This window comes from Pseudomonas sp. B22129 (assembly GCF_044218875.1).
Lineage (GTDB): Bacteria > Pseudomonadota > Gammaproteobacteria > Pseudomonadales > Pseudomonadaceae > Aquipseudomonas.
The window spans coordinates 4,411,792-4,633,830 of the sequence record NZ_CP162592.1; the positions used below are offsets into that span (position 1 = coordinate 4,411,792).

Here is a 222,039-nt window from a genome sequence, read left to right on the forward strand (position 1 = left end):
TTGGACATCACCGACAACCTGAAAGACGGCGCCCTGGTGCCACCGGCCAACGTCGTGCGCCATGACGACGATGATCCGTACCTGGTCGTTGCAGCGGACAAGGGCACTGCGACCTTCTCCGACATCGCCAACGGCATTGCCATCGACTACGGTTTCTGGCTGGGTGACGCGTTCGCGTCCGGTGGTTCCGCCGGTTACGACCACAAGAAAATGGGCATCACCGCCAAGGGCGCGTGGGTCGGCGTGCAGCGTCACTTCCGTGAGCGCGGCATCAACGTGCAGGAAGACAGCATCACGGTGGTGGGCGTCGGCGACATGGCCGGTGACGTGTTCGGTAACGGCTTGTTGATGTCCGACAAGCTGCAACTGGTCGCGGCCTTCAACCATCTGCATATCTTCATCGATCCAAACCCGAACCCGGCCACCAGCTTCGTCGAGCGCCAGCGCATGTTCGAGCTGCCGCGTTCGGCCTGGACCGACTACGACACCAGCATCATGTCTGAAGGCGGCGGTATCTTCTCGCGCAGCGCGAAAAGCATTGCCATCTCGCCACAGATGAAAGAGCGCTTCGACATCGCGGCCGACAAGCTGACCCCGACCGAACTGCTGAACGCCTTGCTCAAGGCGCCGGTGGACCTGTTGTGGAACGGCGGCATTGGTACTTACGTCAAGGCCAGCAGCGAAAGCCACGCCGACGTGGGCGACAAGGCCAACGACGCGCTGCGCGTCAACGGCAACGAGCTGCGCTGCAAGGTGGTGGGCGAGGGCGGTAACCTCGGCATGACCCAACTGGGTCGTGTGGAATTCGGCCTCAATGGCGGCGGTTCCAACACCGACTTCATCGACAACGCCGGTGGCGTGGACTGCTCCGACCACGAAGTGAACATCAAGATCCTGCTCAACGAAGTGGTGCAGGCCGGTGACATGACCGACAAGCAGCGCAACCAGTTGCTGGCGAGCATGACCGACGAAGTCGGCAACCTGGTGTTGGGCAACAACTACAAGCAGACCCAGGCCCTGTCCCTGGCCGCGCGCCGTGCCTACGAGCGTGCTGCCGAGTACAAACGCCTGATGAGCGACCTGGAAGGCCGTGGCAAGCTGGACCGCGCCATCGAGTACCTGCCGACCGAGGAGCAGCTCACCGAGCGCGCCGCGACCGGCAAGGGCCTGACCCGTCCGGAGCTGTCGGTGCTGATCTCGTACAGCAAGATCGACCTCAAGGAAGCGCTGCTCAAGTCGCTGGTGCCGGACGACGAATACCTGACCCGTGACATGGAAACCGCGTTCCCGCCGAGCCTGGTCGCCAAGTTCGGCGAGGCCATGCGCCGTCACCGTCTGAAGCGCGAGATCGTCAGCACCCAGATAGCCAACGACCTGGTCAACCACATGGGCATTACCTTCGTTCAACGGCTCAAGGAGTCTACGGGCATGAGTCCCGCGAACGTTGCTGGCGCTTATGTGATCGTGCGTGACATCTTCCACCTCCCGCACTGGTTCCGCCAAATAGAAGCCCTGGACCACCAGGTTTCCGCTGACGTGCAACTGGAGCTGATGGACGAGTTGATGCGCCTGGGTCGCCGGGCCACGCGCTGGTTCCTGCGCAGCCGTCGCAACGAGCAGGATGCTGGCCGTGACACCGCGCATTTCGGTCCGCACCTGGCGGCGTTGGGCCTCAAGCTCGACGAACTGCTGGAAGGCCCGACCCGCGAAGGCTGGCAGAACCGCTACGGCAAATACACCGAAGCCGGTGTGCCTGAGCTGTTGGCGCGCATGGTTGCAGGGACTACGCACCTGTATACCTTGCTGCCGATCATCGAAGCCGCCGACGTGACCGGGCATGACGCTGCCGAAGTGGCTAAAGCCTACTTCGCTGTTGGCAGTGCGCTGGACTTGCCATGGTATCTGCAGCAGATCAGCGATCTGCCGGTGGCCAACAACTGGCAGGCCCAGGCCCGCGAAGCCTTCCGCGACGACGTGGACTGGCAGCAACGCGCGATCACCATCTCTGTACTGCAAATGGCCGACGCGCCACAAGACATGGAAGCCCGCGTGGCCCTGTGGCTTGAGCAGCACAAGGACATGGCCGATCGTTGGGTGGCGATGATGGTGGAAATCCGTGCTGCGGTCGGCACGGACTACGCCATGTACGCGGTGGCCAACCGTGAGTTGCTGGACCTGGCGTTGAGCGGTCAGTCGGTGTTGCAGCCGGCTTGACCCTTCAGTAAAACAAAAGCCCCCGTATCGTGAGATGCGGGGGCTTTTTGTTGGAACACTGTTTATCAAACAGAGATGGCACGCGTCCGCGGGCGATGAAGATCAAAGGTGGGAGCTGGCTTGCCTGCGATAGCGGTTTATCAGTAGATAAATGATTGGCTGACCCGCCGCCATTGCAGCGATGCGGCGACCCGGCAAGCCAGCGCCCACAGTTTGTTTCCCTCCGCTAAGGTGCGGCGGTGCTCAGGCAAGGCTGGATGGCTGTTTTCAATGTGTTGTTGTTTTTCGGCAGCGTGAACGTTGCGGTCAACGGTTTGCCGCCGGCAAGAGCGGGTGCCAACGACACTGTCAGTGTTTGCCCCCGTGAGGCGCCACTGGCCCAGTAAGCCAGCTCGGCTCGCGGTATGTCGGCATTGAGCGCAAAGATCGTACCGACCTGAAACACCCCACCATGGGTCCAAACACCATTGGCCGAAACTTCGATGGCCGCGCGTGTTCCTGCGGTAATACGTAACGGACCGTTTGCACTGGCATCCGGGCCTTCAAACGGGTCGCTGTCGAAGCCCAGCGATTGCGGTGAGATGTGCAGGGTGAGGCTGGCTGCCGGATTCTGCGGGTGACAGCTGATTTCCAGGTTGGCGTTGGTGTGGAAGTCGCCGTAAGCGCTGTCACCAAAAGTACGGGCTGTCAGCATCGGGCCGTCCGGGTAGGGCCGTTCAAGCAACCATACCGGGTGCGCTGGCGTGATGATTTGAGTGGCTGTCGACTCATTACCCGCCTGCGCAAAGGGGGTGAAAAGAGCGGCTATCAGCGTAAAGGCCAAGGCTTGCATTGAGGTATTCGTCCGTGTGTGAGGCTTTATGAAAAGCCCACATTGTGCAAATTTCAGCCGGCCTGCTCTGTCAGCCAATACGCACCTTGATCGCGATTACGCTGTCTATACGGTAGTCCGCTTTGGCGCTGGTGTGGGAGCTGTAGTCACCTGGGAATCAGTGGTGTTTCAGCAATTTGCTTTCCAGGTGGTCCAGGTGTTGGGTCATCAGCGCTATTGCGGTGGCTGAGTCCCGTTGTTCGACGGCCTCGACAATCGCCATGTGCTCTTGCCACGCGCAATAGGTGCAGGCTTTCGCTTCAAACTGGGCAATGACCAGTGATGTGAGCGGCACCAGGCTGTTGAGAAACTGCGCCAGCGGTGCATTCCCGGCAATTGCGGCCAAGTGCAGGTGAAACTCCCCCGACAACCGGATCGCCGGGCCGCGCTGGTCGCGTTCGATGCAGTCCCGCTCGCGGCCGATCAGCTCGCGCAATTGGCGGATCTGCACCGGTGTGGCCTGGGTACAGGCCAGTTGCACAACAGTAATCTCGGTCATTCGCCGCGCTTCGAGGATCTGCCGCGTCTGCTGCGCATCCGGCGACGCCACCTGGGCACGCTGGTTGGGCCGCAGAATAATCACTTGCTGATGCGACAGCTTGGCCAATACACGACGAATCACGCTACGGCTCACGCCAAAGGTGTCGCCCAGGCTTTCTTCGGTAAAGCGGCTGGACGGCGCAATGCGTTGCTCGAGAATGGCGTCGAACAAGCGTGGGTAGATGTCGTCCACCGAGGGCTTTTTGCCAGCCACCAGGCGCATGGCGGGCAGGGTGGCGGTGACAGCGTTACGTTGCTGGGCGTGGGCGGTCATGGCCGGTCTCCAAAAAAATCAGCTGCCCAGATGGTCGTCCGGGATGTTCAAGCGAATACCCATGCGCAGGCCTTCCTGAAGAATGTGCCGACGCATTTCGGCGCTGGCCAGGGCGCTGTTCTTGTTGCGGATGGCGCGGACCACGGCTTCGTTTTCCTGCAGGCGTTCGGCCAGGTGTTCCGGCGAGTTGCGCAGCACCTGGGCGCTTTGTTTGAGCGCGTTGCTGGTTTGCTGCACCACGTTCTGGAAGATAGGGTTGGAGGTCAGGGCGAACAACTCTTCATGAAAGCCGATGTAGGCGTTCATGCCGGCTTCGGCATCCTCGGCGTCGAGGGCTTCGCGCATGTCCATCAAGGTCAGGCGCAGTTGGCCGACTTCTTTGCTGCTGATGGATTGGGCCACCAGGCCGACGATGAAGGGTTCGAGGGTGTAGCGCAGTTGCAGGATGTCTTCGAGGCTGGCGTCGGCGACGGCGTCGCTCGATTGCGGCTCGGTCACACTGGCTTCCAGCACCACCACACCTTTGCCGGGCATGGAACGCACCAGGCCGAGGGTTTCCAGCACGATCACGGCTTCGCGCAGGCTGGGGCGGCTGATGCCCATCTGTTCGGCCAGTTCACGCTGGCCGGGCAGCATTTCGCCCCGGCGCCACTGGCCGCGCGCCAAGGCGGCGCGCAGTTTTTCTACCACTGAATTGACGACGGTTGAGGTGCTGATCACGTCTGCGTCTCCTTGATGGTGCAAATACGGTCGTGAGCATGGCGACTCTTAACTGTGGGAGCGGGCTTGCTCGCGAATGCGGTCATTCAGTCAATACGTCTGTGACTGACCCAGCGCTTTCGCGAGCAAGCCCGCTCCCACATTTGATCGATGTCGCTCATACAAAGAATTCAGAACTCCTGATGCGCCGGCAACACTGGCTTCTTGGCCTGGAAGGCATAGCCTTGCTGGCCGTCGAGCACCTTGTTGGCGCGTTGCAGGTCGATGTCTTTCTCCCAGCGGGCAATGGCGACGGTGGCCACGCAGTTGCCTATCAGGTTGGTCAGCGCGCGACCAATGCCCATGAACCAATCCACCGCCAGCACCAGCACCAGGCCCACCACCGGAATGGCCGGGATCGCGGTGAGTGTCGCCGCCAGAATCACCAGCGCCGATCCCGGGATACCGTGGGCCCCCTTGGAGGTGATCAACGACACCAGCAGAATGGTCAGCAAGTCCGTCATCGACAGCGGCGTGCCGGTGGCGTTGGCGATAAACACGATGGCCAGGGTCAGGTAGATCGAGAAACCGTCGAGGTTGAACGAGTAACCGGTTGGAATCACCAGGCCCACGGTGGAGCTGCCAATTCCCAAGTGTTCGAGTTTACGCATGATCTGTGGCAGCACCGCGTCGGAGGAGGCGGTACCCATCACGATCAGCAGTTCTTCACGCAGGTATTTGAGCAGCGGCAGCATGCGCAGGCCGGAGAGACGCATCACCAGGCCCAGGATCAAGCCCACAAACGCAAAGCAGGTCAGGTAGAACAGGCCCACCAGGCTGCCCAGGTGTTGCAGCGAATCCAGGCCGTAAGTGCTGGTGGTAAACGCGATGGCGCCAAACACGCCGATGGGCGCCAGGCGTACGATCATGCCCATGATGCGAAAGATCACGTGGCTCAGCTCGTTGATCAGCCGCGAAATGCCCGAAGCCGCTTCGCCCACCAGGTTCAGCGCGCTGCCGAACAGCACCGAGAACAGCAGCACTTGCAGCACGTTGTTGTCGGCAAAGGCGCCGATTACCGAGTTGGGGATCAGGTCCATCAGGAACTGGCTGGTGCCGCGAATGTGCTGGCCCTTGTCAGCCAGTTCATTGAGGCCGGCGGAGGACAGTTGCTCCAGGTGAATATTGGCGCCTTGGCCGATGCCGGTGCTGAAAGCCATGATCAGGCCGATCACCAGTGCGACAGTGGTGAGCACTTCAAAGTAGATAACGGACTTGAGGCCGATACGCCCGACTTTTTTCAGGTCGCCGGCGCCGGATATGCCGCTGACCACCACGCAAAACACGATCAGGCCAATCAGCATTTTGATCAGCTTGATAAAGCCGTCACCCAGGGGTTTGAGTTGCGAGGAGAATTCGGGAAGGGCCAGGCCGCAGATGATGCCGAGCATCAGGCCAATCACGACTTGCAGGAAAATCGAACGCGAGCACCATCTGAGCATGGGAGGGATCTCTATTCGGTGCCCTGGTGGTTCCAGGGCTTAATTGTTGTGGTCTTACCGGTAAGTCCAGTGCGGGGCCAGTCTACGCTGGGGTTTTTTCAAACCACAAGTAAATATTCACCGGTTGCCAGGTCCCGGTCTGACCAGTTGGTCGCGAAGGGCGATGCTTGAGCGGTTGGCGGGGCGCATTTTTTTTCGCTTATCATCCGCCGCTTGAGACGTGAGGTGATCGATGGACACAGTAGGGCTGACCACAGACGAAAGCGGGCGCACCTACTGCACCTGGCGCACCGCAGCGGCGGATTACCCGCGCTACCACGACCACGAGTGGGGCGTGCCGGTGATGGACGATATCCTGCTGTACGAGAAGATTTGCCTGGAGGGTTTTCAGGCTGGCCTGGCGTGGATCACCATCCTGCGCAAGCGCGAGCAGTTCCGGCTGGCCTTTGACGGCTTTGATTTTCGCAAGGTGGCGCAGTATGGCGAGGCGGATATCGAGCGGTTGATGCAGGATCCGGGCATCGTGCGTAACCGGGCGAAGATCGTGTCCACGATTAACAATGCGCGCAGGGCCTGCGAACTGGTGGATGAAACCGGCTCGCTGGCCCGCTGGATGTGGGCGTTCGAGCCCGCCGAGACGGAGCGCCCGGCGGTGGTGGATATGGCGTACTGGAAGGGAAACCCGACCTCACCGGCCTCGGTGCGCTTGTCGAAAGCCCTGAAGAAGCGCGGCTGGACCTACGTCGGGCCGACCACAATGTACGCGTTGATGCAGGCGACGGGGATGGTGAATGATCATCTGGAGGGGTGTGCTTGTCGCCCTCAAATCGAGCACCTGCGCCGCCAGTTCAAGCGCCCCTGAGTCGCCTGATTCACGCGGTCAGAACTGTGGGAGCGAGCAAGCCCGCTCCCACATTTATTCGATGGTGGGGCTGCTTACTTTGGCAAGGGCGTGAGCACCTCAGCCTTGTCATCCAGCACCATCACCACCAGCAATTTCGCCGGTTGGGTCTGGCTGGCATTGCTTGATTCAAAGTGCCGCGAACCGGCTGGTTCGTAGAAGGACTCACCCACCTGATAGGTTCTGGCCTTCTCGTCATTGACCCGCGACGTGATCGCGCCTTCCAGCACATACGCCACGGCGGTGCCCGTGTGGCTATGGGGCACGGTGGCCTGGCCAGGGGCGTAGTCCACGGTGAGCATGATGGTTTTTTTGCCGGGCACGTTGGCCAAGGGGTGCTCTTGCAGCACCTTGATCGATTCCTTGTTGTACACCGGCTCGTGGGCAAAGGCGCCGAGAGAGGCCAGCATCAGCGTAGCGGCAAGCAGTCTTTTCATGATGAGGTTTCCAAGTGATTCGAGACCTCTTTACCCTACGCTCGAGGGGGTGCACGACCAATGACCAATCCGGCGGAAAACCGGTTAGCCAATCTGTTGGAGGATGTCGCGTACCCGGTCCAGCGCCGGGTCAATGTCGAGCAACTCGATGGCACCGAAGCCGATCACCAGGCCGGACCTGACCGGTGCGTCATGAAAGAATATGTCCACCGGATACAGCCCCACCTCGACCTGCCGTGCCAGCGCTATCAGCAATGGGATATTCACCGGCACTTTGCACAGCGCCGCCAAATGAAACCCGGCCACGGTGGGCACTGCTTCAAACCATGGCGCGAAATCCCCGGCCAGGCGTTGCAGAATGCGCTCGCGCCGCCCGGCGTACACCGTGTGGCAGCGCCGAATGTGCTTGAGCAAGAAGCCTTCGCTGATGAACTTGGCCAGCGCCCACTGGGGCAGCGTTGAACTGTGCTGATCGGTCAATTGCTTGGCTTTGAGCACGGCCGCATAAATCGCCGGTGGCAGCACGGCGTAGCCCAGGCGCAGTTCCGGCAAAAGGGTTTTGGAGAAGGTGCCGACATAGGTCACCACGCCCCGGGTATCCATGCTTTGCAGGGAATCGGTGGGGCGACCTTCATAACGGAATTCACTGTCGTAATCGTCTTCGATAATGATGGCGCCCAACTTGAAGGCGCGTGCCAGCAACGCTTCGCGGCGTGGCAGGCTCATGGGCATACCGAGCGGAAACTGGTGGGAGGGTGTGACGTAGATCAGGCGTGTGCCATCAGGGATTTTGTCAACCTGGATGCCTTCGTCATCCACCGGCACGCCCACAACATGCGCGCCCATCGCGGCGAACAGCTCACGCGCCGGGCTGTAGCCGGGGTCTTCTATGGCGACAATGCTGCCGGCTTCCAGTACGACGCGGGCGATCAAGTCCAGTGCCTGCTGCGCGCCATTGGTGACGACGATGCTGTCGGCACGGCATTTCACCCCACGGGAAAACGCGATATGCCCGGCGATGGCTTCGCGCAATGCCGGCAAGCCTTCGGGCTGGCTGTAGAAACCGCTGTTTTGGGCGATACGCCGCAAGGCGTCCTGGGTGCAGCGCCGCCATTCGTCCTGGGGGAACTGCTGGCGCGACGTGGCGCCGCCGATAAATTCATAGCGCAAGGTGCTGTCGCGCGTGGGATGGCGCATGGGCGAGGGCAGCGCGGCCCATTTCGCCAGGTTGGCAGCGCAGGCCAGGTCGGTGGCGGTTTGCAGGCGCTCGGCCTGGGGCGCGTGGGCATTGACGAAGGTGCCACGGCCAGTCTTGCCCACGAGCAGGCCTTCGTAGGTCAGGGTGGCGTAGGTGTCGGACACGGTCTTGCGCGATACGCCCAGTTGCTCGGCAAGCAGGCGGCTGGGCGGCAGTTGCGCACCGGCGGCCAAACGCCCGGTGCTGATGGCTTCGCGCAGCTGCTGGTATAGCTGTTCGGCCAGGTCCTTGCGGCCTTTGATCACCACGTGCAGTTCCATGTTTCATCCTGATGCAATCGATCTGCGCCAAGGTTACTCGCTCGCGGGGTGGGCTCAAAATGGTCTGTGCGTAAACCGTCTGATTGGCTATAGGGCTTGTCGCACGCGGGCTCTAGGCTGTACTGCAATTGCAGCTGTTACCCGAGAACCGCCCCATGGAACCCCGCCTGGACTACTACACCGCCTCGCCGCAGGCACTCAAAGCCATGCTGATGCTGGAGGCCGCAACCTTTGGCCTGTCCATCGAGAAACCCTTGCTGGACCTGATCAAAATTCGGGTCTCGCAGATCAACGGCTGCGGATTTTGCACCGACATGCACTCGATGGCGGCGCGCCAGCGAGGGGAGAGTGAGCGACGCTTGTTCGCGCTGTGCGTGTGGCGTGATTCGCCGTTTTTCACGGAACGGGAAAAGGCGGCTTTGACCTGGAGCGAGTCGGTGGCGAGGCTACCGACCTCCAGCGTTTCAGATGAACTCTACGCGGCGGTGCGCACAGCGTTCAGCGAGCAGGAACTGGTGGACCTGACCATGGCGGTGTCCAGCATCAGTGGCTGGAACCGCCTGGCGGTCAGTTTTCGGCAGCAACCACCCAATACCTGAGCACGCCGCCCATCAACTGTGGGAGCCTTGTCAGGACAGAAAACCACCGTCCACATTCAGCGACACACCGGTGGTATAGCTGGACGCATCGCTGGCGAGGAACAGCACCGCGCCGGCCATTTCACTCGGGTCGGCCACGCGCTTGAGCGGGATCTGCGCCAGGGCCATTTTCAGGATCGCGTCGTTCTTGACCAGTGCCGAGGCGAACTTGGTGTCGGTCAAACCTGGCAGCAAGGCGTTGCAACGAATGCCGAACGCTGCGCATTCCTTGGCGAAGACTTTGGTCATGTTGATTACGGCGGCCTTGGTCACCGAGTAGATGCCCTGGAACACGCCCGGGGAAATGCCGTTGATCGACGCCACGTTGATGATGCTGCCGCCGCCGTTGTCGCGCATCAGCTTGCCGGCTTCCACCGACATGAAGAAGTAGCCGCGAATGTTCACGTCGACGGTTTTCTGGAAGGCGCCGAGGTCGGTGTCCAGCACGTTGCAGAATTGCGGGTTGGTGGCGGCATTATTGACCAGGATATCCAGGCGGCCAAACTGTTCGCGGATACCGGCAAACACCTGGGTGATCTGCTCCATTTCACCAATATGGCAGGCCACGGCCGTCGCTTTACCGCCGTCGGCGATGATCGCGTCAGCCACGTGCTGGCAGCCTTCGAGCTTGCGGCTGGACACGATCACGTGGGCGCCTTGCTGGGCCAGCAACTTGGCGATGGCCTCACCGATACCACGGCTGGCCCCGGACACGAATGCAATTTTGCCGTCGAGGTCGAACAGGTTTGTCTTGGACATTGCGGTTCCTTAAAGAGACGATTTGCTGATGACATTCAGGCTCATTTGCTCCAGCAGCTTGTTCATGTGGATGAACTGCGAGAAGCGTTTGTCCTGGGTCTGGCCATGGAAGAAGCGGTAGTAGATCTGCTGCACGATGCCGGCCAGGCGGAACAGGCCGTAGGTGTAGTAGAAGTCGAAGTTGTCGATCTGGATGCCGCTGCGCTCGGCGTAGTAATCAACGAACTGGCGGCGCGTGAGCATGCCCGGCGCATTGCTCGGCTGGCGGCGCATCAGTTGCACCGGCGCCGGGTCCCCCGCCTCGATCCAGTAGGCGAGGGTGTTGCCCAGGTCCATCAGCGGGTCGCCGAGGGTGGTGAGTTCCCAGTCCAGCACGCCAATGATTTGCATCGGGTTGTGCGGGTCAAGGATCACGTTGTCGAAACGGTAGTCGTTGTGCACGAGGCTGGAGGTCGGGTGGTCGGCCGGCATCTTGTCGTTGAGCCAGGCGCGCACGGCTTCCCAGCTCGGGGCGTCGGGAGTCAGGGCTTTTTCGTAGCGGTCGCTCCAGCCGCGAATCTGGCGTTCCACATAGCCCTCAGGCTTGCCAAGGTCGGCCAGGCCACAGGCGCTGTAGTCCACTTGATGCAGTTCGACGAACTTGTCGATAAAGCTTTTGCACAGGGCTTCGGTTTTTGCAGCGTCCAGGCCCAGTTCGGCGGGCAGGTCCGAGCGCAGAATGATGCCGTTGACGCGCTCCATCACATAGAACTCGGCGCCGATCACCGACTCATCGGTGCAATGCACGTAGGCTTTGGGGCAATACGGGAAGCCGTCCTTGAGCTGGTTGAGAATGCGGTACTCGCGGCCCATGTCGTGGGCCGATTTGGCTTTGTGGCCAAACGGTGGGCGACGCAGCACGAATTCCTGGCCCGGGTATTCGAGCAAGTAGGTCAGGTTCGACGCGCCGCCGGGGAACTGGCTGATGGTGGGCGTGCCGCTCAAGCCCGGAATATGGGCTTTGAGGTAAGGGTCGATCAGGTTGGCATCCAGTTCTTCGCCGGGGCGAACCTGGGTGGATTGGTCGTTAAGCGCCATGCTTATCCCTTCTGCTTATTCTAAAGGCCTTGGACTATTGGCTAATCTAATGCGCACCGCCGCCCAGCGACAAGGTCGGGGCGGCTTAATAGGTTAGCGTGTTGGAGGATGATCAGCGGGCCTGATGTGCTCAAATCACCAGCATCGCGCGGCCACCGGGGCTGCAGGACAGGTTGCCGCCGATTTCGACTTTCGCCAGGTCAATGCCCAGGCCGGCGAGCAGGTTATTGACGATAGGGTCGAGCAGGGGCCCCAGCAGCCCGGCAATCAGCCCGCCAAGGGTTGAAAGCAAGCCGTTGAGCAGGCCCGTAACCACGCTGAGCAAGGCGCCCAGAAGGCTGGAAATTTGCGGTGCATGGCTGATCAGCTGGATGCCGGTGAGTGTCTCGTTCAGGCTGCTGACGACATTCGAAGCGGCGAACTGATAATTCTGGGGTGGCTGATTGATCGCAGGCGGGTTGGTGTAGGTGTGCGGGCGCTGTGTCCTGGCGACATTGCTGTCAACGCGTACGCCCAGCCCGCCGGCGGCGAAGGCTTGCCTGTCGCTGCACACGTTAGTGCCGCGCTTGCAGGTTTTGGTGCCGATATCCACCACCGGATACTCGTTGACTTTGAGTATTTCTGTGGATGAGAACAGGTTTTTGGGGTCAACCTGGCCAATCATCACGCGCAAGGCCGAGGTTTCGCCCAACACCGATAAGGTCTTGTTATTGCTGTCGCAGCTGTAACCCGTGACCTCTGCGCTGCCCCCTGCGGCCTCCAGTGCGATGTCGAGCTTGTCGCCGATTTCCAGGCTGGAGACGACACAACAATTGGGGTCGAACAGCCCGAAAAGGCCGCCCAAGAGATCATTGAGAAGCTGTATCAGGCCCCCCAGCACGTTATTGACCAGCGTCACGATCGGCAACTTCACCGAAATCAACGTGCGCACTTGAGCCGTCCTGACAAAAATGGGCTGTGCGGCGATGTTTTTCGGGTTGCCGATGCTTGAGAGCTGCGCGGGCTCGATGACCTTGGTCGACACAGTGACGCCGATCAGCCCCAGCACATCCACCGGCAACTCGACCGCCACGGCGCTGGCTTTGTTCGACAGTTGCACAAACCCCTGGATCAGATTGAACAGTTGCAGGTCCACGTTCAACGCACTTTTATCGGTACCGTTCTGGATATTGATCAAGTCGCCCAGGTGCAGGATTTGCGTGCCTGGCGCAATCAGCTTGATGGCTTCCAGGTTGTTGATCACCACCTTGACCGCATCGCTGCCCAGTTTGAGCACATCGATGGCGGCCTGGATCAACTGGCCGACGGTGGCGTCAGTCTTGAGCAACTGGTCGTAGTTGCCGGCGCTGACGTTCAGGCGAATGGCCAGCGCATCCAGGTAGCTGAGCAAGCTGATGTTCGTGTTGAGCAAGCCATTCCAGCCCACAGCATCGAGTTGCAACTTGCCACCGAGCAAGCCGCCGATCAGTGCGTTGAGGGCCACCGATTTGGTGCTGTCCACGGTCAACAAGGTACTGCGCACGGTGAGCGACGCCACCGGTGGAGCGGGTGCGGCAGCCACGGCTGTGGCGCTCAGCAGCGTGGTCAGGCTCACGGACCGTGAGGAGAACAGAGTGAACACGCCATGGGCAATGCTGGTGGGGACGCGGTGGGTTGCAATCACTTGGATTGCGTCGGCCTTGGCCGGGTTGGGGCTGAAGGTGCGCATGAAGTCGGCACCCGTGGCCAGGGTGCCGCACGCGGTGGCCAGGGTGCGATCGGCGCCGACCGCAAAGTTATTGCGTTGGGCGCTTTCAATCACAAACTGCGCGGCGTTGTTATTCGGCGCCAGGCATTTGCCCCCGCGGCTTACGGCTTCCAGCGCCGCGGTGTCAGCCACACGCTGCAGCTTGCGTTTCTCCAGATACAAGCGGCCGCTGTCGACCACCAACAGTAGAAACAACAACGCGATTCCAAGGGTAAAAGCGCCCATCAGGCCGATGGCGCCGCGCTGGCGGGCCGGGCCGAGTCCATGGCCAAACATTGTGCGTTCCTTCGCCGGTCATGCACCGGCGTCCTGAGCATCCCCGCCAACAGTGTAGACAGGTTTCGCGCAGGCGCTGGCTATTCGCTACTAGTTGCGCGGCGGCAGCGCAACCGGCGTGAGCACCGGGCGGCCGGCAAAGTATTCCACCAGGTTGTCAGCCACGCGCTGCACGGTGTCGTGGGCGGCTTCCGGGGACAGGCCGGCCACGTGCGAGGTGAGCACGGTGTTGCTCAGTTTTTTGAGCGCATCGGGCACCTTGGGCTCATCGTCGAAGACGTCCAGTGCGGCGCCGCCAATACGTCGCTGCTCGAGTGCTGCGACCAGGTCGGTGGTGACCACCACACTGCCGCGTCCAATGTTGACGAGGTAGCCGTTTGGCCCCAAGGCATCCAGCGCGTGGCGATCAATCAAGTGACGCGTGCTCGCGCCTCCGGGTGTGGCGAGGATCAGGAAGTCCGAAGTGCGCGCCAGTTCAACGGCGGTGGCGCAATAGGTGTAGTCCACATCGTCACGGGGTTGGCGGTTGTGGTAGCTGATTTCCATGCCGAAACCCAGAGAAGCGCGCTTGGCGATCTCCATGCCCACTGCACCCAGCCCGAGAATGCCCAATTGCTTGCCGCCCAGGGAAGGGCGCATCACCTTCGGCCATTCGCCGCGGCGTACGGCCGCGTCGGTCTGTGGAATGCCGCGTACCAGCGACAACAACAGCGCCATGGCATGGTCGGCCACTGAGGGTGCATTCACCCCGGCGCCGTTGGTCACCACAATCCCTCGGTTACTCGCGGCCTGCAGGTCCACGTGCTCATAGCCCGCGCCGATCACGCAGATGATCTCCAGCAACGGCAGTGCCGCGATTTCCTCGGCATACAGCCCCAGCGGCCCGCGCGTCAGCACCGCCTTGATTTGCCCGCCGTGGGCCTTGATCGCCTGGGCGCGTTCGGCAGGCGTCGGCGCCAGAATCACATGAAAGTCATTGCTCTCGATGATTTGCAGGTATTCGTTGATGGTTTCAACCAGGACCAGAACGGTGGTGGACATCGCAAGGCTCTTCCTGAAGGGTTTGAGAGGAGGGAGTATGCGGGATTTGTAAGAGGGAGCGATTTGTTCCATCAGAAAAAATCCCGCATCAGTCATGCTAGAACGCAATATTCAGTGCTTTTACCCGTTTCACAAACGCCCCGGCCAGGGTCGTATTGTGATGTTCGATAATCGCCTCGGCTTTGAGCGCCGGAGTGTCCATGCAGGTATGGCCGTCTTCCGGCAGTACCACCGAGAACCCCAACTCCACGGCAACGCGGCAAGTGGTGTCGATGCAAAATTGGGTTTTCATGCCGACGATCACCAACGTTTCAACGTGCACAGCCGCCAGTTGCTGCGCCAGATCAGTGCCCAGAAAGCAGCTCGGGCGAGTTTTATTGAACAGGGTATCGCGGGAAGCATCGACCTCAAGGCCTGGGTACAACTGCCATAACGGGCTTCCCGCTTCGATGGGCGAACCGGCCGGGCCGGTATGGCGGGCGGCAAAGATCGGCGCGTCTGCGTTGCGTGCACGCCTGATGAGCTGGTTGATGGTCGCCAGTACGCGCTCGCGCTCGAAGGGTTTTTCCGGCCCGTCGTACAGGCCATTTTGCATATCGATAATCAACAGGGCTGCGTTCATGGTGGTGCTCCTTGTGGTCGCCAGGCAGCGGAGCAATAAAAAGGCCCCGTCCATTGCTGGCGGGGCCTCTGGTTGTTTCCCGGGTGTGTCTAGTTCAGGCACCCACGGCAACCGCACGACCCGCCGGTGGCGGTCGTGGTGGTGCTGGTGAGGTGGTGCTGAATAAGGTTCATGGCCCGATCATGCTGGGGCCGGTATTTGGCTGTCAACGGGCGCGGCTGATTTCTTCTCGGGCAAAAGCGTGTTCTGCGCAGCTGTAAGGAACTCATCCGACAAAGCATTTCCCCGCGTCGCACGGGCGAGGGTCAGGGCGCCGATCATCATCGCGTACTTGGCCAGCAGGCTCTGGCGGTCGTCATCCTGAAGCTGCGCAAAAATAGCCAGCGAGTGCTTTACACCCTCGATGAAGGCGTGTTGCAAGGCTGTGTCGGCGGGTTCGTGGCACATATCCGGGGTGAATGCCGAAATCGGGCAGCCGTCCCCGGGATTGTCGCGGTGGGTTGCCGAGAAGTACGGGCGCAAAATGGCATCGCGCGCGGACTGTTTGTCCGCACTGCTGTTGATCTTTTCCTGCCAGCCCAGGTTTGATTGCTCGAAAGCCTTCTGGCACGCCTCGGTAGCCAGCGCCTCCTTGGACGCAAAGTGCCCGTAGAAACCACCATGGGTCAGCCCGGCGGCCCCCATGACGTCCGACAGGCTGATGCCATGCAGCCCGCGCTCACGAAACAGGTGCGTGGCCGCCTCGACGATGATTTCGCGGTTGAGTTCGGCTTGTTTGCGGGAGACGCGAGGCATGGCAGGGTTCTCGGAATAAAAGGCGGGCACTGCTGAAAAGTACAGGAACGGCACGGATTCTAAAATAGATTTGTTCGGGAATGTATTATTCGCGTGACGCTACAGCCCGCTGAAACCGTCGCTTATGGGCGTTCTTGAAGCGCTGCACCGACCCACCGTTCCTCAGCTAAGTCTTTGCTTATTCACAAGAATCCCGGACAATCCGGCCCCTTCTATGGCCGGGACGCTGCCTGTCAGGTTTTTCTGACTCGTCCTGGCCATGTTTATGCGGAGATTCCACCGGATGAATGATCAGGCCAATAGCGTCGACGAACGCTACGAGACGACACCTGCAACGCTCACAAGCTGGAGCCGCCAGGACACCACCTGGATGCTTGGCCTGTTCGGCACCGCCATTGGCGCCGGTACTTTGTTTTTGCCCATCAATGCGGGCCTCGGGGGCTTTTGGCCGCTAGTGATCCTGGCGTTGCTGGCGTTTCCGATGACCTTCTTTGCCCACCGTGGCCTGACCCGTTTCGTACTGTCTGGCCGTGAAGGCTCCGACATTACCGACGTGGTTGAGGAACATTTCGGCATCAAGGCCGGCGCGCTGATCACCTTGCTGTACTTTTTCGCGATCTTCCCGATCCTGCTGATCTACAGCGTGGCGCTGACCAACACCGTTGGCAGCTTTATGGAGCATCAGTTGCATATCATGCCGCCGCCACGGGCGATCCTGGCGTTTGTGCTGATCCTCGGCCTGTTGGCGGTAGTGCGTTGTGGTGAGCAAGTCATCGTCAAGGCCATGAGCCTGATGGTGTATCCGTTTATCGTCGCCTTGTTGTTTCTGGCGGTGTACCTGATCCCGCACTGGACCGGTGGCATCCTCAGCACGGCGCGTGAAGTTCCCGCGCCGTCGGCGTTGCTCAGCACGCTGTGGCTGGCGATTCCGGTGATGGTGTTCTCGTTCAACCATTCGCCGATCATCTCGGCCTTTGCGGTTGACCAGAAGCGTCAGTACGGGGCAAACGCCGATCAACGCAGCTCGCAGATCCTGTCCCGCGCGCACCTGTTGATGGTGGTAATGGTGCTGTTCTTCGTGTTCAGCTGCGTGCTGACCCTGTCGCCGGCACAGTTGGCCGAGGCGAAAGCGCAAAACCTGTCGATCCTGTCTTACTTGGCCAACCACTTCGACAACCCGACCATTGCCTTCGCCGCGCCATTGATTGCGTTTGTGGCGATTGCCAAATCGTTCCTGGGCCACTACATCGGTGCCAGCGAAGGCCTCAAAGGCCTGGTGCTGAAAACCGGCCGCCGCCCGGCTGCCAAATCCCTGGACCGCATGACCGCCGCGTTCATGCTCGTGGTGTGCTGGCTCGTCGCCACGCTCAACCCAAGCATTCTCGGCATGATCGAGACCCTCGGTGGCCCGGTCATCGCGTCGATCCTGTTCCTGATGCCGATGTACGCCATCCGCAAGGTACCGGCGATGGCCAAATACCGTGGGCAAGCGTCCAATGTGTTTGTCACGGCGGTTGGCCTGGTGGCGATTACCGCGCTGGTGTATTCGTTGATTGCTTGAAGCTTGATGCGGCCTGTATGACTGCACAGGTCTGAAAAATGTGGGAGCTGGCTTGCCAGACGACGGCACTTCCAACAGATATGTCGCCTGACCCACCGCCTTCGCAGCCTCGCTGAAGCTCGACAGCTCCCACAGGGAACCGAGTCCAGCCTTTGCAATGCGGTCAAAGGTGGGAGCTGGTTTGCCTGCGAAGACGGCGGCACTGCCAACAGAGATGTCTCCTGACCCACCGCCATCGCAGCCTCGCTAAAGCTCGACAGCTCCCACAGGGAACCGGGTCCATCTTTTGAAATGCGGTCAAATGTGGGATCTGGCTTGCCTGCGAAGACGGCGGCACTGCCAACAGAGATGTCTCCTGACCCACCGCCATCGCAGCCTCGCTGAAGCTCGACAGCTCCCACAGAGAACCGGTTCCATCCTTGGAATGCGGTCAAATGTGGGAGCTGGCTTGCCTGCGAAGACGGCGGCACTGCCAACAAAGATGTCGCCAGAACCACCGCCTTCGCAGCCTCGCTAAAGCTCGACAGCTCCCACAGGGAACCGAGTCCAGCTTTTGAAATGCGGTCAAAGGTGGGAGCTGGCTTGCCTGTGAAGGCTGCGGCACTGCCAGCAGAGATGTCGCCTGACCCACCGCAATCGCAGCCTCGCTGAAGCTCGACAGCTCCCACAGGGAACCGAGTCCAGCCTTTGGAATGCGGCCAAAGGTGGGAGCTGGCTTGCCTGCGAAGGCGGCGGCACTGCCAGCAGAGATGTGGCCTGACCCACCATTTGTTTTTTGAAGGGGGAGGCTGCTGGCACCAAATTCCAGGCATAAAAAAACGCCGCGTATCGTGGAATACGCGGCGTTCTTTTACGTCAACACACCTTAGGCTTGAATCACCGGGATGTTGGCGCTTGCTGCGATTTTACGGAACTCGGCGATCTGGTCGAAGTTCAGGTAGCGGTAAACGTCACTGGCCATGGTGTCCAGTTTCGCGGCGTAACCCATGTACTCTTCAACCGTCGGCAGACGACCCAGTGTGGAAGCAACAGCCGCCAGCTCAGCCGAGGCCAGGTAGACGTTCGCGCCGTCACCCAGGCGGTTCGGGAAGTTACGCGTCGACGTCGACACTACCGTCGAGTTCGGCTCTACACGTGCCTGGTTACCCATGCACAGCGAGCAGCCCGGCATTTCCATGCGCGCGCCAGCCTTGCCGTAGATACCGTAGTAGCCTTCTTCGGTCAGTTGGTGAGCGTCCATCTTGGTCGGCGGCGACAGCCACAGACGGGTTGGCAGCTGACCCTTGACCTGTTCCAGCAACTTGCCGGCAGCGCGGAAGTGGCCGATGTTGGTCATGCACGAACCGATGAACACTTCGTCGATCTTCTCACCGGCAACGCTGGACAACAGACGGGCATCGTCCGGGTCGTTTGGTGCGCAGAGGATCGGCTCGTTGATCTCGGCCAGGTCAATTTCGATGATTTCAGCGTATTCCGCGTCGGCATCGGCTTCCATCAGCTCAGGATTCTTGACCCAGGCTTCCATCGCTTGGGCGCGACGTTCCAGAGTACGCGGGTCACCGTAACCTTCACCGATCATCCAGCGCAGCAGGGTGATGTTGGAGTTCAGGTATTCGGTGATGGACTCTTTCGACAGCTTGATGGTGCAACCGGCAGCCGAACGTTCAGCCGAGGCGTCGGACAGCTCGAAAGCCTGTTCCAGCGTCAGGTCGTTCAGGCCTTCGATTTCCAGGATGCGGCCGGAGAAGGCGTTCTTCTTGCCTTTCTTCTCGACCGTCAGCAGCCCCGACTGGATCGCGTAGTAAGGAATGGCATGAACCAGGTCACGCAGGGTGATGCCAGGTTTCATTTTGCCTTTGAAACGCACCAGGATCGATTCCGGCATGTCCAGCGGCATAACGCCAGTGGCTGCGGCAAACGCGACCAGACCGGAACCGGCCGGGAACGAGATGCCCATCGGGAAACGGGTGTGGGAGTCACCACCGGTACCCACGGTGTCCGGCAGCAGCATGCGGTTCAGCCAGCTGTGGATGATGCCGTCGCCTGGACGCAGCGATACACCGCCACGGGTCATGATGAAGTCAGGCAGGGTGTGGTGGGTGGTCACGTCGATCGGCTTTGGATAAGCCGCGGTGTGGCAGAAGGACTGCATCACCAGGTCGGTCGAGAAACCCAGGCACGCCAGGTCTTTCAGTTCATCACGGGTCATAGGACCGGTGGTGTCCTGGGAACCGACGGTGGTCATCTTCGGCTCGCAGTAGGTGCCAGGACGAACGCCTTTGCCTTCCGGCAGGCCGCACGCCTTGCCGACCATTTTCTGTGCCAGGGTGAAGCCTTTACCGGTGTCGACAGGCGCTTCAGGCAGCTTGAACAGGTCGGTTGGGCCCAGGCCCAGCTCGGCACGTGCCTTGTCGGTCAGGCCGCGACCGATGATCAGCGGAATACGGCCGCCGGCGCGCACTTCGTCCAGCAGAACCGGAGTCTTCATTTCGAAGGTGGTCAGGACTTCGTCGGTGCCGTGTTTGCAGACTTTGCCAGCATGCGGGTACAGGTCGATCACGTCGCCCATGTTCATGTTGGTGACGTCGAATTCGATTGGCAGTGCGCCGGCATCTTCCATGGTGTTGTAGAAGATTGGAGCGATCTTGCTGCCGAAGCAGAAGCCGCCAGCGCGCTTGTTCGGCACGTAGGGAACGTCGTCGCCAAAGAACCACAGTACGGAGTTGGTTGCCGATTTACGCGACGAACCGGTACCGACCACGTCACCGACGTAGGCGATAGGGAAGCCTTGGCCACGCATCTCTTCGATCTGCTTCATCGGGCCGGTCTTGCCTTGCTCGTCCGGCACGATGCCTTCGCGGGCCATTTTCAGCATGGCCAGGGCGTGCAGCGGGATGTCCGGGCGGGACCAGGCATCGGGAGCAGGGGACAGGTCGTCGGTGTTGGTTTCGCCGGTGACCTTGAACACGCGCAGGCTGATCTTGTCGGCCAGGGTAGGGCGGTTGCTGAACCACTCGCCGTCAGCCCAGGACTGAATCACGGCCTTGGCGTGTACGTTACCGTTCCTGGCTTTTTCAGCCACGTCGTGGAACGCGTCGAACATCAGCAGGGTGTGCTTGAGTTGGGCAGCGGCGACAGGTGCCAGGGTGGCGTCGTCCAGCAGCTCGACCAGCGTCACGATGTTGTAGCCGCCTTGCATGGTGCCAAGCAGTTCAACGGCGCGTTGCTTGCTGATCAGGGGGGAAGTGGCTTCGCCCTTGGCCAGGGCAGACAGGAAACCGGCCTTGACGTAGGCAGCTTCGTCAACGCCTGGTGGAATGCGGTTGGTGATCAGGTCAACGAGGAATTCTTCTTCGCCAGCCGGGGGATTTTTCAGCAGCTCGACCAGGCCTGCGGTTTGTTCGGCGTTAAGCGGCTGGGGAACAATACCCAGTGCTGCGCGCTCTTCGATATGTTTGCGGTAGGCTTCAAGCACAGTTTTTACCCTCATCAGTGGTCCCACGGGACGCTCATCCAGAAATGATCGGCACGCATGCGCTCGGGGGCTTTTTGGGCCGCAAAGCCAGCGCTGCCGGCATTTCTCACAGAAGCTGCTTTCAAAGTTTTACGCCTGCAGAGCGGAGCTGATGAGGGTTGGCGCTGGCTATTTACCGGGTAAATAACCGTCGCCAACACCGCTCTGAAGGAACGACTGTGCTCGTGACGCTTTGAAAACAGCTTCCAATGGATTATTGGCGCCTTACAAGGCCGGATGATTCTACGGCAAAAAAATTCTAAAGGTAAGTTGCCTCGCCAAGTTTGCAGGGTGATGAAGGTTAGACAAAGGGCTAACATGGCGCACTGTTTTGCTGATTTGCGTGTTGCTGCCCATGTCCAACCACACCATCAAGACCCCCTGCGTCGGCCTGTGCTCCACGGTTTACGGCGATCTCGTGTGCCGTGGCTGCAAGCGTTTCCACCACGAAGTGATCCAGTGGAACGGCTACAACGAAGAAGAAAAACGCGCAGTCTGGCTCAGGCTTGAGCAATTGTTGGTGCAGGTCATGGCGGGCAAGCTGGAGGTTTTCGACCCCAAGGCCCTGCGCGGGCAGCTGGAGCAGCGCAAGATTCGCTTTGTGCCGCACCAGTCCGAGTATTGCTGGGCTTACCAGTTGATCGCCCGGGGTGCGCGGGTGATTTCCAATCTGGAGGCGTATGGGATGGTGCTGTTGCCGGAGTTTCGCGACTGGGCGTTGCCGGATTTGCGTGATGCCATTGATCGAGAGTTTTTTATCCTGTCCGAGGCGCATTACCAGCGCTATATCGCGCCGGGGTTCTTGCGCGACGCACTGGCTCCCTGACTGAACCGGTCAATGTGGGAGCTGGCTTGCCTGCGATAGCGGTGTGTCTGTACCGAAAATGTCACCTGATACACCGTTATCGCAGGCAAGCCAGCTCCCACAATGGATACTCATTGTCTGGAAGGTGTTGGATCAGGCCTTGGTCGCCAACTCCTCCAGATGGTCCATCAACTCCTGAGGCTTGAGCACCAGCACATCACCTTCCACCGCATCCAGCACCACTTCCGCCGTATTCCCGATCAATGCACCCGAGATCCCGGTGCGTGCCACGGTGCCAATGATGGTTACGGCAGCATTCAATGTATGCGCCGCATGGGGTATCAGCACGTCCGCCGGGCCTTCTTCGATATGCAGATGGGTGTCGTCAATATCAAATTCGGCCTGAAATACCTTGCACTGCTCGCGGTAACGCGCCTCGATGGTTTCCTTGAGCTGGAACGTCGGGTCCGCTGCCGACAGCATCGGCGACGGATGGGCGCTGATCACATGCAGCTGCGCCTTGGCCAACCGTGCAATGTCGAAGCCGTGATCGATGATGGTGTTGTGCAGCGCCTGGTGTTCGCTGTCGCTGTTGCCCACGTCAATCGCCGCCAGCACCACTTTGCCAGCCCACGGCGTGGCGGTTTTGACCAGCAGTACCGGGGTGGGGCAGTAGCGCAGCAGCTTCCAGTCCGCAGGGGTCAGCAGGGCCTTTTTCAGCGGGCTGTCGGGGAAGTGCTGTTTGATCACCAGGCCGCAGCCTTCGGCTTGCTGCACATCAATGATGGTTTCATGCAGGCTGTCATTCCACGCCTGCTCGGTGGTCACGCTGTAGCCGTCCTCCTGCAAGCCCGATTTGAGCAGGCCGAGCAGCGCCGAGTGCTCGTGTTTCTTGTCGCACACCAGCAAGTGCAGGTGCGCGCCGGTGACCCCGGCGATCAGCTTGGCGCGCTTGAGGGCCAGGCTTTCCGAATGCTCGGGCTCGATGACCACCAAAATGCTGCGAATGGCTTGCATGCTCGGGATCTCCAGAAAAGGGGCGTGGAACAACTATAGTTGCTGGCGGGCGCACGTCATGTTGATACACATCAAGGCCGGTGGCTGGTGGTCTGCGGCGTGGTCGGTATAATCGGCGCCCTTTTGTGACGCTTTTTGCCCGTGAGCCCGATGAACCTGCCCGAAATCCACGAATTCCTCGGCTGCCGCACCCCTGACGCTTGGGTCCAGGCCGCGTTGGCCGATCAGGAAACCCTGCTGATCGACCACAAGAACTGTGAATTCAAAGCCGCCAGTACCGCGATGAGCCTGATGGCCAAGTACCACGGCCATGTCGACCTGATCAACATGATGTCGCGCCTGGCCCGTGAAGAACTGGTGCACCATGAACAAGTCATGCGCCTGATGAAAAAGCGCAAGGTCGAGCTGCGCCAATTGCACGCCGGCCGTTATGCCTCGGCGTTGCGCAAAGTGGTGCGCACCCATGAACCGGTCAAGCTGGTGGATACGCTGGTGGTCGGTGCGTTTATCGAAGCGCGCAGTTGCGAGCGTTTCGAAGCGTTGGTGCCGCATTTGGACGAAGAACTCGGCAAGTTCTACTTCGGTTTGCTCAAAAGCGAAGCGCGCCATTTTCAGGGTTATTTGAAGCTGGCGTACCAGTACGGCGACGCGAAGGACATCGCCCAGGTGATCGAGCGGGTGAGGGCGGCGGAACAGGAGCTGATCGAATCACCCGACGTCGAGTTCCGCTTTCACAGTGGCGTGCCAGCCTGAGGCGACGGCCACGCCGATCAGTGTGGTGATCCCCACGAGAAGCAGGATCACCGTCTGTGTGCCCAGCGGGGCTGCCAGCACCGCCACGAGCAAGCCTGCCAGCGGCTGGGACAGGTTGTTGAGCAAGGTGATCACACCGACGGTCTTGCCGAAATCCTGCACCGGGATCACGCGTTGGCGAATGCTGCGCTGGTACACGCTGAACATTTTGTCGAAACCGATGACCAGCAGAAAACCGAGGGTGTACACCCACAGCTGGGCGCTGATGGCGGTGAGCAAGGCCCCCAGCGTCATCATTGAATAAGACAGGCCGCCCAGTACTTTCAGGGTCAGGGTCGTGCGCGCCAGGTAAAACAGAATCACGATGGTCACCAGCGCGCCGGCCGTTTGCAACAGGGCGTAGGCATGCTCTCCCGCGGCGTATTGGCCGGTATACATGGCGGCGGACGTCGCCAGCGTGACGCCGAACACCAGGTTGACCCCCGCCGCCAGGGTAACGATGCGCCTCAACTCGGCCAGGTTGCCGATGTGCCGGAAGGCGACGCGCAACGGTTGCAGCCAGATGTCCCGGTGTTGTTCAAAGCGTTCCAGCTCCACCACGCTTGTTTTTTGCCACACGCTCATCGCCAGGTCCGCCATCACAAAAAGCCCGGCGACGGCCAGGACTACCCAATTCCAGCTCCAGGCTTGCAGCATCAGTGCGGCCACCAGCGGCCCCAGCACCAGCCCGCTCTGGTCGGCGATTTGTGAGTACGACAAGGTCTTGGTGTAGGTGTACTGTTTGAAAATGTGCGGCATCAGCACTTCCCGCGCCATGATGCCCTGGGTGGTCAGCACCCCGCACAGGGCCGAGAGGATCACCAGCCAATAAATACCGTCGAACACTGCATGAAGCGCGACCGCAACCACGCACACCAGCGCCCGGTAGATCTGGCTGATATGCAGGACCCGCACGGGTGAAAACTTGTCGCACACCGCGCCGCACACCGGAAACGCCAAAAAACGCGGCAGCGACTCAATGAAGAAGGCGAGGCCTGCCCACGACACGCTGCGGGTGGTCTGAAACACAATCAGCGGTACGATAAACAACAGAACCTGGTCCGCCAGCCGCGACAGGAACAGCGAAACAAAGAACGCCAGGTAATCCTTGCGCATACCTCTCCCTGTCAATGGCGTTAAAGACTGCGGGCTTTTTGTTAAAAACTCTTAAAAGCATGAAGCTTCGTCGGCCGGTGTTGGCCTGTTGCTTCTGCTGGTCAGCTTGCCACCTATAATGCTTGCACTTCAATCCGCGCTTGCACACTGAGAACTTATGGAAAACCTGGGTCTGGGCAAAGTCCTGCTCGTTGAGGACGATGAAAAGCTGGCAGGGCTGATCGCACACTTTTTGTCGCAACATGGTTTCGAGGTGCGGGTGGTGCACCGGGGCGATGAAGCCCTGGCTGCGTTTCTCGATTTCAAACCGAAGATCGTTGTACTCGACTTGATGTTGCCGGGCCAGAGCGGCCTGCACGTGTGCCGCGAAATTCGCAATGTGTCCGACACGCCCATCGTCATCCTGACCGCCAAGGAAGACGACCTCGACCACATCCTCGGCCTGGAATCCGGCGCCGACGATTACGTGATCAAACCCATCAAGCCGCCGGTGCTGCTCGCCCGCTTGCGTGCCTTGCAGCGCCGCCAGGTACCTGAACCCACGGTGCGTGGTTCCCTGGAGTTTGGCCGCCTGTCGATCGATCGCAGTTGCCGGGTCGTCAGCCTGGGCGGTGAGAAGATCGACCTCACCACCATGGAGTTTGAACTGCTGTGGCTGCTGGCCAGCAATTCCGGAAATATCCTTTCCCGGGACGACATCCTCAACCGCATGCGCGGCATTGCCTTCGACGGGCTTAACCGCAGCGTCGATGTGTATATCAGCAAGCTGCGCGGCAAGCTCAATGACAACCCTCGCGAGCCGGTATGCATCAAGACCATCTGGGGCAAGGGTTACCTGTTCAACCCGTTTGCGTGGGAGGTCTAGATGCTGCGGCTGTTTTTGCGCCTGTATGTGATCCTGGCGCTAGGGTTGGCGGGCGCGATCTGGCTGGTCAACTACACCTTCGATGAACTGCTTCCTGAAGCCAACGAGGTGTATAACCGCGAAGCACTGCGTGGCCCGGCCTATGGCGTTGTCGAGCAACTGCGCCCTTTGCAGGGCGCCGCCCGTGAGGCCCGCCTGGCCGAGCTTCAGCCCCATTACGGTTTGCGTCTGCAGTTGGTACAGCGTGACGCCCTGGGGTTGACGGAGCGCGAGCAGGCATTTCTCGCCGATGGCCAACTGGTGGTGCGTGGGGACTTCATGGAGTTCATCACCCGTATTGACGATGGCCCGCAACTGCTGGACATCAAGCTGCCGGAAGAGCCCAAATGGTTGTACCTGTGGGCCTACGGTTTTCTGGGTGTGAGCCTGGCGATCGTCTTGTATTTTTGGGTGCGCCCGCACTGGCGTGACCTGGAGCATATCCGCCTGGCCGCGCAGCGTTTCGGTGACAACGACCTCGGTTCACGCATCCTGCTGCCGCGCCGCTCGACCGTGCGCGAGCTGGCCGGGCACTTCAACCAGATGGCCGAACGGATCGAAAGCCTGATCGCCAACCAGCGCGAATTGACCAACGCGGTTTCACATGAATTACGTACGCCGATTGCACGCCTGTCGTTTGAGCTCGATCAGCTCAAGCAACAGGCCGACCCTCGGCAGAGCCGCGCGCTGATCGCCGACATGTATGCCGACCTTGGCGAGCTGGAAGAAATGGTCTCTGAGCTGTTGACATACGCCAGCCTGGAGCGTGGCGCCACCCAGGTCACCCGGGAAAAAATCGAGGCCCACAGTTGGCTCGACAGTGTGATCGGCAGCGTGGCGCTGGAAGCAGAGGCGGCCGGGGTGCAGTTGTCGCTGCGCACCTGTGAGGTCGACTTCATCCTGATTGAGCCGCGTTTTATGGCGAGGGCTGTGATCAACCTGCTGCGCAATGCGATTCGCTATGCCGAGCGACGGGTGGAAGTGTCGCTGGTCAAGTTTGGCAGCGGTTATGAAGTGCGTGTGAATGATGACGGCCCGGGTGTGCCGCTGGAAGGCCGGACGAAGATCTTCGAACCGTTCATGCGCCTTGATGCCAGCCGCGATCGCCGCACGGGCGGTTTCGGGCTGGGCCTGGCATTGGTCCAGCGGGTCAGCCAATGGCATGGCGGAAAGGTGGAAGTGCTGGATTCGGAGTGGGGCGGGGCGTCGTTTCGGATGACCTGGGCGTATGCCGAATGAAGGTCAAAGAGATCTAATGTGGGAGCGGGCTTGCCCGCGATAGCGGTGGACCAGTCAATGGCTTGTCAACTGACAGACCGCCATTGCAGGCAAGCCAGCTCCCACAGGTTTGATGGGGTTACCCGATCAGAAGGTGTACTCAACCATCCCCATCAGCGACGTCTGCAACCGTCGCTCCACAATCGGGCTCTTGCCTGCTTCATCCGCCAGGTACTGCACGTCCAGCAAGGTCGAGAACCGGGTGTTATCGCTGATCGGTACGCTCCACACCAGGTTCATGCCATTGCTGATGTTGCCCGCACCGGCCTTGTATTCCTTGAAACGGCTGCGCGCAGCCTGGTCGGTGGTTACGCCGTACCAGGTTTGCAGGTATTGACGGTCACCGAAGTGGCTGGTGACGCTTGCGTCGATGGAGCCGTAGTTGCCCTCGTAAAGGTTGGTGCCCAGGCTCAGTTCCAAGTGGGTGAACGCCTTGCCGTTTTCCTTGTGGTCATCGTCCTTGAGGGCGTGCTCCAGGGTGGCACCGACAATCACACCGCCCAAGTTATAGCTGGCATTGATACCCACTTGCCCGCGCGCCTTGATCTCGCCCATGCCTTTTAGGCGTTTGGAGCCTGCATGCAGGCTTTCATTTTTATCTTTGCGTGAACCACTGATACCCACATAGGTGCTGAAGCTCAGGGCATTGCCTTCGTAACCCCAGCCCAGCCCTTTGCTGGTATCGAGGAAAATCCCCCATGGGCTGACGATTGCGCCACCCACCAATGGCGCGGTCATGCGTTCGTCACTGCCACTGTAGCGAGGCAGGTTGCCGACGCCGGCCTTGAGGCTGTATTGCCAGTCTTCGGCCAGCGCGCGGTCGGCGCTGGCCAACAGGCACAGCGAGGTGAGCGACAGGCAAAGTGTTCTTGAGCGCATAAAGGTGTTCGTCCATTTTAAAAAAACAAAGGTTTGTGGGGGGATTGCGTACGTTTAAAGGAATAGCCGGAGGCGCTGAGCCCATTGACCTGGCGGCTCACGGTGTCGCCCAGGCCGTAGCCGTTGCCGGCAAGCACCGCATGAGCGTTATCGATGGGTAGCAGGATGTAGTCGGTCAGTGGTTCATCGTGCAATTGGCCGCGAATCATCAGGAAGCCGTTCTCCAGGCGCACACTGATGCCGCTCAGCGGCGCATCGGGTTCGTGGGTGTTCAGTACCTGATAGGTGCCGATGGTGTCGGCCCAGGCCGCAGGCAACGGCGGCGGGTCGATGCGTTCGCCAATGGCGATGCGCTGGCCGTGGCTGCGCGCAGTCAGCATCTGCCGGCCCTGCACCGTGATCACGTCGAGTTGCACGCGGCCCAGCTCGCCAAGGTCTTTGCGCCAAAAGCCGAAGACGGTTTTCTGCGCGCGCAGCCAGCCCTGGTCGTCGCGCAACAACTCGAAATCGAAGCCCGCCAATTCACCGGACAGGCGATGACTGTCGTCCTTGATCCGGAACACGCCCCACGCCGTGGCATAAAAGCCGGCCAGACGCTTGCGGTCGACGGCCGCCGGTACGTGGCGCAACTTGAGGCCATGGCCGGGCGCCTGGCAGTCGTCGGCGCACACGGGTTCTCCGGTTTGCGCCTGGAGCATCAGGCGCAGGGTGTCGGTGGACAGCGACACCACCATGTCCTCGGCGTTGCTGTCGTTGGCCATGATGATCACGGCCAGTTGCTGGTCGGGGAGCAGGGTCAACTGCGCGGCAAAATCATCGCCCCCGCCGCTGTGCTGCCAGGTGCGCACGCCGGGGCCGATTGGCTCATCGCCGCACGGCGCGAGGAACCAGCCCAGGCCCATCTGGCAATCGAAGTCGAGGGCGTTGCCGGTGTTTTGCTGGGTGAACATTTCGTCGATCGACGCGCTGCCCACGACCTGCTTGCCTTTGTACACGCCTTTGGCGAACAGCATCTGCACGTAGCGGCTGAGGTCTCTGGGGCTCGCCCACAACCCGCTGGAGGCCAGGTCACGCACTTGGGCGTCGCTGCTGGCCACGCCGTCTTCGTAACCCAAGGCACGGAAGCTCAGCTGTGTGCCGGTGCCGACAAAACTCGACTGGTTCATTTCCAGTGGCTTGAGCAGGCGGCTTTGCAGTTGGGCTTCGAAGCTTTTACCGCTGCTGCGCTCGATTGCCGCGCCAACCAGTGAGTAGCCCAGGTTGGAGTACGCCACCTGGGCGCCCGGTGGGCTGCTCAACCAGACGCCGGAGACGCGCATCGGCATCTGGCCCATGGCGTAGGTGCTGCGCAGGTCACGCAGGTGTTCACTGGGCAGGCCGGATTGGTGGCTCAGCAGGCGCCGCAAGGTGATATCGCGGTCTGCCGCGCCTTGGTCGCTATGGAAGCGCGAACGGACGTAGAACTCGCGCAGGGTTTGCTGGATCGGCGCGTCCAGGGCCAGCCGTTGCTGCTCCACCAGCTGCAGCGCTGCCGTCGCGGTCAGCAGCTTGGAAATGCCCCCGGCGCGAAAAGCCGTGTTCGGCGTCACCGGCACGCCCTGGGCCTTGTCCGCCAGGCCGAAGCCCCGCGCCCAGATCAGCTCCTGGCCGTTGACCAGGGCAATCGACAACCCGGCGATATTGTCCTGCGCCATCTCCCGGGGAATACGCGCTTGCAGGTAACGAATGATCGCGCCGTAGTCACCTTTTGGAACCGACGGCGGGGCGGGCGGTTGCACGTGGCAACCGAGAGTGCCCAACAGACAACCCATCAGTGGAATACCGCGCAATGTACGTAGCATGAAGAGCACCCGGAAGGTGATTTGGATGCTCAAATGCTAGGGGGGCATGGCTCGGAGGTCTTTGAGAGCTTTGTCGAGAAACTGTCAAAGACTGTTAACTAGCGGGTCAACCCCAGCCGCTCGTGCCACTCGGCAATGGACGCTTCGGGGTATTCGTCGAACTGCAAATCGCCCTTGCGGACACTGACTTCAACCCACGGCGCCTTGGATCCGAGCATCAAATGGGTGTGCTGCGGCGGCACTGGCAACGGCGTATCGATGGCCGAGGCAAACGGGTGGATCAGCTGCGGCCACTCGGGGCTGAACAGCCACAGGGCGCTGCCGCACTGCGAGCAGAAGTGCCGCTCGGCCGTGCTGGCATGGGCGCGGCTGGCGCCGTCCGGCTTGAGCCGGGCGTGGTAGATGGAAATCTGCTTGCGGCCTTGTACCTTCAAGCTGTCAGTGTCACCGGCCAGGTTGATCGCATAGCCGCCACCGCCCTGGGTCTTGCGGCAGATCGAGCAGTAGCAGCGCTGGTAGGGGTAGGGGTGGGCGCTGTTCAGGCTGAACGTCACGGCGCCGCAGTGGCAGGATCCTTCTAATTTCATGGGGCGTCTCCTCGGGCAAGGTGACTGGTCAGCTTAGGCGCTCTCGGGCATCAAGGTGGCAATCAATGCGCGAATGGTACCGGGCAACGCCTCAAGCTCGCGCACCAGGATGCTGCGCTCGCGAATCGCCCAGGGTTCGTCCAGTTTCACCGCGACCAGTTGCATGGTCCGGCTGTGCCGGATGGCGGCGGACTCGGGGATGATCCCGATCCCCACTCCTGCCTCGACCATCCGGCAGATCGCCTCGAAGCTCGACACCTGGATGCGCAGCGACAAATGTTTGCCCAGGCGCTCCACGTGTTCACGCAAAAAGGTCAACAACGTACTGCCTTCATGCAGGCCGATGTGTTGGTAAGCCAGCGTTTGCTCCAGGGTCACCGACGGTTGCTGCGCCAACGGATGCCCCACGGGCACCATCAGTACCAGTTCATCCGTGCTGAAATGCAGCACCTGCAAACCCGCCGCTTCCACGGGGCCGGCGATGATGCCCATGTCGCTGGTGCCATCCAGCACGCCGCGCACGATATCGCGGGACAAGCGTTCCTGCAGGTCGACGGTCACGCCGGGGCGTTGTGACAGGAAGCCGGCGAGCACTTCGGGCAAGAATTCGGTGACTGCCGTGGTGTTGGCAAAGATGCGGATATGCCCGGCCGAATCCACGCCGTATTGGGTGAACTCGCTTTTGAGGTAATCCACCTGGCGCATGATCAGCCGCGCATGGTGCAGCAGGCGTTCGCCCGCTGGAGTGATCTCCACGCCACGGCTGTCGCGGTACAGCAGGCGGGTGTCGAGCTGGCCTTCGAGCGCCTTGATCCGCGCACTGGCGGCGGCCGGCGAGAGGAATGCGCGCTTGGCGCCTTGGGTCAGGCTGGGGGATTCGGCGATGTGGATAAACAGGCGCAGGTCGGCCAGATCGAAGTGCATGAGGGCTCCGGGTGCAATACAAATCTCATCACAATGAAGATCCAAGTGTGGGAGCGGGCTTGCTCGCGAATACGGTGTATCAGCTACAAATGTGTTGACTGACACACTGCTTTCGCGAGCAAGCCCGCTCCCACATTAAACAGAGGTGTAGCAGGTGGCGTTCAGCATAACCGAACGCTGGTTTATTGAAATGCAAATTCTCAGAACGGGCAGGCGCTTGCATGATCCGGTGCAGACACTCACTGCCCGAGGACATGCCCCCGATGAGCGCCACCGATTGGATCGGCCGAAGCGAAACCGCCCACGACCACCTGAGCCATAACCTGCTCAAGCGTATTGCCGCGACTTTGGGTGAGGAAGTGCCCGAAGACGGCGCGGACGTCCCGCCGCTGTGGCAGTGGTGTTTCTTTCAGGACCCGCTACCGGAAACGGCCCTGGGTACTGACGGCCACCCGGCCCGGGGTGGCTTCCTGCCGCCGGCCGACAATCGCAACCGCATGTGGGCCGGTGGGCGCATCGAGTTTTTACATGCACTGCGTGCCGGTGAGGCGGCCACCCGGGTGTCCACGATCACGCAAGTCGAAGAAAAGACCGGGCGCACCGGCTCGTTGCTGTTCGTCACGGTGCGCCATGACTATTCCCAGGGCGGCCGCCTGGCCATCCGTGAAGAACAAGACATCGTCTACCGCGAACCTACGCCGCCCAAACAAGGCAGCGGCGAGGCGCTGGGGCAGGGCGAATGGGCTGAGGCCGTCGACCCCACGCCCACCTTGCTGTTTCGCTACAGCGCGGTGACCTTCAACGGCCACCGCATTCACTACGACTACCCCTATGTCACCGGCACCGAAGGCTATTCGGGCCTGGTGGTGCACGGGCCGCTGATCGCCACCTTGAGCCTGCGCGCCTTTTGCCGCGCACACCCGCAAGCCTCCTTGCGCCGGTTCGCCTATCGCGGCGTGCGCCCCTTGATCGCGCCACAGCCGTTTGAAGTCGCAGGGCGTGTCACGCACAACGGCGTCGCCGAGCTGTGGGCCGGCAATGCCGACGGCTTGGCGCAAACAGCTGAAGTCCACTTCGAATAATCACAGAACAACAGGCGGAGAGCCGTAAATGAACCCGAATGACAATGAAGAACTCAACGCCATCCGCGAAGGCGTGCGCGCCTTGTGCGCCGAGTTCGATGCCGCTTACTGGCGCAAGGTTGATGAGGAAAAGGGCTTCCCTGAAGCCTTCGTCAAGGCGCTGACCGACGCCGGCTGGCTGTCGGCGATGATCCCGGAAGCGTACGGCGGCTCGGGCCTGGGGCTGGCCGAAGCCTCGGTGATTCTTGAAGAGGTGAACCGCTGCGGCGGCAACTCCGGCACCGTGCACGGCCAGATGTACAACATGTTCACCCTGTTGCGGCACGGCAGCGAAGCACAGAAACGTTTCTACCTGCCCAAGCTCGCCAGCGGCGAATTGCGCCTGCAATCGATGGCCGTGACCGAGCCCACCACCGGCACCGACACCACCAAGATCAAGACCACCGCCATCAAACGCGGCGACAAATACCTGATCAACGGCCAGAAGGTTTGGATTTCGCGGGTTCAGCACTCCGACCTGATGATCCTGCTGGCACGCACCACGCCGCTGGCCGAGGTGAAGAAAAAGTCCGAAGGCATGTCGATCTTCCTGGTCGACCTGCGCGAGGCCATCGGCAACGGCCTGACGGTGCAGCCCATCGCCAATATGGTCAACCACGAAACCAACGAACTGTTTTTCGACAACCTGGAGCTGCCCCTCGACAGCCTGATCGGCGAGGAGGGTAAAGGCTTCAAATACATCCTCGACGGCCTCAACGCCGAACGCACCTTGATCGCCGCCGAGTGCATCGGCGACGGCCGCTGGTTTATCGAGAAGGCCAGCGCCTATGCCCGCGACCGCGTGGTGTTTGGCCGGCCTATCGGCCAGAACCAGGGCGTGCAGTTCCCGATTGCCGAAGCGCATATCGAGATTGAAGCGGCGGACCTGATGCGCTGGCGTGCCTGTGAGGAATACGACAGCGGCAAGAATGCCGGGGCCAGCGCCAACATGGCCAAGTACCTGGCCGCCAAAGCTTCGTGGGAAGCGGCCAACGCCTGCCTGCAAACCCACGGCGGTTTCGGGTTTGCCTGTGAGTACGACGTGGAGCGCAAATTCCGCGAGACGCGCCTGTACCAGGTGGCGCCGATTTCCACCAACCTGATCCTGTCCTACGTGGCCGAGCATCTGCTCGAACTGCCACGCAGTTTTTGAGGAATCGACCATGAGCCATACCCAAGCCTTGTGTCGGTTTCTGGCCGATTTGAGCTATGCGCAATTACCCGAAAACGTGCTGGCGCGCACCGAAGACCTGTACCTGGACTGGCTCGCCTCGGCGCTGGCCAGCAAGGGCGCACACCCGATTCCGCTGTTTGAGCGCTATGCGCAAACGATGGGCCCGGCCAATGGCCCGGCGCAGGTGATCGTCAACGGCGGCAGCAGCAGCGCCTATTTCGCTGCGTTGGTCAACGGCGCTTCGTCCCATCTGGTGGAGCAGGATGACCTGCACAACAGCTCCGTGCTGCACCCGGCAACGGTGGTGTTCCCCGCCGCGCTCGCTGCCGCACAAGACCTCGGAAAATCCGGCCGCGACTTGCTGCTGGCCTCGGTCGCCGGCTATGAAGCCGGGATTCGCATCGGCGAATTCATGGGCCGCTCTCACTACCGCATCTTTCACACCACGGCGACGGTCGGCACGCTCGCGGCGGCAGTGGCCGTGGGCAAGCTGCTGGGTTTCAACGAAGAGCAGTTCATCAACCTGCTCGGCAGCGCCGGCACTCAGGCCGCCGGGCTCTGGGAGTTTCTGCGCGATGCCGCCGACTCCAAGCAACTGCACACGGCCAAGGCGGCGGCGGATGGTTTGCTTGCTGCGTACTTGACCGCCGACGGGCTGACCGGTGCGCGCAATATTCTCGAGGGCGACCAGGGTATGGCCGCCGGCATGTCCAGTGATGCCGAACCGGCCAAATTGTCCGCCGGTCTGGGCAGCCGCTGGGCGCTGCTGGAAACGTCGTTCAAGTTCCACGCCTCGTGCCGCCACACCCATCCGGCGGCCGATGCGCTGTTGGACCTGATGCAGCGCGAAGGCCTCACTGCCGCTGACATCACCCACGTGGAAACGCGCGTGCACCAGGGCGCCATCGATGTGCTCGGCCGCGTGAAGGTGCCGGCCTCTGTGCATCAGGCCAAATTTTCCATGGGCACGGTGCTCGGCCTGATCGCCGTGCACGGCAAGGCTGGGTTGACCGAATTTCACCAGATGGCGCTGACCGAACCTGCGGTTTGCGTTTTCCGCGACAAGGTCAGCATGACCCTCGACCCCGAGGTCGACAGCGCCTACCCGCAACGCTGGCTGGGCCGCGTCACCGTCACCACCACGGATGGCCGCACGCTGCTCGGCGCGATTGACGAGCCCAAGGGCGATCCGGGCAACACGCTGAGTCGCGCGGAGCTGGCGGACAAGTTCCAGCGCCTGACCCAATTCAGCCACGCGCGCACCCCGGCCCAGGCCGATGCACTGATCGAAAAGGTGTGGAACCTGCGTAACGCGGCGTCCATGGCCCACTGGCTTTGAGGAATTGTCATGACTAATCAGCGACCACTGGACGGCATCACCGTTGTCAGCCTGGAACACGCGATTGCTGCGCCGTTCTGCACCCGCCAATTGGCGGACCTGGGCGCCCGCGTGATCAAGATCGAACGCCCGGGCGCGGGTGACTTTGCGCGCGGTTATGACGAACGCGTGCGTGGCCTGGCTTCACATTTCGTGTGGACCAACCGCTCCAAGGAAAGCCTGACCCTGGACCTGAAGCAGGACGAGGCCGGCGACATCCTTGAAACCCTGCTGGCCGACGCCGACGTACTGGTGCAAAACCTCGCACCCGGCGCGGCGGCGCGCATGGGCCTGTCGTTCGAGGCGCTGCAGGCGCGTTTTCCGCGGCTGATCGTCTGCGATATTTCCGGCTATGGCGAAGGCGGGCCGTACGAAAAGAAGAAAGCCTATGACCTGCTGATCCAGAGCGAAGGCGGCTTTCTTTCGGTGACCGGTGGCCCCGGTGAGGACCAGATGGCCAAGGCCGGATGTTCCATCGCCGACATCTCGGCCGGCATGTATGCCTACAGCGGCATCCTGTCGGCGCTGCTCTTGCGCGGCAAAACCGGCAAGGGCAGCCGCATCGACGTCAGCATGCTCGAAAGCCTGGTGGAGTGGATGGGTTACCCGATGTACTACGCCTTCGACGGTGCGCCACAGCCACCGCGTGCCGGAGCGGCGCATTCGACGATTTATCCCTATGGGCCGTTTCCCACTGGCGACGGCGGCACGGTGATGCTCGGTTTGCAGAATGAACGCGAATGGGCGGCGTTCTGTGACAAGGTGCTGCTCACGCCGGAACTGGCGACCGATGAGCATTTCTCGGCCAACTTCAAACGCTCGGCCAACCGTGAGGTGCTGCGCCAGATCATTGTCGACAGCTTCGCGGCACTGGACGCCGAGGCGGTGATCCAGCGCCTGGAAGATGCACAGATCGCCAGCGCCCGGGTCAACGACATGCAAGGCGTGTGGGACCACCCGCAGCTCAAGGCGCGGGACAGTTGGCGCGAAGTCGACAGCCCCTCCGGGCCATTGCCATCGCTGCTGCCGCCGGCGCGCAATGCCGCGTTTACTCCGCGCATGGATGCGGTGCCGGCATTGGGCGAGCACAGTGAAGGCATTCTCGATCAGTTGGGTTATTCCACCGAAACCATCGCCAACCTCAAAACACGCGGAGTCATCTGACCCCTGTGGGAGCTGGCTTGCCTGCGATGGCGCCCAAGAGAGCACTGCAAGCCTCAAGGCCCTCATCGCAGGCAAGCCAGCTCCCACATTGGACCGTGATAACAAGGACATTCAGTCATGCCAAACCCTCTTGTGCGCTCTGCACTGTTTGTACCCGGAAGCCGTCCGGAGCGGTTCACCAAAGCCTTGGCCAGCGGCGCCGATGCGGTGATTGTGGATTTTGAAGATGCGGTGGAAGAGCCGCTCAAGCGTCAGGCGCGGGACAACCTTGGCGCGTTTTTGACGGCCAATCCGGATGCCCGCGTGTGGGTGCGCATCAATGCGCCTGAACACGCTGAGCATTTTGAAGATGTGGCGTTCTGCAAAGCCCATTCAAACGTGTCAGGTGTATTGCTGCCGAAAGTGGAAAGCGCAGCCCAGGTGGCCGTGGTCGCCGCCACGGGTAAAGTGATCTGGCCGATTATCGAAAGTGCGCGAGGGCTGTTGGCCGTGGCTGAAATCGCCCGTGCGCCCCAGGTGCAGCGCCTGTCGTTCGGCGGCCTGGATTTGGCGTTGGACCTGAACCTGAGCAGCCAATCAGCCGCCGCGAACTTCGCTCTTGACCAGGCGCGGTTGGCGCTGATCGTCCATTCGCGCGCTGCGGGTTTGGTCGCACCGCTGGACGGCGTGCACCCGGCCATCGACGACCCCGAGGGCTTGCGCCGCTCAATCCGGCATGCCTATGAAATGGGGTTTGCCGGTGCGCTGTGTATTCATCCCAAACAGGTGGCGGTGATTCATGACGCGCTGGCGCCGAGTGCGGCAGATTTGGCCTGGGCCAAACGCGTGGTAGACGGTGGAGCACACGGGGCAGGGGCCTATCAGATTGACGGGCAGATGGTGGATGCGCCGGTGTTGCTGCGGGCACAGAGGTTGCTGGCAGCCCAGCTCTAACTGACGAAACCGAATCAAACTGTGGGAGCTGGCTTGCCTGCGATAGCGGTGTATCAGCCAAAAAATTCTCTGCCTGACCTATCGCTATCGCAGGCAAGCCAGCTCCCACACTCAGTCTCTAATCGGTGTTCGCCTGCGCCGAACGCAGGTATCTAAAATTCGAAATTCACTACACGCGTCACATCAGGCACCTTGCCCTACAACACAACAATAAGAAGGTGATTTCCCCATGCTCAAGCTCTCCCGGGCGCTGCTGTGCGCCGCCACTTTGTTTGCCGCGGGCCTGGCCCAGGCGGCGGACCCGATTGTGATCAAGTTCGCCCACGTGGTCGCCGAAAACACCCCCAAAGGCCAGGGCGCGCTGCTGTTCAAGAAGCTTGCCGAAGAACGCCTGCCGGGCCGGGTCAAGGTCGAGGTGTACCCGAACTCCTCGCTGTTCGGCGATGGCAAGGAGATGGAAGCACTGCTGCTGGGCGATGTGCAGATGCTCGCGCCGTCCCTGGCCAAATTCGAGCAATACACCAAGCAAGTGCAGATTTATGACCTGCCGTTCCTGTTCAACGACCTGGCGGCTGTCGACCGCTTCCAGGCCGCTCAGGGCAAGGCCTTGCTGACCTCGATGCAGGACAAGAACATCCTCGGCCTGGCTTATTGGCACAACGGCCTCAAGCAACTCTCCTCGAACAAAGCCCTGCATGAACCCAAGGACGCCCGTGGCCTGAAATTCCGCGTGCAGGCCTCCAGCGTATTGGAAGAACAGTTCAAGGCGATCCGCGCTAACCCGCGCAAGATGAGCTTCGCCGAGGTGTACCAGGGGCTGCAGACCGGCACCGTGAATGGCACCGAGAACACCTGGTCGAACTATGAAAGCCAGAAGGTCAACGAGGTGCAGAAGTACTTCACCGAGTCCAACCATGGCCTGATCGATTACATGGTGATCACCAACGCCAAGTTCTGGAACGGCCTGCCACCGGATATCCGCAGCACCCTGGACCAGATCATGGTCGAGGTCACCGTCGAGGTGAACAAACAGGCTGAAGCGCTGAACCAGTCGGCCAAGCAGAAGATCATTGACGCCAAGACCAGCGAAATCATCGAACTGACCCCCGAGCAACGCCAGTTGTGGCGCGAGGCGATGCGCCCGGTGTGGCAGAAGTTCGAGGGTGAGATTGGTGCGGACCTGATCAAGGCGGCGGACGCCTCCAACCAGTGATCGTTTGAGCGACGCTGATCAAATGTGGGAGCTGGCTTGCCTGCGATAGCGGTTTGTCTGATGCACCGCTATCGCAGGCAAGCCAGCTCCCACAGAGATCTTCTTCCACAGTTTGACCCGGTTTCCATCCCGACATCATTCCCGCTTCGCGAGGTTTTGCCATGCAAACGCTAAGGCGCGTCTGGGAGCACCTGGAGGAAGGGTTCATTGCCTTCCTGCTGGCCGCCATGACCCTGGTGACATTCGTCTACGTCATGCTCAACAACATCTACACGCTGTTCTTTTCCCTGGCCGACAAGTGGGCCTTGAGCAGCACCTTCTTCAACGCGCTGGGCGACCACACCATGACCTGGGCCCAGGACATGACCTGGAGCGTGGCGCTGACCAAGGCCATGTTCGGTTGGCTGATTTTCTTTGGTATTTCTTACGGTGTGCGCACTGCCGGCCACCTCGGCGTGGACGCGCTGGTCAAGCTGACCAAGCGCCCGGTGCAACGCCTGCTCGGCATGCTCGCCTGCCTGTGTTGCCTGGCCTATGCCGGGCTGTTCATGGTCGCCAGCTACAAGTGGGTCAGTGCGGTGATGAGTGCGCATATCGGTGCCGAAGACCTTGACCAATATGGCGTCGACGTCGGCGACATCGTGATCATCGTACCCATCGGTTTTGCCCTGGTGTTTATCCGCTACCTGGAAATCTTCTACCGCATATTCACCCACCGTCAGGTCGGGTTGGGCCTGGCCGACGAAGCCGGTGAAGCCAGCAAGTTGGCCGGCAGCCATGAGGAGCGTCACTGATGGCCGTGCTCTGTCTGTTTTTACTGCTGTTTGTGTTCATGTTCCTCGGCGTGCCCATCGCGATTTCCCTTGGGCTGTCAGGTGCGGTATCGATCCTGATGTTCAGCCAGGACTCGGTGAGTTCGCTGGCGATCAAGCTGTTTGAAACCTCTGACGCCTACACCTTCCTGGCGATTCCGTTCTTCCTGCTCTCCGGCGCGTTCATGACCACCGGCGGCGTAGCACAGCGGCTGATCGACTTCGCCAACGCCTGTGTCGGCCACATCCGTGGCGGCTTGGCGATTGCGGCAGTGCTGGCCTGCATGCTGTTTGCCGCGCTGTCCGGTTCATCGCCGGCCACGGTGGCGGCGGTGGGTTCGATTGCGGTGGCGGGCATGGTGCGCTCCGGGTACCCGAAGGAATTCGGCGCGGGGATCATCTGCAACGCCGGTACGCTGGGCATCCTGATTCCGCCGTCGATTGTGATGGTGGTGTACTCGGCGGCCACCGAAACTTCGGTCGGCAAGCTGTTTATGGCCGGGGTGATTCCGGGGCTGCTGTTGGGTTTGATGCTGATGGTCGCGATCTATATCGTCGCGCGCATCAAGAAGCTGCCGGCCCAGCCACGCGCGACGTTTCGCGAATGGCTGACCTGCGCCCGCCGTGCGTTCTGGGGCTTGCTGTTGCTGGTGATTATCCTCGGCGGCATCTACAGCGGCATGTTCACGCCGACGGAAGCGGCGGCGGTGGCGGCAGTGTATTCGGCGTTTGTGGCCTTGTTCATCTACAAGGACATGAAGCTGCGCGACTGCCCCAAGGTGCTGCTCGAGTCTGGGCGCCTGGCGATCATGCTGATGTTTATCATCGCCAACGCCATGCTGTTTGCCCATGTGCTGACCACCGAACAGATCCCCCAGGAAATCACCGCGTGGGTGATCTCTGAAGGGCTGACGCCGATTGGCTTTTTGATCATGGTCAACATCGTGCTGCTGGTGGCCGGCAGCTTTATGGAACCGTCTGCCATCGTGCTGATCCTGGCGCCGATTTTCTTCCCGATTGCCATGAAGCTGGGGATCGACCCGATTCACCTGGGGATTGTGATGGTGGTCAACATGGAGATTGGCCTGGTGCACCCGCCGGTGGGGTTGAACCTGTTTGTGACCTCGGCGGTGACGGGCTTGAGCCTGGGGCAGACGATTCGCGCGGCGTTGCCGTGGTTGATGATTTTGTTGGTGTTCCTGATCATGGTTACGTATTTGCCGTTTATCTCGCTGGCACTGCCGCACTGGCTTGGTATGTAATTAAGCCACTGCGCAAAAACAATGTGGGAGCCGGGCTTGCCCGCGATGACGGTGTATCAGTGCCAAGTGTATTGGCTGACACACCGTCATCGCGGGCAAGCCCGGCTCCCACATTTGATTTTTGATTGGGCTTTAGTGGTCCAGTGCGCTCAAAATCGCGTGGGCCACCTTGACCCGTTCCGCATTCGGGTAGTTCTTGTTCGCCAGAATCACCACGCCAATATCCCTGCTCGGCACATAAGCCACGTAAGCACCGAACCCGCTGGTGGAGCCGGTTTTGTTGAACAGTATGTCGGCGGTTTCAGCCTTTGCCGGGTTCAGCCAGTTGACCTTGTGCGGCTGCATGGCCATTTCGGTGGAGTTGCCATCGAGCAATGCCTGCAACTTGATCGGGTAGGGGTAGGCCTCCCACCCCAGGCCCTGGGTCATGCCGTTCACGGTGTAGTAGCCGGTGTGGGCGGCGGCGATGGCTTGTTGCAGCGGTTTCTCCAGTGTGTCCGGGTGCATGTTGGCAATGACATAACGGGCCAGGTCCTGGGTGCTGGTTTTGATGCCGTAGGCTTCGCTGTCCAGTGCGCCGGGGCTGACGCGTATAGGTTTCTGGTTTTTGTCATAGCCTTGGGCGTATTGGGCTGACTTGTCGGCCGGTACGCTGACGTGGGTGTTGTTCAAGCCCAATTTGGGCAGAAGGGTTTTCTCCATCGCCACATTGAACGGCTGGCCCAGGCTTTGCGCGGCGAGGTAGCCGAACAGGCCGATGCTCGGGTTGGAATAGAGGCGCTGCGCACCGGGAGCGTATTTGGGTTTCCACTGCTGGAAGTAAGCGAGCATGGACTCGGCGTTGTCGGCCGCATCAGGAAATTGCAACGGCAGGCCGCCAGCGGAGTAGGTGGCCAATTGCAGCAGGCTGATGTGATCAAACACGCCGCCGGCCAGGGCAGGCAAGTGCTCGCTGGCTTTGTCCGAGAGCTTGAGCTTGCCGGTCGCCAGGGCATAACCGCCGAGGGTGGCGGTGAATGTTTTGCTCACCGAGCCGATTTCAAACAGGGTGTCTTCGCTCACCGGTTGCTGGGTGTCTTTGGCGGCGACGCCGTAATTAAAGTATTGCACCTGGCCTTTGTTGACCACGGCCACCGACAGGCCGGGGATACCTTGTTGTTGCATCAACGGTTCGACGCGGCTGTCCACCAGCGTGCGCAGGTCTGTGGCCGCCATGCAGGTGCCTGAGCCCAGCAATAAGGCAGATATCAGAATTTTTTGTAGATTATGCTTCATGGTGGTTCGCTTCCATGTAAAGGATGAGCTGACGCTAAGGCCTGCGCAGGCGTGGCAAATCTAGGTGGCTTTTGTGGCGGCGGCAAACGATGATATCTCGCACCTGCCATTAGAAAAATTAAGGGCTTTGTATGTTGCGCTCCCACTTGCCCCTCAATGCCTTGCGCGCCTTCGAGGCGTCTGCCCGCCATTTGAGCTTTACCCGGGCGGCGATCGAGCTGTGCGTGACCCAGGCGGCGGTCAGCCATCAGGTCAAAAGCCTGGAGGCGCAGCTCAATGTCACGTTGTTCAAACGCCTGCCACGCGGGCTGATGCTCACCAGTGAAGGCGAAACCTTGCTGCCGGTGGTGCGCGAGTCGTTTGACCGCATCGCCCAGACCCTCAGCCAGTTCGAGGGGGGGCATTACCGTGAAGTGCTCACGGTCGGCGCGGTAGGCACCTTCGCCGTGGGTTGGCTGCTGCCACGCCTGCCGGACTTTCAGGCGCGTTACCCCTTTATCGACCTGCGCCTGTCCACCCACAACAACCGGGTAGACGTGGCCGCCGAGGGCCTGGATTACGCCATTCGCTTCGGTGCCGGCGCTTGGCATGGCACCGATGCCTGCGAACTGCTGGAGGCTCCGTTGACGGTGCTGTGCGTGCCCGCCATCGCCGAGCAACTGCAGACACCAGCCGACTTGTTGAAACACACCTTGCTGCGCTCCTATCGCGCCGATGAGTGGACGCAATGGTTTCAAGCCGCCGGGTTGCCCGCCGACACCCTGGTACCGCGCAGCATTGTGTTCGATTCGTCGCTGGCCATGATGGAAGCCGCGCTGCAAGGCATCGGCGTGGCATTGGCCCCGGCGATGATGTTCTCGCGCCAGCTGGAAAGTGATGTGATTCGCCAACCGTTCGACGTCGGCATCACCACCGGCAGCTATTGGTTGACGCGTTTGCAGTCGCGGGCGGAAACCACCGCGATGGCTGCGTTCAAGGGCTGGTTGAAAGAAGCGTCGGCGAAGGGGTAGATTTTTTATTGCTGAAACAAAATGAAACATTCGTGCCGGGCTAACCTCTACCGTACCCCGTACTGAGTGCCTCCATGAAAATTCCGCGCCCCGCCGACCGCCTGCCCCACCTGATTCAACTGCGTAACCTGAAGATGGCACGCTCCGCCCACGCCTACGTGCGCGGCAGCACTGTGCAATTCTACGAATGGCTGCACAGCCAACCGGGCCGTCGCTTGCCCCATGGCCCGGCGATCTGGATCTGCGGCGACTGCCACGCCGGCAACCTCGGGCCGACCGGTGACAACAAGGGCCGCATCGACATGCATATCCGCGACCTCGACCAAACCGTGATCGGTAACCCCGCCCACGACCTGGTGCGTCTGGCGTTGTCACTGGCCACCGCCGCGCGTGGCTCGGACCTGCCGGGGGTGACCACCGCGCGCATGCTTGAAGAAATGATGGTGGGCTATGAACAAGCCTTCAAAGACAAGCCCGACGAAGCGCCGCCGCGCCCGTCCCAGGTCAAGGCCGGGATGCGCAGCGCGGTGGAGCGCACCTGGAAAAACCTGGCGCGTGAACGCATCGAAAATGCCCGCCCGAGCATTCCACTGGGCAAGCATTTCTGGTCGCTGTCACGGGCAGAGAAGGGCGCCCTCCAAACGCTCTGCGCGTCTGATGAAATCCATCAACTGGTCACCTCGCTCAAAGGTCGCCCCAAGGATGCCAGGGTCGAACTGCTGGACTCGGCGTATTGGGTCAAGGGCTGCAGCTCCCTGGGCTTGTTGCGTTACGCCGCGTTGCTGGGAGTCGGCGATAAATATGACCAGGAATACTGCCTGATCGACATCAAGGAAGCTGTCGGCGCCGCGGCTCCCCGCGCTGCACGGGCAAAGATGCCTCGGGACAACGGCCGCCGAGTCGTGGAGGGCGCGCGTCAGCTGTCGCCGGGCCTGGGCGAACGGATGGTCGCCACGCGCTTTCTGGATCACGGCTTTTTCATCCGCGAATTACTGCCCCAGGACATGAAACTGGAGCTGGATGAACTCAGTGAAATCGATGCCATGCACGCCGCCGGTTACCTGGCACGTGTGGTCGGCATTGCCCATGCGCGGCAGATGGACCGTGCCACGCGCAAGGAATGGATGGCCACGCTGCAGGAAAACCGTTCGAAGCAACTGGATGCGCCGTCCTGGTTGTGGACCAGTGTGGTGCAGTTGGTGGGGAGCCATGAACAGGGCTATCTGAACCATTGCCGGCGGTATGCGCTGGAGCACTGAGTGGTTTGCGAAACGTGTGTGAATCGCTGCGCGCGTTGTGCTTGAGGCTTTCGCGCAGCGAGTCATGTAGACGATTAACTTTGTTACTTATTATGTTTTTCGACCTGTTTCCCGGGAATGGTCGGCGTTTTCCTATTTAAATTTTTGTGGTGTTGTGAGTGTCAAGTGGTGGCGTTTATCCGTTTTTCGGAAATAGTAAATTGGCTATGCGCTGAAGAGCGCGTTGTTCAATACCTTGGCAGCCGCCAGTTTCAACTTGGTGGGCAATTACACAGAAGGTGTAATCGCTGATGGCTCAGCACCGAAAATCGCGATTCACGCGATGGTCGGTGGTTTGCTGGCGGAAGCCACAGGCGGCGACTTTAAAACCGGCGCATTGGCGGCGGGTGCGAATGAGGCGCTGGTCACTCACCTGAATGCGTTGGTCAAAGGCAATGAGGAATTGCTGACGATGAGTTCGCAGATCGTCGGCGTGCTGGCGGCAGCGGGGCAGAAGGATGCGGATGCGGCGAAGTTGGAGAAGGGGGCTTGGGTTGCGAAGAACCTGACGCAATACAACTTCCTGGAGCACCTGCCACCAGGTTTGAGTGAATACGGATCAGCCGCGACGACGCTGGCAAAGGACATGCTGGAAAAGGGTGCCACTAACGACCAAATTGCCCAAGCACAGCTGGAGTTGGCCCGAGGACAAGGTTTTGAAGGGGTTCAACCGGCGAACGAGTTCGTTAAGGCTTGGGGCTATTTTATGGCCGGTGAGCTCACAGGTGTGGGGCTGGCGGCAATATTAGGCCGGCTTGTGGGTGGAGCAAAAGGCGTGCCCATTACTATTGAGTCAAAGATCGCCGATCAAATGGGTAAGCTGGGCTGGACGGAAAGCTCTATACAGTCTGCAATCCATAACCCTGTTAAAACGGTTGTGACTAGAGACACCCGTTTTGATACTGTGTCAGGGAGCCGTCTTAACGATCCAGCAACTGGGTATATCGCTAGGGACGGCTCTTATGTAGTGAGGAATGATCGTACCGGAACGATTGTTCAAGTCTCCAATAAAAATGATCCGAAGTGGGTTGCACTATGGGACTAATTGCTGTTGAAGTGTCCGTAGAGGACTTACCTATTACTCCTACATTAATGTGGAGTGGCACTCCTTTATTTAATATTGATGATGGGGGGCGCCTTATTGACTTCTGCAAGGATAATGAGATTGCGGTTCTCGGTATCGAGGGGTTTAAAATAAAGGAAGATAAGAGAGTCCCAGACATGGATTGTATTGTTGATTTTTCTGCGTCATTGAGTGAAATAAACTTCGTTGTGAATTCGATCGAAGCAAGTCGGATAATTATTGAAAGTATGATTGGTAGTGATGTTTTTATGGAGTTTGTGCTAGTTAGAGTTTAGTTGGTGCGAAAGGTGTTCTTACGCCTAAAGGCCTTCGACAGGTGGTTGGCAAAATCAGCCAGAAACAGCTTCGGCATATTGCTGGAAGGCCTGAGCTTGAATCCCGAGGAGGCGTAGGGTTCTGGATGAAAGGGAAAAAAGGGGACGGATTTATTTGATTTTTAGGTAATCTTTTTACTTAAAATAAATCTGTCCCCTGTTTCTCAGTTTTCTTGAGCGGAGCAACGATCATGAAATACGACGAAAAACTGATTGAAGACGCCGTACTTGCGCTGCTGGCGGCCTTCAGTTTCGACCACGGAAATAGCTGGAAAGGGTTTGACTTCGAGATCATGAATCGGCTGCATGAACAGGGTTTGATCAGTGATCCGGTAAACAAGAACAAATCGATTTGGTTGACGGCGGAAGGGCAAGCGCGGGGTCGGCAGATAGCTGACCGATTATTTGGGGTGAGTACTCAATCTGGGCATACGTCCGAGCCCGAAGGTTGACTTCCTGCTACGGCCAAGCTGGGTGCATCCGGATAACCGGAAGAAGTAAATCTGCCCCCTTTTTGTCAGCCCCCAAAATAAATTTTCCATTTACGCGGCTATAAATATCAAAGATCGCCTGGCATGTCGTTAGCCTGGCTTACAAGGAGTTGTGCGGTGATAGCAGAGCAAAAAAAGAAAGTGTTTTGGTATTCAGTATGGGGAGCAGTTGCTGTAGCAGTGATTGCAATTTTAACCCTGCAAGCGATGCAAGATCCGCCGCCGACCAGCAAGCCCAGCTTCCTGAGTGACCTGATCATTATTACCGCGCGTACGCTCCCCAACCATCGGTTGGTTGATGAAAATACGACGTTCATTCGAGCGCAAGCGACCAACAGCCACACGCTGATGCTCTACTACAATGTGCCGGGTTACGACGCAGGTCCCAATGACTTTAACGTGGCGCAGGTTAAGCCAGTCGTTGCGAAATCGGTTTGCGACTCGGAAATGAAAAAAGAGCAGTCGATCCTTTCCTTGGGTGGGACTTATGTTTACGTCTATAGCAGTAAACATGTGAAAGAGATTGGCAGGTTTGAAGTTAACAAGCAGAGCTGTGAGGGCGTTATGTAATTGCCTGATGATTGCATGCGTTAGAACGTGCGGGCTTTTATGGTGATGGCCAGAACGGCGGCGGGCTTGCTTACGAAGGCGGTGTGCCAGTGATGGAAAAGTTGGCTGATGCACCGCCTTCGCGGGCAAGCCCGCTCCCACATTTTGGGGTGTAGGGTGTCAGGGATATTGGCTATGCCTTGGGGGCAGGCAGGCCTGCCCCCACGGTTGGATAACCGTCAGGCCAGGTATTTGTGGAACCAGCCCAGCGTGCGTTCCCAGGCCAGGTTCGCCGCCGCTTCGTCATAGCGTGGCGTCGAATCATTATGAAACCCGTGGTTGGCGCCCTTGTAGATATACGCCTCGTACGTGGTACCCGCCGCCTTCAGCGCCTTTTCATACGCGGGCCAGCCTTCGTTGATCCGCGTATCCAGCTCGCCGTAATGCAGCATGATCGGTGCCTTGATGCGCGGCACGTCCTTGGCGTCCGGTTGCCGACCATAAAACGACACCGCCGCGCCGAGTTCGGGGTAGGCCACCGCCGCCGCATTGGTCACGCCGCCGCCGTAGCAGAAGCCGGTGATGCCAACTTTGCCGGTGCTGCTGTCGTGGTGCATCAGCCATTCGATGGCGGCGAAGAAGTCGTTCATGAGTTTTTCGGGGTCGACTTTTTGTTGCAGTTCCACGCCTTTTTCATCGTTGCCGGGGTAGCCGCCCACGGAGGTCAAGCCGTCGGGTGCCAGGGCGATAAAGCCGGCTTTGGCCAGGCGCCGGGCGACGTCTTCGATGTAGGGGTTCAGGCCACGGTTTTCATGCACCACCACCACGGCGGGCAATTTGCCGGCGGCTTTGGCCGGGCGCACGAGGTAGGCGCGTACGGTGCCGTTGCCTTTGGGCGAAGGGTAGGTGATGTAGTCGGCGACGATGTCCGGGTCGGTGAATTTGACCTGTTCGGCCAGCGCGTAATTAGGGCTCAGGGCCGCGAGCAGCGCCGAGGCGGTGAGGCCGCCGAAGGTGAACAGCGCGGCACGGTCGAGAAATTCGCGGCGGTTGATCTTGCCGTGGGCGTAGCCGTCGTAGAGTTCCAGCAGTTCGGGGGCAAAGTCTTTCGCGGTGAGACGAGTCATCGGTGCAATCCTCGATTAGCGGTGGCCATCAATGTAGACCAGGTTCAGCCCTCGCGGCCATGGGCGGCGTCCGACAATTGCCGGGTATCGACACGCACGAACACCGAGTCGCCAATGGCCGTCAGCACATCCCCGGCGTACACCTCGCAGACCACGCGGCTTTTGCGGCCGACGTCGCCTTCGATGCGGGCGCGCAGCGTCAGTGTGATGCCCATGGGCGTCGGTTTGATGAATTTGATGCCCAGGTTGCCGGTGACGCAGTCGATGCGCGGCAGGCTGCCGGGCTCACGCCTCTCGGCGCGGTAGTGGTAAGCCATCGCGGTCCAGTTGGAATGGCAGTCCACCAGCATGGCGATCAGGCCGCCGTAAACGAGGTCGGGCCAGCCGCTGTATTGGGCTTCGGGCAGGTGCTCGGCGATCAGGTGAATGCCGTCGGCGTCCCAGCGGCTTTTAATATGGAGGCCATGGGGGTTGCTCGCGCCGCAGCCGTAGCAGATGCCTTCCGGCGCAGTGATGTCCTGTAGGGCGGGGGTGTGCATGCAGCGTCCTTATGAGTGTGGGGCGACTACTCTGTTTAGCAGGCCACGGGGCGGATGGGAATAAATCCGTGAGATGGGGTGTTAGCTCAGTACCTGTTTCCTGCCCTATATGGAGCGTTGCATGAAGCCTCTCGTTTACCTGGCCATCCTTCTCGGTTTTTGCACCAGCGCCCAGGCGGTGGAGTACAAGGACGTCAACCGCACGGCCAGCCAGATCAGCTTTACCTACAAACAATTAGGCCAGCGCGTGTACGGCACCTTCAGCGATTTTGAAGGCACGCTGACGTTTGACACGCAAAAGCCCGAGGCCGGGCATGCGTTGCTCAAGATTCAGCTGGCGAGCATCGATGCGGGCAGCCCCGATGCCAATGACGAGCTGCAGCGCGCATCCTGGTTTGATACTGCGACTTACCCGGTGGGCGTGTATGAATCCACCGGCGTCACCCCGCTGGGCGATAACCGCTACAAAATCACCGGCAACCTGACCATCAAGGGCACCACGCGGCCGGTGGATGTGGACGTGGTGCTCAAGGAGCAAAGCGGCATCGGCGTGTTTGACGGCGAGCTGGTCCTCAAGCGTGACGACTTCAAGATCGGCGAAGGCGAATGGGCGGGTAACAGCGTGGTATCGAACGACATCAACATCAAATTCAAGATGGTCGCGCCACAGCGCTAACGCGCAAACTTTTTCGCCCCGGCCACACAGCCGATCACTGCGACCGTCACCAGGACCATGCCCGTGCTGACCTGCTCATGCAGCAGGCCTGCCGCCAATGCCAGGCCAAAGAAGGGTTGCAGCAATTGCAACTGGCCGACGGCGGCGATCCCGCCCTGGGCCAGGCCGCGGTACCAGAACACAAAGCCGATCAGCATGCTGAACAGCGACACGTAAGCCAGGCTCAGCCAGGCGGGCAGGCTGATGCCGGTGAAGCTCGATGGCGCCAGGATCAGGCTCAAAGGCGCCACCACCGGCAGCGACACCACCAGCGCCCAGCAGATCACTTGCCAGCCGCCCAGGCTGCGCGACAGCTTGGCGCCTTCGGCATAGCCCAGGCCGCAGGCCAGAATCGCCAGCAGCATCAGCACATCCCCCATCGGCGCGGCGCTCAGGCCCTGGGCGAAGGCGTAACCCATCACCAGCCCACTGCCCAGGATCGAGAACAGCCAGAACACCGGGCGCGGTCGTTCGCCGCCACGCAGTACACCAAACAGCGCGGTAGCCAGCGGCAGCAGGCCGACGAACACGATGGAGTGCGCCGAAGTTACGTATTGCAGTGCGAGGGCGGTGAGCAGGGGAAAGCCGATGACCACACCGAGTGCGACGATCACCAGCGATGCCCATTGATGGCGCGCAGGGCGTTTTTCCCTGAACAACCACAGCAGGCCAAGCCCGAGCACCGCCGCGAGGGTGGCGCGAATCAGGGTGAGAAACACAGGGTCGAATTCCATCACGGCCAAGCGTGTGGCCGGCAATGAGCCGCTGAATATCACTACGCCGATAAAGCCGTTGATCCAACCCTGAGTGCTGGTGTCGAGCGTGCCGAGCCGCGAGGTGCGTTCCATGGGAATAGGCCTGAAAAAGAGAAGTTGCGTGCCCGGCATCCTAGGGTTGAAGATTAGGACAATCAAAGAATTGTCATGGATACATCCCTCATGCCACGCGCCCGCTACAAAACGCTGGTCGACGCCTTCGCCGAAGATATCCGCTCGGGGGCAATGCCGCCCGGTACACGCTTGCCCACCCACCGCCAATTGGCGGCCGACCATGGCCTGGCGCTGGTCACCGCGAGCCGGGTGTACACCGAGCTTGAGGCCATGGGCCTGGTCAGTGGCGAGACCGGCCGGGGCACGTTTGTGCGCGAGATCGCGCTGCCGCCGGGGCAGGGCAGCGGGCAGATGACGCTCGCCACGGGCATGCTTGACCTGAACTTCAACTACCCGTCGCTGCCCGGCCAGGCGGATCTGTTGCGCACGGCCCTGCGCCAACTGGCGTTGTCGGGCGATCTTGACGCCTTGCTGCGTTATCAGCCCCACGCCGGTCGCTTGCATGAACGTGCGGTGGTGGCGCGGCATCTGCTGAGTCGCGGGCTGACGGTGGCGGCGGAACAGGTTTTAGTGGTCAGCGGCGCGCAGCACGGTTTGGCGGTGACCCTGATGGCGTTGCTCAAGCCCGGTGACGTGATTGCCGTCGACGCGCTGACGTATTCAGGCTTCAAGGTGCTGGCTGAAACCTTGCACCTTGAAATTGTCGCGATCCCGGTAACGCCCGGCGGCCCCGACCTGGAGTTCCTGCGCAACCTGTGCCGCAAACGTCCGGTGCGCGCGGTGTACAGCATTCCGACCTTGCACAACCCGTTGGGTTGGGTGATGGGCCTGGCGCAGCGTGAGGAGTTGGTGGCCATCGCCCGCCAGCACCATCTGATGATCATCGAAGACGCGGCCTACGCCTTCCTCGCCGACGACGCGCCCGCGCCGCTCGCCACCCTGGCGCCGGAATGCACGGTGTATGTCGGCGGGCTGTCCAAAAGCGTGGCAACGGGCTTGCGTGTGGGGTTTATCGCGGCGCCGGCCACGTGGGTCAAAGTGCTGGAACGCACCATCATGGCGACCACCTGGAACGTACCGGGGGTGATGAGTGCGATTGCGGTGGCGTGGATCGAAGATGGCACCGTCGCCAGGCTGGAAGCGCAAAAGCGCGAGGACGCGCGAGCCCGGCAAGCGTTGGCGGCGCAGGTGTTGAAGGGCGTGAGTTACATCAGCCACCCGTCATCCTACTTTCTGTGGCTGCCCCTGGCAGAGGAGGCCCGGGCCGATCAGGTCGCAATGACGTTACAACGTGAGCATATTTCGGTGTCCACCGCCGAGCCCTTTGCGGTCTCGGCGTATGTGCCCCATGCGTTACGCCTGGCGCTCGGCTCGGTGGACATGCCGGCCTTGCGCGAGGCGCTGTTGAAAGTCCGCCGGGTGGTGGCGTGGTAAGCCGGGGCTGATCAGTATTTGTAAGCCTGACGGCCGATCAGCAGCCATTTGCCTTTTTGTTTCTGCCACACCTGGAAGTTGTCGATGTCAGTCGGCGTGTCGACGCCGCTGTTCACGGCCAGCGCGTGAAAGTGGTTGCGCACCAGCGCGGTGTCGCCGTCCAGGATGATGGTCTGGTTTTGCATTTCAAGGGTCTTGAAGGCGCTGGTGTGGGATTCAAGGTCGGCGATGAATTGGTCTTTGTTCTGCACCTTGCCGCTGGAGTGGCCGTAGGTGAGTTTGTCGGACGTCAACGCGTGCAACTGCTTGAGGTCCAGGTGCAGCATGGCTTGGGTCAGTTGGTCGACCGCTTGGGCCACATCCTTTTCGGCCGGGGCAGGCGCAGCTGCGACGTAGCCGGTGAACAGGCACAGAAAACCGATCAGCACTTTGACGTTTTGCATGGGTGTTTCCTTATTCTTGTTGGGGGTGGTGACGACTGCTTGAGTCGTCGTACAACCATGCAATATTTCAGGTGCGGAAGGAAAGTGAAATTTCGAAATATCTTGAAAAGATTAGCGGGTATGGCGTTCTAAGCACTGCTTGATCTTGTACGACGTCCCAACACATTAATTTGTTCGTGCTGTTTCTGTCGGCCACTTCCTGCGTGAATGGCGCATCGCTATGCTAGCGCCCAAATAACAAACTGCCCCGAGGGCCAAAATGGATTTTGACTGGCACAGCGACGCCATCACTCGCGCCACCCCCGTGACACTCCACTATAAAAATACCCAGAACGTGCGCCGTTTCATGCGTGAGCACTGCGGTCCCGGGTTCACGTTCGACCGGCCTTTCATGGCCTGGATTCGCAACGACGTGCCCAAGACCCTGGGCGATGTCGTGGATGAATGGCAGCGTCGGCAGCAGGAGCCAAAACCATGACCCGCGACGAAAAATACCAGGCCGCGCAACAGCGCATCGGCTATCAGCTGGACGAATTCAAGGTGGGCGGCAACTACACGCCGCTGGTCCGCGATGGCAACCACCTGTACATCAGTGGCCAGATTCCCCGGGTAGGCGATGCCATTGTGTTGCCGGGCAAAGTCGGCGACAGCCTGACCCTGGCCCAGGCGCAAATCGCCGCCGGTATCAGTGCGCTGCGTTGCCTGGGGCTGCTCAAGCAGGCGCTGGGAACGCTTGACCAAATCAAGGCCATACCGCGTATTACTGTGTACGTGCGCAGCGCCGAAGCGTTCGATCAACAGAGTGAAGTGGCCAACGGTGCGTCGGACCTGCTGCATGAAATCCTCGGCAGCGCCGGGGTGCACACGCGTACGTCGGTGGGGGTGATGCAACTGCCCAAATCCGCGGCGGTCGAGATCGACATGATTGCCGTCGCTCACGGTTGAGTGGCCCATGATCACTCAGGGCATGGCGGTTTTGATTGACTACGGCGTCCACTTGGCGCCGGGGCTGGCGCTGTTGGGTGCGTGGTTTGCGCTTACGCCGAAAACGCAGATTGCGCTGCGTATTCTGATTCTGCTGTTGGCGTTCGTGTTGATGCGCGACGTGATGACGCCGCTGGGCATGTGGAAGCTGGGCAGCGAACTGCAAATTGCGTTCAGCGCGAATGCCTTTGTATTGGCGATGCTGGGCGGCCTTTCGGCGGTGCTGGTCATGCTGCTTTCACGCCTGGCGCCGCAGCTGTGGCGGTTGATGCGCTGGACGCTTGGCAACCCAGGCACGGGCCTGCTGGCGGGGCTGGCAGTGGGGTGTTTGATCGGCGTGCCGTTGCGGGTTTACCAGGGCATCGACCCGTCCGGGATTCACGGTTACTGGGTGTGGTTGCCGGGCATGGTGGTGCTGACCTATGGCGCCAATGCGTTGGAAGAGGTGCTGTTTCGCGGGTTTCTGCAGGGCTATCTGGAGCAGCAAGTCAGCCCATTGCGGGCGGCACTGATCAGTGGTGTGGCGTTTGCTGCTTGCCACACATTCCTGGCGCTGAGCGTGACCCAATTGGGCTGGCCGGTGTTGCTGTTTACCCTGATCGAAGGGTTGGCGTGTGGGGTGGTGCGAATGCGTTATGGCGTGTTACCGGCGATCCTGGCACATGGCACCGCCATCCTGCTGATTGCGGTGCCCCTAACCTGAAATGCGGACCAATGTGGGAGCGGGCTTGCTCGCGAAGGCGGACCGTCAGTGATAAATATGCCGACTGATCCACCCCATTCGCGAGCAAGCCCGCTCCCACAGTTTTGACCGCGTTTAGTCTTCCGCGACGGTGGTGTGTGATGGGGCATCTAGATGCTTGCTGCCCCCGACTTGAAACGCGATCAAATGTGGGAGCGGGCTTGCTCGCGAATGCGGACTGTCAGCGACAAATATGCCGACTGATCCACCCCATTCGCGAGCAAGCCCGCTCCCACAGTTTTGTCCGCGTTCAGTCTGCTGCCCCAACTTGAAATACAAGCCCATGTGGGAGCTGGCTTGCCTGCGATGGCGCGGGGCCAGTCAGTTACATTTCGCTGACACACCGCTATCGCAGGCAAGCCCGCTCCCACAGTTTTGACCGCGTTTAGTCGGTGGTCAGGGGCGGTGTGCGGGGCGGGATCTGCCGCTTGCTACCCGTCGCTTCAAACGCCGCCGCAAACCGCAACAGCGCCGAATCATCATAAGCGCGCCCGGCAAACGTCAGCCCCGCCGGCATGCCGATATCCGCCATCACACCCATCGGCACGGTAACGGTGGGCACGCCGAGGTGGCGAATGGCGAGGTTGCCGTTGGCGACCCAGATGCCGTTGCTCCACGCGATGTCGGCCGAGGCTTCGTTAACGTCGGCATCCGCCGGGCCCACATCCGCCACGGTCGGGAACAGCACGGCATCCAGCCCCAGCCTGTCCATCCAGTCTTCCAGGTCCAGGCGCCGGGTTTGTTCCAGGCCGCGCAGGCCGTCGGGCACGGTGCTGATCTCGTTCCAGGGCGTGATGCCACGCTCGGCCATGCGCACGTATTCGTCCATGCCGGCGGCCAGGTCGTCTTCGCGGTTGGGCAGGGTGCCGGGGTCGTGGGGGAAGATCTTCGCCCCGTCCACATCCGCCAGGCGGTTCAGGGTCGGGTCGCCGTTGGCGCGCAGGAAATCATCAAAGGCCCAGGCCGACAGTTCCCACAATTCGTCGTGCAGGAACTCTTTGGAGACCAGGCCGCGGGTGAACACGGTCGGCGCGCCGGGGCGGTCGCCTTCGCAGTTGGATACCAGCGGGAAATCCACCTCGATGACTTCGGCACCGGCCGCTTCAAGTGCCTTGCGTGCGGCTTGCCACAGCTCGATCACCGTGGCACGGGTGTTGATTTTCTGCCCGGTCGGGCCGCCGATGCCGGGTTTTTCGCTGGTGCCCGCTTCCGGGTCGGCATTGATGTACATGCGCGGCACGCCAAAGCGCTTGCCGGCGAGGGCTTCACTGTTCACGGCCAGTTCGGCGTAAGACGCCGGGCGCACCGAGGCCACGCTCGGGATCGGCACCCAGGGCTGCAGGCGCCACAGGTCGCCACGGGTGTCGGGGTCTTCGGCGACCACCACGTCGAGCACTTCCAGCAGGTCGGCCATGGTCCGTGCGTAAGGTACGACCACGTCCATGGTGGGGGTCAGCGGCCAGTTGCCGCGCACCGAAATCACCCCGCGCGACGGCGTGTAGGCGCACAAGCCATTGTTGGACGCCGGGCCACGCCCGCTCGACCAGGTTTCTTCCGCCAGGCCGAATGCGGCGAAGCTCGCCGCCGTCGCGGTGCCAGCGCCGTTCGACGAGCCGGAAGCAAAGGGGGCGGTCAGGTAGTTGGCGTTGTAAGGGCTTTCAGCACGGCCATACACACCGCGCTGCATCCCGCCGTTGGCCATGGGCGGCATGTTGGTCTTGCCCAGGCAAATGGCGCCGCCGGCGCGCAAGCGTTCAATGGTGAAGGCGTCGCGGTGGGCCGTGAGCTTGGCGAAAGCGGGGCTGCCGGATGCGGCGGTCAGGCCCTTGACCAGGTAACTGTCTTTGGCCGTGTAGGGAATGCCGTCCAATGGCCCCAGGGTTTCGCCCCTGGCCCGGCGCGCATCGGACGCCTGGGCTTCTTTCAGGGCTTGCGGGTTGCGCACGACCACGGCGTTCAGCGCGGTGGCGGTCTGCGGGCCGTCGTAGGCATCGATCCGTGCGAGGTAGGCCTGGACCAGGTCAACGGCCGTGGTCTGGCCGCTTTCCAGCGCAGCGCGCAATTGGGCAATGGAGACTTCGGTAACTTGCATCACGTTTTTTTCGCCGCCTTCAAGTGGGAGGTATGGCGGCAGTCTACGTACAGATATTTCACAAAACCAGCGCCCCGAGTAAGGTGGCAATCCGATGATCAAGGTTGCACTCCAAGGAGAGGAATATGCAGAGACCCTATTTTGCCCTGGCCGCGCTGGTGGCTTTTTCGCTGTATACCGTGGCGACGATGCTGACGGCAGAGCAATCGCTGCTGGCGTTTGGCCGGGAACTGATTTCGCGACCGGACACGGCGCAGGTGGTGATTGACCTGTACTTGATGGCGGTGCTGGCGTGTGTGTGGATGTACCGGGATGCGCGGGGACGGGGGCGGTCGGTTGTCTCCGTGGTGCCGTACTTTTTGCTGACGGCGGTGTTTGTTTCGGTTGGCCCGTTGCTTTATATCGTGGTGAATGCGTACCGGGATGTGGGCTCGCGCAAATAGCGGGGCGCCATCAAGAGACGCTCAGCCACAATCAGTCTCTTCCAGCTGCATGAGCACTCAATGTGGGAGCGGGCTTGCTCGCGAATGCGGTGGGTCAGTCGCCAGATGTATCAACTGACACGCCTTCTTCGCGAGCAAGCCCGCTCCCACATTTTATTGTGTACGGCCTCTGGAATCAGATTGGCACTTCTGCAGTTGTTATGGATTGCCGGTGCTCAAGGGTTAAGGAACTTCTGATAGTTTTCCTGGGTGATCTGCTGATAAGGAATCGTCAACTCTGCCGTGTACGGCTCCTTCTTCACCATCTTCACCGCCAAATCAATCGAGCCCACTGCCTGCCCTTTGTTGTCCTGGTAGACGGTCACCAGCAGCTGCCCCTTTTTCACGGCATCCAGCCCGGCCGGGCCGCCGTCGCTGCCGGCCACCAGAATGTCTTTGCCCGGTTGCATCCCCGCCTGGCTGATCGCCATGGCGGCGCCGATAGCCATTTCGTCAGCATTGGCCGCCACGGCGTCGATTTTCTTGCCCGACACGATCCAGTTGTTCATCAGGTCGATCGCCTTGCCGCGCTGCCATTCGGCACTTTGTTCTTCGACGATTTTGATACCCGGGTAGTCCTTGAGCACGGTCTTCACGCCCAGCGTGCGATTGTGCGTGGCGTTATTGGACAGCAGCCCGAGCATGATCGCGAGGTTGCCCTTGCCGCCCATTTTCTCGGCGAGGTAGCGCATCTGGATTTCACCGGCCTTGATTTCATCCGAACCGACATAGCCCACGCCCGGCGGCACTTCCTTGAACTCAGGGCGACGGTTGACATACACCAGCGGGGTCTTGGCCTGCTGGGCATTGATCGTCATTTTTTGCGTAGCGGCCGTGTCCACCGCGTTGACGATAATTGCGTCCATGCCCTGGGCGGTGAAGTTCTGCACCTGGTTGAGCTGGCGCACCACGTCGCCCTGGGCGTCTTCGAACTGCAGCGTCACGCCGGGCAATTCCTTGGCGTGGGCGGCCATGTAGTCGCGCATCTGTGCCAGAAACACATCGTCAACTTGGGCGATGCTCACGCCAATACGAATATCGGCCATGGCCCAGGGGGTTACAGCCAACGTAAAGAGTGCTGCGAGGAGGTGCTTTTTCATGCTGTTGCTCCGTTATTTTTGTTGTTGTTAAAGCATCACGCCTGACGCTTGGTCCGCATCTGCGTGACGGCAGCGGCAAAGTCAGGCAAAGGCCAGCGTTCTGTGAGGGCCTGCTGCATCAATTGCTGCCCGGTTTGCGGGGCCAGCCCTTGCAAGGGCGGGTCAGTGTCAAGGTTGGTGGGGAAGGAATAACCGTCAGCGGTGCAGGCGATGACCGCGTCGATGGCTTCGGCATTCAGCGCCGTGTTGGCCAGCAACTCCGGGTACACCGCCAGCATCATGGAGTCGCGGTCGAGGGCCTCCATGGGTTTGCCGAAGGCCGAGGAGATTTGCAGCAGGTTGGCCATGCGCTGTGTGCTTGGAGTGCGGTTGGTACCGGCGGCGTGGAACAGCGCCGGGTTGAAGAACAGCAAGTCGCCCTTGTTCAACGGTAGCTGCACGGCGTGCTGCTGGAAGTAGTCGATGAATTCCGGACGTCGCCAGGCCAGGTAACCCAGTGCGTATTGCTGGGAGAACGGCAGCAGTTGGGTCGGGCCGGTTTCCAGCGGCATGTCTGAATGGGCCACGGCGCCTTGCAGCGTGAGGTACTGGGACAGCACGTGCAGGGGCAGGGGGAAGCGTTCCACCACCTCGTTGGTCTGGAACCCCAGGTGATAGTCACGATGGGGCTGCTGCGCCTGGCCGCCGGGGTGCACCACGTTGACTTGTGCGGTGACTTGAAAGCTTGGGCCCAGCCATGCTTCGGCAATCAGCCCCAGCAGAGGGTTGGCGTAGTACTCGACGAACGAGGCGGGCGATTCCAGCGCCGCCTTCTGCAACGAGTTCCAGATACGCCCGTTGCTGCCAGCCTTGGCGAAGTGGTCAGCGGCCACGCCTTGCTCGGCTTCATGGGCGAAGATGGCCTCGAACACCTGGCTGTGGCGGTCGACCACCTCCAGGTCTTCATAAGCCCCACGCACCACCATCACGCCGGGGCCATCGCGGAACAAACGGTGCAGCTCGTTCATCACGGCCAGGCGGTCGCTATTGCGCAGGGTGCGCGCCTGATAGATCGGCACATTGCTGACCACCTCTGCGCTCAGCGGACAGTCCTCGACGCTCGCCCGTTGTGCGCAAATGCGGCTGAAATCTGCCAGGCGCACCGCCTCGCTTGTCACAAAAGCCGACATCACACACCTCCCGGCAGGCTCAGTGCCTGATGGGGCTGCGGGGTGCTGCTGTCGGTGCAGCCGACCACGCCTTGCTCCAGGTCGATCACCGAACCGGTCATCATCCCCGACTCGCGCGACAGCAAAAATGCCACGCTTTGCGCCACTTCCTCAGGCTTGAGCAGGCGGCCGAACGGCTGCGCGCTTTCGGCTTTTTCCAGCCAGCCGTCCTGCGCGCCGTGGTACTGGCGCTGGATTTCATCTTCGTGGGGCGTGTCCATCCAGCCAATATTCAAGCCGTTGACGCGGATGCGGTTGCGCAGGGCGCTGAACGCCACATTCTTGGTCAGGATCGCCAGCGCTCCCTTGGACGCGGCATACGCGCTCAGGAATGACTGGCCGCCATGCCCGGTAACGCTCTGGATATTCACCACCGCGCCTTCCACGCCCTTGCTGATCATCAACTTCAACGCTTCCTGCATCAGGAAAAACGGCGCTCGCACGTTCACCGCAAACAGGCGCTCGAACAGCTCGGGCGAGGTATCCAGGATGGTGCCACGGTCGGACATGCCGGCGCAGTTCACCAGCCCGTGCAAGGTGCCGAACTGCGTGCGTGCCGCGTCGATGATCGCGCGGCAGTCCTCGACCTGCTCAAGGTCGGCCTCGACAAAAAACGCCTGGCAATCCAGTTCAGCCAGTTGCCGCACCTGCTCTTCGCCCTGGGAGCGGCGGCGCCCGCAGATGATCAAGCCAGCGGCGCCGCGCCGGGCCAGGGTATGTGCCACCGCGGCACCCAGGCCTTGGGTGCTGCCGGTGACGACAAAGTATTGGCCGCTGAACGAGGTGGCGAGGTCGGTGTGAGGCATGCGGTTCTCCTGGTTTTTTTGTTGTTTTCATCGCCCGGCTCGACGGCGGGCAAAACTGAGACTAGCATTGCAAAACCTCAGTAACGCCCAAAAAAGACCTCAAAAACACCTCAGGCGAACCGCATGCTCGAACGCGCAAAACACTTTTCCATCAAGCAGCTCGCCACCCAGGCCGGGGTGAGCAAAGCCACGGTTGACCGCGTGCTGCACCAGCGCGGCGCGGTGCATGCGCAGACGCAACGGCGCATTGTGCAGGCGCTGGACGAGCTGGAAGCCCAGGAAAAAAACGGCCTGGCGGTGGGGCGCACCTTTCATGTCGACGTGATCATGCACACGCCCAAGCGCTTCAGTGCCGCAGTGCAGGCGGCGATCGTCGCGCAGTTGGCCAGCCTGGCGCCGTTTCGCATCGCGCCGCGTTTTCACCTGTTCGAGGAAATCGAGCCCCAGGCCATGCACGACCAACTGCTGCGCTGCCTCGACACCGGCAGCCAGGGCGTGGTGCTCAAGGCCGCCGATGAGCCGGCGGTGAATCAGGCGGTCAAGCAACTGATGGCGGCAGGCATTCCGGTCGTGACGCTGGTCACCGACTTGCCGCAAAGCGAGCGCATCGGCTACGTCGGCATGGACAATCGCACCGCTGGCCAGACGGCCGCGTACCTGATGTCGCGCTGGCTACCCGCGCAACCGCAGGACGTGGCAGTGGTGATCGGCAGCGAGCTGTTCCGGGGCGAAGAAGAACGCGAGATGGGCTTTCGCGCCTGGCTGCGCGGGCGGGCACCGCACTTGCGTGTGCTGGATATCAGCGGCGGTTACGGCGTGTATGAGCGCACGTTTGAGCGCGTCACGCAGGCGCTGAAGCAGCATCCCGAACTCAAGGCGGTGTACAGCGTCGGCGGCGGTAACCGTGCGATTGTCGATGCGTTCGCTGCACAGGGGCGCGGGCTCGACGTATTTATCGGCCACGACCTCGATGAGGAAAACCGTCAGTTGCTGCTGGAAGAAAAAGTCGCCGCGATCATCGATCACAACCTGCAGATCGATGCCCGCAGCGTGTTCCTGCACATCCTGCAACACCACCGGCTGTGGAAGGCCGGGCCCATTGCGCCGTCACAGGTGCAGATCGTCACACCGTTCAACCTGCCGGATTGACTACTCCCTTCAACAACATCAGGAGTTCGACCATGCTACGTATCGCCGTTCTGGGTGCAGGGCGCATCGCCAAGATCCATGCCGCCAACGTCACCGCCCACCCCAATGCCACGCTGGTGCTGGTGGCCGACCCCTGGCGCGAAGGTGTCGACGCATTGAGCACGCAATTGGGCTGTGAAGCGGCCTACGATTGCGCCGCCGCGCTGACCCGCAAGGACATCGACGCCGTGGTGATCGGCACGCCCACCGATACCCACATTGACCTGTTACTGGCAGCCGTGGCCGAAGGCAAGGCGGTGCTCTGCGAGAAGCCCATCGACCTGGATATCGCCAAGGCCCGCAGCGCCGCCCAAGCCGTCGAGCGCCAGGGCGGCAAGGTGATGCTCGGTTTCAACCGGCGCTTCGACCCCGACATGCTGCGCCTGCGCGAGGCGCTGGACGCCGGCCGGATCGGTGCCGTGCGCCAAGTCATCATCACCAGCCGCGACCCCGGCCTGGCCCCGCGTGATTACCTGAAACACTCCGGCGGTATCCTGCGCGACATGACCATCCACGACTTCGACACCGCCCGGCATTTGCTCGGTGAAGAGCCGGTGGAAGTCAGCGCCTTCGCCAGCCGCCTGGTGGACCCGAGCCTTGAAGAAATCGACGACTACGACAGCGTGATGGTGTTGCTGCGCACTGCCTCCGGCAAGCAATGCCACATCAACTGCTGCCGCCAGGCGGTGTATGGCTACGACCAGCGCGTGGAGGTGTCCGGCGCCAGCGGTGTGTTGCTGACCGATAACCATCGGCCGAGCACGTTGCGGCATTGGAGCGCCGAACACACCGAAGCGCTGGAGCCGTTGCAGCATTTTTTCCTGGAGCGTTACGCGGATGCTTATCGCAATGAGCTGGCGCAGTTTATTGACGCGCTGAACAGTGGGCGCCAATTGCCTACGAGCGTGCGGGATGGGTTATATGCGTTGTATCTGGCGGACTGTGCGTTGGAGTCGGTGAAGACGGGCAGGAGTGTGGCAGTTCGTTACGATCTTTGATGATCCGAAAGATAAGCACGGCGCTGAAGTGAAGGTACCTGCCATGCCCCAGCGCCGAAGGAATGAGCCATTCCTTTGGCTGTCGGCGAGTTAAAGTCTTTTTGACCAGTACCGACGGGCTTGAATTTGTTCTGGTGTCAGTTGGGGTTTCACCTTGGGAACAGCAGGCGGGTACAACTGTTTCAAAAAGGCTTTATCACCTTCGGAAAGTTCGAAATTATTAGGTATCTCGACATTGTTGGATGTAGAGCTTGCGCTGAGTCCGTAGTGCATGATCGATTTTTGATCGTAGGCGGACGTTATGCTGTTGGCGGGGTCGGGGGTGGCGATAATGTTGTTGTCAATATCTTCTTTGGTAATTCCGGGTTGCAAGAAAGACTTGTATACGCCGTCTTTGTTGAAGGAGTAACTTCGCTGCGGATGTTGATGTTCATGCTCCAGCCCCAAGGCATGTCCGAATTCATGAAGCGTATTTTTTATAACGTTTGAAGGGGCTTTATTTACAAGATTAATATGCATCGTGGGTTTGTCTTTCTTGGCCTTCAGCGCCGCAGTGCCTACAGCTGACCAGTCACCTGAAATATCTTTATGACCTGATATACGAATGTCGCCGACTGTACCTTTAACAAATTTAAACTTTAGATTGACCAATGGTGCATACGACTCAATGGTCAATTTAATCAAGTCTTGCGCTTTTTTCGGCATGTCCATGAATGCAATGGTAAGCGTGTGATTTTGTGGCCACAAATACCGCGTGTCCGCGATGCCGCGTTTGGGTCGGCTAACCGCTGACGTGTCAAGGGGTTCATTATTTGCCGGTGCGCTGTTCGGGTCCAGCAATGGAGGGGTGTGATACATCACAGGCGATGGGGTAATCATGCACTATCCTCTTCAGGTAAACACAATATCGACTAGCCAAAGATGAGTGGCTTTATCAGCAATCTGGTTCCATTCAAGGTAGGAGGCTTCGTTACCACGCGGAGGGTGACCGCCTTGATTTATGTAGTTTCAAGGCGGTTATCTTATAGGCGGATTTACACTCCTTTAGTCGACGGCAATAACACCGTCAGTATTCCAACCAGCGGCAGGAACGAACAGATCTCGTAGACGTATTCGATGCCATGGCTGTCAGCGAGCAAGCCCAGCAATGCCGCGCCGATACCGCTGAAACCGAACATCAGGCCGAAGAAAATGCCGGCGATCATGCCCACGTTGCCCGGCACCAGTTCCTGGGCAAACACCACGATGGCCGAGAACGCCGAGGCCAGCACAAAACCGATGATCACGCTGAGTACGGCGGTCCAGAACAGATCCACGTAGGGCAGGGCCAGGGTGAAGGGCGCGGCACCGAGGATCGAGAACCAGATGACTTTCTTGCGGCCGATCTTGTCGCCAATCGGCCCGCCGGCGAAGGTGCCCACGGCGACTGCGCCGAGGAACAGGAACAGGTAGAGCTGTGAGCTGGCGACCGACAGGTGGAATTTTTCGATCAGGTAAAAAGTGAAGTAGCTGGTGAGGCTGGTCATGTAGAAGTATTTCGAGAACACCAGCATCGCCAGCACGACCAGAGCAAAGGTCACGCGGCCTTTCGACAGACCGTGGGTGGCTTTGCCGCCGGTTTTCAACTTGAACAGGTTGAGATGGTTGCGGTACCAGCGGCTCAAACCGTACAGCACCAGAATCGCGAACACCGCAAACAGGCCGAACCAGGCGATATGGCTTTGGCCGTAAGGAATGATGATCGCCGCCGCCAGCAACGGGCCGAAAGCGCTGCCGGTGTTGCCGCCGACCTGGAACGTCGATTGCGCCAAACCGTAACGGCCGCCGGAAGCCAGGCGCGCCACGCGCGAGGTTTCCGGGTGGAAGGTCGATGAGCCTACGCCGACCAGCGCCGCCGCCAGCAGAATAGCCGGGAAGGTGCCGACAAATGCCAGCATCAGAATGCCGATCAAGGTACTGATCATGCCCGCCGGCAGCAGCCAGGGTTTGGGGTGCCGGTCGGTGTGGTAGCCGATCCACGGCTGCAGCAGTGAAGCGGTCAGTTGGAACGTCAGGGTGATCAGGCCGACTTGGGTGAAGCTCAGCCCGTAGTTGGCTTTGAGCATCGGGTAGATCGAGGGCAGCACAGCCTGGATCAGGTCATTGATCATGTGCGCCAGGGCGCACGCGCCAAGGACGCGCATGACCAAGGGGCTTACCTGGGGCGTTGTGGTTGCAGCGGCGGGTGACGCGGTCAGGGTCGACATGCAGGCATTCCATACAAGGCAGCAAACAGAGGCAAACGGTACTTAAGCCGTTTGCCCATTTCAAAATATTTCGACGTTCATGCTAGATTCAGTGAAAATGCCTGTCTCGCGAAATTCGGGCAGCAACCATCGCAAAAAGGGCGAAATGATTAAATCACTGGATACATTTCTGCGTGAGATCGATGAGGGCGATTGGGCGGTTATCAGTTCTGCCACCGATTACCCCGAGAACTGGGTGATTCCCGACCACAGCCACGAAAAGCATCAACTGCTGTACGCCATCGAGGGCGTGATGGTGGTGCATTCGGTGCAGAACCAGTGGACGGTGCCGCCCAATCGCGGCTTCTGGATGCCATCGGGGCAGGTGCATTCACTGCGCTGCGTGGGGCCGTTGAAGATGCGCAGCGTATTTGTGCGCCCGGACAGTTTTCCGAACCTGCCAACTGAAACCAAGGCGGTCAGCGTGTCGCCGCTGCTCAGCGAGTTGATCAAGGCGTCGGTCAGTTTGAAGCCGCCGTATGCCGAGCACTCACGCGAGGCGCGGATCATGCACCTGATTCTGGATGAGCTGGCGATTCTGCCGGCGCTGCCGCTGTCACTGCCCCAGCCTGGCGATGCACGCATCAACAAGATCTGCGTAGCCTGGCAGGCCGACCCGGGGGATGCCTCGACGGTGGCGGACTGGAGTGATCGGCTGGCACTGGACCAAAAAACCATCCAGCGCCTGTTTCGCAAGGAAACCGGGCTGACCTTCGGCCAATGGCGTCAGCAGGCGCGATTGCTATTGGCGCTGGAGCGCATTGCGGTGGGGGAGAAGATCATCGATGTGGCCATCGAGCTGGGCTATGAAAGCCCGAGCGCCTTTACCAGTATGTTCAAGAAACAGTTTGGCAAGACGCCCAGCCAGTTTTTTCGCTAGGGCAGATCTTTTTCAGATGGAGCGCCGGATCAGATGTGGGAGGGGGCAAGCCCCCTCCCACCGTTTTGAACGAGCAAGCCGGTTCAGTTGATCCGTGGATGCTGCTGCACCAGGTTCTGGCGCTTGGCTTCCAGTTCGGCAATTTCGGCGTCAAGGTCTTCGATCTTCTGCTCGATATTGTCGTGGTGTTCCTGCAGCAATTCCTTGGCCTCTTCCATATCCGACGCCGCCGGCGCCGCGCCACGCAGGGGTTTGTTGGCGGTTTCCTTCATGGTCAGGCCGGTGATCAGGCCGACTACCGCGAACACCATCAGGTAGTAGGCGGGCATGTACAGGTCATTGGTGCTTTCCACCAGCCACGCCACGGCGGTTGGCGTCACACCGGCAATCAACACCGAGACGTTGAACGCACTGGCCAGCGCGCTGTAACGAATGTGCGTGGGAAACATCGCCGGCAGGGTGGAGGCCATCACGCCGATGAAGAAGTTGAGGATCACGGCGAGGATCAGCAAGCCGGCGAAGATCAGGCCGATCTTGCCGCTGGTGATCAGCATGAAGGCCGGGATCGACAGCAACAGCAGGCCAATGCTGCCGGCGATGATGAAAGGCTTGCGGCCGATCTTGTCGCTGATGAAACCAATGAACGGCTGCACGAACAGCATGCCGACCATGATCGCGATGATGATCAGCACGCCGCTGTTTTCTTGGTAATGCAGGTTATGCGACAGGTAGCTCGGCATGTAGGTGAGCAACATGTAATAGGTCACGTTAGTCGCCGCGACAATGCCGATGCAGGTCAGCAGGCTGCGCCAGTGCTTGGTCGCGACCTCCTTGAACGACACCTTCGGGCCGTGGGTCAGGCCTTCGCGGTCGCCTTGTTCCATTTTGTCCATGTGTTGCTGGAACGCTGGCGTTTCTTCCAGTGCGTGGCGCAGGTACAGGCCGATGATGCCCAGGGGCAGGGCGAGGAAGAACGGCAGGCGCCAGCCCCAGGCTTCGAAGTCGGCATCGCCGAGCACGCTGGAAATCAGTACCACCACACCGGCGCCGAGGACGAAGCCGGCGATGGAACCGAAGTCCAGCCAGCTGCCGAGGAACCCGCGCTTGCGGTCCGGGGCATATTCGGCGACGAAGATCGAGGCGCCGGTGTATTCACCGCCGACCGAGAAACCCTGGGCCATTTTGCACAGCAGCAACAGGATCGGCGCCCAGATGCCAATCGAGGCATAGGACGGGATCAGGCCGATGGCAAAGGTGCTCAGGGACATGATCACAATGGTGGCCGCGAGGACTTTCTGGCGCCCGTATTTGTCGCCCAGCGCGCCAAAGAACAGGCCACCCAGCGGGCGAATCAGGAAGGGTACCGAGAAGGTGCCCAGCGCTGCGATCATTTGTACGCTGGGGGAGGCGTCCGGGAAGAACACCTTGCCGAGCACATAGGCGACGAACCCGTAGACGCCGAAGTCGAACCACTCCATGGCGTTACCCAGTGCGGCGGCGGTGATCGCCTTGCGCACCTTGGTATCGTCGACAATGGTGATGTCTTTCAATCCGATGGGATTGACGCTTTTCTTACGTGATTTCATGCAGGCCACTCTAAAACTGAACAGGGGAGGTGCCATCGCTGCGATGGCACCGCTCTGTCAGTTCAGATACAAGCCGACACGAAATAATTCACCACTAATTGCGTTTTTTTGCAGGCCATGGCCCCGTCCTGGCGTGAAGCAGCTTTCTGTGGCGAGATGTCATCCTATGACTTCGATTTTCTCAGGCTGGTGAAACCTCGATAATCGGTAATCTTTGCGATTGACACCGCACAGGGACCTCGATATAAAAGTCACAGTTGTACGACGACATATGACGTTACATGTGTCCTTACTAAAAACAATAAAAAGTGATGCCATGAATTTGAATGAGCCCATCAACGCCCATCGCGTCGGCCAGGCCGTCGGCAACTATCGCTGGACCATCTGCGCGATGTTGTTCTTTGCCACCACCGTCAACTACCTCGACCGCCAGGTGCTCAGCCTGCTGGCGCCGCAGTTGTCCACGCAGTTTGGCTGGAGCAACACCGACTACGCCAACATTGCGGCGGTGTTCCAGTTTGTCTACGCCATTTCCATGCTGTTCGCCGGGCGCTTTGTCGACAAGATCGGCACCAAGGCCGCCTACGTGGTCGCGATCGGCATCTGGTCCACCGGCGCCATCATGCATGCCTTCTCGGTGCCGATGGGCGCGGGTATTGCCACTGTCAGCAGCGCCATCGGCCTGGCGGTGATTCCGGTGTCGATTGCCGGTTTCATGCTGTCGCGCGCCGTGCTGGCGATTGGCGAGGCGGGTAACTTCCCCATCGCGATCAAGGCCACGGCCGAATACTTCCCCAAGAAAGAACGCTCCCTGGCCACCGGCATTTTCAACTCCGGTGCCAACGTCGGCGCGATTCTGGCGCCGATCTGCGTGCCGCTGATTGCCGGCCTGTGGGGCTGGGAAGCGGCCTTTATCGTCATCGGCATGCTCGGCTTTGTCTGGGTGGCCGTGTGGTCGATGGTCTATGAGAAACCCGAGCAGCAAAAACGCCTGTCGGCCGAGGAACTGGCCTACATCCGCAGCGACCAGACCGTACAGCCTTTCACGCCGCCGGTTGCCGGCGCGGTCGAGAAGAAGGTGTCGTGGTTCAAGCTGTTGACCTACCGCCAGACGTGGGCGTTTGCCTTCGGCAAGTTCATGACCGACGGCGTGTGGTGGTTCTTTCTGTTCTGGCTGCCGACTTACCTGTCGGCGCAATACGGCATGAAAGGCTCGGATATCGTGATGCCACTGGCTGTGCTGTACAGCATGACCATGGTCGGCAGTATTGGCGGCGGCTGGTTCCCCAGCTACTTCATGGCGCGCGGCGATGCACCCTACGATGGGCGCATGAAAGCCATGCTGGTGATCGCGTTGTTCCCGCTGGTGGTGTTGTTGGCGCAACCGTTCGGCTACCTGAGCTTCTGGGTGCCGGTGTTGTTGATCGGCGTGGGCGCCTCGGCGCACCAGGCGTGGTCGTGCAACATCTTCACCACGGTGTCCGACATGTTCCCGCAGAAAACCGTGGCCTCGGTGGTCGGCATCGGCGGCATGGCCGGTGGCCTGGGCGGCGTGGTGATGACCAAGATCGGCGGCTGGGTGTTCGACTACTACAAGTCGGTCAATGACATTCACACCGGCTACATGATCATGTTTGCGATCTGTGCGCTGGCGTACCTGGTGGCGTGGAGCGTGATGAAAGCGTTGGTGCCGCGGCACAAGGAAATCACCGATCTGTAAGGCGTAAATTCCCGCGCTGCCGGGCAGCGCGGGAGGGGATTACAACGCGCGAGCCCAGGTCTCATCGATCAGCGGCTTGCCAAAGTTCACGGTGGGTTCTTCCTTGACCAGGTTGAACCCCGCTTTGCGGTAGAGCTTGCGGGCATCGGTCAGCGCATCCACCGTCCATAAAATCATGCTCTTGTAGCCCACCTGCCGGGCAAAGCGCAGGCATTCGTCTACCAGGCGTGAGCCAATCCCCATCCCCCGGGCACTGGCGTCCACGTAAAGCATGCGCAGCTTGGCGGTGGTTTCATCATGACGCACCACGAAGACCGAACCCACCACCTCGCCATCCTTTTCCGCGATCCAGCAACGCTCGCACGCCGGGTCAAATTCGCGCAGGTATTTGGCGGTAATCTCTGAAACCAGTGCCTCGAACTCCCAGTTCCAGTTGTATTCGCGGGCATACAGGGCCGACTGCTGCTGCACCACCAACCCCATGTCACCGGGTTGTGGGTCGCGCAACAGGTAGCTCGGCGTGCGGCCTTGCAGCAGCGTCTGGATGCGCTGCATGGCGCCGGTCAATTGCTGTTGTTGCTGCTCGGGCATGGCCTGCAGCAGGGCGATGACTTCCTGCTGGGTTTTCTTTTCCAGCGGGGCCAATACCGTGCGGCCGAGGTCGCTGAGGTGCAGTTGCACCGCGCGCGCATCGGTGACGGAGCGGATTTTCTGGATCAGGCCTTTCTTTTCGAAGCCACTGATCAGCCGGCTCAGGTAGCCCGCGTCGAGGCCAAGCATCTGGCACAGGTCGGCAGCTGTCAGGTCGCCCCGGGACGACAACTCGTACATCACGCGGATTTCGGTCAGGGAAAAGTCGCTTTGCAGCAGGTGTTCCTGCAACACACCGATCTGGTGCGTATAGAAACGGTTGAAGCCACGGATGATGCCGGCGCGTTCGACAAGGGTGGTCGTAGACATGATGATGCTCTGATGGTTGCCTGAGGCAATTATATTGTTGCCTCAGGCAAGCATGTCAAAACATTTCGCTTAACGGTTACGCGTCACCCGCCAGACGGTGTTGGCCAAATCATCGGCGATGATCAGCGCACCTTTTGGATCCACCGTCACGCCCACCGGGCGCCCGCGGGTCTTGCCATCTTCGCCGCGAAAACCGGTAGCGAAGTCGACGGGCTCACCGGCCGGCTTGCCATCGCTGAACGGCACGAAGACCACCTTGTAGCCCACCGGGGGGTTGCGGTTCCAGCTGCCGTGTTCGCCGACAAACGCACCATTGGCAAACTTATCGCCCATCTCGGGGATGGAGAAATCCACCCCTAACGCCGCGACATGTGAGCCCAGGCTGTAGTCCGGTTTGATCGCCGCAGCGACTTTCGCCGGGTTCTGCGGTTGCGCGCGCGGGTCGACGTTCTGGCCCCAATAGCTGTAAGGCCAGCCGTAGAAGGCACCTTCACGTACGGAGGTGAGGTAGTCCGGCACCAAATCGGGGCCCAGCTCGTCACGTTCGTTGACCACCGTCCACAGTTGCCCGGAGCCCGGCTGAATGGTCAGCGCGGTCGGGTTACGCAAGCCGGTGGCGTAGGGCTTGTGCGCGCCGGTGGTGGCATCGATTTGCCAGACCATGGCGCGGTCGATCTCCACTTCCATGCCGCGCTCGGTGATGTTGCTATTGGAACCGATGCCCACATACAGCTGGCGCCCGTCAGCGCTGATGGCCAGGGACTTGGTCCAGTGGTGGTTGATCTGCGCGGGCAGGTCGGTGACCTTGCTCGGCGGGCCGCTGGCTTTGGTCTGGCCGTCGGCATAGTCGAAGCTCACCAGCGCATCCTGGTTGGCCACGTAGAGTTTGCCGTTGGCGTAGGCCAGGCCGTAAGGCGCGTTGAGGTTGTCGGCGAACACGGTTTTGAGTTCATACACGCCGTCACCGTCGGCGTCGCGCAGCAGGGTCAGGCGGTTGCCTCCTTTGACCTTGGTGTTGCCCTCGGCCTTGATCACGCTGGCGATCACGTCTTTGGGCTTGAGTTTGGCCGCGCTGCCGCCACGGCCTTCGGCGACCAGAATGTCGCCGTTGGGCAACACCAGCGTCTGGCGCGGGATGGCGAGGTCGGTGGCGATGGCGGTCACGCTGTAGCCATCCGGCACTTTGGGCTTTTGGTCACCCCACGGCGTGGGCTCGGCAATTTTCATGCTCGGCAACAGGCTGCTTTGTTGCTCCGGCAATTTGGGGTCGGGGCCGCGGGCCTGGGTCTTGTCGCCTTCGCCACCGCAGGCGCTCAGCAGCAGCGCCGCACTTAACAATGTGAGTGTGCTGGATGTTTTCATTGGGCACCTCCCGAACGCAGGCCGGTCCAGGTGGCGGCCAGCGCCAGCAGCATGACGATCGCCGACAGCACCAGCCCGGCGGGCATGGCGGCGTAGGCGTCCTTGGCGTGCTGGAAGGCATTGATCAGCCCGAGCACCCAGGTCGCCAGCAGCAACAGCACATATACAGTCGGTTGCCCGGCCTTGCGTTCAGCGCGCAGCAGGTTGACCACTGCGAACAGGAAGGCAAAGCCTGCGAACACCAGGGCGCCGGCGATCAGCCAGGAGGCGAAGTTGGCCCATTGAATCTGGTAGGTCTGGGTGTAGGCGATATCGCTGAGCAAGGCCCCGAGAAACAGCGGCACCGTGCCGGCGAGCAAGGTCGCGTGCAGCGGCCCGGGGGCGTAGCGGTAGGCGGGAAGGGTGGTCATGGGGTGGCGGCTCCTTGTTGTACAACGCCCCTGGGGTCGGGGCAGCGCATAGGAAAGGAGCCTTGTATTTGTGGGAAAGTTCAGCCTGATTCGTGTCGAAATATTATGAACCGGCCGCGTGCGCCCGGGCCTAAAGCCGTATCATCCCGCCCTTTCTCTTGCCAGGCGTTCCCATGACTCATCCCCGCATCGGCTTTGTCTGCCAATACCGGCATCCCGAACGTCAGCTTTCTGCCAGCGCCTTGAAGCTGATCGAAGGCCCGTTCAACCCGCGCACCACCACCCTGCGCTGGATGGAGAGCGTCACGCCGCACGTGGCCCGCGACAAGCTGGTGGAAATCGTTACGCATAACCTGGCCGCCCAATTGCGCCTGCTCACTTATGTGGCCGAACTGCCGCCGGCGCTGCGCATGCTGCGCGTGAGCAGTGATTTGCTGCCGTTCTACAGCCACCCGAAAGTGGCCCCTGTGTACAAAGACCCGGCCATCGAGCGCCAATTGATTGAAGGTTTCGCCGCCATCGGCGAGCTGGCGCGGGCCTCGGACATTCGCCTGTCGTTTCACCCCGGCCAATATTGCGTGCTGGGCTCGGAAAACCCCGGCGTGGTGGAGAACAGCCTGGCCGAATTCGAATACCACGCCGACATGATCCGCATGATGGGCTACGGCCGGCGCTTCCAGGACCTCAAATGCAACGTGCACATCGCCGGTCGCCTGGGCGTGGAAGGCACCCGCGCGGTGTGGGCGCGCTTGTCCGAGGTGGCGCGCAACTGCATCACGTTTGAAAACGACGAGAAGACCTACGGCCTCGACCACTGCCTGCAAGTCGCCGACCTGGCGCCGGTGGTGCTGGACATTCACCATTGCTGGATCCATGAAAACGACTACATCGACCCGCATTCCCCACGGGTCGCGCAGGTGATCGACAGCTGGCGCGGCGTGCGCCCGACGATGCATTACTCCCAGCCTCAGGAGAGCCTGCAGGCGTTGGGTTTCGATGCCGGGCAAAAACTGGAAATGGACGCGCTGCTGGCGGTGGTTTCCAAGCGTGACCTCTATGCCCACAGCGCGCAAATGTGGAACCTGTGGACCAATGATTACGCCCTGCAGTTTCTCGACCGCTTCGACATCATGATCGAAGCCAAGGACAAGAACGTGGCGTCCCAAGCGTTTTATGAGCATTGGCAGCGAAGCCTGGCGTGAGGCGCGTCATTGTTTGCCGTTCAGTGGAATCACCAGCGACACCCACAGGTTCCAGCCTTCCGGGCGGTTTTTCGCATCGAACTCGTAGTAACCCTTGACGTTGGCGTACCACAACTCGTCGCCCACCTTGAAAAAGTGCCCGGCCTGGGGGCCGATCCCGGCGACCCGTGATTTGAAGTCGCCCAGTACCGCGCCGCTGCCACTGTCGCCCGTCACTTGTTGGAAGTAATAACCCACCAGGCCGACCAGGGTCTGCGAGGTGAGAAAGTGCGAAGCGCTCAGGTCGATATGGGCGTCGACGCCGTTCTTGTAGTCGGTGTCGTTGTTCTTCCAGTTGTAGGTCATGCCCGCCACGGCGGAGAACTCGTTGGTTTTGTCGAAGTAGGTGTAGCCACCGCCCGCATCCAGCGCGGCGTGGCCCAAGCCGATATTGACCAGGCGGTTGGGGTCATAGGCGCCAATCGGAATGTTGCCCATGGAGTAGGCCATGAAATTGTGCACGCCGTGGTTCCACTTCAGGGTGCCGAGCAGGTAAAGGTCACTGCCGCCCTTGAGGCTGTCGTTTGTTCCGCCGGAAAAGGAGCGGCCCCGCGGCCCGGTCAGGGTTGCATCCACGCTGGCTTCGGAACGCGCCACCGCGCCGATGGCCGAGATCGCCGCCTGGGCGCCACCGAGTACCGGGGTTTCAAAGGTGTAGGTGGGGCTGGCGAACAGCAGGTCTGCCTTGGCATCCAGCCCGACCACCGTGCGCCCGCCACGCGGAACCACGGCATTTTTGTTGTCGCTGGCGTTCACGTGGTAATAGATCAGCGGCAGGCTCCAGCCCGGCGTGACCGGCGCGGCGGCCAGTGCGCCGAACTGCCCCGGCAGCCAGAAGCTGATGCCGCCGTCGTCCGCATGTGCCAGGGTCAGGGGTAACAGGGCAAGAACACCCAAAACGCGCGTTTTTGTGGTCATAGGACATCCTATCCAAGAGGCCATTCGATGCGTGCGGTTGGGGGCTGCGCTCCCCGTGGCTGCTTGAGCATAGTTCAAGGCTGGGAGGTTGTTGCGCCCATGCGCCTTGGCGGGCATGCTCCTTGGCCCGATAGAAGGAGCCACGCCAAGCCCACTCTGCACCTGCTCTGCGGCAAGATCGCCTCCGGCAAGTCCACACTCGCCAAGCAGCTCGCCGCCCAACACGGCGCCATTGTGCTGAGTGAAGACGCGTGGCTGGCGCAGCTGTACCCCGGCGAAATCCTGTCGATCACCGACTACCTGCGCAGCGCCCAGGCGTGTTGTGGTGAGCGGGCTTGCCCCGCGCTGGGCTGCGAAGCGGCCCTATAACCTGACCACTCGGTTTATCGGTTTCACCGCGTCGCCTGAATTGGGAGCGCTTCGCACTCCAGCGCGGGGCAAGCCCGCTCACCACAACAATCCCACTCACCACAACAAGCCCGCTAGTGTCGTGATCAGTTCCTGAGTCATCGATACATAGGTATATTGGCGCTCAAGCTCCCGTTACATACGCCTAGCCTATGGACTTCCCATGATCAACTTTCGCCTGATTCGCCACCTGTGGCTGTTCCTTGCCGTCGCCGAAGAACAAAACTTTGGCCGCGCCGCCAAGCGCCTGGGTATGTCGCAGCCACCCTTGAGCGAACAGATTCAGGTACTGGAACAGGCGCTCAAGGTCACGCTGTTCGAGCGCTCCCGGCGGGGTGCCAAGCTGACGCCGGTGGGCGCTGCGATCTTGCCGGCGGTGCGCAAGTTTGCCGAGCAACTGGAGCGCCTGGAGCTGGCGGTGGAGGAGGCGGTGGCGGGGCAGTCGGGCCTGCTGACAATCGGCGCGATTTCCACGGCGATGTTTGATGTGTTGCCGGGCTTGATCGATCAGATGAAGCAGCTATACCCGCATCTGACGGTCTCGGTGCGTGAAATCGACAGTGTCGAGGCCGTGCCGGCGCTGGAGGCGGGGGACATTGACCTGGCCTTCGCCCGGCTGGATGGCGACCTCGGGCCGGCGATCCAGTCACTGCCGCTGCTGGAAGACCGGCTGATGGTGGCCTTGCCCAGCAACCATCCGCTGGCTGCGCGTACGCGCGTCAGCCTGTCGAGCCTGGCCAGCGAACCGCTGGTGATGTTCTCGCGCAAGGTCAGCCCGGTGTATTTCGACAACCTGATCGCCACCTGCCGCGCCAGCGGGTTCTCGCCCCGCGTGCTGCATGAAGTGCGCTCGGTGGCCTCGCAAATCGCCTTCGTCAGCTGCGGCCAAGGCATTGCGCTGGTGCCGGCGTCGTTGAAAAAGCTCGCGCCGGGCAATGTGGTGCTGCGCCCGCTGACGCAAAAACTCAACGTGGTGACCACGGCGGTGGCGTGGAACAGCGAGCGTCCCAACCCGCTGGTCACGGAGCTGGTCGCGCAGTTCCAGGCTCATACGATTGGCGTATGAATGTGTTCCGCTATCCGTCATTTACATCGGGCAGCAAACCCTTGAAATTGGCCGCCTGACTGTTCCAGGAGCTTCAACATGTCGTTCGTCCACACCACGTTGCCGCTGACGGTAGACGGCGTTGCACTGAATATCGCCGCCCTGCGCCGTGAAGGCGAACGTGCGCCCATCGTATTTCTGCATGGCTTTGGTTCGACCAAGGAGGATTACGCCGATATCGTCCTGCACCCGGCATTCGACGGGCACCCTTTTGTCGCCTATGACGCGCCCGGTTGCGGCGAGAGCCAGTGCGCCGACTTGTCGAAAATCTCCATTCCTTTCTTGCTGGAGACGGCATTGCAGGTGCTCGAGCACTTCGACATTCAGCGTTTCCATCTGGTCGGCCATTCCATGGGCGGGTTGACCGCCTTGATGCTGGCCCACCGCTTCCCTGGCCGGGTGCTGAGCTTTACCGACATCGAAGGCAATATTGCCCCTGAAGACTGCTTTCTCAGCCGGCAAATTGTGGATTTTCCCGCCGATGACCCTGAAGCGTTTTTCAACGCCTTTATCGAGCGCACCCGCCACGCGCCGGCCTATGCCAGCGCGCTGTATTCGGCGAGCCTGCGCCACAAGGTGCGTGCCGGCGCGGTACGCGGGATTTTCCAGTCGATGGTCGAGCTGTCCGACCACGGCGACCTGATGGGCAAATTCCTCGGCTTGCCTTGCCCGAAGATGTTCATGTATGGCGAGCAGAACGCTTCGCTGTCTTACCTGCCGCACATCCAGGCGAATGGCGTGCGCCTGGCGCCCATCGCCGAATGCGGGCACTTCCCGATGTATTCCAACCCGGTTGCCCTGTGGCAGCAGATTGCTGACTTCCACCGTCACTGCGGCTGAAACACCCGGTGCCCCTCCCGCCGTTATCGACTCGACAGGCACGGTTGAGCCCGGTTCGCGCGCCACATGTCGTGGCCGCTGACCACCACGATTCCCGCCAGCACCAACAGCGAACCGAACACGAAGGACGTATCCAGCTTCTCATCCAGCAGCCACACACCAAATACCACACCCGATAACGGCGTGAGGAACGACAGCACGCCAAGCCGTGAAGCCAGGTAGCGCCCGAGCAACCAGAACCATACCAGCAAGCTCAGAAACGAGAACACCACGGTCTGGAACGCCAGGCTGGCGATGGCAATGCCGGACAGGTGCAACGTGGTTTGCCCGGTCACACCGGCCACGGCAGCGAGGATCACGCAGGCACCGGCCAATTGGTAAAACAGCGTCAACGGCGCGGGCGCCTCAGCCAGTTTCGAGCAGCGGATGCTCAAGGTGGTGGCGCCCCAGGCGATGGCACCCAGCACGCCCAGCGCATCCCCGACGCGCTGGCGTGTGATCCAGCCTTCGCCTGGCGCAGATGGTGCGTAAAACGCAACCGCGATACCGATAAACGCAATGACAATGCCCAGCCATTGCACGCTGCTCAAACGTTCGCTGGCGAAACGAATGTGCAAGCCAATAGCGGCGAAGATCGGTGCGGTGTACAGAAAAATCACCATGTGCGCCGCCGAGGTGTAGCTCAGCCCAACCGACACCGCGATGTATTCGACGGCGAACAAAACCCCGACGATGACGCCGCCACGCCACGTCTGCACGCGGCACTTTTCGCGATAGCGGCGCACGAGCAACAGAAGGCCCACCATCACGGCGGCCACCCCGGAGCGCAGGGCGATTTGCAACACGGGCGGGACATCCTCGGCCGCCGCTTTGATAGCGACTTGCTGAAGGCCCCAGATGGCACACACCACGATCATCATCACGGTGGCTTTCTTATCAATCGTCTGGCGATTTTCCACGGCACAGCTCCTCTGACTCAGTGGGGGTCAGTCTGGCGCCGTCGTAACGGGGGGATATAGCGAGAAAACGACAAGCGATAGCGCACAATCGTCATTCGTTGCGCTTCGCCGAGCCTGGCGATGGGTGATTTCCGGTCATGAGTGTGATGAGCGCCGCGCTATCGTTTCTCCTTGTCCGGCAGCGCAATACTTGCTCCACGGCAACAACCGGTTGCCACTACTCAGGAGTTTTGCGATGTACTCGATCATGGGCGTTACCGGGCAGGTCGGCGCAGCTGTCGCCAACGCATTGCTGGCAGCCGGCGAGCCCGTGCGCGCGGTGGTGCGCGATGCTGGAAAAGGGGTGGCCTGGGCCGCACAGGGATGTGAGGTGGCGGTGGCCGATGCCAATGACGTGCAGTCATTGACGGGCGCGTTCAGCCACAGCAAAGGTGTCTTCATTTTGCTGCCGCCAAACTTCGACCCGGTTGAAGGCTTTGCGCCCACCCGTCAGATCATCGCCAACATTCATCAGGCGCTCGCCGTGACCCGCCCGGAAAAGGTGGTGTGCATTTCCACCATCGGCGCCCAGGCCAGCCAGCCCAACCTGCTCAACCAATTGCAATTGCTGGAACAAAGCCTGCGCGAGCTGGACCTGCCGGTCACGTTTTTGCGCCCTGCGTGGTTTATGGAAAACCATCAGTGGGATATCGATGCGGCCCGCAGCGGTGTAATTCCAAGCTTCCTGCAACCGCTGGATAAACCGGTGCCGATGATCGCCACGCTCGACGTGGGCCGCACCGCCGCTGAGCTGCTGCGGGAAACCTGGCAGGGCAATCGCATTGTCGAGCTGCAAGCCACCGAAACCGTGACCCCTGACAGCATCGCCCAAACCTTCGCAGAACTGCTCGGGCACCCGGTGCGCATGCAGGTGGTGGCACGTGACACCTGGCAAGCGTTGTTTGAATCCCAGGGCATGCACAATCCGCTGCCACGCATGCAAATGCTGGACGGGTTCAACGAAGGCTGGATTTGTTTTGAAGGTGTGCCGCGCGTCGGTCGGGTCACCTTCAAAGACGTGCTGGCCGGGTTGTTGAACGGTTGAACCGAGGGGGGCAGGAGGGCTGCTTGTTGCAAGCCAGCCCCGTCCGTCAGGCCGGGATAAGCCCCGACGCCTGATAACTCTGCACCAGCTCGTCATACAGGCTCATGTCGGCGCGCGTGCGCGCGATCAACTGTGCGCCGGCTATGGCGGTGTAGATCGCGCGGGCGCGGCGCTGGCACACCTCGGCGCTGCCCGTTTCGAGTTCGGTCAGGCGCTCGGCCAGCCACGCCACGTTGATGTCGGCAAACGTCAGCACTTCGCGCTTTACCTGTTCGGGCAGGTCCTGGTATTCGGCCGCCATGAAGCTGGCAAGGCACAGCCGGTTGTTGTTTTCCAGGGAGTGACGAAAGATCCCCGGGTAGCGCCGCAGGCAGTGAAGCGGGTCCGGATTGTCCTGGCGAACAGCCTCAAGCGTCGCGGCGGCATCTTCCCAATAACGCTTGGCGACGGCTGCGCCAAGGTCGGCCTTGCTGGGGAAGTGGTAATAGATACTCGCGTTCTTGATCCCGACGGTTTCGCCGATGCTGCGGAAGTTGATTCCGCTGTAGCCGTAGTGTTGGCCTGCCGCTTTGGCGGCTTCCAGAATGGCTTCCCGAGCGTTTTCGCTCACGTGTTGGTCCCTCGTTCATTGAGTCGCGTGCGCTGATTCTACGCGCACAATCGCTTGCCTGCCAACTGGTAGGTAGTTGTTGACATGCTCGGGAAAAGCTCGCAATCTTTGCCTACCAATTGACAGGTAGGCGATAGCATCATGACGCTTCAACAGCCACAATCCGCGGTATCCCAAGCCCCTTTGCTGAAAATCCATGACTGGTACAACGGTCCCTACCCGGCACGCGTGCGTATCGCGCTGGCCGAGAAAGGCTTGCTGCCAGACACCGCGTTTGTGCCCGTTAACCTGTGGCAAGGCAAGCACAAACACCCTGACTTTCTGGCCCTCAACTACTCCGGCACGCTGCCGGTGCTGCAACTGCAGGACGGCACACTGATTGCGGAATGCACGGCGATCACCCAATACCTGGACGCCCTGGATGGTCACCCGACCCTGACGGGCACTACGCCTGTCGAGCAGGGCCTGATCCATATGATGACCCGGCGCGCAGAGCTGGAATTGATGGACGCCGTCAGCGTGTATTTCCACCATGCAACCCCAGGCCTCGGGCCCGAGGTGGAGCTGTACCAGAACGCCGAATGGGGCCAGCGCATGGGTGACAAGGCAATCCGGGGCATGCGTTATTTCGATGGCCTGCTGAAGACGCGGCCGTTTGTTGCAGGGGATGCGTTCTCAATGGCTGATATTGCACTGCTCGGTGGCTTGATTTTCGCAGGTCTGGTCAAGTTGCCCGTGCCGCAGGAATGCACAGCGCTACACGCGTGGCACGCCCGTATGAACGAGCGCGACAGCGTTCAGACATGGCGCGCGATGGTGGAGCAGGGCAATCTGCAAAACCAACCGAGCTAAGGCAGCGCCCGGGCCGTGTCCGACGCTTGAGCGGGCACGGCCCCAGGGGTTTTGATGGTCTTGGTCACGATGTAGGTGAAGTACCGTTCAATCGCCAAGTCCTCCATCAGCAACTGATCGATGAAGCGCTGATAGCCGTCGATGTCCGCCGCGCGAATCATCGCGATGTAGTCCACGCCGCCGCCTGTGGCATAGCAGAACTCCACCTCCGGCGCCTCGGCCATGCGGTGCTCGAAGCGGCGCATGTCCTGGGCGGTGTGGCGGGCCAGGGTGATCTCCACCAGCAGTTGCTGGCTTTTGAATACCTGGTTCCAGTCGATAACCGCGCGATAGCCCTTCACCAGGCCCGCGCTTTCCAGCTTGCGCACGCGCTCCCAGGCCGGCGTGACCGACAGGTTGATCGCCTCGGCCAAGCTGGACTTGGTGATGCGCCCGTCCTCGGAAAGGATGCGCAGGATGTTCAGGTCGTAACGGTCAAGCTTGTGCATTGCAGGCAAACTCTGAAACGGGCAAGACAGTATCAGGCCACCAACTGTGGGAGCTGTCGAGCGCCAGCGAGGCTGCGAAGGCGGTGGCATGGGCGAAAGCTTTATAGGCAGTGCCGCCGCTTTCGCAGGCAAGCCAGCTCCCACCTTTGACCTTCATCGCCGGCGAGCACGTGTCCGACGCGATGACGCTGGTTTCCCAAACACCACCAATCCCCTGTGGGAGCTGTCGAGCGCCAGCGAGGCTGCGAAGGCGGTGGCATGGGCGAAAGCTTTATAGGCAGTGCCGCCGCTTTCGCAGGCAAGCCAGCTCCCACCTTTGACCTTCATCGCCGGCGAGCACGTGTCCGACGCGATGACGCTGGTTTCCCAAACACCATCAATCCCCTGTGGGAGCTGTCGAGCCCCGGCGAGGCTGCGATGGCGGCGGCATGGGCGAAATCTCTATTGGCAGTGCCGCCGCTTTCACAGGCAAGCCAGCTCCCACAAGGGTGTGCGTCAGCCAAGGATTTCGCTGGCGACCTGATCAATCGCACCCTTGGTGATGTCGACGATCAGGTCGGCGTCTTCGCGGGTCAGAATCAACGGGGGGGCAAAGCCGAGTATGTCGCCGTGGGGCATGGCGCGGGCGATCATGCCGCGCTCCAGGCAGGCCGCCGAGACTTTCGGGCCGACTTTCAACGCGGCATCGAAGGGGGTGCGCTGTTCGCGGTCGGCCATGAATTCCACGGCCGCGAGCATCCCGTCACCGCGCACTTCGCCCACCAGCGGGTGACCTTCGAGGGTTTCACGCAGGCGACGGTTGAGGTAAGCGCCCACTTGCTCGGCATTTTCGGTGAGGTTTTCGCGCTCCAGAATATCCAGGTTGGCCAACGCCGCCGCCGCGCAGATCGGGTGCCCGGAATAGGTCCAGCCGTGGCCCATGGCGCCGTCGGTGGTCGAAGCCTTTTCGATCACGTCCCAGACTTTGTCGCCAATGATCACCGCCGACAATGGCGCGTAAGCACTGGTCAAGCCCTTGGCCGTGGTGATCAGGTCCGGGCGCATGCCGTAGCGCTGGCTGCCCATTTTCGAACCGAGACGGCCGAAGGCGCAGACCACTTCATCGGCAATCAACAACACGTCGTACTTGTTCAGCACCGCCTGAATCGCCGACCAGTAACCGCCGGGCGGCACCACGATGCCGCCGGTGCCCATCACCGGTTCGCCGATGAACGCCGCCACGGTGTCGGGGCCTTCGGCGAGGATCATTTTTTCCAGCTCGTCGGCGCAGTAACGCACGAACGCCGCCTCATCCATGCCAGCCGGCGCCTTGCGGTACCAGTGCGGGCACACGGTGTGTTTGATGCCTTGTTCCGGCAGGTCGAAATGCTGGTGGAACGCGGCAAGGCCCGTGAGGCTGCCGGTCATGATGCCCGAGCCGTGATAGCCACGGTCGCGGGATATGATTTTCTTCTTCTGCGGACGGCCCAGTACGTTGTTGTAGTAGCGCACCAACTTGATCTGGGTTTCGTTGGCGTCGGAACCGGACAGGCCGTAATAGACCTTTTTCATACCCTGCGGCGCCCAGTCCATGATGCGGCTCGACAGCTCGATAATCGCCTCGGTCGAGTGGCCGACGTAGGTGTGGTAGTAGGCTAGTTCCTTGGCTTGCTTGTAGATCGCGTCGGCTACTTCGGTACGGCCATAGCCGATGTTCACGCAGTAGAGCCCGGCAAATGCATCGATCAATTCACGGCCTTCATGGTCGCGAATGCGGATGCCCGAAGCGCTCTTGATGATGCGGCCTTTCAGCGCGCCGCTGGCGTGGTCATGGGCGTGGGTGGACGGGTGCATGAAGTGCGCGCGGTCCTGTTCGAACAGGCGGTCGAGTTCGTGGTTCATAGCGAGTCTCCTTTGAATTGTCCTTGGTGGTGCAGGCAAAAGTATTTGGTTTCGACAAAGGCTTCGAAGCCTTCGGCGCCGCCTTCACGGCCCAGGCCCGAGGCTTTCATGCCGCCGAACGGAATCGGGTGGCCGGTGAATTTCACGCCGTTGACCGCGATCATCGCGTGGTCAAGGCGGCGAATCAGTGGGTAGATCAGGTCCAGGCGGTTGGAACAAACGTAGGCGGCCAAACCGTATTCGGTGTCGTTGGCCAGGGCGATGGCGTGCTCCAGCGTGTCGAAGGGCATCACCCCCGCAATGGGTGCGAAGTTTTCTTCGCGGTAGATGCGCATTTCGGGGGTCACGTCGGCCAGCACCGTGGGCTGGTAGAACAGGCCGCCGAGGGCGTGGGCTTCACCGCCGACCAGGCGTTGCGCGCCGAGCTGCAAGGCGTCCTCCACGCGTTCTGCGGTGACGTCGAAGGCGGCTTGGTGCATCAGCGGGCCAACGTCCACGCTTTGCTCTTGATCATTGATCAGTGCCGGGCCTACCCGCAGTTCACGCACGGCGGCGGCAAAGCGTTTGAGGAAAGCCGGGTAGATCGAGCGGTCCACGAGGATGCGGTTGGCGGCGCAGCAATCCTGGCCCGAGGTCTGGAATTTAGCTTGCACGGCGACTTTCACCGCCAGGCCCAAGTCAGCATCGGCACACACAATGAACGGCGCGTTGCCGCCCAATTCCAGCGCGACCTTTTTCACATCCTGGGCTGCCGCTTGCAGCACCAATTTGCCCACACGGGTTGAGCCGGTGAAGCTCACCGCGCGCACGCGGCTGTCCTGCACCAGTGTTTGCATGGTCATTTGCGGCTCCCCCAGCACCACGTTGAATACCCCGGCCGGGAAGCCGGCTTCTTCGGCCAGATGCGCCAGGGCAAAGGCGGAATAGGGCGTTTCATGGGCCGGTTTGACCACCACTGTGCACCCGGCGGCGAGCGCGGCAGCGGCTTTGCGGGTGATCATGGCCGAGGGAAAGTTCCACGGCGTCAGCAGTGCGCAAACGCCGACCGGCTCCTTGACGGTGCCCAGGTGTGCGCCGGGGATGTGGCTAGGAATATTCTGGCCGTACAGGCGCCGGGCCTCTTCGGCAAACCAGGGGATAAAGCTGGCGGCATAGGCGATTTCGCCACGGGCTTCGGCCAGAGATTTGCCTTGCTCCAGGCTGAGGATGCGCGCCAGGTCTTCCTGGTGCTCCAGGATCAATGCGGCCCAGCGTTTCAAAATCGTCGCGCGAGCCTCCAGGCTTTGCTCGCGCCAGGCGGGGAAGGCGCGGTGTGCGGCGGCCACAGCAGCAATGATCTGCGGTTGTTCGAGCATCGGCACATGGCCGATCACGTCCTGCGTCGCCGGGTTGTGCACGGCGACGGTGCTGGCGCTGTCACTGTGGACCCAATGGCCGTCGACATAGCACAGCGCCTTGAACAGCAGTGGGTGTTTGTAAGTCATGGTGGTGGCTCCCAATCGTCTGAGTGCAGTCATGCTAGGGCAGGGTGGTGTGGAGAAAAGCGGGTTTGGCGGGGGTGTGGCTTGGTGTTTTTTCTGATTAGGGTGGCTCGTACGGCGATTTCTCTGGGAACCATCCCTGTGGGAGCCGGGCTTGCCCGCGATGCAGGCACCTCGGTGTCACTGCAATACCGAGGTGAGGCAATCGCGGGCAAGCCCGCTCCCACAGGGGGTTGGGGTTATTTGGCGGTTTTTGCGTTGGCAACCCAGCCGTCAAATGTCGCCTTGTTTTCACTCATCCAGTCATCCGCCAGCTTGCGGATGTTGCGTTCGCTGGAACCGTCCGCGCTGATGGTTTTTTCCCAGTAGCTCCAGGTCGACTGCGGGAAGGTCATCTGTTCCACTAACTTTTTCACAGCCGGGTTGGCTGCGATGAACTGCTTGTTGCCGATGGCGTACCAGTTCCACGCCGCCATCGCCATGCGGCACGGGTCGGCGCCACCGGCGCAGCCTTCGACACCCGGGGTCAGCGCTGAAACCGTGCTGGGCACATTGCCCGGCAACGCATCAAACGGCGTCGGCAGCCACACCACGTCCTTGCCCGGGACCATGGTGTTGGTCATCCACGAGGGCGCCCAGGCATAGAAAAACACCGGCTCGCCACGTTTGAGGCGGGCCACGTTTTCAAACATCAGCGCTTCGTACTTGCCGCGCACCGGGTTGACGGTGGCTTTCAAACCGAATTTGTCGAGCTGGTAATCCACCACGTCACCGCAGCCCCAACCCGGGTCGCAACTGATCAGGTCAGCCTTGCCGTTCTTGCCGAACAGCGCGGCGATCTTCGGGTCTTTGAGCTGCTCAAGGCTGGTGATGTGGTAGGCGTCGGCGGTTTTCTTGTCGATCATGTAGCCGTTGTAACCGGCACCGGTGATCGAGCCGCCGCCAACCACTTCGGTGCGGTCCTTGACCTTGTCGAAGCTCGGTTGCAGCTGTGGCAACGTCACGTCCATCGACAGGTCCAGGTCGCCCTGGGCCGCTGCCGGGAAGAACAGCGTGGTGTTGACGGTGCTCAGCTTGCTCGCATAGCCCAGGCGCTTGGCGGCTTCGATGGCGATCTTGGTGATGACGTAATTGCCACCGGTACTTTCCGACTGCACGAAACGGATGGTTTTGCCATCGCCGGGCAGGGTCTCGGCCATGACCGAAGCGCTCCCCAGGTACAACAGTGCTGTACATGCCAGCGCGGCGTTGAATGGACGCATCATGATTTCCTCGTTGTTTTTCTCGTTATGGTTAAGGGTTGGCAGTTAAAACCGACGTCATGATTTCTTGTTATGCGCTGACCGCCCGCAGGGTGAACAGCCGCTTGAACAGCGATTTGCGTTTGCCGGGTGTGGGTTGCGCGAGGTTCTGGGTGATGCGATCGAGCATCATCGCCAGCAGCACGATGGCGATCCCGCCGACGGCGGCACGGCCCACGTCCATGCGCCCCAGGCCTTGCAGCACCACCAGGCCCAGGCCTTCGGCGCCGATCATGGCGACCACCACCGACATCACCATGGCAGTGAGCACCGTCTGGTTAAGGCCACCCAGAATGGTCGGGATGGCCAGGGGTAACTGGATTTCCCAGAGCAATTGCTTGCGGTCGGCGCCAAAGGCCAGGCCGGCTTCCACCAGTTCGGTTTCGACCATGCGGATGCCCAGGTAGGTAAAGCGAATCAGCGGCGGGCACGCCGAGATCACCACCGCCACTTCACCCGACACGGTGCCCACGCCAAACAGCATCACCACCGGCACCAGGTACACAAAGGTCGGCGTGGTTTGCATGATGTCGAGGATCGGCCGCATCACGCCCCACACCCGCTCACTGCGCGCGCACCACACGCCCACCGGAATGCCGACCACCATGCAGATCACAATCGCGGTGGTAATCAGCGACAGGGTGGTCATGGCTTCGTCCCACACGCCCAATGCGGCAATCACCACCAGCGCGACGGCACTGAAAATCGCCACGCCGAGGGTGGCGGCGCGGTAGGCGATGAGGAACATCAACACCACCATCACCGGGAATGGAATGGCGTGGATCAGCGTGTCGCTGAACCCCAGCAAATGCTCCACCGGCCAGCGAATCGCCTGGAAGAGCGGGCGCAGGTGAATGCCGATCCATTCCACGCCTGTGCTGATCCATTGGTCCACGGGCAATACAGCGAGGTCTTCTGACTTAAGCATGGTGTGCAACCTCCGAAACGGCAGGGCGAGGGGGCGGGACGCTGGCGATGCAGTCGAGGATATGCGCGCTGTTCAGCGTGCCGATAAACACGCCGTCCGTATCGACCACCGCCACGGGATGGCCAGGTTTGAGCTGGCGCGCCACTTCCACCAGCTTGGCGTGGGCCGGCACGCTGACGAACTGCGGCGACAAGCGCTGCAGGGCATCGCCCCCGGCACCGACAGCCAGCAAGGCACCGGAATCCAGCACGCCCACGGCCTTGCCGGCGGCGTTGAGTACAAAGGCGCTGGCGCTGTCATTGCCGACGATGCGCGTGTCGCCCTGTACCAGCAGGGTGCTGGCGGGCTGCATGATCGAGCGCGCGTCGAACAGCCGTGAGCGGTCCACCTCACGGGTGAAGCCGGCCACGTAATCGCTGCCCGGGTCGGCGACAATTTCCTGGGGCGTACCTTCGCGCACCACTTGGCCGTCGGCCATGATCGCAATGCGCGTGCCCAGCTTCAGGGCTTCCTGGAAGTCGTGGGTGATGAACAGAATGGTTTTTTTCAGGGTGCGCTGCAGGCGCAGCAACTCGTCCTGCATCTCGGTGCGGATCAGCGGGTCGAGGGCGCTGAAGGCTTCATCCATGATCAGCACGTCGGCGTCGGTGGTCAGCGCGCGGGCCAAACCGACACGCTGGCGCATGCCACCGGACAGTTCATGGGGGTGGTGGTCAGCCCACTTGGCCAGGCCGACCACCGCCAGCACTTCCAGGGCACGCTTGCGCCGTTCGGCAGCGGGCACGCCACGCAGCTTGAGGCCGAACTCGGTGTTCTCGATCACGGTCTTGTTCGGCAACAGGGCGAAATGCTGGAACACCATGGAGATCCGCGTGCGGCGCACTTCGCGCAGCTCGTTTTCGTTGAGGGTGACCAGGTCCTTGCCGTCCAGCAGGATTTTGCCAGCGGTCGGCTCATTCAGGCGGTTGATGCACCGCGCCAGGGTGGATTTACCCGAGCCGGAAAGGCCCATGATCATGTAGATCGCGCCGCTGGGCACCGACAGCGACACGTTATTGAGGCCGACCACCGTGGCGGTCTCGGCCAGAATCCGGTCTTTGCTGGCACCGGCGGTCAAGAGCTGCATGGCTCGGTCGGGCGTGGAAGAGAACACTTTATACAGGTTCTCGATCTTTAGTCGTTCGCTCACCCATTGCCTCCAATTGTTGTTTTGCTATCTGCGGAAATTTCATCAAGAGAAATTTTTGGCTACTGGCAGTCAAAGGTCCGTCGGTGGTGCAGTCGCAAGGGTGCAACGCAAAAATTTCTTGTTGTCGGGCACAGCAGTTACAGCATGAGCTTGTGGCGGGTGCAAGGGTTGGGCGTCAGCCGGTAGGCGCGTCCATCGGCGGCATGCTTTCACGTGCCTTGCGCGCCACACGGAAGGCTTCGACGCCCGCCGGAATCCCGCAATACACCGCGATCTGCACCAGTGCCGCGCGCAGTTGCTCGTCAGTCAAACCATTGCGCAGGGCGCCGCAAAAATGCACGCCGAATTCATCCATGCGCCCCAGCGCCGCGAGCATGCCCAGGTTGAGCAGGCTGCGTTGCTTGAGGTCCAGGGCGTCGTCGGTCCAGACCATGCCCCAGCAATATTCATTCAGCACGTCCTGAAAGGGCCGTGAAAAAGTGTCGGCCCGGCCCAGCGCCTGGTCAACGTAGGCGTCTCCCAGCACCTGGCGGCGGACGCTTTCGCCCTCGGCCTGCAATGACTTATCCATGGTGAGTCTCCGAATCGGTAAGAAAGTCGCGCATCAGCGCCGCGACCCACTGCGGCGCTTCGATCAAAATGCAGTGGCGCAGGCCCGGCAGAATGCGCAGGGTCGAGCCTTCAATTTGCGCGTGCATGAACGCCGCCATGCGCGGGTTGGAGCCGAGGTCGTCAGCGCCCGTGGCAATGAGTGTCGGGCAGCGGATCTGCCCCAGTTGCTCGCCAAAATCCGATTCGGCCAGGACGCGGTACGCCGCCGCATAACAGCCCGGATCGTTGGCGGCATTCAGTTGGCGCAAACGCAACACGGCTTGCGGGTTTTGCGCCTGAAAATCCTCGGTCAACCAGCGCGCCAGCGAGGCTTCGTAATGGGCCACCGGCTCGCCGGCTTGCAGGGCGACGAGGCGGGCTTTGACGCGCTCACGCTCATCGGCAGTGCGCCCGGCCACGGTCGAGAGCAGCACCAACCGCCGCACGCGGTCCGGGTGCGTCAGCGTCAAACGCTGAGCGATCAAACCACCGAGCGAAAACCCCGCCAGATCGAACCGGTTGAAACCCACGTGTTCCGCCAGCGCCAGGGCCTCACCGACCAGATGGTCGATCTCGTAGCGCCCCGGGGTGCGGGAAGACTGCCCATGGCCGCGCAGGTCGAACGTCAGCACGGTGAAGTCATCTTTCAAACCCTGCACCACCTCGGCCCAGGCTTGCAGGCTGGAACCCACGCCATGAATGCACACCAGCGGCCGAGGTCCATGCCCATCCAGCCGGTAGTTGAGCGTGACATTCGCCACGCTGAGCTGTTGTGAGTCGCCCATGGCTTACCCCGCGACCGCTTCGCGGCGTTTGGCGCGCTCGCGTTCGGCGAACACCGGCATCACTTCGTCGATAAACAGGCGCAAGGTCTGCTTCTGCAATTCGAAGGGCAGGTTGAAGGTCAGGCCCAGGCAGTACTGATCGACGCCGGCGGCTTCGTAGTCGAGCAGCTTGGCGATGATCTCGTCCGGGGTGCCGAACATCAGGTTGCGCCGGATGTTGTCTGGGTTGTAGTTCTCTTTGCCGCGCACCGCTTCAAAAGGCACTGGCTCGGGGAAACCGTTGCGCACGGTGCCGACGTTCTGCATCAGGTTCTCGAAGGCGCGGCCAAAATCCATGCTGTGCTGCACGGGCACTTGCCAGTCTTCGGCGTTGGCGTACACACAAGTACGGCGCTGCATCATGAAACGCGGGCGCGGCACGTGGGGGTTGTCGGCCACGGCCTTGTTGAATTTCTCGCCAAGCACGGCGATTTCCGCCGCGGGCAGAGAGAGCGGGGTGGAAAGGATATTGGCGCCGATGCCCACCGCCCAGTCGAAAGTGCCCGGGTCGCGCGCGGCCACCCAGATGCGCGGGTGGTCCTTTTGCAGGGGTTTGGGCACGGCGGCGGTCAGCGGGAATTTCCAGTAGTGGCCGTCGTGGGCATAGTCGCCGGCCCAGAGTTTCTGCACCGCCGGCACCAGCTCCTTCATGTAGCCGACGCCTTCCTGCTGTTGCAGGCCGGGGGTCATGCGGTCGAACTCGTACTGGTACGAGCCCCGGGCGATGCCGAACTCTAGGCGGCCTTGGGTCAGGTGATCACACAGCGCCGCTTCACCGGCCAGGCGGATCGGGTGCCAGTAGGCCGCCGCAATCGTTGCGGTGCCCAGGCGGATGCGTTCGGTGTGCTGGCCGAGCCAGGTCAGGGTCTGGAACGGGTTCGGCGCGATGGTGCATTCCAGGGTGTGGTGCTCGGACGTCCACAGGGTTTCGAAACCGCCTTCGTCGGCGATCTTCGCCAGTTCCAGCAGGTTGGCCATGACGGTCTGCATCGGCACGTCCGGGGAGAAACGTTCCATGCTCAGGGATACGGCAAATTTCATGTGAGGCTCCTTTATTAATCAGCGCAGGCGAATCACGAACGGGTCCTGCATTTCGCCGGAGTAGTCGATGACCACGTTCTTGGCGCGGGAGAACTCGCGCATCACGTCAAAGCCGCCGCGTCGCCCGTAGCCGCTCTGTTTGAAGCCGCCGTTGGCTGACATGTAGGCCGAGCTGCGATAGGTGTTGATCCACACCGTGCCGGCGTCGATGCGGTTGGCAAAGCGCAGGGCGCGGTCGATGTTCTGGGTCCAGATCCCCGAGGCCAGGCCGTAAGAGGTGTCGTTGGCCAGGCCTATCATTTGTTCTTCGGAACTGAACGGCATCACGCCGACCACTGGCCCGAACAGCTCGTCGCGCATGAACGGCATGTCGTTGCTGGCATTGGCCATCACCGTGGGTTCGAAGTACCAGCCTTCGTTCAGGTGGGCCGCGCTTGGGCGTTTGCCGCCGATGGCGGCCTGGGCGCCTTGCTGCAGGCCGCTGGCGATATAGCCTTCGATTTTTTGCAACTGAGCTTGCAGTGCGAGTGGGCCAATGTCGGTGTTCGCTTCCATCGGGTGGCCGACGGTGATCTTTTGCGTACGCGCCACCAGCGCCTCGACAAAGCGGTCGTAGATCGAGGCTTCGACAAAGCAGCGTGACCCGGCCACACAGCTTTGCCCGGCGGCGGCAAAAATCCCCGACACCACGCCATTCACGGCCTTCTCGATATCGACATCGGCAAACACCACGTGGGGCGACTTGCCGCCCAGTTCCATCTGGCACGGCACCAAATTGTTCGCCGCGTTGCCGGCAATGCGGCGACCGGTGTCGGTGCTGCCGGTGAACACGTATTTGGCGATGTCCGGGTGGCGGGTCAGCGCATCGCCGGTGATGGCGCCATTGCCGGTGACCACGTTGACCACGCCTGCCGGAAAGCCCGCCTCGATAATCAATTCAGCCAGGGCCAGCGTCGAGGCGCTGGCATGTTCCGACGGTTTGATCACCACGGTATTACCGATGGCCAGGCAGGGCGCCAGGGTGCCGGTGAGCAGCATCAGCGGCGAGTTCCACGGCGTGATCATGCCGACCACGCCCAGCGGCTCGCGGCTGCTGTAGTTGAGCTGGTTGAGCTTGTTGACCGGGATCACGTCGCCTTGCAGCTTGTCGGCCATGCCGGCGAAGTAAATGTAGGCGTCGGGCAGGGCGCTCATTTGTGCGCTCATCTCGCGCAGCAGCTTGCCGTTGTCGCGGGTTTCCAGCAGCGCCAGTTCTTCGGCGTGTTCGGCCACCAGTTGCGCCAGGCGGTAGAGCAATTTGCCGCGCGCGGTGGGCGTCATGTAGCGCCATTGCGGGTCATGGAAGGCGCGCTTGGCCGAGGCGACTGCGCGGCCGACATCGCTGGCATCGCCTTGGGCGAACTGGTACCAGGATTTGCCCGTGGTGGGGTCGAAACTGTCGACATAGGTGTCGCTGGCGGGTACGTCGAAGCGGCCGTCGATAAACAGGTTGAGACGTTGGCCCTCAAGGGCGCTGACCGTGGTTTTCATGCAAGTGTCCTGTGGGTGCGGATCAAAGCGGGGCGTTTTCGAGCATCGCGATGCGACCGCTCGCGGCAGAGCCGGTGTAGATGCCGAACTGCTGGTTTTCGCGTTCGCGGGCATAGCGGCGCACCACCGAACGCAGCTCGTTGACGGGCATCAGCTCAATGGGCAAGTCGTCCAGCGGGAAGAAGCGCAGGGTGTCAGGCAGCTCGGCGTCCAGCGCGCCGAGCCTGGCGCGGTAGATCAGGAAACCGGGGTCGGTGTCGTCCACGTCAAACACCGAGTACAAAAAGGTCGACTCCAGTTCCACCGGCAAGGCGCTGGCACCGGCGTCGATAAAACCTTTGCGCTTGCCGGCCACGGGCAGAGTCCAGCCGCCCTTGCCGTCGGCGCGGAACAGAATCGCGCCGTCGGTTTCGATCAGGTAACCGATGATCATCTTGTGCGAGTCCAGCCAACTGGCGGGCAGCGGGTCCTGGATGTTCGCGTAGCGCCCCCGGCAGAACACCAGCGGCAGCTTGGGGCTGGTACCGAAGGCGCGCACCTGGCCGATCAGCACCAGGTGGTCGCCCGCGTCGATGCGCTGGTCCACGGTGCAGTCAAACCAAGTCAGGCTGTCGGTGAGGATCGGCGCGCCGGTGTGCACAGTGTCGTGGTGGACGGTGTGGAACTTGTCCGGCGACTTGGAGGCAAAGGTGCCGGACACCTCGACTTGCCCTTCATGCAGCAAGTTGACGGCAAAGTGTTCGCTCACGGCGAACGCGCCGTGGCTGGCAGCGGACTTCCCGACGCACACCAGCAGCAGTGGCGGGTCGAGGGAAACCGAGGTAAACGAGTTGGCGGTCATGCCCCGTGGGTGGCCGTCGGCATCGTGGGTGGTGATCACGGTCACGCCGGTCACGAAGGTGCCGAATGCCTGACGCAAAGCGCCTGGGTCGACGGCTGCAACGTGAGTTTCGGTACTCGGCATCGGAGTGCTCCTGTTGTTGGGGTGTGAAGCAAGCCTACGGGCGGTTCCAACCCCAGGCTTGCAGCGATCACGGGTAAAACGCTGGAAAGTTTTTCGCGGTTTCAGAGGAGCTTCAGTCCTTGGGCTGCTCGGCTTCCATCTCCGCCATGTCCTGGTAGCGGTCGGCAATGCGCGGGTGGGCACGGGAGCCGTCGGAGGCGCCGATGGCGATCAGCACTTCATCCGGGCCCGGGGCGTCGGCCACCTGGAAGTTGGCGGTGAGGAAGTGCGAACGCTTGCCGGTTTCGCTTTTGTGCACCATCGGCAGGGCGAGCAGGGCGCCCGGGGCGTTGCGGGTGTTGGTGAAGCTCAAGTAAGCGGTGCCTTCCACAGCTTCGCGGAACAGGTTGCCAAAGCGCAGGGTGTGGATCAGGCCTGAGGCGTGCTCGATCTCACCGTTGACGCCCACGGCGGCGGCCTTGCCAAACGCTTCGACCTTGCCGCCGGGCATCAGGGCGATCAGGCGGCGGGTCATTTCATAACCCAGCCCAGGCGCCAGGCGCAGGATTTCGGGACGCAGGTTTTCGACGAACCCCTGGCCCGCCCAAGGGTTTTTCAGGATCGCGGCCACCACGATCAGCGTGATGGGTTTGCCGGCGTCCTTGCCCCCTTCGATAAAGGTTTCTTCGATAAAGGTGCAGTATTTCCTGACGCCCAGATTGTCCAGATTCATGATGAAGTGTCGCCCTTGTGGCTGTTGGTTTGACCCAAGGCTATGAGAGAAGGTAAAACCCGTCTTCCGCCGTTTCATCGTATAAATGCACTGGACATTGCTCGTAAGCAGAGCAAGTATCAGGCGGGCCGGGCAGGCACCTTGGCTGCCATGATCCACACGTTCGGGTGAGCGCCTTGAATCGAGAAATGCAGATCCTGTCGCTGCGTGATGTCGCCAGCCAGATCAATTCCGGGGGCGACCTGCAGTCGATGCTGCACCAACTGGTGTACGCCAGTTGCCGCCATACCCACTGGACCATGAGTTCGATCATGGCCATCGACATGGAGGCGGGTTTCGGCCACGTCATCGCCCGGCATGACCCGACGCTGGTGCAACGGCCATTGGTGGACAGCTGGGAGTTGTCGTCGAGCCCGGTGATGACCGCGTTGCAGCGCAACGAGCCGGTGTTCATCCGCGACGTGCGCGATTGCGAGTACCCCGGCTATCGCCGCGAGTCGGTGGAGCGCGATTACCGCACGGTGATGGTGATGCCGATGAACTGCACCGACTTCGACGGCCGGCCGATGGTGCTCAGCGTGATCTCACGCACGCTGATGGACGTGTCCGAGGAAGACCGCGTGTTCCTCGGCATGATCATTCACCTGGGCGCCATTGCCGTGGAGCGCCAGCGCCAACTGGAAGCCGAACGCCGCGCCGCCGAGCGCCTGCAGCAGGCGCTGCATGTGCATACCTCGATGCTGGAGCATGTGTTGGGCGGTGGCTCGGTGACGTCGCTGTCGCTGATGGTCGGCAACCAGTTGCCCAACCCGGTGATCGCGGTGGACTTCACCGCCAACCAGGTGGTGGCGGGGCGCTCGCCCGACACAGCGCTGTTCGATGACGCCACCTGGCAGGCCGCCGCCGCTGGCGTGCTCAGTGTGCAAATCACCAAGGCCGCGCAAGAGAGCCTGCGCAGCGCGCTGCGCAACACTGTGAACCTGTTCCTTGACGACGGCCACCGCCCGTTCACCCTGCGCGCGCAGATCGAACCGCTGATGGTCGACCACGAACTGGTCGGCGCGCTGGTGCTGTTCCCGGTGGCGGCGCCGGTCAATGAGTTGGACCTGCTGATGCTCGAAAGCGCCAAGTTCGCCTTGAGCGTGCAGATGATGCGCAGTTTTATCCGCTTTCGCTTTGAAACCCGTACCCAGACCGAGTTGCTGTTCGAAGTGCTTGAAGGTCGCTGGCGCGATGCCGATGACATCCAGCAACGCGCCCAGCGCCTGGGCATCAGCTTTAACAGCGCGCAGCAGATGATCATCATCGACTACGGCGCCAAGGCCCGCGAAGCCAAGAACCTGCACCACAACGTTGCGCGCATTCTCGCGCGGGCGTCGATCCCGGCCACGGTGATCAGCGTCGATAACGGCCTGGTGTGCCTGGTGCCGGCCGAGGGTGAAAAGGGCCGCGAGCGCCGGGCCAAGGTCAAGCGCCAGATGGCCGAGGACTTGGCGCATTACCTGGGCGCAGAACCCATCCTGCTGGCCAGCGGGGTGTGCAATGCGCTGGCCGACTACCCGGCTGCCTGGGAGCGCTGCCGCAGGTTGATCGATATCGCGCGCTCGTTTGGCCGCAGCGGGCCGATTTCCGATCAGGACTTCGGCCCCATCCCGATCTTCGTGGCCGCCGTGGGCGGTGAAGACATCCGCACCTTCGTCAACGAAAGCGTCGGTGCGATGCTGGAACACGACCGCAAACACCAGACCCCTTACCTGGAAACCCTCACCGCCTACCTGCGCGAAAGCTGCCGCAGCCAGGCCTGCGCCGACGCGATGGGCGTGCACGTGACGACGCTGCGTTACCGGCTGGCACGGATTCAGGAACTGTTCGGGATTGATGTAGAAACGCCGGAGCGCCGCTTTGCGACGGAGCTGGCGATTCACTTGCAGCGGGTGATCGACAGTTAAGTTATGGTCATTGCCTCGAACCGAAGTCGCCGCGCCATGAATACGCCAACCGAACACCTGATCCTCGCACCCTTCACTGACGCACTGCCCGCGCCGATCTACTTTCGCGCGGCGCGCATGCCCGCGTCCGCCGCTTACCCGACCCACCACCACCCGTGGGGCGAGTTTGTGTATTCATTCAGCGGCGTCATGGAACTCAAGCTCGACGGCGTGCATTTCATTGCGCCACCGCAATTTGGCGTGTGGCTGCCGCCGCAGGTCGAGCACAACGCGATGAATCACCAGGAAGCTTGTCACTGCTCGCTCTACATCGCACCGGCGCTCTGTGAGCGCCTGCCCGCCGAAGCCTGTGCGCTGACCATCACGCCCTTGATCCGCGAACTGCTGGAGGAACTGCACGCGTCCCCGCCCGGGCCGGTCCAGACGGCCGAGGAAACCCGGTTGCTGACGGTGTTGCTCGACCGCTTGAACCGCACCTCCCGCGTAGGCAGTTACCTGCCGGGCTCCAACGACCCGATCCTCGCGCCGATCCTTGCCGCCCTGGAGCAAAACCCCGCAGATGGGCGCTCGCAGGCGCAGTGGGCCAGCGCGGTCAACGCCACCGAACGCACATTGCTGCGCCGCTGCCAGCGGGATTTGGGCATGTCGTTGGCGCAGTGGAAGCAGCGCTTGAAGGTCACCGCTTCACTGCCAAGGCTCAAGGCCGGGGCGTCGGTGGAAGCGGTGGCGTTTGATCTGGGCTATGGCAGTTCTTCGGCGTTTATAGGTATGTTTCGCAAGCTCACGGGGGAGACGCCGGATGAGTATCGGAAAAAACGACTGAGTTGAACCTCACTTTCAAGGACAAGCATGCCCCTGATCACGGAACGTGTAGCACTGGCCCGCAACGGCGCCAACGATAAAGTCATTTGCCGCATGCCTTCAGGCTGGGCGGTGATGGGCGATGTACAGTTTTTGCCGGGTTATTGCCTGTTGCTGCCTGATCCGGTGGTCTGCAGTTTGAATGATCTGGACGTTGAAGCCCGTGCGGTTTACTTGCTGGATATGGCCCGAATCGGTGATGCGCTGCTGAAGGCCACCGGCGCCTTGCGCATCAACTATGAGATCCTCGGTAATTCCGAACCGGAGCTGCATTGCCATATTTTCCCTCGGTACGCGGCTGAACCGGACGACAAACGCAGGATGCCCGCCTGGTTTTACGACTGGAAAGCTGCCACGCCTTACGCAGAGGAGCACCACGGAGACCTTCGCCAGCAACTGGCAGCGTTGCTCACTGCGGGAGCCGACGCATGATGCAAAGAAACCGGCTGGCGCAGGCCGGGTACCCGCTGTTTAAAGCGTGCAAGGATGTGTGGTACCGGGCGGGAGAGGTCGAGGCCGGGCAGCGCGAGTTTCTGGTGCAGGACCCGGATGGCTATCTGGTGCGGCTGGTTGAACGGCTTGGGGAAAGGCCGGCGGTGCGCTGACGCTTGGAGGAGGGGCCGGCGAGTGCCGGCCCCTCGTACCCGGTCATCCGGCGACGGCATTCAGTTCTGCAAACGCGTCATCCGGTATTTTTACTTCGCCTACCGCCAGGTTTTCATGCAAGTGCGCCACCGATGAGGTGCCCGGGATCAACAGGATATTCGGCGAGCGGCGCAGCAGCCACGCCAGTGCCAATTGCTTGGGTGTCACGCCCAGCCGCTGAGCAACGCTTGAGAGCGTGGAGGATTGAACGGGGGTAAAACCGCCCAGCGGGAAGAACGGCACGTAGGCAATCCCGTCACGGGCCAATTCGTCGATCAGGGCGTTGTCCTGCTGATGGGCGATGTTGTAGAGGTTCTGCACGCAGACGAATTTGACCAGGGTGCGCGCCTCGGCCACCTGGGTCGGGGTCACATTGCTTATGCCGATGTGGTGCACCAGGCCCTGCTGTTGCAGCTCGGCCAATACGCTCAATGAGGCTTCGATAGAGCCTTCCCCCGGGCCCATCAGGTTGTACGTCGAGCGGAAGTTGACCACCTCCAGCACGTCCAGCCCCAGGTTGCGCAGGTTGTCATGCACGGCCTGGATCAGTTCATCCTTTGACGGGGCTGGATGCCAGCCGCCTTGATCATCGCGGCGCGCGCCGACCTTGGTGACGATTGTCAGGTCATCGCGGTACGGGTGCAGCGCCTCGCGGATGAGCCGGTTGGTGATGTGCGGGCCGTAAAAATCACTGGTGTCGATGTGGTTGACCCCGGCTTCCACCGCTGCGCGCAGCACGCCAAGCGCCGCCTCGCGGTCCTTGGGCGGGCCAAACACACCTGGCCCTGCCAGTTGCATCGCGCCATAGCCGATGCGATACACGTCATGGTTGCCGAGGGAAAATGTGCCGCTGTTGGCCAAACGGGTCATCGCTGTCACCTTGCTTCACCTGAGTAAGGCACTAATATGAAGGATCCTTCAGATTTGAGAATTCGCATTCAATGAGCACGCTGAAAGCCTCCTTGAAGCCAAGAAAATCAGCGGTTCAGGCGCGCTCCAACGCCACGGTCGAGGCGTTGCACACCGCAACCCTTCAGGTTTTGACTCAGCAAGGCTTGCTGCGCTGCACCACCACGCGGGTGGCTGAGCGTGCGGGAATGTCGGTGGGCAGCCTGTATCAGTACTACCCGAACCGCGATGCGCTGCTGGCGGCGATCCTGGAAAAACACCTGACCAACGTCGCCGAGGCGGTTGAACAGGCGTGTGAGCTGTATTCGCGGCGGCCGGTCGAGGACATGGCGTGCGGCTTGGTGTCGGCATTACTGGCGGTCAAACTGCAGGACCCGGCAGTGTCCAAGGCGTTGTACGCGATTGCGGCGGAGCGGGGCGGGGCGCAGTTGGTGGCGCGCCTTCACACGCGCATGGTCGGTGCAATCGCTGGCATGCTGGCGACGGCAACCGATACGCGGTTTGCAGACCCCGCGCTGACCGCTGCGATCGCGCTGAGCGCCATCGCCGGCCCGGTGCGCACGTTACTTGAAGGCAACGCGTCAGCGGTGTTCGAGTCGAATATCGCAGAGCAGACCACGCTGCTCTTGAAAGCCTACCTGCAAGCCCATCAAACGTTTTAACCCACTCTCAAGGAAGGCGGCCCTCACATGCGCGAACGCAAAGCAGCACGACTGCTGGTCATCAGCCCCTCTAACGCGGTGCTTCTGTTCCGGTTTGTGCACACCACCGGCGCGTTGGCCGGCGACAATTATTGGGCTACACCCGGGGGTGGCGTTGAAGCCGGCGAGACTTTCCGCGACGCAGCCGTTCGCGAACTGCGCGAAGAGACCGGCATCGTGGTCGAGCGCGTGGCAGATTCCCTGGCTGAGCGCAGCTTTCCAATGAAGCTGCCCAGCGGCGAAACAGTCTTGGCCGTCGAGCAGTATTTTGTGGTTCACGCGCAAAACGAAGCGCTTTCAAAGGCCGAGTGGACGCTGGAAGAGACCCGGGTCATGGCCGATCATCACTGGTGGAGCGCACAGGCGCTGCGCGCGGTCGAGGAGACGGTGTTCCCCGAAACGCTGGTTGAAATGCTCGAGCAAGCAGGCGTGTTTACACCCGCATGAACGCGCGGCTCAACTGAGAATTGCGTGGGTCTCGAGCACCCGCGCATAGTCCATCGCCAGGTTGCTCAGGGACAGCGCATGCACGTCCTCGGCGGGCCAGAGCCGGCCCGACAAGTCGGTTTGATCAAACGTATAGCAGGCATCTGCGGCCACGATCACGTCAAAGCCCAGGTTGCCGGCCGAGCGCGCGGTAGATTCGACCGAGTTATTGGTGATCACGCCGACGATCACCAACTGCCGGATGGCGCGCGCATGCAGCCAGCGCTCCAGCCCCGTGGCGGCAAAGGCATCCGGGACGTTTTTTTCTACTACGTGTTCCTGTTTTAGCGGCGCCAGGGCTGGCTGGAATTCGCAGCCCGGCTGTCCCGGCCAGAAGACCGAGCCGGGCGTGCGCGACATATGCCGCACATGCACCACGGGCCGCCCGGCCTGCCGCCATGCGCCGAGCAGCGACTGCATCCGTAACTCGGCGTCCGGGTTGTTCCGGCGCCCGAGGCTGGGCCGGTTCATGCCTTCCTGCATGTCGATGATCAGCAGCGTTGCGTTTACGTCCAACCGTGTCATGGCTCGCTCCTTCGATGGGGTGATGCACTCTATCTCAGCGCAGCTTTTCGAGCATCTGGTAGTACCACATGCCCACCGCCAGCATCGGGTTGCCGAACACATCGCCCAGCGGCACCTTGATGTGTTTGCAGCCGGCAAAGGTGTCGAATTTGCCCAGGGTGCCGGTCAGCGCTTCGGCCATGATCTCGCCCATGATGTGGCTGGTGGCGATGCCATGCCCCGAGTAACCCTGGCAATACCAGACGTTGTCCGACAGCTTGCCCAATTGCGGCACGCGGTTCATCACGATGCCCATCGCGCAGCTCCACTGGAACGCGATGTCCACACCTTTGAGTGCCGGGAAGGTGCGTTCGATGCAAGGGCGCAACTCGGCAGCGATGTCCCGTGAATCGCGCCCGGAATAGTTGGCGCCGCCGCCGAACAGCAGGCGACCATCGCCGGTCAGGCGGTAGTAGTCGAGTACAAAGCGGCAGTCGTAAACCGCCAGGTCCTGCGGGTTGATCTGGCGTGCCAGCGCGCCCAAAGGCGCGGTGGTGACGATGCCGCCCATGGCCGGGAAGATCTTGCCCTTAAGCTGTTTGGGCTCGAGCTTGTGGTAAACGTCACCGGCCAGCATGACCTGGCGCGCATCGATACGGCCCCCGGCGGTGATCACAGCCGGCCGGTCGCCATGAATGATTTCCAGGACCTCGGAGTTTTCGAAAATCAACGCGCCCAGGCTGTGCGCCGCGCGCGCTTCGCCCAGGCACAGGTTGAGCGGGTGCAGGTGCAGATTGCGCGTGTTTTTCAGCGCGCCGAGGTACAGCTCGCTGTCCAGATGCTGACGTACGCCCGCCTGATCGAGCAGGCTGACCTGGCCGCCCATGCCGCGCCGTTGCGCTTCGTCGTGAAAGGCGCGTAATTCGGTCATGTGCGAGGGTTTCATGGCGGCGTGCAAGTGGCCGTGCTTCAGATCACAGTCAATCGCATATCGGCTGACCCGCTGCTCGATGATTTCGTGCCCGCGCCAGCGCAGGTGCCAGATGAAATCGTCCACTTCATCGCCTAGGCGTTTGCGCATTTGTTGGCGCATCGCCTCGTCACCCGACAGGCTGCCCGTAACTTGCCCGCCATTGCGCCCGCTGGCGCCCCAGCCGATGCGGTGGGTTTCAACGATTGCCACCTTGAGCCCGCGTTCGGCCAGTTCCACCGCGCTGGCGACGCCGGTGAAGCCGCCGCCGATGATCACCACGTCCACGCTGACCTGGCCCTGCAAGGTCGGGTATCGGGTCGGGTCGTTTATGCTTGCGGTGTAATAGGAAGCGCTGCGCTCGGCAGTACGTAGGGCTGCGGTCATGGGGTATACCTTCTGATAAATGAATGCCGGTGGGGCGGTTCGACTTGATCAGAAGCGTGCATCGGGCGGGCGCGCATGGCGGCAGTGCCACAGCGCCCAGAAGGCCAGAATGCTGTTGAACAGCGGGTTTTCGCAGGAACGCGCCTGCGCCTTCGGGAAGGAAGCAGGCAGGTGGCGACGGGTGGGGCTCAAGGGCGACATCATGGTCGCCGATGCTCCCAAAGCGCGCAGGCACGTTCAATCAGCGTTTGTGAACCTTCAGGTATGGGTTTGTTAAACAATCCCTGGTTTTCAACTGAAGCCCGTTACCGCATGGGGCGTGTAGTTTGCCTCCAGGCGTTCTATTTCGGCGGCGGTCAGCTGGATATCCAGCGCAGCCACCGCATCATCCAGCTGTGCGGCCCTGGACGCGCCGACAATCGGCGAGGTGACCCCACGATGCGCCAACACCCAGGCCAGCGCGATTTGCGCCATCGGCACGCCGCGCTCCTTGGCCAGTTGCTCCACGGCGTTAATGACAGGGCCGTCAACGGCGTCAGTGGCATCGAGTACGTTCTTGCCGAAATCATCGGTTTTGCTGCGCTCGGTCTGCTGCCCGTGGGGGCGGGTCAAGCGCCCGCGCGCCATCGGGCTCCAGGGCATCAAGGCGACACCCTGGTCGAGGCACAGCGGGATCATCTCGCGCTCTTCTTCACGGTAAATCAGGTTGAGGTAATTCTGCATCGAGACGAAAGGGCTCCAGCGGTTGGCCCTGGCCACTTCCTGCGCCTTGGCGAACTGCCAGGCGAACATCGACGAGGCGCCGATGTAGCGGGCCTTGCCGGCTTTGACCACGTCATGCAGGGCTTCCATGGTTTCTTCAATGGGCGTTGCGTAATCCCAGCGATGCACCTGATACAGGTCCACATAGTCCAGGCCCAAGCGGGTGAGGCTGGCGTCGATGTTGGCCAGGATAGCCTTGCGCGACAGGCCTTTTTCGTTCGGCCGGGCGACGCCCTGGCCCATGCCGGCGGGGAAAAACACTTTGGTCGCGACCACGGTTTCATCGCGGCGGGTAAATGCCTTGAGCATTTTGCCCAGGATGATTTCCGAGGTGCCCGCCGAGTAGCTGTTGGCCGTGTCAAAAAAATTGATGCCGTGCTCGACCGCGTGCTTGAACACGGGTCGGGTTGCGTCTTCATCCAGTGTCCAGGTGTGGGTGCCGGCTTCGGGTTGGCCGAAGGTCATGCCGCCCAGGCAAAGGCGCGACACCTGCAGACCGGTTTTACCTAGCTTGACGTATTGCATGCAGCTTCTCCAATGTGACGTGTTATTCGGCTCTCGGGCCAAAACCGGCATACGGTTTGAGGGGTACGATGGCGGTGACTTCCAGCATGCCGTTGTTCACCAGCGGCAGCGTCGCAAGTTGTTCGCGCACGCTGGCCTCGCTGTCGGCTTCGACCAGCAGGCAGGCGCCGCCTTTGTCGCCACGGTGCCAGATGGTGCGGATGAACCCTTCCAGGTAGAGCGCCCTGGCGCGTTGGGCTTCGGCGTCGAGAAAAGGGGCGAAATCCGCATCGGAAAAACGTTCCCAGACGCGGCGTGATAACGTGATGAATTGCATGGGCTTCCTCGCTTGAGCGCGCGTTTTTAAACAGCTCAGTGATGATTTCAAATTAAACGGGGCCGGTCCAAGACGGGTTCTGCACCACCTGAGACCCGATTCGCATGACCCTGGATCTTCGTTTGCTGGTTGCGTTTATCACCGTCGCTGAAACCGAAAATGTGGGGCAGGCGGCGCTGCGCCTGCACATCTCGCAATCGCCGCTGAGCCGGCAAATCATGCAGTTGGAGGATCAGGTGGGGTTGCAGTTGTTTGAGCGCACGCGCCAACGCATGCGCCTCACCGATGAAGGGCGGTTGTTCCTGCGCGAAGCGCGCAGCCTGGTGGAGCACGCCTCTGATGTGGCAGCCGCGGCGCGCAACATCGCGCAGGGCCAAACCGGCCATATCGTCGTGGGCTATGTGGAAGGGGCGATGCACTCCAACTTGTTGCCCAACGCCCTGGCAGACCTGCAAGCGAGCCATCGCTCGGCGACCTTTGATATTCACCCCATGAGTTCGGCCCAGCAAGTCGAGGCGTTGCGTGGCAGGGCCATCGACCTCGGGCTGGTTTACGCCGTTCCCGAAAGTAGCGACATTGCGAGCACGCAGGTCACCCGCGAACCGTTGTTGCTGGTGCTCGCCAAAGACCACCCGCTGGCGGCGCAGGAGCAGATTTCTCCCGAAGCGCTCAACGGCCAGCGCTGGGTCTCGCTGGCGCAGTCCATCAACCCGGCTGCCCGCCAGCGTTTTCTGGAACATTGCGCCAGCAGCGGTTTTGCCCCGGACATTCAGGCTGAAGCAAATGACCTGCTGGGCGTGATGCGAATGGTGGCCGCCGGCCTGGGCATCACGGTTATCCAGGCCAGCTTGCGCGATTGCATGGCGGGTAAGGTGGTGTTTCGCGAACTGCCCTGGTTTGCGGTGCGCATCGATATCCATGCGATCTGGCGCAAGGACGATCCCAAGCCGTTGATTGCCGGTTTTCGGCAGGCGCTGGCGCGTTTCACCCTGCGTTAAGCGCGCTCAGGTAGGCGCAGAACATGTCGGCCATTGCGTCGGCATACATCACAATGGCTTCGCGAGTGCGCGGGCTTGAAGAGAAGTCCTTGCCTGCGCAACTGAGGGTGGACTGGATCAAATCGTGGGCCAGTTGGCGGGTCGCGTCCGATGCGTTGGGCAGCAGTTCGAGCATGAACTCGCGAAATATCTGACGGCCCGCCTCACGGACTTCCAGTGCTTCGGGGGCATTGCGATACAGCGGCGCCGCGTCATCCAGCGCGCCGCGCATCAGCGCTTCTTCGCACTCCGAATGAATGAAGGCCTGCACCAGTGTGCGCAAACGCTGTAAAGGCGCGACCTGCCGTTCTTCCAGAATCCCGCGCAGCATCCGCGTGGTCTGCTGCCATTCATCACTCTGCAAACGAAACAGAATCGCCGCCTTGTTGGGGAAGTACTGATACACCGAGCCGACACTCACACCAGCTTTCTCGGCGACCCGTGCGGTGGTGAAACGGGTGGCGCCTTCCTTGGCCAAAACCTGAATAGCCGCTTCCAGAATGGCGGCCACCAACTCGGTGGAACGGGCCTGTTGCGGCTGTTTGCGCGAGGAAATACGCGCGGTCTGGCGGTTGGTCATGGGCGGCTCCAGCGCGTGGGGGAACGCGAATAGCGAATGCGACGAATCACTCGCATACTTTTAATGCGACGAATTAGTCGCATCTTAGTCCAGACCCTACGGAAATCAATCATGACCACCCTGACTACCGCACCCCTTGCCTCGCTGATCGAACGCCTCTACGTCCAGGCCAATGCGGCGACCAGCCCGAGCGTGAACGAAGTGCCACGCGAAGAGCGCGACCGCCTGATGCACAGCAAGACCGAATACATCGAGCTTTACACGCTGCTCAAAGACCTGTGGCTGCCCGTCTCCCGTGACACCGGCAACCTGCTTTACATGCTGGCCCGCAGCACCCGGGCGCGGGCGATTGTCGAGTTCGGCACCTCGTTCGGGCTGTCCACGCTGTTCCTGGCCGCTGCACTGCGTGACAACGGCGGCGGCGTGTTGATCGGCAGCGAGTTTGAACCGTCAAAAATCGCCTTGGCGCGAGAGCACTTCATCGAAGGTGGTGTGAGCGACTTGATTGAAATCCGTGAAGGTGACGCCTTGGTGTCCTTGGCGTCGGGCTTGCCGGAAGCCGTCGACCTGCTGCTGCTCGACGGCGCCAAAACCCTGTACGGCGACGTGTTGAACCTGGTGGAAAAACACCTGCGCCCGGGTGCCCTGATTGTGGCGGACAACACCAACTACTGCCCTGAATACCTGGCCCATGTGCGCTCGCCGCAGAACGGCTATTTGTCGGTGCCTTTTGCCGATGACATCGAACTGTCCATTCGCCTCGGCTGAATCAAACTCTTGTGGATCACGCTCATGACCCAACACAGTCGTAACGTACTGCTGAACCTGCTGCCGATCACCCTGGCGGTGTTTGTCGCTTTCCTGATTATCGGCCTGCAACTGCCCGTGCTGCCGTTACACCTGAACCACACGCTGGGCATGAGTACGCTGGTGGTGGGCGTGGTGGTGGGCGCGCAGTTCGCGGCGGCGTTGCTGTCGCGGGCCTGGGCCGGCAACTTTGCCGACATGCGCGGGCCCAAGCGCGCGCTGTTGATGGGCATGCTGGTGGCCGCCAGCTCCGGGTTGCTGTACCTGGCGTCGTTGGGGTTTGTGGATTCCCCGGTAGTGTCGGTGTGGATTCTGCTTGCCGGGCGCGTGGTGCTGGCCCTGGGTGAAAGCCTGATCATCACCGGCTCCATGGGCTGGGGCATGGGGCTGGTCGGGCCGCAGAACGCCGGCAAGGTCATGGCCTGGATCGGCATTGCGATCTACGCCGCCTTTGCACTGGGTGCGCCGTTGGGCGTGGCGATCAACCAGCAATGGGGCTTCAGCGGTATCGCCGTCGGCACGATGTTGTTGCCATTGCTCGCCCTGGGGATTGTGGCGGGCGCCAAAGGCGTCGCACCTACCAGCCAGCGGCGCACCTCGTTTTACAAGGTGCTGGGCGCGGTGTGGTTACCGGGCCTGGGGCTGGCGTTTTCGAGCATCGGCTTCGGGGTGATCACGGCGTTTATCGCGCTGTTATTCGCGAGCAAGGACTGGGGCAATGCGTCGTTCGCGTTTACCGCCTTTGGCGTGGCGTTTATTGGCGCGCGGATTTTCTTCGGGCACCTGCCGGACAAGCTCGGCGGTGCCGGCGTCGCGCTGGTCTGCGTAGTGATAGAGGCGGCGGGGCAGTTGTTGATCTGGGGCGCCGGCTCACCATTGATGGCCTACGTGGGGGCGGCGTTGACCGGTTTTGGTTATTCGCTGGCCTTCCCGGGTTTTGGTGTGGAAGCGATCAAACGCGCACCGCCGCAAACACGTGGGCTGGCCATGGGGGCGTATGTCGCGTTTCTGGACATCGCCCTGGGCATCAGCAGCCCGTTGGCCGGTGCTTTGGCGGGTGCAACGGGTGTGGCGTCAGTGTATTTGGCGGGTGCCGTGGCCGTCGCGTGCTCCGTGGTGGTGGCGTGGGCATTGTTGGCGAAACAACCCGCGCTCAGCGCTTGCTGAACGCCAGCCGCGCGGCAAACAACACGAAGATCAAACCGGTGGTGCGGTCCAGCCACTGGATGACCTTTTCCCTGCGCAGGAAGCCGGAGAGCGGCCGGGTGGCGCCAATCAACACCAGCGACCACACCAGCCCCAGCACCACGTGGATGCTGACCAGGCCGAAAGTCCAGGCGATCAGCGAATGGCCTTGGGGGATGAACTGCGGCAGGAACGACACGTAGAAAATCCCCACCTTGGGGTTCAGCACGTTGCCCAGCATGCCTTTGAGGAACCAGTTGCTGCTCGGCTTGCCCTCGGTTTGGGCGGCGGACAACGAGCGGCGCGGGCGCAGCAGCATGTTCAGGCCGAGCCAGGCCAGGTAGGCGGCGCCGCAGTATTTCAAGACGTTGTAGGCCAACTCCGACACCGCGATCAAAGCGCCCAGCCCAAACGCAACCGCTGCGCCCCAAACCAGGCAGCCCGCGTTGATGCCGAGGGTGGCTTGCAGCGCCTGGCGCTTGCCTTCCACCGTGGCGGTACGCAACACCAGCGCGGTGTCGAGCCCGGGGGTGAGGGTGAGCAGGGCGGCGGCGAAGGTGAAGGCGAGGAGGTTGTCGGTGATGGACATGGGCCGATGCCTGCAAGTAAAGGTGGGTGAAAGTTAGCACCGATCGGCAGGCGGGGCGCAAAACCCTGAGACTTCCCGGCGAAAATCTTCATAATGGCGGCCAATTTGTTTAGCCCGTTATTCTGGTGTGCCCGCATGGAAATTAAGGTCAACTTTCTCGACAACCTTCGGCTTGAAGCCAAGTTCGATGATTTCACGGTGATCGCCGACCAGCCGATTCGCTACAAGGGCGACGGTTCGGCGCCGGGGCCGTTCGATTACTTCCTGGCTTCGTCGGCGTTGTGCGCGGCGTACTTTGTAAAACTGTACTGCGACACCCGCAATATCCCCACCGACAATATTCGCCTGTCGCAGAACAACATCGTCGACCCGGAAAACCGCTACAACCAGATCTTCAAGATCCAGGTCGAGCTGCCCGCCGACATTTCCGACAAGGACCGTCAGGGCATCCTGCGCTCCATCGACCGTTGCACCGTGAAGAAAGTGGTGCAGGCTGGCCCGGAATTCGTGATCGAAGAAGTCGAAAACCTCGACGCCGACGCCCAGGCCTTGCTGATGCCTGCTTCCAGTTCCGAAGCAGGCACCTACATCGCCGGTAAAGACCTGCCGCTGGAGCAGACCATCGCCAACATGTCCGGCATCCTGGCCGGGCTGGGCATGAAGATCGAGATCGCCTCGTGGCGCAATATCGTGCCCAACGTCTGGTCGTTGCATATCCGCGATGCGCATTCGCCGATGTGTTTCACCAACGGCAAAGGCGCCACCAAGGAGGGCGCGCTGGCGTCGGCGCTGGGCGAGTTTATCGAGCGCCTTAACTGCAACTTTTTCTACAACGATCAGTTCTGGGGTGAGGAGCTGGCCAACGCGCCGTTCGTGCATTACCCGGATGAGCGCTGGTTCCAGCCTGGGCCCAACGACGAGCTGCCAGGCGAAATTCTCGATGCTTACTGCCGCAAGGTCTACGACCGCGAGGGCGAATTGCGTGGCTCGCACCTGTTCGATACCAACTCGGGCAATGAAGCCCGTGGCATTGTGTCGCTGCCGTTTGTGCGCCAGTCGGACGGCGAGGTGGTGTACTTCCCGTCCAACCTGATCGAAAACCTCTACCTCAGCAACGGCATGAGCGCGGGCAATACCCTGGCCGAAGCCCAGGTGCAGTGCCTGTCGGAGATTTTCGAGCGTGCGGTGAAACGCGAAATCATCGAAGGTGAATTTGCCTTGCCGGATGTTCCGGCGCACGTGTTGGCCAAATACCCGAGCATTCTGGCAGGCATTCAAGGGCTGGAAGCCCAAGGCTTCCCGGTGCTGGTCAAGGACGCGTCCCTGGGCGGCGAATTCCCGGTGATGTGCGTGACCCTGATGAACCCGCGCACCGGCGGCGTGTTTGCCTCGTTTGGCGCGCACCCGAGCCTGGAAGTCGCTTTGGAGCGCAGCCTCACGGAGTTGCTGCAAGGCCGCAGCTTCGAGGGCTTGAACGACTTGCCGCAGCCGACCTTCGAAGGCCAGGCGGTGACCGAGCCAAACAACTTCGTCGAACATTTCATCGACTCCAGCGGTGTGGTGTCGTGGCGCTTCTTCAGTGCGCAGTCGGATTACGAGTTTGTCGAGTGGGATTTCTCGGGCGAGGGTGCAGACTCCAACGCCCAGGAAGCCGCGACGTTGTTCGGCATTCTGGAAGGTATGGGTAAAGAGTCCTACATGGCCGTGTACGAACACCTCGGTGCCAAAGCCTGCCGCATCCTGGTGCCGGACTACTCGGAAATCTACCCGGTGGACGACCTGATCTGGGACAACACCAACAAGGCGCTGTTCTTCCGGGCCGACATCCTCAACCTGCACACGCTCGATGACGATGAGCTGCACGCGTTGGTCGAGCGCCTGATCGAAAGCGAGCTGGATGACTACACCGACATCACCACCCTGATCGGCATCGAGTTTGACGACAACACGGCATGGGGTCAGCTGACCATCCTGGAGTTGAAGCTGCTGATTTTCCTGGCCTTGAAGCAATATGAAGAAGCCAAGGAATGCGTGGAGATGTTCCTGCAATACAACGACAACACCGCCGACCGTGGCCTGTTCTACCAGGCGATGAATGCGGTGCTGGAGATGGAACTGGACGACGACCTGGCGCTGGACGACTACGAGGCCAACTTCCGCCGTATGTTTGGAGATGAGCGGATGGACGCGGTGATTGGCTCGGTGGACGGCAGCGTGCGGTTCCATGGCCTGACGCCGACCAGCATGAAACTGGAAGGGTTGGACCGGCATTTGCGCCTGATCGACAGCTACAAAAAGCTGCACAGCGCACGCGCCAACATCACCTCAGCCTGACGCAAACCCTGTGGGAGCTGGCTTGCCTGCGATGGCGGCGAGTCAGCTTGCACTTCTGTTGACTGACGGAGCGCCATCGCAGGCAAGCCAGCTCCCACAGTTGACCGGGTACAGCCGTGAAATCATCCGCAGGATGTTTGGCAGTGCTACAAGAAGCTGCACAGCGCACGGGTGACCATCATCTCAACCTGAAACACAAAACCTGTGGGAGCGGGCTTGCTCGCGAATACGGTGCATCAGTCACTGAATTTGTTGACTGACACTCCGCATTCGCGAGCAAGCCCGCTCCCACAAGGGTTCTCTATTGTTTGGGCGACTGGTTAGATCAGCGCCAGCGCCTGCGCCAGGTCTGCCCTCAGGTCTTCCACGTCTTCAACCCCCACCGACAACCGCACCAGCCCGTCACCAATGCCCAGTTGTGCCCGCGTTGCCGCCGGAATGCTCGCATGGGTCATGATCGCCGGGTGTTCGATCAGGCTTTCCACGCCGCCAAGGCTCTCGGCCAGGGCGAAGATCTTCACGTTTTCCAGAAAGCGTGTGGCGCCTGCCAGGTCAGTGTTCAGGTCCACTGAAATCATTCCGCCAAAGCCGCGCATCTGTTTTTTCGCCAAGGCGTGCTGTGGGTGAGATTCCAGGCCGGGGTAGTGAACGCGCGAGACTTGCGGCTGTTTTTCCAGCCAGTTCGCCAGGTCCAGTGCGTTGCTGCAATGGCGCTCCATGCGCAGCGCCAGGGTTTTCACGCCGCGCAGGGTCAGGAACGCGTCGAAAGGCCCGGCAATGGCGCCCACCGAGTTTTGCAGGAAGCCCAGGCGTTCGGCCAGTTCCGGGTTGTGGCCGACGATAGCGATGCCGCCGATCACGTCGGAGTGGCCATTGAGGTATTTGGTAGTGGAGTGCACCACGATGTCGAAGCCCAGCTCCAGCGGGCGCTGGATCCACGGGCTGGCGAAGGTGTTGTCGGCCACGCAGATGATGCCGCGGTCGCGGCACAGGCGCGCGATGGCGCTCAGGTCGGTGAGGCTCAGCAGCGGGTTGCTCGGGGTTTCGACCCAGACCATGCGCGTGTTGTCTTGCAACGCGGCTTCGAAGGCCTGCAGGTCGCTCAAGTCGACATAGCTGAAGCGATGGCCGGCGCTGCGTTGGCGCACCTTGTCGAACAGGCGGAAGGTGCCGCCGTACAGGTCATTGCCCGAGACGATATGCGAACCCGCATCCAGCAGTTCCAGCACGGTGGAAATCGCTGCGAGCCCGGAGGCGAAGGCAAATGCCGCGCTGCCGCCTTCCAGGTCGGCCACGCAGCGCTCCAGGGCAAAACGTGTCGGGTTGTGGGAGCGCCCGTAATCAAAGCCCTTGTGCACGCCGGGGCTGTCTTGCAGGTAGGTGGAGTTGGCGTAGATCGGCGGCATCAGCGCGCCCGTGGTCGGGTCGGGTGACTGCCCGGCGTGAATCACGCGGGTGGCAAACGCACTTTTATCGGACTGACTCATGCAAGGGATCTCCGTAGATGGTTGAGCAGGTCGACGCGGGTGATCAGGCCGTGGAAGCCCGACGCGTCGGCAATAATGGCGACCAGGCCGCGATCCAGCTCCGCCTGCAACTCGGCGAGGCTGGCACCAGGGGCCAGGGTTTCAGGGGTCTTGGTCATGGCGCCGGCCACGGTCATGGAAAAGTGCGTTGCGTCCTGGTGAAGGCCCAGCAGGATGTCGGATTCATCGATCACGCCGGCCAGATGTTTGCCGTCCACCAGCACCGGCAGTTGCGAAACGTCCGCCAGGCGCATGCGCTGGAAGGCGGTGAGCAGGGTGTCGTCGGGGCTGACGCTGATTACGCGGCCGTCTTCAAAACGGCGGGCGATAAGGTCGCGCAGGTCGCCGTAGTGCTTGTATTGCAGCAGGCCGGCGTCGTTCATCCATTGGTCGTTGTAGACCTTGGACAGGTAGCGCGTGCCGGTGTCACACACGAAGGTGACCACGCGTTTGGGCTCGGTCTGCTCGCGGCAGTAACGCAAGGCGGCGGCGAGCAGGGTGCCGGTGGACGAACCACCGAGAATGCCTTCGGCCTTGAGCAGTTGGCGCGCATGGTCGAAGCTTTCTTCGTCGCTGATGGAGTAGGCGTGGCCCACGCTGGAGAGGTCGGCAATCGAGGGAATGAAATCCTCGCCGATGCCTTCCACCGCCCAGGAGCCGGGAGTTTCCAGTTTGCCGCTGCGGCTGTATTCAGCCATCACCGAACCCACCGGGTCGGCGAGCACCATGGTCAGTTCGGGTTGCACGCGTTTGAAGAAGCGGGTCAGGCCGGTGAGTGTTCCGGCCGAACCCACGCCCACCACAATCGCGTCCACGTCGTGCTGGGTTTGCGCCCAGATCTCCGGCGCAGTGCCTGTTTCGTGGGCGAGGGGGTTGGCCGGGTTGTTGAACTGGTCGGCGAAAAACGAACCGGGAATATCCTTGGCCAACCGCGCGGCCACGTCCTGGTAATACTCGGGGTGGCCCTTGCCCACATCGGAGCGGGTGATATGAACCTCGGCGCCCATGGCTTTGAGGTGCAGTACCTTTTCCGTGGACATCTTGTCGGGCACCACCAGCACCACACGGTAACCCTTGGCCCGGCCGACCAGCGCAAGGCCCAGGCCGGTATTGCCGGCGGTGGCTTCGATGATGGTGCCGCCGGGGCGCAGGCGGCCGTCGCGCTCGGCGGCGTCAATCATCGCAAGGCCGATGCGATCCTTGATGGAACCACCGGGGTTTTGCGATTCAAGTTTGAGAAACAGCGTGCACGGGCCGGTATCAAAACGGCTGACACGAACCAGCGGCGTATTGCCGATCAGCTCGAGGACGGCGGGGCGGGAAAGCGTGGGCATGTCGTCACCTGAAATACGGGATGGGCGTAGTGCGGGGGGACAGTAAAAAAGCAAAGCATGGCTAGGAACATAGGCCGGGATCGCGTCGGTCGCAACCGGGCGGTCCGTTGGATGTCTTTTTTTGGCGCATTGCGGATCGGGGGTGGGCCGCCGCAAGGGGCGACGGTTGCGCAGCCGCCTCCAGCACCTGCTCCATGATCCCGGCCTGCCAGTCGAAATGCGAGTTGAAGGTCAGCCTCGCATGCACCTTGCCCGGTTCGCGATAACCCCAGTCCGAACACCATCAGTACCGGGCGATCAACGGTGTGCGCCTTCAGTTTGCTGCGCACGACTGTGCTGGTCTGATAGGACTGTGCGAAACCGTTGGTGAGAGCGTTCTGGTAACGCAGCGGCGTTTGCTGTTGCCTGGGGCCGTCGGGGTCACGCAACACGCCACGGCCGTTGGGTGTTTGTGGCAGCCATTACCGGGGCGCGTTCCAGTCCAGTTCCAGGCCGTGGTCGGTGTTCTGGAAGCGTCGGTCGCGCTCAAGGTTCAACAAGGTTTGCTGGCGGTAGTGTTCGAAGCTGTCGGGTGAGGATTGCGCCGGTGTTTGGCCAGTACTACCCTACTCGGCACCCAAGGTTTTTAGCGAGACGGAAATCGCAAAAACGGTCGGGAAAAATATATCGATTAGTTGCGAAAAGGGCGGCCTGGCGCAGCGATCAGCCCACGGGCCGATCGCCACTGCCAGCACGGTCCTACACGGAGCAGTCCGCGCCCAGAAGCATTTCCAACCGGCCAATAACCGTGTCGCTGGCGCGCTGCATGGGGGGCCGCAGTTCACTGCCAATCAAACCTTCAATAGCCAGCGCAGCTTTTACTGGCGCGGGGTTGGGTTCGATAAACAGTGTGTGTATCAAGGGCAGCAACTGGAAAAACGTCGCGCGGGCAGCCGCCAATTGGTTATCGCGCACTTGCTGATACAACGCGACAAAACCTTCGGTATGCACATGGGCCGAAGCAGCAATCGCGCCGCTGGCGCCCAGGCACAGCGCGTTGAAAATTTGGATGTCCTCGCCACACAGCACATCGACTTGGCCACTGGCGATCACTGCCAGGGTAGTGGCGAGGTTGCCGCCGCAGTCCTTGATCGCGACGATCCGCTCATGGGCGACAATACTGAGCAACGTCGCCTGTTCGAAGGTCACGCCGGTGCGGTAAGGAATGTCGTAGAGAATGATCGGCACGCTGGACGCATCAGCCACTGTGCGGAAAAACGCTTCAAGCCCTGCCTGGGACGGGCGGATATAGCTCGGTGCGGGCACCAGCAAACCGGCCACCGGGCGCTTGAGGATTTCGCGCTGGAACTGCAGCAGTTCGATCTGGTTGTTGCCCGATAACCCCATCACCACGCGCTGTGCGGGCACCAATTGCAGTACGGCATCCAGTACGGCGAGCTGTTCCTCACGGCTCAATGCCGCGGCTTCGCCGGTGGTGGTGCACACCATGATGCCGGCCACGTGCTTTTCCAGCAGGTGGCTGACCAGCCGGCGCAGGCCGATAAAGTCGATGGCGCCGCCATGAAACGGCGTGACCACGGGAACCCAGATACCTTGAAACGCTGACATGCACTTTCTCCTGATGATTGACCGATTGAGTCACCGTCAGAAGGGCAGAGGGAATTGTGCAAGGGGGAGGGGGCCTTCGCGCTCAATGTCCTGTCAGCTCATCTGACGGGACAGCGCGCCCCGGTCACATGAGCGACTGTTTCTTCGATTTGAGGGCGTGCGCCACGCAGCCTTGCGCCTTGGCGACAGCGCCAATGACGGAAAGGTTAACCAGCGACGTGGAAGACATGAATTGTCACACCCTGAAGAAGGGCTCCATCTTCAGGGGATGTGGCTGAATGTGTCAACCCTGCCGAAGCTGCTCGCGCACAAATTGCGCGACCTCGGCCATCAGCTCGGCATCTTCCGGCGCGCCCATGAAACCGCCATGGGGCATGGCTTCGAATACATGCAACTGCGCCGGTACCTTTGCCTGGCGCAGGGCGCGGTGCATGCGCACGGTATTGGAAAGGAACAGATCCCGCGTGCCACTTTGCAGGAAGGTCGGCGGGAAGCCGGTCAGATCGCCGAACAGTGGCGACAGGTAAGGGTAGGACAAATCTGCGCCGGCGGCATACAACCGGTTGGCGCCCATCAGCGAGCCTGGCAGCACTACGTCTACAGTGCGGTTGACCTGGAAGCTGTCGCCCGATTCGGTCAAGTCCACTTCCGGCGACAACAGCACCAGCGCCGCCGGCAATGGCAAGCCTTCGTCACGGGCGCGCAGGACCATGGCGGCCGCCAGGTTACCGCCCGCCGAACGTCCGCCGATCACAATATGGTTCGGCGCGTGACGCTTGAGTACATGGCGGTAGATGGCCATGCAGTCGTCCAGGGCGGCGGGGTAAGGATGATCGGGCGGCATGCGGTAATCCACGCCGTAACCGATCACATTGTGCAGGTCGGCCTGTTTTCCGGCGGCGATGCGGCAGTTTTCACCACCGCCGAACACCAGCGCGCCGCCATGCAGGTCGATATAGGCAAAGTCTGAGCCTTCCGGCGGCGTGGCCACATGCACCGTAGCGTTTTCCACCGTCAGGGTCTGCAGGCTGGCGCGCAGGAGGCCCGCCTGCCCGGCGTTGGCGCTGGCGTAGTTTTGGTCGACGGCTGCTTGCAGGCGCCGCCAGCCGTCGTGGTCCTCGGGGGCGGGCAGGGCGTGCAGCGCGTTGAAAGGTACGCCATCGGCGTTGACCAGGCGATCGAGCGTGGCCCGGGCCTCGGCGCTGATCGAGTGGGGAGCCGGGACAGTGCGCGGTTCAAGTTTGACGCCGTGGTTCATGGGCGGGCAGCTCGCGTTCGACAACGGGGAGCGGCAAGGATGACAGAACACAGGTTGTTGTGGGAGCGGCTTGCCAGCGAAAGCGGTGGTTCAGGCGACATCTCTGTTGGCAATGCCACCCTCTTCGCAGGCAAGCCAGCTCCCACATTGGATCTTCATTAGCTCATTGGTAGATTCAGCGCCCGGCCACGGCGGCTTCAATGGCGGCAATGTCAATTTTGGTCATGGTCATCATGGCGTCGAATGCGCGTTTGGCAACGGCAGGGTTCGGGTGAGTGACCGCGTCGGTCAATACGCGGGGGGAAATTTGCCAGGACAGGCCCCACTTGTCCTTGCACCAGCCGCAGGCACTCGGCTGGCCTCCGTTGTCGATGATGGCGTTCCAGTACCGGTCGGTTTCGGCCTGATCGTCCGTGGCTATCTGGAACGAAAACGCTTCGGTAGGCGGGAACGCCGGCCCGGCGTTCAGCCCAAGGCAGGGGATGCCCACGACGGTGAATTCGACGGTCAACACGTCGCCCTGTTTGCCGGCCGGGAAATCCCCCGGTGCGTGGTGCACGGCCTTTACGGCGCTGTCCGGGAAGGTTTGGGCGTAGAACGTGGCGGCCTCAAGGGCGGTGCCGTTGTACCAGAGGCACAGGGTATTTTTAGGGTTCATTTCCAGGCTCCACAGTTGATGGGTGCGTGGAGTTTAGATGAGCGCCAGACTTGGCTCGGCAGAAAAGCTGTTGTTCAATCGCCGCCTTGTCGATCACGGACCAAACGTGCGCGATTTTCCCGTCGACGAGTTCGTAGAAAACGTTTTCATCGAAGGTGACGGTCTTGCCGTTGATCGGCAGGCCGAAAAACTCACCGCGTGGGGTGACGTGGAAATTCAGGCGGCTGGCAACCGTGGGCGGGTCGGCGACCAGCAACTGGATGCGAAACACCAGGTCGGGGATTTCACGAAAGTCGCGCTCCAGCATGGCGCGATAGCCTTCGAGGCCAACGGTGCTGCCGTTGTAGGTCACGTGCGCATGGACGAAGTGGCCGAGGCTGCCCCAGGCCTGGTGGTTCAGGCAATCAATGTAGCCGTGATAGAAGTCGGCGAGTTCGTTTCGGGTCATCAACGTTCTCCTGGGTTCGGGCGCCGTGCGCGCCCGGTGTTCGGGAGGGTCGTTATATCACCCGTGTGGCGCCTCACTCGAGTAATCCATGGCACGCAGGTCATCGAGCAGACCTGGCCCCTCGGGCCGCCAGTTCAGCTGGTGGCGCGTCCATTCGCTGCTGGCGCGCAGGTCGACCCCGGCGAACATGGCAAACCAACCGAAGTGCGCTGCAGACTCTTCAGTTTTGAGCGACACCGTGGAAATGCCCAGACCTTTGGCCACCACCTCGGCAATCTGGCGCGAGCTCACGCCTTGCTCTGCCACCGCGTGATAACGCGCACCGCGCTCACCGCGCTCGAGAACGCTGACATACAACTGCGCTACATCAGTGACGTGGGCCGCCGAAAAGCAGTTCGCCCCCTCGTTGATGTAGGCCGCTACGCCTTTTTCCCGGGCCAGTGCAACGTAATAGGTGATCAACCCCTGGCGTACGGTGTCGTGAACCTGAGGCAAGCGCACCACGCGTACATCAATGCCGGCCTCCAGTTGGCGGTTGCCTTCGAGTTCCGAGGCGACACGCGGATTAGGGTGCGCGGCATTGAACACGTCCTCCCGCGCCAGGTCATCACCGCCGTTGTGGCCCATACCGGTCCCGGAAGTGATGATCAAAGGGCGCTGGCTGCCTTGCAGTACCGCGCCCATGGCGCTGATCACCCGGCGCTCTTTTTCGCAGTTGGCGACGAAATGGTTGAAGTCATGATCAAAGGCGGTGTGAATCACGGCATCGCAGGGCTCAAGGGCGCTCACCCAGGCGTGCGGGTCTTCCAATGTGCCGCGTTGAGCGTGTGCGCCTTTGGCCTCCAGTACCTGGGCGCTGGCATCCGAACGCACCAGGCCTGTAACCTGATGCCCATCGGCAAGCAGGTCCGACACCACGCGTGAACCAATAAAGCCGTTTGCTCCGGTAACAAAGATACGCATATCAGCACTCCTGAAGTAAATTCAGGAGGCAGCATCAGGCCAGGCGCACTGCTACAAAAGTAGTGGCTTTATCAGGGTATAGATTCCAACAGGCTAGCGATGACCACACTTTCCGATAACCCCTTGGGTGATTTCCTGCGGGCGTGCCGTTTACGCCTCGATCCCGTGTCTTTCGGCTTCGTGACCGGGCGCCGCCGAACGGCCGGGTTGCGTCGCGAAGAGGTCGCCCAACTCGCCCACATCAGCCCCACCTGGTACACCTGGCTGGAACAGGGGCGTGGCGGCGCGCCGTCGCGGGAGGTGCTGAACCGCATTACGGCAGGGCTGCGCCTGACGGCGCCGGAGCGTGAGCATTTGTGGATACTCGCGTTTGGTCATCCGCCGGAAACCCGCATAACGGGCGGCGATGAAGTGACTCCGCGCCTGCAACGGGTGCTGGACAGCATCACGACGCCGGCTATTGTGCGCACGGCGGCCTGGGACGTGGTCGCCTGGAACCATCAGGCGACGCTTGTGCTCAAGGATTACGGCCAATTGCCGCCCGAACGGCGCAATATCCTGCGGTTGCTGTTCACTGACCCCGACGTGCGCGGCGTGCAAGCCGATTGGCACGCCGTGGCCCGTCTGGTGGTGAATGCCTTTCGCGCCGACGCCGCGCGCCTGGGGCCGTCGCACGAAATCGATGCACTGGTGCAGGAGCTTTCCTGCATCAGCCCCGACTTCGATCATTTCTGGCGCAGCAATGACGTGGCCGGATACGAAGGTGGCCTCAAGCACTTGAACCATCCTCACCTGGGGCCGATCACCCTTGAGTTTTCCAACTTTCTGGTCGAGGGGCGGCCGGATTTGATGATGATGGTGTTCAACCAGACGGCGTGATACGGCGCTTAAGTGGCGGCCAGCTTATCGGCGCGGGTGGTGGAACGCGTGGCGCGCAGTGCCATCACCCACGCCAGCATCGGCGCAAGAACGAACAGCGCAAACAGCCAGCGTGCTGCATGGCTGGCGCCTTCATTGCCCAGCGGGTCGTTGATACCGGCCATGTTCGAGATCACACCGGCCAGCGCGGCGCCCAGCGCCATCGCGAACAGTTGCAGGGTGGTTATCGACGACGCGGCGGTGTCCTTGTCCTGGGCCGAAGCCACTTGCAGGATGCGTGTGAGCAGATGCGGCCAGCCCAGGCCGATGCCGAAACCGACCATGAACAACCCCAGGCAAATAGGCGCCAGGCGCGACCATTCACCGACGCTGGCCGACGGTGTGGTGACTGCCAGCAGCACCAGGCCCGCCACAATAAACAGCGGCCCCGCGAGGATGGCATAGTGGGCGCGGCGCCCGGTCCAGCCGGAGCTGAGGATTTCCGATACGGTCCAGCCAGCCGCCATCAGCGCGGCCATATAGCCGGCAATCAACGGCGACTGACCGTGCAGGTGTTGCAGGAAATACGGCATGAAAATCTCGCTGCTCATGCCGATCACCAGCAGGCAGGTGGTGGCGTACAGCGCGCAAAGCGGGGTGCTGAACTTCAACGCATCCCGAGGCAGCAGGCGTACCGTAGCCCGGGATTCCTGGCGAATCAGCAGCGCCACCAGCACGGCGCAGGCGCCGATGCCCAGCAGGTTCCAGCTGGGCAGCGACGAGACACTGCCCGCGCAGACCGCCAGCACGGCGGCGGCCAGCAACACCAATTGCGGCACCGGTAACGGTGCGCTTGCCGTGGCTGTTGCGTCGCGGGGAGGCAACGCCCGGCAGGTGAGCACGATGTAGGCCAGGCTCACCGGCACCATCGAACCGAAGGCGAAGCGCCAGGCGTCCATCTCGGCGAACACGCCACCGACTGCCGGGCCGACCAGCGTCGCCACCCCCCACATGCCCGAGACCAACGCCATCGCGCGCGGCCACAGGCGTTCTTCGAATACCAGTTGAATCATTGAGTAGCAGAGCGCGAGCAACATGCCGCCGCCCAGCCCCTGAATCGAACGCCCCGCCAGCATCACCGGCATGCTCGGTGCCACGGCGCAGATCAGCACGCCGACCATGAAGATGACGGTCGCAACGGCATACGCCTGTCGTGGGCCTGTGCGTTGCAGCAGCCGTGAGGTGAGGGCAGAGCCGAGGATCGAGGCCACCACATACAACGTGGTGCTCCAGGCGTACAACGCCAGGCCACCGATTTCTGCAACCACCGACGGCAGAATCGTCGTCGCGATGTAGGTATTGGTGGCATACAGCGCGATGCCGCCTGAAAGGGCCAAAGAACGGGTGCCGTTCTTGCCACGGAGCAACTCGCTCCAACTGCTGTCTTGGGTGTGCATCAACGATTCCTTGTAGTGCTTGCGCCATCTGGCGCGCGGCGAATTGCATGAGCGTCAGGCTTGAGTTAATTTACCAAGCTATTGCTTTGAATATTGAGGCGGGGCGTTTTATTTTGTCAAGAAATGACTTGGAATATTCACCAGCATCCCCGGCGGACCGCGTGCTGCACCTGCTCAAAACCCGAGGGCCGCAACTGGCCAGCGATATGGGCGTATTCCTGGGCACCAGCGGGGAAGCGGCGCGCCAGCAGTTGGTGAAGTTGGCCGCCAGTGGCCTGGTTCACGCCAGCTCGCAAGCGCGTGGCGTCGGGCGCCCGACCCAGGTGTGGCAACTGACGGCGCAGGGCCATGCACGGTTTCCGGACAGCCATTCGGAACTGACGATGCAATTGCTGCAGACCGTGCGCGAGACCTTCGGCGAGGAGGCCATCGACCGCTTGATCGACGTGCGCGAACGCCAGACCCAGGCGCTGTATGAGCGAGAGATGGAAGGCATCACCGAGTTGAAGGCGCGGGTAGAACGCCTGGCCGCATTGCGCACCCGCGAAGGCTACATGGCCGAATGGAGCGAACAGCCGGATGGCGCCCTGATCCTGGTGGAAAACCACTGCCCGATCTGCGCGGCAGCCACCGCCTGCCAAGGTTTTTGCCGCGCGGAATTGCAGGTGTTTGAGCAGGTGCTGCGGGCGAAGGTGGAGCGCGTGGAGCATATACAGCTGGGCGCGCGGCGGTGTGCGTATCGGGTGGTTCAGGCCTGAGCAGGGTGGCAATCAGGCCCTGCGCGCCATCAATAACACCGTCGCCGCTGCCGACAGCAACCCCGCGCAGCAGCGATTGAAGATCCGCTTGCCACTTGGCTCGGCAAACCAGCGACGCATGTGCAGGCCCATGTAGGCGTAGGCGCTGATGGCGATCCATTCCAGTATCAGGAACAAGGCGCCGAGCACGGCGAATTGCGGCGTGATGGGTTGGCCGGGTACCACGAATTGCGGGAGGAAGGCGGTGAAGATCAGGATGGCTTTCGGGTTGCCCGCCGCCACCAGAAACTCCTGCCGTGCCAACGCCCATAATCCGGCTTTGGCCGTGTTCTTTTCCGCTTGCGCCTGCGGGTTGGCCCGCCACAGTTGAAACGCCAGGTAAAACAGATAGGCCGCCCCCAGAATCTTGATTCCGTAGAACAACAACTCCGACGTTTGCAGCACCACCGCCAGGCCCGCGGAGGCGAGGGCGATCATGCCGGCGAAGGCGAGCAGGCGGCCTAGACCCGCCAGGCAGGAAGTGCGGTAGCCGTAACGGGTGGCGTTGCTCACCGACAACAGGTTGTTCGGGCCGGGCGCCATGTTCAGGGCGAAGCAGGCGGGGAGGAAAAGGGCGAGGGTGGCGAGGTCCATGGCGGCTCCGGGCTCTGTCGGACTGAGAGTGTCGAGGATAGAGGGAGTTGCGTTACAGCGCACGCACCGCAACGCAGATGTCGCCGATGAACACTCAGAAACTGTATTTGGCCGTCACCATCATGTTGCGTGGAGCGCCGTAGGAATCACCGCCATAACTCACCGAGTTGGAGATGGCCTGGTAGTAGCGGCGGTCGAAGACGTTGTTGGCGTTGAGTTGCAGGTCCAGGTGTTGGTTTACCTGGTAGCCAGCCATCAAGTCGGTGACGGCGTAGCCACCTTGTTGCAGCCGGTATTTACTGCCGTCAGCCAGGCTGAGGTCGTTGTACATGCGGCTCTGCCAGGAAACGTTGCCGCCCACGCGCAGTTTTTCCAGTGGGCCCTGGAAGTTGTAGCGGGTGGTCAGTTTGAACAGATGCTCGGGCGTGTCGGTGTCGAACTGCTTGTTGACGTTCTGCGGGTTGGCGGCGTCCTTGATGGTGTGGGTACGGGCGTAGGTGTAGCCACCGCCCACCTGCCAGTTTTCGGTCAAAGCGCCTTGCAGTTCAAAGTCGATGCCCTGGCTGCGGATCTCGCCGGAGGCCTCGGCGCACGATGCCTGTGGGCAATTCGGCACGACCACCGCTACCGCACGGTTTTCCTGGTCCACGCGGAACAGCGCCACGCTCGCGTTCAGTGCGCCACCCAGGTATTCGCCCTTGATACCGACCTCATAGTTTTTGCCGACGATGGGTTTGAGCGGGGTGCCCGAGGTGTCTTTATCGCTCTGCGGGGTGAAGATGTCGCTGTAGCTGACGTAGACCGAATGGTGGTCGTCCAGCTCATAGATCAGGCCGGCGTAACGGGTAAGGTTGCGGGTGACCTTGTAGTCGCCGTCGCCATCGCGGTTGTCATAGTCGTACCAGTCCAGGCGCGCACCGAGGATCAGCTTCAACGGGTCGGCCAGGCTCAGGCGCGTGGTGACATAAACGCCGTCCTGGGTGGTGACTTCGCGCTGGTTATTGGTATGGGTGAAATTGGGTTTGCCGGCGCTGAGCGGCCAGTTCAGGTCGTACGGGCTGTAGTTGTGGGTGGTCATGTCGTAGATGCGCTTGCTCGCGCCGACCACCAGTTCGTGGGTACGCCCGAACGCCTGGAACGGGCCGCTGGCGAAGGCGTCCACGCCCGCTTGATTCTCGTCGTAGGACGCCTGGTAGACGGTGCGTGCCAGTGTGTTGTTGACCCAGCGCGATTGGTAGGAACCGGAGAACAAGGCGTCCTGTTCGGCGTAGTTGGCGTTGATCTGGAGGTTCCAGTCATTGGCCAGGCGCTGGCGCAATTCAGCGAAGACCGTGTTGATCTCCTGGTCTTTGTTTTCCCAGGGGGTACCCGGGTTGTAGGAGCGCGGCAGGTTCAGGTGATGGCCGTCCTGGCCGACCATTGAAGAGCCCCAGAAGTAGTTGGTTTTGTCCTTCTGATTCGAAAAACCGAGGGTAAGCGTCGTATCTTCGCTCAGATCGGCTTCCGTAACCGCATAGAACAGTCCGTGATCCTCCTTTGCCTTGTCGATGAAGCTGTTGCTGTCGCGGTAAGACGTGACCACCCGGCCGCGCAGCGTGCCACTGTCGTTGAGTGGGCTGGAGGCGTCGAGCTCGCCACGGTAGTCATCCCAACTGCCGGCGGCGCCGGTCAGGGTGACTTTCTGTTCATCCAGCGGCCGTTTGCGAATCATGTTGATCGCGGCCGAAGGGTTGCCGGCACCGGTCACCAGGCCGGTGGCGCCGCGTACGATTTCAACGCGATCAAACATCGCCAGGTTGGGCTGCGCGCCCACCGAAACGCCGTTGTAGCCGGTTGGAATGCCGTCGTACATCAGATTGTCGATGTCGAACCCACGTGAGGTGTAGGACTGCCGGCCAGGGCCACTGGAAAAATTCAGGAACAGCCCGGGCGTCGCCTTGACCACATCGTTGATGCTGGTCATGGCCTGGTCGTCCATGCGCTGGCGCGTGATGACGGTCACGGCCTGTGGCGTCTCACGCAGGGTGAGAGGCAGTTTGGTGGCCGTCGACATCGAGCCGGTGGTGTAGGAGTCGGAGCCTTCGGTGGTGCTGCCCAGTTGCTGACGGGTGGTGATTTCGGTGGCGCCCAGTTCCAGTGTCGTGCGTTGTGGGTTTTCCTGAATGCTGCTGTCATCGGCAAAAGCCGGGGCCAGGCTGGCCATGCAGATTGCCATGGCCAGAAGATCGCGAGAAGGGGTGAAGGCGCGTAGCGGGGAAGGGAAAGCGGGCATGACAAGTCCATTGTTGAGAGTGATTATGAGAACCATTATCAACAAGTATTCAGGATTTAACGCAGCGAAACAACCGAGTGTGTCAAAAGTTGTGGGCTGTCCGGTTTCAGCGCGTGCAGTCACGATCGCATTGAGGGAGTATTTGCCTGACACCACCACTGAAGTATTTTAAGGAGCGACCATGCGAGTAACCGTTGTAGGTGCCGGGGCCATTGGCGGCTTTCTGGCGTGCAAGTTGTTTGCTGCCGGGCACGAGGTGAGTGTGGTCGCACGCGGCGCAACGCTGGAGGCCATCCGCGAGCAGGGGCTGCAATTGCACTCCGGCGAGGATGTGTTGATTGCCCGTTTGCATGCGACATCCAATCCCGAAGAGCTGGGCGCTCAAGACTTGGTGATCTTCGCCGTCAAGGCACCCGCGTTAGCTGCCGCCGTGACCCATGCCAAAGCGCTTGTTGGTCCGGATACAGTGGTCGTGCCTGCCATTAACGGTCTGCCATGGTGGTACTTCCTGCAGACGACGCAGGCGTTGGCGGGCTTGCGCCTGGAGGCTGTCGATCCGGGGGGCGTGATCGAACAGGGCATTCCTGCCCGCGCGGTGATCGGCTGCGTGGTCTTTCCTTCCTGTGCGGTACTCAGCCCTGGCGTGATCAAGCACATGTCCGGGAACCGGCTGGTGTTCGGCGAGCCGGCCGGCGGCTTGAGTGCACGCGCCGAGACCCTCGCCAAGGCGTTTCATGATGCAGGTTTTGATGCTCACGCCGACGAAAACGTGCGCGAACAGATATGGCTCAAGCTCCTCGGAAACGCCTGCTTCAACCCGGTCAGCCTGCTGGTGGGCGGCACCACCGATGAGCTGATCGACGACCCGTTCGTGCATGCCGTGTGTGTCGAGATGATGGACGAGGTGCTGGAACTGGGCAGGCGGCTGGGCCTTTCGCCCGAAATCGATCCCACGCAGCGCATCGCCATCACCCGCAAACTTGGCAAGGTCAAAACCTCCATGCTGCAAGACGTCGAAGGCCAACGGCCGGTGGAAATCGAAGCCATCCTGGGTGCGCTGGTAGGCGTGGCGGACAGGGTCGGGGCGCCGCTGCCTCGCACGCGTACGGTCTATGCCCTGGCGAGGATGCGCGCCAAGCTGCTGGGGCTTTTACCGAACTGACAGCGCAGGGGGAATATTCCGCTCTCGTGAAACGTTTTCTGACTCAGTGCCCCCATACATTCCGAAGAGTATGTGCAATGAGCAATGGTCAGAACCAGGCGTTTCGCGTAAACCCCGAAAAGTACCTCACCGACAACGTGTTGATGACCGGCTTTTTGACGCGGCTCGCGCCGGTGCCGGTGTTTCTCTCCGAAGGCGGGATTTTCAGCTTTGATCTGGTGCGCGCAGGTTCCACCTGGTCCTTTCGCAAGGAACCGATCAGGATCGAGAACGCGCCGGCCTTGGAGATGGTCGGCGGTGAGTCGCCCATTTCCGCGCGATGGTTACCCCAGGGTGGAAACATCATCATGCCCTTGCGGCCCCGGCCCATGGGGGTGCCGGACGGGCTGATGTTCACCGCTGAATTGAGCGGCTGCACCCTGGTGATCGATGCAACCCCGCTGGGCTTGAAGGTGTATCACGTCCAGCCGGGCCGGCTGGCCCAGGAGTACACCAACGTACGCGCCGCCGGTGACGTACAGCGGCTGATCATTACCGATGTGTTCTACGACTCGGGCAACTTCAACGCCAATGTGCTGATGTACAACAACGATGGCCAGTGGCGTGTGGCGCTGCAACGCTGGACCGGTGCGTATATCGGGCAACTGGCCGGCCCCTACATCGACCGCTACAAAATGCACGATGTCATGTTCCTGGACGTTTAAGCGCTAGGGGTGAAACCTGCGCCCCAACGCATCCAGGCGCACCGCAATCGGCGGCAGGCGCTCGCTGCTGCGGGCCAGGGTGCCCACATCATCGGCGGTGCTTTGCGCAATGCTCTGCACCGCCTGCAACCGCCCGACAATCTCCAGGTTCGCCGTGGATTGCTCGCGGGTAGTGGTGACAATTCGCCCATTGAGCCTGTCGATGTGCGCAATGTCGCTGCCTACCGCTTGCAACATATCGACTGCCAATTGGCTGTCTTGCACGCAGCGCTCAACGCCTTGCTGGCTGTCGTGCATGGCTTCCACGGCCTGGCGGCTGCCTTGCTGTAAACCCTCGATGATTTGCTTGATCTCCTGGGTGGAGACCGCCGTGCGCTGGGCCAGGCTGCGCACTTCATCGGCGACCACGGCAAAACCACGGCCCTGTTCCCCGGCACGGGCGGCTTCGATGGCTGCGTTGAGGGCGAGCAAGTTGGTCTGGTTGGCGATGCTGCTGATCACTTCGAGTACCGAGCCGATTTGCTCGGCTTGCACTGCCAGGCCTTGCACGGTCTGGTGGGTGCCGCTGATGCGGGCGGCCAGTTGAGTGATTTCTACCTGGGCGCGACCGACGCTTTCCTGGCCCCGCTCGATTTGCTGGCTGGCCTTGCCCGCGTGTTCCACCGCTTGCTCGACATGCAAGGTGATGTGGCCCATGGCGTCCTCCATGCGCTGCATGGAGCCGGTCATCTGGGTGATTTCGGCCAGTTGATGGCGCGCGCCGGTTTCCAGGGTGCCGCTGGCGCTGGCCAGTTCCTGGCCCAATTGGCCGAGGCCGTGGGAGTCGCGGGCAACGCCGTCGATCAAGTGGGTCAGTTGTTCCAGGAAGTGGTCGAAACGTTTGGCCAGGGACACATGCGCCTTGCCTTCGCCTGTGGCGGTTTGCGCGGTGAATTGCGAGGTCACGGCGAGCATCTTCTCGAGCATTTCCTGGCTCTCGACCGCTTCGCGCTGGCTATGAATGGCCAGGTAGAGCAGGGCGACCGTCTCCATCACCACGTAAAACGCATGCACGAACACCATGGCCCAGCCGCCGTGATGCTCCATCACAAACACTGGAAAACCTTGGTGTTGCAAAGCATGAAACACCACGTGGTGCACAGCGATCGTCGCCGCTGCCACCAGTATCGGCAGCCAGTCGCGATAAAACGTCAGCACGGCCAGCAACGCGAAGATGCCGAAGTGCGATTCGATCACGCCTTGCGCCTGGTTGATGTGCAGGGCGGCCATGACCATCAGCCCGGCACCGAGCAAACAGCGCATCACGCGCGTGCCACCAAGAGCGCGGTACAGCATTGTCAGCACCACACTGGTGCCGCCCCCGACGATCACGGCTTGAATCAACGTGTCGTGCCAGAACGCCAGGCCCAGCGAGAACACAAACATCAGCCAGATCAACGCCAGCATGATGCGGTCGGCCTTGCGGTAGTGCTCCATAAAACGCGTGCGGACGGGCATTCACTCGTACTCCATGTGGTCGAACCTGGAACAAAGCATGGGGCGTGCCACCGTTGGGCAAGGTAATAGAGTATCGGCATCATTGAATGGGACTTGAGGCTTTGCGTGTTTTACGGCTGTCGTACCTTCGGCAGAGTTTTAACGCGCGAGTGCTTGAGGCAGGACGCCATGTCACCCGTGACGCCCTGATCGAGTGAGCCTCCCACCCCTGACCGCTTGTACAGTCGGCTCCCTTTACAGGTGGTCGGCGTCAATCACCGCTTTTGCAAACGCCGCCGGCGCTTCCTGCGGCAGGTTGTGGCCGATGCCGCCGCTGATCAGCCGAAATTCATACTTGCCGGTGAAGCGCTTGGCATAGTCTTCGGGCTGCGGGTGCGGGGCGCCGTTGGCGTCGCCTTCCAGCGTGAGGGTGGGCACGCCAATGGAGGGTGATAACGCAAGCTTCTGTTCCAGCGCGTCATAGCGGGTTTCACCCTGTACCAGCCCCAGGCGCCAGCGGTAGTTGAACACGGTGATGGCCACGTGATCCGGATTGTCCAGGCCCTTGGCGCTGCGTTCAAAGGTGGCATCGTCGAAGGCCCATTTCGGCGAAGCGGTTTGCCAGATCAGCCTGGCAAAATCGCGCGTGTTTTTCTGGTACCCTGCGGCGCCGCGCTCGGTGGCGAAATAGAACTGGTACCACCACTGCAACTCAGCCTTGGGCGGCAAAGGGTTTTTGCCTGCGGCCTGGTTGCCGATCAAATAGCCGCTGACGTATACCAGCGCCTTCACCCTTTGCGGCCACAGTGCCGAGACAATATCTGCCGAGCGGGCGCCCCAATCGTAGCCGCCGAGCACGGCCTGCTTGATGTTCAGTGCGTCCATAAAATCGATCACATCCTGGGCCAGTGCCGCAGGCTCGCCATTACGCAGGGTTTTGTCCGACAGAAACCGCGTGCCACCGTAGCCCCGCGCATACGGGATCAGCACGCGGTAGCCCTTGGCGGCCAGCAGCGGAGCAACGCTGGCGTAGCTGTCGATATCGTAGGGCCAGCCATGCAGCAGGATGACCACCTGGCCGTCAGCTGGCCCCGTTTCAGCGTAGGCCACATCCAGCACGCCGGCCTTGACGTGCTTGAGCGCGCCGAACGAGGAATGGCTGGCGACGGCTGGAATATTGATCTCGGGCATTTCGGCACTGGCGGCGCCGATGACACCGAACTGCAGCAGCGCAAAAGCCAGAAAAGTGGAGCGGCGGTTCAACGGGGTGTGCATGGCGAGCCTCCTGGGGCGTGGTGTGTGCCTGGCCCTCAGTTGACCGCTGCGGTGTATCGGGTGTGTTTCAGCAAAGGGCCCGGGTTAAACGCTGTGTATCGCAATGGCCGCTGTACACACTGCGATACACAGGCGCCAGCCTTCTACGAAAACACAATCTCGTAGGGCTCGCGCATGCGCTCCAGCAACTCGTGGGCGAGCCTCGGCGCCAGGCCAATCGCCGGGTCGCCGACCAACTGGCTGGCGTAGGCGTGGGTGGCGTGCAGCTTGCGCGCCACGCTCCAGGTGTCCAGGCGCACTTTGCGCGCGCGCTGCCAGGGGATAATTGCCCCCTCACGTGCAGGCCAGTGCCAGGCCCAGATCGGCAGTTCATGCAAGCGTGCGCCGATCAGGCTGCAGGCTTTGGCGCTGGCGCGGCCCACTGCATCGTGGTCGTCATTGCCGTCGTTGCGCCAGGTGGTAAAGACCGTGTCGCCGGGCAGCAGGTAGCGCGCGATGAATTGGCTCATGGGCTGCTCGCTGGCCGCCAGTGCATCGTCGCAAAACCCGCCGCGAATCCACTTCAGGCTGTGCAAGGGCATGCCAAGGCGGCGCAGGGCTTCAGCGCTTTCCTGAGGGCGGATAACGCTCAGGCGGCTCGCGGGCCAGGCGTTGGACCCCGGGTGGCTGGCGCTGCCGTCGGTGATCGAAATCAGCAGCAGCGGATGGTTCAGGGTGCTGAGTATTTGCAGCAGCCCGCCACAGGCGAGCACCTCATCGCCCGGATGCGGCGCGATGACTACCACGCGGGCACCCGCAGGTACCAGCGAGGTGGGCGTGATAGCGGGGATTTGCGCCAGCTGCGGTGCACTGTTCCAGATTTGCGCGGGGCCGCGACGGCCCTCGCTCAGGGAGGCAGGTTTCATGGGTGTCACATCCTTGTCGATTGATGCGGGTCGTGCCCCGTTGACGGGACGACTCTCTTGTAATCACCACAGGCTCCGCTGCGGTGAGGCGCGGCACTCCAGTCCTGGATTGCCAGCAAGGCACTGTCAGCATAGACAAGGATGTAGCGCTCTTACATCGTGAAATGTGGATTTTTCAGGTCGCGTGCATCAGGCTCTTTAAATAATCACCAAAGCCGCCTTCCGCCCGGCAATCCAGGCGGGCGCTGGTGATGACTTGTGGCGTATGGCTCCAGGCGATCGATGCACCGCAGCGTTCCAGGTCACGCACCAGTTGCACATCTTCATGACAGGCCAGCGGCTCGAACCCGCCGGCCTGCACATAGGCCCCGGCACTCACGCCCAGGTTGGCTCCATGGACATGGCGGTGGCCGTCGCATGCCTGGTACGCCTGGTGATAGCGAATTTGTGCGGCCGGATCGAAACCCTCACTCCACGCGTCGACGGTGACCGTGCCGCACACGGCATCGACGCCCAGCGCCAATTGCGCCACCAGCCAATCGGGGGCGACCCGGCTGTCGGCATCCGTGCAGGAAATCCAGCGGGCGCCCTGATTCAACAAATGCCGTGCGCCTACGCCGCGCACATGCCCGACATTGCGCGCCTGCACGTGAAGTACCTGTACCGGATACGCCTGGGCAATCGCCGCACTGCCATCGCTGCACGTATCCAGAACCGCCAGGATCTGCACAGGTTCACCCAGCAACCCTGGGTGGCTGGCAGCAATCATCGCGGCGTTCAGGCATTCGCCCAGCAGGTCTTCTTCGTTATGCACCGGGATCAGAATACCGATCATCGCAGGCCCTCGCGTGTGGCAACCGAGGCGCCATCGCGGCCCCACAGGTCAAGCAGGAAATCAGTCTCGTGGTGCCGGGCAAGGTGGGCCATGTCCAGCCGTTTTTGCAGCAAGGCATGTACCTCGTCAGCCGTTTGCGGGCAGCCTTCGATTGCCGGGCGCCAGTGACAGGCCAGCAGTTGGCCGTCGTCGGCCAGGGAGGCGAGGGCGCGGTCGATCAGGGTATTGAGGTCGTCAATGTCGAGGTAGTAACACAGTTCGCTCAACACAATCAGGTCGAACGGGCCAGCGGGCCATTGTTGTGGCAAGCGGCTTTGCTGGACCTGTGCATGGGCAAAGCCCAGCAGGCGTTTTTCTGCCAGGGTGACAGCCGCGCTCGCCGTGTCGCAACACAGCAGCCGATCACAGCGCGGTGCCAGTTCTGCACTTAATTCACCGTTGGCGCAGCCCGGCTCGAAGATCGACGCGTAGCGCGGGCGGGTCAGTACGGCGAGGGTCAAGGCGCGTTTGCGGCGTTCATACCAACGCTGGCGAAACGCCCAAGGGTCGTCATTGCCCGCAAAGAGTTGGTCGAAATACGGCGTGGCAACGCTCATACAAACACCACTTCAAAGGGTTGCAGCAAGCGCTCGACGACATAGGGCGCCAGTACCGGCGCAAGGCCAATGTGCGGGTCGCCTTCGAGCTGGCTGGCAAAGGCATGAATGGCATGGCGTTTGCGCGCCACCGCCTCGGGTGTCAGCGGGATCTTGCGCGCACGGTGCCACGGCACCTGGCTGTCTTCCGGCGTCGCCCAGTGCCAGGTCCATACCGGCAGCTCATACAAGGTGGCGCCGACAGCCTGCGCGGCCAGGGCACTGGCGCGCCCGACAGCCTCATGATCGCAATGGCCGTCTTCGCGCCAGGTGGTGAACACCACATCGGTCGGCTTGAGGTAGCGCTGGATAAACGCGCTCAACGGGCGTTCACTGGCGGCCACCTTGCTGTCGGTAAACCCTGCCCGTAGCCATTTCAGGCTATGCAGCGGCAAGCCCAGGCGGTGCAAGGCCTGGGCTGATTCCTGCGGGCGTACCACGCTCAAACGCTCGACCGGCCAGCGCCTGGAGCCGGGATGACTGGCACTGCCATCGGTCACCGAAATCAACTGAATGGGCCTCCCCAGCGCTGCCAAACCTTGCAACAGCCCACCGCAGCCGAGCACTTCGTCATCCGGGTGCGGCGCAATGATCACTGCGCGATGCCCTTCGGGAACCAGTTGCTCAACGCTGACCTTTGGCAACTCGGCCATATGGGATGAAGCTTGCCACTGATGCAGCGGCGTTCCCTGGCCGACGATTGGATTGGGTTTCATAATTGCCACCTCCCTGTGGGTTCACCCGCTACCTGTTCGCCCAGGGCGGCCAAGTCACGTTCGGCATGGCTTTGCCGCACGTACACCGGCAAATCCGCCATCAACTGGGCAAAGTGCGGGTCCTTGCAATACGGGCCTGCGCCGACGGCGCGCCCGACATGATGAATCACCTGTTCGACGGTATCTTCTACGCAGGCGCGTACTTGCTGGGCGAGCAGTCGGGCATCCGCCAGAGGCGTGCGGTCAACCTGTGCCGCGCTGTCGCGCAGCACGCAGGCGGCGCTGTTCAGCGCACTGTCCACAGCGCCCAGGTGCGCCAGCGCATGGGGTTCCGGGCGCTTGCTGCACTGCTCGCGCAACGCCTCCGCCAGGCGTTGCGCTGCACCATACCAGCACGCGGCAATGCCGATGCCGCCTTGCCAGAACCCGGGCCGGGCGAGGTAATCGCCGGGCTCGCCAATCGCGATACCGCGGGCATGCTCAAACACCACTTCGACACTGCCCGTTGCCGCCATGCCGACGGCCTTCCAGCCCTCATTGGTCACGCTGACCCCCGGCTGGTGCATCTGCACGGCGACCAACTGCTGGCGATCCTCGTCGTCCCAGGCGGTCAGCAGCCCGTGGCTGACCACCGCCGCCCCCGAGCACCAGGCTTTACGCCCGTCAACAATCAGCCACTGACCATCACGCCGTACCCGCACTTTGGCGTTCGGCGGCTCGGCGGCCCACATGCCCCACGTGCTGCCCACGGGCGGCAAGGGGCTGTTGAGTTCGGCGATGATTGCCAAGGCATCGGTGTGGCCTTCAAACAACTTGCACAGGCGCAGGTCGTGCCCGGCCACCTGCGCCAGGCGGCTGAAGCGCTCCAGCGTCTGGCCGCTGCCGGGCAATGGCAGTTGGTCCAGGCCTTGCTCCTGAAGGGCCTTCAGGGCATCGCCCAGGGCTTGCGTGTCCGCATAGTCCCGGTTGCCTTGAAGGAATCCGTGCAAGGCCATGTCACACCTCGTCGTCGCGCTGCAGTTCAAACAGCAGCAGTGAGCGGCCGGTGACCGCGTATTCGTGTTCGAAATCAAAGCGCTCCTGGCCTCGTACGGCCGGCGCATTGGTGTCGAGCATGCAGGTCCAGAACTCACCTTCCGGCACCGGTGGCAGGCGGAAATTGACCATGTCGTGGTGGGCGTTGACCACCAGCAACAGGGTGGCATCGGCACCAGCCCGGCGAATCCCGGTCTCCTGAGCACGACCGTCCAGCAGCATGCCCAGGCAGCGGCCATGGCTGTCCTGCCATTGCTCGGTGTTCATCTCGTTGCCATCCGGGGCGAGCCAGGTGACATCCTTGACGCCGATATCCTCGTTGTAATCGCCGACCAGGAACCGGCCACGGCGCAGGATCGGATACGCCAGGCGCAGCTTGATCAGGCGTTTTACAAATTTCAGCAGGGCCTTGCCGTCATCGTCCAGGTCCCAGTTGACCCAGCCGATTTCACTGTCCTGGCAGTAAGCATTGTTGTTGCCGTGTTGGGTGCGGGCGAATTCGTCACCCGCCACAATCATCGGCGTGCCCTGGGCCAGCAACAGCGTGGCGAAAAAGTTGCGCATCTGGCGCAGGCGCAACGCATTGATTTGCGGGTCGTCGGTCGGGCCCTCGACGCCATGGTTCCAGGACAGGTTGTTGTTGCTGCCGTCCTGGTTGTTCTCGTCGTTGGCTTCGTTGTGCTTGTCGTTGTACGACACCAGATCGTGCAGGGTGAAACCATCGTGGGCGGTGATGAAATTCACCGAGCTGTAAGGGCGGCGGCCACGGTGGTTGAACATCTCGCCCGAGGCGGTCATGCGCGCGGCGAAGTCTGCCAACTGGCCGTCGTCACCTTTCCAGAAGGCTCGCACGGTGTCGCGGAAACGGTCGTTCCATTCAACCCAGCCCGGCGGAAACTTGCCCACCTGGTAGCCGCCGGGGCCGCAATCCCAAGGCTCGGCGATCATTTTCAGCTGGCGCAGCACGGGGTCTTGTCGGCACGCGACGAGGAAGCTGTGGCGCTCGTCGAAACCCTCGCGGTAGCGACCCAGAATCGTCGCCAGGTCAAAGCGGAAACCGTCCACGTGCATCTCCGTGGCCCAGTAACGCAGGGAGTCGGTGACCATCTGCAAGACGCACGGGTGGCTGAGGTCGAGGGTGTTGCCGGTGCCGGAGTCGTTGATGTAGAAGCGCTTGTCGTCGGGCATCAACCGGTAGTAGGAGGCGTTGTCGATACCGCGCATGGACAGGGTAGGCCCGCGTTCGTTGCCCTCGGCGGTGTGGTTGTAGACCACGTCGAGTATCACTTCCAGTTTGGCTTCGTGCAGGTGCGCAACCATCTCCTTGAACTCGGCAATCTTGCCGCTGGCCAGGTAGCGCGGGTCCGGCGCGAAAAACGCGATGCTGTTATAGCCCCAGTAGTTGGTCATGCCTTTTTGCAGCAGGTGCTGGTCATTGACGAAGGCGTGCACCGGCAGCAATTCCACCGACGACACACCCAATTGGCGGATGTGTTTGAGCACGTCGTCTTCCATCAAGCCGGCGCAGGTGCCACGCACCGATTCGCCCACCGAAGGGTGGCGCATGCTGATACCGCGCAAATGGGTTTCGTAAATGATGGTGCGGTCCCACGGCACGCGCACCGGTTGGTCGTTGCCCCAGGTATGCGCCGGGTCGATGACCTTGCATTTGGGCACGAACGGCGCACTGTCGCGTTCGTCGAAACTGAGGTCGTCGTCCGGGTGACCGATGGTGTAGCCAAACAGCGCCTCGGACCATTTGAGTTCGCCCACCAGCTGTTTGGCATAGGGGTCGATCAGCAATTTGTTGTGGTTAAAGCGATGGCCGTTGGCCGGGTCGTACGCACCGTACACACGGTAGCCGTAAATCAGCCCGGGGTGGGCGTCGGGCAGGTAGCCGTGGAAGGTTTCGTCGGTGTATTCCGGCAGCTCGATACGCTCCAGCTCCACTTCGCCGGAATCGTCGAACAGGCACAGCTCGACTTTGGTGGCGTTGGCCGAGAACAGGGCAAAGTTGACGCCCAGGCCATCCCAGGTCGCGCCGAGGGGGAAGGGCAAACCTTCACGAATCCGCGACGGCTCGTTTTCCGGCGTCGGTTGGCTTTTATCGGGTTTGCTCATGCTTGAATTGCTCCTGCAAAGGTCTTTTTTCAGGCCGAGGACGGCCGTGCTGGCGGGAAGCCAGGTAAAAATTCAGTTCAGAGTGCGGTCCCCTGTGGGAGCGGGCTTGCCCGCGATAGCGTCGGCACACACAACAATGTTGTCGCCTGACACGCCGTATTCGCGGGCAAGCCCGCTCCCACAGGGGGGAAGGTGTTTAGCCTGCTGGCTTGGGTGGCGCCTTGGGCTTTTTCGGCGCCGCAGGCTTGGCGGCGGCGGCGGGCTTGGCTTTGGGCGCTGGCTTGGGTGCAGTCTTGGGCTTGGCCGCAGGTTTTGGCTTGCTTGGCGTCAACGCTTCGGCTTCTGCCAGCTTGCGCGCCATCTCCCAGTGGCGTGCATCTTCACCGTGGGGTTTGCCTTCCGATTCCCAGATCTGATGCGCCAACTCGCGAACACGTTTGTCTTCAGTACTCATCACAATGCTCCTCAGAGAAAATTTTCAGCTTTCTTGATCATCAGGATTGATAAAGACATTGACCGGGAAATCCCCCAGGGCAGTGCTGATCAGCAGGTCCTTGTCTGGTGTGACTGCGCCCGTGTGAAAAAGTCCCTTCCAGTTTTGTGTTGCAACGGCAAACGGTAATTTCACCCGCGTATCGCCCCAAACCTGCGCATCAATGTGAGGCAAATCACCGTTTTCCAGCAGGCGATGGGGCAGACGAGGTACCACCACCAGCAAGTGTTTGCCCTGGTGTTCGCGGCAGAAAGCGACGACGTGATCCGCGTGTTGGCCGGTCACTTCCAGCGGGGTATAGCTGCCGCTGCGAAAGAGCTCAGGATCGGCCGTGCGCACTGCCAACACCTGGGCAATCAGCGCCTGTTTGATACGCCCGTCACGCCAATGGGGCAACAGCTCGCCGACGTCCGGCGCAGTGTTCAGCGCCTGTTGCCGTGCGTTGAAATCCACCGGGCGGCGGTTGTCCGGGTCCACCAGGCTGAAATCCCAGAATTCATCGCCCTGGTACAAATCCGGCACACCCGGCACGGTGAGACGAAGCAAGGTTTGCGCCAGCCCGTTCAACGCGCCCGCTGGCGCGATAGCCTGGGCGGCGGCGCCGATGGCGGTGCGCAATGCGCGGCCTTCTTCACTGAGCAACAGGCGTGACAGGAACGCTTCAACCCCTTGCTCATAAGTCTCGTTGGGCGCACTCCAGCTGCTGTGCAACTTGGCTTCGCGCAGGGCTTTTTGCTGCCACTGCCACAGGCGTTGCTGATAGCCCTCAAGGTTCGCATCAAGGGGCCAACTGCCCAACAACACCTGGTAGAGGATCAGTTCATCGCCCGCCGAAGGGCTGTTTTCACCGTCACGCAAAGGCGCCGCTAAAATGCGCCATTGCTCAACCTGTTCGACGTACCAGGGCGCGCACTCGCTGAGCACGGCCAGGCGCGCACGGGTGTCTTCGCCGCGTTTGTGATCATGGGTGGCGGTGGCCAGCAGGTTGTCCGGGAACTCCCGCAAGCGCTGGCGGTTGACCGCATGAAAGTCCGCCAGCGGCGCACTGAACTGTTCGGTGCTGAAGCCCACGTCATTGCGCGACAACAGCACTGCGCAGCGATAGAACGCCGTGTCCTCCACCGCCTTGGCGGCGGCGGGCGAGGTCAATTGCTGAAAGCGTACGCAGGCATGTTTGAGGATCTTGCGTTCCCGGCCGACCGGGCGATCGCGCCACGGCTGGCCGCCCAGCCAGTTTTCCAGGTGTTCGAGGACCGGCCAGTCGCCTTCGCCGAGGGTGCTGCGCGCGCCCTCCATGGCCTGCTGGAAGAACACGTCATCTTCGGCGCTGCGGCCCCGGGCGCTGATATAGGTGCGGTACACCGGGAAGTGCACAATCAGTTCCTGCAACGCGCGCCGGATGGCGCCAAGCGTCAGGTCGCGGGTCATCACATCGTCGCGGGCCACTTGCAACAAGGCCTGGGCCACACTTTCGAAATCACCGCCGAGGGAACCGTTGAGGATTTGCTGGCGCGCCAGCCTGGCCTCTTCGATAAAGGCCGAGGGGCGCTCGCTATGGCGCGTCCACAGATCGGCGAGCGGTTCGAAGCCGGCCGGATCGTGTTGGAGCAACGAGAGCTGGTTCATGAATTCGTAACCGGTGGTGCCGTCCACCTGCCAATCACGCCGCAGGGTTTCGCCTTCACCGAGGATTTTTTCGACGAAGATCGGCAAGTGCCGCTGCGGCGACAGCGCATCCACGCGACGGCGCAGCTTGCGGCAATAACCCCGTGGGTCGGCCAGCCCATCGATATGGTCGATGCGCAGGCCGTCCACCAAGCCCTCACTGATCAGCTCAAAAATCTTGCCGTGGGTGGCCTCGAACACCGCCGTACGTTCAACCCGCAGGCCGCCGAGTTCGTTGACGTCGAAGAAGCGCCGCCAGTTGATATCGTCCGCAGCGGTGCGCCAACTGGCGAGGCGGTAGGCCTGTTGTTCCAGCAACTGATGCAGGCGCTGGAAACCCTCAGGTTGGCGGCCATCAAAGGTGGCCAGCCGTTGTTCGATGGCCGGCAACACTTCAGTGGCGCGTTCGGCCAGCGCGTGTTTCAGCCAGCCGGCTTCGGCATGGGCGTCGTCCTGCCAGGTGAGCGCGGTGAAACGGTCGGCCAGGGGTTTGAGTAACTCGCCGTCGCCCAGAATCGTCGCGTAATCCCGTGGGCAGATGGGAAAATGATGCTCGTAGTGCTCGACGTGAAACGCGCCAAGGGTGGCGTCGAATTGCAGGGTGAGCGTCCCGGTTTGCAAGGCTTCGCCGTAATCGCTGCCCAGAAATGGCATTAACAACTGGCCTTTGAGCAGCGGGTCGGGCGAGTGCCACTGGATGTCGAAGAACTCGCTGTAGGGGCTCAGGCGCCCCCATTCCAGCAGGTCCAGCCACCACGGGTTGTCGGCGCCGCCCACGGCCATGTGGTTGGACACGATGTCGAGGATCAAGCCCATCTCATGCTCACGCAGTGCCGCCACCAGGCGCCGCAAGGCGGGTTCGCCGCCAAGCTCGGGGTTCACCGTGGTCGGGTCAACCACATCGTAGCCATGCATGGAACCGGCGCGGGCGCTGAGCAAGGGCGAGGCATAAATATGGCTGATACCAAGCCTGGCGAAATACGGCACCAACGGCACCGCGTCATCCAGGGTAAAGCCTTTATGAAATTGCAGACGCTGGGTGGCGCGTAACGCAAGGGGCTTCATCGGTCACGCTCGTGGGCCTGGTTGCGCGCCACGGCCAGCAGTTCCAGGCGGCGTGCGGCGTTTTCATTGTCGAGCAGGCTGGCGGCTTCTCCGGTGAAACGGCGGCGCCAGTTCGGGTGCGTATCAAGGGTGCCGGGCAGGTTGGCCTGTTCTTCCACGCCCAGGGCATCTTCCAGCGGCAGCAGTACCAGCGGCGCGCGGGTGTGGCCGAGGTAGCGCACGCTGGCGTCGATCATGTGGTCGGTGTCATTGCGGATCTCGTCCACGAAGTTCTGCGGGTCCTGGCTCAAGGCCTGGCGCAACGCCTGGCGTTCGCGCAGGCGGTGCTCGCTCCATTGCTCCACGGTGGGGGCATCGATCAGGCCGAGCTGGATGTTCCACTCGATATCCCGGCTATGCCACCAGCCATTGAGCGTGGGCAAATCGTGAGTGCTGGTGGTGGCCAGGGCGTTGTCCGGCCAGTCGAGGATCGGCTTGAACTGGCCGTCGTGGTTTTGTTCGAACAGCAGCACACGCATGCCGAGGATCGAGCGGGCGATGAGTTTTTCGCGCAGGCCATCCGGTACGGTGCCGAGGTCTTCGCCGAGCACAATGGCTTGATGGCGATGGGATTCCAGCGCCAGCAGGCGCAACAGGTCATCCACCGGGTAATACAGGTAAGCCCCCTCACGCGGTGACGCATCCATAGGGATGACCCACAGACGTTGCAGGCCCATCACATGGTCAATGCGCAGGCCGCCGGCGTGGGCGAAGTTGGCGCGCAGCATTTCGATAAAGGCACGAAAGCCGTTGCGCTTCAGGCCTTCCGGCGAGAATGCGGATATGCCCCAGCCCTGGCCCGCACGGTTGAGGATGTCGGGTGGCGCGCCGACGGTAAGGTCGGCGAGCAGTTCATCCTGACGGCTCCAGGCCTGGCTGCCACCGCCGTCGGCGCCCACGGCGAGGTCGGCGATCAGGCCCACACCCATGCCGCTGCCGCGCGCCGCTTGCTTTGCGCGTTGCAGGCTGCGGGCGATCAGCCATTGGCTGAAGGCGAAAAAACCGATCTCGTCGCGATGTTCTTCGGCGAACTGTGCCAGCGCAGGGCTTTGCGGGTTGCGCCACGCCTCGGGCCAATGGCGCCAGTCGAGGTCTTCGCCTGCGGCTGCGCGCACCGTTTGCACGGCCTCGAACCGGCAGTGGTTTTCCAGGGCTTCACCCCCGGCCTGGCGGAAACTCAAAAAATCCGCGTGCTGCGGGTGCCCGCCCTGGCGGAAGTCTTCATACAGTGCGCGCAGCAGGCGTTGTTTGGCCTTGGCGGCAGCGGGCCAGTCGATCAGGGGCAGTTGTTCCAGTGCATGCAGTTCATCTTCCAGGTCTGTCGCTTCAATGGCGCTGCGCACTTCACGTTCGCCAAGGATGCACGTCGGCGATGCATACAGGCTGTTGAGGAATAAGCGGCTGGACGGCGAGTAGGGGCTGTAGCGCGAGGGGTCGGCGCTGAACATCGCGTGCATCGGGCTGATGGCCAGGGCATCGGCGCCGCGCTCGGCAGCGGAGCGCGCCATATGTTCCAGTGCCAGGGTGTCACCAAAACCGCCGTCGCCCAGGCGGCGCAAAGCATACAGTTGTGCGCTCAAACCCCAGGCGCGGGCAGGGGGGCTGTCCACCGCTTCGGCCACGCTGTAGCAGTGAGCCGGCGCCACGGCCAGGGTGAACGTCTGATCGGCGATATGCACTTGGTGATAGCCGAGGGCAATGATGCCTGGCAGCACGCCATCACCGTCGAGGCGTAACTCCAGGGTTTCACCGCCTTCCAGGCTGACCCGGCACTGCGTGTCGGGCTCGAAGTAGCGGGCCAGGTCAAGGCCTGCGCCGCTGTCGGCCGTCAGCAGCGGTGGCAGGTGTTTGTCTTGTTGCACCTGCTCCAGTTCCAGCAGGCTGGCGTCGATCTCGGCATCGGTGTCGGCCGGGTGGCCCAGGCCTTTGAGGACGGCGCGCAGAGCGTCGGGTTTCACATGTTGCGGGCGGCCGTTGGCGTCGATCCAATCGACGGCCAGGCCCGCGCGGCTGGCGAGTATTTCCAGGTTCGCTTCGCTCAAGAGTGCTCTCCAACAGGGGATAGGGCGACGCGTGCGCTGAATGGCGCCAGTTGCGCCTCGCTTGCGGCAGGCGTCTCGAATAGCAGATGGGGCGGTGCGGGGTGATCCAGCGCCTTGGCGTCAAGGTTCAGGTCGATCTGCAGCACGCTGCCATTGCCCAGGCGCCAGCGTGCGCTGACGGCGCCGTCTGCCAGCACTTGCGCACCCAAGGCCACGCTGCCCGGTAAATGCGGCACGATGTGGCGGTGGCGCAGGCTCAACAGCTTGCGATAGAACTGCGCCTGTTCGTTTTCAGTGAAGGCGGGTGCCGATTGCAGAAAAGTCGGCAGCGCATTGGGGTCGGGAATACGTTCGCGCCGCTCGGGGTCCTGGAAGGCGGCGAAGTCGGCAAATTCGTTGCGTCGGCCTTCGCGCACGGCTTGGGCGAGTTCGCCGTGGTGGTCGGTAAAAAACAGGAAGGGTTCGGGCGCATTGAGCTCATCGCCCATGAACATCAAGGGAATCATCGGCGACAGCAGCAATAACGTGGTGGCCGCTTTCAGGGCTTGGGGCGGGCAAAGTTGATGCAGGCGCTCGCCAAAGGCGCGGTTGCCGATCTGGTCATGGTTTTGCAGGAACAACACGAACGCGCTCGGCGGCAAATGCCCGCTGGGCTCGCCCCGGGTGTGGCCGTGGCGGGTGGTGTCGCCCTGGTAGATAAAGCCTTCGCCCAGGCAACGTGCCAGCTTGGCGGTGGTGTCCTTGGCAAAGTCACTGTAATAGGCGTCGGTTTCGCCGGTCAGCAGCACGTGCAGGGCGTTGTGGCCGTCATCGTTCCATTGCGCGTCGAAGTCGTGTTCCAGCAGGTTGGCCTGGTTGAATTCGTTTTCCAGTACCAGCCACACATGCCGGCCGATGTCGGCTTGCTGGCGCACACGTTGTGCCAATTCTTTGAGGAAACCCGGGTTGTCGATGGCGTGCACGGCGTCCAGGCGCAGGCCGTCAAAACGGTATTCGAGCAGCCACATCAGTGCGTTATCGAGGAAAAAATCGCGCACTTCGCGGCGGTCAAAATCAATCCCCGCGCCCCACGGCGTGTGCACGTCTTCGCGGAAAAAGCTTTTGGCGTAGTGCCCCAGGTAATTGCCGTCGGGGCCGAAGTGGTTGTAAACCACGTCGAGAATCACCGCCAGGCCGTGTTCATGGGCGCTGTCGATCAATTGCTTGAGTTGTTCGGGCGTGCCGTAGGACGCTTGGGGCGCATAGGGCAACACCCCGTCGTAACCCCAATTGCGCTCGCCGGGAAATTGCGCCAGAGGCATCAGTTCAATGGCGGTGACGCCCAGTTCCGCCAGGCGCGGCAGTTGGGCTTCGACGGCGGCGTAGCCCCCCAGCGCGCCCACGTGCAGCTCATATATCACCGCCTCGTGCCACGGGCGGCCCTGCCAGTGACTGTGTCGCCACTTATAGGCGAGGGGGTCGACAACCAGGCTCCAGCCCTGAATATCCCGGGCCTGAGCCCTGGACGCCGGGTCCGGCACGTCCAGTTCGCCATCGATGTTGTAGCGGTAATGTGTGCCCGCCGGGCACTTGATTTCGACTTCGAACCAGCCGTCTGCCTGGGGCAGCATGGCGATGGACTTGCCGTCTTGCAATTCAACGCTGACATAAAACGCATCGGGCGCCCACAACGCGAAACGCGTGTGTTGCGCGTCCAGCATGATTGCGCCGTGGGGCCAGGTTTCCAGAGTCCGTGACGGCATCTATGAAGCCCTCCCTTGATTATTTAGCGGTTTTCCCCAGGGCTTTTGCCACCAGTTGTTCATACAGTTCGGCGTAGGGTTCCACCGCCTGGCACCAGTTGAAGGGTTGGGTCATGGCGCGGCTGCGCATGGCGTTGAGCAGGCCCGGGTTGGCGAACACCCGGAAGGCGCGGCTCAGCGCTTCCTCGTAGCTTTCGACGGTGGATTCATTGAACAGAAAGCCGGTGACGCCGTTTTCAATGGTGTCGGCCAGGCCGCCGGTATTGCGCGCCACCGGCAACGAACCGAAACGCTGCGCGTACATCTGGCTTAAGCCGCAAGGCTCATAGCGCGATGGCATCAACAGGAAGTCGCTGCCGGCGAACATGCGGCGGGCATCCGTCTCATTAAAGCCAATGCGCACACCGACCTGGCCCGGGAAACGCAGCGCCAGCTCACGCATGGCCTGTTCTTCCTCAGGCTCGCCACGGCCAATGATTGCGATCTGGCCGCCGTTCTCGACGATAAAACTGGCAACCGCTTCGGTCAGGTCCAGACCTTTTTGGTAGACCAGGCGCGATACCACGGCAAACAGCGGGCCGGTGGAGGCGTGCAGCCCAAACAGCTCACGCACGTGGTCAGCGTTGACAGTCTTGCCTTCCCAGTCGCCGATGTTGAAATTGTGGGTCAGGTGCGTGTCGGTGGAGGTTTCCCAGCTTTCATCGATACCGTTGGGAATGCCACTGAGCAGGCCTTGCTGGGTTTTGCTGGCCAGGAAGCCATCAAGGCCGCAGCCGAATTCCGGGGTGGTGATTTCCTGGGCGTAAGTCGCGCTCACGGTGGTGATATGGCTGGAATACGCCATGCCGGCCTTGAGAAACGACATCTTGCCGTAGAACTCCATGCCTTCCTGTTGCAGGGCGTGGGGCGGGATGCCCAATTCCGGCGTGGAGGCCAGGCTGACCACCCCTTGATAGGCGAGGTTATGGATAGTGAACAGGGTGGGCGTACGCGACCCACGCCAGTGCATATACGCCGGGGCCAGGCCAGCGGGCCAGTCGTGGGCGTGCACCAGGTCCGGGCACCAGTGGATTTGCGCAAGGTTGGCGGCCATGTCGGCAGCCGCCAGGCCCAGGCGGGCGAAGCGGATATGGTTGTCCGGCCAGTCGCGCCCGTTGTTGGCGCCGTAAGGCGTACCTTCACGCTCGTACAGTTCAGGGCAGATCAGCACATAGATGACCAGGCCGTCCTTGAGGTCCATGCGCCCGATCTTGCACGGCGGCAGCGCGGCGTGGCCACCCAGCTCACCGATGATATGGATCGGGTTGTCGCTTTCCATCACCTGCGGATAGCCCGGGATCAGCACGCGCACGTCATGCAGGTGCGCCATGGCTCGGGGCAGGGCAGCGGAGACGTCGCCCAAGCCGCCGGTTTTCACAAGGTCGGCGAACTCGGAGGTGACAAACAGCACTTTTTTACGATTAGGGTTCTGACTCACGATCGGCCGCACAGTGTTGGGCAGGTCGGCCAACGATGTCGGTCCCCCTGCCGCCTGACTAAAACGCTCTCCCTGAGTATCTACAGCGGCACTGATCATAATTCACTCCCATCTGTTGGTCGGCTAATGGCCCGCTGCCATTGGCTCCGATTGGCCACATCCTGCGGCCAGACGCACAAGCGCTATCACAAGCTGGCAAGGCGTATGCCAGTTGCACGCAAAGCGGAAAAAGATTGGATGGACGGCATTTTGGCGTCAACGACGTGTGCACGCCCTACCTGAAACTGGACCTACGGCAGAGTTCGAAAGTTTCGATTTTTTGCGGGGTTTTTGTTTTGGAACGGACCCATCGGTCATGAGTCTAGGACAGATCCCAGAGCCTGCAGGGTTTCTGAGCGATTTTTGTAGGACAAAATACTTGTAACAAGAGTCAAGCTGGTTATTAGCACGGACGATGACGATCTTGCCGGTGCACCGGAACAACCCACGCGGGAGCGCTTCGCACTCCAACGCAGGGCAAGCCTGCTCACCACAGAGACAGCGTTCACCTCTACAGTGCGGTTTGCCCTGCGTTGGTGCGTCAGCCGAGCACGCGAATGGGCGCCTTATTCGCCCACGCTTGAATGTCTTCGATCATCTGCTGATAGAACTGCCGGTAATTCTGCTCGCTGACATAACCCACGTGCGGAGTGGCCAGCACATTGGGCAGGCGGCGGAACGGGTGGTCCACCGGCAGCGGCTCTTGGGCATACACGTCCAGTGCTGCGCCCGCCAGCCGCCCAGCGGACAGCGCCTCCACCAACGCCTGCTCATCCACGATCGGCCCGCGTGCCGTGTTCACAAGACGCGCTGTCGGCTTCATCCAGCTCAATGCCTGGGCATCCACAAGGCCGCGGCTGCGATCGCTGAGTACCAGGTGAATGGTCAGAATGTCGGCCTGTTCAAACAGGGCCTTCTTGCTGACCCAAGTCACCCCCGACTCGGCCGCACGCGCAGGTGTCAGGTTTTCACTCCAGGCAATCACGCGCATGCCGAACACCTGGGCAAACTGCGCAACCTTCTGGCCAATGCTGCCCAGCCCGAGGATGCCGAGGGTCTTGCCATACAGATCACCGCCCAGGCCCACCTGCCAATCACCGGCGCGCAGGGAATTGGCTTCAGCCAGCAGGTTGCGGGTCGAGGCCATGATCAGCGCCCAGGTCAATTCGGGGGCTGCCTGTTTATAGCTGTCGGTGCCGCACACCTGGATGCCCAGCGCCTTGGCAGCGGCGATGTCGACGGCCGCATTGCGCATGCCGCCGGTTACCAGCAATTTCAGGTTTGGCAGGGCTTGGAGCAAGGGCTTGTCGAAGGTCGAGCGTTCGCGCATCACGCAAATCACGTCGAACCCCTGCAAACGCTCGGCCATCGTGGCGGTATCCGCCGGGTAATCGTGAAGAAAATGCACCTGGCCAACGGGCGCCAGGACCGACCAGTCCACGACGCCACGGGCTACATTCTGCCAATCATCAATGACTGCGATCTGTATCGACATTCACGCGTGCCTCGAAAAAGGTTGGATTAAAGGGCATTCAAACCCTGCAACAACGCCTGATGAAACCGGGCCGGTTCTTCCATCTGCGGCGCATGCCCCAAGCCCGGGAATTCCACCAGGGTGGCATGGGGGATCAGTTTGGCGACTTGCTTGCCCAGCACGTCGTAGTGACCGAGCCTGGCCTTGACCGCAGGCGGTGCGATATCGCTGCCGATGGCGGTGGTGTCGGACGTGCCGATCAATAGCAGCGTGGGCATCTGCAAGTCCTTGAACTCGTAGTACACCGGCTGGGTGAAGATCATGTCGTAAATCAAGGCCGAGTTCCATGCGACTTGGGTATGCCCCGGGCCTTTGTTCAGGCCGGCGAGCATGTCGACCCAGCGGTCGTACTCAGGCTTCCAGCGGCCCACGTAATAAGTGTTGAGTTCATACTGACGAATACCTTCGGCGCTGAGCTTGAGCTCGCGCTCATACCATTGGTCAACGCTGCGATAGGGCACGCCCAGCGCTTTCCAGTCTTCCAGGCCGATAGGGTTGACCAGCGCCAGTTGCTCGGTTTGCGCGGGGTACAGCAGCGCATAACGTGTCGCGAGCATGCCGCCGGTAGAGTGGCCCACAATCGTGGCTTTTTGAATGCCGAGTTTCTCCAGCAATTGATGGGTGTTGAGCGCCAGTTGCTGGAAGCTGTACTGGTAGTGCTCGGGCTTGCTGGACGTGCAGAAGCCGACCTGGTCCGGCGCGATCACCCGGTAACCGGCGTCGCTCAGGGTTTTGATCGAGGCCTCCCAGGTCGCACCGCAGAAATTCTTGCCATGCATCAACACCACGCTGCGCCCGTTGGCTTTGCCGCTGGCCGGGACGTCCATGTAGCCCATTTGCAACGATTTGCCTTGGGACTGGAAATTGAAATGCTCGACGGGGTAGGGGTATTTGAAGCCTTGCAGCTCAGGGCCATAGGTGGCGGCTAACACAGGCGCGGCGCTGGCGGTCAGCAGGCCGGCGACGCAAAAAGCGCGGAATAGAGGCATAAAAGGGCTCCAAATGGGATGCCCGGATGCTGTTGCGAGGGGATTAAGTGGGGATTAACACCCACTGCAGGGTCAGGGCTGCCAGCACGCCGTAACGCAGGGCTTTGGCGAAGGTGACCAGCAACAGAAAGCGCCAGAGCGGTTCACGCATGACGCCAGCGACCAGGGTCAGCGGATCACCGATGATCGGCACCCAACTGAGCAACAACGTCCAATGCCCCCAGCGCTCGTAATGCCTGCGTGCCTTGTCGAGTTGTTTGGCGCTGACCGGAAACCAGCGTCGCTCCTTGAAGTGCTCGACCCAGCGCCCCAGCCACCAATTCACCAGCGACCCCAGCACGTTGCCCAGGGTGGCCACGCCCAGCAGCAGCCACAGGCTGTAGTGCCCGCTGAGCAAAAGCCCGACAAGCACGGCTTCCGACTGCAACGGCAATAGGGTCGCGGCGCCAAATGCGGCGGCGAACAGCCCGAGGTAACCCGCCAACATGTCTTCAGTGCGCCGGGTAGTCGGCCACCACCACGTCTTTACCGTCACGTGTCAGGCCGATCACCTGGTAGGCATCGCTGCGTCCTTCCACTTCCATGCCAGGCGAGCCCAGTGGCATGCCCGGTGCGGCAATACCGATCAAATCGTCGCGCTTGCGCAGTGCCAACACTTGCTCGGCGGGTACGTGGCCTTCGACGAATTTGCCGTCGATCACGGCGGTATGGCACGAGCCCAGGCGTGGCGCGACGCCGAGGCGCTGCTTGACCGCGCTCATGTCGGCTTCCACGTGGTCGTTGACCTTGAAACCGTTGCTTTGCAGGTGGCTGATCCATTTTTTGCAGCAGCCGCAGTTGGCGTCGCGGTGCACGTCGATGGAGATCAGGTCGGCGGCCTGGGCCAGGGTGGTGGTGAAGAGGGCGGTGAGCAGGGCCAGTCGCAATGGGGTTTTCATGGGAAGGGGCTCGTGAATCGAAAGAGGCCGCGATCATGACGGCCTCATCGCAAGCTAGCCAGCTTCCACAGGGGCGAGGCGTGTCAGGAATGTTTCAAGATTATACGAAGCCTGTATGTTCCAGGCGGTGCTTGAGCTGGTCCAGGGCGATGGCGGACAGCTCCACCATGCGTTCATGCAGGGTGGCCAGTTGCAACTCGGTTTCATAGGTCAGCACGCGCTTGAACAGCGTGCCGCCACGATGGGGCTGCAGGAAGTAATGGATGGAGCCATCCACGGCCAGGGAGGTGAACACGGTTTTGAATTCTTGCGCTGGCTTGGCGACCTGCACCCGGTAACTCATGGGCACGCGCACACCCAGCAGGTCGATGACTTCGGTAAAACGGGCGCCTGCCGGCAGTGAACCGGTGGTGCCCGTGTCGGCGCTGAGGGAGGTGGGGTGCCATTCGTGCCAGCGATCGGGCTGGGTCACGTAGTTGTAGACCACCTCGATGGGGGCTTCGATAAAGCGTTCCTGGCAGATCCGTTCCAAGCGGACTTGATGCTCGACAGCGTGCATGACACACCTCCTGTGTAGCGAGATATCATCCAGTGAACTGTCAGAATAGTCCCACTCCCGCGCATTGCACGGGAGTGTTTCAGTAATTTATCACTGCACCTTGAAACGGCTCATCAGCGTGATCACCCGGCCATTGGCGTCCAGCAGGCTGCGCGTGTTGGTTTCAGTCGCGTGGCCGCTTTCCACCAATTCCTCAACCATGTGCCGGATCTGCACCATGCTGCGGTTGATCTCCTCGGTCACTGCGCTTTGTTGCTCGGCGGCGGTGGCGATCTGGGTGCTGAGGTTGTTGATATGGCTGACGGAGCCGGCCATCTCGTCCAGGCCCGTATTCACCCGCGCCGTGGCGTCGGCCGCCGATTGGCAGCTCGCCTGGGTGTTTTCCATGGCCGCGACCGACGAACTCACGCCGGTGGTCAGGCGCGCGAGCATCTCGTTGATCTGCGAGGTGCTGGCCTGGGTGCGGGCAGCCAGTGCACGCACTTCATCCGCCACCACCGCAAACCCGCGGCCTTGCTCACCCGCACGGGCGGCTTCGATTGCCGCGTTGAGCGCCAACAGGTTGGTCTGGCCGGCAATCGCACCGATTACCCCGAGGGTTTCGGTGATGCGCGCAGCATCCTGGCGCATGGCTTCCACGGTGTGGGTGGCGCTGGACACCTCACCAATCAACGCGCTGACGCTGGTTGACGCTTCACCCACCACCACCCGGGAGCGGTCGGCGTGCTCGTTGGCGCGCTGGGTAAACGCGGCCGTTTCAGCGGCATTTTGCGCGACGGTGTCGGCGGTCGAGCTCATTTCAGTGATGGCGGTCACCGTTTGGTCGGTTTCCGAGGCATGCCGCACCAGAATCTGATTGGTGTGCGCCGAGGTCTGCTGCAGTTGCGCAAGGCCTGAAGACATGGCCCCCGTGGCCTGGGTCACTTCGCCGATCAGGTTTTGCAGGTAGACGATAAAACGGTTCACCGAGTGGCCGATGGCGCCCAATTCGTCTTCGGCGCGAATGGTAATGCGCCGCGTCAGGTCGGCATCGCCCGCAGACAGCGCGTCGATATTGGTCTTCAGCGACTTCATGCGCTGCACCAGTTGGCGGATGGCATAGGCCGCGAGCAGCACCAGCAGCAACACCATCGGAATCTGCAGCAGGGCCAGGGTGCCGAGCACGTCATCACGCTGGGCGGTGATCAGCGAGGTGGGCAGGGCGGTGGCGAGGAACCACGGCGTGCCTTCGATCGGGCGCAGGTAGAACGTGCTGGCCACGCCGCCGTTGTCGAATTCGCTGCGCTGCAATCCTTGGTCGCGGTGGGCCAGGGCTTTGCTGACCTGGGCGGCAAACGCCGAAGTGCCGGCCAGTTCGCTGATGTTCTTGAGCACCACCGGCCCACTGATGCGCGAACTGTTGCTGATGATTTTGCCGTCGCCTTCGACGATCAGCATTTGCCCGCCAATGTCTTTCTCTTTGCTGGCCACCAGGTCGTTGAAGAAGCCCAGGGTTACGTCGATGGTGGAAACGCCGTAGGCCGCACCGTCACGCTGGATCGCCATGGCGCAGTTGGTGCGCGGCTCCTGGCTGGCATCGTCTTTATAGGCAGCAGCCCAGGCACATTGGCCGGCCGGCGAGGCAAGGCCGCCCTTGTACCAACTCTGATCGTAGTAGTTCGGCGCAGCGTCGCTGTTCCAGAAGGTGTTGACCGCCAGCTTGCCCGAGGCATCACGGTGCCAGAAGGTGCTGTGCTTGTTGCGTCCAGGCGTGCGCTGGTTGGGCAACGGCCAGATGCCGCCGCCGAACACTTTCAGTTCGCCGTATTGGTCGACCAGGCCAGGCAGGACCTTGTCGATGGCATCGCTGTCGAGCAGGGGAATGGTTTGGGTGATGCTGCGTTGCTGGGCCTGGACCTTGTTCAGTTCGCCCTTGATCCGCTCGGCTACTTCGGCGACGCGGTTAAGCACCACCTGTTCTTCGGTGTGGCGCAACGTGGGCGCGACCAGTTGGCCAATGCCTACGACGGTCAGCACGAGTAAAACCAGGACGAACAGCACCAGAAACAGGGTGTAGCGGGCTTGGATGGAGCGCAGTGGGGGCATGGGGGTCGTCCTTACGAAGCGTTTATTATGAACGCGGCTTTGTTAGAGCTTCGTAGGGCTATCGGCGCAGGGAGAAAGAGCTTTAGGTACCATCGTGCAAGAAAGTGGGAGCGCCGTGTGGCGGCGCTCCCGACGTGAAAACCGTCAGATGCCCAGCATCGTCATCACCGCCTCGGGGTAGCGCAAACCTGCGGTGGCGTCGGTGGGGAAAATGGCGTCGAGTGCCGTCAGTTCCGTCGCGTTGAGCGCTACTGAAACGGCCGCCACATTTTGTTCCAGGTATCTGCGCTGCTTGGTCCCGGGAATCGGGATGATGAAGTCTCCCTGGGCCAATACCCATGCCAGCGCCAGTTGGCCGGCGGTGACGCCTTTGTCTGCCGCCAGCGCCTGCACCTGTTCCACCAGCCGCAGGTTTTTCGCAAAGTTTTCGCCCTGAAAGCGCGGGCTGGAGCGGCGGTAGTCATCGGCGTCGAAGTCGTCCGGGCTTTTCAACGCGCCGGTCAGAAAGCCACGGCCCAGTGGGCTGTAGGGCACGAAGGCAATTCCCAGGCGTTGGCAGGCGGCGAGGCAACCGTTGTCTTCCTGGTCGCGGCTCCAGAGCGAGTATTCGCTTTGCAACGCGCTGATGGGGTGCACCTTGTGCGCGCGCTCCAGTGTGGCGGCGGACGCTTCGCTCAAGCCTAGATAGCGCACCTTGCCTTGTTTGACCAATTCGGCCATGGCGCCGACGGTTTCTTCGATGGGCACCTGCGGGTCGATGCGGTGCTGGTAATACAGGTCCAGGGTTTCCACGCCAAGGCGTTTGAGGGTGCCGTTGATTGCATCGCGGATGTACGCCGGGCGACCGTTCACGCCTCGCAGTGAGGGGTTGGCCGGGTCGCGCAGGATGCCGAACTTGCTGGCCAGGAAGACCTGGTCACGTTTGCCCGCAATGGCCTTGCCGATCAATGTTTCATTGGTGTGGGGGCCGTAGATATCGGCGGTGTCGAGGAAGTTGACCCCCAGTTCGAGTGCGCGGTGCAACGTGGCAGTGGCTTCTGCGGTGCCCGTGGCGCCGGTATAGAAATCCGACATGCCCATGCAGCCGAGGCCGATGGCACTGACGAGGGGGCCGTTTTTACCGAGTTGACGGGTTTGCATGGGTTCAGCTCCTGAGGGGTGGGAAGGCCTCCATTGTTATCCTCGACAAAAGCTGGATAAACCGGCTAAAAATACTATCACTGTTCGTAATATCTAAATAATTCGTGCGGGAGCCACTCTTGGACCGTTTCAACGCGATGCGTGTGTTTACCCGGATTGTCGAATTGGGCGGGTTCGCCAAAGCGGCCGACAGCCTGCAGTTGCCGAGGGCGTCGGTGACCATCCTGATCAAACAACTGGAAGCCCACCTCGGCGTGCAGCTGCTGCAGCGCACGACGCGTCAGGTCAGCCCAACGCTGGACGGCGCGGCGTACTACCAGCGTTGCGTACAGTTGCTGTCGGATCTGGAGGAAACCGAAGCGGTGTTTTCCGCCAGCCGCCAGAACCCGCGCGGCACCTTGAGCATCGACATGCCCACGGGGATCGGCCGGCTGATCGTGATTCCGGCACTGCCGGCGTTCACGGCGCGCTACCCGCAGATCGAACTGGAGATCGGCCTCAACGACCGTACGGTAGACCTCATTCGTGAGGGTGTGGACTGCGTGCTGCGCGGTGGGCTCGCGCTGGATGAATCCTTGGTCGCACGGCCGTTGGCGATGATGGATCAACTGACCCTGGCCAGCCCCGGTTACCTTGAACGCTTTGGCACGCCCAGCGCATTGGACGATCTGGCGGGGCATCGCATGGTCGAATACGTTTCCAGCGTCAGCGGCAAACGCTTTGGCCTGGAGTTCCATGACGCGGGCGGGCTGCGTGAGGTCGACTTGCCGAAGACGGTGGCGGTCAACAGTTCCGAGGGGTATTTCGCGGCGTGCGAGGCCGGTTTCGGGTTGATTCAGGCCCCGTATTATCACGCCCGGCGCCAACTGGCGCAGGGCACACTGGTGGAAGTACTGGCCCGGCATGCCCCACCCAAAATGGCATTGACCGCGCTGTACCCGCCCCATCGTCAGTTGTCACAACGGGTAAGGGTTTTCATCGATTGGTTGGTCGAACTCTGCGCCACGCCAGGCACAGGCCTGCAGCGCTAAGCCTGGGCTTTGCGATAAGCCCCCGGCTGCTGCCCGGTGACTTTATGAAACGCACGGGTGAACGCGGCCACCGACTGATAACCCACCGCCAGCGCTACATCCGCCACGGTCTGGTCGTTCTTGAACAGTTGGCAAGCGTGGCGGACACGCATCATCAGCAGCACTTGCCCCGGCGATTGGCCGCACAGCTCATTGAAGCGCTTGAAAAATGCCGAGCGTGACAACCCGGTACAGGCGGCCATGCTCTCCAGCGTCCAGGGCTCTGCCGGGCGGGCGATCAACTGTTCCAGGAGTTTGGCGAACGCCGGTTGCCGGCCCAGCGCGGCAAGGCCGCCAAGGTCTGCATTGTCGAGCACCTGCTGGCGCAACACATACAGAAACAGCAAATGGCAAAGACGTTCGAGCAAGGCCGGGGAGGGCGCGGGGGTACGTTCGCATTCCTGCAGGATCAGCTCAAACAGGTTACGCGCAGCGGCCAGTGACGGGTCGCCGGCGCGCAGGATGATCCAGGCGGGCAGGGTGTCGACAATCATTGCCGACAACCCGGACTGGAAATGGAAGAAACCGCAGACCAGGCCCACGCCATCGTTTGCGGTGGTATCCAGCGCCAGCATCGGGCGGCGCGGGCAGTCCCGGGCACCTGCTGCCGTGGGTTCGCCAGACAGTCGGTACGCCAAGTCACGCAACAGAAACACCGCGTCACCATTGTTCAGGTGCTGCGGGGTCGATTCGCCGTCGATATGCAGCCAGCATTCGCCCTGCACGATCAGGTGAAAACTCGCACTGGCCAGACCGTGGGTGCTCGCATGCCAGTCGCCGCAATAGCGGCCCACATGGAACAGGCTGGTGTTGAGTTCAAGGCTGTCTAATAACCAATCGACAAGTGCACTGGACGAATTCATCTAATGGAAAGACTCAAGAGCAAGTAATCGCTACTTTAGCCTATTGAGGCGTTTTTTTATAACCAACAGACTGGATGCACGAACCCATCAGGAGACCACTCCATGTCCCGTGTACCGTTGCTCACCCCTGAAACCGCGCCCGCAGCGGCCAAGCCCTTCCTCGAAAACGCCTTGAAGGGCTCGGGTTTCATTCCCAACCTGCTCGCCGTGCTGGCGAATGCTCCGGCTGCGCTGGAAACCTACATCACCGTTTCGGGCCTCAATGGCAAATCCGACCTGAGCCTGGCTGACCGCGAAGTGGTGCAACTGATTGCCGCCACCACCCACGGTTGCGACTTCTGTGTCGCCGGCCACACGGCCGTGGCGCGCAACAAGGCCAAGCTGCCGGAAGACGTCATTGAAGCCTTGCGCCAGCATGGCGAATTGCCCAACGCGCGCTACGAGACACTCGCGGCCTTCACGCGCGAAGTGATCGCCACGCGTGGGGACGTCAGCGACGCAGGTTTCGAGGCATTTCGCGCCGCCGGCTACACCGACGGCCACGCACTGGAAGTTATTTTGGGCGTGAGCCTGGCAACCCTGTGTAACTTCGCTAACGTGTTTGCCCGTACGCCGTTGAACCCGGAACTGGCGCAATACCGTTGGGAAAAACCGGCGAGCTGAACGGGCATTGGCCTACCTGCTGTAAAAAGGAGAAACATGAATGCTTGACCCAATCTTGAGCCGCTGGCTCGATGTTCAAGCGCAGGCCCTGGATGTGGGCAGTTGCGATCCACAGGAAGTGCTGCCACGGTTGGCAGAAGCCAACGTATTGCGAATCGGCGTGCCGAAAGATCTCGGCGGCCTGGGCGGTGACGTGGCGGGTGCGGTGGAAGCCATCGCCAATGTCGCCAGCCATTCCCTGGCGGCGGCCTTTGTGTGCTGGGGCCAACGCTCATTCATCGAATACTTGCTGCAAAGCCCGAATGAGCGGCTGCGCGAACAACTGATGCCGGATTTGCTCAGCGGCAAGTTGGCCGGGGCGACCGGGCTGTCAAATGCGATGAAATACCTGTCGGGCATCGAGACGCTGCAGATCAGCGCCGAACCGACGCACGACGGCTGGACCTTGAACGGTCGCCTGCACTGGGTGACCAACCTGCGCAAAAACGGCTTCGTAGCGGCGGCGGCCATTGAACATGCCGCTGGCGGCGCGCCGTTTATTCTGGCGATTCCCGACTCGGTAGCGGGCCTGCAACGCTCCCGTGACCTTGAACTATTGGGGCTGCAATCGAGCAACACGGCGGCGCTCGGGCTGGAAGGTGTGGAACTGAGTCGCGACTGGCTGCTGCATGAAGATGCACGCAAGTTTCTGCCGGCCGTGCGCCCGGCGTTTCTGGGGTTGCAATGTGGCATGTCGATTGGTTTGGCGCGTCGTTCGCTGGCCGAGGTGGCCAACCACCTGGGCGCCAGCCGCACCGTGCTGCGTGAAGAGCTGGAAGCGCTGCGCGTGACGCTGGACCACTTGGTCACCGACCTGAAAAAAGGCCTGTTGGCCGGGCGTTTTGCGTCGGAGCCGGTGCCGTTGTTCAAGCTGCGCATCGCCCTGGCGGAAACCGCCGCCAGTGCCGTGCAGCTTGAGCTGCAAGCCAGCGGCGGCAAAGCGTACCTCACGGCCCACGGCAGCGGTTTCGCCCGGCGCTGGCGAGAATCCGCATTCGTGCCCATCGTGACGCCGAGCCTGGTGCAACTGCGTACCGAACTGCAACGTCAGGCCAGCCTATGAGCCTGGCGGTATTGAGCGCCCAGGGGATTTGCCTGGGGTATGCCAGTGGCCCGGTGCTGCAGGGGTTTGACCTGAACCTGCAGCCCGGCGAAGTGGTGTCGATCCTTGGCCCCAGCGGCGTCGACAAGTCCAGCTTGTTGCGCGTGCTGGCCGGTTTGCAGGCGCCCCAGGGTGGCAGCGTGCAGGTGCTCGGCGAAGCGCTGAACGGCCCGCACCCACGGGTGGCGGTGGCGTTTCAGGACCCCAGCCTGTTGCCCTGGCTGAGCCTGGAAAAAAACGTCGCCTTTGGCCTCGATTTCGCCCGCCAGCCCCATTTAAGCCACGAAGAACGGCGCCGTCGCGTGGACCACGCCATTGCCGCCGTCGGCCTGGAACACGCCCGGCAACAATTCCCGGCGCAACTCTCGGGCGGCATGGCCCAGCGCACCGCATTGGCCCGCTGCCTGGCGCGCCAGCCGCAAGTGCTGTTGCTGGATGAACCCTTCGGCGCGCTGGATGAAGTGACCCGCGCCGATATGCAGCACCTGCTGCTCAAGGTCAACCGCGAGATTGGCTCGGCGGCCGTGCTGATTACCCACGACATTGATGAAGCGTTGCTGCTCTCCGACCGGATTCTGCTACTGGGCAACCGCCCGGCGCGCACGTTGGGCGAATGGCACATCGACCTGCCGCAACCGCGCGAGGAACAGGTCGAGGCCATCGGCGCCTTGCGCATCGAGATTCTCAAAACCTTACGGCAGGCGAGCCGCCCTCAACCCAACCCCCTTCAATTGCTGGAGCCCAGCCATGTGCCTGGATGACCTGACCCACTCGCGCCGTGACTTTCTCAAACTCTCGGCGGTGCTCAGCGCTGCCGGTGCGTTACCGCTATTGAGCAGCCTGCAGGCCCGCGCCGCCAGTGAACCTGACGCGCCGGTACGCATTGGCTACCTGCCGATCACGGACGCCACGCCGCTGCTGGTGGCGCATAACAATGGCTTGTTCGAAGCCGAGGGCATCAAGGCCGAACGCCCGGTGCTGTTGCGCAGTTGGGCGCAGGTGATCGAGGCGTTTATCTCGGGGCAGGTCAACGTGATTCACCTGCTGTCGCCGATGACCGTGTGGGCGCGCTACGGCAGCAAGGTGCCGGCCAAGGTGGTGGCCTGGAACCATGTGGGCGGTTCGGGCCTGACAGTGGCGCCGGGCATTACCGATGTGAAACAGCTGGGCGGCAAGTCGGTGGCGATTCCGTTCTGGTACTCGATCCACAACGTGGTGGTGCAGCAGTTATTCCGCGATAACGGCCTGACGCCGGTTGCGCGGGCTGCCGGCAGCGCCATTGCGGCCAACGAGGTCAACCTGATCGTGCTGCCGCCGTCGGACATGCCGCCGGCCCTGGCAAGCAAACGTATCGACGGTTACATCGTCGCCGAGCCGTTCAATGCCCTGGCAGAAAACCTCAAGGTCGGTCGCGTGCAGCGCTTTACTGGCGACGTGTGGCGCAACCACGCGTGCTGCGTAGTGTTCATGCACGAACACGACCTGACCAACCGCCCGCAGTGGTCACAGAAAGTGGTGAATGCCATCGTCAAGGCCCAAGTGTGGACCCGTGACAACCGCGAAGAAGCCGTGAAGTTGCTGTCCAAGGACGGCCCGAACCGTTACACGCCGCATGCCGAACCGGTACTGAGCAAAGTGCTGGCCCCGGCCGCTGCCGACCGTGCTGCGTACCTGGCCGACGGCGCGATTCAACACGCCAACTGGGACGAACATCGAATCGACTTCCAGCCTTATCCATTCCCCAGCTACACCGAGGAACTGGTGCGGCGCTTGAAGGACACCCTGATCGAAGGCGACAAGAAATTCCTCGCCGACCTCGACCCGGCCTTCGTCGCCAGGGATTTGGTGGACGACCGCTTTGTGCGTGCAGCTATCGAAGCCGTCGGCGGCATGAAGACCTTCGGCTTGCCGGATGGTTATGAGCGGCACGAGGAGATTGGCGTTTGAACACAGGCAAAACCGTTTTATGGCCAGGCTGGTTGCTGGGTATCAGCGGCTTGGCTGGCTTGCTGGTGCTGTGGTGGCTGGGCGTGAAGGTGTTTGGCGATGCCGACGGTTTGTCGGCGCGTTTTTCGCTGGCCGCGACCTTCAGCAGCCTGTGGGAGTTGTTGGGACGTGGCGAGCTGTATCTGCACATTGCCGTGAGCCTCAAACGCATTTTCGTCGGCTTGTTCCTCGCACTGCTGGTGGGTGTGCCACTGGGCTTGCTGGTGGGCAGCTCGCGTAACCTGGAAGCGGCAACCACGCCGGCGTTTCAGTTTTTACGGATGATCTCGCCCCTGTCGTGGATGCCCATCGTGGTGATGCTGATGGGCGTCGGTGACCAACCGATCTACTTCCTGCTGGCCTTTGCCGCCGTGTGGCCGATCATGCTCAATACCGCCGCGGGGGTTCGCCAGTTGGACCCGCGCTGGTTGCAACTGAGTAAAAGCTTGAGCGCCACGCGGTGGGAGACATTACGCCGGGTAATCATTCCCGGTGTGGTCGGGCATGTGCTGACCGGCGTGCGTTTGGCTATCGGGATTTTGTGGATCGTGCTGGTGCCGTGCGAGATGTTGGGCGTCAGTGCGGGGCTGGGCTATTACATTCTCGACACCCGTGACCGGCTGGCCTATTCGGAATTGATGGCGATGGTGCTGTTGATCGGGCTATTGGGGTTTGCCCTGGATGCGCTGGCACGTTGGCTCTACCAGCGCTGGGTGCATTAACACTGCATGGCTAGGGCTTCATGTAGATATGCAGGTTTCCCGGCAGATCCCCGCGCTTGAGTGGCAGTTTGGGGTCAGGGACATGTCGGGTGTCCTTGAACCCCACGGAGGCCGGCACATTGGCGTTGTCGAACACGCCGATACCCAATGCTCCAGTCAGCTCCGCGAGGCCGGTTACATCTTCAGAGGTGTTCATATGCGCGTTGCCGACCAGCGCGATCCATTTTTCTGTGCCGGAATTGGCCTGGATCGTTTCGGCGGCAAAGTAATTGAACTCTTTCAAGCGTATTTCGGAGTTCACACCCTGGACCGTTCGGGGACGAAAAGGCCGCTCATCCTTGTGTCGGGTCAGGTAGTAATGATCCAGTGGCACCACTTCAATGCCGTTTTTCCTGAATTCGTCTCTAAGTTGCTTAAAGGTCGGATTTGAACCGCCATTTTTCGTGCTGCCCAAACTGCTGATGCCATCGTCCACAGCGCCAAAAGGCGGGAGGTCAATCACCCCCTCGAAGTAGACCTTTTTTACACCTTGAGCCTTGAACGTCTGCATGTTGGCCATCAGCAATTTGAAGCTGGCCATTTGTGAGTGGCTTTCTCCAAAGACCACGCCTTGGGAGACCTTCAAGGCTTCGGTAATCAGGTCGGCCGGCGGCATTTGTTTAGGCAGAGGCGGGAGAGGTGGGGTTGCTGGCAAGACGCCGCCAGCCTTCACCGAATTGTGGTAATTCTCCATTTGTTGCGTGAAGTGGGCTTTTGTCTGATCCATTCCATTACCTGGAATGAAGTGCCCAGGTACCAGTTTTCCGAGTGTGTCTTCCACATAATCCCCGGCAGGCAGGGCGACTTTAGTCGCGCCGACATGGGGGTGAGGTGGGCGCACAGGGTAAGGCAGGACACGCTGAGGTGTGTGGGTATGCATTTTGTGGGGCGGTGGCATCAGGGTGTCCAACGGGTTGAAATCCACCAAAGGCGGGCCATAGGGCTGTTGGCTGCCAGCATCGAACGCATACCAGTTGTTGTTGTGTTTGACTGCACTGCCCGTCACGGCCTGGTCGCCCACTTTAATTGTCCCGGTGGCAGCCGCTTCAAAGCGTGTGCTGGCTTGCGCCAGATCAACGCCGTCAGCCATACCCCTCAGATGTTGAATGCCGGTGGTCACCGCGTTCGTTCCTTGCAGCGCGAGCTTGCCGGCCCCCACCGTGATGTCGCCCAAGCCACCCAAGGGGTTGAAGGCATTGAACGCGGCTGCGCCTATTATTCGGCTGCCCTGAGCCACTTTGCTGATTGTATTGCCCGTTTTACCGGCCACTTTGGTCAGCTTCCCCGCCATACCCAGGCCAGCGGTGACAAAACCGAAGATGTCAAAGGCAAGGTCGGTCGCCGCGTCTTTATAGTGACCGCGGCTCACGTTGACGATGGCTGACCTGAGGGGAATAAGGTCGAGTAAAAACTCGCCTATTGAACTCAGCGTGTCTCTGCGTTCCTCAGAGGATGTGCGGCCTTCGGCTTGACGTCTCACGGCGGCACTGTCGATCGCCAGGCCCTTGACCACGGTGGCGGCTATGTCCTGAATACGCGGGTTCTGAAAGAGATTGGGCCTGCGATAAATCGTTCGATACTCTTTCAAGGCATGGGCGTTGGTGTCCGGGAAAAATTCCTCGACTTTTGTGACCTCGTTGGAAATATATTCCGGCTCGCGGTCGGCGGGGTGAGTCAGGATTTTCCGTACGGAGCCCTTTACGGTATCGAAGGCGTACGATTGTGTTTTCCCGTCGTGTTCGGCTTGCACCAGTAGAGTGGAGCTGGAATGGAACAGGCTGTCGCTGACAAAGGGAATAAGTGAGGTTTTATACGAGTTTTCCTTGAAGAACCTGAGCTTGCCGTAATTGAGTTGCGTGCGGTCCTCCAGAGGCAACTGGGTGATGGCATTCATCATCAGGTCTTGCTTGATGCTTTTATAGTGGGCAGTGACCTCATTGAACGCTTTGTCGAATGCGGCAGGAATGTTGAATTCACTGCTGCGGGTGAAAGCAATAAGCTTCGGCAGATCAATGTTACTGGCCCCGTGTACCTGCCAGCTGTCATCCAGCTTCAGCCCTTGCATGGTGATATCCAGCGGGGAGTAGGGGTCACTGAAACGCAGCCCCTTGATGTCGGTACCGTAGTTGATGCGCAGGGCTTTGTGTTCGAAGTCGATACCGTCGCCTAACTTTTCCTTCAGCAGCGCCAATGCCATTGCTTTGCGGTCGGGCATGGGGGTTTCAAGTTTTGAAGACGCGGCTTTCAGATCACTCTGCTGCCCGTTGAATGCGGCTCGCGCGGTTTCGATTTCATAGCCAGGGTAGGCCTCGTCCACGCGTTTATCGATAACCTGATTGGCAATCGCCCAGTCGATCAATATCGCCTTTTGATTCGGCTCGCTGGCTGCCGGCAGGTCTTCGGCAGCTTGCATGACCTCGCTGAAACGCATCCGTGCGGTCTTGCCGGGCGTTTGCTCTTCAATGCCCGCCACGGCCAGGCAAAGGTTGGCCCACGCCAGGCTGCCCACCTTTATACCGGCGGGAATGCCCGGGGTCAGAAACTGTGGAGCGACACGTGCCAACAACAGACGGGCACCCAGTTCCGCCGTGCTTCTGGAAGTCTTGCCGGTGTTGAACAGGTGCTCTGCGAGGGCACTGACCACCTCGGCAGGTGACTTGCCAAACTGCGTAAGAGGCGACAGGTCGAAACCTGCGACGTGGTTGCGGGTAGCTGAGTCGATGGACTCGGGGTCAAGCCCCAGATGGATGGCCGCGAGCACGTAGTCGTTGACACTGCGCTCTGTGCAGAGGCCGCCGACCTTCAGCTGGATCGCTTCGCCGAGCGCTTGGGCCCGGGGCGAATCGAGCAGTTTCTCCATGGCTTTGGCCGGGTCCTGCAAGTCGGTTGGGGAGAGCGATTGTGCCTCGGCCAAATAATCCAGTGCCCCCCGACGTATGTGTTGTTGTGGCAGGCCTTCGAGCAAGGCGCTGTTGCATGCAATCACGTTGAACACTTCGCGTTGGAGCTTCGCCTCCAGGGGCACTGACCAGGTGAGGGCCCCTGCAAAATTGCCCAGCGGATGCGTCAATGTGTGATCGGAGACTGCGTTGGCCAATGTTTTCAAGGCAGCAACCGAAACCGGTGGTGTAATGCCTTGATCCTTGATGAACGTTTCAAGGCTGACCGTCGCGGGTTTCAACGTGCGTGCGGGCATAAATGTCGATTCAGAAGCGATCGGCATCTGGTGCTGTTGCAGCTTGCCGGCAACCGCTTGTGCGTCGGCATCATCGGGGAGTTCTGCAATGATCGCGGTCAGCCCTTTTGCCAGGTTGTCCAGGTTACGTTGATCTCCAAGGGCTGCCTTGAGCGCTTGGCGGCCATCCGGTTGCGGGGCCGCGTAGCTTACAGCGGGCGCAGGTGCTTGCTCTAAAGGCGATAAGGTATTGGCTGGAATGAGTGATGGGGTGTAGACCGCGGGCTGCTGGAGATTGGTCGTAATTGTCATGATTTGCCTGATTGAAAGTGCACGAGTGAGCGCAGGCAAAGCAATACGGCGATGCCTTAAAACGCACTGCTGGGTGTGCGAATCAGCGAAGACCGTTCCTGTCAGGCAAGCAGACCAAGTGTAAGAAAAAATCTTGAGGTTTATACGGCGGCCCCGGCGCCGCGCAACAAAAGGCGGGATTTACGGGCAGGCCATCGGTTCAGTCCCGCGTTGGACAAGCCAAAACCGATCATGGCCTGTAACATAAGCGCTGGCTGCAACAGGCTTATGCCCACGGCAGGTGGCCATGCAGCGCGAAAACATTCTTCAGGTTCAGGAACCCGTCATGACTCAAAAGCAACGTTTGAAATATTCGATTCTGATTGCCCTGGCCGTACTGGCGACGATGTTCGGCCTGTCCTATCTGCAGAACACCGGGGTTATCAGCGAGAAAACGTTCCAGTACATTGCCATTGCCGTGGCAGTGACCGTGGTAGTGATCAACGGCATCATGCGCCGCAAGGTCAAGCCGAACTTCTGACTCAACTCGGGGCTTCAGGCGCGACCGTCGAGCACCTTGGCAGCCTCTTCATGGAGGCTGTAGCTTTTATCGGCATTGAGGGTGATCACACCCTCGCTGCACAGGCGCTTGAGTACTTCACGCACGCTGAGAAACGACAACGGAATGCCCAGCTCAAGCAAGTGGCTGTGCACGCCGCGCACACCGAGGGAGCGCCGGTTCTCGGCGGCGGTGAGCAGGGCGTCGATCACCTTCAGCCGAATCAGGCTGGTGCGCAGGCCAAAACACTTGAGCAAATGGCGAATGCGCTGGTTGCCTTGCTGTTCGGGCGCTTTACCGAACGCTTGCGTGCCGCCGCCGAAACTGGCGTCGGCAGCCGGTGAATGTCCATCCGTGGGCACTTGCGGGTTGTACATGCAAAAAACTCCTTATCAGAGCCTGATCAGGAAAATGATGGCGCTCTTAGTTAATAAGACGAACGAGCGAGCAAAATCATGAAGTGCCGGATGTAGAAATTTTGTCGGTATCGGCTTTGTCACATCCCCCTCGCCTGAACCAAACGTGCTGCACGCCTAAATTATTCCCGGTTGTTTGCGTCCTTACGGTGGGGTAGCTGCCCCTTGTGAGGGTGTTCAATTTGACTGTGGAGCTTGCGTGATTATTACCAACGGGTTGTCCAGAGCATGTGTAGCCGGGGTGATGCTGGGCTTGAGCCTCGCTGCCTCGGCACGGGAACCGGCAACACAGGCATCGGCAGACATTCGGCGCACCACGTTTGGCGTGCCGCATATCCGTGCCAGCGATGAGCGTGGCCTGGGGTACGGCATCGGCTACGCGTATGCCCAGGACAACCTGTGCCTGCTGGCCAATGAAGTGGTCACGGTCAACGGTCAACGCGCCAGGTTCTTCGGCCCGCAAGAGGCGACCCTGGAGGAGCGCAACAACCTCGCCAGCGATGTATTTTTTACCTGGCTGAACACGCCTGAAGCCGTCGCCTCGTTCTGGAAAGCGCAGACCCCGCAGATGCAGCAACGCATTGAGGGTTATGTGGCCGGCTACAACCGGTATTTGAAAGAGCAGGGCGCGCCCAAGCAGTGCGCGGCAGACTGGGTGCGACCGCTGGTGGTCGAGGATTTGGTCAAGCTGACCCGTCGGCTTCTGGCCGAAGGTGGTGTAGGTCAATTCGCTGATGCCCTGGCAGGCGCGGCGCCACCCCAGGCGACTGCGGCTGTGCAACCGGGCGCAAAAGCCTTTGAACTGGCCGCCGCCAATCAAAGGCGTTTCACTTTCGACCGTGGCAGCAACGCCGTCGCCGTCGGCCGCGACCGTTCCTTCAATGGCCGTGGCATGTTGCTGGCCAACCCGCATTTTCCGTGGGTGGGCGGCATGCGTTTTTACGAGATGCACCTGACCATCCCCGGCCAGCTGGATGTGATGGGCGCTGCGTTGCCAGGTTTACCGGTGATCAACATCGGCTTCAACCAGCACGTGGCCTGGACTCATACGGTCGACACCTCCAAGCATTTCACCCTGTACCGCCTGACGCTTGATCCCAAGGATTCCACGCGTTACCTGCTGGATGGCAAGTCCGTTGCCCTGGACCAAACCCCGGTGGAAGTACAGGTCAAACAGCCGGACGGCAGCCTCAAGGCCATCAGCCATACGGTCTACAGCTCGGCATTCGGCCCCGTGGTGCAATGGCCGGGCAAACTGGATTGGGACAGCCACTACGCCTTCAGCCTGCGCGATGCCAACCTGGGCAACGACCGCGTGTTGCAGCAGTGGTACGCGATGAACCGCGCCGCCAGCCTAAAGGAACTGCAAACCTCGGTGCACACCTTGCAGGGCATCCCGTGGGTCAACACTGTGGCCGCCGATGATCAGGGCCAGAGCCTGTACATGAACCTGTCGGTAGTGCCCAACGTCAGCGCCGCCAAGCTCGCGCAGTGCAGTGACCCTCGCGCGGGCCTGCAAATGATCATCCTCGACGGCGCCCACAGTGCCTGCGCCTGGGATGTCGATCCGCGTGCGGCCCAGGCCGGCATTTTCCCGGCCGACCAACTGCCGCAACTGGAACGCACCGACTATGTACAGCACTCCAATGACTCCGCGTGGCTGGCCAACCCCAAGGCGCCGCTGACGGGCTTCTCCCCGGTGATCAGCCAGGACCACATCGGCCTTGGTCCGCGCGCACGCTTTGCCGTGCAGCGTCTGCAATCGCTGGAGAAACAGCCAATCAAGGTCGCGGATTTGCAAAGCATGGTCATGGACAACGAGGTTTACCTCGCCAGCCAGGTGATGCCCGACTTGCTGGCGTTCTGTGCCAAGCGCCTGGGGGCCGACGCTACGGCCTTGCAACCCCTGTGCGACAGTCTCAAGAACTGGGACCGGCGCGCCAACCTGGACAGCGGCATAGGCCTGGTGCACTTCATCAACCTGGTGGAGCATTTGCAGCCAATCCCCGACGCCTGGCGTGTTGCCTTCGACCCGGCGCAGCCCCTGACCACGCCACATGGCCTGGCCATCGATCGTGAACCCGTGGCCAAAGCCCTGCGCGAAGCCATGCTGGCGTCTGCCGCCGACGTCGCCAAGCTGGGTGCTACGCGCTGGGGTGATATCCAGGTCAGCGGCCAGATTCCGATCCACGGGGGGCCACAGGAGCTGGGCATCTACAACGCCATGCAAACCGTGCCCCGCGCCGATGGCAAACGTGAAGTCGTCAGCGGCAGCAGCTACCTGCAAATCGTCACCTTCGATGACAAGGGCCCACAAGCCTTGGGTGTGCTGGCGTTCTCCGAGTCCAGCAACCCCGCATCCAAATACTCAAAGGACCAGACGCAGGCATTTTCCGAGAAAAAATTGCGCGTGCTGCCTTTCACCGACGCCCAGATCAACGCCGACCCGCACTATCAGCAGCAGCTCATCAAGGAGTAGGGCAGGCGCGCAACCCCTTGATGCCAATGCGAAATATTTTTGAAATCAAGGGGTTGCAGGCAAAAGCAAATGAGTACATAATGGCGCCCATCGAACGCAACGAAGCATTAAAAACTTCAATGTATTCAATGAGTTAGAGTAGAGGCAGCTCCACAGAGCCCACTCAAGTTTATATGCGGTGAATGCCAGCAACAACGGCGTTGATCGTTTGAGGCCGAGTAGCAAAATGGTTATGCAGCGGATTGCAAATCCGCCTACGCCGGTTCGATTCCGACCTCGGCCTCCACTCTTGAAAACCCCGTAGATTAACGTCTACGGGGTTTTTTATTGTCTGGGATTTGGTCATCGCTTCCGCAATTTTTCAGGTCGCTTGCGCAACACTGTCTTTTTTGTATGGAAATTTGGGCGTCTTTATCGGAATGGCTCTACCCGATGGGACGTAGCGTTGTGCTCAAGACTGAGGAGGGTGAACCTCCACTAACAGCCAAAAGCGGACGGTGATAGAAAAATAAATCTGTCCCCTTTTTACACCTTTTTACAGCAGGCGATCTGTGAGCACGTCATGCAAAATATTTTTATAGGCTTATTTGCCGTTCATGGTTTGATAGCCTAAATTGTCCTTAGTCGTTCGCTTCGCTTTGTAGCGAACGGTCTTTAGAATGGTAATTATGGCCATTCATAGCCAAATGCTATAGCTCTTGCAGCTGTAAATATTGATCAGTCACCGACAATTCAAAACTGCTTAGTGCAGAGGTGAATGTATGATCCCGGAAATCATAGCTAAACTCGAAACAAATCCAAGCTACACAAACCAGAATGCTTCAACTGATTTGGCTGACGTATTTGGGTCAGTATCTTCGCTCGCCGAGAATACTGACTATCTACGCAGTATTTATGATTACTTGCGAGTCCGTCCTGAGTTGAGTCGAGCTTTGTTTGATGAGCTGATCAATCGACACAATGTCGCTGGCTCAGATCTTAGTGCTACAAAGTTTGTTCCAGGATGCTGCTGTTGTGGAGTTGACCCATACGAGCCTGACCGACAATTAGGAAAAGATATCGCTGTAATGGAAACGAAGTTGATGGCTTCCGGGCTCTACAGCATCCAATCTGCGAATTTCTTGAACGAAGTAGCGTCGTATCGAGCGAAAGCCCATAGTCGTACCAGTACAATCGGTATCCTGAAGCTTGATAAGCAAAATATGGGGGTGGAATTCTTAAATCGCCTGACCAGCCCAACTCAGATTGAGCAAGCTGAGGCAGACTATCTCTATGCGGTATTGGAGCGAAATGAATGCATAGGGGAGGATTTATTTGAGTATGCCTTCTCGGGGGCCAGGCTGGCTGCCTTAGCAAACCGACCCTCAATTGAAGATAGTCCGGTAGTCGCCTCGATTAGGTCAATCTTTGGTGATGGTGGTGGTGGTGGTGGTGGTGGTGGTGGTGGTGGTGGTGGTGGAAATGGCGGTGGCGGTGGCGGTGGAGGTGGTGGCTGTTGCTGTTGCTGTTGCTGTTGCTGCTGTGGTGGAGGTTGCTAGGTGAATAAAAATAATAGTTATAGTAATAAAACTGGCGGGACCATTCCACTCCCGCCAGATTATCCTAGTACTGTTCCGCTGGCCTCCTGCCGCGTTGTTCAGTTATCTCCCGATTTATTTTTTGCAACTCAAGAGCTATCCGAAGATCCTAATTGTCCTAACGGAGTTTTTTCAACGTCGGTAGCGGTGGATAGGAGCGCGCACGCTGCATTGACCAGGGCGAGATATGAAGCAGCTGAACGATTTGCTGTTGCCGCAATACTTGATGGGCACAAGTTTTCTACTTTTTTGAGTATAGATCCAACAGAAGTTTTTGAGTATCCGGTTAAGCTAGTCCCGCCCCTCACTGCTATGGGTCGATCTGCAAATACGCTATTTCTTGAGCTCTCGGAAGTTTACAACATGCCGAGTAAGTATGTCGCTGCTGCAGATGTTTTTGCTCCGTACCCAATTGTTAAAGGAGAGTGTAGTTGGCATCCAACGACTAATGGGGTGGCTGTTGGCTCCAGCTACGAATCAGCTAAGCTTGCCAGCTTTCTTGAATATCTAGAACGCCATTCGATTATGCAATATTGGTATGAGGGAAGGGCGTCGTATTTTGTCGAACAGCTGGAAATTCACGACATGGCAGGTCCGGAGACAGATTTCTTGAATGGGCTAGGTTATGATTTAACATGCCTTGAAATTTCTGCGCTTAATTCGATATATGTTATTTTGTTGTTTGCGAAGAGCCGTTCTCGCGAGTATCCATTTCTTGTTTGTTCCGCTGGCACCGCGAGATCACTGCAGAGCGCGGTCCGGAAAGCTGCACAGGAAACAGTTCAGACATTAGTCGCATGCACTGGTCAGACTGAGCAGTTTCTTTACTGGAAAGGTAAGGGGGAGACGGTTAATTCTCTCGATCACCGTATGTATTTTTTTGCCGACCCGACTAAAGCAGATTTAATCGAACAAGTGATTCTCGATGCGACTACTGAAGCGATAAAATTTTCAGATAGACCCCCTGAGGGAGCAGCGTCTATTTTTCAGGAGTTGCAGGACACGGGGTTGGGGGCTGGATTTGTAGACATTACTCCAAGATCTTGGGTCAATTCCTTACATTGCGTTCGTTGCTATTCATCTACGATGATCCCGCTACTGGTCTCTGAAATGATGGTTCAAAAAGCCTCCCGTTTGTCCACAGCAAGTCGTTTTGTCCTTCCTCACCCTTTCCCATGAAACGGCGCATACCCATAAACGCACATCTGACTACGGGTAAACCTTGCAGGGCGGATAACTCGAATATCAGCGTAGCTTTGAGTTGCTTTAGGCCTGCTTCGCCGGCCATTTTGACGCATTACAAATGCGGAAAAATATTTGTACTAAGCAACTAATTTTTATGATTTTATTCATGGATTGCAAATCCGCCTACGCCGGTTCGATTCCGACCTCGGCCTCCACTCTTGAAAACCCCGTAGATTAACGTCTACGGGGTTTTCTATTGCCCGTGATTTGACGTTTACGCCACGTTCAATGCCAATTCGCTCCAGCTCCATGGCTTCAGCCAGCGTAAAAGCGCGTACGACGGATGCGGGTCAAAAATTTCATGGAATAAATCCATTAGACAAACGTCTTATCCGACCACGCGCCGAAATAGGCGAGTGGCGATGCGTTCCATTCAAATGCCGTCACCTTAGCCTCTTATCCTGAGAGTACCGTTTATGAAAAAACTCGCTTGCGTTGTGGCCGCTTCCCTCTGCGTGGTCGCCGGCATTAGCCATGCGGCTGATGCAAAAACCACCTTCAAGCCGTTTTCTGGCGTTGATATCAGTGGCGTGTATGAATGTGTGGGTACCGATGTGCACGACGGCGAAGGCAAAAGCCAGATGACACTGACCTTGGACAGCAAGTACAGCTCGGGTAAGTCGGGTGGCTATAAAGCCACAGTCGAAGCCGATGGTGCGTTGGTCTACAACGGTTCTGTGGTCGCCAGTGGCGATCATTTGGCGATGAACTTCGTCAACGTAGACCCTTCAAAGAAGGATTTTGGTGTGGCGCTGGCGAAAGTCAGCAGCCCGGCCAAGGGTAAATTCAAGATTGAAAAGGCTTACTACGAGCCTGAGTACATGGGCGGCGGTAACGGTGTTGAGACCTGCACCTCGAAATAACACGGTACTGCACAGGGTTCAGGATGAATCGCTACGGTACTGAATTGATTGATAACTCAGCCAGGTAGGTATCTGGTTGAGTTATATCCTCTGCGCGCTGTTAATCGTCACTGTTGAACCTTCCCCGCGTGTCAGGCAACGGCCGTGGATCAATGCTTTCATTTATTTGCCCATCTGGTGCTTGTTGAGTTCGAACCCCATGACCCGCATTCCGATTTCAAGCAAGTCGGTGCTGAAAGGGATTTCGCCGAGCCGCTGGAAACCGAACCCCTCATAAAACGCGTGAGCCTTTGTGTTGCTCTTGAGGACATCCAGCCACACGCGTTGCTCACCGCGTTGCGCGGCCTGCTCACAGATAAAGCGCAGAAGTTGCCTCCCATAACCCAAGCCAGCGGCGGATTGGCGGAAGTAGATTTTCTGAAGCTCTGCGCCCGTTCCACCCGTCACCGGCACAACCGTTGCCCAGTTCACCTTGGCAAAACCCACCACTTGCGCGCTTCTGTCTGAAACGATAAGCCACAGGTGCCGTTCCGGCGCTGCGAGCGATTGACGAAGCGCGGTGAGCGAAAAGTCCTGATCGAGAAAGTTCTCCAGCCCGGCTCGCGTCCAGATCGTTGAAAAGTGTTCCCGGTAAGTCTCGCAACCGACTTCACGCAGGGCGTCGAGGTCGGCTTCAGTCGCTTTATGAATTCTGATCATGGGCTTCCTTTTCATAAACCGTGCTTAAGACGAAATGATGGGGCTCATTTCCCCCCAGTCACATCAAGAAACGTTCCAGTAATAAACGAAGCCTCATCACTCGCCAACCACAGGATCGCCTGCGCCACTTCTTCGGGTTGGCCGCCTCGGCCGATGCTAAACGGCTCCAGGGCGCCTTTTGAGGCAGCATAGTCGACATATTCGTTGGGGTTGCCGAGCCGCGCGGCACCCGAGGACAGGTTGATCACCAGCCACCCTGGCCTTCATGGCGATGGGAAATGCGCTTGATGGTGAAAACCGCCAGGCGGGACAGGAAAGTGTGGCGTCAGCCAATAAGGAATGTGCCGAAGGCAATCACTGCACACGCGAAAAACTTGCGCAGGGTGAGGGTTTCGCTCAGAAACCAATGCCCGATCAGCGCCGCAAACACCACGCTGGTTTCGCGCAACGCGGACACCGCGCCCATGGGCGCAAAGGCCATTGCGTAGATGATGATCCCGTAGGCCAGCAATGAGACCAGGCCGCCGGTGAACGCCGTCGCGAAACCCGGGCGCGGGGTGAACAGGCTGCGCGTTCCCCGCAAGGCAATGTAGACCAGTGGCATCAGCACGCCCCATAGCGCACTCATCCACACGGTGTAAGCCAGCGCCGCGCCAGACAGCCGCGCGCCGATGCCGTCGGTCACGCTGTACGCGGCGATGAACAAGCCCGTGCCCAGCGCGTAGGGCAGGCCTGGCACGGCAAGCCTGCGTTTGTTGAACGCGAGTGAAATGATCCCGCCTGACACCAGCGCAATGCCCAGCATCGCATGGGTTGTGACGTTTTCCCCGGCGAACAGCGCGGCGGCGAGGGTGATCAGAACCGGCGAGGAACCCCGCGAGATCGGATAGGTTTGCCCCAGGTCGCCCACCTTGTAGCTGCGCACCAGGAAGAGGTTGTAACCCACATGCAGCACGGCTGAAAGCACGGCGTAAAACCAGCTGGCGTGCGCAGGGGGCGCGAGGAACACGGCAATGGCGGCGCTGGCAATCGCCACCGCGAGGCACATGACGGTCATGGACCACAGCCGGTCCGCGCCGCCGCGCAACAATGCGTTCCAGCTGGCATGCAAGAGGGCGGCGAACAGGATGAGTAAAACGATCTGAACAGGCATGCGCCATCGTAGGACGCATTGGGCGCCGACTAAAGCGAAGTCCTCTCATTGGCCCATGAGCAAATTCTCATGTTTTACCGATAGCGCTGCTGGGCCTGGCTTGATTCGGCCAGCAGCCATTCGCGGAAACTGACCACGTGGGGCCGGGATTCGATACCTTTGGGGCAGACAAAATAATAGGCCACGGGGGAGTCGAATGGCGTGTCAAACAGCCTGACCAAGCGGCCATCGGCAATCTCGGTTTCTACGTGCCCGCTGCGCGCCAATGCGATGCCGTGACCCAGGAGTGCGGCCTCAATGGTCATGTTGGTGTCGGCAAACCTGACACTTTCTTTCAGCGCAGAAACGCTGACGCCCACCTGCTCAAACCACGCCTCCCATTTGGGTACCAGGTCCGCACCGTCGCGCGTCAGCAAGGGGTAGCGCAATAGTTCGGCCGGTTTATGCGGGGTACCGAAACGTTTGAGCAGGTCGGGGCTGGCCACGGGGAAAATCTGTTCCCTGAGCATGAACTCCGAATACAGCCCCGGGTAATTGCCGTTGCCCAAGCGGATCGCGACGTCAGGTTCGTGACTGGCAAACTGGATGGCCTTGTCGCTGGTCTCCAGCGTGATCAGAATTTCTGGATGCTGTTGCGACAGGCTCGGCAACCTGGGCAACAGCCACTTCAGCGCAAAGGAGTAGGTGGTGCTGACCTTGAGGCGCACCCTGCCTTTTTGTTCGCGAAGGTCCGAGAGTGTGGCCTCCAGGTTCATGAAAAACTCGCGCACGATGGGGGCAAGCGTGGCACCTGCCGGTGTCAGCCTTAACGACTTGCCGCGCTGGAAGAGCTGCAAGCCCCAGAGGTCTTCGAGGTGTTTGAGCTGATGGCTGACCGCACTCTGGGTGACATGCAACTCTTGCGACGCCGAGGTGAAGGTCGCATGCCGGGTGGCCACTTCGAAGGCGCGCAAGGTGGCGGTAGGGGGCAGGTTTTTCATGGGGGCACCTCGGCGAACGGCATGAGCGAGGGCTCATGTTAGTTCATTCCAGGGTTACAGCGTCCACCCCAACCCGAGCGCCTTGTGCAACGACGCAAAATCTTTCAACAACTCGGCGTCCCCGGAAATCCGGCTTTCTTGAGCCTGATAGCGCGTGCGCTCGGCATCCAGCCAGTCCAGCGTACTGGCGGTGCCTGCACGATAGCGTTGGCGGGTCAGGTCTGCGGCGCGCACTGCCGAAGACTCCACATTGCGCAGCAGCACCACGTTCTGGCGTTGATGCCCGTACCGCGCCAACGCCACGTCGGCATCGCGCAAGGCACCCAGCACGGTGCTTTTATAGTGCGCGAGCGCTTCGTCACGCCCGGCCTCTGCGCCTTTGACGCTGGCGGCTACCCGGCCGAAATCCAGCGCGTTCCAACTGATGCGCGGCAATATCAGCCAGGTGCCGTTGTCTTTGCGCGCCAAGTGGCCTGGGTCGCCGGCGGAAAAGGAGAGGTCGCCCATCAGGCTGAGCTTGGGAAACCAGTCGGCAGTTTTTTCGCCGATCTGGGCGTTGGCGGAGGCCAGTTGGCGTTCGGCCATGCGGATATCGGGGCGTGCCTTGAGAATGGCGGCGGGGTCGGCCAGTGGGACTTGGCTGGGGATCGAAGGCAAGGCGCGGGCGGCGGCCAATTGGCCATCCAGTTCGCCGGGTTCCAGCCCGCACAGCAGGCCGAGTTGGTCGAGTGACTCAACGATGGCCGCTTGCAGTGGCAGGCGCTGGGCCTGGGTGTTTTCCGCCTGGGTCAACACTTGTTCAAGCTGCAGTTGCGAGGCGACGCCGCGGCTGCGCCGTTGTTGGGTGAGGTCCAGCGCCTGGTTTTCGATGTCGACACTGGCATCCACCAGGGCCAGCCGGGCCTGTTGGTCGCGCAGGTCGGTGTAGGCCTGGACGATTTCGGCCGCCAGCTGCACCTGGGCGTCCGCCAGTTGCGCCTGCGACGAATCGGCCTCTGCCTGCGCGGCTTCGACAGCACGGCGTGTGCCGCCAAACAGGTCGGCTTCCCAGCTGGCATCGAAGCCGGCGAGGTAGAGGCTCAACGGCCCGCGACCGCCCCCACTGTTGCCGCCCAGCGCGGACGTGTCGGGGGAGCGCAGCTTGAGCATCGTCGCGTCACCGGTGACCTTGGGCATCGCGTTGGCGCTGGCACCGCTGAGGCTGGCGCGGGACTGTTTGAGCCGGGCCTGGGCGGTGGCGATATCGGGGCTGTTGTGCAGGGCTTGCTCGACCAGGTCATTGAGCTGTGCATCACCCAGCGTGCGCCACCATTGGGCGACGGTGGGCGTGACCTGCGCGGATTGGTCGGCATGGGGCAAGTGCCCGGCGGCGAGGGTTTTCGGCGCAACATCCGGCGCGCCCTTGTAGTCCGGGCCCACGGTGCAGGCGGACAGCAGGCCGACGGCCAACAGCAGCGGGGCGGTGCGAGTCATCATGGTTGTACCGTGCGTTTTTTCAGAATGAAGATCAGGGGCAGGCACGCCAGCATCGCCAGGCCCAGTACATAAAACGAGTCGTTGTAGGCCATGACCGAGGCCTGGCGGGCGATGTCATTGGCCATTTGCGTCAGGGCCTGCATCGGCGCGCTGGAAGGGTCGCCGGTCTGCGCCAGGTAGCTCGCGGTAGTGCTTGCCATGTGGTCCTGGGCCAGCTGGCTGTTGGCCAGAATGCCTTCACGCAGCCGGTCGTCATGAAAGTGGCTACGCCGGTCCATCAGCACGCCGAGCAAGGCCAGGCCGATGGTGCCGCCCAGATTGCGCGACATGTTGTAGAGCCCGGCAGCGTCGCCGGCGTGTTGGGTTTCGACCGAGCGCATCGACAGTTGGCTCAGGGGCATCATCACCAGGATCTGCCCGAACCCGCGCAGCAGTTGCGACCAGATGAAGTCATGCCCGACGCTGTCGGCGGTGAGTTGGGTGTCAAGAATGCAACTGCCCCAGTACATCAGCAAACCGAGGCCGACCATCCAGCGCAGGTCATAGCGCCCCAACATCCTTGGTAACACGGGCATCAGCAGGAAGGCCGGTATGCCCGACAACAGCATGATCGAGCCCGATTGCTGCGCGTTATAGCCCGACAAGATGCCAAGAAACTGCGGCACCAGGTACGCCGTGCCATAGAGCCCGGCGCCCACGGCGGTGCCGATCAGCAACACGCTGCCAAAGCTTTTGTTGAGCACCAGCTGCAGGCGCAATATCGGCGTGCTCGAACGGAACTGCCCGACGGCGATCAGGAAAAGCCCGGTGACCGTGGCGATGCTCAGCCAAATGATCAGCAGCGAGTCGAACCAATGCTCGCGCTGGCCTTCTTCCAGCACCACGGTGAGCGAACTCAAGCCCATGGCCAGGCCGAGAATGCCCAGCCAGTCGGCGCTGATAAAACGTTGCAGGTTCATGCGCTCGGTGGGCAAGCCGGTGATCAACAAGGTGATCAATGCGATGCTGATCGGCAGGTTGAGGAAGAAACACCAGCGCCAGTTGATGTTTTCGGTCAGCCAGCCGCCAATCACCGGGCCGAGCAGCGGGCCCAGAATCACGGTCATGCCGAACATCGTGGTGCCGATCGCCAATTGGTGTGGCGGCAGGCGGGTGCGCACAATGGTTTGCGCAGTGGGAATCATCGCGCCGCCGGCAAAGCCCTGGCCGATGCGCCCGGCGATCATCATGCCGAGGCTGGAGGACAGGCCGCAGAACATCGAAAACGCGGTGAACATCAACGCGGTGCCGATCAGGAACCGGCGCAGGCCGAACACCCGGGTCAGCCAGGCGGCGAGGGGGATCATGACGATTTCCGACATCAGGTAGCCGGTGGCGATCCACGTGCCCTCGGTGCCAGTCGCACCGATCTGGCCCTGGATTTGCGGCAGGGCCGAGTTGGTGATCGACACGTCCAGCGTCGCCAGCAAGGCGCCCAGCGCACCGGCGGCGACGGCGATCCAGTCCGTCAGCGAGGCGTTGCGCGGTTTTTCAGCGGCCACTTCGGCCATCAGCGCTTCAGCCATGATTGGCGTCTGCGCGGGCGGTGCGGGTGTCGACTTCCACGGTGGCCGAAAGGCCCGGCATCAAGGCCATGCGCACATCATCCGGCACGTCCAGGGCAATACGCACCGGTACACGCTGCACGATTTTGGTGAAGTTGCCGGTGGCATTCGACGGTGGCAACAGCGCGAATTGCGCGCCGGTGCCAGGGGAGAGGCTGTCGATATGGCCTTGCAGGTTGCGGCCGGGCAGGGCGTCGACGTGCACGGTCACGGTTTGGCCTGGGCGCATCTCGCCGATCTGGGTTTCCTTGTAGTTGGCGGTGAGGTAGATCGCGCTGATCGGCACCACGGTCAACAGGCGCGTACCCGGTTGCACGTACTGGCCGACCCGCACGCCGCGATCAGCCACGCGGCCATCGAGCGGGCTGCGAATCACGGCGTCATCGACGTCGAGCTGGCTTTGTGCCTCGCTGGCTTTGGCCACGCCGAGTTGCGCCTGGGCCTGTTTGAGTTGGGCCTGGAGGGTGCCGTAGCGGGTTTGGCTGGACGCCAGTGCAGCCTGTTTGGCAGCCACCGTACTGCGCGCTTGTGCCAGTTGGTTGTTGAGTTGCGCCAGGCGTTCTTCCGGCTCGGCGCCGGAGCGTGCCAACGGCGCGTAGCGGGCCACTTCGGTCTGTGCGTGGCGGGCGTCGGCTTCGGCGCCCTGCAACTGGGCGCGGGCCTCGGCGATGGTCGAATCCTGTTGCACCAGGTCGGCCTGGGCTTTGGCGAAGTCGGCGTTACGTGCGGCGATGGTGGCGTTGGCTTCGTCGCTGACGGCTTGGTATTTGCGCGCATCCAAACGTACCAGCACGTCGCCGCGCTTGACGTTCTGGTTGTCGCTGACCAGCACGTCGGCCACGTAGCCGTTGATCTTTGGCGCCACGCTGATGCTGTCGGCTTGCAGGTAGGCGTCATCGGTGGTCTCGATAAAGCGCCCGGTGAGCCACCACCAGGCGCCCCAGCCGAGGCCGATCAGCAATGCAACGATGCCCAGTGTCAGGAGTATTCGCCGAGCTTTGCCGCGCTGGCCGTTGGCGGTGTCTTCAGGAACGACCTGAGGCGAGGGAGGTGCAGCGGACATCGAGGTCACTCCAGATTTATAACAGGTGGAATAAATTCTATTTTTCGCGAATTTTTGTCAACTGGTATATTTTGGTCGGGTATTCGAAAGGAGTTGCACATGGCACGACATAAACCAGCCGCCGAAGGGGGTTACCAGCGCGGCGAAGAAACCCGTGCACGCATTGTCGAGGCGGCCGTCGCGGTATTTTCCGAGCGCGGTTATGACGGTGCGTCGACGCGGGACATCGCCACGGCGGCGGGCGTCAATGCGCCGGCCATCCAGTACTACTTTGACGGCAAGGAAGGCGTTTACCTGGCGTGCGTGGAGCACATGATCGAGCTGATGTGGGGGAAAATGGGCGCGCCCGTCGAGGCCGCGGAAAACACCCTGGCTGACGCCGACGCAAGCGATGAGGCGTTGATCGTGGCTTCGCTGGGTATTTTGGGCACGGTGGTGTCGACCATTCAGGACAGCCCGCAAACCAGTGCCATGCGTGCTTTCCTGGATCGCCACCAGGCAGGGTTGTGCCCGGCGGTGGCGACCAAGGCCTTTGAAGAACGCTTCAAGGCGCGTATCGGGCGGGTGATCCGCCAACTGATCGCGCGCCTGTCCGGCTTTGCGCTGGAGGATGAGCGCACGGTGATCCACTCGTTGGCCCTGTTCACCCAGGGGCTGGCCTTTCGCGTGCAAAAGCCCAAGCTGCTGGACGCGCTGAAATGGACCGCCGTGAACCAGAAGGAAATGGAACTGGTGCGCGATGTGGTGCTGATGCAGGCACGGTTTACGCTGGAGGGGCTTGTGGCTCAGCGCGCCGAATAGGGCACCCCCAACTCCCACCGCGACTGCCAGTGTTCAAGGTACTGGCGCGCCACCTCCGGGTGATTGCGGATGACCACCACGTTTTCCGAGTTGGCTGTTTCCGCCGACGCTGCGTAGTTGAACGAGCCGGTCTCGACGGTGGCGCCATCGACAATGATGGTTTTGTCATGTTGCAGGTGGAAGTGGTCGCTGGTGCGCAGTTCCACGCCGTTGCGGCTGACGAAGTCCATGGCGTTGCGGCTGGCTTTGCCGAGGTTGCGCTTTTTGTCGATGACAATGCGCACGTTGACCCCGCGCTTTTTCGCGTCGACCAGCGCCTGAGCGATGTCGGTGGCCTGGAAGGCATACGCCAGCATCTGGACGCTGTGTTGCGCACCGCCGAGGGTGTCCAGCACCAACTGGCGTGCCGAGCCTTCAGGCGAGAAGCCCACTTCTATGTCGGGCGCTGCGACGCAAACGGCGGGCAGGCCCAGCAAAAGCAACAGCACTATGTGTCGAACTGTATTCATGGTTCCGGCTCCTGAAGGGGCAGTCAGTAGGCTTCACGGGGAATCATGGAGATGAATTCAGACTTGAACAGCGCTTCCATCACCCGCATGAAATCCGATGCCAGCTGCGAGCGTTGCTGGTGGCTGGGAAACACGATCGATACCTCGAAGGGGATGTGCTGGTCGAGCTTTCTGAAGGTGATGCCGGGGTACTTGGTGTAAGACGCGGTGAAGGGGTCGCAGACCGTCAGCCCCAAACCGCCCGAGACCATGCCGCAGGCCGAGTGGGCCGCGGTGGTTTGCACCGATGAAATGCCCGCCACGCCACGCGCTTCCATGGCCGAGTTGATTCTGCGCTGCAAGGGGTTGTTGGTATTCATGGAGACCAGCCTGCGCCCGTGCAAATCGTCCAGGGTGACCACGGTTTTTGCCGCCAGCACATCATCCACCGGCATCACACACACAGCGCTGATAGGCGGTAGAGCCACGGCCTGGATACCGGGGTATTCACCCGAGGGAATTTGCACAAAGCCGATATCCAGCTGGTTTGCCGACGTCAGCTCAAGAATCCCCAGCGAGTTGCGCACATCGAGTGAGGTCCGCACATCCGGGTGCCTGCGGGCAAAGCGGCAGACGCCTTCAGCCACCACGCTCAGGCCCAGCGTGCTCATGGCGCCGATGCGCAACGTGCCGGTGCGCAGGGTCACGAGGTCTTCTGCCACGCGCTCAATCCGCTCGATGCCTTGATAGAACTTGTCGACTTCGGCATACAGAACCTGTGCCTCCGCGCCGGGAATCAGCCGGTTGCCTTCGCGCCGAAACAGCCGGAGGGCGAGGGTGACCTCCAGATCACGAATCAGCCGGCTGATGGCCGGCTGGCTCACTTGAAGGGTTTCTGCCGCGATGGTCATGCTGCCTGTCTGCATGACGGTGCGGAAAGCTTCCAGTTGACGTGGGTTGAGTTTCATCGTTGTTCTCGAAAAGGCACTGTTAAAGCACGTTGTGGAGCCTATAACATTTTGTTATGTGCGTCCAACAAGTTGCCGGTTTGCTATCAGGTTGTCACCGGGCGATGATTTAGTTGCGTAGTTTTAACCGGCAATAGCCCGCAGTAAATTTCAATAATACGGGCGAAAAATAACAAGAGGAAGGCGCGTGCTTAATTACACCTTGCGCAGGTTGTTACTCCTGCTTCCAATGTTGGCGGGGGTATCCATTGTGATATTTCTGGTCATGCACTTTATACCGGGTGATCCGGCACAACTGGCCGCCGGCCCCGATGCAACAGCAGAAGATGTGGCGCAGATACGCACTAATTATGGTTTGGATAAACCACTGGTCACTCAATATATTATCTATGTAAAGAAGATCGCCACTGGGGATTTCGGTGAATCCTTCCAGACATTCACCCCGGTGCTCGATGGCATTGCCCGGACACTCCCCGCCACACTGGAGCTGACGCTGGCGGGTATGTTACTGGCCGTAATCGTCGGGGTTCCACTTGGGGTTTTAGCCGCGCTGAGGCCGCGTGGCATGCTTGACAGCGCGCTGACAACCTTTGCCGTGCTGGGTATCTCGGTGCCGGGGTTTTTCCTTGGCCTCATCTTGATGTCTATCTTCTCGGCGTACCTCGGCTGGCTGCCACCCACAGGGCGCGGCAGTTGGCAGCACTTGTTATTGCCGGCCCTGACCCTGGGCCTGCCTTATGTCGCCACGTTCTCCCGGCTGGCGCGGTCCACGATGATGGATGTCTTGCAGGAAGACTATGTGCGTACCGCCTATGCCAAAGGCGTGCCCGGTTACACAGTGGTTATCAAACATGCACTTTCCAATGCAGCTATTCCATTGGTCACTGTATTTGGGGTGGATTTTGGCCGGTTATTGGGCGGTGCGGTTATTGTCGAAACAGTATTTGCCTGGCCGGGCATGGGCCGATATTTAATTGATGCAATCATGGCGCGGGATCTCTATGTGGTTCAAGGCACGGTATTAGTGTTTGCCGCGTTGGTGGTCATTATTAACTTACTGGTGGATCTCATGTATGGCTTCCTCGACCCTCGCATCACCTATAACTGAGGCCGCTATGGTTAATTCAAAAAGACGTGGGTTCGGGTTTGTCAGTTTTCTGATCTCGAACAAGCGATGGTTTGCCTTCAGTGCCTTGGTGGTTATTGCATTCATGCTGGTCGCGGCGGTGTGTGCGCCGCTGATATTCAGTTGGGACGCGGTGACCCGAATCAATTTGTCCAACTCCCTGATCAACCCGGGCACCGACTTTTTGCTGGGCTCGGATCAAATGGGCCGTGACTTGCTGGGCCGTGTTCTGTGGGGGGCGCGAATCACCCTGACAGTGGCGATTTCCAGCGTGGCCATCGCGATGGTGGTGGGGGTGTCGGTCGGCGCGGCGTGCGGTTACTACAACGGTGCGCTGGCCAGCCTGGTCATGCGGGTGATGGACGCGATGATTGCCTTCCCAAGAACGCTGGTAGCGATCCTGGTGATTACGGTGGTCGGTAACAGCATCCTGAGCCTGACGCTGGCCATCGCCCTCTCCAGCATTCCCATCTACGTGCGTTTTTTTGCCGGGCCTGTTGCGGCATTGAGGCACCGCGAGTTTGTGCTGGCCTCCCAGTCCATCGGCGTCGGCAACCTGCGGCTGTTGCGGGTGCATATTCTTCCCAACATCGGTTCGCTGATCATTATCCAGGCCACCGTGTCGCTGGCAGAGGCCATCCTGATTGGCTCCGGGCTCAGTTTCCTCGGCCTGGGCCCACCGCCACCCACGCCCGAGTGGGGCTCAATGATCGCCGAGTCGCGGCCATTGCTGACCACACACCCTTACATCTTGCTGGCACCCGGTTGTGCGCTGGTGCTGACGATCCTCAGTTTCAACATTCTGGGGGATGCACTGCGTGACTATATCGACCCGAAATCGCGCAAGGCTTGACGCCCAGCGGTGCCCAACCGACGGCCTGTTCCATACACCGATAATCAGGTGAGAAAGATGACGCAACGCTTAAGATTCCTGGCCATGCTGATCGGCGGTTTTTGTGCGATCAACCTTGTCGAATTGCCCCTCGGCGCGGCCTTTGCGGCCAGCGCCAACGACACCCGCACCATCACCTTTGTACAAGGTTCCGACGTGGATACGTTGGACCCGGCCATGTCACGCAGTGTGCCGTCTTACAACGTGACGGATCATCTGTTTGATTGCCTTGTCGCCTGGAAAGGGCAGGAGCATGAGGGTTTTGTTCCCGGCTTGGCGCAATCGTGGACCCGCACTGAAGACGGCACGCAATGGACGTTTGTATTGCGCCAGGGCGTGAAGTTTCATGATGGCACCCCGTTCAATGCCGAGGCAGTGAAGTTCAACCTCGACAGAATGCTTGATCCGAAGCTGGGTTCTGCCCATCGATCGTATTACACCGATATCGACTCGGTGGACGTGCTCTCAACCTACGAAGTGCGAATCACCACAAAGCACGCCTCACCGACGATGCTGGAACTGTTGGCAAAGCAGTCATCTTCCATCAGCAGCCCGACGGCTGTCGCCAAATACGGCAGGGCGTATGGGCACCACCCAGTGGGTACCGGGCCTTATGTCTTTGTAAGCTGGGTGCCCAATGACCAGGTGGTGATCGAACGTAACCCGGCGTTTTATGGCGAGGCGGGCAAACCCTCGAGAATCATATTCCGCCCGGTCAAGGAAGACGCCTCGCGTGTCATCGAGCTCAGAACGCGCAATGCCGAGATAGCGGGAAACCTGTCTCCGGAAGCCGCCATCGAATTGGCTGCACTCAACACGTCCACCTTGTTACGCGTGCCCAGTACCTTTCAGGTGTTCTTTGAACTGAACCTGACCAAGCCTCCTTTCAACGACCCGCGCATACGCCGCGCCGTCAGCCTGGCCATCGACCGTCAGGCCATTGTCGACAAGGTGCTGCTGGGCTACGCCAAAATGCCGACCGGGCCGTTTCCGCCCGGCACCCAGGCGCGGCGTGAGTTTGCGCCTGTGCACTACGACCCCGAGCGTGCGCGCCAACTGATCAATGAAGTTTACCCAGGCGGTTATCCCGGCACGATTGTTCTGTGGACGCCGTCCGGCCGCTACACCAAAGACCGGCAGGTGGCCGAAGTGGTGCAGGGGTATTTGAATGCGGTGGGGCTCAAGACCGAATTCAAGGTGTGGGAATGGGCGACTTATCAGAAAAACCTGTACCGCGCTGAACCCGGGAAGGGCACGGGTAAAGGCTCCAACGACGCCAATATGTGGCTGTTGGGCACCGGTATTTCCGACGCCGATATACGCCTGCGGCGCAAGTTGTCCAGCGGCGACCCGCAAAACTTGACGGGGTATAGCAACGCCCAAGTGGATCGCTACCTCCAGTTGGCCTCGCGCGAACTGGATCCGCAAAAACGCATGGCCTATTACGGGCAGATCCAACAAATCCTGTGGGAACAAGACGCCGACAACCTGCCGCTGTTTGATCAGGAGCAGTTGATGGGCGTGCGCAAAGGCTTGACCGGGCTCGACGTGGACTACGACGGGACCACCGATTTAAAGCATGTAGAACTTATTGAGCGGTGAATGAAAATGTCCAATGCACAAGCCAGTGAAGTGTTGTTAACCGATGCGCGTTTGAGCGCACCGCCCGCCGAGCGCATGGTCAAATACCATGATGTGCCGGCGCTGGAAACCGAAAAACGCCAGTTTCATGAGTTTATCGACGTCGACCTCGCGCACACCGTGATGCTGGTGGAACAGGACATTCTGTCTGTGCCTGTCGGGCAGGCCATCCTGGCCGAGCTGCGGCGGATACGCGACATGAAGCCGGCGGATTTTCCCTTCGAGGTCAAAAAAGGCAGCTTCCTGCTTCAGGTCGAGTCCTACCTGTTTTCAAGGATTGGCGAAGACTCGGCCGGCCAGATGCACACCGGGCGCAGCCGTATCGACCAGGGCGCGACGGTACGCCGGTTGTATGACCGCGCGCGTATTCTGGCGGTACTGGACCGCATCAATGAGTTCCAGCTCGCGCTGATTGAAAAAGCCACGCAGCACGCCAGCACCATCATGCCCGGCTACACCCATATGCAGCACGCCCAGCCCTGGGTGTTCGGCCACTATCTGCTGAGCTTTACTTCACGCCTGCACGACAGTTTCAGCCGCTTGATGCAGGCTTACGGCAGGGTCAACCGCAACCCGCTGGGCGCAGTGGGGCTGGCGGGTACTTCGTGGCCGCTGGATCGCCAGCGCACCACGCATTTGTTGGGGTTCGACAGCCTGGTGGACAACTCCAAGCTGGGCCGGGAGGCCTGGTACGCAGCGGAAACCATCGGCGCGCTGTCGTTTGTCATGGCCGACCTCAACGACCTGGCTACCGACTTGCACATCTGGTCCAGCGTTGAGTTCGCCACGGTCGAAAGCCATGACGGCTATTGCGGGACCAGCAGTATTTTCCCGCAGAAGAAAAACCCCAGTGGCCTGGAAACCATCAAGAAGGCGGCGGGCGGTTCCGTGACCTGGCTTAGCACGGCCCTGGCCACATTCAGGTCGGAGGGCACTGGCGACCAGGCCATGCGCGACCTGCCACTGATTCACGATGCACTCGCCACCACTGAGGGCATGCTCGACCTGTTCACCGGCATCATCGAAACCCTGGTGGTGCATGAAGACCGCATGGCGCAATTGCTGGCCGGCAGTTGGTGCACGGCCAGCAACCTGGCTGACATCATCGTGCGCGACCGTGGCATCTCGTTCCGTCAGGTGCATCACATTGTCGCGCGGCTGGTGCGCAACTGCCTGGCCGAAGGGCTCTCGCCAGGCCAGGTGACCGGTGCCGCGCTGGATCAGGCTGCGCAGGAAACCGCAGGGCTGGTGTTGGCGTATTCCGACGCGCAAGTGCGTGATGCCTTGAACCCCCAGCGTTTCGTGGAAACGCGTACCTCTACCGGCGGCGTTGGCCCCAGCGAGGTCAGCCGCATGTTGGCGGTCGCCAGCAGCGAGCTGGAGCAGGACCGCGACTGGGTCGCCCAGAACCGCCAGCAACTGGCCCGCTCACGTGCAGACCTTGACTGCGCCGTGTCCCGAATTGTCGATTGAAGGAGCCACCCATGGATGACAATTTGGTAGCCCGCGTGCAAAACCTGAGTGTCGGCTTTGGTCTGAAAGGTCACGAGTCTGCCGTGGTGCGCGACGTATCTTTCGATGTCAGGCGCGGCCAGACACTGGCAATCGTCGGCGAGTCCGGCTCCGGTAAATCGGTGACGTCGATGGCCATGATGGGCTTGATCAAACGGGCAGGCGGGCGAGTGCTGTCAGGCTCGATGCAATTGCAGACCCGTGATAACCGCCTGATTGATCTGGTCAACGCGCCCGAATCGGTGATGCGCCACTTAAGGGGCGCTTCGATGTCGATGATCTTCCAGGAACCGATGACCTCGCTAAACCCGGTGTTCAAGGTCAGCGCCCAGTTGACCGAAGCGATCCTGCTGCACAAGCATTGCAGCCGTGCGGTGGCCCACCAGCAGGCGTTGCGCATGCTGGACCTGGTGCGCATTCCCGACGCTCGCCAGGTCATGGGCCGCTACCCCCATGAGCTGTCCGGCGGCATGCGCCAGCGCATCATGATTGCCATGTCGCTGGTGTGTGAGCCGACCCTGCTGATTGCCGACGAGCCGACCACTGCGCTGGATGTCACGGTGCAGGCGCAGATCCTGCGCATCATCAAGGAGCTGCAAGCCGACCTTGCCATGGGCGTGATTTTCATCACCCATGACATGGGCGTCGTGGCGGAGGTCGCGGACCAGGTGATGGTCATGAACAAAGGCGAGACGGTCGAGCAGGGTACTGCCGCGGCCGTTTTGCTCAACCCGCGGCAACCCTATACCCAGGCGCTGCTGGCGGCCGTGCCCAGGATCGGCTCGATGCGCGGCACCGATCTGCCGGCCAAGTTTGCCTTGATTGATGAGCCCGCCGCCCCGGCCGAAACGCCGCCTGAAAAACAGCCTGACTATGGCAGCACGCCGCTGCTGAGTGTGAAGTCATTGTCCATTCGTTACGACATCCGGGGCGGTTTGTTTGGCGCGGTCAAGCGGCGGGTGCACGCCGTCGAGGCCATTGACTTCGAAATCTATGCCGGCGAAACACTTGCGCTGGTAGGAGAGTCGGGCTGTGGCAAATCCACCAGCGCTCGCGCAGTTGCCGGGCTGATGCCCACCCAGGGCGGGGATATTGTCTTTGGCGGGCGCAACCTCGCGGCGTTGAACTCGCGAGACATGCAAGGTGTGCGGCGGGATATCCAGATGGTGTTCCAGGACCCGTATGCGTCGCTGAACCCGCGCCTCACCATCGAGGACAGCGTGTTGGAGCCACTGCTGGTGCACAACATCGCCCGGGGTGACGCCGCGCGTAAAACCGTACGCACGCTGCTGGAGCGCGTGGGCTTGCCTGCCGAATATGCCCAACGCTACCCCCACGAGTTTTCGGGCGGGCAGCGCCAGCGTATCTGCATTGCCCGCGCGCTGGCGTTATCGCCAAAGCTGATCATTGCCGATGAGGCGGTATCGGCGCTGGATGTGTCGATTCAGGCCCAAGTGATTAACCTGCTGCAGGATCTGCAACAAGAGCTGGGTATTTCATTTTTGTTCATTTCCCATGACCTGGCGGTGGTCGAGCGCGTCAGCCACCGGGTCGGCGTGATGTACCACGGGCGTATCGTGGAAATCGGCCCGCGCCGATCAGTGTTCGAAAACCCTCAGCATGCCTACACGCAAAAGCTGTTGAGCGCCGTGCCTTCGGCTGACCTGCACGCCCCTAAAACACCGTTCAGCTTGATGGATGAGGCGGTGCCGAGCCGCATCTACGATGTGAATCATCAGGCGCCGGCAGTGAGTTACCGGCAGGTGGGCCCCGGCCATTTTGTAGCGAATGCGGCCATTGCATAGGGGGCTGCGGCGGCCGGGCGTTGTGAAATGTTGTGAAGCACCATGGAATGGCCCTTTGCCCATGCTAACGTCCGCGTCGGGGTATCGTCAGCACGACGATTCATTCGTTCCATTGAGGGAGCAGCGCCGATGTCTACTACCGTAACGCCCGCGGCTGGCGGGTCGAACACTCCTAAGTCTTCACCGTCTTCGTTCGACGACAAGTTGAACATTGCCAAGTCCAGCAAGGTTATCGCCGATTACATGCGCCAGTCGGGCAAGTCGGCTATCACCAAGCAGGAACTGACGCAATTGGCCAATAACGCTTCGGGCAAGGTGCCAACCGACGTTTCCGACGCTGCCAAGTACATGGAGCGCCATCCTGACGTCTTCACCGCCATTGAAACCCACGACGTGGCCGGTGCCGACAACCTGTCCGGTGTGTGGAACTTCGACTGGGCAGCCAACGGCGGCCTGAAGGGCACAGCCACCGACGCCATCGCCAAAATGCAGGACACCTTTGACATGGCGATTGCCAAGTCGGCACAGATCACTGAAATCAGTACCGCTAAAAAGGCCGAGCTGGACTCGACCAAGCAACGCCCGCAAAACTGAGTTCTCTACGAAGACGTCATTTCCGGCCGCCGGCACGGGCACTGCCCGTCGGCGCCGGCCTTTATTTGCAGCACTCACTACCTGTATGCGCCTTTGGGCGTCCTTTCACGATGCGTTCAGCACAGATTCAAGCGAAGTGAGCAACTATGCACTCCTGCCCCCGTGCCCGGAGACGCCTTGATGTTTGTGACCGTTGTCGTAATCGCCCTGATTGCCTTGTGGGTCTGGTGGACTTACCCACGGGTTGGCAACGTGCTGTTCGAGCTCATTGGCTGGGTAGAGGCGCGGCGCTCCCGGCTTAAAAGCATCACCGTGCCCATCAAGGGCATGTCCCTGGCCACCTATCAGGGCGGCGATGCCCATGCGCCGGCACTGTTGCTGCTGCACGGTTTCAGCGCCGACAAGGGCGTCTGGCTGAGTTTTGCCCGGCACTTCACGGGCGATTATCGGGTGATCATTCCGGACCTCGCCGGCCACGGTAAAAACCCGTTTGTCAGCGGCGGCGACTACAGCATCGCCGCCCAGGCGCGGCGCATGGTGGCCCTGATGGATGCCTGCCATCTCGACAAGGTCCACGTGATCGGCAGCTCCATGGGCGCCTACGTCGCGAGCTGGCTGGCCACCCATTACCCTGAGCGGGTGCTGTGCCTGGGCCTGATCGGTGCGGCGGGCGTGAACCTGCCGCAGCCCAACGAGGTGGAGGAGCTGGTCAACAGCGGCGACAACCCGTTCCTGATTCGCAACCGCTCGCAGTTCGACCGTTTCTTCGCCATGACCATGGCGGCGCCACCCTTCATTCCCGAAGTGCTGCTGGCCGCCGAGGCGCACACCTACATCAAGCGCCGTGATGAGCTGGCGGAGATTTTTGCCAATTTTTCCGACAGCCCGCGCATGGAACCCTGGCTGCCGCAGGTGAGGGTGCCGAGCTTGATCCTGTGGGGCCGGGAGGACCGCATGGTGCCCGTGGCCAGCGCGCTAACCTGGCACGAGGGCATTCCCCATGCGCGCCTGGAAATTCTCGACGGCATTGGCCATCTGCCGATGGTCGAAAGCACCGAGCAAACCGTTGCACACTGCCGCGAGCTGCTGGACAAGGCCAAAGTGTATGCCTCGATCCGCCCTTAGCTGTATGGGGCACCGGGGTCGATAACCCACTACTGTCCAAGGCATGCCACCACCGCTTGGATGCCGCGCCATGTTCATGCCTACCAGCTTGCTCTCGGCCTTTGTGCTGTTCGCCTTCGTGTCCTCGATCACCCCCGGCCCCAATAACACCATGCTGCTGGCCTCGGGGGTGAACTTCGGCTTTCGCCGGTCGATGCCCCATGCGCTGGGGATCAGCGTCGGCTTCATGCTGCTGGTGATTTGCGTGGGGTTGGGCCTGGGCGAAGTGTTCAAGGTGTTTCCGTGGGCCTACACCCTGTTGCGGTATGTGGGGGCGACTTACTTGCTGTACCTGGCGTGGAAGATTGCGACCTCGGGCGGCCTGTCTGACAGCGAGGAAGGCCGGGGCAAGCCGATGACCTTTCTGGGCGCGGCGGCGTTCCAGTGGGCCAACCCCAAGGCGTGGATCATGGCGCTCGGCGCGATCACCACCTACACGCCGGCCGAAGGCTACGCGACCAATGTACTGGTGATTGCCCTGGTGTTTGCGGTGGTGAACCTGCCCAGCGTGTGTGTCTGGGTGGGATGCGGCAGCGGCCTGCGCAACGTGTTGCGCGAACCGCGCCGGTTGAAACGGTTCAACTGGACGATGGCCGGGCTGCTGGTGCTGTCGCTGTACCCAATGTTGTTTGCCGGTTGATATAGCCGCGTGCCGCCATTGACGGGGTTTGGCGGGCTGCGGCATGCTCGCCGCTGCTTGTCAGGCCTGCTACGGGATGTTGCGGCACGAAGCGATTGAACGGGCGTCGGGTTCGCAGTATCGCTTCACCTTCTTCCTATGAGATACCCGAGCGTGAAGCGTCCCCTTGTCCTTGCTGTGCTCATGGCGACGTCCGTCGCCACCGCTTATGCCAACGACCCTGCCGACAACCTGGTTGGCATCCGGGCCATCGAAACCACTTACCACCAATTGCTCACCGAGCTGGACCACAGCCGTGGCGCTCGCCCGGATGGCCAGACCCGCCAGCGCATCATCACGGCGTCCCAGGCCTTTCAAGGCGCGATGCAACGCGACGGTGGTGCCCGTGACAACCTCAACACCGATGTGAAAAATATCGTCGCCTCCCTGGGTGACGGCAGCTACAGCGCCGACGGCAGCATTCGTGCCTTGCAACGTGACGCCAAGGGCAGCGTGATCGACGCCGGGCCCTGGAAGCCCGCGCTGGCCGGCAACCCCGTCAGCGAGCCATTCGGCACGCACCTGAACCAGACAAGCGAAGGCGATTGCGTGGGGATTTCCGTGGTCAGGGCCTTCTCCAATACCCAGAAGGGCAACGAGATCCTCAAACGTGGCGTGACGCAGAATGCCGATGGCAGTTTCAACGTGAGCCTGCCGGGCGCCTCCGGGGCGGTGTTCCATTTGCAGCCCGGTGACCTGAACCAATACGGCACCGGCGATGCACCGGCGGCGGCGGTGGTCGGGGCGATGTTCCAGTATTTCCACCTCGACCCGGCCAAAGGCTCGTTGCCGACCAACAAGGTCATGGAGCTGCTGGCAGGGGAGTTCGGTGACCACCTGCGCCTGGCCGATGCACACAGCTCGCCCCAGGACATCAGCCAGTTTCTGCTGAGCCACGCCAGTGTGGTCGGCACGCGCGCAGCCATCGTGTTCGGTGGCAAACCGGCGCGCAATGGCGACTGGTCCAAAGGCGATGGGCATGCCTTCGCGATTATCCATATCGACCCGGCAACCGGCGTGCTCAGCTACACCAACCCATGGAACGAAGGCAAACAGGTGCGCACCATCGCCATCAGTGACCTGGCAGCCCAGGCCGCAGGCACGGGCGCGGATTTTGAAATGGTGACGTTCCGTTAAGCCGGGTCAGACCGGCGAGATGGTTGCCAGCAGGCCGATACCGATAGTCAGCACCAAAAAGCCGAACAGGAAAATTGCCATCTTGGTCATAAGGCCTCCGAAGGGAAGGGTGCGGCAGGAACCTTCCTGCTGCGCTCGACAAGGGTGTCGGGAATGGGGCCATTGTCCGCCGGCTACAGATTTCAATACAGACGCAGATGGAAAAGAAAAAACCGTATCAGATAGCGCGGTGGCTGCCGGGCTGCGGGCTCGGGCGGGGGTGCACTTTATGAAGATCAGCGCTTGATCCAGCCTTCTGCACCTTTGCTGCCCGGGCTTAATGTAACCTTCATGGGCAAGCGCAACTGTTACGAAAAAATTCCTGGCCTGTGCGGAGTAGGACGTATGCAACGCTGGTTGAGCAAATACCGTTACGCCATCCTTTTCTGGTTGTGTTTTGGTGTGTTTCGCACCTCGCTGGCCGACTGGAACCCCATTCCTTCCGGCTCCATGCGCCCGACGCTGGTCGAAGGCGACGTGGTGCTGGTCAATCGGGTGGCGTACGACCTCAAGGTGCCCCTCACCGATATTTCGCTGGTCAAGCTGGGCAACCCGCAACGCGGTGACGTGGTCACGTTTACCTCGCCCAAGGATGGCGTGCGCCTGATCAAGCGTATCGTCGGCCTGCCCGGCGACACCCTGCAAATGAATAACGAGGTGCTGTGGATCAACGGCACGCCGTCCACCTATGCAGACGCGCAGGACATTCGTGAACCCTTTGCGGCCGGGCAAACCCTTCCCGGGATCAAGCTGACTGAGCTGGCGAGCAACAGCCGGCGCACGGTCCAGTTCATGCCCGAGGTGCGCGCGCTGCGTGATTTCGGCCCGGTGGTGGTGCCGGCCGACAATTACTTCATGCTCGGCGATAACCGCGACAACAGCGCGGACTCCCGTTACATCGGCTTTGTGCCCCGGCACCTGCTGATCGGGCGTGCTCACCACATTCTGGCCTCCGCGCAGATCCTGGATAACTGGATGCCACGTTTTCGCCGTTTCGGCTCGGCAATCCTCTAAGATGGCGCCCACTGCACAGACAACAAGAGTGGGCTGACCCTCGATGGAAAGACGCCAGTTCAGTGGTGGCATGCAAGGCAAGAACCTGCGCTACCTCAACGACAACCCCCAGCAGCCGACGCCGGTGACCCGCGTCGGCTTTCTGCTGCTTGAACACTTCTCCCTGCCGGCCTTCACCCAGACCCTTGATACGCTGATCACCGCGAACCTGCTGCGCCCCGAGCTGTTTGCCACGCGCACGTTCGGCTGCTGTGACGGTGAAGTCATCAGCGACCTGGGCCTGGTGATCCGCCCCGATGCGCGCCTTGAGCCGGCGGCGCTCAAAGACCTGGACCTGCTGGTTATCTGCGGCGGCTTTCGGACTGAACTCAAAGCCTCTGATGACCTGATTCAACTGCTGTGCGCGGCTGCCGAACAGGGTGTCGGCCTCGCGGGCCTGTGGAACGGCTCCTGGTTCCTTGGTCGCGCGGGTCTGCTGCAGGGCTACCGCTGCGCCATTCATCCTGAACACCGCCCGGCGCTGGCGGAAGTGTCCAAGGCTGCGCAAGTGACCAGCGAGCCCTTCGTGATCGACCGTGACCGGCTCACGGCCTCCAGCCCGTCGGGCTCATTCCATATGGCCCTGGACTGGATCAAGAGCCTGCATGGCAAGGCGCTGGTGGAAGGCATCGAAGACATTCTGTCTTTCGAAGAATCCCGCTACCGGCGCATCAAACCCACGGAAAATGTGTGCGTCAGCGCGCCCTTGCGTGAAGTGGTCAAACTGATGGACGCCAACCTCGAAGAACCCCTTGAACTGGACCAGCTCGCCGTCTATGCCGGCCGTTCCCGACGCCAATTGGAGCGGCTGTTCAAGGAGCAACTGGGCACCACGCCGCAGCGCTACTACATGGAACTGCGCGTGACCGAGGCGCGGCGCTTGTTGCAACACACGGAGTTGTCGCAGGTGGATGTGCTGGTGGCGTGCGGCTTTGTGTCGCCGAGTCATTTCAGCAAGTGCTACAGCGCCTATTTCGGCTATCGCCCCTCCAAAGAGAAGCGGTTGGTCAAGTAATTTGTGACAAGCCCGCTCGCCACAACAGCCCGCGCCTGCGTTTCAATGCAACGAATAGCCTGCGCCGTCGCTCCTATGCGTACGAGTAACCTTTTCACAAGACAGGTAGTGGGCTTATGACGGCGACGGACAACGATCATGTGAACTGGCTGGTTGAACAATCGATGCTGCACGCGGCACGCCAGCGCGCCCGGCTTTATTCGGGGCAAGGGCGGTTGTGGCAGCAGCCGTATGCACAGACCCGGCCGCGTGATGCCACTGCGTTGTCGTCGGTGTGGTTCACGGCGTATCCGGCCTCGATCGTGACCCGCGAAGGCGGTACGGTGCTGGAAGCGTTGGGCGATGAGCACCTGTGGCACGCGTTGTCGAAAATTGGCATCCAGGGCATTCACAATGGCCCGCTGAAGAAGTCCGGAGGGCTTTCCGGCACTCGGCATACGCCGACCATCGACGGCAACTTTGACCGCATCAGCTTTGAAATTGACCCGGAACTGGGCACCGAAGCGCAGCTGCAGGCGTTGACGCGCATGGCGGCGGCGCACAATTCGGTGATCATTGACGACGTGATCCCGTCCCACACCGGCAAGGGCGCGGACTTCCGCCTGGCCGAGATGGCGTATGAGGACTATCCCGGTCTTTACCACATGGTGGAAATCCGCGAAGAAGACTGGCCGCTGCTGCCCGACGTTGCCGAGGGGCGCGACGCGCAGAACTTGAGCCCCTTGCAGGTCGATGCACTGCGCGACAAGCATTACATCGTCGGCCAGTTGCAGCGGGTGATCTTCTTCGAACCCGGAGTGAAGGAAACCGACTGGAGCACCACCCCCGTGGTAGTGGGTGTGGACGGCAAGCCACGGCGTTGGGTGTACCTGCATTACTTCAAGGAAGGCCAGCCGTCGCTGAACTGGCTGGACCCCTCATTCGCCGCACAACAGATGATCATCGGCGACGCCCTGCATGCCATTGACGTGATGGGCGCCAAGATCCTGCGCCTGGATGCCAACGGCTTTCTGGGGGTGGAGCGCAAACTCGATGGCACGGCGTGGTCGGAAAGCCACCCGCTGTCGATCACCGGCAACCAGTTGCTCGGCGGCGCCATTCGCAAGGCTGGCGGCTTCAGCTTTCAGGAGTTGAACCTCACGGTCGATGACATCGCTTCGATGTCCCACGGCGGTGCCGACCTTTCCTATGACTTCATCACGCGCCCGGCCTACCAGCACGCACTGTTGACGGGGGACACCGAGTTCCTGCGCCTGATGTTGCGCGAAATGCACAGCCAGGGCATCGACCCCGGCTCGTTGATCCATGCGTTGCAGAACCACGACGAACTGACCCTGGAACTGGTGCATTTCTGGACCTTGCACGCCCACGACAACTACCTCTATCAAGGGCAAACCTTCCCCGGCAACATCCTGCGCGAACATATCCGCGAACAGATGTATGAGCGGCTGGCCGGTGAGCATGCGCCGTATAACCTCAAGTTTGTGACCAATGGCGTGTCTTGCACCACCGCCAGCATCATTACGGCGGCGCTGGGTATTCGCGATCTGGAGGCGATCACGGCGGCGGATATCCAGCAGATTCGCCAGATCCATTTGCTGTTGGTGATGTACAACGCCATGCAGCCCGGGGTGTTTGCCTTGTCGGGTTGGGACTTGGTGGGCGCGCTGCCGCTGGCGGCGGATGAGGTCGCGCATTTGATGCAAGACGGCGACACGCGCTGGATCCACCGCGGCGCATACGACTTGGTGGATTTGAACCCGGATGCGCAGGTGTCGGCGGGCCAGATGCCGCGCTCGAAAACCCTGTACGGCAGCTTGAACAGCCAGTTGAAAGACCCGGAGTCATTCGCCTCGCAGTTGCAGAAAATCCTCGCCGTACGCAGTGCCTACGGCATTGCCGCCAGCCGCCAGATTCTGGTGCCGGATGTTGAGCATCCGGGGTTGCTGATCATGGTCCACGAGTTACCGGCCGGGAAGGGCACGCAAATCACCGCGCTGAATTTTGGCGGTGCGCCGATTACCGAAACCCTGCACCTGCCCAATATTGCGCCGGGGCCGGTGGTGGACATCATCAACGAACGGGTCGAGGGCGATCTCACCGACGAAGGCGAGTTCACCATCACGCTCGATGCCTATGAGGGGCTGGCGCTGAGGATCGTGAGCAACTCACCGATGCTCTGAGCCGAAGGTCGCCATGGCGGCATCAATGAAGCTGCGTAGCTTGGCGGTGCGCTGGCGGTCGGCGGGGTAGATCAGGCTCATGGGTTTGGATGGCCCTTCGTAGCCCGGCAGTACGCGCACCAGTTGCCCGCTGGCCAGCGCGGGCGCGAGCGAGTCGAGGGCCGCCATCACCACGCCGAAACCGGCGATGGCGGCTTTTAATTGCGCGTCGGCGCTGTTGACGCGCAAACGGCTGCCGACCTGCACCGGGTAGCTCTTGCCCTGGCGGGTAAAAATCCATTCCTTGTTGATCACCCGGTCGGCGAAGACATAGCCCAGGCACGAATGGCTGGCCAGGTCGCTCGGTTGCACGGGCGTGCCGTGTGCCTGCAAGTAGGCGGGGGCTGCGCACACCAGCAATTGGTAAGGGCGCAAGGGGCGTACGACCAGGCTGGTGCTGTCGGCCAGGCCGGGTTCGCCGATGCGAAATGCCGCTTCAACACCTTCGGCGATCAGGTCGACATAACGGTCGGTGAGGTCCAGGTCGATCTCCACCAAAGGATGCTGAGCCAGGAATTGATTGATCACGGGCATCAGGCTTTGTGCACCGAAGTTCTGCGGCGCGCTGATCTTCAGGGCGCCCATGGGCTGGGCGTGAGCATCGAGTGCCAGCGCGTCGGCAGCCTCGACGTCGGCCAGCAACCGCACGCAACGCTCATAGTAGGCGCGGCCGAACTCGGTCAACTGCTGGCGGCGCGTGGTGCGATTGAGCAGGCGCACTTGCAACTGCTGCTCGAGGTGCTCGACGTAGCGCGCGACCATCTGCGGTGACAACTCCAATGCAGCTGCCGCTGTGGCGAACGAACCGGATTCGGTGGCGGTGACGAACACGTGCATGGCGCGAAGCTTGTCCATCAATCATCACTCATAGTTGTGAATGCTTTCATCACAGGTCGATTTATCTGAATCAAGGTGGTGAATAAGCTAGCACCTTTTCCAGGAGACCTCCGATGAGCCAGCCAGAAATATTCCAGGACATTGCCCGCACTCGGCGTGTGACCCGCCAGTTTTTGCCGACGCCGTTGACCGAGCGCGAAATCAACCGCGTGCTGCTCGACGCCCAACACAGCCCGTCCAACTGCAACACCCAGCCGTGGCAGGTGCACCTGGCCAGCGGTGAAACCCGCGACCGGCTTTCCATTGCGCTGCTGGCCGCCGACGACCGTCAGCACTTCACCCCGGATTTCGAGTTCGACATGGCGGCCTACACCGGCGTGTATGCCGAGCGCGCACACGCCAGTGGCCGCGCGCGTTACGAGGCGATTGATATCGGCCGTGATGATCACGCCGCCCGTCAAGCCTGCCTGCGCCACAACCTGAAGTTTTTCGACGCGCCTCATGTGGCTTTTCTGTTTATGCCGCAGATCAGCGATTACGTGCGCTCGGCAGGGGATATCGGCATGTATGCGCAGACGTTCCTGTTGTCACTGCACGCTCGCGGGTACGGCGCGATTCCCCAGACCTTGCTGGGGATGTACGCCGACACGGTGCGCGATGTGCTGGGGGTGAGCGCCGAGATGAAGTTGATGTTCGGTATTTCCTTCGGGCATGCCGACCCGCATTCCGCATCGAATTTCGTCGAAGTCGGGCGGGTAGCGCTGGAGGACAGTGTGGTGCGGCACAGCTGATCGCATGGAATAAACGCGGCGCCGAGGACGTTCCTACAGTAAGCCTTTCAGCCGCCCCGGAGCGCAGCATCCATGAACCCTGTCGAATCACTGATCACCGAACAAGCCCTCAACAGCTTCTCGGCCGCCCCGGACCCGCGCTTCAAGCAGATCATGCAAAGCCTGGTGCGGCACCTGCATGCGTTTGCCAGCGAGGTCGAATTGACCGAGCAGGAGTGGTTCGAAGGCATTCGTTTTCTGACCGACACCGGGCACATGTGCGACGGGTTTGTGCGCCAGGAATTCATATTGCTGTCGGACACCCTCGGGCTGTCGATGCTGGTGGATGCGATCAATCACCGGCACGTTGCCAGCGCCACCGAAACCACGGTGTTCGGGCCGTTCTATATCGACGGCATGCCGGAACGCGCCTACGGCGAAAACATGGCACTGACGCCGGGTGAGGCCACGCTGATCCAGGGGCGGGTGCTGGATACCGAGGGCAACCCCTTGGCGGGCGTGTTGCTGGATGTTTGGCAAACCGCCGGCAATGGCATGTATTCAGGGCAGGATGTCGATCAGCCGGTGGGCAACTTGCGCGGGCGCTACCGTACCGATGCCAAGGGCGACTTTGCGATTCGCACGATTCTGCCGGTGTGCTATCCGATCCCCACCGACGGGCCGGTGGGGCGCATGCTCGAGGCGGCCGAGCGGCACCCGTGGCGCCCGGGCCATGTGCATTTCATGCTCGAAATGCCGGGGTATCGCAAGCTGGTCACGCACTTGTTTACCGAGGGTGATCCGTACCTTGAATCCGATGCGGTGTTTGGCGTGAAGCAATCGTTGCAGGTGGCTTATGAGGATCGGGCAACTCACGATGCAGTGTCTGCCAAGGTCGGTATGGCGTTGCCGTTCAAGCGGGCGTATTACGATTTTGTGCTGGAAAGTGAATGACGGGTGTGCAACAACACTTCTTTCAGGCACTGGGCGGCGGGCGTGAGCGCGCGGCCGGCGCTGCTGAGAAACACATACACGGGCGGCAGCGGTACCAACGCTTCACTCAGGGCGATGGTGCCCAAGCCCGCCGGGGCACTGAGTGGCGTACGCACCGTGATCCCCAACCCTGCGTTGACGGCCGCCCACAGCCCGGACACATTGGGTGTGGTAAAGGCGATTTCCCAAGGGATGCCGGCATCATCCAATGCGTTGATGGCGGCGGTGCGAAAGAAGCAGGGCGCCTCCAGCAGTGCGAGCTGCACCGGTTCACCGGTCTGGAGTGTGTCGCCTGGGCGGCCGATCCAGGCCATCGGCAACGTCGCCAGAATTTGCGCCTCGATACCGACTTTGCCGCTCAATAACACGGTCAGGTCGAGCTGGCCCTTTTCCAGGCGCTCGGTCAGCGCGGCATTGCGGTCGACCATGGCTTCAATGCGGATGTTGGGGTAGGCACGTTTGAACTGCTCAAGCACGATGGGCAGCCAGGTGTGGGCGAAGTCGGCGGAAAAGCCAAAACGCACCACCCCTTTGACTTTGATGCCGCCGAGCACGGCCACGGCTTCATCGTTAAGTTCGATCATGCGTTGGGCATAGGTCAGCAGGATTTCACCGGCTTCGGTCAGCACCCGGCCCCGGCCTTGTTTGCGAAACAGCGGTTGGCCGATGCGGTGCTCAAGCTTGTGTATTTGCTGGCTGACGGCTGATTGTGAGCGGCCGACCTTGTCGGCGGCACGGCTCATGGCGCCCAACTGATCTGCGGCAATCAGTGTGCGCAGTACATCCAGGTCTAGATCGATGGGCATGGGATTCTCTTGTGTGGGGAACCGCCGAGTCCCTGGCGGCTCGCTGGATCAGTGGGTGCGCACGTAGGCGATTTCACCGTAAACGCCCGGCCCGCCAATCGAAGGGTGCGGCACGGTAAAGGTCGCGTGCGCGATATCGACGGTGTACGGCCAGGTCAGGTTGGCGCCTTCCCAATTGGCGTAGGTGGCGTGCTCCACATGCAGGGTAATGGTGTGGTCCTTCTCGTTGACGGTGTAAGTACCGAAGTGGCACTGCGTGCCGACGACCGTGGCGCGGTATTCCTCGGGCGTGCCTTTGCTCTTGTCGTTGGCGGCAAATGTGGGGCGAACTTTACTCATGATCTGCAAGGCGTAGTGGCCGGTGGCGTCGAAGTTCAGCGTGCCTTGCGGATCGTCGCCGTAGAGGTGAATCCGGCTGCCGTCCGGGTTGACGTTGTCTGACGCGGTCAGCGTCCAGGTGCCCAGCAGCTGTTGATGGTCTGTTGAAGCGTGTGCCGGTAAAGCCAGGGGCAGCAGGCAAACCAGCAGGCCGATCATTTTATTTGCAGTACTCATGTCTCTCTCCAACTCATGGGGTGATTGCGCAGCCTGAGCCTAGCAATGGCACCCCCGGCGGACTAACGGGTAGTTCGAAGGTGAGACTTTCGCAAAACTGAAACCTCAGCCGTTGAGCGCAAGACGGTTCACCAATTCGGCGGTGGTTACAATTGAATGGGCGTAGGTCGGCCCGTTGAGGTCGTGGGCGGCGTGCATCAACTCGGGGCTCAGCGCGGCGGTGGCGTCGCGCACCAGCGTCACGTGGTAACCCAGTTCCACGGCATAGCGTGCGGTAGCTTCGATGCAGGTATTGGCCAACAGCCCGACGATGATCACGTGGGTGATGCCTTGCTGCTTGAGGCGAAAGTCGAGGTCGGTGTTGGCAAAACCGCTGGAGCCCCAATGTTCCTGGGCGACGATATCACCGGGTTGCGGCGCGAAATCCGGGTGCCATTCACCGCCCCATTCACCCCGAGCGAAGGTCTGCGCGTTCTGCACTTTGCGCTGGGTGGGGGTGGGGTGGGCCCAGTGATCGTAGTCGCCTTGCTCCCAGCGGCGGTGCGGTACAATCGCGACCTGCAACCCTAAGCCACGCACGGTTTTGTCGAGGGTGCGCAGGTTGTCGAGCAGGTGCACCTGTTCGGCGATGGGCTGGATGTGCGGGAAGACTTTACCGCCTTGCGAGAGAAAATCGTTGTAGGGGTCCACCAGCAGATAAGCCGTGCGATCAAGGGGGTAGGTGAAGGTCGTCATGGTGATCTCTCCAAGGGCATAAAACAGCGCGGGGCACCGTGCCGCATTATGCTATGTTAATCATAGTAGCGTTCGTGAGGCAACGTCCGTATGTCGTTGAAGAAGAAAACTGCGCCTGACACCCTGTGCCCGATTTCCCGCGCCGAGGAAATTGTGGGCAGCAGTTGGACCGTGCTGGTCCTGCGCGAACTGTTTATGGGCAACCATCGGTTCGACGAAATCCAGACCCAGAGCGGTGGCACGCCGCAGATGATTGCCGCACGCCTCAAAAGCCTGGAGGCAGACGGGATGGTTGCGCGCCGGCCTTACAGTGAACGGCCGCTGCGTTACGAGTATTTTTTGACCGAGAAGGGCGAGGGGTTCTACTCGGTCGTGCTGGCGCTGCGGGCGTGGGGCGAGACCTGGTGCAAAGCCGAAGGCGAGGAGCGGGCGGTCAACTACACCCACACGCTCTGCGGCCAACCGGCAGGCTTGGGGCCGCTGTGCGAGCATTGTGGCGAGCTGTTGCGCCGGGGTGAGCTGGTCAGTGAACCGAGTGCCGGCTATGTGCTGGAGCGCCAACAGCGGCGCGAAGGGACGGCGTGATCAGCGCAAGCCCTCGGCAATGCCTGCGGCCAATAGCTCATTGGCCAGGCGCAGGTTGCCCGGCTGGCGTGAGTGCGTGAGCCACACGCCCATTTTCAGCTGGAAATCGCTGATGTCGACGATGGCCAACTCATCGGCGTAGGCGATGCCCGGCAGCAATTTCGCCGGGATCAACCCAAGGCCCATACCCGCCGCCACCATGCGCATTTGCACCGAGGCGCCGTGGGTGTCCACGGCGAGTTTCAGCGCTTGCCCCTGGCCGCCCATCGCCGCCTCAAGCGCCGCCCGATACCCGCAACCCTTGGGGTTGAGCACCCATTCGGACGCGGCGAGGCTGTTGATCGCGGCGGGCGTGCTGACCAATGGGTTGCGCTTGCTCTGCACCACGAGAATGTCGAGCGTGGTGATCAACTGAGCCGCCAGGGCGGTGGGCGGGCTGTTGGCGGCCGGCAGCATCAGGGTCGCCGCGTCGAGTTCTCCCAGCAGCATCAGCCGCTCAAGTTCAGTGCTCCAGTCGGTGATGACCTGCAGCTCAAGGTTGGGCAGCTGTTCGCGCATCCGCGTCACCACGTCAAACACCACGGCGTCTGCGACGATCTGAGTCAAGCCCAGCCGGAACCTTCCGCTGGGCGTGGCGTTTTCCTTGGGGATACTCAGCAGGTGTTCGGCGTCTCTGAGCAGTTCCACGGCTTTTTCATAGATGCGATGGCCCATGGCAGTGGGTACAGGCGGGCGCGTGGTACGGTCGAACAAGGCTTCGCCCAGGGTTTCTTCAAGATGCTGAATACGCCGAGACACGGCCGATTGGGTCAGGCACAACGTGTGCGCGGCTTTGGTCAGCGAGGCGCTTTCGATAACCGTGACAAAGGCTTTCAAGTCTTGAAATAGCATGCGTAATACTCATCATCTTTTCGAAAATTATGCGCTTGATGAATCGTTGCGTCGAGACTAGCGTAATACCACCGGCCGCCGATGTGGATGGCCACTGACCCGTCAAGGATTTTTGCCATGCCTTTAGTTCGAATCGACCTCTCTGCCGACACGTCCGTTGAAACCGCTGCCGCCATCGGCGACGTGGTGTACAACGCCATGACCGCGGTGGCCAACGTGCCCGAGCACGACAAATTCCAGATTATCAACCGTCATGCCAAAGACGAATTGGTGTACCCGGCGGCTGGCTACCTCGGCATCAATTACACGCCGAAGATTGTGTTCATTCAGGTGACCTGGAACGCCGGGCGCAGCATTGAGGTGAAAAAGGCGTTTTACAAATTCATCGCCGACGGCATCCACGCCAAGACCGGGCTGCGCAAGGAAGACGTGTGGATCAGCCTGGTTGATGTGAAGCGTGAAGACTGGTCGTTTGGTAATGGTGAAATGCAGTACGCGCCCACCGAGTGACATGACGCATGGAAAAGGGGCGACTCATGGCTGAGTCGCCCCTTTTTTATTGGGCTGCGTTCAAGGCTTCAAGAAACTGCGTGTGTTTCAGCGTTTGGGAAAACATCGGCAGCGTGAAGTTTTCGGCAGCGTGTTGCTGTTCATCGCTGAAGGTGGCCGTGCAGTCGGTCAGGGTGACCACGTCGTAGCCTTTTTCGTAGCCTGAGCGAACCGTGCCTTCGACGCAGCAGTTGGTCAGGAAGCCTGCCACCACCAGGTTCTGGATGCCGTTGTTGCGTAGCACCAGGTCCAGGCCGGTGCTGGCGAATGCGTCGAGCCCGCGTTTGCCCTCGATCACGATGTCGCCCGGGCCACGGGGCAGGGCGTCGGTGATTTCGGCGCCCCAGGATCCGGCGCGGAACGCGTTGCCGTCGGCCACGCCTTTGAGGATGCCGTAGGAACGGGTGGTCAGCTCGGGGTAGCCCTCGGCAAAGTGGATCGGCATGTGAATGATCGTCACGCCGAGCTTGCGCGCCTGTTCCAGGGTAGCGGCGGTGTTGGCCAGCATGTTGGACGTTTGCATCACGCCTTTGACGGCGTCGTGGAACACGCCGCCTTCGGTGGTGAAGTCGTTCTGGTATTCGATCAAGACAATCGCAGTGTTATGCGCGTGCATGGTGGCTCTCCGAAACGTTGGGTGAGTCGCTGTTGCCTTCAATCAGGGCGACGCTGTAAGTCGCACCTTTGAAACGGTGTGCGGCAGCGGCCTGATACGCCGGGCTGTCGTACCAGGCGCGGGCTGCTGCGGTGGTGGGAAACTCCAGAATCACAACGCCTTCTGCCTGCGCACCTTCCAAAGCCTGTGGCGCAGCTTTGACCACCAGCTTGACAGGGTAGCCGTTAAAGGTGTCGCCGACCTGGCTTTGGTAGCGGTCCAGGTGGGCCTGATCCAGCGTCTTTTCTTTGGTGAATACGATGAACGCCGGCATATCAGTGGCTGTCCGGCGTGGGCGCGCTGGCGGCGATAAACCCTTGGGCCTTCATGGCCTGCCAGAACGCCGCAGGAATGATGGCCTTGATCGCCTGCGTGTCTTCGGTGATGCGCGAAGGGCGGCTGGCGCCGGGGATGACGGCGGCTACCAGCGGGTTGGCCAGTGCAAATTGCAGGGCCGCGGCCTTGATATCGACGTGATGCAGTTGTGCGAGCGCGTGGATTTTCGCGACCTTGTCGAGCATCGCAGCAGAGGCCGGTTGGTACTCGAAATGTTTCCCGCCCACCAGTACGCCGGAGCTGTACGGGCCGCCGGCGACAAACTCGGCGCCTTGGGCCTGGGCTTTGTTGAACAGGCGTTGCAGCGGTTGCTCGTGATCGAGCAGCGTGTAGCGACCGGCGAGCAGGAACCCGTCTGGCTGAAATTCTTCCAGATCCAGCAACAGTTCGCAGGGTTCAACACGGTTCACACCCAGGCCCCAGGCCTTGATCACGCCTTCTTCCTTCAGGCGTGTCAGTGCCTTGAACGCGCCTTTGCGGGCGATGGCGAAGTGTTCGATCCACTCATCACCGTGGGTGTCCTGGGCCACGTCGTGCACGAACACGATGTCCAGGCGGTCGGTGCCCAGGCGTTGCAGGCTGCTTTCGATGGAGCGCAAGGTGGCATCGGCGCTGTAGTCGCTGAGCATTTTATTCGGGTTGCCTTGGCTGAACGGCCCCGAGCCTGGTGTGGCGTTGAGTTCATCGGAGACCAGGCGACCGACCTTGGTGGAAAGCGTATAGGCATCCCGAGGATGATGGGCCAGGGCTTTGCCCAGCCGGGTCTCGGACAGGCCGGCGCCGTACAACGGCGCGGTATCAAAGAAGCGGATGCCCTGATCCCACGCGGCGGCAACGGTTGCGGCGGCCTCATCTTCGTCCAGGGTGCGGAACATGTTGCCCAATGGCGCGGTGCCGAAGCCCAGTTGGCCGATAATCTTGTCTTTTAAGCTCATTGCGTTTTCTCTGTGGTGAGGTGAGTGGTTATTGCTGTGCAACCTGGTTTTCCAGGGTGCCGATTCCTTCAATCGTGATACGCACGCTGTCGCCAGCCTGCAAAAAGCGTGGCGGGGTGAACCCGATGCCGACGCCGACGGGCGTGCCCGTGCTGATGACATCACCCGGCTTGAGCTCGATCCCCGCAGACAGGCATTCGATCAGTGCGGGAATATCGAAAATCAGGTCTTTGACATTGGCTTGCTGGCGCAGCTCGCCGTTCACCCAGCATTCGATCGTGGCGTCCTGTGGGTTGAATTCATCGGCGCTGACCATCCACGGCCCCATCGGGCAGAACCCGTCGAGGGATTTGCCGAGGAACCACTGGCGGTGGTCTTTCTGCAGGTCGCGGGCGGTCATGTCATTGATGACGGTGTAGCCCCACACGTGAGCGTAGGCGTCTTCGCGGGAAATACCCTTGCCGCCCTTGCCAATGATCACGCCCAGTTCCGCTTCATAGTCCAGCTGGCGGGTGACCTTGGCGTGCAGCGGAATCGGGGCCTGGTGGCCAATCACGGTTTGCGGGGTTTTGGTGAAAATCACCGGAAATTCCGGAGCGATTTCCCCGTCCTTGGCACTGTGATCGAAGCCGGATTTGCTGAATTCAGCGGCGTGAGCGTGATAGTTCTTGCCGACGCAGAAGATGTTTCGCTCAGGCGCCAGCGGCGCCAGGATCGTCACCCCTTCAAGCGAAGTGCCTTCGCCGTGTACGGCAAGCCCGGCCTTGAGTTCATCCCACTCGGCAATCAAGTGCTGCAGGCTGCCGGAAAACGGCGCGGCCAGGTTTCGCAGCGGCCAGTATTGTTGTTTGTCTGCATCGATAAGCGCGGGCACAGACTCGCCGCTGGCGCTCAGAATATGAGTGAATTTCATCGCTAAACCTCGACATGGAGCAGGCGGCGGGTGAGTCGCCCATGGGAGGTTGAAGATACATGACTAGAAACATCTATAAAATAAAGTTTGATTGGAATCTATTAATGCCTGACTGAAGCAAAACTGAAGTATCGGGTTGAGCGGGTTAGGGAGATAAATCCGTACGCCCTGCCGAGAAAGACTCAAGCGACTGAACTACGCTTGCACGTGAGTGATCGTAGTGCGGTCATTGAAACTATCAACGGAGCGACATGGACAAGCGGCTTGCGGGACTGTCATTTCTGCTGACGCTCGGCTGGGTGACCGCCGTGGCATTTGTGATGTGGTTTTTCGGAAAGACTTGAGGTTGGCAGAACGCCGGAAGAAGGATCGTTGCGAAGCGCAAACAATAAAGGCCTGCATGAGATAACTCATGCAGGCCTTTGATATGTATGGTGCCCGAAGCCGGAATCGAACCGGCACGCCCTTACGAGCGGGGGATTTTAAGTCCGCAAGGTATTTACATTAAATCAATAGGTTAGCGATTATTCTGCACCGCTATGCACTGGCCTTACCTCCTTTGCAGCCCTTTGTTTTCAAGGGGTTAAAAATGATTGCGGTGCAGAATTCACTTGGTCGGCGTGACCTTTTTGCCGATCCTTTTCCTGATGTAGTTCTCGGTCATGACCACCGTGGTGTGCCCAAGTTGGTCGCGCGCCTGAAGAATGTCCCCACTCGATTCCGCCTTGTCAGTACCCGCCTTAGCGCGCAGATCGCGCATCTGAAAATCTCCTTTCTCAACACCGGCCGCTTCTCGGGCCGCGTCAAACCTCCCACGCAACATGCTCTTGGTCATTGGCTGTCCGTTATCCATAACGATGAGCCTGCTTGTTCGGATCTTGTGCCCGTCCTTTCTGGCCAGGATTCGATCAATCACGACCTTCAGCTGTCCAGTAATCTCAATCCTCCTTTTCGCATTTGTTTTACCCTGTATGACGGCCAGCCGGTTGTCGCGGATGTCTCGTTCATCCATTTTCAGGGTGTCGGCGATTCTCTGTCCGGTCAGGTAGAACAGGTCCAGTGCATCCCGCAATGGTTGCTCGGCGTGCTGATAGACGAGGGCGAACATCTCGTCCTCAATGTACTGATCGCGGCCAGCCTCCTTGTGTCCTTTTACGCCTGCGCAAGGGTTGGCTAGGGCGGTATAGCCACTGCTTCGAGCAAAGTTCCAGATGGCGCTGAGCAGTGCCTTCTCCCGGTTGGCCCGCACTGGGGCTGTCTTGCCCCGCTGGCGGAGATATTGCACAACGTGCTGCGGTTCAATCGCCTCCAAGGGCGCCGGCGGATCATCGAAGAACTTCAGCAGTTGCTTCAGCTCCCGGGCGTTATCCTTCTGTGTTGCCGGGCTCTTGGTGGGCACCACCTCGCCCATGTAGATGTTTGCGACATAGGCAAACGTCAGCACCGCCTGCACCATGGCAGACGAGGTGCGGCTCTTTTCCAGCTTTGCGTATTCGACAATCGCCAGGCCATAGTCGCTGCCCAGGGCGATTTCCTTCCTTGGAGAGCCGCCGATGTCGTAGTAGTAATAGATGATCCCGCTGCGCTGCTTGCGCTTCCTGAGGCGCGTAACGCTGTCAGGGTTTGTTGGTTTCCTTCCCATTTAACTCACCAGCCGTGGCTGCCACTTTGGTTTCTCTGCTGATACAGCAACCGCCTCGCCGGTGAGGGCGGACGCGATGACGCAAGGCCAGCCGCTGCGTTTGATGGTGTGGCGAATGCCGTTTCTCTTGAGAACCTGAACCTGGCCGGCTTTTGTTCTGGCACCGGTGAGCGTGCAGACGTCTTCGTGCGACAAGAACTGAATTCCGTCCATACCTACCTCCCGCTGGCCGTGGGCCGCGCTGTCTTGATGATGTGAATGGCAATGCCGAAGCTGACCAGCAGCCAGGCGCAGGTGCCGGCAAAGGCGTAGAGAATGTCGGCTGTCTCGCCGTCCATGAGCAGCATCGGGCCGAGCCAGAAGAACCAGCAGACCGTAGCTGACACGTACAGCAAGACGCCCAGCATCAGCAGGGTGAGTTTTATTGAGTACATGGGGTGTCCTTGCCGCGCTGGGCGGCAGAAGGTGGCCCACCGCTTTCCGGCAGGCACTTATGCTTTAATGAGAAAAATTCTTGCAGGTGGCGCGAAATGGATAAGGCGTTTAGAAACCCTTTATTTTTGACTGGGATCCCGTTGGTAATCTGCGGCATTGCGATCACCGCGCCAGCCCTGTGGATTCCAGGCTTGGTTTTGATGGTTTGCGGGTTGGCGAAGAACAAGAAACAGCCTTGATGCTCACCGGCAGGCATGTAGGGGGTTGAGGTTTACGAGGGACGATTTACTTCTGCAGCGCGCGAAGCCTCTGGCTGCGCAGTTGTAATAAGAATATTTACGGGCCGATCCGCCAGCACCTACCCAGAGTGACAAAATTGTTGGTGCACCGCCAAGAACAGTTGGAAGCCATTGCCTTGCAGCTGAATATGCACGCACGTAAGCCCTTCGATTTCAAATGTTAGATCGAAGTGGTAAGTTAGGTGATGCAAAAGACTATCGTGATACGGCACAATACTTTTACTTCAACTCAACAGTCGTTTTTCACTCAGCAATAACAATCCAGTTTTTACAGGAGATTTACTATGACGGATTCATTTATTCTTGCCCAAAAAGAACAACAAGGTCGACTTGAGGCGCTAGATACCTCTGGAACGCCAGAGTCGCTTGATGTGATTCTGCCTAACTATAACCCGCGCCAATTTGGCTGCACCGGGGACGGTGTGACGGATGATACAGTCGCGTTTCAAAACTGCATTAATGCTGCGATAGCCGCAGGGGTCGAAATTCGTATCCCCTCTGGTATCTACCATATAACGTCAACGCTAAAATTTGATTTTAGTGATTCTACTAGTTACTCCGACAGGCGTAAGATTGATATGCGCGGAGCCGGTATTCAAACGTGCAGATTTAAATTTACCGGCACTGATGCTTGCATTAAAGTTACTGGTGGAACAAGCAAGGCAACTATACCATCACAGATGTTTCAAGTGTTTTCCGGTTTTGCTATTACGGGTCAAGACGCGCCTGTATCTATTGTGCCTGAATCTATTGGATTCTTTCAGGATACTTGTCAGCATGTTTTGATGCAAGATATTGAAATTACCTTAATGGACTTGGGTTTGCAGCTTCTAGATGCGGATTTCTCTTCATTCCAGAAAGTCATTATTCACTGGAATAATAGAGGCGTTATTTCTGAGCAACGCAGCCCTAGACTTATCAATAGCACGGCGCCTAATGGACTTGACTTCGTTGGCTGCCAAATTGCGGGCAATAGTAAGTACGGTGCCGCCTTTGTCAAAGGCTCATGCATTAATTTCTATGGTGGAGATATTGAAGGTAACGGAATTCACGGAGACGCTGATTCCTTCGGTCTTTTATTTCAAGATTGCGGTGTTCAAGGTGGCGTAGGCGCCAATCTTAATGGCGTCTACTTTGAGCAAAACAGTGGCATTGCTGATGTTTGGGTTAGTGCAAGTAATGCGCCTGATGCTACTTTGAATCCTAACCATTGTGTGCATAATATCGAAGCCTGCTCATTCAATCGAGTGAGTAAGGATTTCCTCACTATCACTAATGTTTATGCTACGTTCGACTCATCTGTTGCTGGTAAGCAAAAGTTAAATGTGCGTTCGTCTGGCTTTAAAGGCTATGGGGAGTATTCCGCGTCAATCAATCGTCCTTATATTAAATTTGGCATTGATAAAATGAACGCCTACAATTTTCATGCTGAGGGAAATATCTTCCAAGATGATGTCGAAGCCATTCCGCAGCAAGAGTACTTCAGTTGCGTCGTTGGCTTGAGTGCAGATCAGTTAATTGTTCCAGGTAAACTGGCTGACGTTGCTTTTACCTCGGAAATTTTCGACCCTAGTGGCCTATACAATCCAGCTCTACCAACTTATATCATTGCTCCCGTTACTAATAGATACACAGTTACGGCCAATGCCAACTTTACTGCTAATTCAATAGGGGCTAGATTGCTACGTGTCAATGTGAATGGAGTAGAGGTAATGAATGACTCCAGGAATGCCACCGGAGGTGGGAATAATACTTATCTTGGATTAACGGTTGAGCTTTCTTTGGCTAAGGGAGATCAGGTAAGTATGCAGGTGTTCCAAGACACGTCAACTTCGCTTGATCTGCTTTCGACTTCTACTCGACTGAGTTTTAAAAGCGCTTCTCCGACTTAAAATCCCGCTAAAATAAGCCATTCCCTGATTAGTCCGGGGGTGGCTTGTCTCTTTCTTCGACAAGACACATATTGATCTCGAGTAAATGTTGTGTGATTCCAGTCATCGCCAAAGCGAAGCGCTATAACGCGCACCTGGGCGCAGAACTATTTGTACCGGCAGATCTTCGTTCCTGCGCAGATAAACATGCTTACGTGCTTAGCCCGCCGCTCACGGCAGGCATGTAAGGGGATTGGGGTTAGGGGTAGTTCTTGCTGATACGCTGGGCGATGTCTTCGAGTTCCCCGGCTATCTCAAACATTTGGTTGTTGTCGCGCCTGGATACAAAGGGAGAGCGATGCACGTTGCGGCCGCTCAAGATCCAGGCGCACAGCAGAATCAGCCATGCCTCGACCTTCCGCCGGAACAACCTTTTCATGGCCTCGGCCCCTTATAGATGAAGACGTAGGCGAACCAGAGGGTGGCGATCATGGCGTCAGCTCCAGCTGGGGAAAGGTGGCTTTGAGCGTATCGACGGCGAGCGCGTATACCTCGGGGTGCTGCTTGTCGAAGGCGGGAAGGTGTTCTGTTTCAACCCAGGTCCCACGGACGACACCTTTGGCGAGCCAGGCTGGTTTGGTGCCGGGGGCTTGCGTCCAGGCTGAAACCCCAATCCCATGCGCCGCTATCTGCTTTGAAGTGATGAAGCCCTGGCTTCGAAGCTGGGCTATTACCTTAAGTGCCGACTCCTTCCATGGTGTTAGCCGGACCGGAGCAGGCACACCGGCTGGTAGGTTGGTGACCATGATCGGCACCTGGCACCGCTCAGTTGGGTTCCAGTCGAACAAGTAGCGGTCATAGAACGGCTTGCGTCCGCTGACCTCCAGCAGTCTCCCGCTAAGGTCGAACGTGTACTTGTCACCCTCCCTTGTCCAGCTAGAGCGGGGCTGCATTACCGTGACCCCAAGCCTGTCGAGCATCTTCACGATGCCCGCGCTCGCGTCGGTGATCTTGCTCACGATGACAATGCGATAGTCAGGCCCGGGCCTTTCGTTCAGGTCTTCATAGGCGTTCGGCAGGATCTGGTCAGCGACCTTCGAGTTGAGGGTCATCTTTGCTTCGACGCCGATTTGGCGCCCATCAGTGTTCACCACCAGAACGTCGAAGCTGCCAGCCTCTGGATAGCAGGTCCAATCCGGCAGCGCGTTGAACTCTTGGATGAACAGCGCGCAGAGGTCGGCCTCCTTTTCGATTTTTTCGATAGGCATTTGTCGTCCTTGCCGCTATAGCGGCTGACTTTGAAGGGGGAGGGTGGAGGGTAGAGAGCCGCTTATAGCGCGTGCTCAAAGCAAGCCGAAAAGAAACTCACTTGCGCTATGAACCTTCGACTTTTGGGGCGTGTCATTAGTGAAATGGGCACAACCCGGAATCTCCGGCTAGACATGTCGCAAGGTGATTTTATGGCCGACTTAGACGATTTCAGATTTAGATCCCACGAGTTACTGGTTGAGCTTGATGCCGCCACCACCAAAATGATGATGATGATGGTCGTTTCGAAGACAGTCTCTGGGGTGGAATGGGACGAGGCTGTAAAAAAACACCACGACGCCTTCGAGGGCTGGAGTTCGTTCCTAAACTCTTCGAATATCCCGCCGAACGACCAAAGTTAAATAGCAGCTTCCCGCGTTACCAGATCATGGGCATTCACAACCGTCATGCCGAGTCGTTCGGCGATCAGGACTTCCAGGCGGGCACCTTTTGAATGCTCCCAGCCAGGCAGGGTGGCCACGGTGTCGCAGTACATCAGGGCGGCGATGTCGCGGCGCATGCAGTCGTTCCAGGTACCGCCGTCAGGGTTGATCTCGGCGGGGTTGGTGACGGTGTGGCCGCCGGCGCGCAAGTTGGTGGTCATGGCGTGGAAGGCGGCGAAGTTGAGGCCGGGCAGGCCGTTCATGGGCCCGCTGAGATAAATTCGTTTCACGGGGAGTCTTTGCCGGGCCATGCCCGTGCGGGGGAGTGTGGGCATAGGGAGAGCTTCTTAGTTAGTGAAACTTTAATTTGGTCGTGCGATGCTTCACTTAAAAGGAGACTTGCATGAATATATTTGAGGCCATCTGGCCTGTTCCTGGACCCCTAGCGGCAGCGCTTGTTGCCGGAATAATTTCGTTCGTTATCACAGTCCTCTCCAAAGACCAGAAGACGTCAGAGTTCAGACAGGCGTGGATTGATGGGCTCAGAACAGATGTTGCCGACTTCGCGGGAATCACTGGCGCGATGGCGGCCGTGACCAATGCTAAGCATCTCCGTGGAGACGATGCAAACGCATACTTACTAGAGCGCCACGACGACTTCGCAAAAATGCAATCACTGATAACTAAGATTCGGCTACGTTTAAATCCTGATGAGCACTCCGAAACTCTAGCTGCGTTAGGTCTTTTTGGAGAAGGCTCCTCCTCCACGAAAGAGCAAATAGATAAAGCTGTTGAAGATGTGGTGACGACCTCACAAAAAATCTTAAAGTCAGAGTGGAGTCGAGTTAAACGAGGTGAGCCGGCGTTCATGTGGCTAAAACGAATCTCGCTATCTCTAATCGTTGCGGCCCCTATTTTTGCATTGATATTGGCTTTCAATGCGCCGAGCAGTAGTGCCATTAATTCTAAGCCGCCTGATCTACCTGCTTCGACGGCCACCCCGAAAACCCAACCTTTGGCGCCTTCGTCTTCGGGTTGATGATCGGCTCGCCCTTGGCGTCCACCAGTACGGCCTTCGCCCGGATCTGCATATCGCGGCACCGGCTACCCTTTCGAGCCAGCTCAATGAACTGCTCGGCGTACTGCGGCGCGTCAAAGAGCGGGCTGAGCTGCTTTATCCTGCCCCCCCCCATGGTCTGTTCGGCCTTCTGGGCGACTTTGAACAGCCAGTCATCAACCGAAAGCTCGATCTTGTGGCCCGGCCGCTTTGGGTCTGGCCGGGTTGTTTTGACTGTCTTCCTGGCCTCGGCCATGGCGACATCGAGGGTCATTCCAAACACTGCAAAGGTGCTCATGGGTTATCTCCAAGCGTGCGCCTGCCTCGCCGGCTGGCGTGATTCGTTTAAAGGGGGTATTGATGTACTTCGGACATTCGGCCCGTTAGGGGAACTGATATGGCCTGGGTAGTTGTGCTTACAAGTCCCGGCGGCGACAGATTTTATGGTGAAGCTATCGATCGCGATGGCATTCGATATCGTTGTGCCACTCCGGCTCAAGCGGAAGCCTTTCAGACAAAGTCAGACGCAGAAGCAAGCTTCTATTACTTCCGATTTATGAGGGCGCTGGATGGATATCTGCTTGAAGCTGTAGAGATCTAGATGGCTCATGTGTTCTTTGTACGCATGCCTCGCCGACGGACGTGCTTTAGATTTGTGGGCAATTGGTGTTTGTCTAGCTCGTCCAGGCAGGAGGCCGACATGAGACTGCAAAGCGATATCGATGCGCTCGCGGCAATCGAAGAAGACGCGCGCGCTATGCTCAAGCGGGTAGGTCTTCCAAATGATAAACAGAAGCTTGAGGTCGTGATTTGTCTGCGGCAGATCATTGATCTGGCGACCTACAGAAAACATATCGACGAGTATCCGGAGCCATCGGCACGATAGTGCGCAGCTGGCACAGTTTGTTGATATGGGGTATTACGGGTGACCGGCATGGAGCCGGATCAAGGCGTGTTGCTCGCCCCGCAGTTCCGGCAGTCCTCACGATAGCGCTGCGCGTCACTGATGAACCGGCCGCAGCCATCACAATTGAACATCATCATTTTTGGCTTCTTCGGCTTGGCCAGCTTGATGCCGGTGCCGCGCAGGGCGTCTTTGATATTCACGTCGTCGCGCTCAACAAGGCGCCGGGAGTGGGCGTCGATGTAGGGCTTGGGCCAGACCACCGCGCCTGATTGCCCGAGCTTTCCGATCCAGGTGACGGTGTGGGCCCTCGGCACCACCACAGCCTTGGAAAGGTCGCTTGTGAACACGCCATCCTCGCAAAGCCAAATCAGGTTGTTGCCGTTCCAACTCTTCGGCTTCTGGATGTAGAACTCGGCTGCGTCTGGGTGCTGGTCAAGCGCTTCGCTCAACGTCACACACTGGCAGTCGACACCTACGCGCGCCCTGGCGTCGACATAGGCCTTGGGCCAAGGGATGTCAGTGGCGCGGTGATCGCAAGCGCCGTCCCGGGTGAACACCTGGGCCTTGGCCAGATCGGTGACATATCCAGATCCGCCAAAGCCCCAGAACGACAACCCGTCGCCGACGTAGGCGTGGCTGCGACTGTCTTGCAGGTAGAAATGCTCGTCCATGGATTATCTCCAGTCAGGCGCCGCCCTCCGTGATTTCGGATGGAGGCGGAATGATTGATAGCGTTACTGGGTGGGGAAATTTACAATTTCTGTTTTATCATGGAGATGAATAGATGTTTCCCAAGTACGTGCGTCCGGTTGGCTATGGTTTGGTGGTAGTAGGAACGATCTCACTACTATTTTCGGCATTCGAGTTATTTGCGGGAAGAGACTCTCTGTTCGCCGTGGCTAAATCAGCAGTGTTTGTTCTGGTTGGTGTTTGGATTATCAAGAGCGCAGTGAAGGTCTAGCTACATCCCAAAGTGCCAATTTTACACAGCTGTCGCCCTCCGTTACCGGATGCAGCGAGTAGGGTGGGTTACGCGGCCATGAGCAAGCCGCAGAGTAGCGACGTCTGCAGAGCTGCTGGTTGATAAACTAAGTTGGATTAGCCGAACAGCGACAACTCTTTGAGTTTCCGCTCCGTGGCCCAATCGAATTTTGTCTGAACGGTGTCAGCTTGATCCTCAGTAATCATGCCTGCGCAAGTCAGGCCGATTACAAAGCCATGAGCTTTCGCGCCGTACTTCACTGCGAGGATCATTGATCCAGCAGTCTCGATCTCTCTGAGAATTTTTTCAGCAGGCCCCAGCGCTGCGACCGGCAAGTCGAAACTGTCACTGGTCATCGTCCACTCCGCACGCACAAGGTTCTATGGCTCTAGGCCTGACGGGGCGTCTCGCCCTTTATAAATCACGACCCTAGCAGTAACCCGGGGTTCAAAATAACGAAATGATCCGCTTATGAGCTCAGGCTGGCGAAAAATATTCGTCGCCTGGATCGTTGCGTAATTCTCGCAGACTTTCGCTATGAAAGGCTCGCCCCACGTTTGCGCTAATCACGATTTCGTGGCGCGGATAGCTCAAGAAGTCCGCAAGCTCGTCGTCGCCCATCAGATCCATCTTCATGATGGCGATCTGCAGGACCTCGCTGATGATCGGCACCTGGCCGCGCAGCCGAATACGTTCCATGGCCTGCTCGATGCCCGGTCTGACCTTGTGTCGCAATTCCTTCTCGGCTACCGCCAGCCGCTTTTGCGCAGCCTTGGCCGATCGTTCCTGAACAGTCTTGGCCATGGCCTACCTCTTCTATTCCGCTGGCCGGCAGTGCGAGCCAGGTTTGTCGTTTGCGTTGCTGGATGCGGGTTATGCGGCGCATCGGTTGCCACCTGCGCCTGACATCGGATAGTCGATTGAGTACTTTTCGAGAATCCGTTTCAGCGTGTTGTTGGTGATGTGGAGCTTCACGCACGCGCGGCGCCGGCTTGCCCAAGCTGAAATTGCCCGCTTGCGCACCGTCGCTGATTACGCGGTTGCTCCGCTGCAGGATGCCGTGGACGTTGATGAAGCCACCCAGACTGAGCTTTCTGCACTGAAAGCCTGGAAGAAATACCGAGTCGCGCTGAACAGGGTGCCCGAGCAGATCGGTTACCCAGAGGCCGTTGAGTGGCCTGACGTTCCCGCCTGACCCTTCGATAGAACACCAATGCCGCCTTGAGCGGTTTTTTTTCGCCTGGAGAAAAGTATGCCGATCACCGAGCAGCAGTTGCTGCAGATCCTCCCTAGCGCCGGCCGACAAGCCGGCGTTTTCGTTTCTGCGTTGAACACGGCGATGAACCGCTATGCCATTGTCGGCACGTTGCGGGTTGCCGCTTTCATCGCCCAAGTCGGACATGAGTCGGGTCAGTTTCGTTGGGTGCGCGAGATTTGGGGGCCTACGGCGCAGCAACTCAGCTATGAAGGGCGTGGCGATCTGGGCAACACCGTGACGGGTGACGGCTCAAAGTATCGTGGCCGGGGCCTGATCCAGATCACTGGCCGAGCGAATTACAAAGCCTGTGGTGAGGCCTTGGGCCTGGATCTGATCAATAAGCCTGAGTTCCTGGAACAACCGCAGTACGCCACGATGTCGGCGGCCTGGTTCTGGTCCACCCGTGGACTGAATACGCTGGCGGATCAGAAGGACTTCACGAAGATCACCAAGCGCATCAATGGCGGGCTCAATGGCCAGGCTGCTCGGCAGGCGCTGTACGACAAGGCGCTGCAGGTGTTGGCATGACGCCGGTGCAGAAGCTGGTCGTTGTGCTTCTGGCGATGGCCATTGCTTGTTTTTCCACATTGAAAGTGGACGCTTGGCGCTATGGGAAACAGATTGCAGATCGTGACACTGCCCAGGCTCTCGCGATTGCCAGGGCTGTGAGCGAGGCTCGTGAAGAAGATCAACGCCGCCAAGTGGCAATGAATAAGGTGGGAAGTGATGCAAGAGAACAAATCAAAGATGCTACTGCAGATGCTAGCGCTGCCTATATTGCTGGCAACCGGCTGCACGTCGCAGCCAGCAATTTCGCCGCTAGTGCCTGCCCCGGTGATCCCGGCGCTACCCAGCGAAGCGCATCAGCTACCCGCTCCGCCATGGTGCTATCCGACCTGTTCCAGCGGGCTGATAAAAGAGCGGGAGAGTTGGCAGCGGCTTATGACCGGGCCAAAATAGCTGGTCTATCATGTGAGCATGCATACAGAGTTATTAGAGAGGGTAGTGCTGGCTCTCAAGCCAGATAATAAGAACTTTATAGCTGTTTAAGCTGTAGGATTGTCAGACGGTTTTGGCGTGGCAGATGGAGCCCGAAATGCACAAGAATGATGAAAGGATCACGCTACTGATTGATGAGTCGACAAAAAGTCGATTGGTAAAGGCTGCGAAGGATCAAGATAAAACTGTTTCTCAAATCATACGGGGTTTAATCAAAAATCATTTTCAGACGCTTGATAGCCATTCCTATCAACCTGATAGGCCTGATTGAGCTGCGCAGGATCACAAGTTTGTCGATGGGAATTTAGGTTGATAACTTGCGTTGATACCAATAATCCCGAGCGTGCCCGGCTGTGTAGGTCCAATCAGGGCGTCAGTTCCTGGCGTCGCACCTTAGCAGCATTGTCTAGAAGCACGAGCAATGCCTCAATCGTGGCGGGAGTCAGTCCCCGAGCGGCTTCTACACCTTCTACAAAACCCTCCGCACGCTCCACCGCAAAGCTAAGTGTCAATAAGTCAGGGGCGCGAGCCATGCGCGCTAGGTGACTGGCGGTATGCGTACGAATTAGCACCGGGAGGCTAGCGTCATCAAGGTAATCAGTCGCGCTCATCGCTACCTCGCTCAAAACGCACAAGCGCTGCTTGTTCAGCTAGACCAATAGCTTCGCCCATCGCTTTGTGCATGTCTTCGTTGACCAAATCAGCCGCGCGCAGCCCCCAAGCGAACCCCGTGGCCCGCGCGACGTGCTGCTGGATCATCGGTATGCTCAGGTTCCGACCTATGTTGTCAATTTCGCGGTTCCAAGCATTGGTAAGAAAATCGGACGGTAGCTTGATTCCATTGGGTGAGTCGTTGCGCCGACCGCTGCCATATTGCGGCCCGCCGGGATGGGCAATGTTTTTACTCATCAAGCAAACTCCTTGACGACTGAGTCGGAGTGGCATTTAAGACCAACTATAGGGGACCGGTAGACCATCGTAGGGGTAAGTGGTTTCCAGCGCCAACAAAAAGGCCCCCGCACCTGGTCAGGGTGTTGGGGCCTTTTTAACAAGTGGGTGTTATCCGACCTTCTGCAGGTCAGTCTTATTTCAGGTTTAGATCTATGGTGCCGCAACCGGCCGAAGCTTTTTTCTGAGTTGTTCAACTTCCCGCCTGTGCACGTTATCCGAAACGGTCAGGTCAGCAATCTGCCTTCGCATGTCGGCGGCTTCGGCTCCACGCAGCCTGAGATACCCGGCGAACTCCTCTTTCTTCGCCTGGGTCTCCGAAAGCATGTTGATCAGGCCGAAAATATCCTCCCGTGCCTTGCGCAGTTGCAGGTTCAGTTCCTGGATCTCGTTCTCCTGCAGCAGGCAATGCTGTTGGCACATTTCTAGGGGCGTGGGGCTGCCAAGCCACCAGTCGGTGTCTTCGTCGATGTCCATGGGTAAAATCTCAAATGCTGTATGTGCATACAGTAATCGAGGTTTGAGCCGCGGGGCGATTCAAGCCGACGAACTGCCGGTCCGCCCGACGATCAGTCAGGTGACATCAGCACGGCCAGGGCCAGCTTAATAAACTCTTCATTCTCGTCGATGGTGTGCAGCGCGCCGCGCACGTTTTCGGCTACTTCGGCGGATCCGCGTTGCTCCACCCAGTTTGAAATTTCCATGATAGATGCTTCGAGGGCTAGCTGGTTTTCGTAGAGTTTTGAGAGCAGGGAGGGGAGCAGGTCTGAGTTGGGCATCGGCGTTCCTCTGGTGGAGTGGACAGCTTAGCAGTCGACAAAGCGGTGGGATTTGAATTGAGTCGGCAGAACGCCAGAGACGGGAATTGCGGTGCAAGGTCTAAAATTGCGGAGCAGAAACATTAAGGGCCTACATGAGATTAATCACGCAAGCCCTTGATATACATGGTGCCCGAAGCCGGAATCGAACCGGCACGCCCTTACGAGCGGGGGATTTTAAGTCCCATGCGTCTACCAGTTTCGCCATTCGGGCGGTAGCGCGGTGAAGCAGGGTTGGGAATATATAGACCCAGGCGCGGGGATGCAAGGTCGAAAGCGCGGTTTATCACAGGCTTGCAAAGCTGAAAAAGCTTGCAGGATCAGTCATCTACACCGGAAACCTGGCGCAATGACGAGGTTTTTGCTGCCCACGGCACGCTCCTGCCAGGAACTGACAAGGGTCTGACTTAGAGTGGTGCTCCACCCTTTGATCAGGTCTCTTTATGAAATTCGCCTCTGTTCGTCTCGTCACCCAGCAATTTGAGTCACTCATCCAGTTCTATCAAAACCTCTTGACCGTTGAGCCTCGGCACCTGGCACCGGGTTTTGCGCAGATTCACGTCGATGGCCTGGTGCTGGCCATCAGCGACGAGCGCTTGATTGGCCTTTATAACAACGGGCTGGCTGTTGCGGCCAGTAATCGGTCGGCGATCCTGGAGTTTCAGGTGGGCGATGTGGCGGCTGTGCTCGGTCGGGTCAGCAGCGCGGCAGTCGCAATGCCCGTGACGAAAATGCCGTGGGGCAATACGTCCGCGCTGCTCCATGATCCCGATGGGAACCTGGTCAATATTTTTTCTGTGCCTGAATAGGCCGGACCGTCAAACGAAGGGCTGCCCGCTGAAACCCCGTGGCAAGCGCTGCAACCCTGGCAAGTCAGCCAGGCGTTGCGTCCACGCACTGCGCCAGTCGGCGGCGGTGTGAGTCTTGGCTTTGCGCGCGGCGCGGCGCGAGGCATTACGCTGGGTGCGGCGGGCTTCTTTATAAGCTTCGGTATTGCGACAGGTGCGGCATTTAACCCGGTTCAGCTCGGTGCTGGAGGTGAGGTTATTGCCGTGGTGGCCGCAGGCCAAGTGCCCGGCGACTTTGAAGTGAGTGACCATGTAAGCGTCTCCTTCTTATGGGGGTACGCGCATGCGCCAAGGCGACACGCGTGAGCAGGGCCGGGCTGTTTATCCCGGTGCCTTATGGTTGTGACCCCACGCACCGCCTGGCGTTCGGTTTTATTCCCGGGCCGGTTCGCGCTACCCTGTGCCGCGAAAAATCATAAAAAAGGAATGAATGATGAGCATTGAAAATCAGCCGCTGGAAGGCAGTTGCCGGTGTAACCGGGTGCGTTTCAGCGTGAGCTTGCCGCCTGTGATCACCATGGCGTGCCATTGCAGCGGTTGCCAGAAAATGACCTCCAGCGCGTTCTCCCTCAGCGCGCTGATTCCTGCCAGCGGTTTCACGGTGACCCAGGGTTGCCCGGTGATCGGCGGGCTGCACGGTGTGGATCGCCATTACTGCTGCCCGCACTGCATGAGCTGGCTGTTTACACGCCCCCATGGCATCGACGAATTCGTCAATGTGCGTGCGGCGTTACTGGATAACGCGCAAGATTACGTCCCCTTCATGGAAACCTGGACCCGTGAAAAACTGCCCTGGGCGACCACCCCGGCCGTCGAAAGCTTTGAACAGTTGCCCCAACCCCAGGACTTCCCACGTCTGATGCAAGCCTTCGCACAGTCCCGCGCGCGCTGAAATCAGTCAATCAGTGCCAGCAGGTCGGTATCGCCCACATCGACCCCCGCCTGGGTCAGCAGCGTTGTTGCCTGGCCCCGGTGATGGGTCTGGTGGTTGAAAAAATGCACCAACAGGCCGAAGAAGGGTTTGTCGTTTGCGACGCCACGCATGTTGCAGTAGTGCAGGCGGTGGTCCAGGTCTGATTCGCGCAGGCTGTAAGCCCATTCGATGATGAGCGGGTCCAGCCAGGCGCGACGGGATGAAAGCTCGCGGATATCCACGAAGGCTAATTGCTTGAGATTTGTTGGCGTCTCGACAGCGTTGAGCGCGCTCAATACCGGGAAGCCGGCCGGGTGCTTGGCGAAGCGTTTGAGCCAGACCGTATCGCCGAGCACCAGATGATTCAGCGTGCCAAGGATCGAGCCGAAAAACGCCTGCCGATCTTCGACCAACTGCGCATCCGAGAGCTTGCCGGCAGCGTCGTAGACTTTGCGATTCATCCACTGGTTGTAGTCGGCCAGCAGCCGGATGTGCTCGATGCGATTCACCTGATGCCTCCTTCAAAGACGCGATGACGCCATCATAAGCCGTGCCCGCCCGGCGGTCATGGTGTTCCCGTGGGGGCGGGCTATGGTTGTTTAACGCCAATACTGCGCCCAGGAGGGTGACACCATGAACACCAGCGATCTACTCGAACAACTGTTACGCGCCGGGCAGCAAGGCGGCGGTGCGGCGGGCGGTGGCCTGGGCGGCCTGCTCGGCGGTTTATTGAAAGGTAACAGCCCCGGCACTGGCTCGGTGGGTGGCGGCCTGGGCGGGTTGCTGGGTGGCCTCGGCGGTTTGCTCGGTGGCTCACCCACCGCCAGCCCGGCGCAAGGGCGTTCCGGCGGCATGAACTACGCTGCGCTGGCGTCGTTGGGGATGGCGGCATTCCAGGCCTATCAGACCTGGCAACGCCAGCAGGCCAGCGCGCCGCAGCAAGCGATCCAGACGGTCGACCAGCTTGACGGCCCCGAAGCCGAGGTGCACAGCCACGGCGTGTTGCGTGCACTGATTGCAGCCGCCAAAGCCGACGGCAAGATCGATGAGCAGGAGCAGCAAATGATCAGCGCAGAGATTGGCCGCCACACCGACGACCCTCAATTGCAGCAGTGGCTCGACGCCGAAGTCGCCAAGCCCCTGAATGCTGCGGATTTCGCCGAGTATGCAGACGACCCGGCGTTGGCCTCGGAGGTCTACCTGGCCAGTGTGATGCTGGTCAATGACCAACAGGGCGCAGAACGCGATTACCTGGATGAGCTGGCGGCGCAGTTGCAGATCGACCCGCAGCTGCAACTGCACCTGGAACAGCAAGCCAAGGCTTAAAAGCGCAGGGTTGCGCCGGTGGTCAGCCATTGGTTGCGCTCGCCGGTAAGGCTTTGCCCGGCCACCACATCCACATCAACCCGCTTGCCCAGATGGAAGCGCGGCCCGGCTTGCCACGCCTGGTCGCCACCTTCCTGGCCGTAACGCTCACCGATCAGCGTGAGTGCGTCCGCCACCTGATACTCAAACCCGGTGCCCCAGGTCAGTCGGTGATTTTGCTCGCCACCGTTGTAGGCATGTGTCCAGCCGCCGTTGAGGCTCAGGCGCAACGCTTGCACGGGTTGCCAGGTCAGCGGGATGTTCAAGTCCGCGCCGTCGAACGCGTGTTGTCGGTCCAGCGCGAAATGGCTGGTGCCCGACACCGCCATTTGCAGCCCCAGGTCTTCCCGTGACCACACCTGTGCCTTCACTTGCGGGCTGACCTGGGTTTCTGCTTCACCTGCATTGCTGGCGCGGGACAGCGCAGCGCTCCATTGCACCGAAGGCAGTGCACTGAACGTACACGCCGGGTTCAGGGTTTGATTGTGAACGTTGCCGTGATGCCGGTTGGCGGTGTACCACGCATCCACATTGCATTCGCCCGGGTCGTTGACCGCGCCGTCATCGACCGTGTAAGACCCGCCGGCCGCATAGGCCTTGGAAAACACGGCAATGAGCAAAATAAAGCCCAGGGTCACGCCGATAAAAATCAAATTGCGTTGCAGCGCGCGGCGCTTGGCCGGCGGCAACAACAACAGAGTATGGCGAGCGCCGCGATAGTGACGCGCGCGGTATTTGGCAAACCCGTCCTTTTGAATCGGGGTATGTTTTTTGTGCATGATGCACCTCGCTTGAATTCAGCTTTCTACGGTCAGCACCGAAATGCCGCTGGCTTTGGCCTGGCAGACCAGCTCGGATGTGTCGTCACCACCCGGCAGGGCGATGACCACATCGGGGCGGCTGTCGGCCAGCATGAAATGGTTGCGCTGGCGTTCTGCCTGCTTGCCGTGGCGTTGCCAGTTGGGCGGGTAGCGCACCACGTCGATGCTCATTTCCCGCGCCCATTCCTCGATGTCGCTGCCCAGGAACTGGTTGCCGCCGTGAATCAACACCTGCACGGGACGCAGGCGGTGGTAGGCGTCCAGCACTTGGCGGGACTTTTTGGTGTCGGCGTAATGACGACCTGCACAGATCAGCACGCGCATGGGTCAAATCCTTGTAGTGCACGGTGACGGCCGGGCGACCGCCACCGTTTGAACGGCGGGGGGATCAGTACCACTGCTTGAAGCGGCGGATGTAGATCGTCTTCATCAGTTGGGCCACGCAGCAGTAGCTGAGCAGGGTGCCCACCAGCCACGGGAAGTACGCCAGCGGCAGCGGTTGCAGGCCGACCAGCGTGCCCAACGGCGAGAACGGTACGTAGATGCCCAAACCGATCACCAGGGCAGTCATCATCAACACCGGCCAGGCGGCCGTGCTCTGGAAGAACGGAATCTTGCGGGTGCGCAACATGTGCACCACCAGGGTTTGCGAGAGCAGGCCCTCGATAAACCAGCCGGACTGGAACAGCGTCTGCATTTCCACACTGTTGGCGCTGAACACGTACCACATCAGCGCAAAGGTGGTGATGTCGAAGATCGACGAGGTCGGCCCGATCCAGATCATGAAGCGCCCGATGTTCTTGGCGTCCCACTTGCGCGGCTTGGCCAGGTATTCCTTGTCCATCTTGTCCCATGGCAATGCCAGCTGGGAGATGTCGTACATCAGGTTTTGCAGCAGCAGGTGGATCGACAGCATCGGCAGGAACGGGATGAACGCACTGGCCACCAGCACCGAGAACACGTTGCCGAAGTTGGAGCTGGCGGTCATGTTCAGGTACTTCATGATGTTGCCGAAGGTTTCGCGGCCCTTGAGCACGCCTTCTTCGAGCACCATCAGGCTCTTTTCCAGCAGGATGATGTCGGCCGATTCCTTGGCAATGTCCGTGGCGGTGTCCACCGAGATACCCACGTCGGCATCGCGCAGCGCCGGTGCATCGTTGATGCCGTCACCGAGGAAGCCTACGGTGTGGCCGTTGGCTTGCAGGGCTTTAAGCACGCGGGATTTCTGCAGCGGCGTGAGCTTGGCGAACACCGTGCGTTCTTCCACGCGGCGCATCAGCGTGGCGTCGTCCATGGCCTCGATTTCTACACCCAGCAGTGGCTGGCCGGGCTCCAGGCCGACCTGGCGGCAGATCTTGCTGGTGACCACGGCGTTGTCGCCGGTCAACACTTTTACGGCTACGCCGATTTGTTGCAGTGCAGCAATCGCAGGGCCTGCGGTTTCCTTTGGTGGGTCCAGGAAGGTCAGGAAGCCCTGGATCACCAGGTTGCGCTCATCGGCCGTGGTGTATTGCTGACGGGCGAGTGATTTGGGGATATTGCGTGTGGCGACCACCAGCACGCGGAAGCCGTCCTCGTTGTAGTCGTTGGCCAGGGCCAGCAGCTCGTCACGACGCCGATCATCCAGCGGCACGGCTTCGCCGGCTTCCATCATGTGGGTGGAAATACTCAGCATCTCTTCCACGGCGCCCTTGCACACCAGCAGTTGGTCGCCAGCAGCGTCCTTGACCACAATCGACAGGCGACGGCGTACAAAGTCAAAGGGCAATTCATCGACCTTGCTGTAGGCAAACGGCACTTGGAACTTCGGGTTTTGCTCCGAGAACTGCACCACCGCCTGGTCCATCAGGTTTTTCATGCCGCTCTGGTGATAGCTGTTCAGCCAGGCCAGGGACAGCACCGCATCATCGCGTTGGCCGAGGGCGTTGACGTGGTGTTCGAGGATGATCTTGTCCTGGGTCAGGGTGCCGGTCTTGTCGGTGCACAGCACGTCCATCGAGCCGAAGTTCTGGATCGCGTTGAGGCGCTTGACCACTACTTTGCGCTTGGCCATGGCAGTCGCGCCCTTGGCCAGGTTGGCGCTGACGATCATCGGCAGCATTTCAGGGGTCAGGCCTACGGCAACCGCCAGGGCAAACAGGAAGGCATCTCCCCAGTCGCCTTTGGAGAAGCCGTTGAGCAGGAACACGATCGGCACCATCACCAACATGAAGCGGATCAGCAGCCAACTGACGCTGTTGACGCCACGGTCGAAGGCGGTTTGCACCCGCGAGCCGACAATCGCCTTGGCCAGCGAGCCAAAGTAGGTGCGCGGCCCGGTGGCGACCACCACGGCTTTCGCCCGGCCGCTGACCACGTTGGTGCCCATGAAGCAGATGTTCGGCAAGTCGAGCAGGTTGCCCTGGTCGGCCGCCATGGAAGAGGCGGACTTCTGCGTGACGTCGCCGAGGGTGTCGTACTTCTCCACCGGCAAGGCTTCGCCGGTCAGCACCGCCTGGCTGATAAACAGGTCGCGCGACTCAATCAGGCGGATGTCCGCCGGGATCATGTCACCGGCCGACAGCTGCACGATGTCGCCGGCCACCAGCTCACGCATCGGCACTTCGCGCAGGGTCGGCTGGCCGCCGACTTGCTCGCGGCGCAGCACGGTGGCGGTGGTGCGTACCATGGCTTTAAGCGCTTCGGCGGATTTGGCCGAGCGGTGTTCCTGCCAGAAACGCAGCAGGCTGCTGAGCAGCACCATGGTCATGATGATGATGACTTTGGTCGGGTCAGCGTCTTCGCCTGCTTGCACCGGCAGCCAGCAATCGGTGACAAAGCTGATGCCGGCGAGGGTCAGTAGTACATAGATGAAGGGGTTGTTCAGCGCCTGCAGGAACTGGACGATGGCGTGAGGCGGCTTGTCGTGGGCCACTTCGTTGTAACCTTCGCGTACCAGGCGCGCCGAGGCGTCCAGTTCGGTCAAGCCGTCCTGGGTGGCCCGCACGTTGGCGAGGGTGGCCGACAGGCCGTTCTGGGCTTCACGGGCGGCACGCATCGACAGTTTGGTGTCGGTGTCGGTGCCATTTTTTTTGTGCAGTGGCGTGTTTTTTACGGCGCTCATTGTCTGTACTCCTGTCGCCAATTCTCGACAAAACATACCCGGTACTTACCTGAATACAGGCGAGCGAAAGCATGCCGAGCCGCGGACTTCGCGATCGGTTTAAATAAGTAATCACATAACTTCTACAGTGCCCGCTGCTGACGCGTTAATTAACTAGCGCGCAGCGGGCTACTACTGGACTTGTTCATAAAGAACTCCAGGATATTCATTGGGAAGTTGCTGTTTCCAGCGGGTTTAGGCAGCCCGGGCGTTCACGTACAAGGCGAACATCAGGCTGGCTTGAGCCAGCATGGAAACGTTCGGTCTCTGCGGGTCTTGAGGGTCGGCGTGGTCCCAGTGTTGCAGCAACTGGCCGCTGTCAGGGCAGACACGCCAGTGCGCCAGCGGGGGAGCCGGGCGCACGTGGAGGGAAGGTGCAGCAAAAGGCGAACGGGCAGGGGAAAAGCCTGCGGGCTCACGGCACAGCTTGGCGCGCAAGGCTGCGGCCAGTGTACGGATATCGGGCAAAGCAAGGATTTGAAGGGTCATAACACACCTCGGGACCGGACGGGCGTCCGGCGAGGCAGTTACGGTGGAGCATCAAGCTCTAGCGCAGCTTACCGGACCGGGGAGGCGAGTCCTGTCATATTCTGGGTTTGGCGCCCGATGCCCGCAAACGCGGTGCTCGGACAGCGACTAGATACTGTGTCCATTGGCTTCTTTTGTGAGGTTTAAAAAAGGCCCCAGTTGCGGGCAGGGGCAATCTACTCAGGCCGTTACAAAATGTCAACGCATGATTAATTAAAATCACCGGTGTTCAGAGTTTATTCAGACAAGCTGCATGAATAAGTTGTCGGCGATATATAACTTCATATCCCCTGAGCGGCCAGAACAGCGAGATATAACAAGACCACTCCACAGGTGCCGTAGCTGATGCGCTGCCACACGGGTGAAGCGTTCTTGCGCAACAGATTGACCAAGGCTGCGATCAGGAAACAGGACAACACCGACGCCAGCATGAAGCCCGCGAAAAACATCAGGGTTTGCCCATGGCTCGGGGTGGCGCCGACGATGCCGGACAAGGCGCTGCCCAGGGCGCCCCAATAAACGATGTTCTTCGGGTTGGCCAGGGAGATCGCTGCGCCGACTGCCAATGCGTTCTGACCGGTGCCCGCTGGCGCATTGTCGGCCTCGGGCAATTGCCAGGCGTCGATCAGGCTGCGCACACCCAGCCAGGCCAGGTACAAGGCACACACAATGGTCAGCGGCACGCGCACCGTATCGTGCTGGATCAGCAGGGCAATGCCGGTAAGGCCGATGACTGCCCAGACCGCATCGCCCACCAGCGAGCCAAATTGCACCAGCAGCGCAGGGGTGAAACCGTGCAGCAAACCCCGACGCAGGGTTTCGGCCAGCACCGCACCGGGTGAGAGGCAAAACACAAAACCGAATACCAGTGCGTAGAAAAAGATCGTCAACATGCCCGCGTCCTTTCGAGAAAGGGCAAGAGCATACGACGACTCAGGTCATCAGATCGACCGTTGATTGACGCGCTCTGACAGTGCGTCCGCGCTTTCCTTGCGCTCCGAATAACGGTCCACCAGATCCGGGCGGTCGCGCAGCAACAAGGTGAACTTGACCAGCTCCTCCATCACATCCACCACACGGTCATACAGCGCCGAAGGCTTCATGCGGTCCCTGTCATCGAACTCCATGAACGCTTTGGGTACCGAGGATTGATTGGGGAGGGTGAACATGCGCATCCAGCGGCCAAGCACGCGCAGTTGATTAACCGTGTTGAACGATTGCGAACCACCGGACACCTGCATCACCGCCAACGTCTTGCCCTGAGTGGGGCGCACTGCGCCCGCGGCCAGTGGCACCCAATCAAGTTGGGCCTTGAACACGGCCGACATCGAGCCATGACGTTCCGGTGAACACCAGACCTGGCCTTCGGACCATTGCATAAGGTCCAACAGCTCCCGAACCTTGGGGTGGTCGGCGGGCGCATCGTCAGGCAAAGGCAGCCCAGAGGGATTGAAAATCCGCGTGTCGGCCCCGAAGTGGCGTAGCAGGCGCGCCGCTTCCTCAACCAGCAGGCGGCTGAAGGAGCGGGGCCGGGTGGAGCCATAAAGCAGCAGGATGCGCGGCGCGTGAGCCGGGCCTGCTGGCAGTGGCGTTATCAGGGTGGTGTCGAGGTTGGGCAGGGTCGTCATTGGGTTCTCAGGTTACAGCTGCGCGATGCGGTCGAGTTCAGCCTTCAGTTCGACAGGGCCGAGGCGGGCAAAGGGCAACGCGAAAAACGCCTGGCAACGGGAGGCGATAATGCCCAGGGTGGTGTTGAACGCAGCGTTGAGCCTTGCTTCGTCGCCCTGAACATCGGAGGGATCTTCCAGCCCCCAATGCGCCTTCAGCGCCGGCCCGAAATACACCGGGCACACTTCGCCGGCGGCCTTGTCACACACGGTAATCACCACGTCCGGCGGGTTACCTTCAAACGCGTCATTCCCCTTGCTGTACAACCCTTCGGTGCTGATACCGGCTTCGCGCAACGTGCTCAGGCTGCGAGGCAAGACCATGCCTTTGGGAAAACTGCCGGAGCTGATCGCCATAAACCCGGGCGGCGCGAGGTGGTTGAACACGGCCTCGGACAAAATGCTGCGGCAACTGTTGGCGGTACACATGAACAGGACTTTCATCAGGCTATTTCCTTCAGAGACTCAGGCGCAGGGCGAGGGCGGCAAGGGTGATCAACAGCACCGGCAAGGTCAGCACGATGCCCACCTTGAAGTAGTAGCCCCACGTGATGGTGATGCCTTTGCGCGCCAGGATGTGCAGCCACAGCAGGGTGGCCAGGCTACCGATAGGGGTGATCTTCGGGCCCAGGTCGCTGCCGATCACGTTGGCGTAGATCATCGCGTCCTTGACCACACCCACCGCATGGCTGGACTCGATGGACAGTGCGCCGATCAAGACCGTCGGCAGGTTGTTCATGACCGATGACAGCAGCGCCGTGAGCACGCCGGTGCCCATCGCCGCGCCCCACACACCATGCGTTGCGAAGGTGTCCAGCCAGGTTGCGAGGTAGGTGGTCAGCCCGGCGTTGCGCAGGCCGTAGACCACCAGGTACATGCCGAGGGAGAACACCACGATCTGCCAAGGGGCTTCTTTGAGCACCTTGCGTGTGGAAATCTTGTGGCCCTTGGCGGCGATCACCAGCAGCAACACGGCGCATGCCGCAGAAATCGCGCTGATGGGAATGCCCAGCGGTTCGAGGGCAAAACAGCCGACCAGCAAGATGCCAAGCACCCACCAGCCGGCGCGGAAGGTGGCGCGATCATGCACGGCGCTGGCCGGGTCTTCCAGGTCGGCGGGGTTGTACGTCCCTGGAATGTCGCGACGGAAAAACCACAACAGCACAGCAAGCGTCGCCGCGACGCTGACGAAGTTTACCGGCACCATGACGGCGGCGTATTCGTTGAAGCCGATCTTGAAATAGTCCGCTGAAACGATGTTCACCAGGTTCGACACCACCAGCGGCAGGCTGGCGGTATCCGCGATGAACCCTGCGCCCATCACAAACGCCAAGGTCGCCGCCGGCGAAAAGCGCAACGCCAACAGCATCGACATCACGATAGGCGTGAGGATCAACGCCGCACCGTCGTTGGCAAACAGCGCCGACACCAATGCGCCCAGCAGCACCATATAGGCAAACAACCGGCGACCGTGCCCCCGGCCCCAGCGCGCCACATGCAGCGCGGTCCAGGCGAAGAAGCCAGCCTCATCCAGCAGCAGGCTGATGATGATCAGCGCCACAAAGGTGCCGGTGGCATTCCAGATGATGTGCCACACCACGGGTATGTCCGTGAAGCTGATCACGCCGGATGCCAGGGCCAGGATCGCGCCCAGGGTTGCACTCCAGCCGACGCCCAAGCCTTTGGGCTGCCAGATCACGAGGACAATGGTGAAGATGAAAATGGCAATCGCGACAAGCATGAATTAACGCTCCGATGGCTCAGCAGCAGGTGCTGGCCCGTTGTGGTCTGTCGCCCATTGCATCAAGACGCTGAGCGTCGCTGTGCAACCATGGCCTGTTGGCTTGTAAGGTGGTTTCCAGCACTTGAGTGACCCAGGCGGGCAGTGCCGGATTCATGCGGTAGTAGATCCATTGACCCTGACGACGATCCAGTAAAAGCCCGCAGGCCCGCAGCTGAGCCAGGTGACGGGATATTTTTGGCTGGCTGTCGTCCAATGCATGGATCAGTTCGCAAACGCAAAGTTCGCCTTCGCGAAGAATCAATAACGCC

The 222,039-nt window shown here is 60.6% G+C and carries 220 protein-coding genes, 2 tRNA genes and 6 pseudogenes (2 of these 228 cut by a window edge); 93 read left to right on the plus strand and 135 right to left on the minus strand.

The window, feature by feature from the left end:
* Positions 1 to 2,214: the final stretch of an NAD-glutamate dehydrogenase gene (locus AB4P94_RS20340; protein ID WP_395607126.1), read on the plus strand. 2,655 nt of this gene lie to the left of the window's left edge; 2,214 of the gene's 4,869 nt are visible here — the last part of the coding sequence; its start codon lies beyond the left edge, outside the window; the stop codon is at positions 2,212 to 2,214.
* 226 nt (positions 2,215 to 2,440) lie between these two features.
* Here AB4P94_RS20340 and AB4P94_RS20345 read toward each other — a convergent pair whose 3' ends face one another.
* The 4 genes from AB4P94_RS20345 to AB4P94_RS20360 all read right to left on the minus strand — a co-directional run bounded on the left by AB4P94_RS20345 (position 2,441) and on the right by AB4P94_RS20360 (position 6,115).
* Complete coding sequence (locus AB4P94_RS20345) at positions 2,441 to 3,124, minus strand: hypothetical protein (RefSeq protein WP_395607127.1); 684 nt, start codon at positions 3,122 to 3,124, stop codon at positions 2,441 to 2,443.
* A gap of 79 nt (positions 3,125 to 3,203) precedes the next feature.
* A complete protein-coding gene (locus AB4P94_RS20350) occupies positions 3,204 to 3,899 on the minus strand; it encodes a GntR family transcriptional regulator (protein WP_395607128.1) in 696 nt (231 codons plus the stop codon).
* A gap of 18 nt (positions 3,900 to 3,917) precedes the next feature.
* Complete coding sequence (locus tag AB4P94_RS20355; RefSeq protein ID WP_395607129.1) at positions 3,918 to 4,619, minus strand: FadR/GntR family transcriptional regulator; 702 nt, start codon at positions 4,617 to 4,619, stop codon at positions 3,918 to 3,920.
* 170 nt (positions 4,620 to 4,789) lie between these two features.
* The gene (locus AB4P94_RS20360; RefSeq protein ID WP_395611367.1) at positions 4,790 to 6,115 is read right to left on the minus strand and encodes a C4-dicarboxylate transporter DctA; all 1,326 of its coding nucleotides are present in this window, start codon (positions 6,113 to 6,115) and stop codon (positions 4,790 to 4,792) included.
* Positions 6,116 to 6,332: 217 nt separating this feature from the next.
* On the opposite strand from AB4P94_RS20360, the gene AB4P94_RS20365 reads away from it, so the two are divergent.
* Positions 6,333 to 6,962, plus strand: coding sequence for a DNA-3-methyladenine glycosylase I (locus AB4P94_RS20365; RefSeq protein ID WP_395607130.1), 630 nt, complete (start codon positions 6,333 to 6,335; stop codon positions 6,960 to 6,962).
* A gap of 74 nt (positions 6,963 to 7,036) precedes the next feature.
* On the opposite strand, the gene AB4P94_RS20370 is transcribed toward AB4P94_RS20365, so the two are convergent.
* Positions 7,037 to 7,438: a cupin domain-containing protein gene (locus AB4P94_RS20370; protein ID WP_395607131.1), complete on the minus strand. Its 402-nt coding sequence runs from the start codon at positions 7,436 to 7,438 to the stop codon at positions 7,037 to 7,039.
* Positions 7,439 to 7,522: 84 nt separating this feature from the next.
* Complete coding sequence (locus tag AB4P94_RS20375) at positions 7,523 to 8,956, minus strand: PLP-dependent aminotransferase family protein (protein WP_395607132.1); 1,434 nt, start codon at positions 8,954 to 8,956, stop codon at positions 7,523 to 7,525.
* 155 nt (positions 8,957 to 9,111) lie between these two features.
* On the opposite strand from AB4P94_RS20375, the gene AB4P94_RS20380 reads away from it, so the two are divergent.
* Positions 9,112 to 9,555, plus strand: coding sequence for a carboxymuconolactone decarboxylase family protein (locus AB4P94_RS20380; protein WP_395607133.1), 444 nt, complete (start codon positions 9,112 to 9,114; stop codon positions 9,553 to 9,555).
* A 30-nt stretch (positions 9,556 to 9,585) separates the two neighbouring features.
* On the opposite strand, the gene AB4P94_RS20385 is transcribed toward AB4P94_RS20380, so the two are convergent.
* From AB4P94_RS20385 to AB4P94_RS20410, 6 genes are all read right to left on the minus strand, one after another.
* Complete coding sequence (locus AB4P94_RS20385; protein ID WP_395607134.1) at positions 9,586 to 10,353, minus strand: SDR family oxidoreductase; 768 nt, start codon at positions 10,351 to 10,353, stop codon at positions 9,586 to 9,588.
* Between the two features lie 9 nt (positions 10,354 to 10,362).
* Positions 10,363 to 11,430, minus strand: coding sequence for a phosphotransferase family protein (locus tag AB4P94_RS20390; protein ID WP_395607135.1), 1,068 nt, complete (start codon positions 11,428 to 11,430; stop codon positions 10,363 to 10,365).
* A 130-nt stretch (positions 11,431 to 11,560) separates the two neighbouring features.
* On the minus strand, positions 11,561 to 13,453 hold the full coding sequence (locus tag AB4P94_RS20395; RefSeq protein WP_395607136.1) for a pilus assembly protein TadG-related protein: 1,893 nt from the start codon (positions 13,451 to 13,453) through the stop codon (positions 11,561 to 11,563).
* Positions 13,454 to 13,543: 90 nt separating this feature from the next.
* Positions 13,544 to 14,494 (minus strand): 2-hydroxyacid dehydrogenase, encoded by a 951-nt coding sequence (locus AB4P94_RS20400; RefSeq protein WP_395607137.1) that lies wholly within the window; start codon positions 14,492 to 14,494, stop codon positions 13,544 to 13,546.
* Between the two features lie 97 nt (positions 14,495 to 14,591).
* A complete protein-coding gene (locus AB4P94_RS20405) occupies positions 14,592 to 15,116 on the minus strand; it encodes a cysteine hydrolase family protein (RefSeq protein ID WP_395607138.1) in 525 nt (174 codons plus the stop codon).
* Between the two features lie 180 nt (positions 15,117 to 15,296).
* Positions 15,297 to 15,911, minus strand: a complete 615-nt coding sequence (locus tag AB4P94_RS20410; RefSeq protein ID WP_395607139.1) for a TetR/AcrR family transcriptional regulator — start codon at positions 15,909 to 15,911, stop codon at positions 15,297 to 15,299.
* A gap of 283 nt (positions 15,912 to 16,194) precedes the next feature.
* Here AB4P94_RS20410 and AB4P94_RS20415 point away from each other — a divergent pair, with 283 nt between their 5' ends.
* Positions 16,195 to 17,472 (plus strand): serine/threonine transporter, encoded by a 1,278-nt coding sequence (locus tag AB4P94_RS20415; RefSeq protein ID WP_395607140.1) that lies wholly within the window; start codon positions 16,195 to 16,197, stop codon positions 17,470 to 17,472.
* 865 nt (positions 17,473 to 18,337) lie between these two features.
* Here the strand turns inward: AB4P94_RS20415 and acnB are convergent.
* Complete coding sequence (acnB, locus tag AB4P94_RS20420) at positions 18,338 to 20,947, minus strand: bifunctional aconitate hydratase 2/2-methylisocitrate dehydratase (protein ID WP_395611368.1); 2,610 nt, start codon at positions 20,945 to 20,947, stop codon at positions 18,338 to 18,340.
* Positions 20,948 to 21,341: 394 nt separating this feature from the next.
* Between acnB and AB4P94_RS20425 the strand changes: the two genes are divergently transcribed.
* Positions 21,342 to 21,812: a DUF1289 domain-containing protein gene (locus tag AB4P94_RS20425; protein ID WP_395607141.1), complete on the plus strand. Its 471-nt coding sequence runs from the start codon at positions 21,342 to 21,344 to the stop codon at positions 21,810 to 21,812.
* A gap of 132 nt (positions 21,813 to 21,944) precedes the next feature.
* Here AB4P94_RS20425 and AB4P94_RS20430 read toward each other — a convergent pair whose 3' ends face one another.
* On the minus strand, positions 21,945 to 22,808 hold the full coding sequence (locus AB4P94_RS20430; protein WP_395607142.1) for a universal stress protein: 864 nt from the start codon (positions 22,806 to 22,808) through the stop codon (positions 21,945 to 21,947).
* A gap of 150 nt (positions 22,809 to 22,958) precedes the next feature.
* Between AB4P94_RS20430 and AB4P94_RS20435 the strand changes: the two genes are divergently transcribed.
* Positions 22,959 to 23,561: a tRNA-(ms[2]io[6]A)-hydroxylase gene (locus tag AB4P94_RS20435; RefSeq protein ID WP_395607143.1), complete on the plus strand. Its 603-nt coding sequence runs from the start codon at positions 22,959 to 22,961 to the stop codon at positions 23,559 to 23,561.
* Here AB4P94_RS20435 and AB4P94_RS20440 read toward each other — a convergent pair.
* A complete protein-coding gene (locus AB4P94_RS20440) occupies positions 23,517 to 24,716 on the minus strand; it encodes an MFS transporter (protein ID WP_395607144.1) in 1,200 nt (399 codons plus the stop codon). The genes AB4P94_RS20435 and AB4P94_RS20440 overlap by 45 nt on opposite strands.
* 157 nt (positions 24,717 to 24,873) lie before the next feature.
* Between AB4P94_RS20440 and AB4P94_RS20445 the strand changes: the two genes are divergently transcribed.
* Complete coding sequence (locus AB4P94_RS20445; RefSeq protein WP_395607145.1) at positions 24,874 to 25,581, plus strand: winged helix-turn-helix domain-containing protein; 708 nt, start codon at positions 24,874 to 24,876, stop codon at positions 25,579 to 25,581.
* Positions 25,582 to 26,859 (plus strand): ATP-binding protein, encoded by a 1,278-nt coding sequence (locus AB4P94_RS20450; protein WP_395607146.1) that lies wholly within the window; start codon positions 25,582 to 25,584, stop codon positions 26,857 to 26,859.
* 126 nt (positions 26,860 to 26,985) lie between these two features.
* Here the strand turns inward: AB4P94_RS20450 and AB4P94_RS20455 are convergent, their stop codons facing one another.
* The 4 genes from AB4P94_RS20455 to AB4P94_RS20470 form a co-directional block, all read right to left on the minus strand.
* Entirely contained in the window at positions 26,986 to 27,777 is a 792-nt protein-coding gene (locus tag AB4P94_RS20455; RefSeq protein WP_395607147.1) for a MipA/OmpV family protein, read from the minus strand.
* A 17-nt stretch (positions 27,778 to 27,794) separates the two neighbouring features.
* A complete protein-coding gene (locus tag AB4P94_RS20460; RefSeq protein WP_395607148.1) occupies positions 27,795 to 29,618 on the minus strand; it encodes a serine hydrolase domain-containing protein in 1,824 nt (607 codons plus the stop codon).
* A gap of 98 nt (positions 29,619 to 29,716) precedes the next feature.
* The gene (locus tag AB4P94_RS20465) at positions 29,717 to 30,205 is read right to left on the minus strand and encodes a GFA family protein (RefSeq protein ID WP_395607149.1); all 489 of its coding nucleotides are present in this window, start codon (positions 30,203 to 30,205) and stop codon (positions 29,717 to 29,719) included.
* Positions 30,206 to 30,238: 33 nt separating this feature from the next.
* Positions 30,239 to 31,129 (minus strand): LysR family transcriptional regulator, encoded by an 891-nt coding sequence (locus tag AB4P94_RS20470; protein WP_395607150.1) that lies wholly within the window; start codon positions 31,127 to 31,129, stop codon positions 30,239 to 30,241.
* A gap of 263 nt (positions 31,130 to 31,392) precedes the next feature.
* Here AB4P94_RS20470 and AB4P94_RS20475 point away from each other — a divergent pair, with 263 nt between their 5' ends.
* From AB4P94_RS20475 to dctM, 8 genes are all read left to right on the plus strand, one after another.
* Entirely contained in the window at positions 31,393 to 32,211 is an 819-nt protein-coding gene (locus tag AB4P94_RS20475; RefSeq protein WP_395607151.1) for a MaoC family dehydratase N-terminal domain-containing protein, read from the plus strand.
* 28 nt (positions 32,212 to 32,239) lie between these two features.
* A complete protein-coding gene (locus AB4P94_RS20480; protein WP_395607152.1) occupies positions 32,240 to 33,403 on the plus strand; it encodes an acyl-CoA dehydrogenase family protein in 1,164 nt (387 codons plus the stop codon).
* A 10-nt stretch (positions 33,404 to 33,413) separates the two neighbouring features.
* Positions 33,414 to 34,763, plus strand: a complete 1,350-nt coding sequence (locus AB4P94_RS20485; protein ID WP_395607153.1) for an MmgE/PrpD family protein — start codon at positions 33,414 to 33,416, stop codon at positions 34,761 to 34,763.
* Between the two features lie 9 nt (positions 34,764 to 34,772).
* Complete coding sequence (locus AB4P94_RS20490) at positions 34,773 to 35,966, plus strand: CaiB/BaiF CoA transferase family protein (RefSeq protein WP_395607154.1); 1,194 nt, start codon at positions 34,773 to 34,775, stop codon at positions 35,964 to 35,966.
* 117 nt (positions 35,967 to 36,083) lie between these two features.
* Entirely contained in the window at positions 36,084 to 36,899 is an 816-nt protein-coding gene (locus AB4P94_RS20495; RefSeq protein ID WP_395607155.1) for an HpcH/HpaI aldolase/citrate lyase family protein, read from the plus strand.
* 229 nt (positions 36,900 to 37,128) lie between these two features.
* Positions 37,129 to 38,112, plus strand: coding sequence for a TRAP transporter substrate-binding protein (locus AB4P94_RS20500; RefSeq protein ID WP_395607156.1), 984 nt, complete (start codon positions 37,129 to 37,131; stop codon positions 38,110 to 38,112).
* A gap of 161 nt (positions 38,113 to 38,273) precedes the next feature.
* The gene (locus AB4P94_RS20505) at positions 38,274 to 38,906 is read left to right on the plus strand and encodes a TRAP transporter small permease (protein WP_395607157.1); all 633 of its coding nucleotides are present in this window, start codon (positions 38,274 to 38,276) and stop codon (positions 38,904 to 38,906) included.
* Positions 38,906 to 40,186: a C4-dicarboxylate TRAP transporter large permease protein DctM gene (gene dctM / locus AB4P94_RS20510; protein ID WP_395607158.1), complete on the plus strand. Its 1,281-nt coding sequence runs from the start codon at positions 38,906 to 38,908 to the stop codon at positions 40,184 to 40,186. The genes AB4P94_RS20505 and dctM overlap by 1 nt, the downstream gene beginning before the upstream one ends.
* A 132-nt stretch (positions 40,187 to 40,318) precedes the next feature.
* On the opposite strand, the gene ampC is transcribed toward dctM, so the two are convergent.
* Positions 40,319 to 41,461 carry a class C beta-lactamase gene (ampC, locus tag AB4P94_RS20515; RefSeq protein WP_395607159.1) on the minus strand — a complete coding sequence of 381 codons (1,143 nt, stop codon included), beginning with the start codon at positions 41,459 to 41,461 and terminating at the stop codon, positions 40,319 to 40,321.
* 131 nt (positions 41,462 to 41,592) lie between these two features.
* Between ampC and AB4P94_RS20520 the strand changes: the two genes are divergently transcribed.
* The 7 genes and pseudogenes from AB4P94_RS20520 (at position 41,593) to AB4P94_RS20550 (ending at position 46,228) form a co-directional block, all read left to right on the plus strand.
* A complete protein-coding gene (locus AB4P94_RS20520) occupies positions 41,593 to 42,471 on the plus strand; it encodes a LysR family transcriptional regulator (RefSeq protein WP_395607160.1) in 879 nt (292 codons plus the stop codon).
* A 74-nt stretch (positions 42,472 to 42,545) separates the two neighbouring features.
* Positions 42,546 to 43,730, plus strand: coding sequence for a DUF2252 domain-containing protein (locus AB4P94_RS20525; protein WP_395607161.1), 1,185 nt, complete (start codon positions 42,546 to 42,548; stop codon positions 43,728 to 43,730).
* Positions 43,731 to 43,938: 208 nt separating this feature from the next.
* Positions 43,939 to 44,295 (plus strand): annotated as a pseudogene (locus tag AB4P94_RS20530) (DUF637 domain-containing protein); the annotation flags it as partial.
* A 267-nt stretch (positions 44,296 to 44,562) separates the two neighbouring features.
* Positions 44,563 to 44,814, plus strand: a pseudogene (locus tag AB4P94_RS20535) (colicin E5-related ribonuclease); the annotation flags it as partial.
* Positions 44,805 to 45,128 carry a hypothetical protein gene (locus tag AB4P94_RS20540; protein ID WP_395607162.1) on the plus strand — a complete coding sequence of 108 codons (324 nt, stop codon included), beginning with the start codon at positions 44,805 to 44,807 and terminating at the stop codon, positions 45,126 to 45,128. The pseudogene AB4P94_RS20535 and the gene AB4P94_RS20540, both read left to right, overlap by 10 nt.
* 230 nt (positions 45,129 to 45,358) lie before the next feature.
* Positions 45,359 to 45,619 (plus strand): DUF6429 family protein, encoded by a 261-nt coding sequence (locus AB4P94_RS20545; RefSeq protein ID WP_395607163.1) that lies wholly within the window; start codon positions 45,359 to 45,361, stop codon positions 45,617 to 45,619.
* A 123-nt stretch (positions 45,620 to 45,742) separates the two neighbouring features.
* Positions 45,743 to 46,228 (plus strand): hypothetical protein, encoded by a 486-nt coding sequence (locus tag AB4P94_RS20550; protein ID WP_395607164.1) that lies wholly within the window; start codon positions 45,743 to 45,745, stop codon positions 46,226 to 46,228.
* A gap of 218 nt (positions 46,229 to 46,446) precedes the next feature.
* Here AB4P94_RS20550 and yghX read toward each other — a convergent pair whose 3' ends face one another.
* Both yghX and AB4P94_RS20560 read right to left on the minus strand, forming a co-directional pair.
* Positions 46,447 to 47,334 (minus strand): YghX family hydrolase, encoded by an 888-nt coding sequence (gene yghX / locus AB4P94_RS20555; protein ID WP_395607165.1) that lies wholly within the window; start codon positions 47,332 to 47,334, stop codon positions 46,447 to 46,449.
* Positions 47,335 to 47,378: 44 nt separating this feature from the next.
* A complete protein-coding gene (locus tag AB4P94_RS20560; protein WP_395607166.1) occupies positions 47,379 to 47,873 on the minus strand; it encodes a PaaI family thioesterase in 495 nt (164 codons plus the stop codon).
* A 121-nt stretch (positions 47,874 to 47,994) separates the two neighbouring features.
* Here AB4P94_RS20560 and AB4P94_RS20565 point away from each other — a divergent pair, with 121 nt between their 5' ends.
* Positions 47,995 to 48,549 (plus strand): YceI family protein, encoded by a 555-nt coding sequence (locus AB4P94_RS20565; protein ID WP_395607167.1) that lies wholly within the window; start codon positions 47,995 to 47,997, stop codon positions 48,547 to 48,549.
* Here AB4P94_RS20565 and AB4P94_RS20570 read toward each other — a convergent pair.
* Complete coding sequence (locus AB4P94_RS20570) at positions 48,546 to 49,436, minus strand: DMT family transporter (RefSeq protein WP_395607168.1); 891 nt, start codon at positions 49,434 to 49,436, stop codon at positions 48,546 to 48,548. The genes AB4P94_RS20565 and AB4P94_RS20570 overlap by 4 nt on opposite strands.
* Before the next feature lie 90 nt (positions 49,437 to 49,526).
* On the opposite strand from AB4P94_RS20570, the gene AB4P94_RS20575 reads away from it, so the two are divergent.
* On the plus strand, positions 49,527 to 50,852 hold the full coding sequence (locus AB4P94_RS20575) for a PLP-dependent aminotransferase family protein (RefSeq protein ID WP_395611369.1): 1,326 nt from the start codon (positions 49,527 to 49,529) through the stop codon (positions 50,850 to 50,852).
* A gap of 11 nt (positions 50,853 to 50,863) precedes the next feature.
* Here the strand turns inward: AB4P94_RS20575 and AB4P94_RS20580 are convergent, their stop codons facing one another.
* Positions 50,864 to 51,295 (minus strand): nuclear transport factor 2 family protein, encoded by a 432-nt coding sequence (locus AB4P94_RS20580; protein WP_395607169.1) that lies wholly within the window; start codon positions 51,293 to 51,295, stop codon positions 50,864 to 50,866.
* A 259-nt stretch (positions 51,296 to 51,554) separates the two neighbouring features.
* On the opposite strand from AB4P94_RS20580, the gene AB4P94_RS20585 reads away from it, so the two are divergent.
* From AB4P94_RS20585 to AB4P94_RS20595, 3 genes are read left to right on the plus strand one after another with little or no spacing between them, the layout of a single operon-like run.
* Complete coding sequence (locus AB4P94_RS20585) at positions 51,555 to 51,773, plus strand: DUF6434 domain-containing protein (RefSeq protein ID WP_395607170.1); 219 nt, start codon at positions 51,555 to 51,557, stop codon at positions 51,771 to 51,773.
* A complete protein-coding gene (locus AB4P94_RS20590) occupies positions 51,770 to 52,240 on the plus strand; it encodes a RidA family protein (protein WP_395607171.1) in 471 nt (156 codons plus the stop codon). The genes AB4P94_RS20585 and AB4P94_RS20590 overlap by 4 nt, the downstream gene beginning before the upstream one ends.
* Positions 52,241 to 52,247: 7 nt before the next feature.
* The gene (locus tag AB4P94_RS20595) at positions 52,248 to 52,982 is read left to right on the plus strand and encodes a CPBP family intramembrane glutamic endopeptidase (protein WP_395607172.1); all 735 of its coding nucleotides are present in this window, start codon (positions 52,248 to 52,250) and stop codon (positions 52,980 to 52,982) included.
* A gap of 424 nt (positions 52,983 to 53,406) precedes the next feature.
* On the opposite strand, the gene AB4P94_RS20600 is transcribed toward AB4P94_RS20595, so the two are convergent.
* Entirely contained in the window at positions 53,407 to 55,116 is a 1,710-nt protein-coding gene (locus tag AB4P94_RS20600; protein ID WP_395607173.1) for an amidase, read from the minus strand.
* Between the two features lie 122 nt (positions 55,117 to 55,238).
* On the opposite strand from AB4P94_RS20600, the gene AB4P94_RS20605 reads away from it, so the two are divergent.
* Complete coding sequence (locus AB4P94_RS20605; RefSeq protein ID WP_395607174.1) at positions 55,239 to 55,556, plus strand: DUF2834 domain-containing protein; 318 nt, start codon at positions 55,239 to 55,241, stop codon at positions 55,554 to 55,556.
* A gap of 215 nt (positions 55,557 to 55,771) precedes the next feature.
* Here the strand turns inward: AB4P94_RS20605 and AB4P94_RS20610 are convergent, their stop codons facing one another.
* The 3 genes from AB4P94_RS20610 to AB4P94_RS20620 are packed head-to-tail and all read right to left on the minus strand — an operon-like array spanning position 55,772 to position 58,709.
* Positions 55,772 to 56,695, minus strand: a complete 924-nt coding sequence (locus tag AB4P94_RS20610) for a sugar ABC transporter substrate-binding protein (protein WP_395607175.1) — start codon at positions 56,693 to 56,695, stop codon at positions 55,772 to 55,774.
* 35 nt (positions 56,696 to 56,730) lie between these two features.
* A complete protein-coding gene (locus AB4P94_RS20615) occupies positions 56,731 to 57,864 on the minus strand; it encodes a phytanoyl-CoA dioxygenase family protein (RefSeq protein ID WP_395607176.1) in 1,134 nt (377 codons plus the stop codon).
* The gene (locus AB4P94_RS20620) at positions 57,864 to 58,709 is read right to left on the minus strand and encodes an SDR family oxidoreductase (protein ID WP_395607177.1); all 846 of its coding nucleotides are present in this window, start codon (positions 58,707 to 58,709) and stop codon (positions 57,864 to 57,866) included. The genes AB4P94_RS20615 and AB4P94_RS20620 overlap by 1 nt, the downstream gene beginning before the upstream one ends.
* A gap of 123 nt (positions 58,710 to 58,832) precedes the next feature.
* Here AB4P94_RS20620 and AB4P94_RS20625 point away from each other — a divergent pair, with 123 nt between their 5' ends.
* The gene (locus AB4P94_RS20625; protein WP_395607178.1) at positions 58,833 to 59,858 is read left to right on the plus strand and encodes a LacI family DNA-binding transcriptional regulator; all 1,026 of its coding nucleotides are present in this window, start codon (positions 58,833 to 58,835) and stop codon (positions 59,856 to 59,858) included.
* A 32-nt stretch (positions 59,859 to 59,890) separates the two neighbouring features.
* A complete protein-coding gene (gene iolG, locus AB4P94_RS20630; RefSeq protein ID WP_395607179.1) occupies positions 59,891 to 60,895 on the plus strand; it encodes an inositol 2-dehydrogenase in 1,005 nt (334 codons plus the stop codon).
* 90 nt (positions 60,896 to 60,985) lie between these two features.
* On the opposite strand, the gene AB4P94_RS20635 is transcribed toward iolG, so the two are convergent.
* Both AB4P94_RS20635 and AB4P94_RS20640 read right to left on the minus strand, forming a co-directional pair.
* Entirely contained in the window at positions 60,986 to 61,774 is a 789-nt protein-coding gene (locus AB4P94_RS20635; protein WP_395607180.1) for a M12 family metallopeptidase, read from the minus strand.
* A gap of 155 nt (positions 61,775 to 61,929) precedes the next feature.
* Complete coding sequence (locus AB4P94_RS20640) at positions 61,930 to 63,141, minus strand: MFS transporter (protein ID WP_395607181.1); 1,212 nt, start codon at positions 63,139 to 63,141, stop codon at positions 61,930 to 61,932.
* A 97-nt stretch (positions 63,142 to 63,238) separates the two neighbouring features.
* On the opposite strand from AB4P94_RS20640, the gene AB4P94_RS20645 reads away from it, so the two are divergent.
* Entirely contained in the window at positions 63,239 to 64,060 is an 822-nt protein-coding gene (locus tag AB4P94_RS20645) for an AraC family transcriptional regulator (RefSeq protein WP_395607182.1), read from the plus strand.
* Between the two features lie 83 nt (positions 64,061 to 64,143).
* On the opposite strand, the gene proP is transcribed toward AB4P94_RS20645, so the two are convergent.
* Positions 64,144 to 65,646: a glycine betaine/L-proline transporter ProP gene (gene proP / locus AB4P94_RS20650; protein ID WP_395607183.1), complete on the minus strand. Its 1,503-nt coding sequence runs from the start codon at positions 65,644 to 65,646 to the stop codon at positions 64,144 to 64,146.
* 316 nt (positions 65,647 to 65,962) lie between these two features.
* Between proP and AB4P94_RS20655 the strand changes: the two genes are divergently transcribed.
* Positions 65,963 to 67,366 (plus strand): MFS transporter, encoded by a 1,404-nt coding sequence (locus tag AB4P94_RS20655; RefSeq protein ID WP_395607184.1) that lies wholly within the window; start codon positions 65,963 to 65,965, stop codon positions 67,364 to 67,366.
* A 39-nt stretch (positions 67,367 to 67,405) separates the two neighbouring features.
* Here the strand turns inward: AB4P94_RS20655 and AB4P94_RS20660 are convergent, their stop codons facing one another.
* From AB4P94_RS20660 to AB4P94_RS20670, 3 genes are all read right to left on the minus strand, one after another.
* Positions 67,406 to 68,326: a GNAT family N-acetyltransferase gene (locus AB4P94_RS20660; protein WP_395607185.1), complete on the minus strand. Its 921-nt coding sequence runs from the start codon at positions 68,324 to 68,326 to the stop codon at positions 67,406 to 67,408.
* Between the two features lie 69 nt (positions 68,327 to 68,395).
* Complete coding sequence (locus tag AB4P94_RS20665; RefSeq protein WP_395607186.1) at positions 68,396 to 69,688, minus strand: PQQ-dependent sugar dehydrogenase; 1,293 nt, start codon at positions 69,686 to 69,688, stop codon at positions 68,396 to 68,398.
* On the minus strand, positions 69,685 to 70,098 hold the full coding sequence (locus tag AB4P94_RS20670) for a DUF2231 domain-containing protein (protein WP_395607187.1): 414 nt from the start codon (positions 70,096 to 70,098) through the stop codon (positions 69,685 to 69,687). Before AB4P94_RS20670 ends, AB4P94_RS20665 begins: the two co-directional genes overlap by 4 nt.
* A gap of 173 nt (positions 70,099 to 70,271) precedes the next feature.
* On the opposite strand from AB4P94_RS20670, the gene AB4P94_RS20675 reads away from it, so the two are divergent.
* Complete coding sequence (locus AB4P94_RS20675; protein WP_395607188.1) at positions 70,272 to 71,300, plus strand: UV damage endonuclease UvsE; 1,029 nt, start codon at positions 70,272 to 70,274, stop codon at positions 71,298 to 71,300.
* A 6-nt stretch (positions 71,301 to 71,306) separates the two neighbouring features.
* Here AB4P94_RS20675 and AB4P94_RS20680 read toward each other — a convergent pair whose 3' ends face one another.
* Positions 71,307 to 72,257: a transporter gene (locus AB4P94_RS20680; protein ID WP_395607189.1), complete on the minus strand. Its 951-nt coding sequence runs from the start codon at positions 72,255 to 72,257 to the stop codon at positions 71,307 to 71,309.
* A gap of 99 nt (positions 72,258 to 72,356) precedes the next feature.
* Between AB4P94_RS20680 and AB4P94_RS20685 the strand changes: the two are divergent.
* From AB4P94_RS20685 to AB4P94_RS20695, 3 genes and pseudogenes are all read left to right on the plus strand, one after another.
* Positions 72,357 to 72,584: pseudogene (locus AB4P94_RS20685) on the plus strand (AAA family ATPase); the annotation flags it as partial.
* Positions 72,585 to 72,828: 244 nt separating this feature from the next.
* Positions 72,829 to 73,731: a LysR family transcriptional regulator gene (locus tag AB4P94_RS20690; RefSeq protein ID WP_395607190.1), complete on the plus strand. Its 903-nt coding sequence runs from the start codon at positions 72,829 to 72,831 to the stop codon at positions 73,729 to 73,731.
* A 78-nt stretch (positions 73,732 to 73,809) separates the two neighbouring features.
* The gene (locus AB4P94_RS20695; protein WP_395607191.1) at positions 73,810 to 74,610 is read left to right on the plus strand and encodes an alpha/beta fold hydrolase; all 801 of its coding nucleotides are present in this window, start codon (positions 73,810 to 73,812) and stop codon (positions 74,608 to 74,610) included.
* 23 nt (positions 74,611 to 74,633) lie between these two features.
* On the opposite strand, the gene AB4P94_RS20700 is transcribed toward AB4P94_RS20695, so the two are convergent.
* Positions 74,634 to 75,569 (minus strand): DMT family transporter, encoded by a 936-nt coding sequence (locus tag AB4P94_RS20700; RefSeq protein WP_395607192.1) that lies wholly within the window; start codon positions 75,567 to 75,569, stop codon positions 74,634 to 74,636.
* A gap of 235 nt (positions 75,570 to 75,804) precedes the next feature.
* Here AB4P94_RS20700 and AB4P94_RS20705 point away from each other — a divergent pair, with 235 nt between their 5' ends.
* Positions 75,805 to 76,653 (plus strand): NmrA family NAD(P)-binding protein, encoded by an 849-nt coding sequence (locus AB4P94_RS20705; RefSeq protein ID WP_395607193.1) that lies wholly within the window; start codon positions 75,805 to 75,807, stop codon positions 76,651 to 76,653.
* 46 nt (positions 76,654 to 76,699) lie between these two features.
* On the opposite strand, the gene AB4P94_RS20710 is transcribed toward AB4P94_RS20705, so the two are convergent.
* Positions 76,700 to 77,263, minus strand: a complete 564-nt coding sequence (locus AB4P94_RS20710) for a TetR/AcrR family transcriptional regulator (protein WP_395607194.1) — start codon at positions 77,261 to 77,263, stop codon at positions 76,700 to 76,702.
* 141 nt (positions 77,264 to 77,404) lie between these two features.
* On the opposite strand from AB4P94_RS20710, the gene AB4P94_RS20715 reads away from it, so the two are divergent.
* Complete coding sequence (locus AB4P94_RS20715; RefSeq protein ID WP_395607195.1) at positions 77,405 to 78,115, plus strand: glutathione S-transferase; 711 nt, start codon at positions 77,405 to 77,407, stop codon at positions 78,113 to 78,115.
* Here the strand turns inward: AB4P94_RS20715 and AB4P94_RS20720 are convergent.
* From AB4P94_RS20720 to AB4P94_RS20775, 12 genes are all read right to left on the minus strand, one after another.
* On the minus strand, positions 78,112 to 78,603 hold the full coding sequence (locus tag AB4P94_RS20720; protein ID WP_395607196.1) for an Lrp/AsnC family transcriptional regulator: 492 nt from the start codon (positions 78,601 to 78,603) through the stop codon (positions 78,112 to 78,114). The two genes, AB4P94_RS20715 and AB4P94_RS20720, sit on opposite strands and share 4 nt — an antisense overlap.
* Before the next feature lie 495 nt (positions 78,604 to 79,098).
* Positions 79,099 to 80,484, minus strand: a complete 1,386-nt coding sequence (locus AB4P94_RS20725; protein ID WP_395607197.1) for an aspartate aminotransferase family protein — start codon at positions 80,482 to 80,484, stop codon at positions 79,099 to 79,101.
* A complete protein-coding gene (locus AB4P94_RS20730) occupies positions 80,481 to 81,968 on the minus strand; it encodes an NAD-dependent succinate-semialdehyde dehydrogenase (RefSeq protein WP_395607198.1) in 1,488 nt (495 codons plus the stop codon). Before AB4P94_RS20730 ends, AB4P94_RS20725 begins: the two co-directional genes overlap by 4 nt.
* Before the next feature lie 236 nt (positions 81,969 to 82,204).
* Positions 82,205 to 83,230 (minus strand): glycine betaine/L-proline ABC transporter substrate-binding protein ProX, encoded by a 1,026-nt coding sequence (gene proX, locus AB4P94_RS20735; RefSeq protein ID WP_395607199.1) that lies wholly within the window; start codon positions 83,228 to 83,230, stop codon positions 82,205 to 82,207.
* Between the two features lie 67 nt (positions 83,231 to 83,297).
* Positions 83,298 to 84,194 carry an ABC transporter permease gene (locus tag AB4P94_RS20740; protein ID WP_395607200.1) on the minus strand — a complete coding sequence of 299 codons (897 nt, stop codon included), beginning with the start codon at positions 84,192 to 84,194 and terminating at the stop codon, positions 83,298 to 83,300.
* Positions 84,187 to 85,383: a glycine betaine/L-proline ABC transporter ATP-binding protein gene (locus AB4P94_RS20745; RefSeq protein WP_395607201.1), complete on the minus strand. Its 1,197-nt coding sequence runs from the start codon at positions 85,381 to 85,383 to the stop codon at positions 84,187 to 84,189. Before AB4P94_RS20745 ends, AB4P94_RS20740 begins: the two co-directional genes overlap by 8 nt.
* Positions 85,384 to 85,558: 175 nt before the next feature.
* Positions 85,559 to 85,954, minus strand: a complete 396-nt coding sequence (locus AB4P94_RS20750) for a carboxymuconolactone decarboxylase family protein (protein WP_395607202.1) — start codon at positions 85,952 to 85,954, stop codon at positions 85,559 to 85,561.
* Positions 85,947 to 86,759, minus strand: a complete 813-nt coding sequence (locus tag AB4P94_RS20755; protein ID WP_395607203.1) for an alpha/beta fold hydrolase — start codon at positions 86,757 to 86,759, stop codon at positions 85,947 to 85,949. The genes AB4P94_RS20750 and AB4P94_RS20755 overlap by 8 nt, the downstream gene beginning before the upstream one ends.
* Positions 86,760 to 86,762: 3 nt before the next feature.
* Positions 86,763 to 87,839, minus strand: coding sequence for an LLM class flavin-dependent oxidoreductase (locus AB4P94_RS20760; RefSeq protein ID WP_395607204.1), 1,077 nt, complete (start codon positions 87,837 to 87,839; stop codon positions 86,763 to 86,765).
* Between the two features lie 18 nt (positions 87,840 to 87,857).
* Entirely contained in the window at positions 87,858 to 89,369 is a 1,512-nt protein-coding gene (locus tag AB4P94_RS20765; RefSeq protein ID WP_395607205.1) for an aldehyde dehydrogenase, read from the minus strand.
* Positions 89,370 to 89,391: 22 nt separating this feature from the next.
* Positions 89,392 to 90,333, minus strand: coding sequence for a flavin reductase family protein (locus AB4P94_RS20770; protein ID WP_395607206.1), 942 nt, complete (start codon positions 90,331 to 90,333; stop codon positions 89,392 to 89,394).
* Positions 90,334 to 90,445: 112 nt separating this feature from the next.
* Positions 90,446 to 91,045: an amino acid synthesis family protein gene (locus tag AB4P94_RS20775; protein ID WP_395607207.1), complete on the minus strand. Its 600-nt coding sequence runs from the start codon at positions 91,043 to 91,045 to the stop codon at positions 90,446 to 90,448.
* 167 nt (positions 91,046 to 91,212) lie between these two features.
* Here AB4P94_RS20775 and AB4P94_RS20780 point away from each other — a divergent pair, with 167 nt between their 5' ends.
* The 4 genes and pseudogenes from AB4P94_RS20780 to AB4P94_RS20795 all read left to right on the plus strand — a co-directional run.
* Entirely contained in the window at positions 91,213 to 92,994 is a 1,782-nt protein-coding gene (locus tag AB4P94_RS20780; RefSeq protein ID WP_395607208.1) for a helix-turn-helix domain-containing protein, read from the plus strand.
* Between the two features lie 36 nt (positions 92,995 to 93,030).
* Positions 93,031 to 93,822 carry an AraC family transcriptional regulator gene (locus AB4P94_RS20785; protein ID WP_395607209.1) on the plus strand — a complete coding sequence of 264 codons (792 nt, stop codon included), beginning with the start codon at positions 93,031 to 93,033 and terminating at the stop codon, positions 93,820 to 93,822.
* 21 nt (positions 93,823 to 93,843) lie between these two features.
* Positions 93,844 to 94,287 (plus strand): HIT family protein, encoded by a 444-nt coding sequence (locus tag AB4P94_RS20790; RefSeq protein ID WP_395607210.1) that lies wholly within the window; start codon positions 93,844 to 93,846, stop codon positions 94,285 to 94,287.
* Positions 94,288 to 94,298: 11 nt separating this feature from the next.
* Positions 94,299 to 94,460: pseudogene (locus AB4P94_RS20795) on the plus strand (VOC family protein); the annotation flags it as partial.
* Between the two features lie 43 nt (positions 94,461 to 94,503).
* Here the strand turns inward: AB4P94_RS20795 and AB4P94_RS20800 are convergent.
* The gene (locus tag AB4P94_RS20800) at positions 94,504 to 95,370 is read right to left on the minus strand and encodes an aldo/keto reductase family oxidoreductase (protein WP_395607211.1); all 867 of its coding nucleotides are present in this window, start codon (positions 95,368 to 95,370) and stop codon (positions 94,504 to 94,506) included.
* A gap of 71 nt (positions 95,371 to 95,441) precedes the next feature.
* Here AB4P94_RS20800 and AB4P94_RS20805 point away from each other — a divergent pair, with 71 nt between their 5' ends.
* A complete protein-coding gene (locus AB4P94_RS20805; RefSeq protein WP_395607212.1) occupies positions 95,442 to 96,071 on the plus strand; it encodes a TetR/AcrR family transcriptional regulator in 630 nt (209 codons plus the stop codon).
* Positions 96,072 to 96,098: 27 nt separating this feature from the next.
* Entirely contained in the window at positions 96,099 to 96,557 is a 459-nt protein-coding gene (locus tag AB4P94_RS20810) for an NUDIX hydrolase (RefSeq protein ID WP_395607213.1), read from the plus strand.
* Positions 96,558 to 96,566: 9 nt separating this feature from the next.
* On the opposite strand, the gene AB4P94_RS20815 is transcribed toward AB4P94_RS20810, so the two are convergent.
* The 5 genes from AB4P94_RS20815 to AB4P94_RS20835 all read right to left on the minus strand — a co-directional run bounded on the left by AB4P94_RS20815 (position 96,567) and on the right by AB4P94_RS20835 (position 100,060).
* Positions 96,567 to 97,121 carry a cysteine hydrolase family protein gene (locus tag AB4P94_RS20815; protein ID WP_395607214.1) on the minus strand — a complete coding sequence of 185 codons (555 nt, stop codon included), beginning with the start codon at positions 97,119 to 97,121 and terminating at the stop codon, positions 96,567 to 96,569.
* A gap of 34 nt (positions 97,122 to 97,155) precedes the next feature.
* Positions 97,156 to 98,457, minus strand: a complete 1,302-nt coding sequence (locus AB4P94_RS20820) for an NAD(P)/FAD-dependent oxidoreductase (protein WP_395607215.1) — start codon at positions 98,455 to 98,457, stop codon at positions 97,156 to 97,158.
* A 48-nt stretch (positions 98,458 to 98,505) separates the two neighbouring features.
* A complete protein-coding gene (locus AB4P94_RS20825; protein ID WP_395607216.1) occupies positions 98,506 to 98,661 on the minus strand; it encodes a hypothetical protein in 156 nt (51 codons plus the stop codon).
* A gap of 87 nt (positions 98,662 to 98,748) precedes the next feature.
* A complete protein-coding gene (locus AB4P94_RS20830; protein WP_395607217.1) occupies positions 98,749 to 99,744 on the minus strand; it encodes an aldo/keto reductase in 996 nt (331 codons plus the stop codon).
* A 22-nt stretch (positions 99,745 to 99,766) separates the two neighbouring features.
* Positions 99,767 to 100,060 (minus strand): muconolactone Delta-isomerase family protein, encoded by a 294-nt coding sequence (locus AB4P94_RS20835; protein WP_395607218.1) that lies wholly within the window; start codon positions 100,058 to 100,060, stop codon positions 99,767 to 99,769.
* A 104-nt stretch (positions 100,061 to 100,164) separates the two neighbouring features.
* Between AB4P94_RS20835 and AB4P94_RS20840 the strand changes: the two genes are divergently transcribed.
* Positions 100,165 to 101,058, plus strand: coding sequence for a LysR family transcriptional regulator (locus AB4P94_RS20840; protein ID WP_395607219.1), 894 nt, complete (start codon positions 100,165 to 100,167; stop codon positions 101,056 to 101,058).
* Here the strand turns inward: AB4P94_RS20840 and AB4P94_RS20845 are convergent.
* Complete coding sequence (locus AB4P94_RS20845; RefSeq protein ID WP_395607220.1) at positions 101,045 to 101,677, minus strand: TetR family transcriptional regulator; 633 nt, start codon at positions 101,675 to 101,677, stop codon at positions 101,045 to 101,047. The genes AB4P94_RS20840 and AB4P94_RS20845 overlap by 14 nt on opposite strands.
* Positions 101,678 to 101,788: 111 nt before the next feature.
* On the opposite strand from AB4P94_RS20845, the gene AB4P94_RS20850 reads away from it, so the two are divergent.
* On the plus strand, positions 101,789 to 102,445 hold the full coding sequence (locus tag AB4P94_RS20850; RefSeq protein ID WP_395607221.1) for an O-methyltransferase: 657 nt from the start codon (positions 101,789 to 101,791) through the stop codon (positions 102,443 to 102,445).
* 24 nt (positions 102,446 to 102,469) lie between these two features.
* Positions 102,470 to 103,651, plus strand: a complete 1,182-nt coding sequence (locus AB4P94_RS20855; protein ID WP_395607222.1) for an arabinose transporter — start codon at positions 102,470 to 102,472, stop codon at positions 103,649 to 103,651.
* Here AB4P94_RS20855 and AB4P94_RS20860 read toward each other — a convergent pair.
* Entirely contained in the window at positions 103,638 to 104,258 is a 621-nt protein-coding gene (locus AB4P94_RS20860) for a LysE family translocator (RefSeq protein ID WP_395607223.1), read from the minus strand. The two genes, AB4P94_RS20855 and AB4P94_RS20860, sit on opposite strands and share 14 nt — an antisense overlap.
* 135 nt (positions 104,259 to 104,393) lie before the next feature.
* Here AB4P94_RS20860 and AB4P94_RS20865 point away from each other — a divergent pair, with 135 nt between their 5' ends.
* A complete protein-coding gene (locus AB4P94_RS20865; protein WP_395607224.1) occupies positions 104,394 to 106,592 on the plus strand; it encodes an OsmC domain/YcaO domain-containing protein in 2,199 nt (732 codons plus the stop codon).
* A 320-nt stretch (positions 106,593 to 106,912) separates the two neighbouring features.
* On the opposite strand, the gene AB4P94_RS20870 is transcribed toward AB4P94_RS20865, so the two are convergent.
* From AB4P94_RS20870 to AB4P94_RS20905, 8 genes and pseudogenes are all read right to left on the minus strand, one after another.
* On the minus strand, positions 106,913 to 108,079 hold the full coding sequence (locus tag AB4P94_RS20870; protein WP_395607225.1) for a cystathionine gamma-synthase: 1,167 nt from the start codon (positions 108,077 to 108,079) through the stop codon (positions 106,913 to 106,915).
* On the minus strand, positions 108,076 to 109,452 hold the full coding sequence (locus AB4P94_RS20875) for a pyridoxal-phosphate dependent enzyme (protein ID WP_395607226.1): 1,377 nt from the start codon (positions 109,450 to 109,452) through the stop codon (positions 108,076 to 108,078). The genes AB4P94_RS20870 and AB4P94_RS20875 overlap by 4 nt, the downstream gene beginning before the upstream one ends.
* Before the next feature lie 172 nt (positions 109,453 to 109,624).
* Positions 109,625 to 109,735, minus strand: a pseudogene (locus AB4P94_RS20880) (alpha/beta hydrolase); the annotation flags it as partial.
* 455 nt (positions 109,736 to 110,190) lie between these two features.
* Positions 110,191 to 111,060: a 4-hydroxy-tetrahydrodipicolinate synthase gene (gene dapA / locus AB4P94_RS20885; protein ID WP_395607227.1), complete on the minus strand. Its 870-nt coding sequence runs from the start codon at positions 111,058 to 111,060 to the stop codon at positions 110,191 to 110,193.
* A gap of 283 nt (positions 111,061 to 111,343) precedes the next feature.
* A complete protein-coding gene (locus AB4P94_RS20890; protein WP_395607228.1) occupies positions 111,344 to 112,318 on the minus strand; it encodes an alpha/beta hydrolase in 975 nt (324 codons plus the stop codon).
* Between the two features lie 175 nt (positions 112,319 to 112,493).
* Positions 112,494 to 112,976, minus strand: coding sequence for a VOC family protein (locus tag AB4P94_RS20895; RefSeq protein ID WP_395607229.1), 483 nt, complete (start codon positions 112,974 to 112,976; stop codon positions 112,494 to 112,496).
* Positions 112,966 to 113,424 (minus strand): ester cyclase, encoded by a 459-nt coding sequence (locus AB4P94_RS20900; protein ID WP_395607230.1) that lies wholly within the window; start codon positions 113,422 to 113,424, stop codon positions 112,966 to 112,968. Before AB4P94_RS20900 ends, AB4P94_RS20895 begins: the two co-directional genes overlap by 11 nt.
* Positions 113,425 to 113,481: 57 nt before the next feature.
* Positions 113,482 to 114,387 (minus strand): SDR family oxidoreductase, encoded by a 906-nt coding sequence (locus AB4P94_RS20905; RefSeq protein ID WP_395607231.1) that lies wholly within the window; start codon positions 114,385 to 114,387, stop codon positions 113,482 to 113,484.
* A gap of 99 nt (positions 114,388 to 114,486) precedes the next feature.
* Here AB4P94_RS20905 and AB4P94_RS20910 point away from each other — a divergent pair, with 99 nt between their 5' ends.
* Positions 114,487 to 115,266: a helix-turn-helix transcriptional regulator gene (locus AB4P94_RS20910; protein WP_395607232.1), complete on the plus strand. Its 780-nt coding sequence runs from the start codon at positions 114,487 to 114,489 to the stop codon at positions 115,264 to 115,266.
* An 8-nt stretch (positions 115,267 to 115,274) separates the two neighbouring features.
* On the opposite strand, the gene AB4P94_RS20915 is transcribed toward AB4P94_RS20910, so the two are convergent.
* Entirely contained in the window at positions 115,275 to 116,702 is a 1,428-nt protein-coding gene (locus AB4P94_RS20915; RefSeq protein WP_395607233.1) for an MFS transporter, read from the minus strand.
* Between the two features lie 128 nt (positions 116,703 to 116,830).
* On the opposite strand from AB4P94_RS20915, the gene AB4P94_RS20920 reads away from it, so the two are divergent.
* A complete protein-coding gene (locus AB4P94_RS20920; RefSeq protein WP_395607234.1) occupies positions 116,831 to 117,460 on the plus strand; it encodes a helix-turn-helix transcriptional regulator in 630 nt (209 codons plus the stop codon).
* A gap of 12 nt (positions 117,461 to 117,472) precedes the next feature.
* Here the strand turns inward: AB4P94_RS20920 and AB4P94_RS20925 are convergent, their stop codons facing one another.
* Together AB4P94_RS20925 and AB4P94_RS20930 are read right to left on the minus strand one after the other, a co-directional pair.
* Positions 117,473 to 118,093 (minus strand): LysE family translocator, encoded by a 621-nt coding sequence (locus AB4P94_RS20925; protein WP_395607235.1) that lies wholly within the window; start codon positions 118,091 to 118,093, stop codon positions 117,473 to 117,475.
* A gap of 94 nt (positions 118,094 to 118,187) precedes the next feature.
* On the minus strand, positions 118,188 to 120,365 hold the full coding sequence (locus AB4P94_RS20930) for a TonB-dependent siderophore receptor (RefSeq protein ID WP_395607236.1): 2,178 nt from the start codon (positions 120,363 to 120,365) through the stop codon (positions 118,188 to 118,190).
* Positions 120,366 to 120,546: 181 nt separating this feature from the next.
* On the opposite strand from AB4P94_RS20930, the gene AB4P94_RS20935 reads away from it, so the two are divergent.
* Positions 120,547 to 121,527: a 2-dehydropantoate 2-reductase gene (locus AB4P94_RS20935; protein WP_395607237.1), complete on the plus strand. Its 981-nt coding sequence runs from the start codon at positions 120,547 to 120,549 to the stop codon at positions 121,525 to 121,527.
* A 77-nt stretch (positions 121,528 to 121,604) separates the two neighbouring features.
* Positions 121,605 to 122,231 (plus strand): hypothetical protein, encoded by a 627-nt coding sequence (locus AB4P94_RS20940; RefSeq protein WP_395607238.1) that lies wholly within the window; start codon positions 121,605 to 121,607, stop codon positions 122,229 to 122,231.
* Positions 122,232 to 122,234: 3 nt separating this feature from the next.
* On the opposite strand, the gene AB4P94_RS20945 is transcribed toward AB4P94_RS20940, so the two are convergent.
* The 20 genes from AB4P94_RS20945 to AB4P94_RS21040 form a co-directional block, all read right to left on the minus strand.
* Positions 122,235 to 123,728 carry a methyl-accepting chemotaxis protein gene (locus AB4P94_RS20945; RefSeq protein WP_395607239.1) on the minus strand — a complete coding sequence of 498 codons (1,494 nt, stop codon included), beginning with the start codon at positions 123,726 to 123,728 and terminating at the stop codon, positions 122,235 to 122,237.
* A gap of 234 nt (positions 123,729 to 123,962) precedes the next feature.
* Positions 123,963 to 124,982 carry an alpha/beta fold hydrolase gene (locus AB4P94_RS20950; RefSeq protein ID WP_395607240.1) on the minus strand — a complete coding sequence of 340 codons (1,020 nt, stop codon included), beginning with the start codon at positions 124,980 to 124,982 and terminating at the stop codon, positions 123,963 to 123,965.
* Positions 124,983 to 125,125: 143 nt separating this feature from the next.
* Entirely contained in the window at positions 125,126 to 125,887 is a 762-nt protein-coding gene (locus tag AB4P94_RS20955; RefSeq protein WP_395607241.1) for a PIG-L deacetylase family protein, read from the minus strand.
* Between the two features lie 175 nt (positions 125,888 to 126,062).
* Positions 126,063 to 126,722, minus strand: a complete 660-nt coding sequence (locus AB4P94_RS20960) for a glycosyltransferase (protein WP_395607242.1) — start codon at positions 126,720 to 126,722, stop codon at positions 126,063 to 126,065.
* The gene (locus AB4P94_RS20965; RefSeq protein ID WP_395607243.1) at positions 126,719 to 127,318 is read right to left on the minus strand and encodes an SAM-dependent methyltransferase; all 600 of its coding nucleotides are present in this window, start codon (positions 127,316 to 127,318) and stop codon (positions 126,719 to 126,721) included. Before AB4P94_RS20965 ends, AB4P94_RS20960 begins: the two co-directional genes overlap by 4 nt.
* Positions 127,315 to 128,073, minus strand: coding sequence for a PIG-L deacetylase family protein (locus AB4P94_RS20970; RefSeq protein ID WP_395607244.1), 759 nt, complete (start codon positions 128,071 to 128,073; stop codon positions 127,315 to 127,317). The genes AB4P94_RS20965 and AB4P94_RS20970 overlap by 4 nt, the downstream gene beginning before the upstream one ends.
* Positions 128,070 to 129,068: an acyl-CoA dehydrogenase gene (locus AB4P94_RS20975; RefSeq protein ID WP_395607245.1), complete on the minus strand. Its 999-nt coding sequence runs from the start codon at positions 129,066 to 129,068 to the stop codon at positions 128,070 to 128,072. The genes AB4P94_RS20970 and AB4P94_RS20975 overlap by 4 nt, the downstream gene beginning before the upstream one ends.
* A gap of 1 nt (position 129,069) precedes the next feature.
* Complete coding sequence (gene glgX, locus AB4P94_RS20980) at positions 129,070 to 131,229, minus strand: glycogen debranching protein GlgX (RefSeq protein WP_395607246.1); 2,160 nt, start codon at positions 131,227 to 131,229, stop codon at positions 129,070 to 129,072.
* 196 nt (positions 131,230 to 131,425) lie between these two features.
* Positions 131,426 to 131,683 (minus strand): DUF2934 domain-containing protein, encoded by a 258-nt coding sequence (locus tag AB4P94_RS20985; RefSeq protein ID WP_395607247.1) that lies wholly within the window; start codon positions 131,681 to 131,683, stop codon positions 131,426 to 131,428.
* 24 nt (positions 131,684 to 131,707) lie between these two features.
* Positions 131,708 to 134,452 carry a malto-oligosyltrehalose synthase gene (locus AB4P94_RS20990; RefSeq protein ID WP_395607248.1) on the minus strand — a complete coding sequence of 915 codons (2,745 nt, stop codon included), beginning with the start codon at positions 134,450 to 134,452 and terminating at the stop codon, positions 131,708 to 131,710.
* On the minus strand, positions 134,449 to 136,533 hold the full coding sequence (malQ, locus tag AB4P94_RS20995) for a 4-alpha-glucanotransferase (protein ID WP_395607249.1): 2,085 nt from the start codon (positions 136,531 to 136,533) through the stop codon (positions 134,449 to 134,451). The genes AB4P94_RS20990 and malQ overlap by 4 nt, the downstream gene beginning before the upstream one ends.
* Positions 136,530 to 138,275, minus strand: coding sequence for a malto-oligosyltrehalose trehalohydrolase (treZ, locus tag AB4P94_RS21000; RefSeq protein ID WP_395607250.1), 1,746 nt, complete (start codon positions 138,273 to 138,275; stop codon positions 136,530 to 136,532). Before treZ ends, malQ begins: the two co-directional genes overlap by 4 nt.
* A 19-nt stretch (positions 138,276 to 138,294) precedes the next feature.
* Positions 138,295 to 139,851, minus strand: coding sequence for a glycogen synthase GlgA (gene glgA / locus AB4P94_RS21005; RefSeq protein ID WP_395607251.1), 1,557 nt, complete (start codon positions 139,849 to 139,851; stop codon positions 138,295 to 138,297).
* 481 nt (positions 139,852 to 140,332) lie between these two features.
* Positions 140,333 to 141,286 carry a D-2-hydroxyacid dehydrogenase family protein gene (locus AB4P94_RS21010; RefSeq protein ID WP_395607252.1) on the minus strand — a complete coding sequence of 318 codons (954 nt, stop codon included), beginning with the start codon at positions 141,284 to 141,286 and terminating at the stop codon, positions 140,333 to 140,335.
* Between the two features lie 26 nt (positions 141,287 to 141,312).
* The gene (locus AB4P94_RS21015; RefSeq protein WP_395607253.1) at positions 141,313 to 142,314 is read right to left on the minus strand and encodes an alpha/beta fold hydrolase; all 1,002 of its coding nucleotides are present in this window, start codon (positions 142,312 to 142,314) and stop codon (positions 141,313 to 141,315) included.
* A gap of 43 nt (positions 142,315 to 142,357) precedes the next feature.
* Positions 142,358 to 142,801: a YqaA family protein gene (locus tag AB4P94_RS21020; RefSeq protein ID WP_395611370.1), complete on the minus strand. Its 444-nt coding sequence runs from the start codon at positions 142,799 to 142,801 to the stop codon at positions 142,358 to 142,360.
* A gap of 4 nt (positions 142,802 to 142,805) precedes the next feature.
* Positions 142,806 to 143,252, minus strand: a complete 447-nt coding sequence (locus AB4P94_RS21025) for a DUF411 domain-containing protein (RefSeq protein WP_395607254.1) — start codon at positions 143,250 to 143,252, stop codon at positions 142,806 to 142,808.
* Between the two features lie 100 nt (positions 143,253 to 143,352).
* Complete coding sequence (locus AB4P94_RS21030; protein WP_395607255.1) at positions 143,353 to 143,811, minus strand: SRPBCC family protein; 459 nt, start codon at positions 143,809 to 143,811, stop codon at positions 143,353 to 143,355.
* A 90-nt stretch (positions 143,812 to 143,901) separates the two neighbouring features.
* Positions 143,902 to 145,896 (minus strand): methyl-accepting chemotaxis protein, encoded by a 1,995-nt coding sequence (locus AB4P94_RS21035; RefSeq protein WP_395607256.1) that lies wholly within the window; start codon positions 145,894 to 145,896, stop codon positions 143,902 to 143,904.
* 144 nt (positions 145,897 to 146,040) lie between these two features.
* Positions 146,041 to 147,036: an aldo/keto reductase gene (locus tag AB4P94_RS21040; protein WP_395607257.1), complete on the minus strand. Its 996-nt coding sequence runs from the start codon at positions 147,034 to 147,036 to the stop codon at positions 146,041 to 146,043.
* A gap of 119 nt (positions 147,037 to 147,155) precedes the next feature.
* Between AB4P94_RS21040 and AB4P94_RS21045 the strand changes: the two genes are divergently transcribed.
* The gene (locus AB4P94_RS21045; protein WP_395607258.1) at positions 147,156 to 148,067 is read left to right on the plus strand and encodes a LysR family transcriptional regulator; all 912 of its coding nucleotides are present in this window, start codon (positions 147,156 to 147,158) and stop codon (positions 148,065 to 148,067) included.
* Here the strand turns inward: AB4P94_RS21045 and AB4P94_RS21050 are convergent.
* A complete protein-coding gene (locus AB4P94_RS21050) occupies positions 148,064 to 148,969 on the minus strand; it encodes a cupin domain-containing protein (protein WP_395607259.1) in 906 nt (301 codons plus the stop codon). The two genes, AB4P94_RS21045 and AB4P94_RS21050, sit on opposite strands and share 4 nt — an antisense overlap.
* Before the next feature lie 102 nt (positions 148,970 to 149,071).
* On the opposite strand from AB4P94_RS21050, the gene AB4P94_RS21055 reads away from it, so the two are divergent.
* Genes AB4P94_RS21055 through AB4P94_RS21075 form a run of 5 tightly spaced genes read left to right on the plus strand, consistent with a single transcriptional unit; the run spans position 149,072 to position 153,481 of the window.
* The gene (locus AB4P94_RS21055; protein WP_395607260.1) at positions 149,072 to 149,632 is read left to right on the plus strand and encodes a carboxymuconolactone decarboxylase family protein; all 561 of its coding nucleotides are present in this window, start codon (positions 149,072 to 149,074) and stop codon (positions 149,630 to 149,632) included.
* A 40-nt stretch (positions 149,633 to 149,672) separates the two neighbouring features.
* The gene (locus tag AB4P94_RS21060; protein ID WP_395607261.1) at positions 149,673 to 150,734 is read left to right on the plus strand and encodes an acyl-CoA dehydrogenase family protein; all 1,062 of its coding nucleotides are present in this window, start codon (positions 149,673 to 149,675) and stop codon (positions 150,732 to 150,734) included.
* Positions 150,731 to 151,534: an ABC transporter ATP-binding protein gene (locus AB4P94_RS21065; RefSeq protein WP_395607262.1), complete on the plus strand. Its 804-nt coding sequence runs from the start codon at positions 150,731 to 150,733 to the stop codon at positions 151,532 to 151,534. The genes AB4P94_RS21060 and AB4P94_RS21065 overlap by 4 nt, the downstream gene beginning before the upstream one ends.
* Complete coding sequence (locus AB4P94_RS21070) at positions 151,521 to 152,720, plus strand: ABC transporter substrate-binding protein (protein ID WP_395607263.1); 1,200 nt, start codon at positions 151,521 to 151,523, stop codon at positions 152,718 to 152,720. Before AB4P94_RS21065 ends, AB4P94_RS21070 begins: the two co-directional genes overlap by 14 nt.
* On the plus strand, positions 152,717 to 153,481 hold the full coding sequence (locus AB4P94_RS21075) for an ABC transporter permease (protein WP_395607264.1): 765 nt from the start codon (positions 152,717 to 152,719) through the stop codon (positions 153,479 to 153,481). The genes AB4P94_RS21070 and AB4P94_RS21075 overlap by 4 nt, the downstream gene beginning before the upstream one ends.
* A 10-nt stretch (positions 153,482 to 153,491) precedes the next feature.
* On the opposite strand, the gene AB4P94_RS21080 is transcribed toward AB4P94_RS21075, so the two are convergent.
* On the minus strand, positions 153,492 to 157,007 hold the full coding sequence (locus AB4P94_RS21080; protein ID WP_395607265.1) for a membrane-targeted effector domain-containing toxin: 3,516 nt from the start codon (positions 157,005 to 157,007) through the stop codon (positions 153,492 to 153,494).
* A 325-nt stretch (positions 157,008 to 157,332) separates the two neighbouring features.
* Between AB4P94_RS21080 and AB4P94_RS21085 the strand changes: the two genes are divergently transcribed.
* Positions 157,333 to 157,527 (plus strand): hypothetical protein, encoded by a 195-nt coding sequence (locus AB4P94_RS21085; RefSeq protein ID WP_395607266.1) that lies wholly within the window; start codon positions 157,333 to 157,335, stop codon positions 157,525 to 157,527.
* A gap of 14 nt (positions 157,528 to 157,541) precedes the next feature.
* Here AB4P94_RS21085 and AB4P94_RS21090 read toward each other — a convergent pair whose 3' ends face one another.
* The gene (locus AB4P94_RS21090) at positions 157,542 to 157,922 is read right to left on the minus strand and encodes a fe2+ zn2+ uptake regulation protein (RefSeq protein WP_395607267.1); all 381 of its coding nucleotides are present in this window, start codon (positions 157,920 to 157,922) and stop codon (positions 157,542 to 157,544) included.
* Positions 157,923 to 158,160: 238 nt separating this feature from the next.
* Between AB4P94_RS21090 and AB4P94_RS21095 the strand changes: the two genes are divergently transcribed.
* The 5 genes from AB4P94_RS21095 (at position 158,161) to AB4P94_RS21115 (ending at position 164,125) form a co-directional block, all read left to right on the plus strand.
* Complete coding sequence (locus tag AB4P94_RS21095; RefSeq protein WP_395607268.1) at positions 158,161 to 160,440, plus strand: acylase; 2,280 nt, start codon at positions 158,161 to 158,163, stop codon at positions 160,438 to 160,440.
* Positions 160,441 to 160,652: 212 nt separating this feature from the next.
* Positions 160,653 to 160,726 (plus strand) — tRNA-Cys (locus tag AB4P94_RS21100).
* A 475-nt stretch (positions 160,727 to 161,201) separates the two neighbouring features.
* Entirely contained in the window at positions 161,202 to 161,978 is a 777-nt protein-coding gene (locus tag AB4P94_RS21105) for a hypothetical protein (RefSeq protein WP_395607269.1), read from the plus strand.
* Complete coding sequence (locus AB4P94_RS21110) at positions 161,979 to 163,196, plus strand: YcaO-like family protein (RefSeq protein WP_395607270.1); 1,218 nt, start codon at positions 161,979 to 161,981, stop codon at positions 163,194 to 163,196.
* 482 nt (positions 163,197 to 163,678) lie between these two features.
* Positions 163,679 to 164,125 carry a hypothetical protein gene (locus AB4P94_RS21115; protein ID WP_395607271.1) on the plus strand — a complete coding sequence of 149 codons (447 nt, stop codon included), beginning with the start codon at positions 163,679 to 163,681 and terminating at the stop codon, positions 164,123 to 164,125.
* A 162-nt stretch (positions 164,126 to 164,287) separates the two neighbouring features.
* Here the strand turns inward: AB4P94_RS21115 and AB4P94_RS21120 are convergent, their stop codons facing one another.
* From AB4P94_RS21120 to AB4P94_RS21150, 7 genes and pseudogenes are all read right to left on the minus strand, one after another.
* Positions 164,288 to 164,824, minus strand: a complete 537-nt coding sequence (locus AB4P94_RS21120; protein WP_395607272.1) for a GNAT family N-acetyltransferase — start codon at positions 164,822 to 164,824, stop codon at positions 164,288 to 164,290.
* 44 nt (positions 164,825 to 164,868) lie between these two features.
* Positions 164,869 to 165,113, minus strand: a pseudogene (locus tag AB4P94_RS21125) (SDR family oxidoreductase); the annotation flags it as partial.
* Between the two features lie 36 nt (positions 165,114 to 165,149).
* Positions 165,150 to 165,977, minus strand: coding sequence for an EamA family transporter (locus AB4P94_RS21130; RefSeq protein ID WP_395607273.1), 828 nt, complete (start codon positions 165,975 to 165,977; stop codon positions 165,150 to 165,152).
* A 74-nt stretch (positions 165,978 to 166,051) separates the two neighbouring features.
* Positions 166,052 to 166,957, minus strand: a complete 906-nt coding sequence (gcvA, locus tag AB4P94_RS21135; RefSeq protein ID WP_395607274.1) for a transcriptional regulator GcvA — start codon at positions 166,955 to 166,957, stop codon at positions 166,052 to 166,054.
* A 54-nt stretch (positions 166,958 to 167,011) separates the two neighbouring features.
* Positions 167,012 to 168,433, minus strand: coding sequence for an efflux transporter outer membrane subunit (locus AB4P94_RS21140; RefSeq protein WP_395607275.1), 1,422 nt, complete (start codon positions 168,431 to 168,433; stop codon positions 167,012 to 167,014).
* On the minus strand, positions 168,430 to 169,998 hold the full coding sequence (locus tag AB4P94_RS21145) for a DHA2 family efflux MFS transporter permease subunit (protein ID WP_395607276.1): 1,569 nt from the start codon (positions 169,996 to 169,998) through the stop codon (positions 168,430 to 168,432). Before AB4P94_RS21145 ends, AB4P94_RS21140 begins: the two co-directional genes overlap by 4 nt.
* Positions 169,991 to 171,100, minus strand: coding sequence for an HlyD family secretion protein (locus AB4P94_RS21150; RefSeq protein WP_395607277.1), 1,110 nt, complete (start codon positions 171,098 to 171,100; stop codon positions 169,991 to 169,993). The genes AB4P94_RS21145 and AB4P94_RS21150 overlap by 8 nt, the downstream gene beginning before the upstream one ends.
* 99 nt (positions 171,101 to 171,199) lie before the next feature.
* On the opposite strand from AB4P94_RS21150, the gene AB4P94_RS21155 reads away from it, so the two are divergent.
* Positions 171,200 to 171,901, plus strand: a complete 702-nt coding sequence (locus AB4P94_RS21155) for a CerR family C-terminal domain-containing protein (protein ID WP_395607278.1) — start codon at positions 171,200 to 171,202, stop codon at positions 171,899 to 171,901.
* Here AB4P94_RS21155 and AB4P94_RS21160 read toward each other — a convergent pair.
* Entirely contained in the window at positions 171,886 to 172,410 is a 525-nt protein-coding gene (locus tag AB4P94_RS21160) for a phospholipase D family protein (protein WP_395607279.1), read from the minus strand. The genes AB4P94_RS21155 and AB4P94_RS21160 overlap by 16 nt on opposite strands.
* A 23-nt stretch (positions 172,411 to 172,433) precedes the next feature.
* Positions 172,434 to 173,357: a LysR substrate-binding domain-containing protein gene (locus AB4P94_RS21165; RefSeq protein WP_395607280.1), complete on the minus strand. Its 924-nt coding sequence runs from the start codon at positions 173,355 to 173,357 to the stop codon at positions 172,434 to 172,436.
* A gap of 187 nt (positions 173,358 to 173,544) precedes the next feature.
* On the opposite strand from AB4P94_RS21165, the gene AB4P94_RS21170 reads away from it, so the two are divergent.
* The 12 genes from AB4P94_RS21170 (at position 173,545) to treS (ending at position 188,197) form a co-directional block, all read left to right on the plus strand.
* A complete protein-coding gene (locus tag AB4P94_RS21170) occupies positions 173,545 to 174,465 on the plus strand; it encodes an ABC transporter permease (RefSeq protein ID WP_395607281.1) in 921 nt (306 codons plus the stop codon).
* A gap of 7 nt (positions 174,466 to 174,472) precedes the next feature.
* A complete protein-coding gene (locus AB4P94_RS21175; protein ID WP_395607282.1) occupies positions 174,473 to 175,336 on the plus strand; it encodes an ABC transporter permease in 864 nt (287 codons plus the stop codon).
* A gap of 57 nt (positions 175,337 to 175,393) precedes the next feature.
* A complete protein-coding gene (locus AB4P94_RS21180; RefSeq protein WP_395607283.1) occupies positions 175,394 to 176,977 on the plus strand; it encodes an ABC transporter substrate-binding protein in 1,584 nt (527 codons plus the stop codon).
* 6 nt (positions 176,978 to 176,983) lie between these two features.
* A complete protein-coding gene (argH, locus tag AB4P94_RS21185) occupies positions 176,984 to 178,489 on the plus strand; it encodes an argininosuccinate lyase (RefSeq protein ID WP_395607284.1) in 1,506 nt (501 codons plus the stop codon).
* A gap of 11 nt (positions 178,490 to 178,500) precedes the next feature.
* Positions 178,501 to 180,333: an ABC transporter ATP-binding protein gene (locus AB4P94_RS21190; protein ID WP_395607285.1), complete on the plus strand. Its 1,833-nt coding sequence runs from the start codon at positions 178,501 to 178,503 to the stop codon at positions 180,331 to 180,333.
* 129 nt (positions 180,334 to 180,462) lie between these two features.
* Entirely contained in the window at positions 180,463 to 180,927 is a 465-nt protein-coding gene (locus tag AB4P94_RS21195) for a hypothetical protein (protein WP_395611414.1), read from the plus strand.
* 180 nt (positions 180,928 to 181,107) lie between these two features.
* Positions 181,108 to 182,052 (plus strand): alpha/beta fold hydrolase, encoded by a 945-nt coding sequence (locus AB4P94_RS21200; protein ID WP_395607286.1) that lies wholly within the window; start codon positions 181,108 to 181,110, stop codon positions 182,050 to 182,052.
* A gap of 70 nt (positions 182,053 to 182,122) precedes the next feature.
* On the plus strand, positions 182,123 to 182,731 hold the full coding sequence (locus AB4P94_RS21205; protein WP_395607287.1) for a LysE family translocator: 609 nt from the start codon (positions 182,123 to 182,125) through the stop codon (positions 182,729 to 182,731).
* A 153-nt stretch (positions 182,732 to 182,884) separates the two neighbouring features.
* On the plus strand, positions 182,885 to 183,907 hold the full coding sequence (locus tag AB4P94_RS21210) for a hypothetical protein (RefSeq protein ID WP_395607288.1): 1,023 nt from the start codon (positions 182,885 to 182,887) through the stop codon (positions 183,905 to 183,907).
* A gap of 384 nt (positions 183,908 to 184,291) precedes the next feature.
* Complete coding sequence (lepB, locus tag AB4P94_RS21215) at positions 184,292 to 184,960, plus strand: signal peptidase I (protein WP_395607289.1); 669 nt, start codon at positions 184,292 to 184,294, stop codon at positions 184,958 to 184,960.
* A gap of 70 nt (positions 184,961 to 185,030) precedes the next feature.
* Positions 185,031 to 186,014 carry a GlxA family transcriptional regulator gene (locus tag AB4P94_RS21220; protein WP_395611371.1) on the plus strand — a complete coding sequence of 328 codons (984 nt, stop codon included), beginning with the start codon at positions 185,031 to 185,033 and terminating at the stop codon, positions 186,012 to 186,014.
* A 116-nt stretch (positions 186,015 to 186,130) separates the two neighbouring features.
* Positions 186,131 to 188,197, plus strand: a complete 2,067-nt coding sequence (gene treS / locus AB4P94_RS21225) for a maltose alpha-D-glucosyltransferase (RefSeq protein WP_395607290.1) — start codon at positions 186,131 to 186,133, stop codon at positions 188,195 to 188,197.
* On the opposite strand, the gene AB4P94_RS21230 is transcribed toward treS, so the two are convergent.
* Positions 188,183 to 189,091, minus strand: coding sequence for a LysR family transcriptional regulator (locus AB4P94_RS21230; RefSeq protein WP_395607291.1), 909 nt, complete (start codon positions 189,089 to 189,091; stop codon positions 188,183 to 188,185). The genes treS and AB4P94_RS21230 overlap by 15 nt on opposite strands.
* A gap of 95 nt (positions 189,092 to 189,186) precedes the next feature.
* On the opposite strand from AB4P94_RS21230, the gene AB4P94_RS21235 reads away from it, so the two are divergent.
* Entirely contained in the window at positions 189,187 to 189,864 is a 678-nt protein-coding gene (locus tag AB4P94_RS21235; protein WP_395607292.1) for a nitroreductase, read from the plus strand.
* A 72-nt stretch (positions 189,865 to 189,936) separates the two neighbouring features.
* Positions 189,937 to 190,797, plus strand: coding sequence for an intradiol ring-cleavage dioxygenase (locus AB4P94_RS21240; RefSeq protein ID WP_395607293.1), 861 nt, complete (start codon positions 189,937 to 189,939; stop codon positions 190,795 to 190,797).
* On the opposite strand, the gene AB4P94_RS21245 is transcribed toward AB4P94_RS21240, so the two are convergent.
* The 3 genes from AB4P94_RS21245 to AB4P94_RS21255 all read right to left on the minus strand — a co-directional run bounded on the left by AB4P94_RS21245 (position 190,770) and on the right by AB4P94_RS21255 (position 192,932).
* Entirely contained in the window at positions 190,770 to 191,642 is an 873-nt protein-coding gene (locus tag AB4P94_RS21245; RefSeq protein WP_395607294.1) for a LysR substrate-binding domain-containing protein, read from the minus strand. The two genes, AB4P94_RS21240 and AB4P94_RS21245, sit on opposite strands and share 28 nt — an antisense overlap.
* Positions 191,643 to 191,690: 48 nt before the next feature.
* Entirely contained in the window at positions 191,691 to 192,197 is a 507-nt protein-coding gene (locus AB4P94_RS21250) for a lipocalin-like domain-containing protein (RefSeq protein ID WP_395607295.1), read from the minus strand.
* Between the two features lie 105 nt (positions 192,198 to 192,302).
* Complete coding sequence (locus tag AB4P94_RS21255) at positions 192,303 to 192,932, minus strand: isochorismatase family cysteine hydrolase (RefSeq protein ID WP_395607296.1); 630 nt, start codon at positions 192,930 to 192,932, stop codon at positions 192,303 to 192,305.
* 90 nt (positions 192,933 to 193,022) lie between these two features.
* Between AB4P94_RS21255 and AB4P94_RS21260 the strand changes: the two genes are divergently transcribed.
* Positions 193,023 to 193,517, plus strand: a complete 495-nt coding sequence (locus AB4P94_RS21260; protein ID WP_395607297.1) for a winged helix-turn-helix transcriptional regulator — start codon at positions 193,023 to 193,025, stop codon at positions 193,515 to 193,517.
* On the opposite strand, the gene AB4P94_RS21265 is transcribed toward AB4P94_RS21260, so the two are convergent.
* The gene (locus AB4P94_RS21265; RefSeq protein WP_395607298.1) at positions 193,518 to 194,408 is read right to left on the minus strand and encodes a LysR family transcriptional regulator; all 891 of its coding nucleotides are present in this window, start codon (positions 194,406 to 194,408) and stop codon (positions 193,518 to 193,520) included.
* A gap of 117 nt (positions 194,409 to 194,525) precedes the next feature.
* On the opposite strand from AB4P94_RS21265, the gene AB4P94_RS21270 reads away from it, so the two are divergent.
* Positions 194,526 to 194,918 carry a tautomerase family protein gene (locus tag AB4P94_RS21270; RefSeq protein ID WP_395607299.1) on the plus strand — a complete coding sequence of 131 codons (393 nt, stop codon included), beginning with the start codon at positions 194,526 to 194,528 and terminating at the stop codon, positions 194,916 to 194,918.
* A gap of 46 nt (positions 194,919 to 194,964) precedes the next feature.
* Here the strand turns inward: AB4P94_RS21270 and AB4P94_RS21275 are convergent, their stop codons facing one another.
* The 8 genes from AB4P94_RS21275 to AB4P94_RS21310 all read right to left on the minus strand — a co-directional run bounded on the left by AB4P94_RS21275 (position 194,965) and on the right by AB4P94_RS21310 (position 200,099).
* Complete coding sequence (locus AB4P94_RS21275; protein WP_395607300.1) at positions 194,965 to 195,573, minus strand: cysteine hydrolase family protein; 609 nt, start codon at positions 195,571 to 195,573, stop codon at positions 194,965 to 194,967.
* Positions 195,560 to 195,886 carry a DUF1330 domain-containing protein gene (locus tag AB4P94_RS21280; protein WP_395607301.1) on the minus strand — a complete coding sequence of 109 codons (327 nt, stop codon included), beginning with the start codon at positions 195,884 to 195,886 and terminating at the stop codon, positions 195,560 to 195,562. The genes AB4P94_RS21275 and AB4P94_RS21280 overlap by 14 nt, the downstream gene beginning before the upstream one ends.
* A gap of 1 nt (position 195,887) precedes the next feature.
* The gene (locus AB4P94_RS21285) at positions 195,888 to 196,883 is read right to left on the minus strand and encodes an aldo/keto reductase (protein ID WP_395607302.1); all 996 of its coding nucleotides are present in this window, start codon (positions 196,881 to 196,883) and stop codon (positions 195,888 to 195,890) included.
* A 28-nt stretch (positions 196,884 to 196,911) separates the two neighbouring features.
* Positions 196,912 to 197,796, minus strand: a complete 885-nt coding sequence (locus tag AB4P94_RS21290; protein WP_395607303.1) for a fumarylacetoacetate hydrolase family protein — start codon at positions 197,794 to 197,796, stop codon at positions 196,912 to 196,914.
* 607 nt (positions 197,797 to 198,403) lie between these two features.
* Entirely contained in the window at positions 198,404 to 199,438 is a 1,035-nt protein-coding gene (xerC, locus tag AB4P94_RS21295; RefSeq protein WP_395607304.1) for a tyrosine recombinase XerC, read from the minus strand.
* Positions 199,439 to 199,651: a DUF4224 domain-containing protein gene (locus AB4P94_RS21300; RefSeq protein WP_395607305.1), complete on the minus strand. Its 213-nt coding sequence runs from the start codon at positions 199,649 to 199,651 to the stop codon at positions 199,439 to 199,441.
* Between the two features lie 2 nt (positions 199,652 to 199,653).
* Complete coding sequence (locus tag AB4P94_RS21305; protein ID WP_395607306.1) at positions 199,654 to 199,872, minus strand: hypothetical protein; 219 nt, start codon at positions 199,870 to 199,872, stop codon at positions 199,654 to 199,656.
* Positions 199,860 to 200,099, minus strand: a complete 240-nt coding sequence (locus AB4P94_RS21310) for a hypothetical protein (RefSeq protein ID WP_395607307.1) — start codon at positions 200,097 to 200,099, stop codon at positions 199,860 to 199,862. The genes AB4P94_RS21305 and AB4P94_RS21310 overlap by 13 nt, the downstream gene beginning before the upstream one ends.
* Before the next feature lie 357 nt (positions 200,100 to 200,456).
* On the opposite strand from AB4P94_RS21310, the gene AB4P94_RS21315 reads away from it, so the two are divergent.
* The gene (locus AB4P94_RS21315) at positions 200,457 to 202,064 is read left to right on the plus strand and encodes a glycosyl hydrolase family 28-related protein (RefSeq protein ID WP_395607308.1); all 1,608 of its coding nucleotides are present in this window, start codon (positions 200,457 to 200,459) and stop codon (positions 202,062 to 202,064) included.
* 238 nt (positions 202,065 to 202,302) lie between these two features.
* Here the strand turns inward: AB4P94_RS21315 and AB4P94_RS21320 are convergent, their stop codons facing one another.
* Together AB4P94_RS21320 and AB4P94_RS21325 are read right to left on the minus strand one after the other, a co-directional pair.
* Complete coding sequence (locus AB4P94_RS21320) at positions 202,303 to 202,482, minus strand: hypothetical protein (protein WP_177071731.1); 180 nt, start codon at positions 202,480 to 202,482, stop codon at positions 202,303 to 202,305.
* A gap of 49 nt (positions 202,483 to 202,531) precedes the next feature.
* Positions 202,532 to 203,311: a hypothetical protein gene (locus AB4P94_RS21325; protein WP_395607309.1), complete on the minus strand. Its 780-nt coding sequence runs from the start codon at positions 203,309 to 203,311 to the stop codon at positions 202,532 to 202,534.
* 192 nt (positions 203,312 to 203,503) lie between these two features.
* Here AB4P94_RS21325 and AB4P94_RS21330 point away from each other — a divergent pair, with 192 nt between their 5' ends.
* A complete protein-coding gene (locus AB4P94_RS21330; RefSeq protein WP_395607310.1) occupies positions 203,504 to 203,713 on the plus strand; it encodes a hypothetical protein in 210 nt (69 codons plus the stop codon).
* Here the strand turns inward: AB4P94_RS21330 and AB4P94_RS21335 are convergent.
* Positions 203,710 to 204,024 carry a DUF4406 domain-containing protein gene (locus tag AB4P94_RS21335; protein ID WP_395607311.1) on the minus strand — a complete coding sequence of 105 codons (315 nt, stop codon included), beginning with the start codon at positions 204,022 to 204,024 and terminating at the stop codon, positions 203,710 to 203,712. The two genes, AB4P94_RS21330 and AB4P94_RS21335, sit on opposite strands and share 4 nt — an antisense overlap.
* Positions 204,025 to 204,137: 113 nt before the next feature.
* Here AB4P94_RS21335 and AB4P94_RS21340 point away from each other — a divergent pair, with 113 nt between their 5' ends.
* Positions 204,138 to 204,773, plus strand: coding sequence for a hypothetical protein (locus AB4P94_RS21340; RefSeq protein ID WP_395607312.1), 636 nt, complete (start codon positions 204,138 to 204,140; stop codon positions 204,771 to 204,773).
* Here AB4P94_RS21340 and AB4P94_RS21345 read toward each other — a convergent pair.
* A complete protein-coding gene (locus AB4P94_RS21345; protein WP_395607313.1) occupies positions 204,700 to 205,089 on the minus strand; it encodes a hypothetical protein in 390 nt (129 codons plus the stop codon). The two genes, AB4P94_RS21340 and AB4P94_RS21345, sit on opposite strands and share 74 nt — an antisense overlap.
* A 402-nt stretch (positions 205,090 to 205,491) precedes the next feature.
* Between AB4P94_RS21345 and AB4P94_RS21350 the strand changes: the two genes are divergently transcribed.
* Positions 205,492 to 205,677, plus strand: a complete 186-nt coding sequence (locus AB4P94_RS21350; RefSeq protein ID WP_395607314.1) for a hypothetical protein — start codon at positions 205,492 to 205,494, stop codon at positions 205,675 to 205,677.
* A gap of 59 nt (positions 205,678 to 205,736) precedes the next feature.
* Here the strand turns inward: AB4P94_RS21350 and AB4P94_RS21355 are convergent, their stop codons facing one another.
* The 3 genes from AB4P94_RS21355 to AB4P94_RS21365 all read right to left on the minus strand — a co-directional run bounded on the left by AB4P94_RS21355 (position 205,737) and on the right by AB4P94_RS21365 (position 207,484).
* The gene (locus tag AB4P94_RS21355) at positions 205,737 to 206,369 is read right to left on the minus strand and encodes a hypothetical protein (RefSeq protein ID WP_395607315.1); all 633 of its coding nucleotides are present in this window, start codon (positions 206,367 to 206,369) and stop codon (positions 205,737 to 205,739) included.
* Positions 206,370 to 206,796: 427 nt separating this feature from the next.
* The gene (locus AB4P94_RS21360) at positions 206,797 to 207,036 is read right to left on the minus strand and encodes a hypothetical protein (RefSeq protein WP_395607316.1); all 240 of its coding nucleotides are present in this window, start codon (positions 207,034 to 207,036) and stop codon (positions 206,797 to 206,799) included.
* A 121-nt stretch (positions 207,037 to 207,157) separates the two neighbouring features.
* Positions 207,158 to 207,484, minus strand: a complete 327-nt coding sequence (locus AB4P94_RS21365; protein ID WP_395607317.1) for a hypothetical protein — start codon at positions 207,482 to 207,484, stop codon at positions 207,158 to 207,160.
* 145 nt (positions 207,485 to 207,629) lie between these two features.
* On the opposite strand from AB4P94_RS21365, the gene AB4P94_RS21370 reads away from it, so the two are divergent.
* From AB4P94_RS21370 to AB4P94_RS21385, 4 genes are all read left to right on the plus strand, one after another.
* Positions 207,630 to 207,875 carry a tail fiber assembly protein gene (locus tag AB4P94_RS21370; RefSeq protein WP_395607318.1) on the plus strand — a complete coding sequence of 82 codons (246 nt, stop codon included), beginning with the start codon at positions 207,630 to 207,632 and terminating at the stop codon, positions 207,873 to 207,875.
* Between the two features lie 57 nt (positions 207,876 to 207,932).
* Positions 207,933 to 208,466, plus strand: coding sequence for a glycoside hydrolase family 19 protein (locus AB4P94_RS21375; protein ID WP_395607319.1), 534 nt, complete (start codon positions 207,933 to 207,935; stop codon positions 208,464 to 208,466).
* Complete coding sequence (locus AB4P94_RS21380; protein WP_395607320.1) at positions 208,463 to 208,966, plus strand: DUF2514 family protein; 504 nt, start codon at positions 208,463 to 208,465, stop codon at positions 208,964 to 208,966. The genes AB4P94_RS21375 and AB4P94_RS21380 overlap by 4 nt, the downstream gene beginning before the upstream one ends.
* A gap of 68 nt (positions 208,967 to 209,034) precedes the next feature.
* Positions 209,035 to 209,208 carry a hypothetical protein gene (locus AB4P94_RS21385; RefSeq protein WP_177007558.1) on the plus strand — a complete coding sequence of 58 codons (174 nt, stop codon included), beginning with the start codon at positions 209,035 to 209,037 and terminating at the stop codon, positions 209,206 to 209,208.
* 326 nt (positions 209,209 to 209,534) lie between these two features.
* Here the strand turns inward: AB4P94_RS21385 and AB4P94_RS21390 are convergent, their stop codons facing one another.
* The 4 genes from AB4P94_RS21390 to AB4P94_RS21405 all read right to left on the minus strand — a co-directional run bounded on the left by AB4P94_RS21390 (position 209,535) and on the right by AB4P94_RS21405 (position 210,917).
* Positions 209,535 to 209,846: a hypothetical protein gene (locus AB4P94_RS21390; protein WP_080520048.1), complete on the minus strand. Its 312-nt coding sequence runs from the start codon at positions 209,844 to 209,846 to the stop codon at positions 209,535 to 209,537.
* A gap of 192 nt (positions 209,847 to 210,038) precedes the next feature.
* Positions 210,039 to 210,362: a hypothetical protein gene (locus AB4P94_RS21395; RefSeq protein WP_395607321.1), complete on the minus strand. Its 324-nt coding sequence runs from the start codon at positions 210,360 to 210,362 to the stop codon at positions 210,039 to 210,041.
* Between the two features lie 92 nt (positions 210,363 to 210,454).
* Positions 210,455 to 210,664 (minus strand): hypothetical protein, encoded by a 210-nt coding sequence (locus AB4P94_RS21400; RefSeq protein WP_395607322.1) that lies wholly within the window; start codon positions 210,662 to 210,664, stop codon positions 210,455 to 210,457.
* Between the two features lie 166 nt (positions 210,665 to 210,830).
* Positions 210,831 to 210,917 (minus strand) — tRNA-Leu (locus AB4P94_RS21405).
* Positions 210,918 to 211,146: 229 nt separating this feature from the next.
* Between AB4P94_RS21405 and AB4P94_RS21410 the strand changes: the two genes are divergently transcribed.
* On the plus strand, positions 211,147 to 211,512 hold the full coding sequence (locus tag AB4P94_RS21410) for a VOC family protein (protein ID WP_395607323.1): 366 nt from the start codon (positions 211,147 to 211,149) through the stop codon (positions 211,510 to 211,512).
* A gap of 9 nt (positions 211,513 to 211,521) precedes the next feature.
* Here AB4P94_RS21410 and AB4P94_RS21415 read toward each other — a convergent pair whose 3' ends face one another.
* Positions 211,522 to 211,803 carry a hypothetical protein gene (locus tag AB4P94_RS21415; protein WP_395607324.1) on the minus strand — a complete coding sequence of 94 codons (282 nt, stop codon included), beginning with the start codon at positions 211,801 to 211,803 and terminating at the stop codon, positions 211,522 to 211,524.
* A gap of 181 nt (positions 211,804 to 211,984) precedes the next feature.
* Between AB4P94_RS21415 and AB4P94_RS21420 the strand changes: the two genes are divergently transcribed.
* The gene (locus AB4P94_RS21420) at positions 211,985 to 212,443 is read left to right on the plus strand and encodes a GFA family protein (protein ID WP_395607325.1); all 459 of its coding nucleotides are present in this window, start codon (positions 211,985 to 211,987) and stop codon (positions 212,441 to 212,443) included.
* Positions 212,444 to 212,445: 2 nt separating this feature from the next.
* On the opposite strand, the gene AB4P94_RS21425 is transcribed toward AB4P94_RS21420, so the two are convergent.
* On the minus strand, positions 212,446 to 212,973 hold the full coding sequence (locus tag AB4P94_RS21425) for a DinB family protein (protein WP_395607326.1): 528 nt from the start codon (positions 212,971 to 212,973) through the stop codon (positions 212,446 to 212,448).
* 124 nt (positions 212,974 to 213,097) lie between these two features.
* On the opposite strand from AB4P94_RS21425, the gene AB4P94_RS21430 reads away from it, so the two are divergent.
* Complete coding sequence (locus AB4P94_RS21430) at positions 213,098 to 213,790, plus strand: tellurite resistance TerB family protein (protein ID WP_395607327.1); 693 nt, start codon at positions 213,098 to 213,100, stop codon at positions 213,788 to 213,790.
* On the opposite strand, the gene AB4P94_RS21435 is transcribed toward AB4P94_RS21430, so the two are convergent.
* From AB4P94_RS21435 to AB4P94_RS21475, 9 genes are all read right to left on the minus strand, one after another.
* Positions 213,787 to 214,608: a hypothetical protein gene (locus AB4P94_RS21435; protein WP_395607328.1), complete on the minus strand. Its 822-nt coding sequence runs from the start codon at positions 214,606 to 214,608 to the stop codon at positions 213,787 to 213,789. The two genes, AB4P94_RS21430 and AB4P94_RS21435, sit on opposite strands and share 4 nt — an antisense overlap.
* An 18-nt stretch (positions 214,609 to 214,626) precedes the next feature.
* A complete protein-coding gene (locus AB4P94_RS21440; protein WP_395607329.1) occupies positions 214,627 to 214,974 on the minus strand; it encodes an SLOG family protein in 348 nt (115 codons plus the stop codon).
* A 64-nt stretch (positions 214,975 to 215,038) separates the two neighbouring features.
* Entirely contained in the window at positions 215,039 to 217,753 is a 2,715-nt protein-coding gene (gene mgtA / locus AB4P94_RS21445; RefSeq protein WP_395607330.1) for a magnesium-translocating P-type ATPase, read from the minus strand.
* Between the two features lie 234 nt (positions 217,754 to 217,987).
* Positions 217,988 to 218,281: a hypothetical protein gene (locus AB4P94_RS21450; protein ID WP_395607331.1), complete on the minus strand. Its 294-nt coding sequence runs from the start codon at positions 218,279 to 218,281 to the stop codon at positions 217,988 to 217,990.
* A 320-nt stretch (positions 218,282 to 218,601) separates the two neighbouring features.
* Positions 218,602 to 219,213 (minus strand): LysE family transporter, encoded by a 612-nt coding sequence (locus AB4P94_RS21455; protein WP_395607332.1) that lies wholly within the window; start codon positions 219,211 to 219,213, stop codon positions 218,602 to 218,604.
* Between the two features lie 48 nt (positions 219,214 to 219,261).
* A complete protein-coding gene (gene arsH / locus AB4P94_RS21460) occupies positions 219,262 to 219,948 on the minus strand; it encodes an arsenical resistance protein ArsH (protein ID WP_395607333.1) in 687 nt (228 codons plus the stop codon).
* A 12-nt stretch (positions 219,949 to 219,960) separates the two neighbouring features.
* Positions 219,961 to 220,431: an arsenate reductase ArsC gene (locus AB4P94_RS21465; RefSeq protein ID WP_395607334.1), complete on the minus strand. Its 471-nt coding sequence runs from the start codon at positions 220,429 to 220,431 to the stop codon at positions 219,961 to 219,963.
* Positions 220,432 to 220,444: 13 nt separating this feature from the next.
* Entirely contained in the window at positions 220,445 to 221,728 is a 1,284-nt protein-coding gene (locus AB4P94_RS21470; protein WP_395607335.1) for an arsenic transporter, read from the minus strand.
* A 19-nt stretch (positions 221,729 to 221,747) separates the two neighbouring features.
* Positions 221,748 to 222,039, minus strand: the 3' portion of a protein-coding gene (locus tag AB4P94_RS21475; RefSeq protein ID WP_395611372.1) for a metalloregulator ArsR/SmtB family transcription factor. 65 nt of this gene lie beyond the right edge of the window; only the last 292 of its 357 coding nucleotides appear in the window; its start codon lies off the right edge, out of view — the gene reads right to left on this strand; its stop codon occupies positions 221,748 to 221,750.

Coding starts and splice junctions, on each gene's coding strand:
- AB4P94_RS20350 (WP_395607128.1), bottom strand. CDS start 3,899: ATGACCGCCCACGCCCAGCAACGTAACGCTGTCACCGCCACCCTGCCC.
- AB4P94_RS20365 (WP_395607130.1), top strand. CDS start 6,333: ATGGACACAGTAGGGCTGACCACAGACGAAAGCGGGCGCACCTACTGC.
- AB4P94_RS20370 (WP_395607131.1), bottom strand. CDS start 7,438: ATGAAAAGACTGCTTGCCGCTACGCTGATGCTGGCCTCTCTCGGCGCC.
- AB4P94_RS20375 (WP_395607132.1), bottom strand. CDS start 8,956: ATGGAACTGCACGTGGTGATCAAAGGCCGCAAGGACCTGGCCGAACAG.
- AB4P94_RS20380 (WP_395607133.1), top strand. CDS start 9,112: ATGGAACCCCGCCTGGACTACTACACCGCCTCGCCGCAGGCACTCAAA.
- AB4P94_RS20385 (WP_395607134.1), bottom strand. CDS start 10,353: ATGTCCAAGACAAACCTGTTCGACCTCGACGGCAAAATTGCATTCGTG.
- AB4P94_RS20390 (WP_395607135.1), bottom strand. CDS start 11,430: ATGGCGCTTAACGACCAATCCACCCAGGTTCGCCCCGGCGAAGAACTG.
- AB4P94_RS20395 (WP_395607136.1), bottom strand. CDS start 13,453: ATGTTTGGCCATGGACTCGGCCCGGCCCGCCAGCGCGGCGCCATCGGC.
- AB4P94_RS20400 (WP_395607137.1), bottom strand. CDS start 14,494: ATGTCCACCACCGTTCTGGTCCTGGTTGAAACCATCAACGAATACCTG.
- AB4P94_RS20405 (WP_395607138.1), bottom strand. CDS start 15,116: ATGAACGCAGCCCTGTTGATTATCGATATGCAAAATGGCCTGTACGAC.
- AB4P94_RS20410 (WP_395607139.1), bottom strand. CDS start 15,911: ATGCCTCGCGTCTCCCGCAAACAAGCCGAACTCAACCGCGAAATCATC.
- AB4P94_RS20415 (WP_395607140.1), top strand. CDS start 16,195: ATGAATGATCAGGCCAATAGCGTCGACGAACGCTACGAGACGACACCT.
- AB4P94_RS20425 (WP_395607141.1), top strand. CDS start 21,342: ATGTCCAACCACACCATCAAGACCCCCTGCGTCGGCCTGTGCTCCACG.
- AB4P94_RS20430 (WP_395607142.1), bottom strand. CDS start 22,808: ATGCAAGCCATTCGCAGCATTTTGGTGGTCATCGAGCCCGAGCATTCG.
- AB4P94_RS20435 (WP_395607143.1), top strand. CDS start 22,959: ATGAACCTGCCCGAAATCCACGAATTCCTCGGCTGCCGCACCCCTGAC.
- AB4P94_RS20440 (WP_395607144.1), bottom strand. CDS start 24,716: ATGCGCAAGGATTACCTGGCGTTCTTTGTTTCGCTGTTCCTGTCGCGG.
- AB4P94_RS20445 (WP_395607145.1), top strand. CDS start 24,874: ATGGAAAACCTGGGTCTGGGCAAAGTCCTGCTCGTTGAGGACGATGAA.
- AB4P94_RS20450 (WP_395607146.1), top strand. CDS start 25,582: ATGCTGCGGCTGTTTTTGCGCCTGTATGTGATCCTGGCGCTAGGGTTG.
- AB4P94_RS20455 (WP_395607147.1), bottom strand. CDS start 27,777: ATGCGCTCAAGAACACTTTGCCTGTCGCTCACCTCGCTGTGCCTGTTG.
- AB4P94_RS20460 (WP_395607148.1), bottom strand. CDS start 29,618: ATGCTACGTACATTGCGCGGTATTCCACTGATGGGTTGTCTGTTGGGC.
- AB4P94_RS20465 (WP_395607149.1), bottom strand. CDS start 30,205: ATGAAATTAGAAGGATCCTGCCACTGCGGCGCCGTGACGTTCAGCCTG.
- AB4P94_RS20470 (WP_395607150.1), bottom strand. CDS start 31,129: ATGCACTTCGATCTGGCCGACCTGCGCCTGTTTATCCACATCGCCGAA.
- AB4P94_RS20475 (WP_395607151.1), top strand. CDS start 31,393: ATGAGCGCCACCGATTGGATCGGCCGAAGCGAAACCGCCCACGACCAC.
- AB4P94_RS20480 (WP_395607152.1), top strand. CDS start 32,240: ATGAACCCGAATGACAATGAAGAACTCAACGCCATCCGCGAAGGCGTG.
- AB4P94_RS20485 (WP_395607153.1), top strand. CDS start 33,414: ATGAGCCATACCCAAGCCTTGTGTCGGTTTCTGGCCGATTTGAGCTAT.
- AB4P94_RS20490 (WP_395607154.1), top strand. CDS start 34,773: ATGACTAATCAGCGACCACTGGACGGCATCACCGTTGTCAGCCTGGAA.
- AB4P94_RS20495 (WP_395607155.1), top strand. CDS start 36,084: ATGCCAAACCCTCTTGTGCGCTCTGCACTGTTTGTACCCGGAAGCCGT.
- AB4P94_RS20500 (WP_395607156.1), top strand. CDS start 37,129: ATGCTCAAGCTCTCCCGGGCGCTGCTGTGCGCCGCCACTTTGTTTGCC.
- AB4P94_RS20505 (WP_395607157.1), top strand. CDS start 38,274: ATGCAAACGCTAAGGCGCGTCTGGGAGCACCTGGAGGAAGGGTTCATT.
- dctM (WP_395607158.1), top strand. CDS start 38,906: ATGGCCGTGCTCTGTCTGTTTTTACTGCTGTTTGTGTTCATGTTCCTC.
- ampC (WP_395607159.1), bottom strand. CDS start 41,461: ATGAAGCATAATCTACAAAAAATTCTGATATCTGCCTTATTGCTGGGC.
- AB4P94_RS20520 (WP_395607160.1), top strand. CDS start 41,593: ATGTTGCGCTCCCACTTGCCCCTCAATGCCTTGCGCGCCTTCGAGGCG.
- AB4P94_RS20525 (WP_395607161.1), top strand. CDS start 42,546: ATGAAAATTCCGCGCCCCGCCGACCGCCTGCCCCACCTGATTCAACTG.
- AB4P94_RS20540 (WP_395607162.1), top strand. CDS start 44,805: ATGGGACTAATTGCTGTTGAAGTGTCCGTAGAGGACTTACCTATTACT.
- AB4P94_RS20545 (WP_395607163.1), top strand. CDS start 45,359: ATGAAATACGACGAAAAACTGATTGAAGACGCCGTACTTGCGCTGCTG.
- AB4P94_RS20550 (WP_395607164.1), top strand. CDS start 45,743: ATGTCGTTAGCCTGGCTTACAAGGAGTTGTGCGGTGATAGCAGAGCAA.
- yghX (WP_395607165.1), bottom strand. CDS start 47,334: ATGACTCGTCTCACCGCGAAAGACTTTGCCCCCGAACTGCTGGAACTC.
- AB4P94_RS20560 (WP_395607166.1), bottom strand. CDS start 47,873: ATGCACACCCCCGCCCTACAGGACATCACTGCGCCGGAAGGCATCTGC.
- AB4P94_RS20565 (WP_395607167.1), top strand. CDS start 47,995: ATGAAGCCTCTCGTTTACCTGGCCATCCTTCTCGGTTTTTGCACCAGC.
- AB4P94_RS20570 (WP_395607168.1), bottom strand. CDS start 49,436: ATGGAACGCACCTCGCGGCTCGGCACGCTCGACACCAGCACTCAGGGT.
- AB4P94_RS20575 (WP_395611369.1), top strand. CDS start 49,527: ATGCCACGCGCCCGCTACAAAACGCTGGTCGACGCCTTCGCCGAAGAT.
- AB4P94_RS20580 (WP_395607169.1), bottom strand. CDS start 51,295: ATGCAAAACGTCAAAGTGCTGATCGGTTTTCTGTGCCTGTTCACCGGC.
- AB4P94_RS20585 (WP_395607170.1), top strand. CDS start 51,555: ATGGATTTTGACTGGCACAGCGACGCCATCACTCGCGCCACCCCCGTG.
- AB4P94_RS20590 (WP_395607171.1), top strand. CDS start 51,770: ATGACCCGCGACGAAAAATACCAGGCCGCGCAACAGCGCATCGGCTAT.
- AB4P94_RS20595 (WP_395607172.1), top strand. CDS start 52,248: ATGATCACTCAGGGCATGGCGGTTTTGATTGACTACGGCGTCCACTTG.
- AB4P94_RS20605 (WP_395607174.1), top strand. CDS start 55,239: ATGCAGAGACCCTATTTTGCCCTGGCCGCGCTGGTGGCTTTTTCGCTG.
- AB4P94_RS20610 (WP_395607175.1), bottom strand. CDS start 56,695: ATGAAAAAGCACCTCCTCGCAGCACTCTTTACGTTGGCTGTAACCCCC.
- AB4P94_RS20615 (WP_395607176.1), bottom strand. CDS start 57,864: ATGTCGGCTTTTGTGACAAGCGAGGCGGTGCGCCTGGCAGATTTCAGC.
- AB4P94_RS20620 (WP_395607177.1), bottom strand. CDS start 58,709: ATGCCTCACACCGACCTCGCCACCTCGTTCAGCGGCCAATACTTTGTC.
- AB4P94_RS20625 (WP_395607178.1), top strand. CDS start 58,833: ATGCTCGAACGCGCAAAACACTTTTCCATCAAGCAGCTCGCCACCCAG.
- iolG (WP_395607179.1), top strand. CDS start 59,891: ATGCTACGTATCGCCGTTCTGGGTGCAGGGCGCATCGCCAAGATCCAT.
- AB4P94_RS20635 (WP_395607180.1), bottom strand. CDS start 61,774: ATGATTACCCCATCGCCTGTGATGTATCACACCCCTCCATTGCTGGAC.
- AB4P94_RS20640 (WP_395607181.1), bottom strand. CDS start 63,141: ATGTCGACCCTGACCGCGTCACCCGCCGCTGCAACCACAACGCCCCAG.
- AB4P94_RS20645 (WP_395607182.1), top strand. CDS start 63,239: ATGCCTGTCTCGCGAAATTCGGGCAGCAACCATCGCAAAAAGGGCGAA.
- proP (WP_395607183.1), bottom strand. CDS start 65,646: ATGAAATCACGTAAGAAAAGCGTCAATCCCATCGGATTGAAAGACATC.
- AB4P94_RS20655 (WP_395607184.1), top strand. CDS start 65,963: ATGAATTTGAATGAGCCCATCAACGCCCATCGCGTCGGCCAGGCCGTC.
- AB4P94_RS20660 (WP_395607185.1), bottom strand. CDS start 68,326: ATGTCTACGACCACCCTTGTCGAACGCGCCGGCATCATCCGTGGCTTC.
- AB4P94_RS20665 (WP_395607186.1), bottom strand. CDS start 69,688: ATGAAAACATCCAGCACACTCACATTGTTAAGTGCGGCGCTGCTGCTG.
- AB4P94_RS20670 (WP_395607187.1), bottom strand. CDS start 70,098: ATGACCACCCTTCCCGCCTACCGCTACGCCCCCGGGCCGCTGCACGCG.
- AB4P94_RS20675 (WP_395607188.1), top strand. CDS start 70,272: ATGACTCATCCCCGCATCGGCTTTGTCTGCCAATACCGGCATCCCGAA.
- AB4P94_RS20680 (WP_395607189.1), bottom strand. CDS start 72,257: ATGACCACAAAAACGCGCGTTTTGGGTGTTCTTGCCCTGTTACCCCTG.
- AB4P94_RS20690 (WP_395607190.1), top strand. CDS start 72,829: ATGATCAACTTTCGCCTGATTCGCCACCTGTGGCTGTTCCTTGCCGTC.
- AB4P94_RS20695 (WP_395607191.1), top strand. CDS start 73,810: ATGTCGTTCGTCCACACCACGTTGCCGCTGACGGTAGACGGCGTTGCA.
- AB4P94_RS20705 (WP_395607193.1), top strand. CDS start 75,805: ATGTACTCGATCATGGGCGTTACCGGGCAGGTCGGCGCAGCTGTCGCC.
- AB4P94_RS20715 (WP_395607195.1), top strand. CDS start 77,405: ATGACGCTTCAACAGCCACAATCCGCGGTATCCCAAGCCCCTTTGCTG.
- AB4P94_RS20720 (WP_395607196.1), bottom strand. CDS start 78,603: ATGCACAAGCTTGACCGTTACGACCTGAACATCCTGCGCATCCTTTCC.
- AB4P94_RS20725 (WP_395607197.1), bottom strand. CDS start 80,484: ATGAACCACGAACTCGACCGCCTGTTCGAACAGGACCGCGCGCACTTC.
- AB4P94_RS20730 (WP_395607198.1), bottom strand. CDS start 81,968: ATGACTTACAAACACCCACTGCTGTTCAAGGCGCTGTGCTATGTCGAC.
- proX (WP_395607199.1), bottom strand. CDS start 83,230: ATGATGCGTCCATTCAACGCCGCGCTGGCATGTACAGCACTGTTGTAC.
- AB4P94_RS20740 (WP_395607200.1), bottom strand. CDS start 84,194: ATGCTTAAGTCAGAAGACCTCGCTGTATTGCCCGTGGACCAATGGATC.
- AB4P94_RS20750 (WP_395607202.1), bottom strand. CDS start 85,954: ATGGATAAGTCATTGCAGGCCGAGGGCGAAAGCGTCCGCCGCCAGGTG.
- AB4P94_RS20755 (WP_395607203.1), bottom strand. CDS start 86,759: ATGGGCGACTCACAACAGCTCAGCGTGGCGAATGTCACGCTCAACTAC.
- AB4P94_RS20760 (WP_395607204.1), bottom strand. CDS start 87,839: ATGAAATTTGCCGTATCCCTGAGCATGGAACGTTTCTCCCCGGACGTG.
- AB4P94_RS20765 (WP_395607205.1), bottom strand. CDS start 89,369: ATGAAAACCACGGTCAGCGCCCTTGAGGGCCAACGTCTCAACCTGTTT.
- AB4P94_RS20770 (WP_395607206.1), bottom strand. CDS start 90,333: ATGCCGAGTACCGAAACTCACGTTGCAGCCGTCGACCCAGGCGCTTTG.
- AB4P94_RS20775 (WP_395607207.1), bottom strand. CDS start 91,045: ATGAATCTGGACAATCTGGGCGTCAGGAAATACTGCACCTTTATCGAA.
- AB4P94_RS20785 (WP_395607209.1), top strand. CDS start 93,031: ATGAATACGCCAACCGAACACCTGATCCTCGCACCCTTCACTGACGCA.
- AB4P94_RS20790 (WP_395607210.1), top strand. CDS start 93,844: ATGCCCCTGATCACGGAACGTGTAGCACTGGCCCGCAACGGCGCCAAC.
- AB4P94_RS20800 (WP_395607211.1), bottom strand. CDS start 95,370: ATGACCCGTTTGGCCAACAGCGGCACATTTTCCCTCGGCAACCATGAC.
- AB4P94_RS20805 (WP_395607212.1), top strand. CDS start 95,442: ATGAGCACGCTGAAAGCCTCCTTGAAGCCAAGAAAATCAGCGGTTCAG.
- AB4P94_RS20810 (WP_395607213.1), top strand. CDS start 96,099: ATGCGCGAACGCAAAGCAGCACGACTGCTGGTCATCAGCCCCTCTAAC.
- AB4P94_RS20815 (WP_395607214.1), bottom strand. CDS start 97,121: ATGACACGGTTGGACGTAAACGCAACGCTGCTGATCATCGACATGCAG.
- AB4P94_RS20820 (WP_395607215.1), bottom strand. CDS start 98,457: ATGACCGCAGCCCTACGTACTGCCGAGCGCAGCGCTTCCTATTACACC.
- AB4P94_RS20825 (WP_395607216.1), bottom strand. CDS start 98,661: ATGATGTCGCCCTTGAGCCCCACCCGTCGCCACCTGCCTGCTTCCTTC.
- AB4P94_RS20830 (WP_395607217.1), bottom strand. CDS start 99,744: ATGCAATACGTCAAGCTAGGTAAAACCGGTCTGCAGGTGTCGCGCCTT.
- AB4P94_RS20835 (WP_395607218.1), bottom strand. CDS start 100,060: ATGCAATTCATCACGTTATCACGCCGCGTCTGGGAACGTTTTTCCGAT.
- AB4P94_RS20840 (WP_395607219.1), top strand. CDS start 100,165: ATGACCCTGGATCTTCGTTTGCTGGTTGCGTTTATCACCGTCGCTGAA.
- AB4P94_RS20845 (WP_395607220.1), bottom strand. CDS start 101,677: ATGACCAACCGCCAGACCGCGCGTATTTCCTCGCGCAAACAGCCGCAA.
- AB4P94_RS20850 (WP_395607221.1), top strand. CDS start 101,789: ATGACCACCCTGACTACCGCACCCCTTGCCTCGCTGATCGAACGCCTC.
- AB4P94_RS20855 (WP_395607222.1), top strand. CDS start 102,470: ATGACCCAACACAGTCGTAACGTACTGCTGAACCTGCTGCCGATCACC.
- AB4P94_RS20860 (WP_395607223.1), bottom strand. CDS start 104,258: ATGTCCATCACCGACAACCTCCTCGCCTTCACCTTCGCCGCCGCCCTG.
- AB4P94_RS20865 (WP_395607224.1), top strand. CDS start 104,394: ATGGAAATTAAGGTCAACTTTCTCGACAACCTTCGGCTTGAAGCCAAG.
- AB4P94_RS20870 (WP_395607225.1), bottom strand. CDS start 108,079: ATGAGTCAGTCCGATAAAAGTGCGTTTGCCACCCGCGTGATTCACGCC.
- AB4P94_RS20875 (WP_395607226.1), bottom strand. CDS start 109,452: ATGCCCACGCTTTCCCGCCCCGCCGTCCTCGAGCTGATCGGCAATACG.
- dapA (WP_395607227.1), bottom strand. CDS start 111,060: ATGTCAGCGTTTCAAGGTATCTGGGTTCCCGTGGTCACGCCGTTTCAT.
- AB4P94_RS20890 (WP_395607228.1), bottom strand. CDS start 112,318: ATGAACCACGGCGTCAAACTTGAACCGCGCACTGTCCCGGCTCCCCAC.
- AB4P94_RS20895 (WP_395607229.1), bottom strand. CDS start 112,976: ATGAACCCTAAAAATACCCTGTGCCTCTGGTACAACGGCACCGCCCTT.
- AB4P94_RS20900 (WP_395607230.1), bottom strand. CDS start 113,424: ATGACCCGAAACGAACTCGCCGACTTCTATCACGGCTACATTGATTGC.
- AB4P94_RS20905 (WP_395607231.1), bottom strand. CDS start 114,387: ATGCGTATCTTTGTTACCGGAGCAAACGGCTTTATTGGTTCACGCGTG.
- AB4P94_RS20910 (WP_395607232.1), top strand. CDS start 114,487: ATGACCACACTTTCCGATAACCCCTTGGGTGATTTCCTGCGGGCGTGC.
- AB4P94_RS20915 (WP_395607233.1), bottom strand. CDS start 116,702: ATGCACACCCAAGACAGCAGTTGGAGCGAGTTGCTCCGTGGCAAGAAC.
- AB4P94_RS20925 (WP_395607235.1), bottom strand. CDS start 118,093: ATGGACCTCGCCACCCTCGCCCTTTTCCTCCCCGCCTGCTTCGCCCTG.
- AB4P94_RS20930 (WP_395607236.1), bottom strand. CDS start 120,365: ATGCCCGCTTTCCCTTCCCCGCTACGCGCCTTCACCCCTTCTCGCGAT.
- AB4P94_RS20935 (WP_395607237.1), top strand. CDS start 120,547: ATGCGAGTAACCGTTGTAGGTGCCGGGGCCATTGGCGGCTTTCTGGCG.
- AB4P94_RS20940 (WP_395607238.1), top strand. CDS start 121,605: ATGAGCAATGGTCAGAACCAGGCGTTTCGCGTAAACCCCGAAAAGTAC.
- AB4P94_RS20945 (WP_395607239.1), bottom strand. CDS start 123,728: ATGCCCGTCCGCACGCGTTTTATGGAGCACTACCGCAAGGCCGACCGC.
- AB4P94_RS20950 (WP_395607240.1), bottom strand. CDS start 124,982: ATGCACACCCCGTTGAACCGCCGCTCCACTTTTCTGGCTTTTGCGCTG.
- AB4P94_RS20955 (WP_395607241.1), bottom strand. CDS start 125,887: ATGAAACCTGCCTCCCTGAGCGAGGGCCGTCGCGGCCCCGCGCAAATC.
- AB4P94_RS20960 (WP_395607242.1), bottom strand. CDS start 126,722: ATGATCGGTATTCTGATCCCGGTGCATAACGAAGAAGACCTGCTGGGC.
- AB4P94_RS20965 (WP_395607243.1), bottom strand. CDS start 127,318: ATGAGCGTTGCCACGCCGTATTTCGACCAACTCTTTGCGGGCAATGAC.
- AB4P94_RS20970 (WP_395607244.1), bottom strand. CDS start 128,073: ATGAAACCCAATCCAATCGTCGGCCAGGGAACGCCGCTGCATCAGTGG.
- AB4P94_RS20975 (WP_395607245.1), bottom strand. CDS start 129,068: ATGGCCTTGCACGGATTCCTTCAAGGCAACCGGGACTATGCGGACACG.
- glgX (WP_395607246.1), bottom strand. CDS start 131,229: ATGAGCAAACCCGATAAAAGCCAACCGACGCCGGAAAACGAGCCGTCG.
- AB4P94_RS20985 (WP_395607247.1), bottom strand. CDS start 131,683: ATGAGTACTGAAGACAAACGTGTTCGCGAGTTGGCGCATCAGATCTGG.
- AB4P94_RS20990 (WP_395607248.1), bottom strand. CDS start 134,452: ATGAAGCCCCTTGCGTTACGCGCCACCCAGCGTCTGCAATTTCATAAA.
- treZ (WP_395607250.1), bottom strand. CDS start 138,275: ATGCCGTCACGGACTCTGGAAACCTGGCCCCACGGCGCAATCATGCTG.
- glgA (WP_395607251.1), bottom strand. CDS start 139,851: ATGATCAGTGCCGCTGTAGATACTCAGGGAGAGCGTTTTAGTCAGGCG.
- AB4P94_RS21010 (WP_395607252.1), bottom strand. CDS start 141,286: ATGTCGATACAGATCGCAGTCATTGATGATTGGCAGAATGTAGCCCGT.
- AB4P94_RS21015 (WP_395607253.1), bottom strand. CDS start 142,314: ATGCCTCTATTCCGCGCTTTTTGCGTCGCCGGCCTGCTGACCGCCAGC.
- AB4P94_RS21020 (WP_395611370.1), bottom strand. CDS start 142,801: ATGTTGGCGGGTTACCTCGGGCTGTTCGCCGCCGCATTTGGCGCCGCG.
- AB4P94_RS21025 (WP_395607254.1), bottom strand. CDS start 143,252: ATGAAAACCCCATTGCGACTGGCCCTGCTCACCGCCCTCTTCACCACC.
- AB4P94_RS21030 (WP_395607255.1), bottom strand. CDS start 143,811: ATGCACGCTGTCGAGCATCAAGTCCGCTTGGAACGGATCTGCCAGGAA.
- AB4P94_RS21035 (WP_395607256.1), bottom strand. CDS start 145,896: ATGCCCCCACTGCGCTCCATCCAAGCCCGCTACACCCTGTTTCTGGTG.
- AB4P94_RS21040 (WP_395607257.1), bottom strand. CDS start 147,036: ATGCAAACCCGTCAACTCGGTAAAAACGGCCCCCTCGTCAGTGCCATC.
- AB4P94_RS21050 (WP_395607259.1), bottom strand. CDS start 148,969: ATGAATTCGTCCAGTGCACTTGTCGATTGGTTATTAGACAGCCTTGAA.
- AB4P94_RS21055 (WP_395607260.1), top strand. CDS start 149,072: ATGTCCCGTGTACCGTTGCTCACCCCTGAAACCGCGCCCGCAGCGGCC.
- AB4P94_RS21060 (WP_395607261.1), top strand. CDS start 149,673: ATGCTTGACCCAATCTTGAGCCGCTGGCTCGATGTTCAAGCGCAGGCC.
- AB4P94_RS21065 (WP_395607262.1), top strand. CDS start 150,731: ATGAGCCTGGCGGTATTGAGCGCCCAGGGGATTTGCCTGGGGTATGCC.
- AB4P94_RS21070 (WP_395607263.1), top strand. CDS start 151,521: ATGTGCCTGGATGACCTGACCCACTCGCGCCGTGACTTTCTCAAACTC.
- AB4P94_RS21080 (WP_395607265.1), bottom strand. CDS start 157,007: ATGACAATTACGACCAATCTCCAGCAGCCCGCGGTCTACACCCCATCA.
- AB4P94_RS21085 (WP_395607266.1), top strand. CDS start 157,333: ATGACTCAAAAGCAACGTTTGAAATATTCGATTCTGATTGCCCTGGCC.
- AB4P94_RS21090 (WP_395607267.1), bottom strand. CDS start 157,922: ATGTACAACCCGCAAGTGCCCACGGATGGACATTCACCGGCTGCCGAC.
- AB4P94_RS21105 (WP_395607269.1), top strand. CDS start 161,202: ATGATCCCGGAAATCATAGCTAAACTCGAAACAAATCCAAGCTACACA.
- AB4P94_RS21115 (WP_395607271.1), top strand. CDS start 163,679: ATGAAAAAACTCGCTTGCGTTGTGGCCGCTTCCCTCTGCGTGGTCGCC.
- AB4P94_RS21120 (WP_395607272.1), bottom strand. CDS start 164,824: ATGATCAGAATTCATAAAGCGACTGAAGCCGACCTCGACGCCCTGCGT.
- AB4P94_RS21130 (WP_395607273.1), bottom strand. CDS start 165,977: ATGCCTGTTCAGATCGTTTTACTCATCCTGTTCGCCGCCCTCTTGCAT.
- gcvA (WP_395607274.1), bottom strand. CDS start 166,957: ATGAAAAACCTGCCCCCTACCGCCACCTTGCGCGCCTTCGAAGTGGCC.
- AB4P94_RS21140 (WP_395607275.1), bottom strand. CDS start 168,433: ATGATGACTCGCACCGCCCCGCTGCTGTTGGCCGTCGGCCTGCTGTCC.
- AB4P94_RS21145 (WP_395607276.1), bottom strand. CDS start 169,998: ATGGCTGAAGCGCTGATGGCCGAAGTGGCCGCTGAAAAACCGCGCAAC.
- AB4P94_RS21150 (WP_395607277.1), bottom strand. CDS start 171,100: ATGTCCGCTGCACCTCCCTCGCCTCAGGTCGTTCCTGAAGACACCGCC.
- AB4P94_RS21155 (WP_395607278.1), top strand. CDS start 171,200: ATGGCACGACATAAACCAGCCGCCGAAGGGGGTTACCAGCGCGGCGAA.
- AB4P94_RS21160 (WP_395607279.1), bottom strand. CDS start 172,410: ATGAATACAGTTCGACACATAGTGCTGTTGCTTTTGCTGGGCCTGCCC.
- AB4P94_RS21165 (WP_395607280.1), bottom strand. CDS start 173,357: ATGAAACTCAACCCACGTCAACTGGAAGCTTTCCGCACCGTCATGCAG.
- AB4P94_RS21175 (WP_395607282.1), top strand. CDS start 174,473: ATGGTTAATTCAAAAAGACGTGGGTTCGGGTTTGTCAGTTTTCTGATC.
- AB4P94_RS21180 (WP_395607283.1), top strand. CDS start 175,394: ATGACGCAACGCTTAAGATTCCTGGCCATGCTGATCGGCGGTTTTTGT.
- argH (WP_395607284.1), top strand. CDS start 176,984: ATGTCCAATGCACAAGCCAGTGAAGTGTTGTTAACCGATGCGCGTTTG.
- AB4P94_RS21190 (WP_395607285.1), top strand. CDS start 178,501: ATGGATGACAATTTGGTAGCCCGCGTGCAAAACCTGAGTGTCGGCTTT.
- AB4P94_RS21195 (WP_395611414.1), top strand. CDS start 180,463: ATGTCTACTACCGTAACGCCCGCGGCTGGCGGGTCGAACACTCCTAAG.
- AB4P94_RS21200 (WP_395607286.1), top strand. CDS start 181,108: ATGTTTGTGACCGTTGTCGTAATCGCCCTGATTGCCTTGTGGGTCTGG.
- AB4P94_RS21205 (WP_395607287.1), top strand. CDS start 182,123: ATGTTCATGCCTACCAGCTTGCTCTCGGCCTTTGTGCTGTTCGCCTTC.
- lepB (WP_395607289.1), top strand. CDS start 184,292: ATGCAACGCTGGTTGAGCAAATACCGTTACGCCATCCTTTTCTGGTTG.
- AB4P94_RS21220 (WP_395611371.1), top strand. CDS start 185,031: ATGCAAGGCAAGAACCTGCGCTACCTCAACGACAACCCCCAGCAGCCG.
- treS (WP_395607290.1), top strand. CDS start 186,131: ATGACGGCGACGGACAACGATCATGTGAACTGGCTGGTTGAACAATCG.
- AB4P94_RS21230 (WP_395607291.1), bottom strand. CDS start 189,091: ATGGACAAGCTTCGCGCCATGCACGTGTTCGTCACCGCCACCGAATCC.
- AB4P94_RS21235 (WP_395607292.1), top strand. CDS start 189,187: ATGAGCCAGCCAGAAATATTCCAGGACATTGCCCGCACTCGGCGTGTG.
- AB4P94_RS21240 (WP_395607293.1), top strand. CDS start 189,937: ATGAACCCTGTCGAATCACTGATCACCGAACAAGCCCTCAACAGCTTC.
- AB4P94_RS21245 (WP_395607294.1), bottom strand. CDS start 191,642: ATGCCCATCGATCTAGACCTGGATGTACTGCGCACACTGATTGCCGCA.
- AB4P94_RS21250 (WP_395607295.1), bottom strand. CDS start 192,197: ATGAGTACTGCAAATAAAATGATCGGCCTGCTGGTTTGCCTGCTGCCC.
- AB4P94_RS21255 (WP_395607296.1), bottom strand. CDS start 192,932: ATGACGACCTTCACCTACCCCCTTGATCGCACGGCTTATCTGCTGGTG.
- AB4P94_RS21260 (WP_395607297.1), top strand. CDS start 193,023: ATGTCGTTGAAGAAGAAAACTGCGCCTGACACCCTGTGCCCGATTTCC.
- AB4P94_RS21265 (WP_395607298.1), bottom strand. CDS start 194,408: ATGCTATTTCAAGACTTGAAAGCCTTTGTCACGGTTATCGAAAGCGCC.
- AB4P94_RS21270 (WP_395607299.1), top strand. CDS start 194,526: ATGCCTTTAGTTCGAATCGACCTCTCTGCCGACACGTCCGTTGAAACC.
- AB4P94_RS21275 (WP_395607300.1), bottom strand. CDS start 195,573: ATGCACGCGCATAACACTGCGATTGTCTTGATCGAATACCAGAACGAC.
- AB4P94_RS21280 (WP_395607301.1), bottom strand. CDS start 195,886: ATGCCGGCGTTCATCGTATTCACCAAAGAAAAGACGCTGGATCAGGCC.
- AB4P94_RS21285 (WP_395607302.1), bottom strand. CDS start 196,883: ATGAGCTTAAAAGACAAGATTATCGGCCAACTGGGCTTCGGCACCGCG.
- AB4P94_RS21290 (WP_395607303.1), bottom strand. CDS start 197,796: ATGAAATTCACTCATATTCTGAGCGCCAGCGGCGAGTCTGTGCCCGCG.
- xerC (WP_395607304.1), bottom strand. CDS start 199,438: ATGGGAAGGAAACCAACAAACCCTGACAGCGTTACGCGCCTCAGGAAG.
- AB4P94_RS21300 (WP_395607305.1), bottom strand. CDS start 199,651: ATGGACGGAATTCAGTTCTTGTCGCACGAAGACGTCTGCACGCTCACC.
- AB4P94_RS21305 (WP_395607306.1), bottom strand. CDS start 199,872: ATGTACTCAATAAAACTCACCCTGCTGATGCTGGGCGTCTTGCTGTAC.
- AB4P94_RS21315 (WP_395607308.1), top strand. CDS start 200,457: ATGACGGATTCATTTATTCTTGCCCAAAAAGAACAACAAGGTCGACTT.
- AB4P94_RS21320 (WP_177071731.1), bottom strand. CDS start 202,482: ATGAAAAGGTTGTTCCGGCGGAAGGTCGAGGCATGGCTGATTCTGCTG.
- AB4P94_RS21325 (WP_395607309.1), bottom strand. CDS start 203,311: ATGCCTATCGAAAAAATCGAAAAGGAGGCCGACCTCTGCGCGCTGTTC.
- AB4P94_RS21330 (WP_395607310.1), top strand. CDS start 203,504: ATGGCCGACTTAGACGATTTCAGATTTAGATCCCACGAGTTACTGGTT.
- AB4P94_RS21340 (WP_395607312.1), top strand. CDS start 204,138: ATGAATATATTTGAGGCCATCTGGCCTGTTCCTGGACCCCTAGCGGCA.
- AB4P94_RS21345 (WP_395607313.1), bottom strand. CDS start 205,089: ATGAGCACCTTTGCAGTGTTTGGAATGACCCTCGATGTCGCCATGGCC.
- AB4P94_RS21350 (WP_395607314.1), top strand. CDS start 205,492: ATGAGACTGCAAAGCGATATCGATGCGCTCGCGGCAATCGAAGAAGAC.
- AB4P94_RS21355 (WP_395607315.1), bottom strand. CDS start 206,369: ATGGACGAGCATTTCTACCTGCAAGACAGTCGCAGCCACGCCTACGTC.
- AB4P94_RS21360 (WP_395607316.1), bottom strand. CDS start 207,036: ATGACCAGTGACAGTTTCGACTTGCCGGTCGCAGCGCTGGGGCCTGCT.
- AB4P94_RS21365 (WP_395607317.1), bottom strand. CDS start 207,484: ATGGCCAAGACTGTTCAGGAACGATCGGCCAAGGCTGCGCAAAAGCGG.
- AB4P94_RS21375 (WP_395607319.1), top strand. CDS start 207,933: ATGCCGATCACCGAGCAGCAGTTGCTGCAGATCCTCCCTAGCGCCGGC.
- AB4P94_RS21380 (WP_395607320.1), top strand. CDS start 208,463: ATGACGCCGGTGCAGAAGCTGGTCGTTGTGCTTCTGGCGATGGCCATT.
- AB4P94_RS21385 (WP_177007558.1), top strand. CDS start 209,035: ATGCACAAGAATGATGAAAGGATCACGCTACTGATTGATGAGTCGACA.
- AB4P94_RS21390 (WP_080520048.1), bottom strand. CDS start 209,846: ATGAGTAAAAACATTGCCCATCCCGGCGGGCCGCAATATGGCAGCGGT.
- AB4P94_RS21395 (WP_395607321.1), bottom strand. CDS start 210,362: ATGGACATCGACGAAGACACCGACTGGTGGCTTGGCAGCCCCACGCCC.
- AB4P94_RS21400 (WP_395607322.1), bottom strand. CDS start 210,664: ATGCCCAACTCAGACCTGCTCCCCTCCCTGCTCTCAAAACTCTACGAA.
- AB4P94_RS21410 (WP_395607323.1), top strand. CDS start 211,147: ATGAAATTCGCCTCTGTTCGTCTCGTCACCCAGCAATTTGAGTCACTC.
- AB4P94_RS21415 (WP_395607324.1), bottom strand. CDS start 211,803: ATGGTCACTCACTTCAAAGTCGCCGGGCACTTGGCCTGCGGCCACCAC.
- AB4P94_RS21420 (WP_395607325.1), top strand. CDS start 211,985: ATGAGCATTGAAAATCAGCCGCTGGAAGGCAGTTGCCGGTGTAACCGG.
- AB4P94_RS21430 (WP_395607327.1), top strand. CDS start 213,098: ATGAACACCAGCGATCTACTCGAACAACTGTTACGCGCCGGGCAGCAA.
- AB4P94_RS21435 (WP_395607328.1), bottom strand. CDS start 214,608: ATGCACAAAAAACATACCCCGATTCAAAAGGACGGGTTTGCCAAATAC.
- AB4P94_RS21440 (WP_395607329.1), bottom strand. CDS start 214,974: ATGCGCGTGCTGATCTGTGCAGGTCGTCATTACGCCGACACCAAAAAG.
- mgtA (WP_395607330.1), bottom strand. CDS start 217,753: ATGAGCGCCGTAAAAAACACGCCACTGCACAAAAAAAATGGCACCGAC.
- AB4P94_RS21450 (WP_395607331.1), bottom strand. CDS start 218,281: ATGACCCTTCAAATCCTTGCTTTGCCCGATATCCGTACACTGGCCGCA.
- AB4P94_RS21455 (WP_395607332.1), bottom strand. CDS start 219,213: ATGTTGACGATCTTTTTCTACGCACTGGTATTCGGTTTTGTGTTTTGC.
- arsH (WP_395607333.1), bottom strand. CDS start 219,948: ATGACGACCCTGCCCAACCTCGACACCACCCTGATAACGCCACTGCCA.
- AB4P94_RS21465 (WP_395607334.1), bottom strand. CDS start 220,431: ATGAAAGTCCTGTTCATGTGTACCGCCAACAGTTGCCGCAGCATTTTG.
- AB4P94_RS21470 (WP_395607335.1), bottom strand. CDS start 221,728: ATGCTTGTCGCGATTGCCATTTTCATCTTCACCATTGTCCTCGTGATC.